Source organism: Aureimonas ureilytica DSM 18598 = NBRC 106430 (genome assembly GCF_000382705.1).
In the GTDB taxonomy this organism is placed as follows: domain Bacteria; phylum Pseudomonadota; class Alphaproteobacteria; order Rhizobiales; family Rhizobiaceae; genus Aureimonas; species Aureimonas ureilytica.
The window spans coordinates 226449-454988 of sequence record NZ_ARQE01000002.1 but is presented as its reverse complement, the minus strand read 5'-3'; the positions used below and the strand labels follow the sequence as shown (position 1 = coordinate 454988).

Below are 228540 nucleotides of genomic sequence, written 5' to 3'. Positions count from 1 at the left end.
CTCGGCGTTCTCGGCGATGGCAGCTATCGACGCCATCTCGGCGCCCTGCGCACCCGGCTCGCCAAGCGCCGCAAGGAGGCTGAGGCGCGGCTGGAGGGTCTCGGCCTGCGCGTCTGGGCGGAGCCGCGCGGCGGCTTCACGCTCTGGTGCCGGCTGCCGGACGGACGGGATGCGGCCGATCTCGCCAAGGCGGCCCTCTCCGAAAAGCTGGTTCTGGCGCCGGGCAATGTCTTCAGCGTTTCGCAGACGGCAGGCGATCTGATGCGTTTCAACGTGACCCAGATGCCGCCGGCCGCCTTCGACGCTCTGAAGCGCCTGCTCCAGATGCCGGCCGGCTGACGCCCGCGCCGTCAGCCCGCGTGCGGGGCCGTGGTCTCGCGCGCCTCGGTTGAGCGAGCCGGCGGGGCGTTCTTCAGAAGTACGCTGCGGATCTTCTGCATCGCCTCGTCCTTCGGCGTTCCATAGGGGATCAGCCCTTGAAGGCGGCCGTTCGCGCCGATCATCAGAAGCGAGGTCGAATGGCGCATATGGTAGTCCGCGCCCTCGCCGGCCTTGCGCGCATAGACGAGCCAGGCCTTGGCAGCCTTTTCCATCTCGGCCGAGCTGCCCGTCACGCCGACGATCCGGTCCGAGATCGAGGCGACATAGGGCTGGAGCACATCGAGCGTGTCGCGCTCGGGATCGACCGAGAAGAACAGCGCCTGCACGTCCTTCGCCTCGGGCCCGAGATCGTTCAGCCAGTCCGCCATTTCGATCAGCGTCGTCGGGCAGACATCCGGGCAGTTCGTGTAGCCGAAATAGACGAGCGACGGACGGCCGTGGAACACGTTTTGATCGACCGTGCCGCCGCGCGTGTCGCTCAAGGAAAAGGGCTGTTCCGGCGCGCCGCGCGCCGGTTGGTTGAACGCCATCCAGCTGATCACGCCGACAAGCGCAATGACCAGAACCCCCGCGCCGCCGAGCGCCAGAAGTCGATTGGCGTTTCCCGATGCCATGATCCGTCCTTTCGTTTCCAAGCGCCGGCCGAAGCCTGTCCGTCGCTCATGGTCTTAGAGCACCTAACAATACCTCGTGGGGTCGGCTGGTCGGTTCTTTTCGCCAGCCGCTTTGTCGCAAATGCTCGCCGATGCTGACCTCGCATCGACTGCGCTATGTTCCGCGCGGTCCGACGAAAATCCCTCGACCATCCTCCGCCCGGAGGTATCGTTAGGTGCTCTTAGAGTGATATCGCCGCTCAGGCGATCCAAGCTGTCTGCGTCGATCCGCACATCTATCTGCATTCGCCAGACGCCGGGCGTCGGCAGCGTCACCTCCGCGCGCCAGACCCCGTCGCCCCGGTTCTGGGCCGGGCTGACGATCGGCGCGCCGATCCCGTCCGGCTTCGAGAAGGCGAAGCCCACCCATTCCGGGTTTACCGGACCATAGTCGATGGTCATGAGCATGGCGGAGGCTTCGACCTCGCCGGCATGGCCGGGCAAGACGAGGATGTCGCCCATCAGACGCTCGCCCGTGACGTGAATGCGCGCCGGCTCGGCCGCGATGGCCGCGTCGATGCGGGGCGGCGGGGTGAAGCGCCAAAGCGCGACCGTGCCGAGAATGGCGACCGCGAGCGCGATTTCGAAGCCGATCTGCCGCACCATCGCCCGCCGCGCTTCGGGCGCGTCGGCGAGAGCCAGCCGGGTGAGGCGCCAGCGATTGTCGGCCGCCAGCGCAAAGAGAAGCGCGATGAGGGTGAGCTTGGCGAGAAGAACCCGCCCGTAATCGGTTCGCCAGAGGGCGGCAGGTGTTTCGACCTGAATCACCGCCAGCACGCCGCCGGAGAGAAGCAGCAGCACGACAAGCGGTGTGATGCGGGCCGAAAAGCGCCGGAGCGCGTCGAGCCCCGAGGCGTCCGGCTGGCGCAGCGCCAGCGCCAGCGGCAGCAGGGCTCCGACCCAAAGCGCGGCGGCGATCGTATGAAGGGCGACAGCGGGTCGCGCCACAAGTTCGGGCGGTGCGTTGGCGGCATGTCCCGTCGAGGCGAGTGCCGCGCCGGCGCCGAGAACGGCGATCGTTGCGAGCAACTTCGATGCAAGGCCGCCGCGCAGGAAGGTCCCGGCAATCGCGAGCGCGAAGGAGAGAACGGCGATCAGGGCCGTCTGCCCGAAGCCGGTGTCCCGGCCGGCCTGCCAGACCGCGGGGCTGGCAAGGGCGCGCAAGGGCGCGCCGAGCGCATCGAGCCCTTGCGCGGCGATCGCGAGGGGAACCGCCGCGAGGCCGAGCACGAGGGCCGAGCGGACCCAAGGAAGACCCGCAGAGAGCGGCCCGCCGGTCAGAAGGCGGCTCGCCGCGCCGCCGATCCCGAAGCCGAGGCCGAGATAGAGAAGCAGGCGGGACAGCCAGACGAAGCCGCGTGTCGCCCGATCGGCTTCCTCGGGCAGAGCCGGCGCCGGTGTGCTCGCTGCGCCGACCGAGAAGAGAAGCGAGCCCGCCACGGGATGCCCATCCACCGAGACGACGCGCCAGCCGAGGCGATACGTGCCGTCCGCCATTGAGGCAGGCGCGGGGATCGAGAGCCGATTGCCGGCAATGGCTGCGCCCTGCAGATCCTCGGCCGCACCGCTCGGGTCCACCAGTGTCATGCGAAGCGGCGAGACGGGTTCGCTGAAGGTCAGCTCGAAGCGGGCCGGCGCGCGGGGCAGCACCGCATCGCTCTCCGGGTTCGTGGCGACGAGCCCCGCATGGGCGAAGGCGGCACCGGCTCCGAGCGGAACGAGAGCCATGGCGAACCAGAGGAGGGCAAGGACCCGCAGGAGAAGGTCGATGGCCAAGCGCGGTCTTGGTCCGCTGGATCGAGCGGCTCGCTGCCATGGCCGCGAAACGGAAGAGCCGGACACGAAGCGGGCGGCGTGGAACCGACGCCAGCCGGAGGGACCGGCGGTTCGATCACCGCCGGCGACCCGGCGCGACAAGGCGCTCGCCTCGCGCGATGCGAGGAGAGGCCATGCCGAGCCGCTTCGGTTCCGGCCTTCGGTCAATGCGCGTGGCCTTCCTCGCCCGCTTCGCCCGCGCCATGCGCCGGGCCGGTCGCGCCCATCTTGTCCACCTGTAGCTCGACCTCGACCGGCCCGCCCTTCTCGAAGGTGAGCGTGACCGGGATCATCTGCCCTTCCTTGAAGGGCGCCTTCAGACCCATCAGCATGAGGTGGTAGCCACCCGGCGAAAGCGAGGCCGTGCCCCCGGCCGGAATGGTCAGCTCGTCCACGCGGCGCATGTTCATGATGCCGTCCTGGATCGACATCTCGTGGACCTCGACCTTTTCGGCCGCCGGGGAACTCGCGGAAACGAGCTTGTCGTCGGCCGACCCGGTATTGGTCAGCACGAAATAGCCCGCGCCCGTTCTGGCACCCGGCGGCGTCGCGCGGCTCCAGGGATGGCCGATCTCGATCGAGCCGGCCTTGAAGCCATGGGCGAGAACGGGGGACGAAAGGGCACCGAGCGCGAGGCCGGCGGCGAGCGCCAAAGTGGCGGTGCGGAGCGGGAAGGAGAACATGGTTGGAGCATCCTTTCGGAGATCGTGAGGAAGTCGTTGATAGCTCAGGCGGGGCGAAGGGTTCGCAGACGCGAAAAGCTCCAGTCGAGAAGCAACATGACGAGGAGCGAGGCGCCGACTAGGGGGAATAGGACGCCGCCTACGAAGAGAAGCGCGATCAGCCCGCGAAACACAGCCTTGTCCTTGGGCAGGGGCGGCACGCCCATGGAGCGGCTCGGCCGCCGCTTCCACCACATCACGCCGGCCGAAACGGCGAGCATCACGTTTCCGGCGCAGACGAGAAGCAGAAGCAATTTGTTGGCGAGGCCGAATTCCTGCCCGAGATGGACGTTGATCCCCCATTCGAGCGCGCGCCCGAGCGGGCCGTAATCGGCATAGCGCATGTCGAGAAGCGGCTCGCCCGAATATTGGTCGAGATGGACGACGCGCTGCTGCGCGAGATCGGCCGGGTAGACCGAGCCCGTGTAGACGCCGGTCCGGCTCGTGGGAATGTTGACCGCATAGCCGGATGCCAGGCCCATCGCGTCGAAGGTCGCGACGGCCTTGTCGAGGCCGATCGGCTCGGCGGCGGGAGGCGGCGCGGAGGTCGGCACGACCGCCTGTTCCAGCGACCAGCTGACCGGGCCGCCCTCGGTGAGCTTCTGGTCGGACATCGGAATGTTCACGCGAACGCCCGAGGGATAGCCGAAATTCGACCCGTTCGCCCATTGGTTCACCTGGCCGCCCCAGACCTGCGACCAGGGCATTCCGGTGACGGCGAGGAAGAGGATGAAGCCGCCGAGCGCGAGACCCGAGACGGCATGAAGATCGCGCCAGAAGACGCGCTTTTGCGGCGTCCCGCGAACGGTGACGACGCCGCCTCGTTGGCCGCGCGGCCACCAGAGATAGAGCCCGGTCGCGACCAGAAGGATCGACCAGCCCGCCGCGATCTCGATGACGCCGCGCGCGACCGGGCCGAAATATTTGAGGCTGTGCAGGGTGCGCACGGTCCACATGATCGAGCCCCGGTCGGCCATCGCGCCGAGCACGCGCCCATCCTGCGGGTCGACATAGACGGCTTGCTTGGCGCCTTCAGCAGTGCGGACGGTGATCTCGGCCGAAGCCGTCGCGTCGGCCGGCTGCGTAAACTTCACCGCACGGCCCGGATAGGCCGCAAGCGCGGCCTCCACCATCCGGCTCGGCGGAACGCTGGCATCATGGGCCGACGCCTGAACCCTTTTCACATCGGAATGAACCCAGGCGTCGATTTCGTTGTGGAAGAGATAGAGCCCGCCTGTGATGGACAGGCTGACGAGAAAGGGCAGCACGAAGAGGCCGGCATAGAAATGCCATCGCCAGACCGCGCGGTAGAGATCGTTTGCGGAAGCGGAACGGGGCAGATCGCCCGCTCGCTCGGCCATGATGTCGGACATCGGAACGCTCCGAAAAAGGGAGATGGAAAGCGCCGGGGTCGTCGCGCTGGGGCGCGGCCGGACTCGCAGGGCGCTTCGAATGAGACGGTGCGGACGCCGGGCAGGCGCGCGGATGGGCTGGGCGAGGGCGACGTGCGCAACGGCGTCAGCCGGGATCGGACGCGACCGCCCTCGGGAGAGAGGCGGGAACTCCGACAGGGACGAGCCGCGTGTCGCGAGCCGTCGCGCGGGGCATCCTGCGCGGCCTGAAGCACGATGCAAATCGACCGCTCAAGCCGTGCGCGGAGGCACCGAGCCCGATGGATCAGCCGAGAAGGGGTGGTCCGCGCGTGTTGCGGGGCGTTTCCACGGCTCCCGAGCCGACGCCTTCGAAAAGAACGAAGGGCACCTCCAGCACCATGGGCTGGACGATCGGGCGCGACAGGGTCGATGGGGCCGGAAGCGGGCCGCCATGCATGGCGCAGCCCAGGGAGCAGCAGGCGGGCATGCCGGAATGGCCCTTGTCCCGCTCGTGCTTTCCGTGCTCGCTCGCCTGACCGAACGTGGTGCAGAGGACGTTGCCGAACTGATCGCGCGGCAGGAGACTGGCGGAGGCCGGGAGGGAGAAGCCGAGAAGCGCGGCATGGACGAGGAACAGGAACGCGACGACGCGCCCCATCCAATCGCCCGACCTGCCGCGTGTCGCTCTCAAACGAGCCTCCTCGAAACTGCCCGATCACCCCTACCAGAGTTCCGGCCCGACACAAACGCGAACCGCACGGATCGCCAAGGATTCTCGCAAGCGGCCTATGGTCTCAGCCTCGGGGCGGCTTCACGGTTTCCACGGTGGATGGGGCGCTCAGGCGGGGCGCGGTTGTGCGCCGGATGATTTCGGGCGCGGCTTGCGCCCGCGCCGCGAGCGGGACGCATCGCCGGCACCCTTGCCCTTGGCGCGGGTCGAGGACAGTTTGACGAGATTGCGCTCGATCTCGCCGTTCAGCGCGACGATCCCCTCGCGCACCTCCTCGGCGTCGAGATAGACGTCGGGAAAGCGCTGCGCGAGCCAGAGCCAGGCGGTGGCGAGATTGACGCCGTCCTCCAGGCGCTGGAGATCACCGGAGCGAAGCGGGGGCTTGGGCGCCCGGCGGCCCGCCGCATGGGCGCGCGCCTAGGTCAGAACCGCGTCCATGAACCAGGGATGGCGCAGCGACACGGGCACGATCGCATAGGCCAGCCGGTCGAGAAGCGGAATGCCGATCCCGCCGAGCCGGCGTGCCTTGTCGATTTCCTCGTCCATGTCGCCGATCTGGAGATCGGCGTGATCCATGACGATGCGCGAGCGCAGGAAGGTCAGGATCTGCGCGAGATCGTCGGTTTCCAGAAACTCGGCGGCGAGCGCGACGCTTTCGCGGTTGGGCCGCACGAAGGCGCGGCCCGACAGGTCCTTCGGCGGCGTGGCGAGCGCGGCGCGGATTTTCTCGACGCCATGCGCGCCGCCGCCGATGACGCCGACCCAGCCCTTCTCGAACATGCCGAAGCGGCCGGCCCGCCCGCCGATCTGCCGGATTTCCGAATGGAACAGGACGCGCCGCCGGGTGCCGTCGAACTTGTCGAGCGCAGCCAGGAAGACGCGCGACACGGGCAGGTTCAGCCCCATGCCGATCGCGTCGGTCGCCACCACGATATCGGCCTCGCCGCGCCGGAAACGGGCGGCTTCCGCCCGCCGCACCTCGGGGCTGAGCGCGCCATAGACGGTCGCGACGCTGAAGCCGAGCCGCACGATCTCCTCGCGCAATTCGTGCACGGCCGCGCGCGAGAAGGCCACCACCGCGTCGCCGCGCTGGAGATCGGTGAGCCCGATCGGGCGCGGCCAGGCTTCGAGTTCGTTCTTGCGCTGGAGCGTGCGGATTTCGAGCGGTTCGCCGAGGAGCTTGGCCAGACGCTCCACCATCGGGATCGCGTCGGGCGAGCCGGTCATGACCACGAGATCGGCCGGGGCGGCGAAAAGCGCCTGCGTCCACGCCCAGCCGCGCTGCTCGTCCGCCAGCATCTGGATTTCGTCGATCACGCAGACATCGACGCGCCGGCCGACATCGATCGTCTCGATCGTGCGGGCGTAATGGGTGAAGTCCTCGTCCTCGTCGCGCTCCTCGCCGGTGATGAGGCCGGCCCGCACGCCAGCGGAAACCAGCGTTTCGCGGTGCTCGTGGGCCAGCAGCCGCAGCGGCGAAAGGACTTCCGCCGTCGGCGCCTCGATCGCCAGCCGCATCGCCTCATAGGTCTTGCCGGAATTGGTCGGCCCGGCGATGAACAGGAGCTTGCGCTCCACGGAACGGGCGAGCGGAAACAGGTTGGGATAGCGATCGTAGCCGGACGCCTCGGCAAAGCTCGCGCGCCGGCGGCTCTGGCGGCGCAGCGAGTGGATCGAGCCGATCACCTTCTCGAACCACTTGTCGGTGGCTCCGCGCATGTCGTCTTCGGCCGGACCCTGAAGGGCGAAGACGAAGCGTTCGAGATCGGCCTGCGTGGCCGCGCGCAGGAAGGCGGCCGGGTCCTCCAGGTCGCGCGTCGCCTCGGCGAAGCGACGGGCGTAGTCGCTGGCGACCGAGGCGAGGAGCGCCCGCGTCGCGGCGACCGTCTCGGCGGCGCTTTCCGCAACGGCTTCCACCGTGGCCTCGACGTCGCTCTCGCTCAGGATTTCGTCGTCGGCCAGTCGCTGGCGGATGGATTTGGGCGCGCGCAGGCGCACGAAGGCCATCAAAAGCGTTTCGCGCTCGGTCGGGAAGATCGCCGTGAAGAAGGGAACCTCGACCTCGAACCCGCCGAAGGAGCTGTCCTTCATGCGCCGCACGCGCACCACTTCGTCGGCCCGCGCCGAGACGATGCGCGCGATGCGGTCGGCATCGTCGGCATCGGGGTCGGGTGCGATCTCGCCTTCGGGAATCTGCGTGATCGCCCGAACGCGCCCGGCCGGCACGAGCTTGGCCTTGCGCCGCCCGCCATCGTCCTTGGCCTTGTCGCCGAAGGGCACTTCCAGCGAGCGCACGAGACCGGCTTCGACAAGCTCCAGACAGCGCGCGAGGGAGCGGCCGGTGAGGGACGGCAGGAGCGAGATCGGGTAGTAGGAAGGCGGCTGCATGAACGGGTTCGGTCCGGAAAAAGAGGCTGGCGCGAGGCGCGAAGCGCTGAGGTCAGGGAGCCTCTAGCACGAATGGGCGGGAACCATGTCGCCCGATGCCGCTTCCAACCCAAGACAATCCGGCCAGCATGCGGACGACTGGGGCAGGCTGGCCAAGCCAGACGCGGAGACCACCATGGCCGAACTCACGCTGCACGACCTGTCCAAACGCATGAAGGGCATCGATTTCGCGATGTTCTCGACGAAGACGGAAGGCGGCGAGATCGCCAGCCGCCCGATGAGCAACAATGGCGATGTCGAGTATGACGGCGATTCCTGGTTCTTCACCTACGAATCCTATCGCACCGTGTCCGACATCGAGCGCGACCCGAAAGTCTCCTTGTCCATGACCGGCTCGAAGGGCCTGCTCGGCAAGCCGCCGATCTTCATCTCGGTCGAGGGCCATGCCGAACTGATCCGCGACAAGGCGGAGTTCGAAGCGCACTGGACCAAGGATCTCGACTACTGGTTCGAGAACGGCGTGGACACGCCGGGCATGGTGCTGATCAAGGTCCACGCCTCGCGCGTCCATTACTGGGACGGTCGCGACGAAGGCGAGATCGTTGTCCGCTAAAGGGCTCGGTCAGTAAGGCCTTTCGAGTGCAAAGGCTCGAAACGAAGCCGAGGGCGGGTCAGCCCTCGGAAAACTCGGCCGGCAACTGGCCGTGCCGCGCCAGAATGATGGGCTCTTCCAGAACCTCGCCGGTGTCGGTGTCCACCACCTGTTGAACCGCGACGACGCCGGTGACGCGCGTCGCGTCGCGCTCGGCCCGGCCGACCGCTTCTTCGGCCGTCTTGAAGTCCATCTGCCGCCCGGCGACGAGGCGCTTTCCCATCGTTTCGAACTGCTGGACGATGAAGAGGGTCTTGGCCGGCATTCTTGCTCTCCGTTCGCTCTGACGTTCGGTTCGCCCCGAGGCGGACGGGCGATCGGCCTTCTTGTGCACGGCTTCGTGGCTTGCGCCAAGCCGTCGCGATCGTACAACACGCATGGATTGTGCGAAGGGCTCGATCTTAGGGTTCCGAAAGTTCGATCCGTTTTGAGTCTCGATTCCCTAACTGCTACGTTTTACGTATGAGTTCGTCGGTTGCAGATTGGCGCTTGGTGATGACGAAGACCTTGGAGTCCCGTGGGACCCATCCGCCCGGATCGCGTCTCAGCTGGGACGATCTCGCGGCGATTTTCGACTCGGCTCCGAACTCCATGTGGATGCAGGATCTCGGTGCCCTGAAGGCGCGTCTCGACGAGTGGCGCGCGGAGGGACTGGCGGAGCTGCGGCCCTGGCTTGCGGCCGAGCCGACCCGCGTCGAAGAACTCGTCGCGCTCGTGCAGGTCGTTTCCGTCAACCGCGAAACCCTTCGCATGTACGAGGTGACCGACGAGGCCGAACTCTTCTCCAATATCCGCGTCATCTTCGAGGACGATCAGCTCGCCGCCTTCGTGGATGTGATCGATCAGCTGTGGAGCGGAGCGCTGCGCACCAGCGTCACCACGCGCAACTATACCGCCAAGGGGCGCGGGTTCGACGTCAGTTACCACGGCCGGCTTCTGCCGGGCCACGAGGCCAGCTGGGCGCGCTATCTCATCTCGGTAGAGGATGTGACGGCCCGCGAGCTCGCCCTGCGCCAGCTCGAATTCGCGCGCACGCATGACGGGCTGACCGATCTCCACAATCGCAGTTTTCTCAGCGAGGAGATGGACCGGCTCGAAACCTCGGACGAGCCGATCGCTCTGGCCGTGATCGATCTGAACGGGCTGAAGGCGCTGAACGATCGGATGGGGCACAGGGCGGGCGACGAGCTTCTGCGCCGCATGGCGAGGGTTCTGTCCGCGAGCTTTCCGCCGCCCTGCCATGTCGTGCGCATGGGCGGCGACGAGTTCGTGGTGGTCATGCCGGGCCTTATAAAAAGCGCGACGCTGGAGCTTCTCGGCGCGCTGCCGCGCCGCGCGGCGGCGGAAGGCGAGGGGCGCTCCGACGCGCCCTTGAGCTTCTCGCTCGGCACCGCCTGGCGGCGGCCCGGCGAGAGCATGGAAAGCCTCTTCGTGCGTGCCGACCAGCGCATGTATCAGGAGAAGCGCGCCTTCTACGGCGAAGTCGCGGCCTGAGCGAAAGTCCTAGCGCCCCCGTGCCGCGCGCCAGACCAGCGGCACCAGCACGAGCGCGACGGCGGGAAACACCAGCCAGTTGATCGCTTCCCAGCCGGACGCGTGAAGCAGCGAACCGGAGAAGAACGAGGCGGTCGCGACGGTTCCGAAGACGAGGAAGTCGTTGGCGCCCTGAACCTTGGTCCGCTCCTCCGGCGTGTGACAGTCGGCCACCATGGCGGTCGCGCCGATGAAGCCGAAATTCCAGCCGATGCCGAGCAGCACCAGCGAAATCCAGAAATGCCCGAGGTCGAAGCCGCCGAGCGCGACGACGGACGAACTCGCGATCAGAAACAGGCCGACCGCCGCCACGCGCTCCTTGCCGAAGCGCGCCATGAGATGGCCGGTGACGAAGCTCGGGCCGAACATGGCGAGGACATGCCACTGGATGCCGAGCGCGGCATGGCCGACGGAATGTCCGTGGCCGACCATGGCGATCGGCGCCGCCGTCATCACGAAGGTCATGAGACCATAGGAGACGATGCCGGTGGCGACCGCGAGGAGATAGCGCGGCGTCGCGAGAATCTGGCTGAGGCTTCGCCCGCCCGCCACGGCGCTGCCGTGGCGCGGGGGCGGCTTCGTGCCGCGAAGCCGAAGCAGGATCGGAATGGCGATCAGCGCCAGAAGCGACAGGCCGAGAAAGCTTCCGGCGAAGGGCACACCCGGCAGCGCGTCGCGCGTCCAGATCACGATCTGCGGGCCGATGATCGCGGCGGCGAGACCGCCGAGCATGACGCGCGCGATGGCCTTGTCCCGCAAGGCGCCTTCCGCCGCATCCGTCGCGGCGAAGCGATAGGTCTGCACATAGGCCGAGGAAAGGCCGGCCGCGAAGGTGCCTAGGCAAAACAGGGCGAAGCCCGCGAGCGCGATGCCGAGCGCCGCCGTCAATCCGGACGCCATGGCGATGCAGGCGCCCAGAACGTAGCCGCTCCGGCGCCCCAGACGCCGCATCACGAAGGCCGCCGGCAGCGTACCGACGGCAAGGCCGAGATTGAAGGCGCTGACGGGCAGCGTGACGAGAGCGGGATCGGGCGACAATCCCTGGCCGACGAGGCCGCCGAGCGAGATCACGATCGGTCCGGTCGCGCCGCCGAGCGCCTGCGCCGCCATGAGAACGCGCGTGTTCCGCCGGGCAGTCGCGAGATCGGTCGTCATGAGGGCTCCGGAGGTGTGCGGCCGGCGGTCCGGTCTTGATTTGTGCCAGAGGGATATCGCACGAAACGCCCGCCGTCACGTACGCCGCGTCTTGAGCGATGCCGCCTGCGCCTAACGTCACACCGGAACGAAGGTCGACGCCTTCACGCGCTTCAACGTGAAGCTCGTGCTGATGGACCGCACGTTCGGAAGTTCGGTGAGCGCGTTCTTCACCGTCTCTTCGTAGTCCCGCACGCTGCGCGATACGACCTGAAGCAGGTAATCCGAATCGCCGCTCAGCGAATAGCATTGGAGGATTTCGGGAACGTCGGCCACAGCCCTCTCGAATTCCTGCAGCCGGCCGCGCCCATGCTCCACGAGCTTGACGAAGCAGAAGGCCACGATGTCGAAGCCGACCGCCGCCGGGTCCACGAGATAGCGTTTCTCGCTGACGACGCCGATGTCCTGCAGCCGCTGCAGCCGCCGCCAGCAGGGCGTGTGGCTGAGGCCTGTGAGTTCGCCTAGCTCGCGCATGGTGAGGCCCGGCTGTTCCTGGATGATGCGGAGAATGCGCCGATCCGCCTCGTCGATGTCGATGTTCAAGATGCGCGACCTCCCAATCGCTCGGGGCTCCGTCATCCTCGAATGGCGAGAAAGAGGACCCCGTCCTGCCAGAGCATAAGATAGAGGGATGGCTTTGCGAAATCAGTTCGGAACGGCTCTAAAATAGGGACCGTGGCCCGGCGCATTCGTGCAACTCTGGCAAGGCTGGGAGGCACTCATGACCAAACCGCTGACGCTCGACGACAAGTACACGGCGGAGCGCGGCTCCGCGTTCATGACCGGGATTCAGGCGCTGGTTCGCCTGCCCATGACGCAGATGCGCCGGGATCGCGCACGGGGTCTGAACACCGGCGCCTTCATCTCGGGCTATCGCGGCTCGCCGCTCGGCGGCTACGACCAGCATCTTCTGAAAGCCCGCCGGTTTCTCGAAGCGCATGACATCGTCTTTCAACCGGGCCTCAACGAGGATCTCGCCGCCGCCGCCGTCTGGGGCAGTCAGCAGCTTCACCTGTCGCCGGGCGCCCGGAAGGATGGCATCCTCGGCATGTGGTACGGCAAGGGGCCGGGCGTCGATCGCTGCGGCGACGTGTTCAAGCATGCCAACGCAGCGGGCACGTCGGCCCATGGCGGTGTCCTGGCGATCGCGGGCGACGACCACACCTGCAAGTCGTCCTCGATCCCGCACCAGTCGGACCATGCCTTCATCTCGGCCGTGATGCCGGTTCTCTACCCGTCCTCGGTCCACGAGTTCCTGGAACTCGGGCTCCTCGGCGTCGCCATGTCGCGCTATTCGGGATGCTGGGTCGGCTTCAAGGTCATTTCCGAAACGGTGGAGACCACCACCGTCGTGGACCTTTCGCAGGAAGAGCGCGAGTTTCTTCTGCCTCAGGATTTCGAGCTGCCGGAGGGCGGGCTGAACCTGCGCTGGCCCGATCCGCCGCTCGTGCAGGACGAGCGGCTGCAGGAACACAAGGCCTATGCCGCCATCGCCTTCGCCCGTGCCAACCGCGTCGATCAGGTCGTGGTGGACACGCCCCATGCGCGCTTCGGCATCGTCGCCTCGGGCAAGGCCTTCGAGGACGTGCGCCAGGCGCTCGCCGAGCTTGGCCTGCGCCAGCCCGAATGGGAGGCGATCGGCCTGCGCGTCTACAAGGTGCGCATGCCCTGGCCCCTGGAGCCGCAGGGCATCCGCGCCTTCTCCGAAGGGCTGGAGGAGGTGCTGATCGTCGAGGAGCGCCGCGAGATCATCGAGAACCAGATCAAGCAGCAGCTCTTCAACTGGCGCGCCGACGTCCGGCCGAGGATCATCGGCAAGTTCGACCACGAGGACCGCCCCTTCCTGTCCCTGTCGGCGGGTCTCACCGTCTCGAGCGTGGCGCGGGCGATTGCCGACCGCGTCCTGCGCCTCGATCTGCCCGCCGATCTCGCCGCCCGCATCCGCGAGCGGCTCGGGGTCGTGGAGGCGGCGGATGCGCGCGGCAACGGCCATCTCGCGCCGGTGGTCCGCCTGCCGCACTATTGCCCGGGCTGCCCGCACAACACCTCGACCCGCGTGCCCGAGGGCTCCAAGGCGATGGCGGGAATCGGCTGCCATTTCATGGTCCAGTGGATGGACCGCAACACCGAGACCTTCACCAATATGGGCGCCGAGGGCGTGCCCTGGACGGCGATCTCGCACTTTACCGACGAGATGCATCGCTTCGTCAATCTCGGCGACGGCACCTATTTCCACTCCGGGCATCTGGCGATCCGCCAATCCGTCGCGGCCGGCGCGAACATCACCTACAAGATCCTCTACAACGACGCCGTCGCCATGACCGGCGGACAGGCCATCGATGGCGTTCTGACGCCGCAGCAGATCACCCATCAGATGCACTTCGAGGGCGTGTCGCGGATCGTGCTGATGTCGGATCGCCCTGACGTCTACGACCCCGCCGACCTCGCGCCCGGAACCGAAATCCGCCACCGCGACGAGATCGACGCGACGATGCGCGAGCTGCGCGAGGTGCCGGGCGTCACCGTGATCGTCTACGAGCAGACCTGCGCCGCCGAGAAGCGCCGTCGCCGCAAGCGCGGCAAGGCCGAAGACCCGGACAAGCGCCTGTGGATCAACCCCGCCGTCTGCGAAGGCTGCGGCGACTGCTCGCAGACATCGAACTGCATCGCGGTCGAGCCCGAGGAAACCGAGATGGGGCGCAAGCGCCGCATCAACCAGTCGGCCTGCAACAAGGATTATTCCTGCCAGAAGGGCTTCTGCCCGTCCTTCGTCACGGTGCGGGGCGCTTCGCTCAAGCGCCGTGCCGCGCTCGGCCGGCCCGACGTTTCCGCGCTGCCGGAGCCAGACCTGCCGCAGATCGACCGCGCCTGGAATATCGCCGTCACCGGCGTCGGCGGAACCGGCGTCCTCACGATCGGCGCGCTGCTCGGCATGGCCGCCCATGTCGAGGGCAAGATCCCGATGATCCTGGACATGGCGGGTCTGGCGCAGAAGGGCGGGGCGGTGCTCAGCCATGTGCGCATCGCGCGGGCCGACCGGCCGGTCGCCGCCCCGCGCATCGCGGCGGGCGGGGCCGATCTCCTGCTTGCGGCGGATTCGGTCGTCGCGGCCTCGAAGGACAGCATTCTTCTCTGCGACCCCGCGCGCACCCATGCCGTCCTCAACACCAAGACCGCGCCGGTGTCGGACTTTGTCCGGCTTCGCGACTTCGACTTCAAGGAAGCCGCCGTGGAGCGCTCCGTGGAAGCGGCCGTGCGCAACCGCGACCATTTCCGCAACTTCGCCGAACTGGCCGCCGCCGTTTGCGGCGACGAGATCGCGACCAACATCATGATGCTCGGCTATGCCTGGCAGAAGGGCCTGATTCCGCTGCGGCGCGAATCCGTCGCGGCGGCGATCGAATTGAACGACATGGCGGTCGCCGCCAATCTCGCCGCCTTCGACTGGGGACGGCTTCTGGCGCACGACCCGGCCGCGCTGGAGCGCAACATCGTCGACGAACAGCGCCCCCGGCCGCTCGCCGAAATGTCGACGGCCGAGATCGTGGAGCATCGAAAGGTCCATCTCACCTCCTACCAGAACGCAAGCCTCGCCCGGCGCTACGCGGCACGGGTCGAGCGCTTCGGGGAGGTCGTCGCCCCGCTCGACAAGGGCGGCGAGCTTCTTCGCTCGGTAGCGATCGGCTATGCCAAGGTGCTGGCCTACAAGGACGAATACGAGGTCGCCCGGCTCTACAGCGCGCCGGCCTTCCGCAAGAGCCTCGCCAAGGCCTTCGACGGGGAGCTCCGCCTGTCCTTCAACCTCGCTCCGCCCATGCTGCCGGGCGAGGACGCGAACGGACGGCCGAAGAAGCGCGAGTTCGGCGCCTGGATGCTGCCGGTCTTCGGCGTTCTCGCCCGGCTGAAAGCGCTGCGCGGCACGGCGTTCGACCCGTTCGGCCGGACTGCCGACCGCAGGCTCGAACGGCGCCTGATCGAGATCTACGATGCCGATCTCGACTTCGCCGAGCGGCATCTGAGCGAGCGGAACCTCGTGTCGATCAAGGCGCTTCTGGCGCTCGCGCTGGACATTCGCGGCTTCGGCCCGGTCAAGGAACAGGCGTTCGAAAAGGCCATGGCGCAGCGGGAGGCGCTGCGGGCTCGGATCGAAAGCCGGGATCACATGCCGGTCGCCATCGCGGCCGAATGAACCGTCAGGGGGAGTGAAGGACGTGTTCAACAATTCCATGGTGTTCGACCTCGGCGACGAGGTGAACGCGCTGCGCGACATGGTGCATGGCTGGGCGCAGGAGCGGCTGAAGCCGATGGCCGCCGAGATCGACCGCACGAACAGCTTTCCCGCAGCGCTTTGGCGCGAGATGGGCGAACTCGGGCTGCTCGGCATCACCGTCGAGGAAGACTATGGCGGCGCGGCCATGGGCTATCTCGCCCATGTCGTCGCGGTGGAGGAGATCGCCCGCGCGAGCGCCTCGGTCAGCCTGTCCTACGGCGCGCATTCCAATCTTTGCGTCAATCAGATCCGCCTGAACGGCTCGCCCGACCAGAAGCGGACCTATCTGCCCAAACTCGTCTCGGGCGAGCATGTCGGGGCACTCGCCATGTCGGAGGCGGGCGCGGGGTCGGACGTCGTGTCGATGACGCTGCGGGCCGAGAAGCGGGGCGACCGCTTCCTTCTCAACGGCACCAAATACTGGATCACCAACGGGCCGGACGCCGAGACGCTCGTCGTCTACGCCAAGACCGACCCGGCGGCCGGCTCGAAGGGCATCACGGCCTTTCTGGTGGAGCGCGGAATGCCGGGCTTCTCGACTTCGCCGCATTTCGACAAGCTCGGCATGCGCGGCTCCAACACGGCCGAACTCGTGTTCGAGAATGTCGAGGTGCCCGCCGCGAACGTGCTGGGGCAGGAAGGACGCGGCGTGCGCGTTCTCATGTCCGGACTGGACTACGAGCGCGTCGTGCTGTCCGGCATCGGGCTCGGCATCATGGCGGCCTGCATGGACGAGATCATGCCCTACATGGTCCAGCGCAAGCAGTTCGGCACGCGCATCGGCGACTTCCAGCTGATGCAGGCCAAGATCGCCGACATCTACACCAAGCTGAACACCGCGCGCGCCTATGTCTACGAGGTTGCGCGGGCCTGCGACCGGGGCCGCGTGACGCGCCAGGACGCGGCGGCCTGCGTGCTCTACGCCTCGGAGGAGGCGATGGTGGTCGCCCATCAGGCCGTGCAGGCCATGGGCGGGACCGGCTTCATGAACGAGACGCCGGTGTCGCGCCTGTTCCGCGACGCCAAGCTGATGGAGATCGGCGCGGGCACCAGCGAAATCCGCCGCATGCTGATCGGCCGCGAACTCGTGGGAGCGCAGGGCTGATGGCGGTTCTGCGATCCAAAGCCGTGGCGGGGTCCGCCGTCTTCGCGGCCAATCGCGCCGCGCATCTCGCGATGATCGGGGAAGTCGCCGAGGTCGCCGAGCGCACGCAAGGGGGAGGCGGCGAGGCCGCGCGCCGGCGGCATGTCGAGCGCGGCAAGCTCCTGCCGCGCGAGCGCATCGCCCGGCTGCTCGATCCGGGCTCCCCCTTCCTGGAGATCGGCGCCTTCGCCGCTCACGGTCTTTATGACGATGCCGTGCCCTCGGCCGGCGCCATCGCCGGCATCGGGCGCGTCTGCGGGCGTGAGGTCATGGTGCTCGCCAACGACGCGACGGTGAAGGGCGGCACCTACTTTCCGCTTACCGTGAAGAAGCATCTGCGCGCGCAGGAGATCGCGGCCGAGAACCGGCTTCCTTGCGTCTATCTCGTGGATTCGGGCGGGGCCAATCTGCCGAACCAGGACGAGGTCTTTCCCGACCGCGACCATTTCGGCCGCATCTTCTTCAACCAGGCGCGCATGTCGGCCGACAACGTGCCGCAGATCGCCGTGGTCATGGGCTCCTGCACGGCGGGCGGCGCCTATGTGCCGGCCATGTCGGACGTGACGATCATCGTGCGCGAGCAGGGCACGATCTTCCTCGCCGGCCCGCCTCTGGTGAAGGCGGCGACGGGCGAGATCGTCACGGCGGAGGATTTGGGCGGCGGCGACGTTCACACCCGCCTGTCGGGCGTTGCCGACTATCTCGCCGAGGACGACGCCCACGCGCTCGCGCTGGCGCGGCAGGCCGTCGCCGGGCTCAATCGCGAGAAGCACCCATCGGTGGTTCTCCAGCCGGCCGAGGACCCGCTTTACGACCCCGAGGAGATTCTCGGCGTCGTGCCGGGCGACCTGCGCACGCCCTACGATATCCGCGAGGTCATCGCGCGCCTGGTGGACGGTTCGCGCTTCGACGAGTTCAAGGCGCGTTTTGGCGAAACCCTGGTGTGCGGCTTTGCCCATGTGATGGGAATGCCCGTCGGCATCGTCGCCAACAATGGCGTTCTCTTTTCCGAAAGCGCGCTGAAGGGCGCGCATTTCGTGCAGCTCTGCTCGCAGCGCGGCGTGCCGCTCGTCTTCCTGCAGAACATCACCGGCTTCATGGTGGGACGAAAATACGAGGCCGGCGGCATCGCCAAGGACGGTGCCAAGCTCGTCGCCGCCGTCGCCACGACCGCCGTTCCCAAGATCACGCTTCTCGTCGGCGGCTCCTTCGGTGCCGGCAATTACGGCATGTGCGGGCGCGCCTATTCGCCCCGCTTCCTGTGGACCTGGCCGAACAGCCGCATCTCCGTGATGGGCGGCGAGCAGGCGGCGGGCGTCCTCGCCAGCGTCCGGGGCGCGGCGCTGGAAAAGGCCGGTCGAAGCTGGACGGCGGAGGAGGAAGCGGCGTTCAAGCAGCCGATGGTCGAGCGCTTCGAGGCGCAGTCCCGTCCGCTCTACGCCTCGGCCCGGCTCTGGGACGACGGGATCATCGACCCGCGAAAGAGCCGCGCGGTGCTGGCGCTCTCGCTCTCGGCCGCGCTCAACGCGCCCATCGAGCCGACGCGGTTCGGCCTGTTTCGGATGTGACGGTGATGATGTTCGACAAGCTCCTCATCGCCAACAGAGGCGAAATCGCGCTCCGCGTCATGGCGACCGCGCGCCGGTTGGGCATCCGCACCGTGGCCGTTTATTCCGAGGCGGACCGCAACGCCCTTCATGTGCGCGCGGCCGACGAGGCCGTGCTGATCGGCCCGGCCGCCGTGGCCGACAGCTATCTGCGGGCCGATGCGATCCTGAAGGCGGCACGGGAGACGGGGGCTGACGCCATTCATCCCGGCTACGGCTTCCTGTCGGAGAACCCGGATTTCGTGGAGGCCGTGGAACGCGCCGGCCTCGTCTTCGTCGGCCCGCCTGCCCAGGCGATCCGGGCCATGGGTCTGAAGGACGCCGCCAAGCGCCTGATGGAGGCGGCGGGCGTTCCGGTCGTGCCCGGCTATCATGGGACTGACCAGGACCCCGCGCATCTCGAAGCCGAGGCCGCGCGCATCGGCTATCCCGTCCTGATCAAGGCGCGCGCGGGCGGCGGGGGCAAGGGAATGCGCCTCGTGGAACGGCCCGCCGATTTCGCGGCAGCGCTCGAGGGCGCGCGGCGCGAGGGGCAGGCGAGCTTCGGCGATCCGGCCGTTCTGATCGAGCGCTACGTCACCGCGCCGCGCCATGTGGAAATGCAGGTCTTCGCCGATGGGCAGGGCGGGGTCGTCCATCTGTTCGAGCGGGACTGCTCGCTTCAGCGCCGCCATCAGAAGGTGATCGAGGAAGCGCCCGCGCCCGGCATGACCGAAGAGGTGCGCGAGGCCATGGGCCGCGCCGCCGTGGAAGCGGCGCGCGCGATCGGCTATCGCGGCGCGGGCACGGTGGAGTTCATCGCCGATGGAAGCCAAGGGCTGCGGCTGGACGGTTTCTGGTTCATGGAGATGAACACACGGCTGCAGGTCGAACATCCCGTCTCGGAGGCGATTACGGGGCTCGACTTCGTGGAGCTGCAGTTGCGCGTCGCCGCCGGCGAGCCGTTGCCCTTCGCGCAGGGCGATCTGCGGATCACGGGCCATGCGGTGGAAGCCCGGCTCTATGCCGAGGATGTCGCCAAGGGCTTCCTGCCGGCGACCGGCCGGCTGGAGCATCTGCAATTTCCGCCCGCGCAGCGCTTCGCGCCCGGCCCCTTGCGCATCGATAGCGGCGTCGAGGAAGGCGACGAGATCACGCCCTGGTACGATCCGATGATCGCGAAGGTGATCGTCCACGACGCGGACCGCCCCCGGGCGCTGGCGCAGCTCGCCGACGCCCTGGACCAGATCCGCGTCGGCGGCACGGTGACGAATGTCGGCTTTCTCGCGCGCCTCGCGCGCCAAGCCGATTTCGTGGCGGGGCAGGTCGATACGGGGCTGATCGCCCGCAACGCCCAAGCGCTCGCACAGGAGCCCGACATCTCGCCAGACGCGCCCTATGTCGCCGCCATGGCGCTCGCCGGCCTTCTCGATCCGCCCGAAGAGGCCGACCCCTGGAGCCAGCTTCGCGGCTTTCGCACCTGGGGGCCGGCGCGGCTCGACATGACGCTGTTGCAGGGCGCGGAACGGCTAAGCGTTTCGGCCGAACTCGACGGCACCACCTTGCGTCTCGCCGATGGGACCGCGCTTGCGATCCGACGCGACGGCGATGCGGTTCTGGTGGAACGGGGCGGCCATAGCCGTCGGATCGAGGTCGCGCTTCGCGATGGAAAGGCGACCCTCTTCGAGCCGGGCCGCTCCGTCAGCTTCTCGCTGGTGGACCCGCTGGACCGCGCTTCGAGCGTCGCGGGCGGGGGCGATGCGATCGTCGCGCCCATGCCGGGCCTCGTCACGCGGCTCATGGTGCGGGCGGGCGATCCGGTCTCGGCCGGCGATCCGGTGCTGGTGCTGGAAGCCATGAAGATGGAGAACACCCTTCTGGCACCGCGCGATGGCGTGATCGCCGAGCTTCTGGTTGCCGAAGGCGGGCAGGTCGGCGACGGCGACGTTCTGGCGACGCTGGAAGAGGCCGCCGATGCATGAGCGGGTGGAGATCACCGAGGTCGGCCCGCGCGACGGACTGCAGAACGAACGCCAGCCGATCGCGACCGCCGAGAAGATCCATCTCATCGACCTTCTTTCCGCGACCGGGCTTCGCCGGATCGAGGCGACGAGCTTCGTCAGCCCGCGTTGGGTGCCGCAGATGGGCGACGCCGCCGAGGTGATGGCCGGCATCCGCCGCGCGCCGGGCGTCTGCTATACCGTGCTGACGCCCAATTCGCGCGGGCTGGAAGGGGCGCTCGCCAGCCGCGCGGACGAAGTCGCCGTCTTCGCCTCCGCCTCGGAAGGGTTCTCGCGCGCCAATCTCAACTGCACGATCGCCGAAAGCCTGGAGCGGTTTGCGCCCGTCGTGGTGGCGGCCGGCCAAGCGGGCGTTTCCGTGCGGGCCTATGTGTCCTGCATCACGGATTGCCCCTATGACGGGCCGGTGGCGCCGGACGCAGTGCGGGATATTGCCGCGAGCCTTCTGCAACTCGGCTGCTACGAGGTCAGCCTCGGCGACACTCTGGGCCGCGCGACGCCGGAAAAGGTGGACGCCCTTCTGCGCTGTCTCTTGCGCGATCTGCCGGCCGAACAACTCGCCGGTCATTTCCACGACACGGACGGGCAGGCTCTCGCGAACATGGAAACCGCGTTGAGCCACGGCCTGCGCCGGTTCGACGCCTCGGTGGCCGGTCTCGGCGGCTGCCCCTATGCGCCGGGCGCCAAGGGCAATGTCGCGACCGAGGCGGTGTGCGAACGTCTGACGGCGCTGGGTTTCGAGACGGGCGTGGACCCCGGCCGCCTGGCAACGGCCGCGAGCTATGCCAGAACCTTGAGGAGCCCCGCTCGATGAGCTTCGAAACCCTTCGCGTGGTCAAGGACGCGCGCGGCGTCGCTACGGTGACGTTGAACCGGCCGGACAAGCGCAACGCCCTGTCGGCGGCGATGATCGCGGACCTCACGGACCTCGCCGCGCAACTCGACGCGGACGCCACGCTTCGCGCCGTGATCCTCACCGGCGAAGGGTCGGTTTTCTGCGCCGGCGGCGATCTCGACTGGATGAAGGCGCAGGTCGAGGGGGACCGCGCGACGCGCATGAGCGAGGCCCGGAAGCTCGCGCGCATGTTCGGCGTCCTGAACGCGCTTCGCGCGCCCTTGATCGCCGCGATCCGGGGCGCGGCGCTCGGCGGCGGCGCGGGGCTTGCCTCGGTCTGCGACGTGGCGCTCGCCGAGACGGGAACGCGCTTCGGCTTCACGGAAACGCGGCTCGGCCTGATTCCGGCGACGATCGGCCCCTATGTCCTGGCGCGGCTCGGCGAAGGCACGGCGCGGCGGGTCTTCATGTCATCGCGGATTTTCGGTGCGGAGGAAGCCGAGCGCCTCGGCCTTATCGCGCGTGCGGTCGAGCCGGGCGGGCTGGAGGCGGCTGTGGCGGCGGAGGTCGAGCCCTATCTCTCGACGGCGCCGGGGGCTGTGGCCCGCGCCAAGGCGCTGGCGCGACGGCTCGGCCCCCCAATCGACGAGGCCGTGATCGAGGCGACGATCACGGTGCTCGCGGATGCCTGGGAGACCGACGAGGCGCGCGAGGGCATTGCCGCCTTTCTTGAAAAGCGCCCGCCGCCCTGGGCGCCGCCGTCGGATCGCTGAGGTCTCAAAGCGATCGGCGGGAGCGGGGAATGTCCTCTCCGCTCCCGCCTGATATCAGCTCTTGGCCTTGACGAAGCGGTCGTCGAAGGTCTGTGCGAAGGCGATCTCGGCATTGCCGAACTCGGCCGGCTCCAGCGTTTTCAGCATCGAGAGCATGGACTGGAACCCGTCCTCGGTGATCACGCCATCGGGCGAATACATCGGCCGGGCCTTCTCGAAGGCGGTCTTGTAGAACTCGCGATCGCCGAAATGATAGTCCTCGGGCACGCTGTCGGCGACCTCGTCGGGCGTCGCGGTCTGGAGCCAGGCGAGCGACTTCAGGAAGGCGTTGACGATGCGCTGCGTCGTGACCGGATTGGCCTCCACGAAATCATGGCGCAGATAGACGGTGGCGGCCGGGTTGGTGCCGCCGAAGAGCTGGCGCGTGCCTTCTTCCGTGCGCGTGTCGATGAGCGGCACGATGTCGCCGTCGACTTCGAGACGCGAGGTCACGGGGTCGAGATGCGACAGGCCCGCGATCTCGCCGCGCTTCACCGCCGCGACCGCGCTCGTGCCGCCGCCGATGCCGACGAGAGACACGTCGGTCGGCTGCAGGCCGGCCTTCACCAGCGCATATTGCAGCATGAGGGCGGTGGAGGAGCCGGGCGCCGTCACGCCCATCGTGCGGCCCTTGAGGTCTGCGATCGACTTGATCTCGCCGGCCAGTTCCTTGCGCACGGCGATGGTGATGCCGGGGAAGCGGCCGAGATCGGCGACGGCCCGGATGTCCTGGCCGCGATGCTGCATGCGCAGCGTGTGCTCGTAAGCGCCGGTCACGACGTCGACCGAGCCGCCGACGAGGGCCTGCAGCGACTTGGCGCCGCCGCCGAAATCGTTGATCGCGACGGTGAGCCCTTCCTCCGTGAAGTAGCCGCGCCGCTCGGCAATGGTCAGTGGCAGGTAGTAGAGGAGCGGCTTGCCGCCGACGCCGAGCGTCAGCGAGGGCTTCTCGATCTTGGCGCCTGGGTCCTGCGCGAAAGCCGGCAGGCGGGCGGACAGGGCTGCGAAGGCGAGCGCGCCCGCGCCGGTGAGAAGAAAGTCTCTGCGGTTCATCGGTTCAGCCCCTCCCAAGGCCGTTTTCGGTGAGGTTGTCGGTTCAGGCCGTGGCGACCTGCGCCTGCGGACGCCAGACGAGAAGGCGTTCTTCCACGAGAGTCACCAGCCAGTCGATCACGAGCACGAAGCCCATCAGAACGAACATGCCGGCAAAGACGCCCGTGACGTCGAACACGCCCTCGGCCTGCTGGATGAGATAGCCAAGCCCCGCCGAGGAGCCGAGATATTCGCCGACCACGGCGCCGACGACGGCGAAGCCGACCGCCGTGTGCAGCGAAGAGAACATCCAGCTCAGAGCCGAGGGCAGATACACGTGGCGCAGCAACTGGCGCTCGCTCATGCCGAGCATCCGCGCGTTGGAGAGCACCGTCTGGTTCACCTCCTTCACACCCTGATAGACGTTGAAGAACACGATGAAGAAGACGAGCGTGACGCCGAGCGCGACCTTGGACCAGATGCCGAGGCCCAGCCACAGCGCGAAGATCGGCGCGAGCACCACGCGCGGCAGGGCGTTGGCGGCCTTCACATAGGGATCGAAGACCATGGCGAGCAGCGGCTTGCGGGCGAACCAGAAGCCGATGGCGACGCCGCCGAGCGAGCCGATCACGAAGGCGAGGGTGGATTCGGCGAGGGTGATGTAGAGGTGGTACCAGATCGAGCCGGACACGAACCATTCCACGATCCGCGCGCCGACATCGATGGGCGTCGCGAAGAAGAACTTGGCGTTGGCCGGATTGCCGAAAAGGTGGGTCGCGGTGAAGAGGTGCCAGATCACGAGGCCGACGACGGCGACCGAGACCTGAAGAAGGATGAGAACCGGCCTCGTCATGCTGGCAGTCCGTTGGTCTGGCGATAGCCCTTCACGACCTCTTCCTTGAGGGCGTTCCAGATCTCGCGATGGATGTCGTGGAAGAGCGGGTCGAGCCGCACGTCGGCGATCTCGCGCGGGCGGGCGATCGGGATCTCGTAGTCGCCGATGATGCGCGCGCGGGGCCCGGCCGACATGATGACGACGCGGTCGGACAACGCGATGGCCTCTTCCAGATCGTGCGTGACGAACATCACGGCCTTCTTCTCGGTCGACCAGAGGTCGAGGAGCAGGCCGCCCATGATGACGCGGGTCTGCGCGTCGAGCGGGCCGAAGGGCTCGTCCATCAGGAGAATGCGTGGATTGCGGATGAGAACCTGCGCAAGGCCGACGCGCTTGCGCTGGCCGCCCGACAGCATGTGCGGATAGCGATCGGCGAAGGCGGACAGGCCGACGCGGGCCAGCCATTCGCGGGCGCGGTCCTGCGCCTCGCGCTTCGGCGTGCCCGCGATGGTCAGCGGGATCGACACATTGTCGAGCACCGTCTTCCAGGGCATCAGCGAATCCTGCTGGAAGAGGTAGCCGGCCTTGGTGTTGAGGCCGGTCAGCTCTTCGCCGAAGATGCGCACCGTGCCGTCCGAGGGCTTCAGGAGGCCCGCAGCGGCGTTCAGAAGCGTGGACTTTCCGCAGCCCGTCGGGCCGACCACGGCCACGAACTCGCCTTCGCGCACCACGAGATCGGTCGGCGCCACGGCCTCGAAGCGGCCGCCATTGGCGAGGCGAAAGGCGATCTCGACCTGCGACAGGCCGATGGCCTGCGCACCAGCGGGGGCAGCGTCCATCGTCGGCTTTCGTATGGTTTGCACGGCGCTCAGCATGGCGCCACGATCCCGGCGCGTCGCGCCTTCAATTCTATCATCGCCGTCCTCCCCGACGTCGTTGGATTCGCAGATTAGATGAACCGTGCGCCGCTGGAACATGCGTTAGGCCGAAACGAGCGTTTCCCAACGGCGAACGGTTAGGCGGCGCAGAGTTCCGGCCGAGAACGCAGGGCAGCGCGCACCCGTCCGCCCGACTGCGCGCCGGGCAGCGCCGCCGCGTCCTCCGCGATCCGGCGCAGCGCCTCGATATCGACGCCGGTGGCGATGCCCATCCGCTCGAACATCCAGACGACGTCCTCGGTCGCGACATTGCCGGTCGCGCCCGGCGCGAAGGGGCAACCGCCGAGCCCCCCGGCCGCCGCGTCGAACACGCGCACGCCCTCCTCGAAGGCGGCGAAGACATTGGCGAGGCCGAGCCCATAGGTGTCGTGCCCGTGCATGGCCCAGTGCCGAACCTCGGGAAAGCGCGCCATGGCCTCGCCGAACAGGCGGCGCATCTGGTCCGGCACCGCGCGGCCCGTCGTGTCGCAGAGACAGATCTCGGCCTCCGGCCGGATGGGAACGAGGCGGTCGAGCAGCGCCAGGACCTCCGCCGTCTCGACGCGGCCCGAAAAGGGACAGTCGAACGAGGTCGCAAGGCTGAGGCGCAGAGGAATGTCGGCCGGCACGCGCGCGGCGAAGCGCTCGTAATCCGCAGCCGATTCGGCGGGCGTGCGGCGCACATTGTTTCGGTTGTGGGCGTCCGACACCGACAGGACGTAGGCCACCATCGGCGCGCGGGCGGCGAGCGCGTCCGCGCCGCGCTTCTCCGTCGGCACGAGGAGCTGCGACAGGAGACCGGGCACGTCGCGAACGGCGTCGAGCACATCCGGCGTATCGGCCATCTGCGACACGGCCGAGGCGCTGACGAAGGAGCCGATCTCGATCCGGCGCAGCCCCGCCGCGTGGAGCCGGCGGACGAACTCCACCTTGGTCGCGGTCGGGATGAACGGGCCGATCGGCTGGAAACCGTCGCGCGGAGCGACCTCCACGATTTCGACTTCGGTGCGGCGATCGAGCGGGGTCATCGCACGACTCCTTCCTGGCGCAGCGTTTGGATTTCGTCGGCGTCGAAGCCGGCTTCGTTCAGGACTTCGTCGGTATGGGCGCCGACGGCGGGGCCCGTCCAGCGGATGTCGCCGGGCGCTTGCGGCACATGCGGCACGACGCCGGCATGAAGCACGCGGCCGATCAGCGGGTCCTCCAGTTCGCGCACCATGCCGCGCGCCTGATATTGCGCGTCGGCGGCGATGTCGGCGGCGCTGAAGCAGAGGGTCGAGGGAATGTCCGCTTCGGTGAGGATGCGGTCGACCTCAGCCGCGTCATGGCCGCGCGACCAGTCCGCGATGATCGCATCCAGCCGCTCCACATGGCGCAGGCGGCCGGGATTGGCGGAAAAGTCCGGATCGTCGGCGAGTTCCGGCCGCCCGATCACCCGGGCGAGGCGGCGAAAGAGCGGATCGGAATTGGCCGCGATCAGCAGCCATTTTCCGTCGCGCGTCGGATAGGCATTGGTCGGTGCGGCGGTCTTGATGCGCGAGCCCTGCGGCTGGCGGACCGTGCCGAACACGCCGTATTCGGGCAGCGTGCCCTCCATCATGGACAGCATGGCCTCGGTCAGCGCGACGTCGAGCGTGAAGGGCTTGGCGGCACCGCCCGAGCGGTCGCGCTGCCAGAGAGCGGACATGACGCCGAACGCGGCATAAAGCCCGGCGATGGAATCGCCGATGGAAATGCCGACGCGCGAGGGCGGCAGGTCGGTTTCTTCCGGCGGGTGGTTGGTGAGATAGCGCAGGCCCCCCATCGCCTCGCCGATCACGCCAAAGGAGGCGCGATCGCGATAGGGACCGTCCTGGCCGAAGCCGGAAATGCGCGCGATCACGAGGTTCGGCCGCGCCTCGCGCAGTGCCGCCTCGCCAAGGCCCAGCTTGTCGAGCTGGCCCGGGCGAAAATTCTCGATCAGTGCGTCGGCGCGGCCCGCAAGGCGCAGCACGATTTCGCGGGCGCGCGGGTGCTTGAGATCGAGCGACAGGCAGCGCTTGTTGCGCGCATGCATGGACCACCAGGGCGAATGGCCATTGGCCTGTTCGCCCCATTGCCGCACCGGGTCGCCGCCCGGCGGCTCGATCTTCACGACATCGGCGCCGAGATCGGCCAGAAGCCGCGTGGCGAAAGGGGCGGCCACGAAATGCCCGAGTTCGAGAATGCGCAGGCCGGCGAGCGGGCCGCTGCCACCCGTCGCCGTCGTATCCTTCCAGGTGTCCATGCCCGCCTCCCGTCGCGCGTCACGTCTTTGCGGCGATTGTCGGCGCGAGGCCGGGGGCGGGTCCAATCGTCTCCGGTCAAGCCTCGTTCGCGGACGGCGAATTGCCAGATCGTAGGAGATGCTCGCGTAGGAGACGCGTCGCCTGCGGCAGCGAAGCGGGATCGCGAGAAACGAGCTTCAACTCGCGATGCGCCCAAGGATCGGTGAGGGGAACGGCCACGAGGTCCATGCCGCGCGCGACGACCGCGAAGGCCCGGTCGGGAATGAGACCGACGCCGAGCCCGCTTTCCACCATGCGCAGCACCGCGTCGAAGCCCGGCACATGAATGCGCAGCTTCACGTCGCGCGCGGCATGGGCGGCCTCGACCGCCGAGCGGCGATAGATGGCGCTGTCCTGGTGCAGGCCGATATGCTCGTAGTCGAGCGTATCCAGAAACCCGATGCGCTCGCGGCTCGCGAGCGGATGGTCGCGCCGCACGGCGAGCACCAGCCGGTCGCGCCGGTAGGGCGCGGCGGCGAGGTCGCGGCTGTCCACCGTCGAGACGCACAGGCCGATATCGCCGACGCCCTCCTCGATGCCCTTCACCACGGCATAGCTCGTGCGCTCTTCCAGCTCAATGCGAACGCGGCCGTTGGCGCGGTAGAAGTCCGAGAGGTCCTCGGGCAGGAATTCCACGATCGACGAGATGTTGGCGAGAATGCGCACATGGCCGAGCAGCCCCTGCGCATGATCGGCAAGCGCCGCACCCATCGTGTCCACCGCCCGCAGGATCGAGCGCGCATGGCGCAGAAGCGTGTCGCCCGACGCGGTCGGCGTCATCCCGCGCGCATGGCGATGAAACAGCTCGGTGCCGAGCGTCGTCTCCAGTTCGGCGAGGCGCTTCGACAGCGCCGAAGGCGCGATACCGGCCCGCTCGGCCCCCCGCGTCAGATGCTCCTCCTCGCACACGGTGACGAAGAGCTGCAGCGTGACGAGATCGATGCGGCGCACGAGGGAGGATGGAAGCATGAGACAACCGCGTGTCGGGCCGGGCCGGCGGATTGGGGCTGCGAGGGCGTTTACGCCAAAAGGCCCGGCCAGATGTCGTCTGTCCAAGGCCTTTGGTGTTTTGTGTGACGTGTGTCTCACGCCTTGAGGCGAAGCAGCGCCTGCAAACTGGAGGCGCTGCCGATGCTCGATGCCCCCTGTGTATCAGCTGCAGCCCGACGTGCTGCCGCAGTTCTACATCCACTCTGACCATCAAGTCCATGCAGGGATTGGGTAATCGGCTTTATTGTTCCTCAGATTGTTCCTGGCGCGTCGTGGCAGGCCGTGGTTTTTTGGGTTGAGCGGTCAGAGGAGCAACAATTTTCCCTGCGGATCCTCATTCTCGCAAGAAGCGACTTCCTGACTCACGCCGACATCCATAACTGCGAGAAGCTCCGATCTTTGCACGACCACACCTCCCGAAACTAAGGTGTTCGCCAAGCGCCCCCGAACAGCGATCTCGCCCTTGGTGATCCTTTCGACCAGCCGCTAAAATGGCATCTGCATGCGGTGGTTGACGTCGGCGATCGTCGATTCTCACGGCGCCAGCGCTTTCACATCGACAGGATTACCGACGACCGACTTCACCCAGCGGTCGACGTCGGGTTTCACGAACAGGTATTGGTGCCTGTTCGAACAACCCCCACGAACCCAGACCGGAAGGAGATCGGCCTCGCGTATGGCCCTGACCGCTCTAACCCCGATGCCGAGGTGCGTAACTACGGCTTCGAACGGCATGGACTTCGGGGAAGGCGGCGGCTATGCGGTCGACCTCCGTCCGAGGAAACCAGATCGGCGACCCTCTCCGCTTCCGAGGCCGGATGCCGCCTTCCTCGGTCAAGATGTTCCTCAGTGACCTGGGGGCGACGCCGATGATCGCGGCTGCCTCCGTGAGGGTCAGGCTGGACGACAGGCGCGGCTGATCGACATCCGCCATGCTGGGCGTGCCGCATCTGGGCATGCGTGGGACCCTGGATTCGCGTCTCAGATTTGCTTGTCTTCCGACCCGCCTCGAAGCTGGTCGATAGTGGCATTCAACTGCGCCGTCACGGCTCGCTCTCGAGCGAGAAGCTTGGTCGCCGTATCCAGCTCGAGCTCCAGCAGGACCAGACAATCGCGGATGCGGCGCAACTCGGCGCTCTCTACACGGTTGCCGGAATGCGGGGCTTCCGGTTTTCGAACGGTTCTGTAGGAACGTGAACGAAATGCGTCCTGGTTCTCGTTCAGGAAATCCTTCACGACCTGCTTCAGCTCTTTCCTTCGCGCCTTCTCTAGGTACTGTGGGGAGAGATCAGCCCGCCGAAGAACCTCCTGGATGACAACGGTCTCGGCGTAGGGATATTTGCCCTTCGCATGGCATTCCGAGAGGATTGTCTCCATCGCCCACATCAGTCTTTCGCCAGCGGTGAGGTGAGCCGGGGCAATGGGGACGTAGATCTTAGAGGGACTTTTCGGTACTTGAGGGGATTTTAATTGACGTCGGGGAGCGGTCTTGAATATCCTGTCGTTCACTGCGCCCGCTCCCAGATTCTTCTTGCCGCAGCATCAGTTTCGACGAGTTGGCGCCGAAGGTCGTCCCACCTCCTCAGTTGCGCCAGGATCTGCCCCTCGAAGTTCGCGACGAGCATCGTCGCCCCCTCCGCTTCGGCAGCCGCCAACTCCTCCAGGAGTTGCTCCAGGGCTCCTGCCGCATGCGAGCGCGCCCGAGCTGTCTCGAGACGGTGATCGCATCCTGTGCGACAACTTCCCGGATCCGCGTTGCCGTAGCCCTTCGTGCAGGGGCCGTACTCACCGAGTGCCTTCGTGCACAGGACGCCGGGCCTGACGAGGTTCCAGGTCTTGCCGCCGAAGGTGAGGACTTCCGCCAGTTCCCTCATTGAGTCCGATCCGAACGTCTCGGCCCCGCGCCTCATCCTCAGGTTTGCCAAACCTTGCTTCATGGGCGCCGCGGCGTTTCCACCCGCCAAGCCTTCAAGGACTTCGCCGATCGCCTCTTCCGCAAGGACGATCCTGGCTTCGCGCGCGACCCTTGTAGCTTCGGCGGCGATGTCCGGATCGGACAGCATGTAGACCATGACCTGCTCGAAGTCGGCGTGGCCGAGCAGGTCGAGGAGGATCTGCGGTGCCTCCGCGCACGCCAGGGCCACGAGCCGCGCTATCGTATGGCGCCACCTGTGCATGTGGGGGCGACGGTCACCCGCCAGTTCTTTCAGGCCGAGATGCTCAGTGACCTGCACCATCGGCTCAGTGAAATTCAGAAGCGGTGAGCCCGCGTCGCCGTCGCCCGTGTCTTTCAGGTGGACCCATAGGTGCTTGGCCCCCTCGGGACGAAAGGTTTCCGCGAGCCTCTGCTGAACACGTAGCGCCTGCGCGGCCAGCGGATGGATCGGCCAATCCCGGCTCCGTCCGGCGATCGCGTCGACGTACTTCGAAGTCTTAGCCTCGAAGAGACATGCCTCGAGACTCTCGCCGCGTTGATCCTCGGCCGACGCAATCTCGCTGTTACGCATGCCCGTGCAGAAGGCCACAAGCGCGTAGTTGCATACTTGGATGACCCGCACGACGAGCCGAAACGACCGTGCGTCTTCAGGTGGCCATCTGTTCGACAGGCAAAACTTCCCCTCAATCTTCTGCCAAACGGGGAAGGGAAGGGCGGCGATCACATTGCCGTCGGCGTCACGCCACGCGAACCTCGCGATGAGGGCCTTGCGCTCGGCGATGCATAGCGAGTTGGACGTGCCGCCGGATCGATCCTTCCAACGTGTGCCAGCGTCCCGGACCAGCACCCAGCAATCGAGCACGGCAGGGGCGAGTTGGTTCGAAAAGTATAGCGCCCGGGAGATGATCGCGTCCACGTAGGCATCGGGGAAATGCCTTCCGTCCCGTTCCAGCCTGGCCGCGACCTTGCCAGACGCGGCCGCACGCGGCGGCCTTTCCTTGTATGTCGCCTCGAGAGGCGGATTTCGTGAAGCAGGCTCGGGAAGCGGCGAGACCAGGAAGTCGTTTAAGATCCCGCGCTTGTGCGCCTCCCGAAATCGCTCAAGAAGTATGAAGAAGTCGCTTCGCGCCTCGCTTGACGCGAAGTTGGACACGAGCAGACGCAAGTCGCGAGCGTCGAGGTGCGCCCATAACGACCCGTCCGAGGACGGGGCGTTCTCGATAATCCACTTGACCGCCGTTAGACACGTGCGGCTGTACGACAAGAAGGAGGAGGCGGTCAGAACCCGGCCGCGCTTCTGTACCGCCGACGGAAGCGCCAGTGCGAGGAGAAGCCGGCCCACCCCCTCGGCGAGCCGTGCCGCCCGGGCGGACGTGTCAGCGTGAACGATCTTGCCCCCGCAAGTGGCGTCGAGCGTTCGAGCGGAACTGCGTCTCAACGGGCCTGACGGCAGGTATCTCTCGGGAACCACGACCGTCGCACTTCCAAGGGCGACGCCCGGAAATAATTCGACCCTCGCCAACTCCCGCCAGGGCATCCGCGCCAGGGAACTGAATTCGCCCACCCGCATGACGAGATCCGCCTGCCACGTCGGCTCAACATTCGTCGGCGACACGGGCCTACCGCTATGCGGGGTACGCGTCATGAGGCAGCCTCTTGCCGTTCCTGAGTTCGTCCAACCAAGCGTCGTGGATCGCCCTGACCGTATCGGTGTTGAAGAGGGCGAGTGTTTCGCTGATGGAGACCTCCTCCGTCTCGAAGGACGAGCCTAGCCACGACTCGAGAGGGATAGATCTCTTGATCCAGTGGAGCTCCGCCAAGGCCCTCGCGAGCGGAGTTAGGCTCTCCTCGAACACAACGCCGTGTTCGCATCCCGTGCATCGCTGTTGGGTGCACAAGCTGCCCTTTTCATGGTCGGGCGCGATGTGCGGCGGCGGGTTTCGCGGCGAGAGGCAGGCCATGCCGAGCCGCGTCCGCATCCTTACGTCGATGAGCCTTGCCTCCTGTTCGACGGTGATGTGGCCGTGCGTCACAAGGATGCGTAGACGCGTGGGATCGAGCGGACGTCCGTCGTAAATGTCTGAGAGCGCGTGGTCCTGGACCCGCATCACAGTGGTAAAGCTTCGCCTGCGAAGCACCTTGTTGCGAAGGTAGTGGCGAAGGCTACGCCGGTTGCTGTGCTGCGCGGCCATCTGCGCGATCAGGCTCTGGTAACCGCTCGACACGTAGGCGTGCCCGATCCAGGCATCGCGGCCGATGCTGGTCGTCAGCTCGAGAAGGGACGGATGGGAATCTTCCAACCCGTGGCGCGCGATGGTGCTCTGGGCGATCTGGTTGAGGTGGAAGGCTTCGCTCACGTCGAAAGCGCTCACGCGACCAACTTTGTCGATGGAGTGGTACAGCCATGGGCTCCGCGAGACGCGTTCCAACTCCGCGATTTCTCGCTCGAGCTCCATTGACGGGTTCCGCTCGAAATTCCGTCTGGCGGCCTCAAGGTTTCGCAGCACCGTCGCGCGCATGACCGCCGTTCGCGCGCACATGTACTTGACTATCCGGTATGGGTGGAACTCTGGCTTCTCCAAAGACACCGCGAATACGTGCGCGTTGGAGCGTTTCTTCCACGCGTGAATGACCATGTAGAGCGGATTTGTGGGGTGCGGCTCCGCCCAGCCCTCCTCAGACGAGACGTCGACGCCGAGGGCAGTCGAGAGGTTCCACCCTGTCGCAAGGAGGAACAGCCAAAGAAAGAGCGCGGTGTCGTGAGCGCTCGGATGCGCCCACCGCAACTTCCCGACCACCCCGCGGCTGCCGCGCTGGGTCATTCCCGGCGCTAGGTACAATGGCCCGTCGGGCGATCTGGATCTTCGATCGGCGGGCTGGATGAGGTTGACCGCATCCTCCTTCAGGATTGCGTCCTTGTCAGGAAGGAATGTCTTCGACAGCTTCAGAATCAAATGTGCGTGGCAATCCCGTCTAATCCAGAGTTCACGCCGCTCCGTGGCGTCGTCTGGCACTCTTGGGTCGCAACCACGCGCGGCCAGCTCCTCTCCCTCCCGAAACATTCCCTTCACCTGCCTGATCTCATGCCTCAGAGCATGGGTCAGCCGGATGATGCCCTGCTCGTCGAAGTCCGCGCCGCCGAGCTCGCTCTCTCCACGATCCCGGGGTGGCCAGGCGAGCGCGGGAAGGGAGGCGTTCTGCCTCACCCGATTGATCATCTGCGCGACGCGCTGGTAAACTGTGCCTCCCCCCCCGGCGTAACCCCTATCCGAAAGCCACTGCCGGAACTGCATCCCGTGGACCTCATTGATGTCGGCGACGCCGCCCACCTTCCGGTCCGGATCGATGTTGTCGAGGTATCGACTGAAGATTCGGGTCGCAGATGCGATCGAAGCAAACGCGTCCTCTGAGGGCGCCTCGCTCAATACGTGTTCCATGAATTCGCCTGCCAACTGCTCCCTCACCGAGAAGTCGCCGCCCCAATGCCTCAGCGCTAGGCCTGAGAGGCGCGCCGATTGGTATGGAAGGAAGAACGTCGAGAAGTCGGCTTCGTATGGTGCGGAACCGTCGCTCGGTCGGACCCACGTTGCGAGTCTCCGCTGGTCCGGCCGGTCGTCCGCACCTTCGGGGTCAAACCGCGTCAAGGTCGCCTCCCGCGTCGAGCTTGCGCATCCAGAAGGAAGTGACAACAGCAAGGCCTAGTGCTGTCAGGAGCCACCTAAGATAGATCTTGGTCGTGGAGGCCTCCTGGTGGCCGAGTTGTTGGCGCAGCAGCTCAAGGTGGTATCCCGCCCTCGCGGCCACCCAATCGACGCCCAGCAAAGCGACATCTTGCCCGAGGATTTCGGCGTCCGTGCGCACCGCGTTTAGGATGTGCTGGCACGCGTAGAAGTGGCGGGCCATGTGGGGGTGCCAATCCTTGGGGCCGCCCGCGACCTTCTTCTTGAAGCAACGGTACACTGATTGCCTGCGGATCGGCGTGCCTTCAAATCCTCGCGCGTCCGACAGGAAGAGAAGATCGGACGCGTCCTTCTTCTCGCGCTTCATAAAGCGCAACTGCGCGACGAGGCGGGATGTGTCGATGTAGTTCCGGACCTCCACGGCGAGGTCGAGTGGCACGTCGATGTAGCGTGGTGTCCCACCCTTCGTGACGGACAGCAGCAGCGGGATCGAGTCGTATCCCAAAGCTGCCCGCTCATCCAACGCCACCAACGACGGCCATTGCCCGACCCTCACCGACGTGCCCTCTTCAAGACGAACCGCGGTCCTGACGATGAACCTGCAATTGAGGGCCTTGGCCCGCCCCTTGTCTCTTCGGACGGCATCCTCCCAGAGCTGCACCTGCTGAACGGTCGGTACCTGCTTCAGCTTGAAGTTGCTGGGATTTGGCTTCAGCCTGCGCGAGCGGATCCAAGTCGGCCGCTCGACACCGCCCCTCCGCCGCAACTTCACAAGTCTCGCAGGAACGTCGAAGGGCCCGCGGTGGCCCGTCTCGGCCGCCCATAGCAGGAAGAACGTTGCCTCGTCGGTCCGGTGGTTCGACACGTTGTTCGTCAGCGGAACGGGAACCGCACCGTCGTCAGGGCCGCCGTCGAACGGTCTCGACTTCACCCAAAGCCCTTTGACCATGTCGGCCTGGTATTGGAGCAACGCAGCGTACGCGATGGTGCGCCAGTCATAGCCTGCGGCATCCATCCAGTTGAAGAAGTTGCCCAATCTGTCGGCGGCGCCCTTCGAAGTTGACACCGACCACCCGCTCACTTCCAGCGGCGCGTCGCGGCCGGGAAAGCGTGGTGCCCAATCTCCCGTGAAGCGCTCCCGCAAGTACGTGTTCTGGATGCGCGCCGGGTTGCCGTCCGGCTGGAAGAGCGCCCAGCACCCCGCAATGCTTGCGTATCCGGCCGTCTCCAACCCTTCGACATCGGGTTGGAAGGATCTCCAGCGGCTTTTGCCGACGCCTACTCTCAATGCAGTCCCGTCAGGAAGACGGGCGTCGTCCACATTCTCGTCCATGTCGTGCCCTGTCTCAGAGAACTTTTGGTGCCAACGGGCCGAGCATGACAAACATTCAAAATCTACCTCACACAGAATCTAAGGATTGACGCAAATTTCTTCAAATAAAAGAACAACATAACACCGGAGCATTGGAGCGTCGGAGCGGTGTTTTCGTGATCCGGTGCTGACCTGTTCCGATCGAACAGGGAAACGGGATATAGCCGTTCTGGCGAACCGATGGGGCGCCGGAACATGGGTCTGCCGGCGACGGAGACATAACCTCGTGGCTTCACCCGGTCTCTGCGCAACTTGGGACGTCAGCCGTGCGGCGAGACTTCGGTTAGGTAGGCGCCACGCCAGCCCACTTGCTCGAACGAGAAGGCGGAGAGGGGCCAGCAGACGGCGCTGGCGAACTCGCCCCAGACGGTCAGCGTCGTGACGGCCGAGCGGGAGGTCACTGACCTGAATGACCTTAGGGAGCATCGAATGCCGACCGTCTTCGTCTACGGCGTGGAGCAGGCGCGGTTCAGTTCCCAGCCGCTCCCAAGGTGATCGTGGCCGAGATCGGGCGGACGGCGATCGCGACCTGAATGTCCAACCCGTGTCGCCCATCGTGCGTTTTCGGAAGATCGGAGATACAGGTCGTACGTCTTGGATGGGTGAAATGCTGTCGATCCGCTTTTTCATAGACGTCGCGCGAAGCAGACAGCGCCGCCAAAGGATGCAAGATGATCCGTCAGCCCTCAGCCTTCGATTCACAGCCGACGCTCGCCGGCGACGGCCTGCTGTTTCGCCCTGTGAAGCTCGATGATCTTCAAGGCCTTTACGGAGCCGCGAGCGATCCCGAAACGTGGGCAGGTCATCCAGCGAAAAATCGGCATAAGCGCGAAGTGTTTGAGCCCTATTTCCCGTTTCCTCCTGGACAGTGGCACGACCCTGCCGATCATGGACCGAAAGGACAGCCGAATTATTGGCTGCTCGCGCTACTACGCAGCGCCGGATCAGCCGGAAGACATCTCAATCGGGTTTACTCTTCTCAATGAAATCTACTGGGGTGGCTCGACCATTGCCGAGCTGAAGCGATTGATGCTCGGCCATGCCTTCGCAAGCTTCGATTTCGTGTGGTTCTCCAACTTGCGAGCATCCATGAACGGTCCATGGGATGCTGAAACGGGATACGTCGGCTTTCGGACGCGGCTGTCAAACCTGCGACAGGCAGCAGTAGCGAATGAAGCGACATCTACCCTTCAGAGGCCGTCGCAGACATCGCATCGGGTCCGCCAGTGTCCGCCCTCGCTTCGCAGGCGCCCCGACCCGCCGCATCGGTCGCAGATGCGCTTGGACGCCGCCTCCGCCCAGTCCACGACCTCGTCGATGTGGTCGCCGCCGTTGTGGGTCATGCGCAGGACCCCCCACTTCTCCTTGATGTCGGACCAGGCGAAACTGTCCCGCTCGTCGTCCTCGAGCACCGCGTCGACGCGCCGGAACACTTCCGCCAAGAGGTGATCCCAGCCGTCGCCGACGGTGAAGCCGAAGGGCCGCCCGCCGAATTGCTCGGCCCAACGGCGGCCGAGATGGCGGCGCCAGTCGGATTCGTCCATCTCCATCGTCGCGTCCCCTTCAGTTCCGCTTGGCCATCGACGCCCGCGCGTCGAGCAGTGCTTCTACGTACCGCCTGAGGTCCCGCAGGCTCCCCTCCCGGCCGAAGGCGGCGACGAGCGCCTCGATCTCCTCGGCGTCGAGCGGCGGCTCCATGCCGGGGTCGAGGCTTCGCTCGCGCAGGAGGTCGCGCCGGATCCGGTCCGCGAGCGCCGGGACGTGCGCCGCGGCGGGCAGGGGCACCCTCAGGACCCGCAAACGGTTGAGGAGCGGGCCTGGGATCCCGGCGGTCGAGTTCGCCGTGCAAAGCCAGACGAGGTGCGAGGCGTCGAGCTCGGCGTCGAGGAAGTGGTCCCGCCAGCTCCGGGCCGATAGCGGCTCGAGGAGCGAGAGCATCGGGTCGTGGATAGCCCCCGCCGAGGAGCGACCTGCTTTTTCGAGCTCGTCGACCAGGATGCCCGGGTTGGCCACCTTGTGCTGGGCGAACAGCCGGAGCGGGACGGACGGGTGCGCCCCGTGCCACCGCCTAGCCGAGCCCGTCAGGCCGTGGTCCATCGTGGTGCCGGCGTCGATCGGGGCGAACGGAATGCCCAGCGCGTCGAGGACGTCTCGGCAGAGGCGGGACTTGCCCGCACCCGGGGGGCCGACGAGGATGACAGGGCGGATGCGGACGGAATGTCCCTCGGCGAGGTCGCCGAGCATCCGATCGATGACGGCCGCGGCGTGCGGATGCTCTTCGAGCAGCTTCATGCGCGCCTCGACAAGGCCTCGAGCGGGCAACAGGGGAAGCGCGACGCCGATGATGTCCCCGACACCCGACTCCTTGCGCAACTCGCGCGAGAGCTGGGCATGGGGACGACCACGACGTTCGACGCCGCTTGCGGGCGCTCGGACACGCCTGTCCGGCTCGAGACCTTCCGAGCCTCGGCGCCGTGGTGTCGCGTGAGCCCGTAGCCCGCGGCGTAGCCCTCCTGGTAGCCGATCTCGCGGGCATGGGAGTCAATGGCCGACCAAAGGGCGGCGACGACCTCGAGGCCGAGCTCCCTGGGGTGCTCCGTCAGGCCAACTGTCCCCAAGCGGTTCTCGCTGGCGACGCCGTTGGCGAGAGCGCCCCAGCCGACCGCGTGGCCGACCATCCACTCGGCGTCGTTGACCGCGCGGCTGACAAGCCGGATGTCGTCTGGCTTTTCGAGGGTGCGACCCCTGACTGTGTCGTGGAGGGCCACCATCAGGTAGGCTTCGGCCGCGCACCGGGCTGACAGCTCGAGCTGCGCCGGGCGGTGCCTCCAGGCGGCAAGAAAGGCGAGCACCGTCCACTTCAGGGTCTCGTCGGCGCTCTCCAGCAACTCGGCGAGCGGCATGTCGACGAGGTGCATGTGTTCAGCCGACGCCGCGTTGACGACGCTGTCGATGAGGAGGCGGATACGGCCGTCGACCTGTTCGTCCCGCAAGCCGCGCACGCGCTCCTTGAGGGCAGCGGGTCTGCATGACATCAGAACGTGGAGGGGATGGCGCTCGCGCAGGCGCGCGGCCTCCTCGTCGGTGAGTGCGGTCATGGTGCTCTCGGGAGTTCAGGCCGCGGCGCGGAGGTGCCGGGCGTCGGATCATCGGGCGTTGCGCGGACGTTAGGAATGTCGCACCCCAGCCGTGGCGTTAACGGGCTACGGGCTGGTATGGCGGCATCGGACCGCTACGGGCGGGAACACGGTCGGCGGGCAAGGGAAGGGGAGTTCGTCTCTCCGGGAGGCGGGGACGACGCCGTCCTCAATGCCAGCCGCCTCGTATGGCGTGGGGGCCGAGCGTGTACCAGCGCGAAAGCGTTCGAGCGACGCCGTGGTCAGACGCCCAAACCCACAGGTCGGACGCTTCGCCGAGTCGACCGTCACGGACGGACCTGTGACCTTTCATGGTGCCGCGCAGACACGGAACGAGCCGCGCCGACGGGGACCAGTCGTGGAGGTGGACGGCACCTTTCTCGGCGAGGCGTGCCGAGTCGCCGCCGACCTGCAAGGACTCGATGTCCGCGACGAGTGCCTTCAGGCGTTCGAGGTGCTCACTATGGTAGAGAGCTTGGCCGGAGGGTTGGATGATGATGGTCATGACATGCTTGGCGTTGGCTGCCGCGGAGCGGCGCGCAGGCAGCAGGAATCGGGCAGCGGATCTGCGGAGGGTTGGCTCCGACCGCGGTCAGGCCGCAAGCGTCCAGGGCGTCTAGGTGGCTCAGGCGGCCGCAGCGCCGGCATGCGGCATGCTCGCCGACACGCGGCTGCGGTACTCCTCCGAGATGGAGGCTATCCGATCCGAGACGCTCTCGATGTCGGCGAAGGGCGCGGCGTCGTGGAACAGCTCGGGGATGTCACCGGCATAGAGCGTGAGCCAGCCGAGCGCCCGCCAGACGAGCGCGCCGGGATCCTCGGCTGCCGACCAGTCCTGCTGGTAGGCCATGGCTGTGGCGGTGACAGCGACCGGGATGATCGAATGCTTATCGCCGAGGTGGACCGAGTAGAGCCAGCACCTCAGCTTGCCGCTGCGCGCGTCGAGCGACCAGCCGCCCAGGTCGAGTTCCGGATCCCGCAGGGCCTCCGCCGTCGCCTGCGCTGCCTCCAAGGATTCGCTCTCCAGCATCGCTCTGCACGCGGACCTGAGCTCGGCATGCGTCCCGGATGGATCCTTGGCGTCGATCTCGCGGAGCAAGGTCCCGGCGAACGTCCTCATGTCGCGTCCCACGTCTCCGCCCATGAAGGGCAGGCCGTAGAGCAATTGCTCCGCTGTGGGCAGCAGGTAGCCGTGGAGGATGCGCTCCCGAAGTGCCGCCGACGTCGGCGAGAGTGCCGTGTCCGGCAGCCTAGATGCCAAGGCACGCGTCTCGGTGCCGATGCTCTCTTGCGACATGAGGTCGAGACCCCTGGCTAGCGTGGATGAGGCAGGCTTGGTGCGTGGGCGGAGTTGCCCCGTGGAATCTGGGCACGCATGGTAGCGGCGGGCTCGACACATGGACGCACTCGTTACGAACGAAGGATCGCGCGCGAGGAGCCTCCAGGCGTGGAGGGTGCGAGCGGTCCTTCAGGCATGCGCGGGGCCGGCGGCCTTTTCAGGCACCGACAGTGATTCGTGCGGAAGGCGCCTCGAGCAGCAACCATCGTTACGATGAAATTGGTCTATCATACGAACATTAATCCCGGAAGTACGAAAATATCGTAATTGTTGACACGCTCGCGCGTGATCGGATCTTGGGTTATGCCCGCCGATCCCGACCTCATACGAGCCGCACGCGCCCTGCTGGGCATGTCCCAAGCCAAACTGGCCGAGAAGGCCGGCATCGCACCCAAGACACTGTGGAAGATCGAGGCGGGCGACCTGAGCATCTCGGTCGAGAACTACCGGGCTGTAACCCGTGCGCTCGAAAACTTCGGCATCATGTTCCTAGCCGAGGGTCAAGGAGATGGCGCTGGGATCCGCAGGACCCCGCAGTTGCAGGCCGAGAGTTCACGTGCCTGGGAAGAGGTTCGAGTGGCCGAGGCGGAGCGGAAGCGCGTTGCGAAGGAACAGCGCAAGACGGAGTGAGGCTCCCGTCGCGGTAGGCCTCCGCGAGGGCATCCCCGACAGCACTTCCGCTGATCGGATCAGTCGTCCCTCCAGCGAACGCGCGCATACGGGGCACGTGTCGCCTTCGTGGTCGTGCACGCGCATCCACGAGGACACGCGGGAGTAAAGCCGGAGCCAGCGCGCGCGGTCCGGTATGCTCGGCATCTCGCTGAGGATCGAAGCCTGCCTATCAATTTCCACGAGCGAGGTTAGGGTCTCGCGCCGGTCGTCTCCATCGACGGAAAGCTTCGCCAGCCGTCGAATTAAGGGCAGATTCTTGATCCGCAAGACATGCTCGGTGGCCGGCGCGATATCGCGCTCCAGGCTGTTGCGGTCGGCCTCGCTGGAGGGATCGACCTCCACTCCGAGGATCTCGCGCGCCGACCCGAGCGCCGACGCTATCAAGCCGGTGTAGTGCTCCGCATTTCGCGCCAGCCCGTCCGCGGCGTCTGGCTGGGCGAGAGGCGGCAAGCCTTCCATCGAGCCATCGCAGGAGACTTCGCGACGATCGCTTCGAGATCTTTCCCGACTTCACCGTATCATTCTGCAAAGGCGCCGCGTGCCTCAGCCAGCTCCCTGACGCTACGCTTCCGGAGCCGTTCAGCGACTTTCTCCGCATGTGCTGACAGGTCGACAAGATCCGCCAGCCCGTTAGGCGCGCGAGTGCCTCGCCACGGACCAGGGCCAACCACGGCAGCCGCTGACCATGGGCTCGCTCAGCCCCGGCGTCGAGGACGGGGAAGGCTCTGGTTAAGCTTTCCGGGCAATGCAAGCCGGATCCCGAGCCTGCGGATTCCGCTACCATCCTTCGTTCCGCTGGGCATCGGCACCTGCCACGAAAGGCGAGGAGGGCATGCCCGCGGTGCGCGCCGCCGAGGACAGGGTGTTCGCCATCAGCATCGCGATCGTCATCGGTCCGACGCCGCCGGGCACGGGGGTCACCGCGCCCGCCACGCCAAGGGTCGCCGGGTAATCCACGTCGCCGACCAACCTCGACCGTCCCTCGCCGAGTTCCGGCGCCGGGACGCGGTTGATGCCGATGTCGATGACGGTCGCACCGGGCTTGATCCAGTCGCCTCCTATCAGCCCGGGACGCCCGACCGCCGCGACGAGGATGTCCGCGCGGCGGCACACGTCGCGCAGGTCCCGCGTGCGGCTGTGGGCGACCGCGACGGTGGCGTTCGCCGCAAGGAGCAGGGCGGCCATGGGCTTGCCGACGATGTTCGAGCGTCCGACAACCACCGCCTCGAGCCCGGAGAGGTCGCGTCCGTGGACCTGCTCGACAAGCAGCATCGCTCCTGCGGGCGTGCATGGCACGAAGGCGTCGCTCAGGCCCCCGCTCCAGAGCCGCCCGGCGTTCAAGGCATGGAACCCGTCGACGTCCTTGGCGGGCGAGACCGCGCCGATGACCGCCGCGGCGTCGAGGTGCCCCGGCAACGGGAGCTGGACCAGGATGCCATGGATCGCCGGGTCGCCGTTCAGCCGCATGACGAGCGCCAGGAGGTCTGCCTGCGCCGTTTGGTCCGGCAAGCGGTGCGTCACCGAATGAAAGCCGCATGCCTCGGCCGCGCGCGCCTTCGACGCGACGTAGACCTTGCTCGCTGGGTCGTCGCCCACAATCACCACCGCAATGCCCGGACGCGTCCCAGCTCGTTCGAGTTCGGAGGCCCTCGCGGTCACCCATTCCAGGACGCGGGAAGCCGTCGCCTTGCCGTCGATCACCCGTGCCGTGCTGCGGGCGGCGGGCTCATGCAGCGCGCTCACGCGAACACGACCGTCTTGTGCCCGTTCAGCATGACCCGGCCCTCGAGGTGGCTCTTCACCGCGCGGGCAAGGACGCGGCTCTCGACGTCGCGGCCCGTCGCGACGAGGTCGTCGCCCGTCATCGAGTGGTTCACCCGCTCCGTCTCCTGCTCGATGATCGGCCCCTCGTCGAGGTCGCTCGTCACGTAGTGGGCTGTCGCGCCGATGAGCTTGACGCCGCGCTCGTGTGCCTGGTGGTAGGGCTTGGCGCCCTTGAAGCTCGGCAGGAAGGAATGGTGGATGTTGATGGCTTTGCCGAACAGGCGCTTGGAGAGGTTGTCCGAGAGCACCTGCATGTAGCGGGCCAGTACGACGAGGTCGGCGCCGGTCTCGCGCACGAGCTCCAGCAGGCGCTCCTCCTGCTCCGCCTTGTTGGACTTGTCGACCTTCCAGCAGTGGAAGGGAATGCCCTCCAGTTCGGCGGTCCTCCGGCTGTCCTCGTGGTTCGACACGATTGCTGCCACCTCGGCGTCGAGCCAGCCGACGCGGATCTGGTACAGGAGGTGCAGCATGGCATGGTCGAACCTCGAGACCATGATGACGATCCGCGGCCTCCTGGCGGACTCGGTCAGCGTCGCCTTGAGGCCGAAGCGGTCGACGGCGGGCTTCAGCGCACGCTCGACGGCGTCCTTCGTCAGGCCGTCCGGCGCCGCGAAGGCGATACGCATGAGGAAGCGGTTCGTCAGGGTGTCCCAGAACTGACCCGACTCCACGATGTTCGCGCCGACCGCGGCAAGTTCGGTGGTCACGCCGGCGACGATGCCGGGACGGTCTTCGCACGCAAGGTTGAGGATGAACCTTTGGGGCACGGTGGCGTCTCCTGAAATAGGCGCAGGGCAAGGGAGGTCGTTCCCCGGCCGTCGTCGACGGTGGGGCGGTCGTGGTCTCAAGTAGGGAAAAGCCGCGCCCGCGCGGGGCGCCGCCGATCAGTAGTGGGGCGGGGTGATCACCCAGACGACCTTGGTCGGGACGTCGCCCGAGTTCGCACAGCGATGGATCTCGGTGCTCTTGAAGGAGAAGCTGTCTCCCTCCTCAAGCTGGAAGAACCGCCCCGCGATCCAGAGGTCGAGCCGCCCCGAGACGACGAGGCCGGCCTCCGCCCCGTCGTGGCTGTAGTCGCCGCTGTCCGCGCCCGGCTCGATCGTGCTCATCAGAAGCTCGAGCGGGCCGCTGAGGTTGGGCGTCAGGAGTTCCTCGAGGATGCCGATGCCCGTGAAGGAGAACTTGCGGCGGTTGTGGGCGCGCACGATCCAGTCGCGTTCGTCCGCCGGGACGTCGGGAGCGGCATGGAAGAACCAGCTCATCTGGATCCCAAGCGCGTTGCTGATCCGCTTGAGGACCCCGATCGGCAGCTTGCTCTGGTTGCGCTCGATCTGGCTGAGATAGCCCACTGAGACGTCCGCGACCTCGGCGACCTGTTGCAACGTCATCCCCTTCACCTTCCGGAGCTCGCGGATCTGCCCGCCGATGGCGGCCTCGTCCAGTTCGGACAGGTCGGCCTCGGTCGTGTTCGATGCGCGGCGGATGCTGAGGGAGGGCATTGCGTATCCTTCGAGGGTGCTCCGGCGGGAAGGTCCGACGTTAGCTCATCCGAGCCTCCGTTGCTTGCATGAAGATCGTCGCGCCGCCAAACGCGATGCTGCGATGCGTGAAAATTAGGCATCATTTTTTCATGCTTGTAAAATGATTTTTTGTATGGAATGCATTGGTCCGCAAGTGCAGCGAGCCTGTGAAATCCACCCAGCCGATGCGGGAGACGTTCGTCGGCCGGGGGAGGGAAGTTTCTAGCAATCGAAGCTCCGCCCCGTGCGGACGGCAAGGGATCCACCGGGGTCGCCGCGGCGACCGCGCCGGAGCCGTGCGCCCGTCCCCGAGCCGGCGGACAGCGACAGGAGGTCGTCCGTCATGGCGGATCCGCATGCGAAGCCGCGTCTGGAGCAGGGGGATGCCCTCGTGCGGTTCGAGGGCGTCGAGAAGACCTACGACGGCGTCAGCATCGTCGTGAAGCGGCTCGACCTCGACATCCGGCGCGGCGAGTTCCTGACGATGCTCGGGCCGTCCGGCTCCGGCAAGACGACATGCCTGATGATGCTGGCGGGGTTCGAGACGCCGACGGCGGGCACGATCCTCCTCGACGGCCGCCCGATCGAGCGGCTGCCGCCGCACAAGCGGGGCATCGGCGTCGTCTTCCAGAACTACGCCCTCTTCCCGCACATGAGCGTCGCCGAGAACGTCGGCTTCCCCCTGCGGATGCGGGGACTTGGCGCCCCGGACAAGGCGGCGCGCGTCGCCAAGGCGCTCGACATGGTCCAGATGGGCAAGTTCGCCGACCGGCGGCCCGCCCAGCTCTCAGGCGGCCAGCAGCAGCGCATCGCGCTCGCCCGGGCCCTCGTCTTCGAGCCGTCGCTGGTCCTCATGGACGAGCCGCTCGGGGCACTCGACAAGCAGTTGCGCGAGCACATGCAGATCGAGCTCAAACACCTGCACGAGCGCCTCGGCGTGACGATCGTCTATGTCACGCACGACCAGGGCGAGGCGCTGACGATGTCCGACCGCATCGCCGTCTTCAACGACGGGCGCGTGCAGCAGCTCGGCACGGCGACCGAGATCTACGAGCGTCCATCGAACCCCTTCGTCGCCCGCTTCATCGGCGACAACAACGCCATCCGCGGGCAGGTGGTCGACCTCGACGCCGGATCCTGCACGGTGCGGGTCGGCAACAGTGCGGAAGTCGTCCGCGCGTCCGCGGTGCCGGGACTCGCCAAGGGCGCCGCGACCACCCTCTCGATCCGCCCGGAGCGCCTGACGATCTCCGCGACCCCGGCGACGGACGCGTCGGCCGACGCAACCGTCCGCGAGGTCATCTACCTCGGCGATCACATCCGCGTCCGCGTGGCGGCCCTCGGAAGCGAGAGCGTCGAGGTCAAGCTTCCCAGCAGCGTCGGATCGCCGTCGAACTTTTCGCCCGGCCAGCGGGTCTCGATCGGCTGGAACACCCGCGACTGCCGCGCCCTCCTGGACAACTGACCCTTCCTCCCGGCGCGCATCCAGCAACCGAACGGAAAACAGGAGAATGGAAATGAGCCCGACGCATCAGCATGCCTCCCTCCGTCGCATCGTCCGGTCCCTTGGGCTGTGCGGCGCGTCGCTCGTCCTCCTCGCGGGCGGCGCCAGCGCGCAGGAGAGCCTGAACATCGCCTCCTGGGGCGGGGCGTACCAGGCGAGCCAGGACAAGGCGTTCTTCCAGCCGTTCATGAAGGAGACCGGCGCCAAGATCCTCACCGACGAGTGGAGCGGGGAGACCGCCAAGCTCAAGGGCATGGTGGAGACGGACAACGTCACGTGGGACGTGGTCGACGTCGAGCCGGGCCATGCCCTGCAAGGCTGCGACGAGGGCTGGCTCCAGGAGATCGACTACGACTCCCTCGGGGGCCGCGACAAGTTCCTGCCGGGCGCCGCTCTCGACTGCGCCGTCGGCAACGTCGCCTTCGCCTACGTGATCGCCTACGACGAGACGAAGTTCCCGAACGGCGGGCCGCAGACGGCCGCCGACTTCTTCGACGTCCAGAAGTTCGCAGGCGCGCGCTCGATGCGCAAGTCGCCGAAGTCCACGCTTGAACTCGCGCTCATCGCCGACGGCGTGAAGCCCGCCGAGGTCTACGACGTGCTCGAGACGAAGGAGGGTGTCGACCGCGCCTTCGCCAAGCTCGACACCATCAAGCCGGACGTGAAGGTCTGGTGGGGCGCGGGCGCCCAGCCGCCCCAGCTCCTCGCCGACGGCGAGGTGGCGATCACCACCTCCTACAACGGCCGGATCTACGACGCGGTGAAGCAGAACGGGAAGCCGTTCCGGATCGTGTGGGACGGCGCCGGGCTCGACTGGGACATGTGGGCGATCCCGAAGGGCGCCAAGCACGAGGACCTCGCCAAGCAGTTCGTGGCCTTCGCCAGCAAGCCCGAGCAGCTCGCCGAGCAGACGAAGTACATCCCGTACGGCCCCTCGAACGTCGACGCCGCGAAGATGGTGCCCGCCGACATCCTGCCGAACCTGCCGACGGCTCCCGAGAACGCGAAGAACTCCTTCTCGCTCTCCGCCGAGTTCTGGGCCGACCACGACGAGGAGCTGACCGAGCGCTTCAACACCTGGCTCGCCAAGTAGCGGGGTCCGACCACCAGCAACCCGATCCGCCGGAACGGCGATCGCCCGGCGGATCGACAGGAGCCCGAAGATGAGGAGCGCACTCCCGATGGAAGCAACAGTCACCCGGGCCGCGTCCGGCGGCCGCGATGCCGCCGTCCGCGACGGAGCGCCGGATTCGGACCTGCGACGCCGGCTCGCGCGCTCGTCGCGGCGCAGCCGCCTCGCCGCGTTCGGGCTCGTCGCGCCGCTCCTCCTGTTCCTGTTCGTCACATTCATCCTGCCGATCGGCCTCCTCCTGTTCCAGTCTGCCGACAACCGGCAGGTCGCCTCCGTCCTGCCGGAGACCGTGGAGGCGCTGGCCGGGTCGAAGGCCGGGGAGCTGCCGCAGGACACGGTCTTCGCCGCCCTCGCGACCGACCTGCGCGACAGGCCGAAGGAGGACGTCGCGGAGGTTGCCAAGCGACTGAACTACGTCGCGCCGGGGTTCCGAACGCTGCTGAACCGCACGATGCGCGACATCGACGAGGTCCAGCCGGAGACGGCCCGGGCGCAGCTCGTGTCGATCGACGAACGGTGGGGCGAGTCCGCCACGTGGGACCTCATCCGGCGCTCGTCGTCGTCGCTGACGGACTACTACCTCCTGAAGGCGCTCGACCTGACGCGCGGCGAGGACGGGTCGATCGGCGCGGCGAAAGACGACGCGGTCTACGTCGCCGTCATCCTCCGGACCCTGGCGACCAGCGCGTCCGTGACCGTCCTGTGCCTGCTGATCGGCTATCCGCTGGCGTACATGCTGGCGTCCTCGTCCGAGCGCGACGCGCGGTGGCTGATGATGCTCGTGCTCCTGCCATTTTGGACATCGCTCCTCGTCCGCACGACCGCCTGGCTCGTGCTCCTCCAGAGCAACGGCGTCGTGAACTCCGCCCTTCGCTGGCTGGGCGTCGTCTCCGAACCCCTCGAACTCGTCCACAACCGTCTCGGCGTGCTGATCGCGATGACCCACATCCTCCTGCCGTTCGTCGTCCTGCCCATCCATGCCGTCATGAAGGGCATCTCCCCGGCCTACTGGCGCGCGGCGTCGTCGCTCGGGGCGGCCCCGCTGCGGAACTTCGTCCACGTCTACCTGCCGCTCACCCTGCCGGGCGTGGCGGCCGGCGGGCTCCTCGTCTTCATTTTGGCGCTCGGCTACTACATCACCCCGGCTCTCGTCGGCGGCCCGACCGACCAGATGCTCAGCTCGTTCATCGCCTACTTCGTGAACCAGTCGAACTGGGGCATGGCGGCCGCGCTCTCCGTCGTCCTGCTCTCCATCGTCGCCGTGTTCTACGTGGCGCTCGTCGTCGCCTTCGCCGCCCGGCAGAAGGAGGCGGCCCGATGAGCGCGAAACTCACCCGGACGCCCACCCCCGTCGCTCGCAAGGTGCTGCGGGCTTACTCGGCGGCCGTCCTCGCCTTCCTGATGGCGCCGATCCTCGCCATCGTCCCGCTGTCCTTCAACTCCGAGCCGTTCTTCACCTACCCGATGCCGGGGCTGTCCCTACAATGGTACCGGGAGGTATTCTCCTCGCCCGTGTGGCAGCTCGCTGCGGGCAACAGCTTCGTCGTGGCGATCTGCTCGACCGTCCTCGCGACCGCTCTCGGCACGATGGCCGCCCTCGGCCTGACGCGCCCCGAGTGCCCCGGGCGCAAGCTCATCGCCGCGGTGATCGTGTCGCCGATCGTCATTCCGGTCGTCGTGGCGGCGGTCGGCATCTTCTACCTCTACGCCGGGATCGGCCTCCTCAACACGCTGACCGGCCTCGTCCTCGCGCACACGGCGCTCGGTGCGCCGTTCGTCACCATCACGGTGGCCGCGACGCTCGCCGGGTACGACCACCGCCTCACGCGGGCCGCCGCAAGCCTTGGCGCGTCCCCGGTCACCGCTTTCCGCCTCGTGACCCTGCCGGTCATCATGCCCGGCATCGTGTCCGGCGCGATCTTCGCGTTCGTCACGTCGTTCGACGACGTCGTGGTGGCCCTGTTCGTGTCCGGGCCGGACCAGCGCACGCTGCCCCGCCAGATGTGGACGGGCCTGCGCGAGCAGATCAGCCCGAGCATCACGGCGGTCGCCACCCTGCTCATCGTCTTCGCCGCGGCCCTGATGCTGACGGCCAACGCCCTCCAGGCGCGTCAGCAGCGGCTCGCCAAAGCCCCGACCGACGCCTGACAAGGAACATGCAGCCATGAAAGTGCTCGTAACCGCCAAGCGCGTCATCGACTACAACGTCAAGGTCCGCGTGAAGCCGGACGGCTCCGGCGTCGACCTCGCCAACGTGAAGATGTCGATGAACCCCTTCGACGAGATCTCCGTCGAGGAGGCCATCCGGCTCAAGGAGAAGGGGATCGCCTCCGAGGTGGTCGTCGTCTCCGTCGGACCCGCGAAGTCCGAGGAGACGCTGCGGACCGCGCTCGCCATGGGCGCGGACCGTGCAATTCTCGTTCAGACCGACGACCCGGTCGAGCCGCTCGCCGTCGCCAAGATCGTGAAGGGCGTCGTCGAGGCAGAGGCGGCCGGCCTCGTCATCGTGGGCAAGCAGGCCATCGACGACGACAGCAACCAGACGGGCCAGATGCTCGCCGCCCTGCTCGGATGGGCGCAGGGCACCTTCGCCTCCAAGGTGGAAGTCGCCGACGGCAAGGCAATGGTGACGCGGGAGGTGGACGGAGGGTCGCAGACGGTCGAGCTGACGCTGCCTGCGGTGGTGACGACCGACCTCCGGCTCAACGAGCCGCGCTACGCGTCCCTGCCGAACATCATGAAGGCCAAGAAGAAGCCGCTCGAGACACGCTCCCCCGCCGACTACGGCGTGTCGACCGCACCGATGCTCGAGGTCCTGCGGACGGAGGAGCCCGGTGCCCGCTCGGCCGGCGTCCGCGTCGCGTCGGTCGACGAGCTCGTCGAACGGCTCAAGGCCGACGGCGTCCTTTGAACGGCCGGAAAGGAACGGAACGATGACGACCCTGCTTCTCGCCGACCACGACAACGCAACCCTGTCCGAGCAGACCGCCAAGGCGCTGTCGGCCGCCCTTGCGATCGGGGAGGACGTCCACGTCCTCGTCGCGGGCAACGGCGCGCGCGCCGTCGCCGACGCGGCCGCACGCCTGTCGGGCGTCGCCAAGGTGCTGCTCGCTGACGACGCGGCAAACGCCGGACAGCTCGCCGAGCCCACCGCCGCGCTTGTCGTCCGCCTCGCGCCGGCCTACGTGACGGTCATGGCGGCCGCCACGTCGACGGGCAAGAGCGTCCTGCCGCGCGTCGCCGCGCTGCTCGACGTCGCCCAGGTCTCCGAGGTCGTCGACGTGGTCTCCCCCGACACCTTCAAGCGTCCCATCTACGCGGGCAACGCCATCCAGACGGTTCGGGCAACCGGCCCCCGGCGCGTCGTCACGGTTCGGACCGCTTCCTTCGCCGCGACGGGCGAGGGCGGTTCGGCCCCCGTCGAGGTCCTGGCCGGAGAGGGTGGCCCGGGCCTGTCGCGCTTCGTCTCGGAAGCCCTGTCGTCGTCCGACCGTCCCGACCTCGCGTCGGCGCGCGTCGTCGTGTCCGGCGGCCGCGCGCTGGGCTCGGCCGAGCGGTTCGACGAGCTGGTGGTGCCGCTTGCGGAAAAACTCGGCGCCGCCGTCGGGGCCAGCCGGGCCGCGGTCGACGCCGGATACGCCGCCAACGACCTCCAAGTCGGCCAGACGGGCAAGGTGGTTGCACCCGACCTCTACGTCGCGTGCGGCATCTCGGGAGCGATCCAGCACCTCGCGGGCATGAAGGACTCCAAGGTCATCGTCGCCATCAACAAGGACGCCGACGCGCCGATCTTCCAGGTCGCCGACTACGGACTCGTCGCGGACATCTTCGAGGCGCTGCCCGAACTCGCCCGGAAGCTCTGACCGCACGGGGCGACGGCGTCGACGGACCGAGGAACGAACCGGGAGGCATGAACTTGGCCGAACTACCGACAAGGGCGCGCGTCGTGATCATCGGCGGCGGCATCGTGGGGGTCTCGTCCCTCTACCATCTCGCGAAGGCAAGCTGGACCGACTGCGTCCTCCTCGAAAAGAACGAGCTGACGTCCGGCTCGACCTGGCACGCGGCCGGGAACTGTCCGACCTTCTCTGGGTCGTGGTCGCTGATGAACATGCAGCGTTACTCGACCGAACTCTACAAGCGGCTTGGCGCCGAAGTCGACTACCCCATCAACTACCACGTCACTGGGTCGCTCCGCCTCGGCCACACGGACGAGCGGATGCTCGAGTTCCGCCGCGCCAAGGGCATGGGCCGCCACCAGGGCATGGCCATGGAGGTGCTCGGCACCGACGAGCTGAAGCGGCTCTACCCGTTCCTCGAAACCCATGACCTCAAAGGTGTCCTCTACGATCCCAACGACGGGGACATCGACCCCGCGCAGGTGACACAGGCGCTCGCCAAGGGCGCGCGGGACATGGGCGCGAGGATCGTCCGCTTCTGTCCGGTGACCGGCGCCCGCCGGGAGCGCGGCGAATGGGTCGTCGAGACGGGGTCGGGCGAGATCCGATGCGAGTTCGTCGTGAACGCGTCTCGCTACCGCGCGCGCGAGGTCGGGCGCATGTTCGGCCGTGACGTGCCCATGACGGTCATGAGCCACCAGTACATTCTGTTCGACGAGATCCCGGAGATCGCCGCCTGGACTCGCGAGCAGGGGCACAAGCTGCCGCTGCTGCGCGACGTCGACAGCTCCTACTACCTCCGGCAGGAGAAGAACGGCATGAACCTCGGCCCGTACGAGGGGAACTGCCGGGCCCACTGGACGACACCCGACGACCCGATGCCGGCGGACTTCTCGTTCCAGCTCTACCCCGACGACCTCGAGCGCCTGGAATGGCATCTCAACGACGCCATGGAGCGCGTGCCGATCCTTGGCACGGCCGGCCTCCAGAAGGTCATCAACGGACCCATTCCGTACGCGCCCGACGGCAATCCGCTGATCGGGCCGATGCCGGGCGTCCCGAACGCCTTCGAGGCCTGCGTCTTTACCTTCGGCATAGCGCAAGGGGGCGGCGCCGGGAAGGTGCTCGCCGAGTGGGTTACGGAGGGGCGCACCGAGTGGGACATGTGGTCCTGCGACCCGCGCCGCTTCACCGCCTACACCGATGACGACCACTGCGTCGCCAAGGGCATGGAGGTCTACGGGCACGAGTACGCCATCCACTTCCCGCGTCACGTCTGGCCCGCCGGACGCGGCCGCCGTCACTCCCCGCTGCACGACCGGATGAAGGCCCTCGGCGGCCAGTTCGGTCCGTACAACGGCTGGGAGCGCGCGAACTGGTACGCCGCCCCGGGCGACGACACCTCCGAGGAGTCGACGCTGACCTACCGCCGCGACGGCCCGTGGGAGCGGCGGGTGCGCGAGGAGTGCCTCGCCGTCCGCGACGCCGCGGGCATCCTCGACCTGCCGGGCTTCTCGCGCTTCACGCTGGAGGGGGCGGGTGCGCGCGACTGGCTGGCGCGCATGACGACCGGCGCCGTCCCCAAGCCAGGCAGGCTCGGCCTCGCCTACTTCGCCGACGAGGGCGGGCGCATCGTCACGGAGATGTCGGTCCTCGCCCTTGCCGACGACGCCTTCTTGCTGGTGACCGCGGCCGTCGCGCAGTGGCATGACCGCGACTGGTTGGTCCGCCACCTGTCGGCCGACGGCTCGCTTCGCCTCGAGGACGTGTCCGAGAGGTTCACCTGCCAGATCCTGACCGGACCCAGCTCGAGGGAGATCCTCGCGTCGGTGGTCGAGGGCGCCGACCTGTCCCGCGGGTGGCTGTCGCACCAGGAGGCCCGGATCTCGGGACGCCCCTGCCGCCTCGTCCGCGTGTCCTTCGCCGGGGAACTCGGCTGGGAGATCCACAGCGAGGTCGGGGACACGGCCGCGATCTTCGACGCCGTCTGGAATGCCGGGCAGCCGCACGGGCTCAAGCCCTTCGGCATGTTCGCCCTCGACTCCCTCCGCCTCGAGAAGGGCTACCGAGCGTGGAAGGCCGACCTCTCGACGGACTACAGCGTCCTCCAGGGCGGTCTCGAGCGCTTCGTCAAATGGGACAAGCCGGACTTCCTCGGGCGGGAGGCGCTGCTCGGCGAGCGGGAGCGCGGGGTGGCCCGGCGCTTCGCCACGCTGGTGCTCGAGCCGGGGGAATACGACGCCCCGTACATGTCGACGGTCCGCCACGGCGGGGAGATCGTCGGAGAGACGACGTCCGGGGCCTACGGCTACCGCACGGACCGTTCCATCGCCCTCGCCATGCTCCGGGCCGACCTGACCGAACCCGGCACCGTCGTCGAGGTGGAGATTTTCGGGACGCCCTTCCGGGCGACCGTCGCCGCAGACCAGGCCCTCTGGGACCCGAACAACGAAAGAATGCGCGCATGACCAACCTTCCTGCTAAGGCCCGCGTCGTCATCGTCGGCGGCGGCGTGTCCGGCTGCTCCGTGGCCTACCACCTCGCCAAGCTCGGCTGGACCGACATCGTCCTCCTCGAGCGCAAGAAGCTGACCTCCGGCACGACGTGGCACGCGGCCGGCCTCATCGGCCAGCTCCGCGCCTCGCAGAACATGACGCGCCTCGCCAAGTACTCCGCGGACCTCTACGTCCGTCTCGAGGAGGAGACCGGCGTCGCGACGGGCATGCGCCAGTGCGGCTCGATCACGGTCGCCCTGACGCCGGAGCGCCGGGAGGAGATCTACCGCCAGGCGACGCTCGCCCGCGCCTTCGGCGTCGACGTCGCGGAGATCTCGCCGGAGGAAGCCAAGGCGATGTACCCGCACCTCAACATCGGCGACGTCGTCGGCGCGGTGCACCTTCCCCTCGACGGCCAGTGCGACCCCGCCAACATCGCCATGGCGCTTGCCAAGGGCGCCCGACAGCGCGGGGCCCAGATCGTCGAGGACGTGAAGGTGACGGAAGTCCTCCAGCGCGACGGGCGGGTGTCGGGCGTCTCGTGGACCGACGGCAACGAGTCAGGCACGATCGAGACTGACATGGTCGTCAACTGCGGCGGCATGTGGGGACGCGACTTCGCCGCCCGGTCGGGCGTGACGCTGCCTCTCCACGCCTGCGAGCACTTCTACATCGTCACCGAGGCGATCCCCGACCTCCAGCGCTTGCCCGTCCTGCGCGTCCCCGACGAGTGCGCCTACTACAAGGAGGACGCGGGCAAGATGCTTCTCGGCGCGTTCGAGCCGAAGGCGAAGCCCTGGGGCATGAACGGCATCCGGGAGGACTTCTGCTTCGACCAGTTGCCGGACGACTTCGACCACTTCGAGCCGATCCTCGAGAAGGCGATCAACCGGATGCCCATGCTGGAGACGGCAGGCATCCACACGTTCTTCAACGGCCCGGAGAGCTTCACGCCCGACGACCGCTACTACCTCGGCGAGGCGCCGGAGCTGAAGGGCTACTGGGTGGCCGCGGGGTACAACTCGATCGGCATCGTCTCGTCGGGCGGCGCCGGCATGGCGCTCGCCCAGTGGATGAACGACGGCGAGCCGCCCTTCGACCTCTGGGAGGTCGACATCCGCCGCGCCCATTCCTTCCAGAAGAACCGCAGCTACCTGCGCGAGCGCGTGTCCGAGACGCTCGGCCTCCTCTATGCCGACCACTTCCCCTACCGTCAGATGGCGACGTCCCGCGGGGTGCGCCGTTCCCCGCTGCACGCCGTCCTGAGGGACGAGGGCGCCGTCTTCGGCGAGGTCGCGGGCTTCGAGCGGCCGAACTGGTTCGCGACGCAAGGCCAGGAGCACGAGTACCGCTACTCCTGGAAGCGGCAGAACTGGTTCGGCAACCAGGCGGCCGAGCACAAGGCCGTCCGCGAGAACGTCGGCTTCTTCGACATGTCCTCCTTCGGCAAGATCCGCGTCGAGGGGCGTGACGCCTGCCGCTTCCTCCAGCGCGTCTGCGCCAACGACGTCGACGTGAAGGCCGGCCGCATCGTCTACACCCAGATGCTGAACGAGCGGGGCGGCATCGAGAGCGACCTCACGGTGACGCGCCTGTCCGAGACGGCCTACCTGCTGGTCGTCCCGGTCGCGACCTTCACCCGCGACCTCTCGTGGCTCCGCAAGCAGCTTCGCGACGAATTCGCCGTTCTCACGGATGTCAGCGCGGGCGAGGCCGTGCTCGTGGTGCAGGGTCCGCGCTCGCGCGAGCTGCTGTCGCGCGTCACGCCGGACGACCTGTCGCACGAGGCGTTCCCTTTCGGCACCGCCCGCGAGATCGAGCTGGGCATGGGCCTCGCCCGGGCCCACCGCATCAGCTACGTGGGCGAGCTGGGCTGGGAACTTTACGTGCCGAGCGACCAGGCGGCCCACGCCTTCGAGGCGATCCGGGAGGCCGGCCGCGAGTTCGACCTGAAGCTCTGCGGCATCCACACGCTCGACAGTTGCCGCATCGAGAAGGCCTACCGCCACTTCGGGCACGACATCACGGATGAGGACCATGTCCTCGAGGCGGGCCTCGGCTTCGCGGTCAAGACGAAGAAGGGCGACTTCATCGGGCGGGACGCGGTGCTGCGCAAGCGCGAGGCGGGGCTGAAGCGGCGCCTCGTCCAGTTCCGCCTGAAGGACCCCGAGCCGCTGCTCTTCCACAACGAGGCCGTGGTACGCGACGGGCGGATCGTCTCGATCGTCACGTCCGGCAACTACGGCCACCACCTCGGCGGCGCGATCGGCATGGGCTACGTCCCCTGCGAGAACCAGGACGAGGAGGAACTCCTCGCGTCGACCTACGAGATCGAGATCGCGGGCGTCCGCGTCCCGGCGGAGGCGTCGCTGAAGCCGATGTACGACCCGACCTCGTCCCGCATCCTCGCCTGACCGGCTCCAACTCCAGGACACATCCCATGCGCCCCAACCAGCCGTCCCTCGAGAGCTACTGGATGCCCTTCACCGCCAACCGCCAGTTCAAGAAGGCACCCCGCCTTTTCGTCGGCGCGCACGGCATGCACTACACCACCGACGACGGCCGGACGGTCCTCGACGGGACCGCGGGCCTCTGGTGCGTGAACGCCGGGCATGGCCGCCGCCAGATCGCGGAAGCCGTCGAGCGCCAGCTCATGACGCTGGACTACGCCCCGTCCTTCCAGATGGGCCACACCATCGCCTTCGAGTTCGCCGAGCGCCTCGCCAAGATCGCCCCGGGCCCTGAGGGTGGCAAGCTCGACCGCATCTTCTTCACGGGATCGGGGTCGGAGTCCGTCGACACCGCCCTGAAGATCGCGATCGCCTACCAGCGCGCCATCGGGCAGGGGACCCGGACGCGCCTGATCGGGCGCGAGCGCGGCTACCACGGCGTCGGTTTCGGCGGCATCTCGGTCGGCGGCCTCGTGAACAACCGACGCGTCTTCCCGCAGCTCCCCGGCACCGACCACCTGCGCCACACCTTCGACCCCGTCCGGAACGGCTACGTGAAGGGTCAGCCGGAACACGGGGCCGAGCTTGCCGACGACCTGGAGCGCCTCGTCGCCCTGCACGGCGCAGAGACGATCGCGGCCTGCATCGTCGAGCCCGTCGCCGGCTCGACGGGCGTCCTGCCGCCGCCGAAGGGGTACCTCGAACGCCTGCGCTCGATCTGCGACAAGCACGGCATCCTCCTCATCTTCGACGAGGTCATCACCGGGTTCGGGCGCCTGGGCTCGCCGTTCGCCACGGACCACTTCGGCGTCGTCCCCGACCTCTTCACCACCGCCAAGGGCCTCACCAACGGCGTGCTGCCGATGGGTGCGGTCTTCGCCAACCGCAAGGTGCACGATGCCCTGATGCAGGGCCCGGAGGGCGCGATCGAGCTGTTCCACGGCTATACCTATTCCGGCCACCCGGCGGCCTGCGCGGCCGGCATCGCGACGCTCGACATCTACGAGAGCGAGGGACTGTTCGCGCGCCCGAAGGAGATCCAGGCGGAATGGGACGCGGCGATGCACTCGCTGAAGGGCCTGCCCCACGTCACCGACATCCGCACGATCGGTCTCATCGCAGGCATCGAGCTGGAGTCACGCGACGGCGCGGTTGGCGCGCGCGCCTACGACGTGTTCGTCGACTGCTTCGAGAAGGGTCTTCTCATCCGCACGACGGGCGACATCATTGCCCTGTCCCCGCCGCTCGTCATCGAGCGGGGGCAGATCGGCCAGATCGTCGAGGTCCTGGGAAGGTCCATCGCCGCGGCGGCCTAAGGGCCGCTGCCGCCGAACCGACCGGGCCCGCACCCGCGGGTCCGGAGCCGCGACCACCGGGAGGAAGCGCATGCGCGTCGGGGTGCCGAAAGAGATCAAGAACAACGAGTTCCGCGTCGGCATGACGCCCGGAGCGGTGGCCGAGCTCGTACACCGCGCTCACGAGGTGGTCGTCGAGAGCGGGGCGGGGGCCGGAATCGGTCTCGGGGACGACGACTACCGCGCGGCAGTGGCGACCGTCGCCACCAGCCTCGACGAGGTGTTCGCCGCCGACATGGTCGTGAAGGTCAAGGAGCCGCTGGCGGAGGAGCGCAAGCGCCTTCGGCCCGGGCAGATCCTGTTCACCTACCTGCACCTCGCGCCCGACCTCGAGCAGACGAATGACCTGATCGCCTCGGGCGCGGTCTGCATCGCCTACGAGACCGTGACCTCGGCGGCCGGCTCGTTGCCGCTGCTGGTCCCGATGTCCGAGGTCGCCGGGCGGCTCGCGCCGCAGGTCGGCGCGCATTCGCTGGAGAAGGCACAGGGAGGCCGCGGCGTCCTTCTCGGCGGCGTTCCCGGCGTTCCCGCCGCCAACGTCGTCGTGCTCGGCGGCGGCGTGTCCGGCACGCATGCCGCCACCATCGCCGTCGGCATGGGCGCCCACGTCACCGTGGTCGACCGCTCGCCGGAAACGCTGAAACGGCTGTCGACGCAGTTCGGCGCGTCCATCCGCACGCAGTTCTCGACCCGCTCGGCGATCGAGGAACTCGTCCGCGAGGCCGACCTCGTGATCGGTACGGTGCTGATCCCCGGCGCGGCGGCGCCGAAGCTCGTCACCAGGGAAATGGTGAGGGGCATGAAGCCCGGCAGCGTCATCGTCGACGTCGCCATCGACCAGGGCGGCTGTGTCGAGACCTCGCGCGCCACGACCCATGCCGATCCGACCTACGTCGTCGACGGCGTCGTCCACTACTGTGTGGCCAACATGCCGGGCGCGGTGGCCCGCACCTCCACCTTCGCCCTCGGCAACGTGACGCTGCCGTTCATCGTCGCGCTCGCCGACAAGGGATGGAATCAGGCCCTGCGCGACGACCCGCACCTGCGCAACGGTCTCAACGTATGCGAAGGGAAGGTCACCTGCGCCCCGGTCGCGGAGGCGCACGGCATGGAGAGCGTCGAGGCCGACAGCTTGCTGTAGGCGCCGAGGCACCATCCTTCGCGTCCTCGGAAAACGGCGGCAGAGGACTGCTGACGCAGGCAACGGGGACCGTTCCGACAGCGCCGGTTTCCGTATATCGATGCGGCTTCTGGCAAGGTGGGGCGCCGACCCGAGACGTCGAGGCGAGGGTTCGCATCGCCTCCTCCCGAGACTCTGCGTCTCGACGCATCGCAGGAACGGTACCCATGAGCGCCGCGTCGAAAAGGATTCGCATGGGCTTTCGTCCGTCGGACCATGTTCCGGCCGCCGACACCAGCAATGCCCGGGACGACACGGAAACGCCGCGGGTGGTGTGCCATGGCTGATGCCTGCGCCACCGAAGCCCGTCCGGGCGACGATCCGTCGGGCGAGGGCGACCCGGACCGGGCGCGGCTGCTTCGATGGTACGGTTCCGCCGCCACCCTGAACCTGCCACAGGCTGCGGCGCCGATCGCGTTCTCCCTGCTCGCCCTGGCGATGACCGGGGATGTCGGCGGCGGTGCCGCCATGATCCTCGCCATGACGCTGGCGCAGGTGGCGGGGGCCGTACCGATCACCCGTCTCGGTCGGAACCTGCCGCCGTCCCGCTTCCTTCGGATCCTCCTCGGCTGCCGAACCCTGGCCCTCGTCGCGGTGGCGCTGCTCGCAACTTTCGAAGCTGCCTTCCCCTGGCTCGTCGCCGTCGCAGCCTTGGCGGGAGCGGTCAACGGCGCCGCGCACGGTTACCTCCGCGCCGTTCTCAACCGCCTCGTGGACGACGGCGGAATGCCCCGGGCCCTCGGCATCTCTGCGACGCTCAACGAGCTGTGCTTTGTCCTCGCCCCGGTCGCCGCCTCGGGGATCGGCAGCCTGTCGCCGGTCGTGGCCGTCCTCGCGATGGCGCTGATCGGTGCGGCACCTGCGTTGCTGGTGCCGGACGTCGACGCCGCGCCAGCCGAAGGCGTGCCGCATGCCGCCGGATCCTTGGTCAGCCCGGCGATCCTCCTCTGGCTGGCCTGCGCTGCGGCCGGCGGGGCTGCCGTGGCCGCGGTCGAGATCGGCGCCGTGGCCCTTGCCCTGCGGTTCGGTCACGAGCCCGCGCTTGCCATCCTCTTCACCGTTCCCCTCTGCGTTGCCTCGGTCGAGGGCGGGACCTGGACAAGCGTGCGCAACCGAAGGGCGTCGCCCACAGCCGTCGTGGCACAGTTGTCGACGATGACGTTGGGGGCGGTGCTAGCGGCGCTCGGCACGTCGGTCGCGAGCACGGTGGCCGGGGCCGTTCTGGTCGGCTCGGTCCTTGCACCGCTCGCGACACACTACTCCCTGGCGCTGGACGGACTGGCTGCGCCGGGTCGCCGGGCGGAGGCGTTCGCGCTGCTGCGCACCGCAAACGCCGTGGGCGTCATCGTCGCCAGCATGACCCTGGCCTTGCTCTCCGTCGCGGCGGCGATGGTCACGGTGGCCTGCATGATGGTCGCGGTCACCTCGATGGTCTCGATGGCTTCGGCGGGACGGAGACGGGAAAGTTTCGGCTTTGTGCGGGCGGTGCGCTCGGATTGCGGCCCGGACCCGTCCGGGCCGGGGCAAGGCGTCCGCGAACTTGCGGAGCGCCACGCCCCGGGAAGCCGTTTCAGGTCGTCGCCAGCCTTTCGACGGCCGCCGCCAGGTCGGCACGGAACCTCGTGGTCTCCGGACCGGGGAACAGGTCGAACCCGTGGAAGACGCCGTCGTAGACATGGAGCTCGAACGGCACACCGGCCCGTCCGAGCCGGGCGGCGTAGTCGATCGTCTCGTCCACCAGGATGTCGAGGCTGCCGACGGCCAGGAACGTGGGCGGCAGGCCGGCGAGGTCTTCCGCCCGTGCCGGGGCCAGGTAGGCATGCTTCTCCAGCGAGACGCCCTCCATCCTCGCGTCCCAGATCTCGCGCAGGTACGAGCGCGTTACGCCGAACTCGCCGGCGACCGGGTTCTGGACGGCGGCGGCATCGGTCCCCGTCCGGTCGTCCAGCACCGGGTAGATCAGCAACTGGGCCTTGATCGGGATCCCGGCGTCCCTCGCGCGCAGGGCCGTGCCCGCCGCAAGGTTGCCGCCCGCGCTGTCCCCCAAAAGGACCACGCTGTCCGGCTCGAAACCGAGAGACCCGGCCCTCTCGCGCAGCCAGCCGAGCGCGGCGAAGCAGTCGTCGAGCGCGGCGTTCCCGCTCGCCTCCGGAACGAGGCGGTAGTCCACCGAGAGGACGACGAGGCCATGGGTGTCGGCAAGGGCTGAGCAGAAACCCGCGAAGGCGTCGGCGTTCCCGGCGACCCAGCCGCCGCCGTGCACGTGCAGGACGGCCCCGCGGACTGCGCCGCTCGCGGGACGGTAGAGGAGCGCCCGGAGCGGCAGGCCGTCGTCGGCGGGGTCGACGTGGACTTCCTCCAGCACGGCTCCGCGGACAGCGCCGCCTACGGGGGGGTAGGGGAGCGACGCGAGCGGCAGGCCACCGTCGGCACGGCCGATGTGGACCTCCTCCTTCGGCACGGCGTCGGGGGAGCCGTAGACCCCGCCGAAAGCCTGGAGAAGGCCAAGCCGGAGGTCGGCGACCGATGCGGGGTCGTAGTGGAAGGCGGGCATGGCCGCGGCGAGGTCGCGGTATGCGGGAGCGACGAGATGGAGCGTGTTCATGGATCTGATCCTTTGACGGGGAAGGGCGCCCGCTTCGGCGGGCGCCCGGAGACGGAACTGCGTCGGTTCGGGGGGCTTGGCGGCGGCCGCCTTACGCGGTCACGCGCTGTCCCTCCGTGCCCCGGGCGGCGAGCACGATGCCGAGGCCGACCAGCGCGGTTGCCGCTCCCGCCAGGATGACGCCCGTGTAGCCCCAGCCGGCCGCGACGACCGCTCCGCCGACGCCGGCCCCGATCGCGTTGCCGAGGTTGAATGCGCCGATGTTGGCGGCGGACGCGAGGTTCGGCGCGTCGCCGGCGGCGACCATCACGCGGACCTGCAAAGCGGGCACCAGGGCGAAGCTGGCGACGCCCCACAGGAACACCAGACAGGCGAGGAGCGCGGTGTTGGAGAGAACGAACGCGAAGGCTGTCAGGATCACGGTGAGGGCGGCCAGGGTGACGATCATCGTGTTCTCGATGGAGCGGTCCGCGAACTTGCCGCCGATCCAGTTCCCGATGGCCAGGCCCACGCCGAAGACGACCAGCATCGCGGTGACGAACGCGTTCGAGGCGCCCGCGCCCTCGATCAGGATCGGGGCGATGTAGGTGAACACCGTGAACAGCGCGCTGGACACGACGACGGTGAGGAGGAGGGCGACCTGGACGCTGCCGCGGCGAAGCACCCGCAGCTCGGCGCCGACGTTGCCCGACTTCGGGGCCGGAAGGTAGGGGAGCGTCAGGCGCAGCGCGATCATCGTCACGACGCCGATCGCCGTGATCCCCCAGAAGGACGCGCGCCAGCCGAGATGCTCGCCCGCCCACGAGGCGAGCGGGACGCCGACGACGTTGGCGATCGCGAGGCCGGAGAACATCGTGGCGACCGCGGCGGCCTTCCTGTGCTCGGGCACGAGGCTGGCGGCGACGACCGATCCGACCCCGAAGAACGCGCCGTGGTTGAAGGACGTGACGATGCGCGACCACAGGAGCATGTCGTAGCCGCCGGCCAGCGCGGAAAGGAGGTTGCCGACGGTGAAGATGCCCGCGAGACCGATCAGGAGCATCCGCTTGGGGATCCGCCCGGTGGCGAGGATCATGATCGGGACGCCGACCACGACGCCGAGCGCGTAGGCGCTGACCAGCAGTCCCGCTTGCGGGATGGATACCTGTAGGTCGGTGGCGATGAGCTGCAACAGCCCCATCGGCGCGAACTCGGTTACGCCGATCGCGAAGGCCCCGATCGCCAGGGCAAGCAGCCCCAGGTTTGACTTCATCTGACTGGTCCTTGATCTGTCCGGACGGGCGCGCGACGACTTCGCCAACGGCGGCGCGGCCTCACCCATCGATGCGTTGAGGGAACAGTCCGTAGATGACATTGTCGGCCGGGCGGGATAAGCCGAGCCCCGGCACGAGGAGCTTTGCGTTGGAGACAAAGGCGGACATGGGCGCTGACCGGGCCCGGGAGCTCGCGGTCTTCGCGACGGTCGCGGAACACGGCAGCTTCTCCGCCGCCGCGCGGAGCCTGCAACTCAGCCCGTCGGCGGTCAGCCGCGCGATTGACAGGATCGAGTTGCGGCTGGGCGTCCGCCTGCTCCTCAGGTCGACGCGCGCGCTTGCGTTGACGGCGGAGGGGCAGGCGTACCTCCAGACCGCGCGGCGCATCCTCGCGGACCTCGACGACGCCGAGCAGCGCATCTCCGACCAGGGGGCCCCGAGGGGACGCCTGCGCGTGAGCGCGTCGCTTTCCCACGGCCGCCTGCGGATCGTGCCGTTGCTGAAGCCCTTCTCGGAGCTCTATCCGCACATCCTGGTCGAACTGGACCTGACGGACACCGTCGTGAACGTCGCGGCCGGGCAGGCGGACGTGGCCATCCGGTTCGGGCCGCTGCCCGACAGCTCCCTGACCGTCCGCAAACTCGAGGACAGCCACAGCGTGGTGGTCGCCTCGCCCGACTACCTGTCGCGCTTCGGCACGCCGCAGGTGCCGGAGGACCTACTGCGCCACAACTGCCTGAACCACAACTTCCACCGCTCCGAGACGGCGTGGCGGTTCCGCGTGGACGGGGAGAGCGTCTCCGTTCCGGTCAAGGGCAACGTGGAGGCGAACAACGGGGACACCCTTGGCCAGCTTGCGGTCCTGGGCATGGGCATCGCGCGGGTGGCGACCTTCAGCTTCGCCGACGAACTCGCTGACGGCCGCCTCGTCCCGATCCTCGAGGAGTTCAACCCGGTGGATGTCCAGATGGTCAACGCGGTGTTCGTGGGAGGGGCGAACACACCCGCGCGGGTACGCGCCTTCGTCGATTTCGTCGCCGGGGCGCTCTGACCCGGCGGTCCAGGCGCCGATCCCGGACCTCGACGCCGGGGTTCTAAGGTCCGTTGGCGGAGCATCGCCCGCAGACGGCGTGCGGACCGTCAGTCCAGTGCCTGGTTGACGAGCGCCCTGATCTTGCCGTGGTCGTCGATCCCGTCGGCGGGCAGGAGCTGGGTCATGTAGACCACCGTAAGCCGTTCGACCGGATCGACCCAGTAGACGCTGTGGTAGGCCCCACTCCAGCCGTACTCGCCCTTCGACCCGGGCTCTCCCGCCTTGCCGACGTCGGTACGGATCTCGAACCCGAGACCGAACCCCATTCCCGGCAGGTAGGCTGCGTCGGCCAGATGGTCGCTCACCATCAGCTCGACGGACTTCCGGCTCAGGTAGCGCCGACCGTCGAGTTCGCCACCGCGTCGGAGCATCTCGAGGAAGCGACCGTAGTCCGCGGCCGTCGACAGCAGCCCCGCGCCCCCCGAAAGGGCAGCCGGGGGACTGTCCCCGTAGCGTCCCTGGCCGACATAGCTGCCGTCACGCCACTCTCCCGGTTCGGGAGCGCGGCGGATGCCTTCGGCGTCCGCGGAGTAGACGGTGGCGAGGCGGGCGGCCTTGGCGGGCGGAAGGTGGAACGCCGTGTCCGCCATGCCCAGGGGGTGGATCAGGCGCTCGTCGAGGAACGCGCTGAGGCTCTTGCCGCTCAGCTTCTCGACGATCACCCCGAGGACGTCCGTGCCGTAACCGTACACGAACTGCTCGCCCGGTTGCGCGGCCATGGGCAGTGCCGCCATGCGCGCGACCGCCGAGGACACGGGCTCGTCGCGGTCTGCCCAGTACCAGCCGCGCAGGCCAGCATCCCGCCAAGCCCTCTCCGCAGGGCCGAGGCCGTACGGGATGCCGGACGTGTGGGTCATCAGGTCGCGGACGGTGATCGCCCGCCCTGCGGGCACCGCGTCGTATCCGCCGTCTGGCCTGGGGACGGCGACGGAGGTTGCCGTCCATTCCGGAAGGTGCTTGCCGACGGGATCGGTGAGCAGCAGCTTGCCTTCTTCCACAAGCATCATCGCGGCGACGCTGGTGAGCGCCTTTGTCTGCGAGGCGATGCGGAAGATGGTGTCCTTCCGGATCGGGTCCCGCGCTTCCCTGTCCCGCCAACCGACCGCCGCGGAATACACCTCTTGCCCGTCTCGCAGGACCTGCAACACCGCTCCGGCAATCCTGCCCTCGTCGACGTAGGCTTGCAGGACCCGGTCGATGCGGGCGAAGCGCTCCGCCGCGTCGGCGTCGGCGGCACTTTTCCCCACGGCCCCGGCGTCGGACATAGCCCCGGCGCTCGCCGCGCCTGCGAATGTCGACGTGGCCAGCCGGGCCGACGCGAAGCGGCGCACCATGGATTTCATCCGCCTTCTCCCGTCGCCGCTCCGATGCGACCGCCCATGTCATCGTTCGGTACGGCGATCCGCCCCATGTGCGATCGCGCGGTCAGGGACGGCGCCCTAGTTCCCGGGGACAACGGTCGCCTCGTAGGCTAGGCGGTACTCCGCGATCCCATCCGCGAAGGCCGCGCGCTTCTCCTTCCACCCGGCGGCGGCACGGATCTTTTCCGAGCCGACCCACTGCCAGAAGTTGGCAAGGCCGTGCACGGAGTCGAAATCGCTGCCCGCGCCGTCCTCAGGCGCGACGAACTCAAGCGACAACCCGTAGCTGCGGGCCAGCCCCTCGCCGATCTCGCGCGCCGTCTCGTACCGCGTGTTCGAGATGTTGAAGGCCTGGTTCGCGACCGCTGCGCGCTCCGGATGCTCCGCGAGCCTCACGTAGGCCTCGGCGCAGTCCTCGACGTGGCAGGAGTGCATCACGGCGTCCGGATCGGCGACGAGCCTGAGGACGCCGTCGCTTTTGGCGGCGAGGTCGAACAACGAGCCGTAGTGGCTGGAAGACAGGCCGTAGACGATGGTCGGGCGCAGGACGATCGCGTCGTAGGGCGTCCGCGACTTGTCGAGCAACCTCGCCCCGAACTCGCATCTCGGCACCAGCACGGCGGGAGGGTTCAGCGGGCTGGCTTCCGTGTGCGGTGCAAGTCCGGCGTCGCCGTGCTTCTCGCCCATCATGCCGTAGTCCTTGCAACCGCTGGAGAACATCGCCAGCGGCCTGCCGATCCCCGCGTCCGTGCTACGGCGCATGATCGTGTCGAGCATGGCGCCAACCTTCGCCAAGTGGCCCCTCGGGTCCTTGCGGTCCTCGGTGTTCGACACGACGACGTCGAACGCCACGCCGTCCGTCCGGTCCAGGAACGACAGCTCGTCGGGGGATCCGAGGACGGGATGGATCTCGTGCCGGGCCAGGTCGTTGGCAGCCTCGGGGCGCCGGACAAGCCCGTAGACCCTCCAGCCGGCGCGGCTGAACGCCTTCGCCACCGCGTTCCCGATGTAACCGTTCGCTCCGGTCACGAGCACCGTCTTGTGGGCCATCACGTGAATTCCTTCCTCGTCCGGGATGTTTCAATGCGGTATATAATCCAGCCATTGGCGAACGCGGTTCACCAACAAGGCGCGGCGGGTTCATCGGTGGAGGGACATGGACGATCTCAACGTCATCCGGGTGTTCCTCACGGCTGCGGACGCCGGGAGCTTCGCGCGGGCCGCTGCGAGACTGGGCTTGACCCGCTCGGCAGTCGCCAAGGCGATCGGCCGACTCGAGGCGGAGACGGGGACGCGGCTGTTCCAGCGGACGACGAGGGTCGTCTCGCTCACGGACGAGGGGCATGCCTTCCGGGTTCGGTGCCGCCAAGCGATCGCGGACCTCGAGGGCGCCGTCGACGATCTGGCCAGCCGCCGGGACGAACCGCAGGGCATCCTCCGCATGACCCTGCCGGACAGCTTCGGCCGGGCGAAGATCCTGCCGATCCTCAACGACTTCCTGCGAAGGTGGCCGAAGGTGGCGGCGGAAGTGAGCTTCAGCGACCGGGCGGCGGACGTCCTCGCCGAGGGCTACGACCTCGCGCTGCGGATCGGGGCAAGGGACGTCGAGGACGAACTCATCTCGCGCGTCGTCGCCCGATACCGCCTCAGTGTCTGCGGGTCGCCGGACTACCTTTCCCGACATGGCGAGCCGGGCGACGTCGACAGCCTGCAACGCCATTCATGCTTGCAGTACGTCCATCGCGGTCGGTCCCTGCCATGGCATTTCCGCGGGGGCCGCGAGGTGTCGCTCCCGGGGGGCGGCCGGGTGCGATTCGACAGCGGCGAAGCGCTGGCGCAAGCGGCCTGCGACGGTCTCGGACTGTGCCAGTTGCCCGACTTCCTGGTGGGCGGTGCGGTTGCCGCAGGAAGGCTGCGGCGGGTCCTGGTGGACGAGGAACCCGAGCCCGCTCCCGTGGTGGCGCTGTACCCCTCGCGCAAATACCTGACGCCCAAGGTGCGCATGTTCATCGAGCAGGTCGCCCGATCCTTGCCGTAGCCGCCGGAGGGTCGTTTCGGTTCCGGGCGGCCCGCCGAGGTCGGGCCGCCCGTTGCCGGGCACGGGGCGAAGGGGCGAGCGAGCCGTTGAGCGAGGCGCCCCTTCGCGCTGGGGCGGGTCAGGACCGCCTGAGGGCCAGTTCGTTCGCGTCCCGCCTTCCGGATCGCTTGAACGCCACGCAGGCGTAGGCGAGGCTGAACACGAGGAGCGCGACGACGCTCTGGGCAAGGCTGCCCTGGGTCTTCGGGTCGAACGCCATGCTCGCGAGCACGGCCATGATGGACGCGGTCACCAGCAGCGGCAGCCAGGGGTGGCCCCACATGCGGAACCGGAGCGTTCCCTCCCGTTCCCAACGCGGGCGGAGCTTGAGCTGGGACGCGCAGATCATCAGGTACACGAACAGGAACACCGCTCCCGACGAGTTGAGGAGGAACATGAACACGGTGTCCGGCCAAAGGGCCGCGATGACCACGCAGGCGTAGCCGACGACGGTCGACGCGAGGACGCCGCGGACGGGGACCCCGCGGTCGTTGACCGCCGAGATCCACCGCGGAGCCTCGTCGTTGTTGCTGAGGACGAACAGGAGGCGGGACGAGGTGTAGAGGCCCGCGTTCAGCACCGACAGGACGGCCACGAGGATGACCGCCGTGAGGATCGTCCCGGCGCCCGGGATCCCGATCCGGTCCAGCGTCGCGACGAAGGGCGACTTGCCGGGGACGAGTTCGGTCCAGGGCTGGGCGACGACGATCAGGAAGGTCGACAGGACGAAGAAGACGAGGATGCGCACCATGACCGTGTTCACGGCGCGCCGGACGTTGCGTCCCGGCTCCTCGGACTCGGCCGCCGCGATCGTCGCGACCTCGACCCCGGTCATGGAGAAGATCACGACGACGACGCCCGTGAACAGGGTGGCGATGCCGTTCGGGAGGAACCCTCCGTGCGCCGTCAGGTTCGAGAACGACGCGGTCGAGCCGGGCCAGAGGTGGAAGACGTACGCCGCCGCGATGGCGAGGAAGGCCACGATCGCCGCCACCTTGATGCCCGCGAACCAGTACTCCGCCTCGCCGAACGACGACACGGACAGGACGTTCAGTCCCGTCATGGCCACCATCAGGCCCAGCGCGATCGCCCACACCGGAAGGGCGGGAAGCCAGCCGTTGATGATCTGCCCGCCGACGACCGCCTCGAAGCCGACCACGATCACCCAGAAGTACCAGTAGAGCCATCCGGTCACGAACCCCGCGGGCTTGCCGTAGGCCATCCGCGCGTAGTCCACGAAGGAACCGGGCGTCGGGTGGGCGGCCGCCATCTCCCCGAGCATCCGCATGATGAGCGCGACCATGACGCCCGTGATGGCGTAGACGATGAAGGCGCCCGGGCCCGCCATGTTGATCACGGCGCTGGAACCGACGAACAGGCCGGCCCCGATGACCCCTCCCAGGGCCAGCATGCTGATGTGCCGGGTTTTCAGGGTGCGTTTGAGCCGCGGGTCGTGTTCGGTCTGCGTTGGCATGCTGTTCTCCTCCCGAGGATGCCGATGTCGGCGTGGACGGTAGGAGCGGGGTTCGGACAGGACCATCCGCAAGGTTGCGCAACCGCGCGACCCGCATCATACAATCGTCTGAACCCTCAGGTGTCCTGAAGGCCGAGCGTCCGGCTGGCCTCGATCGCGGACCAGAAGCGCGCGATGCCGAGCGTGGAGTTCGGGCGCAGGCCGGTGAGCTGTTCGACCTGCTTCAAGCGGTAGACCAGCGTTTGGCGGTGGATGCCCAGGATCCCGGCGGTCGCCTTCCAGTTCGCGTCGTTGTCGAGGAAGGCGGTGAGCGTGGCGACGAGCTGGGCGCCGTGCTTCCGGTCGTGGTCGGCGAGGGGCGACAGGTACCTCGCGAACAGCGTGCGGGCATCCGCCAATGACCTCAGCCCGGTCGCGGGATTGAACTCGACGTCGGCGTAGCGGACGACGGCCGAGCCGTTCTCGCGCGCCGACGACAGGGCAAGCCTTGCCTGCCTCAGCGCCTCGCCGATGCCCGCGACGGGCGAGACCGGGTCGCTGACCCCGACATGCGTCCCCGCGCCGAGGAACCCGCACAGGCGTTCGGCGTGGTCGCCTCCGTCGGGGACGAGAACCGTCAGGGTGTCCGATTGCAGGAACAGGGCAGCGGGACGCTCCAGCCCCGGCGCGAGATGCACGTCCGCCGTTGTCCAGTCGCCGTCGCGGCCGGCCGATACGACGAGGCACGACAGCGGGCCACGGAGGCCTCGCCGTTCTAGGGTCGTCCGGGCTGCGGGGATGTCCGTCTCGCCCGCGCACAGGCTTCGCAGCAGCGCCTCGCCGTCACGTCGCTCCTCGTCGCGGGTGATCATCGCGCGCTCGAGCTCGATGCCCAGAAGCCCGACAAGGGCATGCGTGAGCATGGGGTCGCGCAGCGTGCCGGTGTCGGGGCGGGTGACCACGAGCGACGCCTTGGCGCGTCCCGAGAACCAGATGCGCTCCTTCGCGAGAGCCTGATCTGCCGGGCGCCCGGAGCCCGCCACCGTCATCCCCGTCGCGTTGTCCTGGATCTCGAGGCCCACGCCGAGTTTCGCGGCTAGGAAGTCTAGGCGGCCCGGGAGGTCGGGCCTCTCGCGCAAGGCCGTGATGTAGGTCTGGAAGAGGCGCTCGCCCGCCTCGAAGCGGTTTTTCTGTCCCTGGAGCACGTTCTCGATCACGCGGCGGGAGAGCCGGACGAACTCCAGCTCGAAGTCCGCCTCGAGGACGGGGAACATCCGGCGGTCGGCCATGGCGAGCAGCGCGTCCGTGACGGCGGGGGATCCCTCGCTGCGGGCGACGACGAGGGCGCTGGCGTTGGTATTCGCGAGCCTCTCCAGCCACGCCGCCTGTTCGTCGGGATCCGAAGGCATCCCGGCGCCCGTCGTCATGACGAGGTTCCCCGCCGACACCCACCGCCAGGGATCCGGCAGGTCGACTGCATGCGCCCAGGTGACAAGACGGTGGCCGCCCGACGCCCCGGCGCGAAACCGGAGGCCTAGCGACGACGCCGCCGCAAGTTCGCTCACGCTGATCATGGCCGCTCCCGTTGCTGGATTAGACAAACGTATAGTCCGGGCGGGGTGGTCCGACAACTTCAGGATGGAACGCCCACGCCGCCGTCCGCTACCTGGAGGCAACGACGAGGGAGGAAATGATGCAGGCCATGGAGGAGCTTTCGAGGTTGCCCAACCGCCCGCTGTGGCAAGCGCCGGCGAAACAGCGCGCGGCACTCGAGGGGGCGGTCGAGGCCGATGTCGCCATCGTCGGAGCCGGTTACACCGGGCTCTGGACCGCCTACTACCTGCTGAAGGACGACCCCGCCCTGCGCGTCGTGCTCCTCGACCGCGAGCACGTCGGTTTCGGCGCCTCGGGACGGAACGGGGGGTGGGCGTCCGCCATCTTCCCGATCTCGCTCGAGAAGGTCGCGTCGTTCGCCTCCCGCGGCGCAGCCCTCGACCTCCAGGCCGCCATGAACGAGACGGTTGACGAGATCGGGCGCGTCACGGCCGCGGAGGGCATCGACGCCGACTACGCGAAGGAGGGCTTCCTCTCGCTGGCACGGAGCGCGGCGCAGGCCGAGCGCGCGCAATCGGCAGTCCGCTCCAGCGTCGCCTTCGGGTTGCCGGACCAGGTCCGTTACATCGGCGCCGACGAGGCCGTCACACGCGTCGGCGCGACCGACGTGCGCGGCGGGGTGTACACGCCCCACTGTGCGACGATCCATCCCGGCAAGCTGGTGCGAGGCCTTGCGGAAACCGTGGAAAGCCTCGGCGCACGGATCTACCATGGAACTCCGGTGACGGACATTGCGCCGGGTGCCGTCACCACGCCGAACGGCAGCGTTCGGGCGCGGACCGTGATCCGCGCGACGGAGGCTTACTCGTCGCAGCAGCCCGGCGCGCGCCGCGCCGTCATCCCGCTCTATTCGTTGGTCCTCGCGACGGAGCCTCTCGATGCGGGCCTCCGGGCGTCGTTGAACCTCGACCACCGCATGGCCTTCAACGACATGCGGCATCTCCGTGTCTACGCCCAGGTGACGGAGGAGGGGCGGTTGGTGTTCGGCGGGCGGGGTGCGCCCTACCACTTCAACTCGCGGATCGCCCCGGGCTTCGACACGAAGGACTCCGTCCACCACAAGGTTTTCCAAACCCTGACGGAATTCTTCCCGCAGCTTGCCGACGTACGGGTCACACATCGCTGGGGCGGCGCGCTCGGCGTGGCCCGGGACTGGTGCCCCTCCATCGGTTACGACCCCGAGACGGGAATGGGATGGGCCGGGAACTACGTCGGGGACGGCGTGGCGACGAGCAACCTTGCCGGGCGGATCCTGCGCAACCTCATATTCCGGCGCGACGATGCCCTTGAGCGCCTGCCCATCGTAAACCACCGCTCGCCGTCTTGGGAGCGCGAGCCGTTCCGCTGGTTCGGCGTGAACCTCGGCCTCGCCGCCGCGGCTGCGGGCGACGCGGAGGAGCGGTTCACCGACAGGCCGTCGAAGGTCGCCGGCCTGCTCGAGAAGATGACCGGCGCCCACTGAGCGCGAACACCACGAGGAGACGGACATGACCACGATGACAGTCGTCAAGAAGGCGTCGCTCGCAAGCGCCGACCTCAAGGCGGCGGGCCAGCGCGCGGGGGCCGACAGCGGCGACCCCCAGATCGCCGTGGAGACGTTGGCACCGGATGCCACGGGCAACCTGGGCGTCTGGGAATGCCAGCCGGGCGGCTGGCCCGTAGTGAACCGCCCGGACACCGAGTTCACCTACATCCTGTCCGGCCGCGCCCGCCTGACGGACGACACCACCGGGGCGGTCGTCGAGATCGGCGGCGGAGATCTCGTGATCCTCCCGCCCGGATGGAGCGGCCGCTGGGACGTGCTCGAGACGGTTCGGAAGGTGTATGCCATCTATTGAGCACGTCCCGCAGCGGACAAGCGCCCTGCCGATGGTCCGCGACGCCGTGGTGGTTTCCCGCGCGGGCAAGATGGAGCGCGGCGCCACGGCAGGGGCGCCTAGGCGGCCGGAAGCTGGGGCGCCGGCCGCGAGCTGATCGGCAACTGGATGCCGGTGACGATGATGTGCTGGGTGGGCGAGCGCATCGAGAAGGTGCTGGTGGGCTGACGAGTGCGCCCCCTCGGAGCGGAACGGGTCCGGCCTGCCGTCCGTCGGGGACCCTCCTTCGGGATGAGTTGCCACGTGAGGAAACTTCGTCGAGCATCCTCGTCCGTCGCCATGTTGTCGGTTGCGCACCCCCGCCGGAGCATGCGGTGAACGGGGGCGAACATGGCCGGATCGAGTGAACGTGGACGACGGACCGGGCGCGACCAGCCAACGACACTCGAGCAGCGGTCGGCCGTCGGGCGGGAGGCACGGCGCGTCGTACCGGAGACGCTTCTAGCCACGATGCCGGAAACGCTCGACTTCGATGCGGCGGCGGGCGTGCCGCTGGCGGGGCTTACGGCGCTTCAGGCGCTGCGCGACGAACTGGGGCTGAAGTCCGGCAGTCGGGTGTTCATCCCAGGCGGCGCGGGCGGAGTCGGCACCTTCGCCATCCAGATCGCCAAGGCACTCGGCGCCCATGTCACGACGACGGCCTCGCCGCGCGGACGCGCGCTGGTCGAGCGTCTCGGAGCTGACGTCGTCGTCGACTACACCACGCAACACTTCGAGGACCACGTCCGCCAGATGGACGGCGTCTTCGACCTCCTCGGCGGCGAAACGCTGGAGCGCTCGTTCGGCGTGGTGAAGCCGGGTGGAACGGTCGTCTCCGTCGCCGGACTGCCGGAGCCGACGACAGCCCGGAAGGACCTCGACCGCGGTGCGCTTCTGGCAACGTTGTTCTGGTTCGCGAGCTTCGGCATACGCCGAGAAGCGAAGCGGCACGGGGCGCGCTACCGCTACCTCTTCATGCATCCGAGCGGTGCGGAGCTTTCCGAGCTTGCCCGAATGATCGACGGCGGTCGGCTCGAACCCGTTGTCGACCGCGTCTTGCCGTTCGATGCGATCGAGGATGCCTTTGCCCATCTGGAAGGCGGTCACGCGAAGGGGAAGGTCGTCGTGCGCATGGTGGATCGACAGTGACGGCTCCAAACGGTCGATCCAGTGGCGTGGAGGTCTGGAAGCGTCGTTCGCGTCGGTGCTCCGAGCCTCGGCCGGAGGCACCGGGGTTGTTGTCCCGGTCTGCCGCGTCACCATGTCGCCAACGGGTTCGGGCTTCGGCAGTCTCACCCGGTCCCGCCTTGTGGACTAGGTCACCAAGCGAATGAAGCCTGGAAAAGGGCAAGCGGAATGGCGAGCCGGGTGACGAGTTGTTCCGGAACGCATCCGGAGCGACGGGCTTGACCTCGATCGGTCGTATCCACGACTCATCAAAAGGATTCACCATGTCGGACCAAGCCATCAAGACGCTCGTCTCCCAGGGTCTCGCCGCGATGAAGGCAGGGGGAAAGGTCGCCGAGAAGGCCACCGCGGACATCCAGCGCGATGCCCGTGACCCGGACCTCAAGGCCGCGCTCGAAGAGGGCAATCGGACGTCCACGGAGTGGAAGCGGCGCATGGAGCGGGCGATCGACGAAATCGGCGGCATCGAGGGGATCGAGAACCAGATCCTCCAGGCGCACTACGACGTCAGCAAGGAGATCCGGGCCAAAGCCGAGGACGACCAATCCCGCGACCTCGGCATCATCGCTGCGGGCCAGATGGCGCTTCATTACTGGATCGCCGCGTTCGGGACGATGGCGAGCTACGCCTCGCGTGTCGGCATGACCCAACTGGCGCAGGACATGAAGACGTCGGTCGACGAGGCCAAGCAGGCGGACGAAGCCCACAACAAGCTGGCGGCCAAGATCATGCAGAAGGCCGCCTGAGCATTCAGGACCGGGGATGAGCGCCGTCCCCGGTCGCTTCCCGATGGACCCGTCTTCTGTCTGACGAGGCCATCCGATTGGCGGGACCGTTTTGTTCCGTCGTGACGTCGTACGCTTCTGATCGCATGCTTACCCGGTGCCACGACGCAGCCGGGAATTCGTCCTGGCAGTATGTTACCAAGGCTGCGTCGGCAACTCTGGCCCTACCCGGCAACCGTTCCGCCGCAACTCATGCGAACTGGACGAAGAAATGGAAAACGAGCTTCGGTCGGAGCTTTGCAAGCGGATCCTAGCGACCCTTCGGCATCGGAGGGCCGAACCCGGTCGGCACGTACCGGAGAGTGCTTTTGCATCGCTCGGTACGAGCCGCGGTCCGATCAGGTCCGCGCTCGAGGAACTGGCCAGGGGCGGGGTCCTTGAGCATCGTCCCAACCGCGGCTACTTCGTGCTGGATATCTTGGCCGCCGCGACCGACGCGCTTGAGCCGGGGCGGGAGGAGCAAATCTACCGATCCATCGGCGACGACCGTCTCGACGGTGGCCTGGGTGAGACGGCGACGGTCAGTTAGATCGTCCGCCGCTACGGCGTCACCAAGCCTCTCGCGCTGCGTGTCCTCGGGCGCATGGAACGTGAGGGCTGGGCCGAACGCCGCGCCGGGCGCGGCTGGAGCCTCGCAGCGATCGGGGACAAGACGGAGGCTTGTCGCGAGATCCTCGAGGCGCACAGAACGATCGAACCCGCGGGCATCCTCTCTGCGGGGTTCAAGGTGGACAAACCGACCCTCCGCGCATGTCGGGCGCGGCACAGCCTCGTCCTGGACCGGGGCCTTATCACCATGGACCGCGCGGAAGTCTCGTCGAACCTGACAGACTTCCACGTCAAGGTCATGGCGATGTCGGGCAATCGGTTCTACGTGCAGACCCTTCAGCGACTCATCAGCCTGCGTAGCCTGGCCGACTGTGGCCACCGCGAGGACCGGGGCCGGGACGAGATCCGATGCCTGCAACACGTGGGCATCCTCGACGCCCTGCTGGACGACGATCGGAGGAGGGCGGGTGAACTCATGCGGTCCCACTTGGAGCCTGTCCCGGCAGGCCGTCCTTCGGCGGATTGACGGCCCCCGGTGGATCTAGGTCGCCGCGTGATGGCGCGGATCACGCTGCGACGCGGCGGAACCCGGGGAGCTCGGTCGACCGCGCATCGACGTGGACGTGATGCAACCTCGTCGGAGCAGACCGAGCGTCAGGCCGTTCGAGTGGTATGCCGCCTAGCCTAGGACCGCATCGGAAGATTCCGACGTTGGGTCGCAAACGCCGCCAAGCTGCATGGCTCCCGAGCGCAGCGGTTGGCTATAGTGGGTCGAAAGCCGATGGAGAGCTTGCAGGCGCATCCGCTTTCACAGGGCTGACTAACTCGAAGAGGTGGAAAGGCGACCGCCCCCTTCCGCTGGCAAAAGGCTATAGCTGCCGTCGCATTCGTCAGAAGGGGTTTCGGTGCTGTCTCGGTTCGTCTGGCGACCACGGGACGTTTTGCGCAACCTGGTCGAAGCGCTAGACGTCGTTCCCTACGTCATGGTCCTCGCCTACCCGTTCGCCTTCTTCGCGTGGATGACGGGTCTCATCGGTGAGCCTCCTCCCGGGGCGAAGGCCGAGGATACGTGGTGGTTCGTTGGCTTCCTCGTGGCGCTTCTGTACCTACCGAGCTTGCTGGTTTGTGCCCTCACCGAGCGTTGGGCGCGGAAGCACGGTCGCTCGCGTCTGCTGCTGATCACCCGCACCGCCCGATGGGTGCACTTCCTGGTGACTTTCGGACCGATCGTCTTTTTGATCCTCGTGATCATGCTGCCACCGCGATGGCAGCCCATCTGAGGACATGAGCGAAGGACCGAGAAGGGTGGAGAGGCGACGGTCCGCTTCGCGCCATCGGGAGATCGAAGCTGCCGTCAGAGCAGCGGCTTCGTCGTCGCTCATGCGGGCCGACAGGTGCCGAAGCCGTTCGTACCGCTCGCGGTCGTAAGGGTCGCGGGTGAAGGTCAGTCCGGTCTGGGCCAGTGCCTGCAACTCGCGTGCCCATTCCAGCCATTCGGGGTCGGTCGGTCTCAACGGGATGCCTCGCTCTGTCTTCGGCCATTGTGAACGGCGAAGGCGACGTGTTCAGGCCAGGGGTTGCGTCCGTCCCGCAGCCATTCCAGAGACCGCAGCCAGAAGCTGTCGGCGTAGCGATCGTGGAACAGGGCGAAGTGCCCGACGGCGTCGCGACCGAAGTCGGACGGGTCCAGCAGCACCATCGTCCGGTCCGCCCCCTCGTAGTACGAGAGCGTTCGATGGACGGCCGCGACCGTTCCGAGTTCGTCGTCCGATATGACGACGGCGAGGATCGGTGCCCTAACGGCCTCCATGCCAGCCAGAACGCGCTCCCGCTCCGCGACGGGATGGTTCCGTTCAAAGGAAGCGCGCCGGCAGGCCCATTCGAGCGCGACGCCCTTCGGCAGATCCTCCAGCCAGCCCAGACGACGCCCCGGGAAGTAGCCGCAGGCGACCGCGAGGGCGGGCATGACGACATGCCACTTCCAGATCAAGCGCCGCCGCCGAGCGGGGGCGTAGTCGCCGTGCCATGCGTACTGCGCGCCGACCGTGAGCATCCGGTCGATGCGCGAGGCACCCTTCGCGAGGCCGGGAAGAAAGCCGCCGACGCTATGCCCGACGACGGCCAGCGGCAGCGCACTATGCGCCTGAATCATCGTCGCGAGCGCGGCTTCGAAGTCCTTCTGTCCCCAGTCTCGCCATCTGTAGCCGCACCTGCGAAGGCGTTCGGGACGCGACAGGCCGATGCCGCGGTAGTCGTAGGTCAGCACGACGAAGCCATGGCTGGCGAGGAAACGGGCGTATCGATGGTAGTAGCGCGACAGGACGCCTGTCGCGCAGTTGACGATGACCTGTCCGATCAGCGGCCCTGTCGTCGGTGTCCAGAGGTCTCCGCCCAGACACACGCCGTCCTCGCAGCGCATCTCGATCCGGCGCGGGCCGTCGACCGCGCGTGGCGCGTCGGTCGGGGAAGCGTCGCTCACCATCAGAACAGAGGCCGTGATGCCATCTCCAGCCCAAGGAGGAGCAAGAAGACCAGAAACACGCGGCGGAAGACGAGCGGGCTGATCCGGGTTCGAATGACCTGACCGACCTGCATCCCGATGAGGGCCGGAATGACCGCGAGGACGGAGGCAAGCCAGCCGTCGCTCGCGATCCCGCCGTTCCAGCCGAGGCCGACGGCAAGGGCGATCGTCGAGACCGTGAAGGACAGGCCGAGCGCCTGAACCAGATCGTCCTTATCGAGCCCAAGGGACTGAAGGTAGGGAACGGCGGGAATGACGAAGACCCCCGTTCCCCCCGTCACGATCCCCGTGACGAAGCCGACGACGGGCGAGGCGAGTCGCTCCAGCCGCTCGGGGACACGAAGCGGCCGGGCAAGTAGCGTGTAGGCCGCGTAGACGACGAGCGCGACGCCGAGCGCCGTCGTCGTGGTCCGCGTGTCGCCTCCGGTCAGCAGCGCCGAACCGAGGACCGTCGCGACGACGATCGTCAGCATCATCGGCCAGAGGCGGCGGACCAGCGCCCCGAAGCGGGGGCCGGCCAGAAGCTGCCAGACGTTGGTCACGAAGGAGGGCGCAAGCAGCAGCGAAGCCGCAGCGAGCGGGGACAGGAAGGCGCCGAGCACGCCCATGGCGACGGTCGGCAGTCCCATGCCGGTGACGCCCTTGACGATCCCGGCGGCGAAGAAGGTCGCCGTGATGGCGGCAAGAAGGGGAAGGTTCTGTTCCATCCCGCCATTCCACCGATCGGGCGCGCGTTTGCAATTCGGAAGTGGCGGCAGCACCCTTCGGCTGTTCCGAAACCTCAGCCCGTGCCACGTTGCGTCATGCGCTTCGATCTGCCCGACCTTCGCCTGTTCCTTGCCGTCGTGGATGCCGGCAGCATCACGCACGGAGCCGGCGCGGCGAACCTGTCGCTTGCGGCGGCCAGCGAACGGCTGCGGGACATGGAGGTCGCGTCCGGCGTGCCTCTGCTCCTGCGCAACCGGCGAGGCGTCGTACCGACTCGGGCGGGCGACACGCTCGCCCACCATGCCCGTCTCGTCCTGCGGCAGGTCGGCGCGATGCAGGCCGAGCTGTCCGACCATGCGAGGGGGTTCAGGGGGTCGGTCCGCGTGCTGGCGAACTCGGCTGCGATCGTCGGGCTGCTGCCGGAGCGTCTCGGTCCCTTTCTGGCTCGGCACCCCGGGACGGATATCGACCTGGCGGAACGCCCGAGCCCCGACATCGTGAAGGCAGTGGCGGGTGGGCTGGCCGAGATCGGAATCGTGTCGGATGCAGTCGACACAAGCGGCCTGGAGACCTCACCGTTCGCGATTGATCGGCTGGTTCTCGTGGTGGCACGCGATCACTCGCTCGCCGGGGCCGGCCGCGTTGCGTTCGCTGAGGTCGCCGCGGAGCCGATGATCGGGTTCGATGGCGCCCTCCAGGTGCAGCTTCGGGACCAGGCCGAGCGCATCGGCGTGCGTCTGCGTCCCCGCGTGCTCCTTCGCACCTTCGACGGCGTCGCCCGCATGGTCGCCGACGGGGCCGGGATCGCCGTCATGCCCGAGTTTGCCGCCCGTCGAGCCCGGCGCTCCATGCCAGTGGCCAGCCTGCGGCTGACGGACCCGTGGGCGACGCGTCGCCTCCTTCTCTGCACTCGAACGACAGACGGCTTAGATCCCCTAGCCGTGAGCCTCGTCCATCACTTGGCATCAGCCGCGGGTTCCGCTTGAGCATTCGAGACGAATGCGACGGATGACCGTCCACTTTCGGGCAGGATTGAGGATGACGCAAACGGCTTGTTGGGGTCGAAACCGGATGGACCGCTTCTTGACGCCAGCTTCCCCGGCTCCGATCGCCTCGGCCAGGTGGAAAGCGCTCTGTCTCCTATGGGGGTACGCTCTATCAAAGGAGCCGTTCGTCGCACCTTAGGACAACGTCGCCGAAGCGGCCTTACGCACTGCCTCGGTCAGGAGCGCAAGCGACGCGGCCGGCAGGCGGGCCACCGTCCAGTGCAGGATGACGTCGAGCCTTGAACCGGGGACCAGTTCGACAAGCCGTCCGGCCGCGAGGTGAGGTTCGGCCAACGCTGTCGGTTGCATGCCCCAGGCGAGGCCGGCGATCGCCAAGTCGAGGAATCCGTGCGTCGACGCAACGGTGTAGGTCGGAGCGTCAAACTCGACGCCGAACGTGTCCCTGACCCAGCGCACCTGAAGCCCGTCCCGACGGTCGAACCGCAGGCACGGTGCCGCACCCAGCGCCTCTGGTGTCATGCCCCCTTCGAAGAAGCGCGTCGCGAAGTCCGGGCTGGCGCAGGCCGCGTAGCCCAAGGCACCGAGCCGGAACGTCCGGCACCCCTGCACGGCGCGCGGGTCGGCAGTGACGGCCGCGAGGACCTCGCCCGAACGCAGGCGATCTGCGGTGTGCGCCTCGTCGTCGAGCGTCAGATCGAGCGGGACGCCCGTTTCGATCCCGAACGCCGCCACCGCCGCCGGAAACCAGGTCGCCAGACTGTCCGAGTTCACCGCTACCTTCAGCGGGATGCGCGACGGTCCCGACTCCATCCCCTGGGGAAGGTCGGGCGCGAGTTCCGCCTCCATGAGCCTCACCCGGTCGAGATGGGCACAAAGGGTCCGGCCGAGCTCGGTCGGCTGGCATGGCTGGCCGCGCACGACGAGGATGGTGCCCAGCCGCTCCTCCAGACCCCGGACGCGTTGCGAGATGGCCGACGGCGTGATGCCGAGCGCCGCCGCTGCGCGCTCGAACGATCCCTCGCGGATCACGGCGGCCACGGCATGGAGAGCGGGGTAGTCCAGCATGGATGAAGGTATGCTTCAGGCGGTTTAGAAGAACAAGTTTTACTTCTCCGCAGACAAGCGGCATCACGGTGCCCATGACCACTTTCCTCCCCGCCTTCCTGTCGGGCTTCGCCCTGTCGGCCGCCCTCATCATGGCCATCGGCGCCCAGAACCTCTTCGTCCTGCGACAGGGGCTGCGGGGCGAGCATGTCGGCCCGATCGTGCTCTTCTTCGGCCTCTCCGACGCCATGTTGATCCTGGCCGGCGTCGGCGGCATGGGCGCGTTCCTGGCGGCGGCCCCGCAGTTGACGACTGTCCTGGCGCTGGGCGGGGCGGCGTTCCTCGCCTGGTACGGAATCGCCGCGTTCCGCCGCATGGCCTCGCCCTCGGCGATGACGGCGGCGGCGGGCGGCGGCCTGTCTCTCGGCCGCGCCATGGCGACGGGCGCCGCGTTCACCTTCCTGAACCCGCACGTCTACCTCGACACGGTCCTGCTCATGGGAACGGCAGGTTCGGCGCAGCCGGAGGACCTGCGACCCTTCTTCGTCCTCGGTGCAGCATCGGCGAGCTTCACCTGGTTCGCCGCCCTCGGCTACGGCGCCCGCCTCCTCCAGCCCGTCTTCACGCGGCCGGCCGCATGGCGCATCCTGGACGCCGTCGTCGGCGTCGTGATGCTGTCGCTGGCCGCCTCGCTCCTCCTGGGCGCCCTGAACCAAGCCGGGTGATCCGTCCATGAACCTCCACGACCTCCTGCTCGTCTACACCGCCTACGTCGTCGCCGTCGCGAGCCCGGGTCCGAGCAACATGGCGATCATGAACACGGCCATGCGCCACGGCCGCCCGGCCGCCCTCGCCATGGCGGCGGGCGTCGTCACCATGTCGACGGTGTGGGGAACGGTTGCCGCCACCGGCGTCTCGACCCTCCTCGCTAACTATGCCAGCGCCCTGACCGTCCTGAGGGTGGGCGGCGGGCTCTACCTCCTGTGGCTCGCGTGGAAAGCCGCGCGGTCGGCTGCCACGCCCGACGGGCGCATCGTGGCGACCGGGGACACCACGCCGGATGCATGGAGCTGCTACCGCCGCGGCGTGCTGATGCATGTCGGCAATCCGAAGGCCGTTCTCGCCTGGCTCTCGATCATGTCGCTGGGGGTGAGCCCCGACGCGACCCCGGCCACCGTGGCGGTCGCCGTGGCGGGCTGCGTCGCTCTCGGCGTGGTGATCTTCGCGGGCTACGCCCTCCTGTTCTCGACGGCCCCGATGGTGCGGGCCTACACCCGTGCCCGGCGCTGGTTCGAGGGCATGCTCGCCCTCTTCTTCGCCGGGGCCGGCATCCGCCTGCTCCTTTCCCGATAATTCGTCCGCACGGAGACCACGATGCCGGACCCATCACCGTTCCACGGCCTCTCGGCCTTCCCGATCACGCCTGCGGACCAAGCCGGCCGCGTCGATCGCGAGACGCTGGCCCGCCTGGTCGAGCGACTCTGCGAAGCCGGCGTCGACTCGATCGGGCTCCTCGGCTCGACGGGCACCTACGCCTACCTCACGCGGGAAGAACGCCGCCGCGCGGTGGGGGCGGCCGTGGAATGCGCGCGTGGCCGCGTGCCCGTGGTCGTCGGGATCGGCGCCCTCCGGACCGACGAGGCGCAGGCCCTCGCCCGGGACGCCGAGGTCGCGGGGGCGGACGCGCTCCTGATGGCGCCGATGTCCTACACGCCCCTGACGCAGGACGAGGCGTTCGAGCACTACCGGGCGGTGACCGGCGTCTCCGGCCTGCCGCTCTGCGTCTACAACAACCCCGGCACCACCCACTTCACCTTCGGCATCGACCTCCTCGAACGGCTGTCCCGGCTTCCGACGGTTCGGGCGGTCAAGATGCCGCTTCCCGCCGACGGGGACGTCGCCGCCGAGCTGTCGGTCCTGCACGGCCGGATCGACCTCGCGATCGGCTACAGCGGCGACTGGGGGACCGCGGACGCGCTCCTCGCGGGCGCCGACGCCTTCTACAGCGTCCTTGGCGGCACGTTGCCGCGTCCGGTGGTGGAGCTCGTCCGTGCCGCCCGGACGGGCGACGCCGTGGAGGCCCGCCGGATCGACGCTTCGCTGGCCCCGCTATGGGACACGTTCAAGGCCCACGGGAGCGTCCGCGTCATGTACGTCCTCCTGGAGACGCTCGGCATCGCGACGGTCGCGCCGCCCTTGCCGATACAGCCGCTCGGGCCGGCGGCCAGGGAGAGGATCGCCGACGCCCTCGCGGGACTCGAAGGCCGATCCTGACGGGTCCGACGTTTCATCCGGCCGCGTGGCCACAAAGCTTGGTGGGATAGGAGAAGTGCCTTGCGCCTCATCGGGATGCTCGACTCCCCGTACGTTCGCCGTGTCGCGATCTCCATCCACGCGATGGGGATGCCCTTCGAGCACGACAACTGGTCGGTGTTCGGCGACTTCGAAAGGTTCGCTGCCGTCAATCCTGCCGTGAAGGCGCCGACGCTCGTCACCGACGACGGGACCGTCCTTCAGGACTCGACGCTGATCCTCGACTACCTCGAGCGGATCGCGCCCGCCGAAAGGCGCCTGATGCCGGAGGAACCGGAGGCGTTCCTCGCATCCCAGCGCCTGCTGGGGCTGGCGCTCGCCGCATGCGAGAAGAGCGTCCAGCTCGTCTACGAACGGCGCCTGCGTCCACCCGAGAAGCAGCACCAGCCTTGGATCGACCGCGTCCGAGGCCAGCTATGCTCGGCGCTCGAGGTGCTCGAGTCGGAGTTTGCCAACCGTTCGGGCTGGCGCTTCGGAAACCGCCCCATGCAGGCCGACATCACCGCAGCCGTCGCCTGGGCCTTCGCCCGGACATTCCTGGACAGCGACTTTCCGGCCGGCAGGTACCCGGCCCTCCATTCGCTGTCGGGACGAGCCGAAGCAACGCCGGAGTTCATCGCAGCGCCGTTGGCCTGAGCGGCGTCGATTCCGCGCGTACCAACCATGGCGAACCTTCCGGATGCCTGAGGACAAGTCGTCGGTCTCCGGCGTTCCCCGTCCCGATGCGCCTCCGCATCGCGTCAAAGGGTCGAGAGCTTCAGCCCGACGATGCCGGCGAGGATGAGCGCGGCGCTTCCCACGCGCAGGGCAGTGGCCGGCTCGCCCAGAACGAGGATGCCGACGCCAAACGCACCGAGCGCGCCGATGCCCGTCCAGATCGCGTACGCTGTTCCGAGCGGCAGCGTCCGCATGGCGACCGACAAAAGGCCGAAGCTGACGATCATGAAGGCGATGGTCACGAGGGTGGGGGTGAGCTTCGAGAAGCCGTCCGACTGCTTCATCGAGAACGCCCAGACGATCTCGAAAATGCCCGCGAGAACGAGGTAGAGCCAAGCCATAGATCACTCCTGTGCCGGGTCGTCCCAGCTCGATGGGGATGGTGGCGAGGTCGTCCTCTTCACCTGACATGGGACCGAGACCGCCCGGCTTCAATGGCTCTGGTGCAGGGCGTCGTCGATGTGCATCTCTCCCTGACGGGACATGGACCCCGTTCCCGTTTTGCGTGAAGCTCGCTGGCACGAATCACCACCAGACCCGGGCACGCCCTTCGCCGTGGGGTGTCCGAAGGGATCAGAACATGAAGCTTCCGTTCGCCGCCGACGAGTACCAGCGGCGCCTCCGGGCGATCCGGCAGGAAATGGCGCGCCGGGACATCGAGCTCCTCGTCCTCAACGACATCGCGAACCAGCACTACGTCACCGGCTATGACGGCTGGTCCTTCTACACGCCGCAGGTCGTCCTCGTGCCGGCCGAGGACGCCGAGCCCGTCTGGATCGGGCGTGCCATGGACGCGGCCGGCGGGCGCCTCACCGCTTGGATGCGTCCAGAGAACGTCGTCGGCTATCCCGAACCCCTGGTGCAGCGGCCGGACCGCCACCCGATGGACTGGATCGGCGAGTGGATCGTCGCGAAGGGCTGGGGCCGCCGGCGCATCGGCATCGAGCTCGAGGCCTACTTCTACTCGCCCAAGGCCCATGCCCGCCTCCTTGCTGCCCTGCCGGAGGCGACGATCCTAGACGCCGACCTCCTGGTGAACTGGATCCGCGCGGTGAAGACCGCGCCGGAGATCGCCTACCTGCGCAACGGCGCGCGCCTCGCCGAGGCGGCCGTCACGGCGGCCTACGAGGTGATCGAGCCGGGCGTGCGCGAATGCGACGCGATCGCCCGCATCCAGGCGGCGCAGGTCGCCGGCAGCCCGGACTTCGCGGGCGACATCACCGCCCTGCCGCCGACGATCCTGGGCGGCGAGAACGCCTCCGCCCCGCACATCATGTGGAGCGACCGCCGCTTCGGGCGCGACGAGACGGTGGCCCTCGAACTCGCCGGCGTGTGTCGACGCTACGCGGCGGGCTTGGCACGCACGCTCCAGCTTGGCCGGCCCTCGCCGAAGGTGGTCGACACGGGCAAGGCCGTCATCGAGGGCATGGACGCGGTCCTGGGGGCGATACGGCCGGGTGTCCTCGCCCAGGACGTCGAGGCTGCCTGGCGGCAGGTCATCGGCCGCTACGGGCTGACGAAGGAGTCGCGCATCGGCTACTCGATCGGCGTCGCCTATCCGCCCGACTGGGGCGAGCACACGATCAGCCTGCGCCCAGGCGACGAGACAGTGCTCCAGCCCGGCAACGTCCTCCACTCGATCCTCGGCATGTGGATGGACGGCTGGGGCATCGAGGTCAGCGAGACGATCCTCGTGACGGAGAACGGCTGCGAGACGCTGACGAACTTCCCGCGGGACATCCATGTCAAGAATTGACGCGGCGGCGCTTGTCGGACGCATGGTGGAGATCCGCCGCCACCTGCATCGCCATCCCGAGCTTTCCAACGAGGAGCGGGAGACGCAGGCCTATCTGCGTGGCGTGCTGGAGGCGGAGGGCTTCGAAGTGGTCCGGGATGCCGCCGGCCACGGCCTGGTCGTCGACATCGTCGGCGAAGGCGAGCCGAGCGGGCGCAAGGTCGCGATCCGGGCCGACATCGACGCCCTGCCGATCGAGGAGGCATCTGGCGTCGCGTTCGCGTCCGTCCGTCCCGGCGTCATGCATGCCTGCGGACACGACGCCCACGCAGCGATGGCGGTCGGTGCGGCGCTGCTCCTGCGCAACCGCCGGTCCGAGTTCGGCGGGACGGCGCGCATTATTTTCCAACCCGCCGAGGAGGCCGAGCCCTTGGGAGGTCGCCGCGTCGTCGCGGAAGGGCTGCTGGACGACGTCGACGCGGCCATCGGTATCCACGTCGACCCCTACGCGCCGACCAGAACCGTGTGCGTCGGGAGCGGCCCCTACACGCTCGCCTGCGACACCTTCGACATCGCCGTGCTGGGACGCTCGGCGCACGCGGCGAGGCCCGCCGACGGCGTCGACGCGATCGCGGTTGCGTGCTCCATGGTGTCCGAGCTCCAGAAGATCGTGTCGCGGGAGATCGACCCCTTCGACCCGCTGGTCGTGTCCGTCACGGCGATCAAGGCGGGCGGTGCCTACAACGTCGTCGCCGATCGCGCGGCGCTGCGCGGCACGATCCGGTACGGCCACCAGGCGACCCGCGAGCACGCGTGGGCGCGGCTGCGGGCGATCCTCGCCGGGCTGGCGGCGGCGCACAGGGCGGATGTCGAGATCGACATCCACGAGGGCGAGCCGCCCGTCGTCAACGACGCCGGGATGGCGGGGCTGGTCATCGAGAGCGTGACGCGGCAGTTCGGGCCGGACGCGCTCGTCCACGCGCCGGGGTGGACGGCGGCCGACGACTTCGGCTTCTACAGCGAGCGCGTCCCGTCCGTGTACTTCCGCCTCGGCATCCGGAACGAGGCCGAGGGCTCGGTCCACCCGCTCCACCATCCGGCATTCCGCGTCGACGAGGCGGCCATGCCGATGGGGGCCGCGACGCTCTGCGACGTGGCCCAGCGCTTCCTCGCGCGGTCCTGACCGGGAGCGACGGAAGGCGATGGCGCGGGCATACGACCGACTGGACGCGCGGATCATGGAGATGATCCAAGCCAACAACCGCCTGACCTCCGAGGAGATCGGGCGCGAGGTCGGGCTGTCGTCAACGGCCGTCCAGCGCAGGATGAAGAAGCTGCGGGAGAGCGGGATCGTCGAGGCCGACGTCTCGATAATTTCCCCCAAGGCCGTGGGGCGGCCCGTGTCGATGCTGGTCCTCGTCTCGCTGGAGCGAGAGCGCGCGGACATCATCGACCGCTTCAAGCGGACGCTCCGTTCGACCCGCGAGGTGATGAGCGATTTTTACGTGACGGGAGAGGCCGATTTCGTGATCATGGTCACCGCGAGGGACATGGAGGACTACGAGCGGTTCACGCGACGCTTCTTCTACGAGAACCCCGACATCAAGGGCTTCAAGACCCTTGTGGTCATGGACCGGGTCAAGGTCGGCTTCGCCATCCCGATCGAGGAGCCGGATCCGAACGTATGAGTTCGCCACCGTAGGCTTAACCCATCGCGTACGCGCTTCGGAGGCATTCGCGGGAAGCCGTGGCGTACGCAGGAATCCTGCGTCATGTGACGCGCCTTTGCAGTGAAGCTGCGCCAAGCTCTAGATGATCGAAGCGGTCCTGCGCGCCGCCACCCATATCCTGCGCCCGAACGATGGCTTTGGGAGTATCTCCGATGCGAGGGATGGCGATCGCGGCGCTCGAGCGGCTCGAGCGGCCCGACCTGGTCGAGGGCCGCGCCTTCATCGACGGGACGTGGCGGTCGGCGGGCCGGGTGACCGGCGTCGTCGATCCGGCGACGGGTGAGCAGTTCGCCCAGGTCGCCGCCTGCGGCGAAGCCGACGTCGACGCGGCCGTGCGGTCGGGCAAGAAGGCCTTCGAGGGTTGGCGGGATGTCCTGCCTGGCGAGCGCGGGGCGATCCTGCGGGCCTGGGCCGCCCTCATGCGCCGTCATGCCGGCGACCTGGCGATCCTCATGACCGCCGAGCAGGGCAAGCCCTTGGCGGAAGCCCGGGGCGAGATCGGCTATGGCGCGGCGTTTCTCGACTGGTTCGCCGCCGAGGGGGAAAGGGCCTATGGCGAGACGATCCCGAGCCACCTGCGGGGCAGCCGCCTCTCGGTCCAGATGCAGCCCGTCGGCGTGACGGTCGCGATCACCCCCTGGAACTTCCCGTCCGCGATGATCACCCGCAAGGCGGGCGCCGCGCTCGCGGCCGGCTGCCCCATGATCGTCAAGCCCGCTCCCGAGACACCGCTCTCGGCCCTTGCCCTGGCTAAGCTGGCCGCCGAGGCGGGCGTGCCGGACGGCGTCTTCCAGGTCGTCACGGGCGATGCGCCGCCACTGTCCCGGCGCCTGCTCGAGCATGCCGACGTGCGTGCCTTCTCGTTCACCGGATCGACCGAGGTCGGCCGCCTTCTCCTGAGGCAGTCGGCCGACACCGTGAAGAAGGCCTCGCTTGAACTCGGCGGGCACGCGCCGTTCATCGCCTTCGACGACGCGCCCCTCGACGCCGTCGTGGCCGGGTGCATGGGCGCCAAGTTCGCGACCTCCGGGCAGGACTGCCTCGCCGCCAACCGCATCTACGTCAAGCGCGGGATCCACGATCGCTTCGTTGAGGCGTTCGCGGCCGCGACGCGGTCCCTGAGGGTGGGGCACGGCCTCGCGGATGGCACGCAGATCGGGCCGATGACCCGTGCGTCCGTCGCCGCCAAGTGCCGGGAGCACGTCTCCCAGGCGCTGTCCGCAGGGGCGCGCCTCGTGGCGGGCGGGCAGGACAGTCCCCTCGGCGGCAACTTCGTCGAGCCGACCGTGCTCGTGGGCGTCACCGACGACATGCTGATCGCCCACGAGGAGACCTTCGGTCCCGTCGCCGCCATCCTCGCCTTCGACGACGAGCGGGAGGTGACGGAGCGGGCCAACGCCACCGAGATGGGGCTTGCCGCTTACGTCTACACGCAGGACCTGTCGCGGGCGATGCGGCTCACCGACCGGCTCGAGTACGGGATGGTGGCGGTCAACACCCCGAAGTTCACGGGCGCCCCGATCCCCTTCGGCGGGTGGAAGCAGTCCGGTCTCGGCCGGGAAGGGTCCCGGCACGGCCTCTCCGAATACCTGGAGCCCAAGTACGTGTGCTTCGGCAACCTGGCAGCCTGAAGGATGGAAACGATGACGATGAATGTCGCGCGCATCGGCGAACTCGACCGCGGCGCCGTACTGCACCCGTTCACGCAGCTCGACGACTACGCCCACGGCAGGATGGGCGAGCCCACGATCGTCGAGACGGGCATGGGCGTCCGGATCGTCGACGCGAAGGGGGCGGAGCTAATCGACGGCTTCGCCGGCCTCTACTGCGTCAACATCGGCTATGGCCGCACGGAAGTCGCCGAGGCCATCTCGCGCCAGGCGCACCGGCTTGCCTACTACCACACCTACGCCGCGCACACGACGGACGAGCTCGCGATCCTGTCCGACCGCCTCGTCCGCATGGCACCGGGCCGGATGAGCAAGGTGTTCTACGGCATGTCCGGCTCGGACGCCAACGAGACGCAGGCCAAGCTCGTCTGGTACTACAACAACCTGCGGGGCAAGCCCGGGAAGAAGAAGATCATCTCGCGCCAGCGCGGCTACCACGGCTGCACGGTCGTCTCCGGCTCGATGACGGGGATGAGCTTCTACCACGACCACATGGACCTGCCCGTACCCCAGGTGCTCCACACGGGGGTGCCGCACCATTACTGGGGCGCCGAGCCCGGCGAGACAGAGCTCGAGTTCTCGAAGCGCCGGGCCGCCGAACTCGATGAGATGATCCGCCGCGAGGGTCCCGAGACGGTCGGCGCCTTCATCGGCGAGCCCGTCCTGGGCACGGGCGGGATCACGCCGCCGCCGGAAGGCTACTGGGAGGCCATCCAAGCCGTGCTGCGCGAGCACGACGTCCTCCTCATCGCCGACGAGGTCATCACGGGGTTCGGGCGCACCGGCTCGCTGTTCGGCTGCCAGCACTACGGGATCGAGCCCGACCTCGTCACCGTCGCCAAGGGGCTGACATCGGGATACTTTCCGCTGTCCGCCGCGATCGTGGGCGAGAGGGTCTATAAGGTGATCGAGGAGGGCGCCGCGCGCGTCGGCGCGTTCTCGCACGGCTACACCTATTCCGGCCACCCGATCGGGGCCGCGGCGGCGAACGCGGTCCTCGACATCGTCGAGAAAGAGGACCTGGCCGGCAGGTCACGGGAGGTCGGCGGGTACTTCCAGGAGCGGATGCGCGCGACCTTCGCACAGCTCCCGATCGTCGGTGAGGTCCGAGGGGTCGGCCTCATGGGGGCGATCGAGTTCGTGAGGGATCGCGAAGGAAAGGTCCGCTTCGACGCGGGGCTCAAGGTCGGCGCGCGTGTGTCCAAGGCCGCCCGTGAGCGCGGGCTCATCGCGCGCGCCATGCCGCACGGCGACATCCTGGGCTTCGCGCCGCCGCTGGTCGTCTCGCGCGGGGAGGTCGACGACATCGTCGCGATCGCCGAGGCAGCCGTTCGCTCCGTCATGGACGAGCTGGTGCGCGAGGGCCAAGCGGTCTGACAGCCATGCGCCACGGGCCTTCGGCAGGTGGGTAGCCCCCACTGGACACGTCGGCCCTTCGGAAGTCTAACCGGGGAAAGCGCCCTTTCGGCGCGCGTCGATCCTGGAACCTGACCGGAGCCATCATGGGCCCTCACGAACGACCGTCCAGCCTTTCGCCTGAGTTGGTCAGACGGATATGCGCGGCCGTCGACGAGCGGTTCGACGAGCAGGTGGCCTTCCTGTCCGATCTCGTCCGCCACGTGTCCCTCCGCGGGCGCGAGGAGGCCGTGCAGGACATGGTGGAGGGTTCGCTGCGCGCGCGCGGGTATGACATCGACCGCTTCCCGGTCGACGGCGCCCTGGTCGGCATCCATCCAGCCTTTTCCTGGGCCGCCGAGGAGCACCTGCGGGGAACCAACATCGTGGCGACGATGAAGGGCCGCGGCGGGGGCGGGCGGTCGCTTGCCCTGAACGCGCACGTCGACGTCGTCCCGGCGGGCGTCGAGGATCGCTGGTCGAGTCCGCCCTTCGAACCGGTCGTCAGGGACGGCTGGATGCACGGGCGCGGAAGCGCCGACATGAAGGCGGGCCTCAGCGCCAACGTCTTCGCCCTCGATGCGCTTCAGGCGGCCGGGGTTTCGTTGCGCGGCGACGTCCAGGTGCATTCCGTCGTGGAGGAGGAGACGACGGGGAACGGCGCCGCCAGCGTTCTGGCGCGTGGCTACAGGGCGGATGCCTTCCTGTGCCCCGAGCCGACCGACGAGCGGCTGGTGCGGGCAAACAGCGGCATCGCCAAGTTCGCGCTCGAGGTTTCGGGCATCCCGACCCATCCCCAGGAGCCAGGCAAGGGACGCAGCGCCATCGACCTCGCCGTCCGCCTGATGGCGCGGCTGCGCGAGCTGGAGGCCCGCTGGATCGCAGAGCGGCTCGACAAGCCGCACTTCGCGGCCATCCCCAACCCGGTCTCGCTGACCTTCGGGACGATCTCGGGCGGCGAATGGCAGGCCTCAGTGGCGAGCGCGTGCCGCATTAAGGGTCGGATCGGCTTCTACCCGGGAGACGACCCGAGACGGCGGACGCGGGAGTTCGAGGACTGCGTGGCGAGCACCACAGGGGACGACCCCGCGTTCGCGGGCGCGCCGTCACCCACCGTTCACTGGAACGGCTCGGTTCATGCCGGCTACGAGCTCGAGCCGGGAACGGCCGCAGAGGCGGTTCTCTCGTCGGCCCACGCCGCGGCTCGCGAAGGGGCGGACGGTCTCCGGTCCTCGCCGATGCCCTGCTACCTGGACGCGGCCGTGTTCGCGGTGCATGGCGGGATGACCACGCTCGTCTACGGACCCGTCGGCGAGAGGATCCACGGCATCGACGAGCGCGTCGACCTCGCGTCCCTGCGGCGGGTCACGAAGACGATCGCGCTCTTCGCCGCGGGATGGTGTGGGATCGACGTGTAAACCTCGGAAGGAACGGGATCGTGAGGGTGTCCGCTTACAAGCACCTCGATCGATCCCGCTGAACGTCCTAATGAGGTCAGAAGCGGATGGACCGCTCTTGGGCGTTTGCTTCCCCAGGCAACAATGACCGGAGAGGGTGAATTGCCGTCGGTCTGCTTCTGGGCCGATCGCTTCGAAAGCGGACATTCCGAACAACCTAATGCATGCTTGGCCCATGCTCGATGGCTGACGGCCCGCATGGAGTGGCGGACCCGCAACCGCATCCTTCATCCTGAGTCCCTCAACGGGGCCATGAGCTTCGTTAGGAACAACCCAGCACGTTGAGGAGCCGAGGTGAGCGGACGTGGCGTCGATCGCGTGTTGGACATGCTCGAGTGGTTCGGGGTGGCTTCCGAGGCAGCAACCCTGTCCGATGTCGCTGCGGCCATGTGCATGCCGAAGTCGAGCGCGCTCCTGATGCTCCGGGTTCTCGTCGACCGTGGCTACGTTGAGAGGCATGGGGACGGCCGTTACGGCCTACTCCACCTGCCGGGGGAGCAATCCCTCTGTACGGGCAGGCATGAAGCCTTCGGTGCGCTGGCAACTCCCATCCTTGACGAGGCCGTGCTCGCCGCGGGGGAGACAGGCATTCTCGCCGTCGCCGACGGACACAACGTCCGCTTCCTCTGCAAGCGCCTGCCCAGGCAACAGATCCTCTACGATCCGGTCATCGGGGCAACGCCGCGGTTCCACGAAGATGCCTGCGGCATTGCGATCCTGGCGGCCGGCACCCCCGCCGCGGTCGCCGAGTACGTTGCGTCCGCCCGGCTGACCGAGACCGAGGCCGATGCCCTCGAAGCGGGCGTGACCGAGGCTCGCGAGGACGGCTACGTCCTCCAGAACTCGCGCGAGATCGACGGCGTGGCATGTGTTGCCGTCGCCGTCCCCGACGCCACGGGAGCGCCGTTCGCGGCGATCAAGCTGGCCGGCCCGACCGGGCGCCTCGTCGCCAACCTCGACCGGGTGAGCGACGCCGCCAGGCATGCGGCGAGAACGATCGGTGAACTGGTCGCACGCCGCAGGATCGGACCCCGGCAGGGGCCTGAGCTCACGCCGCCCGGCGGGCCGACGCTCGGACGCGGAGGTAGGCCAACGGAGGCGCCCCGAACGCCCGCCTGAACATGGTCGTGAAGGCGGCCGGGTTGTCGTAACCCAGTTCGCCCGCCACGGACGTCACCGACGCTCCGGCGACGAGCTTCGTCATCGCGGACATCAGGCATGCCTGCTGCCGCCATGCGGCGAAGCTGAGACCCGTCTGCGCCCGGAACAGGCGGGTGAAGGTACGGCGGCTCATGGCGAGCCCAGCGCACCAGTCGTCGATTGTCTCGCTGATCGACGGCTTTGAGATGAAGGCCTGGCAGCGGGCCGCCAAGGCTTCATGCGACGGGTACGGCAGGGACAGCGGCAGCGCCGGCATGCACGCCACCTCGTGGAGGATCAGACTCATCAACGCCCCGTCGCGACCTCCGAGGTCGTACTCCAGGGGGCAGTCGAGCGCCTCGGCCATCAGGGTCCGCATGAACGTCGACAGGCCGACGACCTGACACGTCGAGGGCATGTCGGGGACGGCATCCGCCTCGATGTAGAGGCTTTGCATCTCCACGGCCCCGATCATGCGGACGTTGTGGACGGTGCCGGGTGGAATCCACATGCCCCGTTCCGGCGGCATCAGCCATGCGCCCTCCGGCGTCGTGAGCAGGATGACGCCCTCGCTGGCCGTCATGAGCTGCCCGCGTCGGTGCTCGTGCGGCTCGATGTAGTGCGCGGACGGGTATCGCTTGGCGATGGCCACGATCGCGCGCTGGGTGTCGTCGACGGTGTTGATGTGGATCTCGCGCATTCTGGCCCACTCGCGAAGCCCGGAGGCCCACGTCGAGTGGCGGGCCAACTTTGGTTCTTCTATCCCGTGGACTTCCGGATGCGCAACTCCGCGCGTCCAAGCACAGGATACGGAGGCTCGGGGCGATGAGTCAGACCGCGACGATCAACCCGGCACCGAGCACGACGGTCGTCTCCGTCCTCGGGGCGGCCAGCCTCTGCCACCTCCTGAACGACCTGATGCAGGCGCTTCTTCCGGCGACCTACCCGATCTTCCAGGACGAGTTCGGCCTGTCGTTCGCCCAGGTCGGCCTGCTGACCTTCGTCTACCAGATCACCGCTTCGCTGTTTCAGCCGTTCATCGGCCTCTACACCGATCGCCACCCCCTGCCGTACTCGCTCCCCGTCGGCATGGCCTCGTCGCTCGCCGGGCTTCTGACGCTGGCCTATGCGCCGAACTTCACCGTGCTCCTCGTCGGCGGCATCCTGCTGGGCCTCGGCTCGGCCATCTTCCATCCAGAGTCGTCGCGCATCGCGCGATTGGCATCCGGCGGACGCCACGGCCTGGCTCAGTCCGTCTTCCAGGTCGGCGGCAATTTCGGCTCCGCCCTCGGGCCGCTCGCCGCCGCCTTCATCGTCCTGCCCCGGGGACAGACGGGCTTGGCCTGGTTCGCCCTGGCGGCTCTCACGGGCATCGCGATCCTGACGGCGCTCGGTCGGTGGTACGAACGGAACGGCCACGCGAAGAAGCCGTCCAGCACAGCACCGGCCCGGCATCCCAACCTGTCCCGCGGACAGGTGTCGAAGGCAATGACGATCCTCATCGCGCTCCTGTTCTCCAAATACATCTACCTCGCGTCGTTCACGAGCTACTACATCTTCTTCATGATGGAGCGGTTCGGCCTGTCGACCCAGACGGCGCAGGTCTACCAGTTCGTCTTCTTCGCGGCCGTCGCGGCGGGAACCGTGGCGGGCGGACCGATCGGCGACAGGCTGGGACGCAAGGTCGTCATCTGGGTGTCCATCCTCGGCGTCCTCCCGTTCACCCTGCTGCTCCCCTACGCCGGGCTGACGCTGACGGCCGTCCTGTCGGTGGTGATCGGCTTCGTCATGTCGTCGGCCTTCCCGGCCATCGTGGTCTACGGTCAGGAACTGATGCCGGGACGGGTCGGCATGGTGTCGGGCCTGTTCTTCGGGTTCATCTTCGGCATCGGGGGCATCGGTGCCGCGCTCCTCGGCATCCTTGCCGACCACACCAGCATCGCCTTCGTGTTCCGGGTCTGCGCGTTCCTGCCGATCATCGGCGTTCTCGCGGCCTTCCTGCCGAGCACGCGGGAGCTGAAGGCGGCCTGAGCGGTGCCCCTGCCACACGCCGACCGCCCCGAACCACCCCACGTCGACGGAAGCGCCCGCCACGGACATGGAACACTCGAACTCGCTCGTCCTGATCGTCGTCGCGACCTTCGTTGCGGCCGGCCTCGTCAAGGGCGTTACTGGCATGGGCCTGCCGACGGTGGCCATGGGCATCCTCGGCGGCCTGCTGTCCCCGGTGGTCGCGGCGAGCCTGCTGATCGCCCCGACGCTCGTGACGAACGTCTGGCAGTTCGCGTCGGGGAGCGGGAAGCGGGCGATCCTCGCACGCCTGTGGCCGATGACGGCGGCGACCTTCCTCGGCACGTTCGCCGGATCGTTCTTCCTCACGTCGGGGAACTCGCAGGCGACGACAGCGGCACTCGGAACGGTCCTCGTCGGCTATGCCGTCTACATGTTACTCGCCCGGCCGATGTCCGTGCCGGCACGCTGGCAGCCCGTCCTGTCGCCGACCATGGGCCTGCTGACAGGGCTCATCGGCGGGGCGACGGGGATCAGCGTCGTCCCGGTCGCTCCCTACCTCCAGGCACTGGGCATGGACCGCGACGACCTCATCCAGGCGCTGGGACTGTCGTTCACGGCGTCGACCGTGGCCCTCGGGCTGGCCCTGGCGTTCCACGGCGCTTTCCCGGCCGCGAACCTCCTGACCTCCGCCTTTGCCATCGCTCCCGCGCTGGCAGGGATGTGGCTCGGGCAGCGGCTGCTGACGCGCATCAGCCCGCGCGTGTTCCGGCGCATGTTCCTGGTCTGGCTGCTGCTCCTCGGGAGCGAGATGCTCCTGCGGCCGCTCTTGTGACCCGCACCAAGATCGGCAGGCTTTGGTTCTGCGCTGCGGACTGGGAAGACCCATGTTGACCCGCGACCGTGCATCTCCCCCGACGGGGAGCGTACAGCCGAACCTCTACCTCGAGGTCGGTCTGCTCGTCGTCCTGTCGCTCCTGTGGGGAAACTCGTTCGCGCTCATCAAGGTGGCGCTCGGCAGCCTCCCGCCCCTGACCATCACCGCCTTGCGGGTGGTGCTGGCATCCGTTCTCCTGATCGCCTTCATGCGGTGCCGTGGCCTCTCCCTGCCACGAGATCCGGCGGTCTGGGGCGCCTTCTTCGTGCAGGGGCTGCTCCAGAGTGCCCTGCCGTTCACGTTCATCGGCTGGGGCGAGCAGCACATCGACAGCGGCCTCGCCGGGGTCCTCAACGCGACGACGCCGATGATCGTGGTCCTCATCGCCCTCGCGACCGGACACGGCCGGGCCCGGATCACCCGGCGGAAGATCGCGGGCGTGGCGCTGGGCCTCGGCGGCGTCGTCGCGACGATCGGGATCGGATCCCTTCGCAGCCTCGAGACTGCTGCTCCGTTGGCGCAGGCCGCCATCCTCGCGGCCAGCTTCTGCTACGCCTTGGCGCCCATGTGGGGGCAACGGTTCGTCGGGCTTCCTCCTGTCGTCGTGGCCGCCGGGGCGATGATCGCCGCGTCCCTGCTGATGGTGCCGCCGGCGCTTCTGGTGGACAGGCCCTGGACGCTTGCCCCGACATGGGAGGCAACGGCCTCGGTCCTGGTGCTCGGGACCCTGTGCACCGCGGTTGCCATGATGATCTACTTCCGCCTGATCCATACGCTCGGGCCACTCGGCACGACCAGCGGCGGCTACCTGCGCGCCGGGATCGCGGTCGCGTCCGGCGTGCTGGTCCTTGGCGAGATCTTCACGGCGTCGGCGGTCGTCGGCATGGTCCTGATTGTGGTCGGGGTCGTTGCCATCACGCTGCCGTCCGGGCGGGATCGCTTGCAGGCGCGTCAGCAGACCTGAATGGAAAGGGCACTCGGATGGTCGAAACGTTCTTCATTGAGCGCCAGCAGACGCCGATCGGGCACTTGGTCCTCCTCACTAATGCCGACGACCGCCTCCGCATAGCGGACTGGATCGACTACGAGGATCGCATGCACCGCCTCCTCGCGCTCCAGTACGGCCCCGTCACGCTTCGCGAACGGACAGGCAGGTCCGCAGCCCACCGCGCATTCGAGGCCTACTTCGCGGGCGAGGTCGGTGCCCTCGTGTCGCTTCCTGTGCGCATGAACGGGACGCCGTTCCAGTGCACGGTCTGGAATGAACTGCTCCGGATCCCGGTAGGGACGACCATCACCTATGGCGAGCTCGCACGGCGCATCGGTCGCCCGACCGCCTTTCGTGCGGTCGGGTCCGCGAACAGCCTGAACCCGATCAACATCGCCGTTCCCTGTCATCGCGTCGTCGGCGCAAACGCGTCCTTGACGGGGTACGGGAGCGGCCTGTCGCGCAAGCAATGGCTCCTCGACCACGAGGCTGGGCGTCCGACGCTGTTCGGCTGAGGCGGCGATCATCCTCTACGGCCGCTTTCGGGCAGAATGCCGAAAACACTCAACGGCGATGATGGGTCGAAAGCCGGCGCTAGTCCTGATTGAACTCCGCAGGTAGTTCACCGTAGCGGGCGAGCACCACGGGATCCTCGACGACTTCGCCCGTGTCCGTGTCGATCGTCTGCTGGAGCGCGACGACGCCGGCCGTGCGGGCGGCGTCGCGCTCGGCCCGACCCTGCGCTTCGGCGGCCGTCTTGAACTCCATCTGCCGCCCGGATACGAGACGTTTGCCGCTCCGTTCGAACTGCTGAACGATGAACAGCGTCTTCTCGGGCACGAGCATCTCCGGCGGCTGGTTTCGAGGTCCGCAACCTAGCCTAGTTCGGGACCTAGTTCGCGCCCTGTCCGTTGTCCGAGCGCTCCGGTCGTTTTCTACGCGGCGGCCACCCTTCACGCTGGGCATCCCGGTGACCGTCGGCATCCTCCGTCTGGTCGTGGAACAGCATGACCTGCGTGGCATAGGGGATGTCGATGCCCTTCGCGTCGAGCGCAGTCTTCACCCCCTCCAGCACCTCGCCCTGCACTTTCACGAGGTTGAACCCCTTGGACGGCGTCCACCAGCGGACCCGGAGGTTCACGCTGGAGGCGGCAAGGTCGAACACGATCACCTCGGGCGCCGGGTCCGAGACGATGGCCTCGACCTTGGCGATCGCCTTTAGGATAGCGGCGCGGGCTTCGGCAATGCCGTCACCGTAGCCGATCCCGATGTCGTACTGCGAGCGCCGCAGGGGGCGCGCTGTGTTGACGGTGACGGAGCTCGAATAGACGCTGGCGTTCGGGATGATGACCCGGCGCCCGTCTAACAGAATGATGATCGTCGCCCGCGTCTCGATTCACTCGACAGTGCCTTCGAACCCATCGACGATGATCTGGTCGCCGACCTCGAACGGGCGCTGTATCAGGATCAGGAGCCCCGCCAGCCAGTTCTGGAGGATGTCCTTGAAGGCAAAGCCGATCGCGACCGACCCGATGCCGAGGCCGGCGAGGAGGTCGCCCGGGTTGAGGGACGGGATGACAATGGTGAGCGCGAGAAGCGTGCCGAACAGGAGCACCAGCAACTTGAGGAACGAGCCGAGCACGGCGCCGAGGTTCGCCCGCGCGTGCTTGTCCGCCCAGGCCCGGAACGAGCGTTCGATACCCCAGCCGATGCCGAAGGCGATCGCGAACACCACCAGCGCCACGACGATGTTGGGCAGGAGTTGCTGGAAGCCGACGACCCAGGTCTCGATCTTCGACAGGACGAAGGCGGGGTCGACGCGCACGGCCTGCTCGACGGTGTCGGGAGCGTTCGCGGCGATGGCGTCGGCGGCGGTACCCGGATCGACGGCCGCGGGTGCCGTTTGGGCGAAGGCTGGGGTCATGCGGGGCTCGTCTTGAAGGGAAGCATGGTGCGGGGCGCCATGTGAAGGGGGACAGATCGCTCGTGCATCGGTGAACTCGACACCCGGAGACCGCAGCCGTCTTCTAGCCGCCGAGCTTCGACAGGGCGAAGGCCGCCAGGAAGCCGAGCACCGTGATCAGCCCGGCATACTCGTGCGTGTCCTCAAAGGCTTCGGGGATCATCGTGTCGACGATCATGGCGAGGATCGCGCCGGCCGCGACGGCGTTGGTCAGCGCCAGTGTGTCCGGGTCGGCACCGGCGAGCGCGAGATTGCCGACGAGGGCGGCAAGGCCCGAAGCGACGGCGATGCCGCCCCAGATGGCGAAGATGTAGGTGGCGGAGCGGCCGGCCTTACGCATGCCGGCGGCGCTCGACAGGCCTTCGGGCACGTTGGACAGGAAGACCGCCGCCACCGTGACGAGGCTCACCGAGTTGCCGCCGAGGAGGCTGGCGCCGATGACGACGGACTCCGGGATGCCGTCGAGCAAGGCGCCGACCGCGATCGCGAGGCCCGACCCTTCCGAGCTGTTCTGCTGGCTCTCGCCGGGGTTCGAGCCCGACCGCTTTCGGTGCCGGGCCCCGCGGCGGCTGATGACGACGTTGGCGATCGTGTAGATCACCGCGCCGCCGATGAACCCGGTGGCGGAGGAATCGAACCCACCCTGGCGATAGGCCTCGTCCATCAGCTCGAAGGCGACGGCCGAGATCAGGACGCCCGACCCGATGGCCATGACGGCGGCGATCAGGCGCTGGGGCAGGGACAGGGTGTAGGCAACAAGGGCGCCGAGGATCAGCGCCGAACCGCCGAGCAAGCCCCAGAGGCCGGCCTGGATGAAGAGTGGCATGAAGGGGACCTAGGCTGCGTGGTGTCAGGTAGGCGCGAATGCCCGTTCGGCACCCGCAACCTTCGTGTCCGGGCGTTCAGGCGGGGATGGCGTCGATCGTCGCCGGGTCCTGCTCGGGGATGCCGTTCTCGCCGTGACGGAACTCCGACAGCGCCTTGTAGACTTGGAGACGGGCCCGCATCACCGAGCCGAGCGGCCGGTGGGCGGCGAGGCAGTGGGCCGGCCGGAACGTCATTACCTCGTCAAAATACCGCTGACGAGCGGGACCATAGGCGTCCTGCGCGGGCAGGCGGATCTTGGCGACGGTAACATAGGGGCTCTCGTCCTCCGGCCATTCGACCGAGGCGTCCTCGATCGGCTGGGACTTCGCATCGCGCCAGAGCTGGGCCTTCAGTTCGAACACGACCTCGTTGGCGTGGAAGTGCGCGACGGTGGCATGGCGGAAGCCGTCCTCGTCCGCCTTGGGGTCGAGCTGCCAATCCCTAAGCGCGTCCTGACCTTGCGAGGTCGGGAAGGCGCCTAGCTTAGCGACATAGGCGCCGAAGCGCATCGGGGCCTGGCTGTAGTAGGGCTCGGCCAGCGGGTGGGAGAACGGGTGGCCGAAGAAGTCGGCCTTCGGGCTCTCGGTGCCGAGTGTGTGGAGCGCCCGGTTGAAGTTGCGCGCGAGCGAGGACACCGCGCTCTTGGCGCCTTCCGGCAGTCCGGCCGACTTGCCGATCACCGTGCCGTCCCGCAGGAAGCCCTCTGCCGTTCCGGACGGAAAGGTCGTGCCGCTGGCGAGCACGAAGTCCTGCGTGTCCGTGGCGTGGCCCGGCAGCTTCTCGCCGGGCACGTCGAAGACCTTGATCGACATGCCGCGATGGGTGGACACTCGGTCGCCCAGACGCTCACCGGGCCCCTGCGCGAAGCGCACCGCGACGGGATGGATGCCGGGTCGGGCGAACAGGCCTTGCGCCAGTTCGGGGGGCAGGCCTTCGGGGATCTCCAGCGTTCCGACGGCAAGGGCCGTCGACTTGGCGTGGCTGGCGCGCACGGCGTGGTGCTCGCGCTGCTCCACGGTCTGCGACTGCTGCGTCATGCCCTGGATGATGCCGTCGATCGTCTTCTGTTCGCCCTCGCGCGGCTGCTCGACGTCGGGGCTGTAGGGCAGGGGCGGACGGGTCATCTTGTCGTCTCCGGAGCTTCACCGCCTCGCGTCGAGCGGCATGTCGTAGCGACAAGCAAAGCCGCAATGGAGGAGTTCCAAAGTTAGGCGGGCAATGAGCATTCGCGTCGATACGATAAGCGGCGGAAGCTCTCAGGTGACCACTTCCCCGTCGCCGCTCGCTGTCAGGCCACCCGTGGCACAGCGCTCGGGTTGAAGTTGGCGAGCGGTGGCAATTACGCCCGGGCAGGACCCCCGGTGAAAGGAGATATCCACAGGCAACATCCCACCCGTGGACGAGCGATCGGTCTGCGTTGACTCGGCGACTAGCCTCGGAACAGAACAAGAACATATCCCGTCACCGAGTCGCCCGTAGGAATCCGTTCCGTATCCCGCCCATGCAGCGCGCACCCGACAGATCCATCATCGACGACCTTCGCGAGCGCGTCCAGCGCCTCGAGGGACGGGACGCGCGGGTACGCAAGGCGCTGCCGTTCGGCCTGCCCGAGATCGACGGCCGCCTGCCGGGCGGCGGACTTGTGCTCGGCGCCCTGCATGAGGTCGCGGGTGGTGGGAACGGAGCCGTCGACGGAGCCGCCGCCGCGCTCTTCACCGCCGGAGTTGCCGCCAGGACCAAAGGCAAGGTCCTGTGGTGCGTGACACGCCAGGACCTGTTCGCTCCCGCCATCGCTCAGGCGGGCTTGGCTCCCGGGCGGGTCATCTTCGTCGAGGCGGGTGACGAGAAGACCCTTCTGGCCTGCTTCGAGGACGGCCTCCGGCACGGCGGACTCGGCGCTGTCGTCGCCGAAGTCGCCAAGCTGTCCATGACGGCGTCCCGGCGGCTCCAGCTCGCCGCCGAGGGATCTGGCGCGCTCGCTCTCGCTGTCCGCCGATGGCGGCGTCAGGCAGAGGCCGCAGACTTTGGCCAGCCCACCGCGTGCGTGACCCGCTGGCGCGTCTCCGTCTTGCCGTCGCGGCCGTTGCCTGTCCCGGGCGTCGGCCGCGCGCGTTGGCTTCTCGAACTCCTCCGGTCCCGCGCCGGGGAATGTGCCGACTTCGAAGTGGAGGCCTGTGATGGCAAGGGTCGTCTCGCTTTTCCTGCCTCGGTGGCCGACCGATCGGCTGCGCCGCAAGTCGCCCGGAAGCGCGCCACCGGCTGACGTGCCGCTCGTGCTCATCGGGCGGGACGGGAGCCGCCGCGTCGTCGTGGCGGCGGATGAACTGGCCGAAAGCGCCGGCCTCCATGTCGGCATGCCCGCAACGAAGGCCCAGGCCCTGGTTCCCGGCCTCGCCATTTTGGACGCCGACCCGGTCGGGGACGCGGACGCGCTCGATCGTCTGGCCGTCTGGGCCCTCCGGTTCTCGCCCGTGGTCGCCGCCGACCCGCCGGACGGGCTTGTCGTCGACACGACCGGCGCCGATCACCTGCACGGCGGGGAGGAGGCGATGCTCCGCACGATCGTCGACCGCTTCGCCTCGTCGGGGTTGGAAGCGCGTGTCGCCATTGCCGACACCTGGGGTGCCGCCCATGCTGCCGCCCGGCATGCGGGAGCCGCCATGGTCCTCGTGGAACCGGGGCGGACGGACCACGCCCTGTCGCGCCTGCCGCTGGCCGCCTTGCGGCTGCCTGAGCGCATGCGCCATGACCTCCATGTCCTCGGCTTCGCGACGGTCGGCGACCTTGCCGCGCAGCCCAGGGCCCCGCTCGTCCAGCGCTTCGGTCCGCAGTTCATCCGGCGGCTGGACCAAGCGTTCGGTAATGTGCCCGAGCCGATCGAGCCCGTCCGGTCGCCGGACCTCGTCGAGGTGCGACGCGTGTTCGGCGAGCCGATTGGCGCACCGGAGACCATCAAGCGGTACGTCGGCAAGCTGATCGTCCAGCTCGTCGCCGAACTTGAGCTACGTGGCCTTGGCGCCCGCCGCCTCGACCTTCTGTTCGGGCGGGTCGACAACCGCTGGGAAGCCATTCGCATCGGCACGGCCAAGGCGGAGCGCGACGCGCGTCGCCTGACGCGTCTCCTTTGCGACCGGATCGAGAAGGTGGACCCTGGCTTCGGGATCGAGGTCATGACGCTTGCGGCGACCCATGCCGAACCTCTGGGCGCCAGTCAGGTCGTCTCGTCACTGGTTGAGGAGCCTGAGCCGGACGTCTCGGGCTTGGTCGACCTCCTGGCGAACCGCATCGGCGAGCGGCGCCTGTACCGCTTCGCTCCTGTGGCCAGCGACGTCCCGGAGCGCTCCGTCACGCGTGTCGAGCCGATGAGCGTCGACGACGGTGCGTCCTGGGACGACCACTGGCCGCGCCCATCGAGGTTGTTGGTCAGACCCGAGCCCGTCGAGACGATGGCGCTCCTTCCCGACAACCCACCCGTCTGGTTCTCGTGGCGCGGCCAGCGGCGCCGCGTCCGCCGCGCCGACGGACCGGAGCGCGTGTTCGGTGAGTGGTGGAAGCGGGAAGCGGAGGCGGCCGAGGTTAGGGACTACTTCCGAGTGGAGGACGACGCGGGCGAGCGGTACTGGATCTTCCGCGCCGGTGACGGCGAACATCCCGCGACGGGATCCCACCGCTGGTTCCTGCATGGTGTTTTCGGATGACGGCGGGGGCGGAGAGGGCATGCCATCCGAAGCGACAGGGACGGTCGATGCCTGAGCGTCCCCATGGCTAAGGGACATCGCTACGTCGAGCTCCAGGTCACCTCGCACTTCTCCTTCCTGCGTGGGGCGTCGTCCTCCGAGGAGCTCTTCGCCACCGCAGCGCTTATGGGCATGGAGGCGCTGGCCGTCGTCGACCGGAATTCGGTCGCCGGGATCGTACGAGCGCACGAGGCGGCCAAGACGACGGGCGTCCGCGCCATCGTCGGCTGTCGCCTCGACCTCGTCGACGCACTCCCCGTTCTCGTCTACCCGATGGACCGTCCGGCCTACGCCCGGCTCTGCCGCCTCCTGTCGCTCGGCAAGTCGCGGGGCGGGAAGGGGCGGTGCGTGCTGCATTGGGACGACCTCGTCGCGCACGGGGAGGGCATGGTTGCGATCCTCGTTCCCGATGAGGCCGACGAGGACCTCTGCCGCCAGCTCCGTCGCCTGCGGGAGGCGTTCGGCAATCGAGCCTACGTCGCGCTCACTTTGCGCCGCCGCCCGAACGACCAGCTTCGGCTGCATGACATCGCGACGGCGGCCTTGGCGGCGCTCGTGCCGACGGTGGTGACGAACGACGTCCTGTTCCATGAGCCCGACCGACGGATCTTGCAGGACGTCGTCACGTGCATCCGGCACAACGTCACCATCGACAACGCGGGCTTCCGCCGCGAGCGGCATGCCGACCGCTATCTCAAGCCGCCGGAAGAGATGCACCGCCTGTTCGCCCGGTATCCGGAGGCGCTCGCCCGCACGGTCGAGATCGCCGGCCGTTGCCGCTTCTCCCTGTCCGAGCTCGCCTACCAATACCCGGAAGAGCGCCAGTTCCCCAACCTGACGCCGCAGGAGGCGCTGGCGAAGCTGACATGGGAGGGGGCGGCCGAGCGCTACCCCGAAGGCCTGCCGAACAGCGTCCGGCGCAACCTCGAGCACGAGCTCCGGCTGATCGAGCGTCTCGACTACGCCCCGTACTTCCTGACGGTGAACTCCATCGTCCGCTTCGCCCGGTCGAAGGGCATCCTCTGCCAAGGCCGCGGCTCGGCCGCGAACTCCGCCGTCTGTTACGTCCTTGGCGTCACCTCGATCGACCCTTCGCGCAACGACCTCCTGTTCGAGCGCTTCGTCTCGGAGGAGCGCCGCGAGCCGCCGGACATCGACGTCGACTTCGAGCATGAACGGCGCGAGGAGGTCATCCAGTGGGTCTACGAGACCTACGGGCGTGACAGGGCCGCCTTGTGTTCGACCGTCATCCGCTACCGGGCGAAAGGCGCGCTACGCGACGTCGGAAAGGCGCTCGGCCTACCCGAGGATCTGACGAAGACGCTGTCGTCCCAGGTGTGGGGCTGGTCGGAGGACATCGACGAGAAGCACGCGGCGTCGATCAACCTGAACCTCGACGACCGGCGCCTTCGGCTCGCGCTCGAGCTCGCGGGACAACTCGTCGGCTTTCCACGGCATCTGTCGCAGCACCCTGGCGGCTTCGTCCTCACCCGCGACCGGCTCGACGAACTCGTTCCCATCGAGCCGGCCGCCATGGTCGACCGCCAGGTGATCGAGTGGGACAAGGACGACATCGACGCGCTGAAGTTCATGAAGGTCGACGTCCTCGCGCTCGGCATGCTGTCGGCCATGCGTCGGGGACTGGACCTTCTTCGCGAGCACAAGGGCATCGACCTCGACCTCGCATCCATCCCGGCCGAGGATCCAAGGACCTATGCGATGATCCGGCGGGCCGACACGCTGGGGACGTTCCAGATCGAGTCCCGCGCCCAGATGGCGATGCTGCCGCGGATGAAGCCGAGGACGTTCTACGACCTCGTCATCGAGGTGGCGATCGTCCGCCCTGGGCCGATCCAGGGTGACATGGTCCACCCCTACCTGCGGCGCCGCGAGGGCAAGGAGAAGGTCGTCTTCCCGAAGCCAGAGCTCGAGCGCGTCCTTGGCAAGACGCTCGGCGTGCCACTGTTCCAGGAGCAGGCGATGCGCGTCGCGATCGAATGCGCAGGATTCACGCCCGGCGAAGCGGACCAGCTCCGCCGCGCCATGGCGACGTTCAAGTTCACGGGCGGCGTCTCCCACTTCCGCGACAAGCTCGTCGAGGGGATGGTCGCGAACGGCTACAGCCAAGAGTTCGCCGAGCGCACGTTCCGCCAGCTCGAAGGCTTCGGGTCCTATGGCTTCCCGGAGAGCCATGCCGCGAGCTTCGCCTTGATCGCCTACGCCTCGTCCTGGCTGAAGTGCTGGCACCCTGACGTGTTCTGCGCGGCGCTGCTGAACGCCCAGCCGATGGGCTTCTACGCCCCGGCGCAGATCGTGCGGGACGCGCAGGAGCACGGCGTCGCGTTGCGGCCCGTGTGCGTTAACGCCAGCCGCTGGGACTGCACGCTGGAACCGAGCGGAGCGGAAGAGTTTTCCGATGCCGACGACGGGCGGTTCGCCGTTCGGCTCGGGTTGCGGATGGTGCGGGGCTTAAGCAACGCGGACGCGGCGCGGCTTGTCGCGGCGCGCGGGGACGTGCCGTTCGCGTCCGTCGACGACCTGTGGCGGCGGGCGAGGGTCCCGCACTCAGCATTGACCGAGCTTGCCGAGGCCGACGCCTTCCGTCCGTCGATCGGCCTGTCCCGCAGGGACGCGCTGTGGGCGATCAAGTCGTTGCGCGACGAGCCGCTCCCGTTGTTCGCCGCGGCGGCCGAACGGGAGGCGGCGACCGTGTCCGAGCAGGTCGAGCCCGTCGTTCGGCTGCGGGCGATGCCGGAAGGCGGAGAGGTCGTCGAGGACTACGGCCACGTCGGCCTGACGCTCCGCCAGCACCCCGTCGCGTTCCTCCGGGCCGAACTCGCCCGGCGGCGCGTCATCACCTGCGCCGAGGCCATGTCGTCGCGGGACCGTCGCTGGGTGGAGGTCGCCGGACTCGTCCTCGTGCGCCAACGGCCGGGGTCCGCCAAGGGCGTCATGTTCATCACGATCGAGGACGAGACGGACGTCGCCAACCTCGTGGTGTGGACGAAGGTGTTCGAGGCGAACCGCCGGACTGTGCTCGGCGCCGGGATGATGGGTGTGCGCGGACGGATCCAGCGGGAAGGGGAGGTCGTGCATCTGGTGGCTCACGCGCTGACGGACCTCAGCCCGGAGTTCGCAAGCGTTGGGCGCCGTGGTCGGGTAGATGACGGCGTTGCAGATGCGGCGAGCCAATCGGCAACGACGCCACCACGGATGCCGCCCGCCAAGGTAATGGCGGATCCTTACGGCCACGTTGTCGATGAGATCCGGATCAAGACGCGAGACTTCCGTTAGGGCGGCAGCACCTTCGGCGGAGGCCGATCCAACTGAATGAAAGGGATCAATGGCGGCGATGAAGCAAGCTACACCAAGCGGCAAACCGACGAGAGGCTTGTTTGGGCGGCTCCCGCCGAAAAAGCTGATGCATCCATCATACAAGTTCCTCGCGGATTCGCCGCGCAACCGATCGACCCGGGCGATGATGAACGAGGCTTTCGCCCGCTTCCCCGATCGCGACGGCAACTTCGTGGAACAGTTCCAGACCACGGGCTTCGACAACAGGACATTCGAGCTCTACGTCAGCGAGCTTCTCCATTCCGAAGGTTTCGCGCTGGTCGGCGACGCTCCCCATCCGGATTTCAGTGTCGAGAAGGACGGTATTCGGATCCACATTGAATGCACGACCGCGAACCGCACCGACACGGGCGGCAGCAGGCTCGTTCCCTACGAGCCGACGAACGACAAGGACCTGAGTATCCAAGACATCAAGGATCGATCCGAGAACGACATCCCGGTGCGAATAGGCGGTGCGTTGCGGAACAAGCTCCTGCACCGGATCAACAGGAAGAGGGATCCGAAAGCCTACTGGGAATTGCCCCATGTCACCGGGCAGCCGTTCGTGATCGCGGTGGAATCGTTTCACGAGCACGGTTCGCTTGGCTTCGGCGGCGCCGCAACCGCCTTCTACCTGTACGGGATCAGGCAGTCGCCGAGTTGGGACGGTAGCGGCAAGCTCGTCATCGACCAGCAGCAGGTCGCCCGCCACGTCAGCGGCGACAAGGAGATTCCGTCTGGCTTCTTCAACCTGCCGGGAACGGAACACGTGTCGGCCGTGCTGTGGACGAATGCCGGGACGGTACCGAAATTCACGCGTGTCGCCTTGGCCGGACCTTACCCCGACGAGCACATGACGGTGCTCCGCTTCGGAACCATGAACGATCCCGATCCCAACGCCCATCAGCCCTTGCCCTTTGCATACATTGTGGGAGACCCGGGGGCGCCGGAAGAAACGTGGGGGCAGGAGGCCATGCTGATACACAATCCCAACGCCCTCCATCCCGTACCCGCAGGTCTGTTCGAGTCGGTGACGGAGACGGCGCTCGAGAACGGCAGGCCCGTCGACACCATGAAGTCGGGGTTTCTTCCCTACATGTCGATGTCGAACGTGTTTGCGGGCCCGGGTCATCGCCGAGTTGCAACGGAGTTCGGAGATCGGGCCTACGAGGCGCTGGTGGAACTCTTCGCGGCGAACGATCCCAGAAACGGTTAAGCCGAACGCCTGTCCCGCCATCGGGTCATGCCTCCCGTCAAAGACGCACGACGACACGAGCTCTCGTGCGCTTCGCACCGCGGGGCATCCGGCGGCGGTCCCAAGCTCGGGCCTGCGGTCGGATCCGGTCCGGGCATTGAGGAGTGCCCGATTGGAAGGAGGTTTGTTCTCGTTCAACCGTACGGGCGAGCTTGCTCGCTGAGTTCACGTCGGGTGGCATGGGACTGATGTCGCGTCGGGGCTGTCGACCGGGGTCGAGGCGGTGAATCCTTTCATGCGGTTGTGGCCGTTCGCTCTCGGGTTGCCTTCTCTCCGGCCATCGGCTCTAGTCGGCCAACCCCATGCGAGCCGAATCCATGCAGCCGACCGAATCGACGTTCCAACCTCGGCACCGTCAGCCCGAGAACATGAGGTCCGCACCCCGTGCCGGACACTGACACGACGGTTGACGGTACGGATCGCGGCGAGGCGGAGCCGGAGGCGTTCGCCCGGGCGCTCGCGACGTTGCTGAACCCTTCGAGGATCGACGGGGTGGTGAAAAGCTGCGTCCGTGCAGTTCACGACGACGCATGGGAGGGGCCGCGCACGGGGCTGCTGCATGTCCGCTTCAGCGAGGACAGGCCGAGGGTCGAAGATCTCGCCGACCTCCTTTGGGCGGAATGCATGTTCTATGCGCTGCCGAGGCGCAAGCAGGAGAAATTCCGTCGCGAGATCGCAGGCGGTGACATGACGGCGGTGGCGCGCTGCTACCGGGCGGTCAGGGACCTCTTCATCGAGTTCAACGTCCGGCACCCGGCGCGGGCGAGCGAGTTGGGGGAGGTTCTCGCTTATTGCCTGGTGCAGGAGCACCTTGCCGCCGCCCAGGTGGCGAGCAAGATGTCGTTGAAGACTGCGGGCAACATGCCCGTTCACGGGCTGGATGGAATCCACGCGGTCTTCGAGCACGGGGCGCTGACGGTCTACTTCCTGGAGTCCAAGCTCTCGGGCAACGGGCGGCGGGGCATGGCATCCTACGCGCAGTCGGCGGCCGAGTTCCTAGGTGACCGACGCCAGTACCTCCGGGAGTACGAGATCGTCGCCGACCTCGGGAACCTCGACGCGCTCGAGGGCGAGGACAGGCAGCGCGCCCTCGATCATTTCGACGTCATGGGCGGCAATGCGCCCCAGCGCAGGGAGCGCTTCGTCGGGGTCGTCTGCCATTCGGAGGCACGCCATTTCGGGACGCGGTTGCCCGTCCGCGACGACCAGCCCCCCGACGCTCACGAGCGCGACTTCTCCGAACGGTACGCCGCGGATCACGCTGCACTCAGGCTTGCCGCGAGGAGACAGTTGCTGGAGCATGGGGCGGACCCCGCCAAGGCGATCGTCCTGTTCGTCGCGGTGCCGGACGTGAGGGCGCTCCGAAGGGCGTTCTACGCCGCGATGGGCGTGGTCGAGCGCGACCTGCCGTTGGACGGCGACGACATCGACATGGGCGACGACGACGCTGGAGGCGATCCGACATGAGCTTTGCCCTGGACCTTTCGGCGCGCATGACGGGCCACGAGGCGTTTTCGGACATCTTCCGACGCCTCGAGAGCTCGGGCGCCGCCCGCTCCATCGAGGCGGAGATCGAAACCGCGTCGGCGCCGCCGTCGGACGAGGAACTCCAGAAGCTTCTCTACTGTGCGGGCGTCTTTGTGCAGACCGAGGACCTCGACTACAGGCGCATGGCCCAATCGATCGCCCTGAACTCGCTCATCGTCGCGCGGGGCAACGAGGTGGCGTACGAGCGTGGCCGCCGCATCCTGGCCGAACTGGGCAACTTTCCCGCGCTGGACCGCGTCGCCGCGGACGGTCCGGCGATCGGGTCCTCGTTCCTCGACGCCCTGCGCCGGACGTTGTTCCGCGAACTGAACAACGTCCGCGTGGGCGACCAGTGGCTGCCCCTGACCGACTTCCAGAAGGATACATGGGACGAACTGCCGGAGGCGCATGCGATCGCCATCTCGGCGCCGACATCGGCGGGAAAGTCATTCCTCGTCATCGAGCATCTTTGCAGGCAGGTCGAGCGGGCGGCGACCTACTGCGCAGTCTATGTCGCGCCGACGCGCGCGCTCTTGTCGGAGGTGGGCGCCAAGATCCAGCGGCGACTCGGCGAGGCCGGGGGCGTCAGGGTCACGACCGTTCCCACGTTGGACGGGTCCGCCCCTGACCGCCAGGTGTTCGTGCTGACGCAGGAGCGTCTCCAGGTCCTGCTTGCCGCCACTTCCATCGCCTTCGACCTCGTCGTCGTCGACGAGGCGCAGAACCTGTCGGACGGCTCCAGGGGGATGATCCTCCAGGACAGCATCGAGCAGGCCGTGGCTCGAAGCGGTTCGACGCGGCTGGTTCTCCTGGCGCCGGGCGCGCGCGGCTTCGAGACGGTCGGCGCGACCATCGGCGCGCCCGGACTGACGGTGGCCAGATCCGAGCTGCCCTCCGTCCTCCAGAACAGGATCCAGTTGAGGAAGGCGGAGGTCGGCAATGCGCTCGAGCTGGACCTCCTGACGGCGGAGGGGCCGCGCCGCCTCGGCATCTTCCGCAGCGCGCGGGGATTCGACGTGCCGGGCAGCCGCTTGGCCGCGGCGGCTCTGGAACTCGGCTCGTCAGGCGGATCCCTCGTCTACGCGACGGGTCCGACGGACGCTGAGGAGACAGCCCGCCAACTGGCCCACGGCCGGGACCCGGACGGTGACGCGGCGCTTGCCGCCATCTCCGACTTCGTGAAGGCACACATCCATCCCGACTACTCCTTGGCGGGGATGATCCGGAAGGGCGTCGCGTTCCATTACGGCAAGATGCCGACCCTCCTGCGCGAGACCCTCGAGGGAGCCTTCCGCGACGGCCACGTCAAGTTCCTGACCTGCACCACCACCCTGTTCGAGGGCATCAACCTTCCGGCGCGCAACGTCTTCATCGATACGCCCACGAGGGGTATCAGGAAGCCGCTCGCCCCTGCGGCGCTCTGGAACTTCGCAGGACGCGCCGGGCGCATGTCCGCGGACATCGTCGGCAACGTGTTCCTCGTCGACTACGACGAGTGGCCGGAGAAGCCGCTCGACGCGTTCGTCGGTTACGAGGTCCAGTCGGCATTTCTGAGGACTGCGTCCGACATGCCGGACCGCCTCCTCGACGCGCTCAGCGGCGCCATGCCGACGGAATCACCCCAGGACGACGACGCACCGAGGGTCAGGGCGGCGGCTGGGCTTCTGATCTCGAAGGCATCGAGCAAGGAGGTCGAGAGCTACGTCGAACGCACTCTCGGCACCCTCGACGAGGGGCTGCGGAACCGCTTGGCCGAGGCGAGCCTCGCCGCCAGCGAGCGCATCGACCTCCCGGCGTCCCTGCTGGCGACCAACTGGACGGTCGACCCGTTCGGACTGCGTCGGCTCTACGACAACATGCTGGAGAAGGTGGCGGAGGGGAAAACGCGCAAGCTGATGCCAGTCAACCCCTTGGGCAAGGGGGCCTCGACCGCGTACAGCTCCATCTTCGGCAGGATCCACCGCGAGGTGAACCGCGGCAGTGTGGGCTTCGCGGGCTTGGTTTCCGGTGTAGCGCTCGATTGGATGCGCGGGCTGCCCTATCCCGTCCTCCTCGCGAAGGCGGTCGAGCGCCAGAGACGTTCCGACGCGCGGAGGATCGAGACCAACAGGATCACGCGGGAAGAGAACCCTGCCAGCAGGGTCAGGGATCCGGGCGAGATCGTCGTGGACGACGTCATCCGCAGGGAGTTCGACCTCATCGAGGATCAGGTCCGCTTCCGCTTCGTCCAGCTCGGCAAGGCCTACGTCGAGATACTCGCCCTCGTCCTGCGGGATACCGGGCAGGAAGGCGCGATCCGCGACATCTACGACTTCCCGCTGGCGCTGGAACTCGGCATCGCGACGAAGTCCGGCTGGTCGTTCATGGAACTCGGTCTGTCGCGGATCTCGGCAGCGGCGCTCCAACCCATCTACCCCGACAGCAACCTGACGCCCGAAGCTGCGCGCCGATGGCTGGCGGAGATCGAGGACATCAACACGTTGCGTCTCGGCACGGTGATCGTCGACGAGCTTCGGCGCCTGAAGCTCGTCCGGTAGTGGGCTGACACGGCAACGGGGCCCAGCGTTAGGGCATCGGACCTGGATTGTGGTCCGCATCCCGTCGCGGGTTCATCGCAACCGCACGTGCTGGGTTTCGGCGAGCTTCGTCGCTAGCCCCTCGAGCTCCGGCCGCCGCCGCTCGATGATCGTCCTCGCGTCCGTAAGGCAACCCGCGAGCACGCTCTCGACGCGGCGACGAAGCCGTGCATCTTCGATCTCCGGCATGCGGCTCGCCAAGGTGTCGAGCGGCACCGACGCCAGCCTCGAGCCAAGCCCCAAAGAGCACTCGGCGGCCTGGATCATGCGGGTCGCCTTGACCAGATCCGCCGCCGCGGTGCCTCCCGAACCGCTGCCACGCGAGCCGAGCACCACCTCCTCGGCCGCGAGGCCGCCAAGCAGCACGGTGACCTGGGCCGTCATGCGCTCCCAGGTCAGGTCGAGACCCTCGACGGTGCGGAAATCGGTCCGATGCTCGTGCCCGTCCCGCACACGGCGCCGCACCGAGACACCGCTGGGCACCAAGCCCGAAACGGCCGCAAGCTCGATGCCGACGACGACGTGCCCCGCCTCGTGGATGCAGAGCCGTCTGAAGGCATCGTCCGACAGGAGGACACCCTTGGGCAACGCGTTCCACAGGTCGTCCTCCACCAAGGCGCGCCGTTCCCGGCGGGCGAGGGCACGCGCCTCGCGAACGGCTTGGCCGAGCGAGGCACCCGTCACCTCGCCGATCTCGTCCGCGATCTTCGAGAGGTCGACGTCCGGCAGGTCCGTGCGCAGGTGATGGCGCAGGATCCCGGTGCGCCCGTCTAGGTCGGGTAGGCGGACCTCGATCAGCCGTCCGAGACGCCCCGGCCGCAGGATCGCGTCGTCGATCGCGTCGACCGCGTTGGTCGCGCCGATCACCACGACGCCCTCCCGCCCGACCGTCCCGTCGAGGCATTCGAGGAACCCGTTGATGACTTGCCGCTGGTAGGACGCGTGCTCGCCGAGGAACGCGTCCCGGCTGCCGACGGAGTCGAGTTCGTCGACGAACAGGAGGCACGGCGCCTTCCTGCGGGCCTCGTCGAACGCTGCGCGCATCGCCTTCAAGAGATCGCCGAGGTGGCCGCGCGCCTGCCAGGCCGCGAAGGAGTGCGGCAGGAGCGGCAGGCCGCAGGACCCGGCGACGGCAGTGGCGAACAGCGTCTTGCCCGTTCCCGGCGGGCCGTGAACGACGGCCCCGCTCTCGACGTCGTCCCAGGGCAGGCTCCCGGCACGATAGTCGGCGAGGTCCGCCGCGAGCGAAAGGCCCCAGCGTCCGGCCTCGCCCATGCCCGGGAGATCCTCCAGACGCTCGGGACGGACGCTCTTCGGAGCCGACGTGGCAGCCGTCGCCTGCGAACGGCTCGCATCGCCGCGTCGGGAGCGCGCCCTTTCCCCAGGAGCCTCGTCATCGTCCACGTGACGGCGCAGGCGTCCGGCCGTCGTCCACATGCGCTCGCGCGTCGTGCCCGGCCGGATGAGGAGGTTGCAGTACGGCAATGGCAGGCCGCGGATCCGCCGGACCAGCGCGTCGTCGGGAACGAAGCCCGCAATCTCTACGATGAGGTCCTTCACGAGGGCATGGCGTCCCGCCAGCGGCAGCACGGCGTCGGCGACCGTCGAGAGGACGGCCGGGATGCGCGACCGCAGGCGGGTGAGGACGATGATGCCCCGCCGCCTCGTGCACGCTTCGAGCAGGACGCCCTCGAGATGGTTCGGGCGCAGCCGATCCGGATCCGTCCAGCCCCGGACGACGAGGTCGAGCGCGAACGGCTTGTCGGGCGTCCCTCCAATGAGTTCCTCGGCGGCTACCTGGAAGGTCGAAGCGTCGGCGGGCGTCACGCCGTGGACGACAACGAGGCCGGAATGCCCTTCCAAGATTCGGGACGCGCCGTCCGCCGCGAGGGTCGCGCGCAGCAGTTCGTCGGCAATGCGGACGGCGGGGGTCGTGCGCGCGGCCGTGGGCGCGACCAATCGAGCGAGGTCGAGGCGGTCATCCATCGAGTCGCACTCCCGCGGGAACGCCGAGGCGCCAGAAGCGGCTTTCGCTACGCGCGTAACCCCGGTCCTCGTCGAGCAGCCAGAGCGGGGAGGTCACGGCGTCCCGTTCGCCGGACAGGTGGGGATGTCCCGAGGGACGCCCCACAAGGCAGTCTACGAGGCGGGTGGCGGCCCGCCAGTCCGAGAGAACGGGCGCAGCGTCCAGCTCCGGAGCAGTGGGTGCGACGCCGTCGCGGATGCGGGTGAGGTCGCGGACGAGTTCGGTCAGGCGGGCGATCTCGGCGTCGAGTTCGCCGACGCAGGGCGCGCCCCCGGCGAGGATGATGGGCATTTGCTTGACTTCCGCAACGGCCGCAGCGGCGGCGTGGAACTGACGGGTGGGGACGGTCAGTCCGGGCGCCTTATGACGCGAGTGCGGGAGCCGAGCGGCTCGTCGAGATCGAGGTCGACGACGCGCGCGAGCGCCAGCGAGGCGACGGCCGCAACGGGGCGGGCCGTGTGGCGCAGGAGTCCGAGGCAGTCGGCGAGCGTTACCGATCCCTCGTCGTCGAGAGCGGCGAGCAGCCGGACCCGGTCGTCCAACGTCACGCGCCACCGTGCGTAGGGAAGGATCAGGCGGGCGTTCTCGAGGCGGACCGGGTCGAGATCGGCCCTAGAGATCGCCCGGCTGGGGACGCCGGGAACCGCTGCGGCCGGGACGCTGCCAGGTGGCGGGTCCTCGACGGGGCGAAGCCGCTCCCGCTCGGCGCCGCGATGCACCTCGATGACGACCGCCGAGGGACCGCCGTCCGACGGGGCGGCGCCATGGCAGAGCCAGCGGTCGACCTCGGGATCGACGTCGAGGAGCCGCGCGACGTCGCATGCGAGCCGGGTCGGCAGTAGGGGTTCGCCGACACAGCGTAGCGGGCGATAGCCGCACGATGCGGCGGAACCGTCGGGCTGGAAGGCAAGCGGGAATGCGGTGATCGACGCCATGCGTACGCCTCCGACGGGACGGCGCCTGGCGCGCGTCCGCAAATCAAACCGAGGGGTTCGCGGTCAGCGTATGGGGAGGTTGGGGGACGAAGCGCGCACGCAGGCCAGCCCGGAAGGGCTGGACATCGCACAGTCGAGGGCGCGCGCTTCGATCATGGCGGCGAGGCTAGGCGACGCGCGCGGTGGGAGTCAACGTGCGCGTCGATGGGGCCGCGGAGGCGGTGGATAACTCAGGAAACACCACGAAGGATGGCGGGCGAAGTCGGCTCCTGTCCGACAACGACCTGTGGTCCCGTCACGCTGCGGATGCGGCGATCGTCGTGGCCGCGTCCGCCATCGACTCGGCGTTCTCGATCGCCTCCGCGCCCTCGAGCTCCTCGAGCGGTTCGCTGCCTTCGTCGTCGAAATCGATCCAGCGATCCTCCGACACCCACGTCGGCATTCGATTCCCGAGGCGGGCGAGCGCGAGGCCGACCTCCGAACGGGAAGCGTCCGACGGCCGAGCGCCCGCCGCATGCTCGAGCGCTCGCTGGCCGGACGCTTGCCCGTGCCGATGGATCCAGCGCATGCCCTCGTGGGCGATCTGTACGGCGGGATCGACAAGCTCTCGGGTCAACGCCGACGCAACCGCGCAACCGAGGTGGAACGCGACTGGGGGCGGCAGGGCGTTGCCGATCTGGCGGTAGACCTGCTTCTTGGATCCTCGGAACGGCCAGTCCGAGGGAAAACCCTGGAGGGTGGCAAGCATTCCGTTCGTCGCCTCGACCTTGCCGTCGTGGTCCGGTCCGGGCGCGCCATTCCCGATGCGTTTTGTCACGAAGCCCATCTCGGCCCACACCTTGGCGGTGTTGCTCTGGCCGAGGTCCATTCCGTTCTTTCGGTCGCTGCCGCCCGTCACCGTCGGCGCGGCGCGGTCCATGCCTTGGCGGATCGCTTCCGTCGGAACCCAGCCGCCCGAGCGCAGGTGGCCATCCAGCCCGGCAATGACGGGATGCGGCTCGGTGCCGTAATGGTGGAGCGCAGTGGGCCACCGGAAGCGATCCATCGCGGCGCGCTCGCGGAAGGCGACCAGGAACGCTCGCTTCCGGTTCTGCGGCACCCCGAAATGCGAGGAGTCGATCGTGCGCCATTCGGCGGCGTACCCCATGCGCTTCAGCCGACCGAGCACGCGGAAGCGATGGAGGTCGTAGTCCGGCTCGAAGATGGTCTCGACGTTCTCGATCATCACCGCGCGCGGCCGGAGCTGCTCGGCCAGCCGGAGGGCCTCGGCGAAGAGGTCCCGCTCGTCGCCCGCCCCCTTGCGATGGCCAGCGCGCGAGTAGCCCTGACAGGGAACGCCACCCGCGAGAAGGTCGACGTCGCCGATCTCGCCGGGATCGTAGCCGATGAGGTCGGCCTCCACGACGTGATCTGGCCCGAAGGCGGCGCGCAGGGTCTCGCAGGCGGAGGGATCGCGCTCTAGGAGGGCGAGGTGGCGGAACCCCGCCTTCGACAGCCCAGCCGCCTGGCCGCCCGCACCCGCGCAGATCTCGACGACGGTGAGGCCGTGCGTGAGCGCCGAGGTCGTCGAGCGGATCCCGGCGTTCGGGGCGTCCGCTTGCGGCGGCACGTCGGCGGTGGGGCAGGCGCCTGCCTCATCCGACGCGTTGCCCGACGCTGCCACGACAAGGTGGGCGGCGGCCGCGGCGATTTCGGCTGCCGTCGTGGCGCTCGCGAGCGCCGTCAAGGCATCGGTGAGCGGATGTGGGACCGGATCGGCCGCACCCGCCGTACGGGTCGAGAGCGCGGACAGGATCGGCATGAGGACACGCGCGCGCACCGCCGACTCCATCAGGCGGAACTCGTCGGCGTCCGGGTCGGCGGCCAGCTCGACGATGCGGGCGATCTCCGCGAGAAGGTTCGTCGAGAACGCGGCCACGGACCGTGCGAGGGACCCCAGTCCCTGGGTCGGCGGCCGCGCCTTCGCATCGCCGCCGCGGACGAGGGCCTTGGCCTCCTTGACGGTGAGGGTGCGGTCCGCCTCGAGGGCGGCGAGCGCGCGGTCGCGGCCCTCGGGTTTCGCGCAGGCGATCGTCAGGGCGACGCTCGGTGCGACGCGCTTCCCGACGAGCCACTTCCTCCGGTCGTTCAAGACCCGAAAAGTCTTCCGGTATCCGAGGGCCGTGCGGGCGTCGATCCCGCATTCGGCAAGCACCCATGTCGAGTAGTTGCCGCGCAGCAGCTTCGCCGCCTCCTCGAGTGCCTCGCCCGCGTCGAGCATGCCGATCAGGCTCCGCTTGCCGAGGTCGCGGACGCTCTTGCGCAGCTCGCGCAGGCGGTCGGCCGTGATGCGGTCCGCGGACGGCGGCAGCTTGGCGTTGGGCTTGGTCATCCGTGCGAATCCCTTGAGGCTCGCCGGGATCTTGAGGGGCGGTGGACTAAGGGCCCGGGAACAGGATCGTTAGGATTCGAGGTAACGCGCCGCCACGTCGGTAAAGATTCGCCGATGATGTTCCCGAACGCTCATGAACCGATCCTTCACCGCCGGACGCTACCCGAAGAACGTTGAATCCTCGAGGGCCAGTACGCCGAAACGAAATCCTAGCGTCGTTTGTGGCAGGTGGACAGCCAGCGCGGCGGCAGTCGGATTGTGACGGTGCCGACAGCACGCTGGAGCGGGGAGCGAGTCGAAATTGCGTTGACGTGCTGACATCGAGGCCCGCTTGGAACGGCGATGGTTACGCTGGGGGGTCGATTGCAATGGCGCAAATGGTCAACACGTGTGGCGCGACACGAGACTGAACGAGTTATGAGGTTCGAGATGATGTCGATGGACGACGAAATCGGGTTTGCCCTTGCGGCGCTCAATCAAGCGGACAAGGACATGGTGGCGTTCGAGAAGGACGAGTTCGACGGCGAGGACGACTATCTCGACGAGGACCAGCCTTACACGCGGATCAAGGTCCGGATCGACGAGGCCATGGACGCGATTGGTCGCGAGGGCCTCACGCCGAAAGCTGCGGCAATGGGCGTTCTTGCCCTTATGGAAGCCGTGCTACTCACAACCTCCGAGAGCCATTTGAACATGATCCAGGCTGCGGTCCGGATGACCGAAGCCGCAGAGCGCGGCTCGATGGAGGCGGGATAGCGTCGTAACCGCCGGAGGCTTCACCGACTGATTGGTAAGTCGCACGATTTTTCAGGCGGCGGCCGATGTCTCGATCGGTCACGCTCGCGACTTCGCCATTTGGGCTTGACGGTGCAGCTCACGGACCCGGTTCGCAAGTGCCGGATCGGGTCCGTCGACGGGCACCTTCGGGGCAATCTCGTTGATGGAGAGCGAGCGCACCGGGAACGGCGCCGCTCCGAGTTCCGCCTGCCACTCCCCGAGCTGCGCCGCCGACGAAGCGTAGGCGATCCGACCGAGCCCGACCCACGCATGGGCGGCCGAGCACATCGGGCAGTGCTCGCCCGAGGTGTAGACGGTGGCCGCAGCGCGCTCGTCGGGCCGAAGACGCTCGGCGGCCCATCTCGCGATCGCGAACTCCGGGTGGCGCGTCGCGTCGCCGCCGCCGACTTCGTTGAACGCCTCGAACAGGACGGCGCCGTCACCGGACACGAGGACCGACCCGAAGGGTTCGTTCCCGGCCTTCACGGCGTCGGAGGCCAGTTCGACGCACCGTTCAAGATGCCTCCTGTCGCGTTCGTCGATCATCGTTCCTCTCCCTGGTCAACGCCGCTCGACGAGCTCTACGGTGTGCCCCTCGCTGTCGCGCACGACCGCGCGACGGCCCCAGTCGCTGTCACGTGGCGTTACAAGGGCCGATCCCTCGTTGGCGACAGCGGCAGCGAACGCCCGATCGACGTCGTCGACCGAAAAGCCGAGTCTCAGCCCGCTGGTCCGCGCCTGAGACGTGCAGGGATAGATCTCCAGCACGAAGCCAGCCGAGGCGCTGGCAAAGTGAGTTGGCCCGGAACCATGACGCTCCTTAACGAACGACAGCCCGATGGAGGTGTAGAACGTCACCAAGCTGTCCGGGTTTGACGCCCTCAATACCATCAGGTTGGGCTTCGCGTTCATCGTGAAGCCGCCCTACCCGACAGTCGTCGCGCGCCGCTTCGGAGCTTCGGCAAGTGTGATGGGCGCCTCGAACCCTTCGAACTTGACCATCAGCACCACCGATCCGCCCAACGCGTTCACGTACTTCTGGATCGAGCTGACATACGTATCGACGTGCCGTTCCAACCTGGAAACGGCTGCCTGCTGGTTGCCCATCCTGCTCGCAACCTCGTTCTGCGACAGGTTCATGAGGTTTCGGAGGTCGCCGAGATGCATCGCCTTCGATGCGGCGTCGCCGGATTGCGAAAGCATCATGATCCGGCTCGCCGCCAATTCAGCCGAACTGAAGATTTCGTCCGGGCGCGATCCGTATGTGTCGTCGTCCGACGTGAACAAGCCGTACCCCTGACCGCGGCGCCATGCGACTTCGATGGATCGTCCGCCTACCGTCAGGTCAAAGAACCATTCTCCCGCGTCCGATGACGGAGCATCGACGGTGATCGTTGTCAGGAGGCTGCCGAGGCGATCCTCTAGGGCCTTCGCGGCAAGATGCCCATCGGAGATGGCGTCATCAATTCGTCGATCGTCCGTCCGTCTAGTCCAGGCTTGCTCAAGCATGTCTCGGTGCCCTTCCTGATCTGGATTGAGCCGTTCTCGTCGATCAGGGTCTGATGGCCGCGGCTTCGGTATCGGATGACCCGGGGGTCATCGTTTGCGATCCTGCTGTTGTCTTCCTGGGGAGGATAGAGCCTGCCATCCTCCATCCACGCCGCCGGATTGTATGGGATGTTGCTAAGCTCATCCTCGACCGCGTTCATCGTGTCCGACAACAGCCGATAGGCGTCGTCATGCGACCCGGCCGGATCCGCCTTTGCCAGCAAGGCGAAGACCAACTCGGCTCTCTCCGACTTGCTCGGCATCCCATCCTCCAGGCACATTCCATATGTGTTATATTCACTGCGGTAGTCAAGGAGCGGGTGAGGGGGGGCGGTGAAAGTCGCACACGTCCGGGACCTGCCGAGCCCGAGCGTCATCGGATCTGTCCGGATGGACGCCTTGTCGCTTTCCCATGTCCGGCCGAGCCTTTCGTAAGCACGAAGGGGGATGTGATGGCGGGGAAGAGCGAACGGGGACGGCGTGGCGCGAGCAAGCCGCCCGCAGAGAGCGAATGGGGTCGCGCCTTTCCGGGTGAGGCGGCACGGGTCGTGATGACCGATCGCGAGGTCGCCATCCTGCGCAGGCCCGAAGGCGATCCCGAGGCGGGGGCGGACTGGCGGTCGTCGCTCAACCTGACGTCGTCGGGATGGCTGCTGATCGCCATGCGGAACGGCCTTTGGTACAGCGTGGAGTACACCGGGACACTCGAGCAGGCCGACAACCTCGCGCGCGAACTCGCCGCGCCGAACAGGTCCTCCCACGAGATGCGGACATCGTTCGTGCTGCGGCCCGTGAACCTCACCGCCGAACTCGTCGAGGCGACGGGCATCGCGGTGCTCGACGTTCCGCTCCTGAAGGTGGAATGGGTGCCGGACGACTCGATCTTCGTCGTCGGGAACCACCATCGCCTGACCCTCAACGCGGCCGTCGCCGTCCAGACCGACGCCGCCGAGTGGCGCCGGAACGAGCGAAGGGGGCGGGAGTCGGCATACCACGCCGCCGTCCTGGAGGACCGAGACACCCGGATGCGGAAGGCCTGCCGTGACACGTCGGAGCCGTTGGCGCCGCGTTACTGAACGGAAGGGATAGCCTGTCCGCTGGCAGTTTGCTCGCTCGTGTCGCTCTGACTGCGATTCCGAGCGAAAGCCATCAGCGTCAGGCGTGCGGTCTCGTGCCCGTGCCTGACGATGCGGTCGAAGTCGATCTCCGAGATCCGCATCAGGTTGGTCGGGTAGTTCAACGATGCCAGGCTGTCTTCGTCACTGAGGAACTCCGGGAGGACGTCGGAGGGCAGCCGGAATGATCGGGCGGAGGTTCCCATCCGGAGCAGGTATCCCTCGAACTCCTTCTGCTGAATCGACTTCATGAGCATGCGGGATCGCAGCGACCGGATCTGGTCCGCGGCGATGTCGAAGAGGCGGGGAGAGGCGAGGCGCCCTCGGATCAGGTTCGCGGCGATCGAACTGGGCGGCCCGAGTGGGCCGGATGCGTCGCTGCACATTAGGATGTCGCAGTCCTGCAAGCCCTCGACAGGCTTGTAGAGGGGTTCGAGCGCCATGTTCTCGTAGGCGCCCCCATCCCACAGATGAACCGTCCTCGCGGCGGGCGTGATTTGCGTTTTCGGTGCCTTGGTCGCCGGGTCGGTCTGCCACCAACCGTGTTCCGGCAGAGACAGCTTGAGAGCTCCAATGGCATAGGGAACCGCCGCGGACGCAGCGATTGCTTCCGCAACCGAGACCCTGGGCGAGAAGTGGCGACCGAACTTCCAGTCTCCCATGGCCTCACGACTGAATCGCCAGTTCTTGCCCGTCTCGATGCATGTCGTGTTGATGTGCCATACGGGTGACGGCGGCAGGTCCGCAAGCTCGAGTTCAATCCCCCAACGCCGCCGCAGCATGTCGGCCAGGATGTTCGCGCGACGGAAAAGGATCTGGACGTTGGCGCGGATCGCGCCGCCCAAGCCGAGAGCGCGGAAGCTGAGGAGGTCGCCGGAGATCAGCATTCGACGGATCGATGGGTAGACGCTCTCGATGAACTCCGAAGACGACGGCCAGCGCCCCTCCGCTCGCGCGAAGATCGCGCCCGTCACCAGGCTGCCGCCGGACACCGTCGAAAGCTGCGTGACGTGCTCCAGCCGCCCTTCCTCGGCCAGATGCTTCAGCACGCCGAGATGGAAGACGGCGGCGCGTATCCCGCCGCCGGACAGGGCGAGACCGATCCTGCGAGGCGTGGTGAACTCATCAGCGGACATCAGGCTGCGGTCCTAAACATCAGGCCCATCTCGCCTTCGCCTACGATTAGGGAGATCGCGGGGAGGCCGTCGATCGACAACGCGAGCGATAGCTGCTGGATCTGACGGACGTCGACGGAACTGGGGCTGGCGCAGTGACCGGAGGGGTGGGAATGCCATTCCCCTAGGTATCGGACCTGGCCGCCGGATCTCGCGCGTGCGTCCTCGATGCTGCGACGCAGGCCCCGCGTTCCCCGTTCGAACCCTGCGGGTGTGCCGATGCTGTCGGGGGGACTCGGCAGGGCATGGACGATCGCGATGTGCCGAGCCACGTGATCGGCCAAGCCGACCAACGGTCCTCCCGTTTCGTTCGGGAGCGCCTCCGCTCTTTTGCTCGCGAGCTCACGGACGAGGCTTTCGGGAACGGTGATCCTCCATCCCTGCGTCTCGAGGCAGACGCAACTCGCTTCCATGCCGACGCTAGTGATGTCGCCGTTGGGTTGGCGGCTCCAGATCCGCAGGCTCGCAGCAGGAGCCGATGCGGCCCCTGGGAGCGCTCCCGCCAGCAGGCCCGCAAGGACGGCGACGGAGGAGGACGGGATGGTGTTCGTAAGGGCGCGGCAGGCACCCGTGTGCCGCATCTGCTGGCCGGGGCGGTGGTGATGCGCGAGTGCAGGGTTCACGAGGACCTCGCGCAGATAGGTGGCTTCCACGTCTCGCAGCCGCTGGGTTCTGTCGGCCGCTTCGGCCATCAGGACACACGACAGGCCGTCCGGCGTGAAGAAGGCGCAAAGCCGTCGGGCATCGCCCTCCCGATCCGACAGCCAGCGCGACACCGCGATCGAGGCGGACGCATCGAGAACGAGGTCCGCACAGTCGATGGCTTCGGCGGCCGGGTCCTCCGCACCGAGGTGCAGGACATTGGCAACGATGGCGTCGGCCCCGACGTCGGGCCGCAACGAGCGCAGCCGCCCCACAAGCTGGGGCGCCTTGGCCCGGCCGCACGATGCCAGGGTCAACATGTGGCGAGCCATGTTGTGCGGGAGCAGGGTGTCGTCGTCGATGACGGTCCAGCGGTACTGGCCTTCCCGCGTCAGGTGCTCGGCGACCGCGGAACCCAGCGATCCGGCGCCGACCATCACGAGGTGGCGGCGGTCGAAATCGCGACGGCCCGCGAGCTGCGTGGCACGTTCGGCGTCCAGTTCGCGGTGGACCGGAACCATGAACACCGGAATGGCGTCGGACCCGTCAATGGAAACGATCGGAACGAGGAGCGGGAGATGGCTGGCATCCTTCCCATCATCCGTGTCGTTCGTGGTGAGCACGCCCAGTGCCACCCCGATGTCGCCGAGACTGGCCGGAACCAGGAAGACCATCGGCAACGATGCGCCGATCTCACCCGTCAGCGGGTGGACTTGGGGCATGCTGACGAACACGCAGACCTGCCACGTCCTGCCCCGATCCTCGCCCAACGAGCCCGCCCATGCCCGCGCGTCCCGCCTGAGGCGTTCGATCAGGTCGAAGCCCCGCTTGGCCAGCATGTCGGCAAGCTGCCTCAGGGTCGCGGGGGCTCTTCGCATGCGGGTCATCCGCTGGGGTTCGATAACGACGTCGACGAAGCTGAGAACGAATGCGCCATGCGCCTCCTGGGCTTCCCCACGTGAAGCGACGACGAGGCATTGCGAATCGACGCCGGCGAGACCGATCGTGAGGTCCTTGCCCTCGGCGAGCGCGGCTTCGGCGTCGGCCCGCAGGATGACGCTGTAGCCGTTGTCATAGGCGAAGAAGGGATCGAAGGGCTGGTCGGCCCCGTGAAGTCGCCCCTCGCATGCCTTCTCGAACCAGTTCACGATCCGGATCATCAACTCGGATCCGCTGTAGTCCCCGCGCACGTCCTCCCACGGTCGGTCGTCGATGCAGAGAGCGGACGGCAGCCCCTCCCGGGTCAGCAACTGGTGGGGGGTATCCGGGAAATCCTGGCGACCGACCGCGACGAAGGGTGCCATGCGGTTGTCCGCAAGGAAGCAGACGGAAACCGTCTCTGTCGGATGGACCGCATAGACGGGCCGTTGCGGAAGTTCGATCCGCAGGTCGAAGGTCACTGTCTCGACGCCGGGCGGCGTCGTCCGGTGACACGCACGCAGGCGCGCAAAATCGCTGCATTCGGCCTCGATGAAGGCGACGAACGCCTTGGCCAGCGGAATGAGGACCTCCTTGCTCTCTACGGGGACGCTGCCTGCCGGGGTCCACATCGGATCACCCCGCGCGGGTGGAACTGGAGGAAACGGCACCCGCGACGCTCGGGACAACCGTCGAGACCACGCCGACGCCCGCAAGGCTCATCTTCAGCTTGATCGGCTTGGGCTTGGCCTCGCTCGGCGTCTCCATGGTCACCTTGAACTGGCCGCTCGAGTCCTTGATGATCTCCTTGTAGTAGTTGGCGGCCTGACGGTGCGGCGGCTGTGGATCGAGGTCGTCGGCCGAGCCCTTGACCGGGATCGGCCAGCTCGGGGAGACGATGATCTCCTTCTCCCGCGCCAGATCTTCGAAGAGCCAGCGAACGTCCTCGACGGGCTCGGTCTTGTCGATGCCCTTGTCCGGGGACAGGGACTTGTACGAGCAATGGTGAAAGAGCTTCAGGACGTCCCAGTGTAGGCGGTGCTCGTTCCCATGCTGCCTCGTCGTCTTGACGATCTGGGAAAGGGTCTCGTGATCGATGTCGGCTCCGAGCAATGCGTAGCTGTCGATGCCGAGGTCGCGCGCCGTCATCTGGACCACGATCGAGTTCTCGTTGCGGTCCTCCAGGCCGCCGTTCGTTCGCCACGCGAACGGGCTGTGAACGAAGAACTCAGCACTCTCGGGATTGTTGACGGAGAACCCCGGTACGAGCTCTCCGGCATTCACGATGCAATGGCGTCGGCTCTCCACACTCAATCCGTTCGCGGCGAGGAAGGCGGCGAGGTTGCCCGGGCGGGAGAATATCTTGACGCCGTACCCTTGCTTGAGACGGTACCGCGCCTCCTGTCTGATGCACCATGCGTCGCCATCGACCCCTACCTCCGTGATCGCCGCGGCAGGCACCCACAGGTCATCGATTTTCACCCGGTTGGCCGACTGACGGGCGGTGGAGTGATCGAACCAGAAGAAGTCGGACGCCCCTTTGATGTGGTCGTCGTCGAGGTGTGTGAAGGCGACGGCGCGGAAGGATGCACGTCCGGCGTCAGCCAGTTCCTCGCGCAAGGTGGAGGGCAGGTCGATGCGCTTGTCGGCCGCGTCCGCCGCGTTCCGCATGTTTGCGTAGTCGAGGAGAACGAGATCGTCGTTCGCGAGCCGGATCAGCGTGGTGTCGGCGTTGCCGAGGGGGAAGAAGGTCAAGTAGGCGGGCATTGATGTCTCCTTGCGGATCCGCCTCTAGGGCGGTGGCGGCTCGGCTGCCTCGTTCGAGAAGGCCCTGGCCCAAGAGCGACGAGCGAGCTCGTCTGATTCACGTTTCGTTCCTTTAAGCATTTCTGCGCGGCAGATGCCGCGCAGGTAAGTTGCCGTTTTTGTTGGCAAAATCCCTTTTATCTGACTAGGAATCCCATCCTACTCGGACATCGGGAATTGCAACTTTGACCTCGATTCCACAACTTTGGTCGGTTTCTCAGGAACAAGCGGAACAATCAACTGCACCCGGAGGTACTCCCGCAGGTGTCGCATTTCAGGCAGGTGCCGTTGCGGACCATGGTGAAGTTCGAGCATTCCGAGCAGCTGTCGCCGGTGTAGCCCTTCATAAGGGCTTGGGCGCGGCGTTCGGCGCTGGTGGCTTTCGGGGCGGTTTCGACGCGGGAGACGTCCCGGTCCGAAGCGGCGTAGGAGAGCGGCGAGTCGAAAAGGCCTTGCGCGGGCGAGGTGTCGGCGACGGGCGCCGGCTCGGCCAGCGGGGCCGTTTCGTAGTCGCGCTTGAAGGCCGCGACCTGCGCGCCGCCGCGAGCGACGGGGGCCGCCGCGCGGGGCAGGACCGCCGTCACCACGGAGCCAGAGCCGCCCTTGGCGACGGGGGCCGCCGCGCCGCCGGCCGAGCCCTGCGGCTCGCTCGAGGACACCAGGCGGAACTTCGAGGTCTGGCCACGCACCATACCCGCCGAGATCGGCAGCGGGGCCGGCTTGTCGCCCTCGACGCCGCGACCGATGGTCGAGGCGCTGAGCTCTTCCGGCTGGACATGGGCGAGGTCGTGGCGGCCGAGATAGGAGACCGCCAGCTCGCGGAACACGTAGTCGAGGATCGACGTCGCGTTCTTGATCGCCTCGTTGCCCTGGACCATGCCGGCCGGCTCGAAGCGCGTGAAGGTGAAGGCCTCCACATATTCGTCGAGCGGCACGCCGAACTGCAGGCCGAGCGAGATGGCGATGGCGAAGTTGTTCATCATCGCGCGGAAGGCGGCGCCTTCCTTGTGCATGTCGATGAAGATCTCGCCGAGGCGCCCGTCGTCGAACTCGCCGGTGCGCAGGTAGACCTTATGGCCGCCGACGATGGCCTTCTGCGTGTAGCCCTTGCGGCGGTTCGGCAGCTTCTCGCGCTCGCGGATGACCTTCTCGACCACACGCTCGACGATGCGCTCGGCGATCTCGGTCGCCTTGGCCGCGGCGGGCGCGGCGGCGATCGCGGCGGCCGTCTCCTCGATCAGATCGTCCTCGTCCTCCTCGTCCGCGATCAACGAGGCGTTGAGCGGCTGGGAAAGCTTGGAGCCGTCACGGTAGAGGGCGTTCGCCTTCAGCGCGAGCTTCCAGGACAGCATATAGGCGCTGTTGCAGTCCTCGACGGTCGCGTCGTTCGGCATATTGATGGTCTTGGAGATCGCGCCCGAAATGAAGGGCTGCGAGGCCGCCATCATGCGGATATGCGATTCCACCGAGAGCGAGCGCTTGCCGATCCGGCCGCAAGGGCTGGCGCAGTCGAAGACGGGCAGGTGCTCGGCCTTCAGGAAGGGGGCGCCTTCCAGGGTCATCGCGCCGCAGACATGGATGTTGGCGGCTTCGATGTCCTTGCGGGAGAAGCCGAGCGCGGGCAGGAACTCGAAGGAGAAGTCGTTGAGCTGCTCGTCGGTGAGACCCAGCACGTCCTTGCAGAAGGCTTCGCCAAGCGTCCACTTGTTGAAGGCGAACTTGATGTCGAACGCGCTCTTCAGCGCGCCGTTCAGCGCCTCGATCTGCTCGTCGCCGAACCCCTTGGCGCGAAGCGAGCCGGGGTTGATGGCGGGCGCCTGGTTCAGGTTGCCGTGGCCGACGGCATAGGCCTCGATCTCGGCGATCTGCGATTCCGAATAGCCGAGCGTGCGCAGCGCTTCGGGAACGGCGCGGTTGATGATCTTGAAATAGCCGCCGCCGGCGAGCTTCTTGAACTTCACCAGCGCGAAGTCCGGCTCGATGCCCGTCGTGTCGCAGTCCATCACGAGGCCGATCGTGCCGGTCGGCGCGATGACGGAAACCTGCGCGTTGCGATAGCCGTGCTTCTCGCCGAGCTCCTGCGCGAGCACCCAGGCCTGCTTGGCGCGGGCCGACAGGCGCTTGTCCTTCAGCGAGGAATGGTCGAGCGGAACCGGCTCGACGGCGAGGCCCTCATAGCCATTGGCGAGGCCATGGGCGGCGCGCGAATGGTTGCGGATGACGCGCAGCATGCCGGCCGCGTTGCGCTCGTAGTCCGGGAAGGGGCCGAGCTCACGCGCCATTTCCGCCGACGTGGCGTAGGAAATGCCGGTCATGATGGCCGAGAGCGCGCCGCAGATCGCCCGGCCCTCGGCCGAGGAATAGGGGATGCCGGCGGTCATCAGGAGGCCGCCGATATTGGCGAAGCCGAGACCGAGCGTGCGGTAGTCGAAGGAGCGCTGCGCGATTTCCTTGGACGGGAACTGCGCCATCAGCACGGAGATTTCGAGCACCACCGTCCACAGACGGGTGGCGTGCTCGTAGGCGTCCACGTCGAACCGACCGTTCGCCTCGCGGAACTGGAGGAGGTTCATGGAGGCCAGATTGCAGGCCGTGTCGTCCAGGAACATGTATTCCGAGCAGGGGTTCGACGCGTTGATCGCGCCGGCCGCCGCGCAGGTGTGCCAGTCGTTGATCGTCGTGTGGAACTGGATGCCGGGATCGGCCGAGGCCCAGGCGGCATAGCCGATCCGGTCCCAAAGCTCGCGCGCCTTGACCGTCTTCGTCACCTTGCCGCTCACGCGGCCGATGAGGTGGTGGTCGCCGTCCTGCTCCACCGCCTGCAGGAACTCGTCGGTGACGCGCACCGAATTGTTGGAGTTCTGGCCGGCGACGGTGAGATAGGCCTCGGAATCCCAGTCCGTGTTGTAGACCGGGAAGTCGATATCCGTGTAGCCCTGGCGCGCGAACTGGATGACGCGCTTGACGTAGTTCTCGGGAACCTGCGCGCGCTTGGCGTCCTTCACGGCGCGCTTGAGGGCCGGGTTCACGTTCGGGTCGAAGCACTCGTCGCCCGAGCCGCCTTCGCAGTTCACGCAGGCCGAGAGAATGAGCTTCAGGTGCTTGGAAACGGTCTTCGAGCCGGTGACGAGCGCGGCGACCTTCTCCTCCTCGCGCACCTTCCAGTCGATATAGGCCTCGATATCGGGGTGATCGATGTCGACCACGACCATCTTGGCCGCGCGGCGCGTCGTGCCGCCCGACTTGATGGCGCCCGCCGCGCGATCACCGATCTTGAGGAAGCTCATGAGGCCCGACGACTTGCCGCCGCCGGCGAGCTTCTCACCTTCGCCGCGCAGCGCCGAGAAATTGGAGCCGGTGCCCGAGCCGTATTTGAACAGGCGCGCCTCGCGCACCCACAGGTCCATGATGCCGCCCTCGTTGACGAGGTCGTCGGCGACGGACTGGATGAAGCAGGCGTGCGGCTGCGGATGCTCGTAGGACGTGGCCGAGCGCGTCAGCTCGCCCGTCCGGTAATCGACATAGAAGTGGCCCTGGCTCGGGCCGTCGATGCCATAGGCCCAATGCAGGCCGGTGTTGAACCATTGCGGCGAGTTCGGCGCGACCTTCTGCGTCGCCAGCATGAAGGCCAGCTCGTCGCGGAAGGCGCTCGCGTCTTCTTCGGTCTGGAAATAGCCGCCCTTCCAGCCCCAATAGGTCCAGGTGCCGGCGAGACGGTCGAAGACCTGCCGCGCGTCCATTTCGGAGCCGGTGCGCTCGTCCTCGGGAAGGGCGGCCAGCGCCTCCTCGTCGGCGACCGAGCGCCAGAGGAAGGAGGGAACGTCGTTCTCCTCGACGCGCTTCAGCGCACGGGGCACGCCCGCTTTGCGGAAATATTTCTGGGCGAGAATGTCGCTTGCCACCTGGCTGAACTGCGCGGGCACGTCGATATCGGCCAGACGGAAGACGACCGAGCCATCCGGGTTGCGGATCTCGCTCGTGGCCTTGCGAAACTCGACCGAGGCATAGGCGCCCTGGCCCGGCTTCGTGTAGCGCCGTTCGATCTTCAGGCCCATGGTCTTACTCCGATCCGGGATGGCAGCACAGCAGGCGCGAGGGGGCGAACGCCGACTCGAAGGCCGGCGCCGAACCCGGTGCGCGGGCGGCGGCGTGATTCTTAGGTTTCGTTGGTCTCACTATATATGGTGTCGGTCACTCGCGCGACCTACTGCCTGTAGTGGGCCTCGATATCCACAATCATTCGAAAGGGTGTGGAAAGCGTAAAATTCGACGGAACCTTCCGCCTCCTATCACGCGACTCAAAGCCTCACCGGAAGTTCGGTTCCCTTGGTTTTGGCTTATCCACAGCTTGCGGTCGGCGGCGTGGGAACGGCACGTGTCAGGCAAAAATAAACGCTGGCTCCCCGAGGGGCCAGCGTTCGGAAAATCCCGGTCTGGATTGGTGTGAAGACTGGGGAAAACCTCAGCCCGCCGAGCCCTTGGCGATCGGCGCCTGGAAGGTGAGGCCGAGATCCCAGGGGAAGAAGATCCAGGTGTCCTGGCTGACTTCGGTGATGAACGTGTCGACCAGCGGCCGGCCCTTGGGCTTGGCGTAGACGGTGGCGAAATGGGCCTTCGGCAGCATGGCGCGCACGAGGGCGGCGGTCTTGCCGGTGTCGGTCAGGTCGTCCACGATCAGGATGCCGTCGCCATCGTCTTCGCGCAGCGCGGGCGCGATGTCCTTAAGGACCATCAGTTCGCCCTGGGAGTCGTAGTCGTGGTAGGACGCGATGCAGACCGTCTCGATCAGGCGGGTGCCGAGTTCGCGCGCGATGATCGCCGCCGGAACGAGACCGCCGCGCGTGATGCAGACGATGGCCTTCCATTCCGCCCGCACGCCCGCCAGACGCCAGGCAAGCGCCCGTGCATCGCGGTGGAACTGGTCCCAGGACACGGGAAAGGACTTGTCGGGCGTGGACATGCTTCGATCTCCGGAACGCTTACGCGCGTAAGCCGGGTCGGATAGCGCTTCCGCCGCGATCCGGCAAGTTCGGGGCGCGAAGGGTTCCGCCGTCAGGCCGCCTGGGACTTCATCCCCTCGATCATCGCCTCGACGGCCGACCGCGCCGCTTCGAGGGCGGAGGCGTCGCGCGAGCGGATCACGAGTTCGGTGGAATAGCGCTGCCCGTCGAAGCGGGGATAGGAGCCGATCGCGACGAGCGGGTGCTCCTTCTGGATGGCGGCGAGCGGCGCGCCGATATCGCCTTCGCCGAACGGGCAGGCGAGGGCGGCGCTCTGCATCACCGGCCCGCCGGGCAGGGTCGGCAGTACGTTGTCGAGCATGGCCGCGAAGATCGTCGGCACGCCGGCCATGACGAAGACGTTCTCCATCCGGAAGCCGGGCGCGACGGACACCGGATTGTCGATCAGGGTCGCGCCTTCGGGCGTGCGCGCCATGCGCATCCGCGCTTGCGTGAAGGGCAGGTCGCGCGAGGCATAATAGGCCGTCAGGCGCTCCATCGCTTCGGGATGATGAACCGCCGGACGACCGAAGGCGGCGGCCACCGCATCGGCGGTGATGTCGTCATGCGTCGGGCCGATGCCGCCCGAGGTGAAGACATGGTCGTACTTGGCGCGCAGCGCGTTCAGCGCCTCGACGATGGCGTCTTCCTCGTCCGCGACGATGCGCACTTCCTTGAGGTCGATCCCGGCGAGGGTCAGAAGGCCCGCCAGATGCGCGATGTTCTTGTCCTTGGTGCGGCCGGACAAAAGCTCGTCGCCGATCGCCAGCATGGCCGCGCGCGGCGCCGTTCCACTCTCTTGTCGCATCCGTCCGCCCCTTCGATTCGCGCGCTCAACTAGTGTGACCGGGAGCGGCGTGAAGATAAAGCGACAGACGTCGGTGCGCGTTCGAAGACAGAGCGTCAATCGATCGCGTCTCGCTTTACCCGGCGGAAGCCGCTCTATGTCTGGCTCCGAAGCCGGCCCAGACGGGGCGCGGCCGCACTTGCAGGGAGCGACGATGGCGAAGGTTCTGGTTCTCTATTATTCGAGCTACGGCCATATCGAGACCATGGCGAAGGCCGTGGCGGAAGGCGCGCGCGGCGCGGGCGCCGAGGTGGACATCAAGCGCGTTCCGGAAACGGCGCCGCCCGAGGTCGTCCAGGCCGCGCATTTCAAGACGGACCACGAGTTTCCCGAAGCCCAGCCGGACGATCTGCCGAATTACGACGCGATCATCATCGGCGTTCCCACGCGCTACGGCAACATGGCCTCGCAGATGGCCGCGTTCTGGGATCGCACGGGCGGTCTCTGGGCGCAGGGCAAGCTGATCGGCAAGGTCGGCGGCGTGTTCTCGTCCTCGGCCAGCCAGCATGGCGGCAACGAGGCGACGATCCTCTCCGTCCACAAGACGCTGCTGCACCACGGCCTCGTGATCGTCGGCCTGCCCTACTCGTTCCAGGGCCAGCTCGCGGTCGATGAGGTCGTCGGCGGCTCGCCCTATGGTGCGACCACGATCGCCGCGGGCGACGGCTCGCGCCAGCCGAGCGCGATCGAACTCGACGGCGCCCGCTTCCAGGGCCGCCACATCGCCGAGATCGCAGCCAAGCTCTCGGCCTGACACGACCCAAGCGGCGGAGATCCCTCCGCCGCGACCCCTCCGGCCCGTCAGCTTCGGGATGGAGCCTACTTGCCGTATTCGCGGGCCGTCGTCACGGAACGCTCGCCGGACACGTCATGCTCGAGTGCCAGACGCAGACTGTCCAAGGCCTGGTTGTCGCGCCGCACATGGTCGAGCATCTCGGCCGCGCCGACCTCGCCCAGATCCGACCAGATCGGATCGGCTACGTCTCTCGATGAAGGGAAATTGCGGTCTGCCTGCGCCATAGGTGCCCCTCCTGGAACCACCACGAACCGGTGAACCTCTGGGACCATCCAATCACAGGCCGCAAATCTTAACAATGAGACCTTTCGTCTCTTAAGAAAACTTACAATTGTCTGACTAGACCGGGACATTCCCCGCAAGAATGCCGCGAAAAAGCTTATTGTCCGACAAGCAAGGCGCGCTCGCATCGAGAGGGTTCAGGGAACCTGGACGAAAGGCGCTCGCTGAACCGTTTCCGCCTATCGAGAGAGCTGGTACGGGCTGCGGGACTCGAACCCGCACGGACGAAGTCCGAGGGATTTTAAGTCCCTTGCGTCTACCATTTCGCCAAGCCCGCATTCCCAGGCGGAATGCCCTCGCTCGATCCCTTGTCGCCCTGCCGACGGTGCCGGACGCTGCCCGGATCGAAGCGTCCGACAGATAGCCCGCTTCGCGGTCGGAGAAAAGGCGAAAGCCCGTCTCGCCGCAGCGCCATGGTGGATTTTCGCCGTGCCGCTGTCTACGAAGGGCGCAAAGCCGCAATCTCGAGGATCTGGTCCGTGAAAGCTTTCGAGGACGTCGCGTCGACGCTGGTGGACGTTGCCATGGGGCGCCGGCCCGCCGATCTGGTGGTTCGCGGCGGGCGCTGGGTGAACGTTCATTCCGGCGAGATCATTCCGGACACGGATTTCGCGATCGCCGAAGGGCGTTTCGCCTATTGCGGTCCGGATGCCTCGCATTGCATCGGGCCTCAGACGGAGGTCGTCGAGGCCAGGGGGCGCTATGTCGTGCCGGGCCTTTGCGACGCGCATATGCATGTCGAAAGCGGCATGGTGACGGTGACGGAATTCTGCCGCGCCGTGATCCCGCACGGCACGACGTCGATGTTCATCGATCCGCACGAGATCGCCAATGTGCTCGGTCTGCCGGGCGTGCGGCTGATGCATGACGAGGCGCTGGAGCAGCCCGTCAATGTCTGGGTGCAGATGCCGTCCTGCGTGCCGTCCGCGCCGGGGCTGGAGGAAGCGGGCGCGAGCGTCACGCCCGACGACGTCGCGGAGGCCATGCGCTGGCCCGGCATCATCGGGCTCGGCGAGGTCATGAACTTTCCGGGCGTCGTCGCCAACGATCCGACCATGGTCGGCGCCATCGCCGCGACGCGCCGCGCCGGCCGCACGGTGGGCGGTCATTACGCCTCGCCCGATCTCGGCCGGGCCTTCCATGCCTATGTCGCGGGCGGTCCGCAGGACGACCACGAGGGCACGCGCATGGAAGACGCGATCGCCCGCGTGCGCCAGGGCATGAAGGCGATGCTGCGGCTCGGCTCGGCCTGGTACGATGTCGCCGAGCAGATCCGGGCGGTGACGGAAAAGGGGCTGGATTCCCGCCACTTCATTCTCTGCACGGACGACTGCCATTCGGGCACGCTCGTTCATGGCGGCCACATGAACCGCGTCGTGCGCCACGCGATCGCGCAAGGTCTGAAGCCGATCACGGCGATCCAGATGGCGACGATCAACACGGCCGAACATTTCGGCCTGGAGCGTGAGATCGGCTCCGTCGCGCCCGGCCGGCGCGCCGACTTCCTGCTGGTCACGCAACTGGTGGATCTCGCCATCGACGCCGTCTATGCGCGCGGGCAGAAGCTTGCCGAAAGCGGGCGGCTCGTCGCCGACATTCCTGCCTATCCCTATCCGGCCAGCGCCAAGGGCACGGTGAAGCTCGGCCGTCGCCTGTCGGCGGAGGACTTCCTGATCCGCGCGCCGGAAGGGCGGAACGAAGCGACCGTGCGCGTCATCGGCGTCGTCGAGAACCAGGCGCCGACCCGCGCGCTCCAGGCGACGCTGCCGGTGATCGACGGCGCGGTGCCGGGCGACGCCTCGCAGGACGTCTGCCGCATCGCCCTCGTGGAGCGGCACCGCGCGACGGGCGAGGTGGTCAACGCCTTCGTGTCCGGCTTCGGTTATCGCGGGCGCTGCGCCATGGCCTCCACCGTCGCCCATGACAGCCACCACATGATCGTCGTCGGCACCGATGGCGAGGCGATGGCGCAGGCTGCGAACCGTCTCGGCGAGGTCGGTGGCGGCGTCGTGTTCTTTGCGGATGGCGAGGAAAAGGCGCTGATCGAAATGCCGGTCGCCGGCCTCATGTCGGTGGAGCGCGCCGAAGTGGTGGCGCAAAAGGCCGATCGGCTGATCGCCGCCATGCGCGAAGCCGGTTGCGAGCTGAACAACGCCTATATGCAGCACTCGCTTCTGGCGCTCGTCGTCATTCCGTCCTTGCGCATCTCCGACAAGGGTCTCGTGGATGTCGACCGTTTCGAGATCGTGGACGTCTTCGTCTGATCCAATCGGCGCGGCGCCGACTTTACAAACGCCGCGCCATGGAGGATGACCGGACTCGGTCGAAACCTTGGAAGCGAAGGGGGACGTGCGATGACGCAGAAGACATCGATCGGCGGGATCGCCTCCCTGATTATCGGCGCCGGCGCCCTCTAGGCTCCGTCGCTGCTCGCAGCGGTCAGCGCCCAGCGCGTCCGGCTCGCGTCGCCCGCTCGCAAGCGGTCCGATGCGTCCTCGAACTTCAAGGGCCTCGCGCCCGCCTTTGCCGGACCCGAGCATGGTCTCGTCCGGCCTCTCGACCGAAGACCCGTTTCATGACCCAACCCGATTTTCACGCCCGCGTCGCGCAGGCGGAAGAAGCCCTGCGCGCGCTGTTTCCCGAAACGCCGCTGCAGCTCAACGAGCATCTCTCCAACCGCTACGGCGCGCGCATTTTCCTGAAGCGCGAGGACCTGACGCCGGTGCGCTCCTACAAGCTGCGCGGCGCGTTCAACTTCATGCGCAAGCGCCTCGCGCGCGGCGGCGCGGAGGCGCGCTTCACCTGCGCCTCGGCCGGCAACCATGCGCAGGGCTTCGCCTTCGCTTGCCGCCATTTCGGCGTTCAGGGCCGCGTCTTCATGCCGGTGACGACGCCGCAGCAGAAAATCGACAAGACCCGCCATTTCGGAGGCGACGCGATCGAGATCGAACTCGTCGGCGATTTCTTCGATGATTGCTACGCCGCCGCGCGCGCCTATGCCGCCTCCAGCGGCGCGGAGATGGTGCCGCCCTTCGACCATGCCGACATCGTCGAGGGCCAGGCGACGGTCGCGCTGGAAGCGCTGCGCCAGCTCGGCGACGAGGCGATCGACATGCTCGTCCTGCCGGTCGGCGGTGGTGGTCTGGCCTCGGGCATGGCGCTCTATTTCGACGGCCAGAGGAAGCCGGCCTTCCGCCTGACCGAGCCGCTCGGCGCGCCGAGCCTCAAGACCAGCCTTCAGGAAGGCCGCCGCGTGCGCCTGCCGCAGATGGACGGGTTCGTGGACGGCGCGGCTGTGGCCGAGATCGGCGCTCTGCCTTTCGAAATCCTCAGCCGCTTCGCGCCCGAACAGGTCGTGCTGTCGCCCGAAGGGCGGCTCTGCAACACGATGCTGGAGATGCTGAATGTCGAGGGCATCGTCGTCGAGCCCGCCGGGGCGCTCGCCATCGACGCGCTGCGCACGCTCGGGCCCGAGCTGAAGGGCAAGACCGTCGTGCTCGTCGTCTCCGGCGGCAATTTCGACTTCGAGCGCCTGCCGGACGTGAAGGAGCGCGCCCTGCGCTTCGAGGGCCGAAAGAAATATTTCATCCTGCGCTTGGCTCAGCGCCCCGGCGCGCTGCGCGACTTCCTGGACCTTCTCGGGCCGGACGACGATGTCGCCCGCTTCGAATATCTGAAGAAGAGCACGCGCGAATACGGCTCGATCCTGCTCGGCATCGAAACCCGCGAACCCGGCAATTTCGACATTCTCCTGCGGCGCTTCGCCGACGAGGGCATCCGCTACCAGGACATCACCGAGAATCAGATCATGTCGGATCTCCTGATCTGATCCGGTGAGGCAAAGAGCGTAAAAACAGGAAAGGGCGGCGATCACCATCGCCGCCCTTTCTCATGGCTCGCCAGCGCGAAAAGCCCGTCAGCCCGAAAGGCCGGGAAGCGCCTTGATCCAATCGGCGATCTCGCTCGCCAGCCGCTCCGTCGTCGCGGGCGAGACGATGTCGCCCGCCAGGATATGGTGCTGCGGGTCGCCGCTGTCGGTCACGCTGATCTCTCGGTGCGGCCCGCCCCAGCGCGCGGCGATCGCGGCGGTCTCCGAGGGATCGACCAGCGCGTCGTCGGGGTCGGTCACGAAAAGCGCGGGGATATGGATGGCGGAGACGTCGAGCCCGCGAACGATCTCCACGAGGCGCGCCATCGGCAGGAGCGCGAGCGAGGGATAGCTCACCGTCCAGTTCGCCGCGAAAGCCTCGTTGAGGGGCGTGTAGGAATAGGTCTCGTCCTGGAGATAGGGCAGGAGCTGGCGCGCGAAGGGCAGGGTCAGCGCGAAGCTGCGCCAGTCGGCGATGCGATAGTTGGGCGACAGGGCGACCAGCGCGGCCATGTCATCAGACAGGTCGGGGCGGCTCGCCGCGAGCGTCGCGAGGGTCGCGCCCGTGGAGGAGCCGATCACCACCACATGCTCGCCGAGGCGCCGGCCGATCGCCATGGCCTCGGCCATGTCGTCCACCCAGTCGCCCACCGTCGCCTCGCCCATCGCCGCGCCGTTCCGGCCATGGCCCGACAGGCGGGTGTAGAAGAGATTGGCGCCGAGTTTCCTCGCGATCTCGTCGGCGAGCGGCCGCGTCTCGCCTTTGGCGGCCGAAAAGCCGTGGACATAGACGAGAGCGATCGGGGTCTTGGCGCGGGACAGCGGATAGGCCCAGACGATTTCCTTCTGCGCGTTGGGGCGCAGGTTCGGAATGTCCGCCTCGGTTCGGGCGAGATAGGCCGCCGGATCGTCGCCGATGCGGCTCGCGTCGAACTGGCTGTCGAGGCGCGCGGGCTCCCTCGGTCCGAAGACCCAGAGCCCGGCAAGCACCAGAAGGAGGGGGATCAGGACGATCAAGGCGCGGCGCAATATGAGCAAGGCAGGCATCCTGTGGCGCGCACCGCCCGGCGAGGCGGCACGACGAGGCGATCGGAACCGCTCGGGCGCAATCAGTGCCCGAGCGGTCCCGACAGCGTCTAGAAGACCAGAGCGATCTTTTGAAGCCATCACGGCACTCGCAAGTCGCTTCCGGTCTCTTTCGGGTCAGAGCGGCAGGCGGTAGCGCGCGTAACCCTCGTCCGTGCGGCCGGCTTCCTCGAGCTTCAGCGAGGCGACGTCCTTCAGATGCGACGCCGAGGCCGGCCCCGTGCTGAACAGGACGCTCGTGCCCGGCGCCGGCGCAAGGCTCCAATTGCCGTCGGCCGACGGGTTGATCGTCTTCTGATCCACGATGTAGCGGATCAAGACGTCGCGGTTGGCGTCGGGCGCGATGAAGACGATCTTGTCCGGGCCGATCCCGGGGAACTTGCCGCCACCACCCGCGCGGTAGTTGTTCGTGACGACGACGAACTCGGCCTTCGGATCGATCGGCTTGCCGTCATAGGCGAGGTCCAGGATGCGCGAGGAGTCCGCGTTGATCAGCTTGCCGTCCTTGTCGAAGCGCGGCGGCTTGGTCACGTCGATCCGATAGGTCACGCCGTCGATCACGTCGAAATTGTAGGAAGGGAACCCGTCGGCGATGAGCTCCTGATCGGCCTTGCCGGGCTCTACCTGACGGAAGATGCCGGCCGACATGTCCAGCCAGTCCTTCACGCCCGCGCCGGTGATGCGCACGGCCTGCACCGTGTTGGGGTAGAGATAAAGGTCGGCGACGTTGCGGATCGCGATCGGGCCAGCCGGGATGTCCGTGTAGTAGTCCGGCCCCGAGCGGCCGCCGGACTTGAAGGGCGCGGCGGCGGACAGGAGCGGAAGGTCCTTCAGCTCGGTCTCCGCGAGGATTTCCTTCATGTACCAGAGCTGTGCCTGGTTCACGATCTGCACGGACGGATCATCCGCGACCAGCGCAAAATAGGAATAAAGCGGCGCCGTGGTCTCGCCGACGGGGCGGCGCACATAGTTGAGCGTCGCTTCGTGCTCGGCCTTGGCGGCGGCGAGGACTTCGGGCTTCGATTCCACCAGCGCCTTGGGCTTGCGATCGACGCGCTCATAGATCGGGCGCAGGCTCGAACTCGAGGAGGCGACCCGCCATCCCTCGCCCGAGCGCTCCAGCAGAAGATCGATCACGCCGAGATCGGAGCCCCAGAAGCCGGCCATGACGGCGGGCTTGCCGGCGAGCGTGCCCTTTTCCCAGTCCGCGCCGTCGATCCCCTTGAACTCCTCGCCGGGGAAGCGAAGGTGCTGGTGGCCGCAGAACAGGGCGTCGATGCCCTCGACGGAGGCGAGCTGGAGCGCGGCGTTTTCGAGGCTCGCGTCATCCGCTTGGCCGCTCGCGATGCCCGAATGGCAGAGAGCGAGGACGATATCGACCTTCTCGGCGCGCAGCTTGGGAACGAGATCGCGCGCCGCTTCCACGATGCCGCGCGTCATCGCCTTGTTCTTGAGGTTCTGCGCGTCCCAGACCGTGATCTGCGGCGGGACGAAGCCGATCACGCCGATGCGGATCGGATGGCGCGAACCGTCGCCGAGCTCGATCTGTCGATCGAGAACGATATAGGGCGGCAGAAGGGTCGAACCGTCGCTCTTCAGGACGTTGGCGCTGACAAGCGGAAAGTTCGCCTTCGCGAGCGTGTTATCGAGGAAGTCGAGCCCATAGTTGAACTCGTGATTGCCGAGCGTGCCGGCGTCGTATCGCAGCGTGTTCATCGCCGCGACGATGGGATGCGTGTCGCCCGGCTTCATGCCCCGTTCGAAGGCGATGTAATCGCCCATCGGGTTGCCCTGGATGAAGTCGCCATTGTCGAACAGGAGCGAGTTGCGCGCTTCGGCGCGGATGCGGTCGATATGGGCGGCGGTGCGCGCCAGCCCGACCGTCGGCGTCTCCTTGTCGGCATAATAGTCGTAGGGGAAGATGTTGACGTGAAGATCCGTGGTTTCCATCAGGCGAAGATGCGCCTGATGGGGCTCGGCCCGCGCGCTCCAGGGATGCAGCACGATCCCGGCGGCGAGCGCCGTGCCGCCCGCCAGGAAATGCCGCCGGTTCACGCTCGCGCGATTCCGGATCGTGGCTTCGGTCGTCATCAGAACTCCTTTCACGGGCAGGAGCCGCTTTCAGCCGATGCTCTGCCCGTCAGTCTTCATAAGCCGGCGTCGACACTTCGCGGGTCGAGACCGGACGGAACCCCATCTTGCGGTAGAGCGGCAAGGCCGCCGGGTGATCGAGCGTGTTGGTCTCCACCGTCAGCGCGCTCGGCTGCTCTTCGAAGCCCGCCATGATGGCCTGAGAAAGGAGATGGCGCGCAAGGCCCTGGCCCCGGAACTCCGGCATTATGCCGAAATGCACGAGCCGCGTGTCGCGCGGCGCCCGGCCGACATCGAGCTCGAACCAGCCGGCCGGCACACCGTCGCAATAGAGGATGCGCAGCCTGACGTTCGCGGCGTGGATTTCGCGCGACAGGCTGGGGTCCGGCAGGCGCCGGGAGGTCCAGTGATAGGGCTTGCCCACGGCCTCGTAGAGATAGCGATAGTAGGCGAGCGGGATCTGCCGAACCTTCAGGAGAACGTATTCCCGCCCGTTCTGCGGGGCGGGCACGGGCCGTTCGGGCAGCTGGTGCATGACGAGCTGCGTGACGGTGGTGGTGATCAGGCGCATGATTCGGCGTCAGTCTTTCATCGGGCAGGGCCGGTTTCGACCGGCGTGTCGTCGCGGGAGCCCCATTCGGTCCAGGACCCGTCGTAGAGGCGTACATTCCTATTGTGGAGCGAGGCGAGCGCGAAATTGATGGCCGCCGCCGTGACGCCGGAACCGCAGGAGGTCACGACCGGCTGTTCCGGGTCGATGCCGGCCTCCGCGAACAGAGTGCGCAGCGCCTCGGCGTCCTTCAGGCGGCCGCCATCCGTCAGCGAGCCGATCGGCACCGAGCGCGCGCCCGGCATATGGCCGCCGCGAACGCCCTCGCGCGGCTCCGGCGCTTCGGCCCGGAACCGTTCGCCCGAGCGCGCGTCGGCGATCTGATGCGCGCCGCCAGCCACGATGTCCTTCATCTCGTCGATGAAGACCACGGCCTCGCGATCGAGCCGCGCGTTGAAGGGGGCGGGCGAGGCGCGGGACGGCCCCGTCTCGAGCGGCAGGCCGGCCTCGATCCAGGAGGGAAGGCCGCCGTCGAGAAGCCGGACGTCCTTCGCGCCGAAGACGCGCAGCATCCACCAGACGCGCGGCGCCGAAAAGAAGCCCATCCCGTCGTAGACGACGATCGTATCGGTCTCCCGCACGCCGAGCGCACCGACCCGCTCGGCGAAGAAGGCCTCGCTCGGCAGCGTATGGGGCAGGGGCGACGACTTGTCGGCGATCTCGTCCTGATCGAAGAACACGGCGCCCGGAATGTGCCCGGCCTCGAATTCCGGCCGCGCGAAGCGCTTCTGCGCCGGAAGATACCAGGACGCATCGACGATCGAGAGCCCGTCCCGGCCGATATGGGGCTTCAGGTCCCGTGCGGTGATCAGAAAGGGATGGTCGCTCACCGATGCCTCGCTTCGAACTGTTCGCAAGCACCATAAAGAGCGGCGCGCCGCGGCGAAAGGGTGAAGCGCTCCCGCTCTACGCGTCACGAAGACGGTCCAGCCCTCGGGCTCCGCTCGCCCAGCCGTCGATCGGGCCGGCTTTGTTTCGCTCGGAGCGGCGGATCAGGCGGGGGGCAGGCCGAAGCGCAGGCGGAAGCGGCGGTTCGTCTTGCCCTTTTTCTCGATCTTGGCGACGTGAATGTCGCCGATCTCCTGCGTTTCGCTCACATGCGTGCCGCCGCAGGGCTGCGAGTCGATCTCGCCCTCCGCTCCGATGGCGACGATCCGCACCCGGCCGGAGCCGCGCGGCGGACGAACATTGGCGGATTTCACGAGGCCCGGATTGGCGTCGAGTTCCGCATCGGTGATCCAGCGGATCGAGACGGGATGATTCGCCCGCACCAGCGCCATCAGTGCCTCAGTCACCTCGTCCTTGCCGGTTTCGGCTTCGGGAAGGTCGAAATCGATCCGGCCCTCGTCTTCGCCGACGGCGGCGCACGTCACCGGATAGGGGCAGGCGACCGTCAGAAGGTGGAGCGCGGTGTGCATCCGCATGAGGCGGTAGCGGCGGGGCCAGTCCACATGCAGGACGACGGTCTCGCCGGGATCGGGCAGGCCGGCGCCTTCGCCGGCCATGAGGAGGATCGTCGTGCGGTTCTCGCCATGGCGCGTGTCGACGATCGGGATTTGCGAGCCGTCCGCGCGCTCGACGAAGCCCTGGTCTCCCGGCTGGCCGCCGCCGGCCGGGAAGAAGTTCGAGCGGTCGAAGACAAGGCCCGTCTCGCCTTCGACGCGCAGGAGGCGCGCCTCCATCGTGGAAAGGTAGCTGTCCTCGCTATAGACGGCTTCCGTCTCGCCGCTCACGCGTCGGCCTCGACATAGGGGACGTCGAAGCTCGGCTCGCGCTCGAGCCAGTTCGGCACCGGCAGGTTCTTGGAGCGCAGGAAGGCCGGGTTGAAGAGCTTGGTCTGGTAGCGATTGCCGTAGTCGCAGAGGATCGTCACGATCGTATGGCCCGGACCCATCTCGCGGGCCATGCGGATCGCGCCCGCGATGTTGATGCCCGAGGAGCCGCCGAGGCACAGACCTTCCTCGCCGACGAGATCGAACAGGATCGGCAGCGCCTCCTCGTCCGGGATCTGATAGGCGAAGTCCGGCTCGAACCCGTCCAGATTGGCGGTGATGCGGCCCTGGCCGATGCCCTCCGTGATCGAATTGCCTTCCGAGCGGAATTCGCCCGACGTATAGAAACTGTAGAGCGCGGCCCCGAGCGGATCGGCAATGCCGATCTTGATATGGCTGGAATGGCGCTTCAAGCCCATGGCGGTTCCCGCCAGCGTGCCGCCCGTGCCGACCGCGCAGACGAACCCGTCCACCTGACCGCCGGTCTGGTGCCAGATTTCCTCGGCGGTCGTGACCACATGCCCGTCGCGATTGGCGAGATTGTCGAACTGGTTGGCCCAGATCGCGCCCTGCGGATGCGTACGCGCCAGCTGCTCGGCGAGGCGGCCGGAGAGTTTCACGTAGTTGTTCGGGTTCTTGTAGGGGACGGCCGGCACTTCGATGAGCTCGGCGCCCATTAGGCGAAGCGCGTCCTTCTTTTCCTGGGCCTGCGTGTCCGGAATGACGATGACGGTCTTGTAGCCGAGCGCATCGGCCACGAGCGAGAGGCCGATGCCGGTGTTGCCGGCCGTGCCCTCGACGATCAACCCGCCGGGCTGGAGAAGCCCCCGCGCTTCGGCGTCCCGAATGATGAAGAGCCCCGCGCGATCCTTCACGGACTGGCCGGGGTTCATGAACTCGGCCTTGCCGTAGATTTCGCAGCCCGTCATCTCGCTCGCCCTGGCGAGGCGGATCAGCGGCGTGTTGCCGATGGCATCGATAACGGAGTTGAATCTGGACATGGCGGCTCCGAATCGAACTGTTTCTCCGGCAGGAGCCTAGGGTGACGCCCATGAGGCGGCAAGGACGGAGGCTTTCGGAAATGCCGTTCCAGCGAACCACCCTGTCGTGAACGAGCCGGTTTGGAGAACGATGTTTCGCTCGGCTGGGGATCGACGCTGCGCCGGTCGCGGCCTCGCCGCAAGCCCCCAATCAGTCGATGGGAAGTTTCAGACGCCAACGAAGATCGGTCCAGCGCTTGCACGCCTATGCTCGACAGTGATTGTGTTGGCTTGGCTCCCCGGGCCGGATTCGAACCAGCGACCGATCGATTAACAGTCGATTGCTCTACCACTGAGCTACCGGGGAAAGGCTCGCGTCGTCCCGCGAACGAAGAGCCCTATAACGCGAGTCGTTCCGATTTGAAAAGGGGGCGAGGGCGCGTGCCGGACGTTTTTCCACCGCGTCACCATTCCGGCTTGGTTGCACGGCAAGCTCCGGGTCAGGAGGCCACCAACGCCGCTGCTTCGCCTTACCGCACAGGGCGGGCGGATCGGCTCTAGGGAAAAGGGCGGCCTCGTCCTATCTTCGCAGTGACGTCGGCGGGGCTTTGGGTCCGGCCGCAAAGGTTTGAGAAGGCGAATGAGCGATTATCAGCCGCAAAAGCGCGGCTTCTTCCGACTGCGCGGTCATTCCGTCGAGCTGTTCGGCCGCACGATGCGGCTGCCCGCCAACCGGCTCGCGCGGATGGGGCTCGGCGTCGCCCTCATGATCGGCGGCGTGTTCAGCTTCCTGCCGGTGCTCGGCCTCTGGATGCTGCCGCTCGGCCTCGTCATCCTGTCGATCGACCTCGCCTTCGTTCGCCGCTGGCGCCGTCGCACGGAAGTGAAATGGGGTCGTCGCCGTCGGCCGCGCGCGGTCGAAGGGCAGGCCGGGCAAGGGCGGTCCTGGTATCGCTGGGTGCGGCTGCCGTCCTTCGGCCGGCGCTGAACCGAGCTTTCCCTGGAATATGACGATTGTGCGCGGCGAGGGCTTGCGCTCGCCAAGGCGCCCGGCTAGGTACCGCACCTGTTGAGGCCTCGTGGCGGAGTGGTGACGCAGAGGACTGCAAATCCTTGCACCCGGGTTCGATTCCCGGCGAGGCCTCCAAAAAGATCAAGACCTTCAGATAGCAGGCAAATTCGCTCGTTGAGAGCGTCCGCTCGTAGGTGTGCTCGTAGTGCTTGGCGCCAGACCGCCGCGCTGCTCCACATGGACTGAAAACCCCAACTCCTCGCCGTCATTCGTCGCTTCGCTCTCCTCGCGCGACGATTTGCAAGGCGTCGTCTGGCAGCGGGCGCTGGAGCTTGGCGGCGTCTTTCCAATCGGCAGAGAGCCAAAGATCGAACTCGTCCGCCGTCGTCAGAATGACCGGCATGGCCTTGGGGTGAATCGCGCCGACCACACCGTTCGCGTCGGTCGTCAGAAACCCGTAGGCATCGACCGAAACTTCGCCTTCGGCCTTCCGGCGCGTGCTGGTCCAATGCGTCCAGAGCCCCGCGAAGGCCATGAGCGGACGCTCATCGCTGGCGGCAAACCAGACCGGCACTTTCTTGCCTGCTTCGTCCGTGTCGTATTCGGAAAAGGACGTGAACGGCACGAGGCAGCGATGTGCACGGCCGAGCCAGCGGCGCCAGTGCGGCGAGGCGGTGTTGCGGATGTTCGTGACGCCCGGATCGGTCGCGCGGCCTTTCAACGCGAAGGCCGGCGAGGGCATGCCCCAGCGCGCCAAGGTCAATTCGCGCTCACCCTCTATCACCCGCACGATCGGCGCGGACTGGTCGGGAAAGATCGCGGGCATCGACGGCAGGTTGCCGGTCCGGTCCGCCATCGTCCGCGCAAAGGCGCGGATCGCCGCTTGGCCCTTCGTCAGGGAGTAGAGATTGCACATGGCGACGCCCGGCGTCCGTGGTCGATCCCCTTCATATGGAGCAAGGCGCGGGAAAGCGTCGTCAGGACGCCCTCTGCCAATGATGCGGAGCGACGGAATCGTAGCCTTCGTGCCAGGCGACGCCATCGGCGCTGCTGGAGCGATAGGGATTGTCGTGCCGGCTGAGGCGCCTCGATGCGGCGTCGCGCCCCTCCAGACGGACCGTGTCGGTGCGCGTCGTCGGGTGGAGTGCCAGCGATGAGGGCGCTTGGGTCTGGATCATGCTTTCCTCCTGTTTTCGCAGGAGAAAGTCTCACCCGAATATCTTGATCAGGGCTGAACGCGACTTTGTGCGGTGCCGCAGATGCGCAGAGCGGTTAAGTGAGCGTTCCGTGGTGCGGCACATATTTCCGCAATGAGGCGGACCTGGAAAGCGCTCGTTCCACTCCTCACCGGATCAGCTCGATAAGGCGCCGTCACCCCTGGCGGGACGGGCGCCCGGCGCCTGTTCCCACGGGTTTTGCTTGCCAGTGTTCGGGCGGACGCCTATGGGTGGCCGCAAACCACCAATCCGGGAATTGCCATGGATTTCGCGGCTGCTCGCACCAAGATGGTCGACAACCAGATTCGCACGACGGACGTTACGTCGCACGAGATTCTCCGCGCGTTTCTGACGGTGCCGCGCGAGATGTTCGTGCCCGACGAGCGCAAGGCACTGGCCTATATCGACGAGGACATCCCGCTCGGCAACGGGCGCTATCTGATGGAACCCTCGCCGCTCGCCAAGCTGATCCAGCTGGCCGCCATTCTGCCCCAGGACGTCGTTCTCGATGTCGGCTGCGGCACGGGCTATTCCTCGGTGATCCTGGCGCACCTCGCCGGCTCCGTCGTCGGTCTGGAAGCGGACGAGACGCTGGCGGCTCGCGCCACCGATCTCGTCAACCAGCTCGGCGTGCCCTCCTGCGCCATCGCCAAGGGCGAACTGACCAAGGGCTATGCCAAGGACGCCCCCTACGACGTCATCCTGTTCCAGGGCGCGGTCGAGGAAGTCCCGTCGGTCTTCTTCGATCAGCTTCGCGAGGGCGGTCGTCTCGTGGTCGTCGAGGGGCGGGGCCTGTCGGCGCTCGCCAAGCTCTACACCAAGGAAGACGGCATCGTCGCCGATCGCTTCGCCTTCAATTGCGGCGTGAAGCCCCTGCCGGGCTTCCAGCGCGAAAAGACCTTCGTCTTCTGACGATAGACCCTCGCTTCGCGGATGCGGAGCCTGTGGAAAACCGGCGGCGGGTTCGAGCCCTGCCGCCGCGCCGCGCCGGGCACCAGCGCGGAGGGCGTTAAGCGCCTCATTTAAAACAAATAATTTTAGGCATTCGGCATAAGCGGCCGAGGGGTCTGTCGGGCCTGCGGGCTCGCTCTTACGTGCGAAAAGTGTTTTCGCTTCGCCACACTGACTTTCAAAACGGGCCTCGAGCGGGCGGGCGCACTGGCGTTCACCGGTTTGTAGGTTCATTCGGATACGAGAATGGGCCAAGGTTCGGGCAGGCCTTTCGACGTAAGATCTATCCTGATGCCGGTCAGGTTCTGAGCCCGTGTTTCGGAGTGAGCCATTGCGGAAGAAGTCTTGGGTTCTGATGTCCCTGTCGGCGGTGCTCCTGCTCGGCAGCGCGAACCTCGCCGGCGCCGAGTCGCTTCGCGGAGCCATGGCGAAAGCCTATGCCAACAACCACGACCTGAACGTCGCCCGCGCGCAGCTTCGCGCGACCGATGAGAACGTGCCGATCGCCAAGGGTGGTCTGCGGCCGACGATTTCCGCTCTCGGCCAGACGCAGGCCGCGCGCGCTCGCACCACGTTCGGCGACAACACCGAATTTCGGCGCCTGCCGACCCAGAATTCGCGCACCGGCGCGCTGCAGGGCGCCATCGAGATCAACCAGACGATCTTCGACGGGTTCCAGACGCCCAACAATGTGAGCGCGGCCGAAGCGCAGGTGCGCGCCTCGCAGAAGAACCTGGACAACACCGTCCAGAACACGCTTCTCAACACGATCACCGTCTACATGAACGTGCGGCGCGACCGCGAGATCGCGGCCTTCCGGCGTCAGAGCCTCGCCTTCCTGAATGAGCAGGTCCGCGCGGCGCGCGCCCGGTTCGACGTCGGCGAGGGCACGCGCACGGACGTCGCGCAGGCTCAGTCGCAGCAGGCGCTGGCGACGGCGCTTCTGAACACGGCTCTGGCGCAGGTCGCCAGCAGCGAGGCGCAGTATCTCGACGTCGTGGGCGATCCGCCGGGCGAACTCGACGCGGGCACCTTGCCGCCGCGCTCGCTCCTGCCGGGCAACATCTCGCAGGCGATCACCGTTTCGCAGAACGAGCATCCGGCGATCCTCGCCACGCAGTTCGCGGTGGACGCGGCCTCGTTCCAGGTGAAGTCGACCGAAGGTCAGCGCCTGCCGAACCTGTCGGTCAACGGCACGGTGGAAAACACCTATTCGCTGAGCGACACCGACCCGAACAGCTCCAGCCTGCCGGGCGTCGACGTCCTGACGCAGAATCAGGTTTCGGCCTCGGTCTCGGCGCGCCTGACGGTTCCGATCTATCAGGGCGGCATCGTCTCGGCCCGCGTGCGTCAGGCCAAGGAAGTGCTCGGCCAGCGCCGGATCGAGGTGGACGGCACGCGCGATCAGGTCCGCTCGGCGGTCGCGACCGCCTGGGCGCAGCGTCAGGCGGCGGAAGCCAACGTGACCGGCTACCGCGCTCAGGTGTCGGCGGCGCAGCTGGCGCTGAACGGCGTCATCGAGGAGCGCAATGTCGGCCAGCGCACGACGCTGGACGTGCTCAACGCGCAGTCCGACGTCATCACCGCGCAGATCCTTCTGGCCGGTGCCCAGCGCGATGCCGTGGTGGCGAGCTACACCCTCGCTTCGGCGATCGGCCATCTGTCGCCGCAACGCCTCGGCCTGACCGTCGCGGCCTACGAGCCGGAAGAGCATTATCAGGCGGTCAAGGACAAGTGGTACGGCCTCCGGACGCCGGACGGTCGCTGAGCGATCTCTTCACCATTCCTTAAAAAAGCGTTGCAAAGCGCCGTTGAATGCCAAGAAAGGCTTCAACGGCGCTTTCTTTGTCTCTACCTATGGTTCGTCGAGGTCGCGTTGGGCCGCGAGTCGAGATCGGGTGCGGAGCATGAGCAAGGCGAACGTCGCGCAAGAACCGTCGATGGACGAGATTCTGGCGTCCATTCGACGGATTATCGAGACGGGGGAAGATCGCGGCGCGGCGACCAGCTTCCGGGGTGGCGCGGCCAGCGGGCGGGACCCGGGGCTCGACGCGATCCGCAAGGAAGCGGAAGACGTGGAGCCGGAGGACACCAACCTGTCCTATCTGCAGCGCCCGGCGGTCGCCCTGGCACCGTCTCGTTCCTCCGACGCCCGGACCCATGACGGAGTGGACGAAGATCACCTCACCGTGCAGCTCGAAACCGAGCTGGCGGCCTCCTGGGGCGAGTTCGAGACCCATCATCAATTCGAAACCGTCATGAGCGCGGCCGTCGCGGATCAATCCGCCGAGCCGGCCGTTCAAGCGGAGACGGCGAGCGCCATTCCGCAAGGCGAAACGGCCGCCGCCGAGCCTTCGCAGACGGATAGCAGGGAAGACGTGACCATGAGCGAAACCGCCCGACATCAGCCGAACGTCGATCGCGGCACGTTCGAGCCCGCCAACACGGACCGCCGTACGCTGGAAGAGCACGGCGCCTACGGTGCCTATGCCCCGACCGCCGGGGTCGATCCGCTTCTGTCGAGCTCGTCCGGTCAGATGGTCGCCGCCTCGTTCGACGAGCTGGCGCAGGCGATCCGCAACGGTGAGCTGAAGTCGCTGGACGCCATGGCACAGGAAATGCTGAAGCCGATGCTGGCCGAATGGCTGGACGATAACCTGCCGCGCATGGTCGAGCGACTGGTGCGCGAGGAGATCGAGCGCCTGTCGCGCGGCGGCCGCCGCTGAGCGAGCCCTCTCGTTCGATGCTTTCGGAAGGAGCGGCCGTGCCGCTCCTTTTTTCGTTTCGGCGGCCTTGCCGAGCGCGCGCGATGCAGCCCCCGCGTTGACACCCGCGAAACTCTGGCTGTAACCGAAACTCACCTTTGGAATGGTTGGATACTCCATGATCGAGAAGACCTACGACGCGGCCGTCGTCGAGCCCCGCATTGCGGAGCGTTGGGAAAGCGCCGATGCCTTCGCCGCCGGCGCGAACGCCAAACCCGATGCCGAGCCGTTCTCGATCGTCATCCCGCCGCCGAACGTGACGGGCTCGCTCCATATCGGCCACGCGCTCAACAACACGCTGCAGGACATTCTCGTCCGCACGGAGCGGATGCGCGGCAAGAGCGTCCTGTGGCAGCCGGGCCTCGACCATGCGGGCATCGCCACGCAGATGGTGGTGGAGCGCCAGCTCGCCGAGCGCAAGGAGCCGAACCGCCGCGCCATGGGCCGCGAGGCCTTCGTGGATCGCGTCTGGCAGTGGAAGGGCGAGTCCGGCGGCACGATCCTTCGCCAGCTGCGGCGCCTCGGGGCGAGCTGCGACTGGTCGCGCGAGCGCTTCACGATGGACGAGGGCCTGTCGCGCGCGGTGCGCAAGGTCTTCGTGCAGCTTTATCGCGAGGGCCTGATCTATCGCGACAAGCGCTTGGTGAACTGGGACCCCAAGCTCCTCACTGCCATCTCCGACCTCGAAGTCGAGCAGCAGGAGGTCAAGGGCTCGCTCTGGCACTTCCGCTATCCGGTCGAGGGCCGCAACTACGATCCGGAGAACCCGGAAACCTTCATCACCGTCGCGACGACGCGCCCCGAGACCATGCTCGGCGACACGGGCGTGGCGGTGAATCCGAGCGACGAGCGCTACACGGCGCTGGTCGGCAAGCGGGTTCGCCTGCCGCTGATCGGCCGTCTCATTCCGGTGGTCGCCGACGACTATGCCGACCCCGAAGCCGGTTCGGGCGCGGTGAAGATCACGCCCGCGCACGACTTCAACGATTTCGAGGTCGGCAAGCGTCAGAACCTGCGCCGCATCAGCGTTCTCGCCGTCGATGGCACGATCGCGCTGCGCGACAATGCCGACTTCCTGGAGGAGCTGTTCCCCGACGATGGCGAGCGCGCCATCGGAATGTTCGAGGGGCTGGATCGCTTCGCGGCCCGCAAGCTCCTCGTGGAATGGATGGAATCGGAAGGCTATCTCGCCAAGGTCGACGATCACACGCACATGGTCCCGCATGGCGACCGCAGCGGCGTTCCGATCGAGCCCTATCTGACCGACCAGTGGTATGTGGACGCCGAGACGCTGGCCAAGCCCGCGATCGCCAGCGTGCGCGAGGGCCGCACCAATTTCGTGCCGCGCAACTGGGAAAAGACCTATTTCGACTGGATGGAGAACATCCAGCCCTGGTGCATCTCGCGCCAGCTCTGGTGGGGTCATCGCATCCCGGCCTGGTATGGGCCGGACGGCACGATCTTCGTCGATGAGCAGGAGGAAGCGGCCGTCGCCGCCGCGCTCGCGCATTACGTCACCAACGGCACGATCACCGATGCCGAGGCGCGGGAGCTCGCGGCTGATCAGGAGCGTCTCGACGCCTTCCTGACGCGCGACGAGGACGTGCTCGACACCTGGTTCTCGTCGGCGCTCTGGCCGTTCTCGACGCTCGGCTGGCCGGACGAGACGCCCGAACTCAAGGCCTATTATCCGACGAGCGTCCTCGTCACGGGCTTCGACATCATCTTCTTCTGGGTCGCCCGGATGATGATGATGGGCCTGCATTTCATGGATCACGAGCCGTTCCACACGGTCTATGTCCATGCGCTGGTTCGCGACAAGAACGGCGCCAAGATGTCGAAGTCGAAGGGCAACGTCATCGACCCGATCGACATCGTGAACGAGTATGGCGCGGACGCGCTGCGCTTCACGCTGGCGATCATGGCGGCGCAGGGCCGGGACGTGAAGCTCGATCCGCAGCGGATCGCCGGCTATCGCAATTTCGGCACCAAGCTCTGGAACGCCACGCGCTTCGCCGAGATGAACGGCGCGCGCCACGGCGAGAGCGTGGACGGCGAGACGCTGACGCTGGCGGTCAACCGCTGGGTGATGACCGAGCTGTCCAAGGCGATCGCCGACGTGGACGCCGCGCTCGCCGCCCACCGCTTCAACGACGCGGCGGCGACGCTCTACCGCTTCGCCTGGAACATCGTCTGCGACTGGTATCTCGAACTCGCCAAGCCGATCTTCCTGGCGGACGACGAGGCGGCCAAGGCCGAAACGCGGCGCGTCACCGGCTATGTGCTCGACCAGCTCTACGCGCTCCTTCATCCGTTCATGCCCTTCCTGACGGAAGAGCTTTGGGCGGTGACGGCGCCGGAGGGGCAGAGCCGCGCGACGCTCCTGTGCCATGCGCCCTGGCCGACGGGCACGTTCCGCGACGACGCGGCGGCGAGCGATCTCAACTGGCTGGTGGATCTCGTCAGCGAGATCCGCTCCGTGCGTGCCGAGATGAACGTGCCGCCTTCGGCCGAAGCGGCCCTCGTGGCCGTCGCGCCGGACCAGATCGTCGAGGAGCGACTGACGCGCCACGAGGCCGCGCTCAAGCGTCTGGCCCGTCTCTCGGGCATCACGGTCGCGGAGACGGCGCCCGCGCAGGCCGCGCAGCTCGTTCTGTCGAACGTCACCTATGCGCTGCCGCTGGCCGGCATGATCGATTTCGCGGCGGAGCGCACGCGTCTGGAAAAGGCGGAAGGCAAGCTGCGCGGCGAGATCGACCGAATCGACAAGAAGCTCTCCAACGAGAAATTCGTCGCCAACGCGCCGGAGGAACTGGTCGAGCAGGAGCGCGAGAAGCGGGCGACCTTCCTGGCCGAGGCGGAGAAGTTGCAGGCGGCTTTGGAGATGCTGCGCTAGCGGAGCTTTGCTGCGCTGCATGATGTGACTTCGCAGCAACGATCGCCAACTCTTCCCTTTACGGAAGAGTTGGGGGAATACGGGCGGCACGGCAGACCTTCTGCCGTGCCGTTTTTCGTACCGGGATAAAACTCAAGCGTCGGAAGGGTTTGGCGCCGATACCTCGCGCGGTATCTCTGTTCCTGACCGGTGTGGCAACAAGGCCGCCGAGCGGTGGGAACCAAATGCCGCCCCGTTTCAACTCTCGATTATTTGTGACAGGCTTCCAGCAAGCCGCAGCGACTAAGACTTCGGCTCCGAGGGTTGGACTGGGGGAAGACAATGACCATCGCGCGCCAATTGATGATCGCCTCTACGGCTTTGCTGTCGACTTTGAGCTTGGCCCATGCAGGCGGCTTCCAGCGCGGGACGGCCGATACCGATGTGCTTTACGAGCCCGGTACCTTCACCAATCGTCTGAGCTTCACCTATGTCTCGCCGCAGCGCGCGTTCGAGACGGTCAACGGCGTGAGCGGCAATTACGACACTTACACCGGCAGCTATCAGATCCCGAGCGCGGCCATCAAGTTCGGCAACGACACGGCCGCTTGCGCGGGCAACTATGTCGAAGCCTTCGCGGCCGAGGGCGACTACCGCTCGCTTCCGGGCGGCGCACAGCCGGCGCAGTTCCCCGGCGGTTCGCGGGTTCGCGACCTTGAGTTCCAGTCCAACGAGTGGAGCGCCACCTGCCGTGTGAGCTACACGCAGAACGGAATGCGCTTCAGCCTGCTCGGCGGGCTCTTCGCGGAAGATTTCAACTTCGAGGGCACGAGCCTTGCCACGCGCGATCTCGGCGCGACGCTGCCGGCTTCGCTGCGCGCCACGCTCGGCGGCCTCGGCGCCAGCCTGCTTCTGCCCGTCGGCCTGACGGCCGAGACGGAAGGCAGCTATAAGACGGGCTACCGCATCGGCGCCGCCTTCGAAATTCCCGAGATCGCGCTGCGCGCACAGGTTCTCTACCGCTCGGAAGTCAAGCACGACGACATCACCGGCACGGGCGCGCTGGCCGCGACGGGCGATGCCTTCGTTCGCCTTGCCGACGGACGCCAGCTTTCGATCCCGACCGCCGCCGCCTTCCTGGCGCAGCGCGGCGTGAACATTCCCGCGTCCCTGGTCGGCGCGCTGCCGGCCAATGGCGCGGTGCTCGCTGGCGGCCTTCCGGCCTTCCAGAACACCGCCACGAGCCCGCAGAGCCTCTATGTGAACTTCCAGACCGGCATTGCAGAAGGCACGCTGCTGCTCGGTTCGTTCCGCTGGACGGACTGGAGCACCAACAAGGCCGTCATCACCACGGTCGCCGGCAATTCCTCGATCAGCCCCTACAATTGGGACGATGGTTACACGGTGACGCTCGGCGTCGGCCGCGCCTTCAACGAGAATGTATCGGGCAGCGTCTCCATCGGCTACGACAGCGGCGTCTCGCGCGGCTCGGAAACGACCTATACCGATCTCTACACGCTCTCGGGCGGCATCGCCCTCAAGAACACCGACTGGGCCGAACTGCGCTTCGGCGGCCTCATCGGCTACTGGACGAGCGGCAGCCAGAGCGTGTCGCGCGGCGCAATCTTCAACGGCACGGTCGGCGACGACTGGGTCTATGCGGCCAACGCCTCGCTCAAGCTGAACTTCTGACCGGAGATAGTTCCGGCGATCGAGGCGCTCGGCTTTGCCGGGCGCCTTTTTCGTGTCCGGTCGCGGGAATGCGATTGTCCGGTGAATGCCGATGTTGTGGAGAGCCTGCAACAGTATTGCGTCATTGCATCGGATAGGGTGCGGATCGAAGGAGATGCCCCGGTCCCGCCATAAAACAAGGGCATCGCTCTTCAAGCAAAGTCGCTGGAAAGACTCGGCGGAACCTCGATGTTCCGATGGGTCGTTGAGGTGTCATGACGTCCGACGCAACGCTCGTCAGAAAAGCCGATCGCAGGCTTCGAGGACTTCAAGAACGTTTCGTCGCCGTCGAAGCGAGGCGCATGGCCCGTTCCCTTTCGATCCCGTCCTTGCCTGTCGCGCGTCGTCCTGACGGTGTCACCGCACCGGGTCTCTTTCTTAAGGTTCGCCTGAGCATGTTGATCGACCTTGGCGAGCCGGCTCGCCAGTTCCATCGGGTCTGAGATTGCAGCCAATGCGCGGATCGCGTCTCACAGTTCTCGTTCTGCCGCTGGCGCTCGGCCTCTGCCTGAGCGGTCCGGCTCGTGCGCTCGATCCGGCGACGATCGGCGGCTCGACGATCGGCAAGTCGCCGCGCGAATTCTTCACCATGGGGTTCGCGGCCTACAAGCGTGGCGCCAAGGCGGAAGCTCTGCACGCCCTGCAGCAGGCGGCCGATCTCGGTCATGCCGGCGCGCGCTGGAAGCTCGGGCAGATGTATGCCGAGGGCGACGGCGTCAAGGAAGACGATTTCGAAGCCTTCAAGATGTTCGAGGAGATCGTCCGCGATCAGGAGGACGACACCGCGAGCTCGCCCAATGCCGCCTATGTGGCGAGCGCGGTGGTGGCGCTGGCCGAATATATGCGCACCGGCATTCCCGGCACGCCGATCACGCCCGATCCCGGTCAGGCGCGCCAGCTCTACGCGCATGCCGCGACCTATTTCGGCGACGCGCAGGCCCAGTTCGAACTGGGGCGGATGCTGCTCGCCGGCGAGGGCGGTCGCGCCAATCCGCGCCAGGCGGCGCGCTGGCTGCAACTCGCCGCCAAGAAGGGCTACGCCAAGGCGGAGGCGCTTCTGGGCTACCTCCTGTTCGACGGCGAGACGATCTCGCTCCAGGCCGAGCCCGCACGCGGTCTTGCGATGCTGACCCGCGCCCTGAAGTCCGCGCCGGACAAGGACAAGGAATGGATTCGCCCGCTTCAGGAGGAAGCCTTCTCCTTGTCGAGCGAATCCGAACGGCGTACGGCGCTGGCCTCCGCCGAACAGCTGAGCGCCGACGGCCAGTGAGGCGAGGGCGCTTTGAGCGCCCTCCCGATCAATCCTTCAGATCGACCAGAACCGGCACGTGGTCGGACGGCTTTTCCCAGGCCCGAACGTGCTTGTCGATCCGCACGCCCGCCAGCCGCGCGGACAGATCCGGCGACAGGAGGATATGGTCGATGCGGATGCCGTTGTTCTTCGGCCAGGCGCCGGCCTGATAATCCCAGAACGTGTAGGTCTGCGGCTGGTCGGTCGTCGCGCGAACCGCGTCGAGAAGGCCGAGATGCAGAAGGCGGCGATAGGCGGCGCGGCTTTCGGGCTGGTAGAGCGCATCATTCACCCAATCCGCCACGTTCCTGGCGTCTTCGGGCTGCGGGATGACGTTGTAGTCGCCGGCAAGGATGAAGGACACCTCCTCGGCCAGCCACTGACGCGCGAGCGTCTCCAGACGCGCCATCCAGCGCAGCTTGTAGCTGAACTTCTCGGTGCCGATCGGATTGCCGTTGGGCAGATACAGCGAGGCGACGCGCAAGGGGCCGCGATCGGTCTCCCATTCGCCGATGATGAAGCGGGATTGCTCGTCCGCGTCGTCGCCGGGCAGCCCGCGTTCGATCCGCGCGGCGGGCTTGCGCGAGAGAAGGGCGACGCCGTTGAAGCCCTTCTGGCCGTGGGTTTCGACATGCCAGCCAGCCGCTTCGATCTCGGCACGCGGGAAGCCTTCGTCGACGCTCTTGATCTCCTGAAGGCCGACGATGTCCGCCCCGCACTCGTCCAGCCAGGCTTTCAGAGCGTCGATGCGCGCCTTGACGCCGTTGATGTTCCAGGTCGCGACGAGCATGAGAAATCCTCCGGGCAGGGCAGGCTCACGCCATGCCCGCGAGGACGGGACGTGTCAAATCGAGAAGGACGTTCCGCAGCCACAGGACGCGACGGCGTTCGGATTGCTGATCTGGAAGGACTGACCCATCAGATCATCCACGAAATCCACTACCGAGCCGTCGAGATAGGCGAGCGAGGTCTGGTCGATCAGGACGCGCGCGCCGTCCTTCTCGATCACGAGATCGTCGGCTTCGCCTTCATGCGTCAGGTCGAACTTGTAGGAGAAGCCGGAACACCCGCCGCCCTCGACCGAGATTCGCAGGGCCGTCTCGCTCGGCGTTTTCTGGAGAATCGAAACGATGCGCCGCGCGGCGGCATCGGAAACGGTGACGGGAAGCGTCGTGTCGAGCGCTGCGCTCATGGTGATTTCGGACGGCGGAACACGCCGGGCCGACCTCTGCTTGTTGCCAATGTCTTCCTAACGTATGGATGCGCCCCGAACGGGTCAACGTTTCCGCCCCAAAAGGCCGGAGCGGCAAGGCGATGGAGGCAGTTGGATGTCGGACCCGATCTTCGCCGCGATCGGCTTGGGGCGGTCGGCGCTCGCGCCCTTCGCCTGCGACCCCGCCGCTTCGCGCGGCCGCTTGTTTCCCGAGCCCGACAGTCCGACGCGCACGCCCTTTCAGCGCGACCGCGACCGGATCGTCCATTCCACCGCCTTTCGCCGGTTGAAGCACAAGACGCAGGTCTTCGTCGCCTATGAGGGCGATCACTTCCGCACGCGCCTGACCCACACGATCGAGGTTTCGCAGATCGCCCGCGCCTTCGCCCGCGCCTTGCGGCTCGACGAAGACCTGACGGAGGCGATCGCGCTCGTCCACGATTTCGGGCACACGCCCTTCGGCCATGCCGGAGAGCGGGCGCTCCATCGCCGCATGGAACGCTTCGGCGGCTTCGATCACAACGCGCAGTCGCTGCGTATCGTCACCGCGCTGGAGCGGCGCTATGCCGAGTTCGACGGGCTCAATCTCAGCTTCGAGACGCTGGAAGGCCTCGTGAAGCACAATGGCCCGATGCTGGGGCCGCGCTCCACCTGGCCCGGCGAGGTGCCGCGCCCCATTCTGGAGTTCGACGCGCGCTACCCGCTCGACCTCGACCGCTTCGCCACGCTGGAAGCGCAGGCGGCGGCGATTTCGGACGACATCGCCTACAACACGCACGATCTCGACGACGGGCTGCGGGCCGGGTTGATCGAGCTGGACGATCTCCGCGAACTCGAACTGGCCGGCTCGATCCTGCGCGAGGTCCGCGCGCGCTACCCGACGCTGGACGACGCGCGCACCGTCCACGAGATCATGCGGCGGCACATCACGCGCATGGTGGAGGACGTCATCGCATCGACCCTGCGCCGCCTAGAGGAGGACGGGATCGAGACGGTGGGGGACGTGCGGGCCGCCGGGCGCACGCTGCTCTGCTTCTCGCCCGAGATGGAGGAGCTCGCCCGGGACACCAAGCGCTTCCTCTTCGCGCGCGTCTATCGCAGCCCCAGCGTGTCGCGCGTCATGACGCGGGCCGAAGGTCTCGTGGAAGACCTGTTCCAGCGCTACGTGGCCGAACCCTCCGAGATGCAGGGCGGCTGGAGCCGCGAGGCGGAGGCCATGGACGAGGCGCGGCTGGCGCGGCGCGTGTCGGACTATCTGTCGGGCATGACGGACAGCTACGCGGTGTCGGAACATCGCCGATTGTTTGACGCTACGCCCGAATTGCGATAGGCGCGCCGCTTCACTCTCCCGTTTCATCGAGCGGGGGACGGCCTCTCGTTGCGCCGGTTTCACCAGTCTGGACACGATCATGAATATCTTCACCGACTTCGAGCAACGCGTTCGCAAAGCCGTGGAAGCCGTTCTGCGCGCGCGAGAAATCGAAGGCACCGACCTGTCGCGCATCACCGTCGAGCCGCCGCGCGACGCCAGCCATGGCGATCTGGCGACGAACGCCGCCATGGTCCTGGCCAAGCCGCTCGGCCTGAAGCCGCGCGAGCTGGCGGATGAAATCGCGGCCGAACTGGGTGGGGATGCCGATATCGCCTCGGTCGAGATCGCCGGCCCGGGCTTCATCAATCTGCGGCTGCAGCCGGAGTTCTGGACGAGCCATCTGCATGGCCTCCTCGGGCTCGGCACCGGCTACGGCCGGGGCGCGCCGACCGGCCACCGGGTCAATGTCGAATATGTCTCGGCCAACCCGACCGGGCCGCTGCATGTCGGCCATTGCCGGGGCGCCGTGGTGGGCGATGCGATCGCCAACCTCATGGGCTTTGCCGGCCATGACGTGACCAAGGAATATTACATCAACGACGCCGGCGAGCAGGTGAACGTGCTCGCCCGGTCCGTCTTCCTTCGCTATCGCGAGGCGCTCGGCGAGGAGATCGGCGAGATCCCGGCCGGCCTTTATCCCGGCGACTATCTGAAGACCGTCGGCGCCGCTCTCGCGATCCGCTACAAGCGCGAGCTTCTCGACCAGGACGAGGCCGAATGGTTGCCGCTCGTGAAGAGCTATGCCATCAGCGCCATGATGATGAGCATCCGGGACGATCTGAAGGCGCTCAACATCGCGCAGGACGTCTTCTTCTCCGAGAAGACGCTGCATGAAGGCAATGGCGGGCGCATCGCCAAGATCATCGACGCGCTGCGCGACAAGGGCTTCGTCTATCAGGGCACGCTGCCGCCGCCGAAGGGCCAGCTTCCCGAGGATTGGGAAGACCGCGAGCAGACGCTTCTCCGCTCCACCGATGTCGGCGACGATGTCGACCGGCCGCTGGTGAAGTCGAACGGCAGCTACACGTATTTCGCCGCCGACGTAGCCTATTTCGCCGACAAGTTCGCGCGCGGCTTCGACGAGATGGTCTATGTGCTGGGCGCCGACCATGGCGGCTACGTCAAGCGGCTGGAAGCGGTGGCGAAGGCGGTGTCGGACGGCAAGGCGCAGGTGGACGTCGTCCTGTGCCAGCTCGTGAAGCTGTTCCGCAACGGCGAGCCGGTGAAGATGTCGAAGCGGGCCGGGGAGTTCGTGACGCTGGCTGACGTGGTGAATGAGGTCGGCCGCGATGCCGTCCGCTTCATGATGCTCTTCCGCAAGAGCGACGCGCCGCTCGACTTCGACTTTCAGAAAGTCACTGAACAGTCGAAGGACAATCCGGTTTTCTACGTCCAGTACGCCCATGCCCGCTCGCGCTCGATCGTGCGGCAGGCCGAGGCGGAAGGCATCGACGTGTCGGCGCTCGATAAGGTCGATCGCGAAGCCTTGTCGCTGCTGACGGACGAAGGCGAAATCGCGCTTGTCCGCAAGCTCGCCGAATATCCTCGCCTCATCCAGAGCGCGGCCCAGGCCAAGGAGCCGCATCGGCTGGCCTTCTATCTCTACGATCTGGCGTCCGCTTTCCACGGGCAGTACAATCGCGGGAAGGATCAGCCGGAGTTACGGTTCGTTAAGCCTAACGATGTGAGAATGACGGCAGCCCGATTGGGACTGGTTCAAGCGGTCGCCTTCGTCATCGCCTCGGGTCTGGATCTGGTCGGCGTGTCGGCCCCGGACGAAATGCGCTGACATTCCACGCTTTGAACACGTTCGACCCATAGGGCGGAGCGAAGTTCAGGAAAATACGGATCGACGCCGATGGTTCGGCGGCGATCCTTGCGTGAGGTCGGCGCGATGAAGGACTACAGGGACCCCCATTTCTCGTCGGCCGATCGCGATCCCTTTGCCGATCTGGTGCGGGCCGTGGAAGGGTCGTCCGTTCGTCCCGGCGCGCCGAGCGCGCGGCAGGATTGGGATCGGTCGGGCGGATACGAGCCCGTGCTCGGCCCGGCCGAGCGCGTCGCCGCGCCCTCGCAGGGGCGCTCCGGTCGGCCGGTCAATCCCGAGACGCAGGAAGCCCTGCGCAACCTCAGCCAGCCCGCCCGCCCGCGCGACCGCTACCCGGCGGAAACGCAATCCTTCGCGCCCGCGCGCCAGCCCGAGCCCGAACCCTACGCGCCGGTTCGCCAAACCATGCCCGACGCGCGCCAGACGCTGACGCTCGACGATTTCGACGATCTCATCGCCAGCGAGTGGGCCGCCATGCAGCCCGCGCCGCAGGGGTATGAGGACGAGGATTACGGCCAGGGCTACGCCGAGGGCGAGGATCGCTATTACGAGGACGAGACGTACCGGCCCGAGGCGCGTCGTCGCCCGAAGCGGCTTCGCGGTCTCCTGGTGATGGGTGGACTCGCGGCGAGTGTCGTCGTTGCCGTCGCCGGCACGATGCATTTCGTCGGGTCCGGCGCGCTGACGCCGGGCAATGATGGTCCGATCCTCATCAAGGCCGACGCCGAGCCCTACAAGGTCGCCCCGGCCGATCCGGGTGGCCGCTCCATTCCGAACCAGAAGCAGGCGGTCTACGACCACGTCGTCTCCGGCAGCGCCAAGATCGACGCGCCGACGCAGCGCAAGCTGGTGACGGCGATGGAAGAGCCGATGGACATTTCCGAGAACGAGGAAGCCTCGTCCTCGGCGCTGCCCGGCGTCATGGTCGGCGAAGACGTCGCGCTGCCGAGCGAGTCGGATGCCGAGGCCGAAGCGCCGCCGGCGCCGGGTTCGCAGGTCGCCTCCGCCGAAGGGACGTTGCAGCCGCGCAAGGTCCGCACGCTCACGGTGCGCCCGGACGGCTCGCTCGCGCCCGCCGAGGAGCCGACGATCGCGGGTCAGCCGGCCATGCTGCCGACCTCGACGCAGGTCGCCGCGCACGCCGCGCCGACCCAGGCGACGATGCCGTTCAATCCGCAGATCGGCCAGACGCCGGCCGCGCCCACCGAGGCCGATCCGGTTCAGGTCGCTTCGGTTCAGCCGGCAGCCGTGCCCGAAGATGCCTTCTTCGTGCAGATCGCGTCGCAGCCGAGCCAGGCCCTGGCCGAAGAATCCATGGCCAATCTTTCGCGTCGCTATGCCAGCGTGATCGGCAAGCACAGCCTCAACATCAAGTCGGCCGAGATCGCGGGGAAGGGAACCTACTACCGCGTTCGCGTGGTGGCAGGCTCTCGAAACGAGGCGGCGAGCCTGTGCGACAGCTTGAAATCAGCCGGCGGCAGCTGCTTCGTGACGCGCTGAGCGTCCTGGCCGGCCTGACGCTCGGCGTCGGCGGCCCTTTTCTTCGGCGGTGGCCGCGTTCCGAGCCGCCATCGCCCCTTCGCACGGAACGGGTCATGACGGGTACCAAAGCCTGGATCGCGGGCTGCAGCGGGCTGCGCCTCACCGACGACGAGCGGGCCTTCTTTCGCGACGAACGCCCCTGGGGCTTCATCCTGTTCGGCCGCAACATCGCCGAAGCCGCGCAGGTGCGCGATCTCGTGGCGGAGCTGAAGGCGCTTCGCAGCGACGCGACGGTGCCCGTCCTGATCGATCAGGAGGGCGGCCGTGTCCAGCGCCTGCGTCCGCCGCTTTCGCCCCGCTTCCCGCCCTCCGCCTCGATCGGACAGGTCTATGGCGGCGACCGGGACAAGGGACGCCGTGCGGCCTGGCTGCAAGGGCGGCTCCTCGCCCATGACCTTCGCGTCGGGTTCGGCATCGACGTCGATTGCCTTCCCTGTCTCGACGTGCCCCAGCCCGGCGCCCACTCGGTGATCGGGGATCGCGCCTATGCCGAAGACCCGGCGATCGTCGCCGAACTCGGCGGGTTGGCGGCCGAAGGCCTGATGGCGGGCGCCGTGCTTCCCGTCATGAAGCATATTCCGGGCCATGGGCGCGGCGAGGCCGACAGCCATCTGGAACTGCCGCGAGTCGCCGCTTCGCGCGCCGATCTCGAAGGCTTCGACTTCCGGCCCTTCCAGGCGCTGGCCGGCCTGCCTGCGGGAATGACGGCGCATCTCCTGTTCGAGGCGCTCGACCCCGCGCATCCGGCGACCCTGTCCTCCAAGGTGATCGGCGAGATCATTCGAGGCGCGATCGGCTTCGACGGTCTCCTGATGAGCGACGACATGTCCATGAAGGCGCTTCAGGGCGACATGGGTGAGCTGGCGGCCCGTGCCATCGCGGCCGGGTGCGATCTCGCGCTTCACTGCAATGGCGACATGCCCGAAATGCAGCTCATCGCCGCCAATGTGCCGGAGCTGTCCGGCCGGTCGCTGGAGCGCGCCGAGCGGGCGCTCGACGTGATCCGGCGGCAGCCCGAGGCGATCGACGAGCCGGCGCTTCGCGAAGAGTTCACCGCGCTCGTTTCCACGATGGCTTGAGCCGCCACCCGCGCGGCTCTATCACGGCGCACTTGCCCTCGTTCGTGGCAGCGAGGGCCGTCCGTCGGAGCCTGTGATCGCATGTCCGTCCCCGCTCATCCGAAGGGCCCACGTGCCCCGGCCCTTTCGTTTCGCTCGGTTGGATTCGAGGCGGGCCGCCGGGTGATTCTGAAGGACATTTCGCTGGATGCCGAGCCCGGAGAGGTTCTTTGCCTTCTCGGCCCGTCCGGGTCCGGCAAGACGAGCCTTCTGCGAATCGCGGCCGGGATCGAACGGCAGACCGCTGGGCAGGTCGCGATCGACGGGCAGGAGGTCGCCGGTCCCGATCTTTTCGTACCGCCCGAGGGCCGGTCCGTCGGCCTGATGTTCCAGGACTTCGCACTGTTCCCGCATATGACGCTCGCGCAGAATGTGCGCTACGGCCTGCACGAGTTCTCCGCCGCCGATGCGAAGCGGGAAGCGGCGGTTGCGCTGGAGCGTGTCGGGCTTTCGGCGATGAGCGAAGCCTATCCGCACCAGCTGTCGGGCGGCGAGCAGCAGCGAGTCGCTCTGGCGCGGGCGCTCGCCCCGCGACCGCGCGTTCTCCTGATGGACGAGCCTTTCTCCGGCCTCGACAGCCGGCTGAAGGACCATGTGCGGACGGAAACGCTGCGCATTCTCCGGGAGATCGGCGCCTCCGCGATCGTGGTGACGCACGATCCCGAGGAAGCGATGCGCATGTGCGATCGGATCGCGTTGATGCGCGACGGCTCGCTCGTGCAGGTCGGCGACGCGCGCGCGATCCATGGGCGGCCCGCCGATCTCTTCACCGCCGCGTTTCTGTCCGAAATCAACGTCTTGCCGGGGATCGTTCAAGCGGGCCGAGTCGAGACGCCGCTCGGGGTCGTCGCAGCTTCGCCACGATCGGATGGCACACGGGTGGATGTCGCCGTTCGCTCGAGCGGCGTGCGCGCCGGAATCGACCCGGCCGGAGTGCGCGCGAAAGTGCTGGAGCGACGCTTTCTGGGTTCCGTGGAACAGGTCCTGTTCGGGCTGGAAGGTTTGAACGAGCCGTTCCGGGCGCGGCTTCGCCCCGGCGAACTCGCGAACGATGTGCACGATGTCTTCGTAGCCGTTGATCCGGCTGAGACTTTCGTGTTTGAAAGAACCGAGGGTTCGGTTTGAATTCGGCGCGCGGGCAGCCCGCGCCCAATGGAGGCGTACTATGGGTAGCTTTAGCATCTGGCATTGGCTGATCGTTCTGGCCGTCGTGCTGCTTCTGTTCGGTCGCGGCAAGATTCCCGAGCTGATGGGCGACGTCGCCAAGGGCATCAAGAACTTCAAGAAGGGCATGGCCGACGAGGACACGACGGTGGCGCAGGAGCGCCGCTCGCTCGACGTCCGCGAGGGTGATGCCATGCCCCGCGACACCACCGCCGAGAAGTCCCACATCTAAGGGTCATCCCGCGTCTATGGGATGGGCGACGCCTCGGGCGTCGCCGTTTGCCTTCTGGGGATCGTCATGTTCGACATCGGTGGACTCGAGCTTCTCGTTATTGCGGTCGTTTTGATCGTCGTGGTCGGTCCGAAGGACCTGCCGAAGATGCTGCGCACCTTCGGCCGGGTCAGTTCGCAGGCACGCCGCATGGCGGGCGACTTTCGCCGCCAGTTCGACGAGGCCTTGAAGGAGGCCGAACTGGAAGAGCTGCGTGACACCGCGCAGAAGGTTCGCGATCTCGATCCGCGCAACGATCTGCGCAAGGCGATGAACCCCATTCGCGCGGTGGGGGACGAAATCCGCTCCTCCATCAAGGCGGCCGCGGTGGCGCCGGAGCCGAAGATCCCCTCGGCGACCGAGGGTGCCGTGCCGATGGAGCCGCTGCCCGCCACGGCGACGCCGGTCGCGCCGCAGCCGAGCGCGGCCGAGGCCAATGGCCAGTCCATTCATGTGAATGTCGAGGGAATGCCGGGCGCGGACACCGCCCCGGTTCGTGCGCCGGCCGGGAGCCTTCAGTGAATCAGCGTTCCGAGTCGGATATCGAGGCTTCCTCTGCGCCTTTGATCGAGCATCTGGTCGAACTCCGAAAGCGGCTGATCTGGTCGATCGCCGGCTTCTTCGGCATGTTCCTGATCTGCTTCTTCTTCGCCAAGGGCATCTTCAACGTCCTCGTCGTGCCCTATCAGATCGCCAGCGGCTGGGCGGGGCTCGATCCCGCCAGCGTCGAGCTGATCTATACGGCGCCGCAGGAATATTTCTTCACGCAGGTGAAGGTCGCGGCCTTCGGCGGTTTCTTCCTGGCCTTCCCGGTGATCGCCATCCAGGTCTACAAGTTCGTCGCGCCGGGCCTTTATCGGGACGAGCGGGCGGCCTTCGTGCCGTTCCTGATCGCGACGCCGCTTCTCTTCCTTCTCGGCGCGCTGCTCGTCTATTTCTTCTTCACCCCCATGGTGATGTGGTTCTTCCTGTCGATGCAGCAGACAGGCGAGGGTTCGGACGCCGCGATCCTGCTTCTGCCGCGCGTTTCGGAATATCTGTCGCTGATCATGACCCTGATCATCGCCTTCGGTCTGGTGTTTCAGTTGCCGGTGGTCTGCTCACTTCTGGTGCGAGCCGGAATGGTCACGGCCGAGGGGCTCAAGTCCAAGCGCAAATACGCGATCGTGCTGGCCTTCATCGTCGCGGCGGTGCTGACTCCGCCCGATCCCATGTCTCAGATCGGCCTTGCGATCCCGGCGATCATTCTCTACGAGGTCTCGATCATCACGGCACGGATGATCGAGAAGAAACGGGGCGTGCGTCTGGCGGCCAGCGAAGCCGGCACGGAGTGATCCGAACGGTTCCGGGCCGCCTGTAGCGGACTGGAAAACATGCTGGATATCAAATGGATCCGCGACAACGCGGAAGTTCTGGACGAAGCTCTGAAGCGTCGCGGCTCGGCCGTCTCGTCGTCGGAGATCGTCCTTCTGGACGAGAAGCGCCGCCAGCATCTGAAGTCGCTGCAGGATTGGCAGAGCCAGCGCAACGACGCCTCCAAGCTGATCGGCAAGGCGAAGGCGTCGGGCGACGCCGCGCTTGCCGATGAGACGATGCGCACTGTCGCCGACCTCAAGACCAAGATTCAGGATGGCGAGAAACTCGAGCGCGAGATCGACGCCGAGATCAACGCTCTTCTGGCCACGATCCCGAACATTCCCCTGGCGGAGGTGCCGACCGGCGCCGACGAGAACGGCAATGTCGAGGTTCGGCTCGTGGGCGAGAAGCGCAGCTTCGACTTCCAGCCCAAAGAGCATTTCGAGCTCGGCGAAGCGCTTGGCCTCATGGATTTCGAACGCGCCGCGCGCATGTCCGGCTCGCGCTTCACGGTGCTGCGCGGCGATCTCGCGCGGCTGGAACGCGCGCTCGGCCAGTTCATGGTCGAAACGCATACGCGCGAGTTCGGCTACGAGGAAGTGTCGCCGCCGCTTCTGGTCCGGGACGAGGCCCTGTACGGAACGAGCCAGCTTCCGAAATTTTCCGAAGACCTGTTCCAGACCACCGATGGCCGCTGGCTGATCCCGACCGCCGAAGTGTCGCTGACCAATCTCGTGCGGGAGGAAATCCTCGACGAGGCGAGCCTGCCGCTGCGCTTCACGGCGCTGACGCCGAGCTTCCGCTCGGAAGCCGGCTCGGCCGGTCGCGACACGCGCGGCATGTTGCGCCAGCATCAGTTCTACAAGGCCGAACTCGTGTCCATCACGACGCCGGAAACCTCGCTCGCCGAGCATGAGCGCATGACGGCGGCGGCCGAAGCGGTGCTGACGAAGCTCGGCCTGCATTTCCGCACGGTCGTGCTCTGCACCGGCGACATGGGCTTCTCGTCGCAGAAGACCTATGACATCGAGGTCTGGCTGCCCGGCCAGAACGCCTATCGCGAGATTTCCTCCTGCTCGGTCTGCGGCGACTTCCAGGCGCGGCGCATGAACGCGCGCTACCGGCCCGCCGGCGAAAAGGCGGCGCCGCGCTTCGTTCACACGCTGAACGGCTCGGGAACGGCGGTCGGACGCGCGCTGATCGCGGTCATGGAGAACTATCAGCAGCAGGATGGCAGCATTCTCGTGCCGGAGGTTCTGCGGCCCTTCATGGGCGGGCTCGAGCGGATCGGGGCGAACTGACCGATGCGCATTCTCCTGACGAACGACGACGGCATTCACGCCGAAGGGCTGGGCGTGCTGGAGCACATCGCCCGGCAATTGTCGGATGACGTCTGGATCGTCGCGCCGGAGACGGATCAGAGTGGCTTGTCGCATTCTCTGACGCTGTCTTCGCCGCTGCGGCTTCGTCAGGAGGGGGAACGCCGCTTCGCGCTGCGTGGCACGCCGACCGACTGCGTCATCATGGCGGTGAAGCATCTCATGCCCGAGGCTCCCGATCTCGTTCTGTCCGGCGTCAATGCCGGGCAGAACGCGGCGGACGACGTGTCCTATTCCGGCACGGTGGCGGGCGCGATCGAAGGCATGATGCTCGGCATCCGCTCGATCGCGCTCAGCCAGGCGTTCCGACCGGAGGCCAAGCGCGAACCGATCTGGGGCGCAGCGCGCCATCACGGGGCCGACGTCATCCGGCGTCTTCTTGAGGTCGAAGCGCCGGCCGGAACGCTGTTCAACGTCAACTTCCCGCCTGTGGAGGCCGATGCCGTGGACGGCGTCGAGGTCACCCGTCAGGGCAAGCTCGATTACGCACTCGGAATCGAAGAGCGGTTGGACGGGCGCGGCTTTCCCTATTTCTGGCTGAAGTTCGGTCGCCATGCCGGGCCGGAACTCGACGGCTCGGACCTCGGCGCGCTGAGGGCCAACCGGATTTCGGTGACGCCGCTCCATCTCGATCTCACCCATCACGCGCTGCGCGAGCAGATGCGCCAAACCTTTCGCTGACATCCGATGAACGCGACGGTGGACCGCGAGCAACTCGCGACCTTTCTGATGACGGTGCGCACGGTGGACGGGATGACCCCTCGCGTCCTGGCGGCCATCGAGGCGATCCCGCGCCGGCTCTTCGTGCCGGCCGACGCGGTGGAGGCCTATTCCGACAAGGTGTTCCCGATCGACTGCGGCCAGTCGATGCCGGGCGCGCGCCACGCGGTTCGGCTCGCGGCGGCGCTGAAGATCGCCCCCGAACATCGCGTGTTGGAGATCGGCACGGGAAGCGGTTACGTCACGGCGCTTCTCGCCAAGCTCTGCATCCAGGTGCTGACGCTCGATCGCTACCAGACGCTCCTGACCAAGGCGCAGGAGCGGCTGAAGACCTGCGGCATCAGCAATGTGACCTTCCTGAAAGAGGACGGGCGCACCGGCTATCCCGATCAGGCGCCGTTCGATCGCATCGTCGTTCACGGCTCGTTCGAAACGCTGCCGCGAGCCTTCGTCGAACAGATGGCCTCGCAGGGTATCCTGATCTGCGCGCTCGGCGCGCCGGGGGAGATGCAGCGCGTGGTGCGGCACCAGAAGCTCGGCAGCCGCTTCGAGGAGGAGACCCTCTTCCACGCCCGTCTTCAGCCCCTCGAAACGGGCGTTGCGACCATCCTGTAAAGAATTCGATCGCGTCCCTGATCGTGCTTAACCCTCGGGTAACATTAACGCGGTCTAATGTTCCCAGGTTGGGCGAATGCTTTGGGGACTGCAATGCGGACGGACGTGTTGAATCAGAGTCGGCTTCGGCTGGTGCGCTCGGCGGGGCTGATCGCGCTTGCGGCTTTGGCTGCCGGCTGCAGTGCCGATGCGACGCGCCTGCAGGACAGCTTCTACACCGGGGCGATCCCGCCGGCACCCGTCGGGTCGCAGGCGGTTGCGGCCAGCGCGCCGACCTATGGGGCCGGGCAGCCGAACGCGTCCTACGGCGCCGGCACGACGGGCGCGTCCCGCACCTACGCCGCCGCGACCCCGCCGGTTTCGCGCTCGACGCTGCCGCCTCCGCCAGCGGCGTCCTATAGCGGCGGCAACGACACCTATGCGCCGGTGCAGAGCCAGCCCGTCGCGCCGATGGCGCAGGCCAGCGCCTCGCCGGTCAACCGCGCCGAGGTCGCCCGCACCGAAGCTTCGCGCAACATGGGCTCGACCTCCGTCGGCTCGGCCGGAAGCTATGTCGTGACATCCGGTGATTCCGTCCTCGGTATCGCGCGCCGTCACAATGTTCGCGCCGCCGATCTGCGCAGCGCCAACGGGCTGTCCGACGACAATATCAAGATCGGCCAGAAGCTGGTGATTCCGGCTGGCGGCTCTGTCGCCGCCGCAGCGCCAGCGGAAACCCAGAAGCGTTACGCCGAACTCGGCACACCTCCGACGAGCCTCCAGGCGCAGGCGGCCGCGATCGCGGTTCCGCGCTCGGCACCGGCCAATGCCCGCCCGGCCGCTCAGGCGGCGCGCGAGCTGCCGCCCGCCAAGCCGGCTCAGGTCGCGGCGACCGCCATCGAGAAGCCCGCTGCGGCCGTGAAGCCCGCCGCGCAGGAAACGCCGGCCGTCGCCGCCAATCCGGCGCCGAGCGCGCCGAGCGCCGCGAGCACGTCCGTTGCAGCGGCAGCGCCTGCGCGCAGTGCCGCTCCGGCCCCGGCCGAAGAGGAAACGGAAGAAGCGTCGATCGCGCCGAGCTCCAGCGGCATCAGCCAGATGCGCTGGCCGGTTCAGGGCCGCGTCATCAAGTCGTTCGGCGACAAGGTCGGCTCGCGCCGCAATGACGGCCTCAACATCTCCGTGCCGCGCGGCACGCCGATCAAGGCCGCCGAGAACGGCGTCGTCATCTATGCCGGCGAAGGTCTGAAGGAGTTCGGCAAGACCGTTCTCGTCAAGCACGACAACGGCCTCGTCACGGTCTACGGCTATGCCGACGACATCAAGGTTCAGCGCGGCGCCACCGTGAAGCGCGGCCAGGAAATCGCGACCGCCGGCATGACGGGCGAAGCCGACGCGCCGATGCTGCATTTCGAGGTCCGCAAGGACTCCTCGCCGGTCAACCCGATGACCTATCTGCGCTGAACCATCCGGCGCAACGACCACAAGGAAAGCGCCCGGTTCGCAAGAGCCGGGCGCTTTTGCATGGTTGATCTGCCGATCAGCGCGGAAGCGTGTGACCGAGCCGTCCGGCGAGATCGGTGACGAACTGATAGGCGACGCGGCCAGAGCGGCTGCCGCGCGTCGTGCTCCATTCCAGCGCCTCGCGCCTGAGGTCGTCGGGCGCCATTTCGATGCCGGCCGCCGCCAGATAGCCGTCGACCATCGCGAGATAATCGTCCTGCGAGCATTTGTGGAAGCCGAGCCAGAGGCCGAATCGGTCCGACAGCGAGACCTTTTCCTCGACCGCCTCGCTCGGATTGATCGCCGTCGACTGCTCGTTCTCCATCATGTTGCGCGGGAGAAGGTGACGCCGATTCGACGTGGCGTAGAACAGGACATTGTCCGGCCGACCTTCGACGCCGCCATCCAGCGCCGCCTTCAGCGACTTGTAGGACGTGTCGTCATGATCGAAGGACAGGTCGTCGCAGAAAAGGAGAATCGGGAACGGCGCGGCGCGCAGCAAGGTCATGAGGCGCGGCAGATGATCGATGTCCTCGCGATGCACCTCGATCAGTTTCAGCGGCGGGCGGCCGCTTCCCAGGGAATTGACCTTGGCGTGAACCGCCTTCACCAGCGACGACTTGCCCATTCCTCGCGCGCCCCAGAGAAGCGCGTTGTTGGCCGGCAGCCCTTGCGCGAAACGCTGCGTGTTCTCGAACAGGATGTCGCGCGAATGGTCGATGCCGCGCAGGAGCTCGAATTCGACCCGATTGACGCGGGGAACGGGCGCGAGGCCGCCGGGCGGCGCGAAGACGAAACAGTCGGCCGCATCGAAGTCGGGCGAGGGGACGGGCTCGGGCGCGAGCCGCTCCAGCGCTTCGGCGATCCGCCGCACGAGAGGAAGAAGGTCGGTTTCGATCGTCACCGGCGCGGCTTTCGAATGAGCGAGGGTTCCCGCCGCCTTCGAAGGCGGCGCGTGTTGCAATCGGGTTGACCGATCGTATATTGCGCCCAACTTGTGAAGGGCGGATCGCCCTGTTTTCCGTTCGTTGGGAGATCTTGATGTTCGTATCGCCGGCTTTCGCGCAGACCGCCACCGCAGCGGGGGGGCCGGAGAGCATCCTCATCAGCATCCTGCCCTTCGTGGCGGTCTTCGCGATCATGTATTTCCTGATCATCCGTCCGCAGCGCACGGCCGCCAAGAAGCGGGACGAGATGCTTCGCAACATCCGTCGCGGCGACACGATCGTCACCGGCGGCGGCATCATCGCGAAGGTCACGAAGGTTCAGGACAATGGCGAGCTGGAAGTCCAGATCTCCGAGACCACCAAGATCCGCGTCCTGCAGTCCATGGTCGCCGACGTCCGCGTGAAGGGCGAGCCCACGGCGGCGAACGCCAAGTAAACCGGGGTCGGGCCGAAGCCGCTTCGGCCATGCTTCTCTTCGGCGGATCGATCCGCCGGCCTGTCTTTTCGGAGCGTCGCGGACCCTGAGGGCCCGATGCTCCGATTGTCGTTCGGGAACGCCATGCTCTATTTCTCCCGGTGGAAAACCACCTTCATCTGGCTCGCCGTCTTGTTCGGCGTCCTCTTCGCGCTCCCGAACTTCCTGACCGAACAGCAGAGGGCGAGCCTGCCGGGCTTCATGCCCAAGCAGCCGATGACCCTCGGCCTCGATCTGCAGGGCGGCTCCTACGTGCTTCTGGAGGTCGACCGGCCGTCGCTGATCAACGACCGGCTTCAGAGCCTGCGCGAGGACGTTCAGGTCAGCCTGCGCGCCGCCAATGTCGGCTTCACGAATCTGCGCGAGGCGAACGGGGCGATCCAGTTCACGCTGCGCGACCCCTCGCAGGCCGCGGCCGCTCGCACGGCGCTGCAGAGCCTCACCTCGCCGATCTCCAGCGGTCTTCTGGCCGGCGGCTCGGTGACGGAAACCGAACTCGGCGAGACCGAGCCCGGCACCTTCCGGCTCACGCTGACGAACCCGGGCATCGACTATCGTCTCTCGACCGCCGTTTCGCAGTCGATCGAAGTGGTTCGCCGCCGCGTCGATGAGCTCGGCACGACCGAACCGGTGATCCAGCGCCAGGGGCTCGACCGCATCATGGTGCAGGTCCCGGGCCTTCAGGACCCGCAGCGCCTGAAGAGCCTCCTGAACCAGACCGCGCGCCTGACCTTCCGCCTCGTGGACGTGAACAATTCCGCGCAGGCCGCGGCGAGCGGCTCGCAGCCCGTGCCCGCCGGCGATGAGCTGCTCCAGACCAACGACCCGACGCCGCAGCCCATCCTGGTGCAGCGTCAGGTCATGATCTCCGGCGAGAACCTGACGGACGCGCAGGCCGGGTTCGACCAGCAGACCAACCAGCCGGTCGTCAACATCCGCTTCGACGCGCGCGGCGCCCAGCGTTTCGGTCAGGTCACGCAGGAGAATGTCGGCCGTCCCTTCGCGATCGTGCTCGACAACAAGGTTCTCTCCGCGCCCAATATCCGCGAGCCGATCCTCGGTGGTCAGGCGCAGATCTCCGGCAATTTCACGGTTCAGTCGGCCAACGATCTGGCCGTGCTCCTGCGCGCGGGCGCGCTTCCCGCAACGCTCGACATCATCGAGGAACGCACGGTCGGCCCAGGCCTCGGCGCGGACTCGGTGGCCGCCGGGCAAGCGGCAGGGATTATCGGCGGCGTGCTCGTCGTCGTCTTCATGTTCGTCGCCTACGGCTTCCTCGGGCTGATCGCGAATATCGCGCTCCTGGTCAACGTCATCCTTCTCGTCGCCCTCCTGTCGGCTCTCGGCTCCACCCTGACGCTGCCCGGTATCGCCGGCATCGTTCTCACCATGGGCATGGCCGTCGACTCCAACGTTCTGATCTACGAACGCATGCTGGAGGAGCGGCGAAACGGCCGTTCCGTCGTCCAGTCGATCGATGCCGGCTTCCACAAGGCGCTCGGCACGATCATGGACGCCAACATCACGTCGCTGATCGCCGCCGTGGTCTTGTTCTTCCTGGGGTCCGGCCCGGTGCGCGGTTTTGCCGTCACCCTGGCGCTCGGTATCTTCACGACCGTCTTCACGGCGCTGACGCTGACGCGCTGGATGGTGGCCTACTGGCTTCGCACGCGTCGCCCGAAGGAGGTGCCCAAGGGCTGGGTGTCGTTCGTTCCGCATGGCACGCGCATCCGCTTCATGAGCATTCGCCGCTGGGCCTTCGCGATCACCATCGGCTTGTCGCTGGCTTCGATCGGCAGCCTCTTCGTGGGCGGCCTCAACTACGGCATCGACTTCACCGGCGGCACGGTTCTGGAACTGAGGGCGAAGGACGGCACGGCGGATGTCGGCCAGATTCGCGAGGACCTTTCGGGCCTCGTGGAAGGTGACGTGCAGGTCCAGCAGTTCGGCGGCCCGAGCGACGTTCTCGTGCGCTTCGGCGTCCAGCCGCAGGACGCGCAGACGCCGCAGGCGAGCGTCAACGCGGTTCGCGGCGCGCTGGCTGCGGATTACGACTTCCAGCGTGTCGAGGTGGTCGGCCCGACCGTGTCGGGCGAGCTTGCCTGGGCGGCGGTGCTCGGCGTCGGCGCGGCGCTTCTGGCGATCGCCTTCTATGTCTGGGTGCGTTTCGAATGGCAGTTCGCGATCGGCGCGCTTCTGGCCACCGCGCACGACGTCGCGATGACGGTCGGCTTCCTCGTGGTCTCGCAGCTCGAATTCAACCTGTCGTCCATCGCCGCGATCCTGACGATCGTCGGTTACTCCTTGAACGACACGGTGGTCGTGTTCGACCGCATTCGAGAAAATCTGCGAAAATACAAGAAGATGTCGATCTCCGACATCATCGACCTGTCGCTCAACGAGACGCTGTCGCGCACCATGCTCACGGCCGTGACGCTCGTTCTCGCCCTCATCGCGCTCTACGCCTTCGGCGGCGACGTGATCCGCGTCTTCGTGGCGCCGATGCTCGCGGGCGTGCTGGTCGGCGTGTACTCGTCGATCTTCATCGCCGCGCCCGTGCTCATCTACTTCAAGCTCCGGCCGGACGCGATTCGCGGGGGCGACAAGAGCGAGGTGGAAGATGCGAAGGCGGCAAGCCGCTCGCCCGCCACCCCGATCGGCAAGGGGTGACGTCTTGAGCGGTTCGGAGCCCTCCGGCGTTCGCGACGCGCATTTCCCGCGTCGTGCACCGATCGATGCCTATGGCAATGGCGGTTTCCGCTTCGCGGACATGTCGCATCGCGGGTCGATCCTCTGTCTGCCATCCGGCATCTACGGATGGTCGGCGACGGAAGCGGACCCGTTCGGCGGCGAGCGATTGCTGAAGGTGTTGGAGGAAGCAGCTGATATCCGCTTTCTCCTCTATGGCACGGGCCGCGACATCCGCCGCGTCCCGCCGGCGCTGCTCGATCGCCTGCGCAAGGCCGGCATTTCATGCGACCCGATGTCGACGGGCGCGGCGGTGCGGACCTACAACATCATGCTGGGCGAGGGGCGTCCCGTCGCCGCCGCCCTGATCGCCGTGGACTGACGCGATGAGCGCGCAAGCCTTGGCGACGGCCTATGCCGAATGCGAGCGGATCGTCCAGGAAGCCGATGCGGACCGGGCGGTCTCCGTCGGCTTCGCCCCGCAGCCGCTCCAGAAGCATCTTCTGGCGCTCTACGCCTTCCATATCGAGACGCTGCGCGTGCGCGATCTCGTCTCGCAGCCCTTGCCTGGCGAAATCCGTCTTCAATGGTGGCGCGATCGACTGACGAGCGATGCGGAGCTCGACGAGGCGTCTCAGGGCTCGCCGGTCGCGATGGCCTTGATCGACACGGTCCGCCGCTTCGAACTGCCGGTGGATGCCTTCGACCGCTATCTCGAAGCGCGGCTTTTCGACCTCTACAACGACCCGATGCCGACACGCGTCGAGTTCGAAGCCTATGCCGGAGAGACCTGTTCGGCACTGGTGATGTTCGCGGCCATGGTGCTGGATCGCGCCGCCGCCCCTGATGTCGCCGACGCCAGCGGGCACGCCGGCGTCGCCCAAGCCGTGGTGTCCACCCTGCGCGGTGCGCCCCAGCATCGTGCCCGGCATCAGGTCTATGTGCCCGGGGACCTTCTGGCCGCGACCGGCCTCGATGCCGCGACCTGGCTGAACGGAGGCGACGGGGCCGAGAGGGCGCGCGCGGCGATGGCAGCCTACGGGCTCGACCATCTGGAGCGGGTCGAACGCAAGTGGGCGCGCATTCCCCGCCGGCTGCGCCCGGCCTTTCTGCCCTCGCGGCTCAGCCGAAAGCGCCTGGAACGGCTCGACGCCGATCCGAACCCGCTGGCGCGTCTCTGGACCTATTGGCGCTGGATGCGGGCCTGACGTCCGAAGCGGAGCATGAGACGGGAATGTTGAGTCGCGTTTCGGCATTCGCCAGAGGTCTCGCCCGCGACGCGCTGGCCGGCTTCTCGCGGTTTCCCGTCCCGACCGTTCTGATTCTCGTTTTCGCGCTCCTGTCCAATCTTACCGTCGCCGAAGTCTGGGACGGGGACGATCTCGCGCGGGTCTTCGCCGCTCTTTCACTTGGCTCTCTTGCGGCGCTCGCGATTTCGCTCTGGGCGGAATCTCATGGGAGCAGGGCTTCGAGACGGGTCGCCCTGTCGCTCGGCGCCGCGATTCTCGCGGGGCTCGTGGTTTGGTTCGCGCATCCCTTCGCCTACCGCGTCTCGGGCCTCTCCTTTGCGGTGATTCTCGCCATTCCTCTGGCGCCGTTCCTGAGGCGCGGCCAAGCTACGGCCTTCTGGTCGTTCGGGCTCTGGACGCTCGTCGGCCTCGTCGTCGCCTTCGCTTCGACGCTCGTTTTCCTGATCGGGCTCTATGCGGTCGTGGAGATGGCGCGGACGCTTCTCGACATCTCGCTGTTTCGCCAAGCCGACGCCTATGTGCTCGTGACCGGGCTCACGCTCGTCTCGCCGCTCGTCGCGCTCGGGCGGATACCGCCTGTGGCCGATGTGACGCGTGAGGCGGTGGCGGAAGACAGGTTGGCGCGAACCATTCGTCCCCTGTTCGACTGGGTTCTGGCGCCGCTCGTCTGGCTGTCGGCGCTCGTCCTCCATCTCTATCTCGCGCGCCTTCTTCTGGAGGGCGGTCCCACTCTCGGCGCTCTTGCGGGGGCGGACGCGCTCTGGAGCCTCGGCATTTTCTGCACGCTGGCCTTGATCCTTCGGGTCGGTGCCGACCCGTTTTTGCAGGACGGGCCGCGCCCATCACGCTTGTTCCGCCACGTCTGGGCCGGTCTCCTGGCGCTGCCGGTGATCGCCCTTGCTCTCGCGCACTGGCGGGCGATCGGAGCGCTCGGGCTGACGCCGTGGGACTATTACGCGCTGATTTCGACGCTCGCGCTAGGGCTGATCGTCCTGCTGCAGGTCGTCCCCGGGGCGCGCGGCGATATCCGCTGGATGGTGGGTGTTCCGGCCGTGCTCTTCGCTCTGTCGAGCGTCGGCCCCTGGGGTGTCGTGGGGAGCGTCACCCGAAGCCAGCTGAGCTTTTTCGAGAGCCTCGAACCGGGAGACTGGCGACCGGCCGAGCCGGAGCAACGCGCGCGCCTGCGCGAGCGGCTTTGGCAACTCGAGGATGTCGGTTCGCTGGACGAGATCCGTTCGCTTCTGCCGCCCGATATGGCCGGCCTATCGACGGAGTCTGAGGGGAGCCTGTCGGTGTCCCAAATTGCGACGCGCCTTGGTCTCGACGAGGTTTCGCCGGCTGTGCCGGACACGCGGACCTTCACGGCCTCGCCCTCGCAGGTCGTGTCCTCACAGGGCTACGATCTCGCGGCGCTGGAGGTTCAGGTCAATCAAGCCGGGCCTACGAATGGCCGCCTCGCGCTGACGCTCCAACCCGGCACGAATTGGCTCGCGATCCAGTTCGACGCGCAAGCCGACCGCATGGATCTCGGCGGCCTGACCGCGCATCTCACGGAGATCGGCGAAACCGCCAGCGAGCCGGTGCTGTGGGACGCCCTCACGGAGCGGGGGCGGCATGTCCTGCTCTGGGTCCGGCAGGCGACGTTCCGGACGGACACCGGCTCGCTCCTCGCCCTGTCGGGCGCGGCGTTCCTGCGGTCCGCCGAATGGCAGGCAGGCGCAAGGGCGAATTGACGTCGGAAAGAGGCGGCGCGCCGAAAAGGACGCGCCGCCCGACCCGTTACTCGGCCGCGGCGCGCACCGGGGCCACCGGCTCGCCGAGCCATCCGGCGAAATCGGCCAGAGCCCGCGCCGAGAGCGCCATCTTCTTCGCGATGGTCTTTTCCTTGCCGCGCAGCCGCTTGCCTTCCTCGCGCGGAACGGTGATCGGCGGGAAAAGGCCGAAATTGACGTTCATCGGCTGGAACGAGCGCTTGCCCGGTTCCTCGTCGGTCACAAGATGGCCGCCCGTGATGTGCCCGAGAAGCGCGCCCATCGCGGTCGTCGCAGGGGGCGGAGCGAGCGTCTCGCCCCGCGCTTCGGCAGCGGCGAAGCGCCCGGCCAGAAGGCCGATCGAGGCGGACTCGACATAGCCTTCGCAGCCGGTGATCTGCCCGGCGAAGCGCAGGCGCGGCAGGCTCTTGAGGCGGAGCGTGCCGTCCAGCAGCGTCGGCGAGTTCAGATAGGTGTTGCGATGCAAGCCGCCGAGCCGCGCGAACTCGGCCGTTTCCAGGCCGGGGATCGTGCGGAAGATGCGGACCTGATCGGCATATTTCAGCTTCGTCTGGAAACCGACCATGTTGTAGAGCGTGCCGAGCGCATTGTCCTGCCGCAGCTGGACGACGGCATAGGCCTTGATGTCCGGCTGGTGCGCGTTGGTGAGACCCATCGGCTTCATCGGCCCGTGCCGCAGCGTTTCCACGCCGCGCTCGGCCATGACCTCGATCGGCAGGCAGCCATCGAAATAGGGCGTGCCTTCCCATTCCTTGAACTCGGTCTTGGCGCCGGCCATCAGTTCGGCGACGAAGCGCTCGTACTGCTCGCGGTCGAGCGGGCAGTTCACATAGTCCTTGCCCGTGCCGCCAGGCCCGACCTTGTCGTAGCGCGACTGGAACCACGCCTTCGTCATGTCGATCGTGTCGAAATGGACGATCGGCGCGATCGCGTCGAAAAAGGCGAGGGCGTCCGCCCCGGTCTCCTGGCGGATCGCCTCGGCGAGCGCCGGGGCGGTCAGCGGTCCGGTCGCAACGATCGTCGGACCCCATTCCTCGGGAGGCAGGCCGTCGATTTCCTCGCGGCGGATTTCCACGAGCGGGTGGGCGGCAAGCGCCTTCGTCACCGCTTCGGCGAAGCCGTCGCGGTCCACCGCCAGCGCGCCGCCTGCGGGCACCTGATGCTGATCGGCACAGCGCATGACGAGCGAGCCCGCCAGCCGCATCTCGGCATGGAGCACGCCGACCGCATTGGTGGTCGCGTCGTCAGAGCGGAAGGAGTTCGAGCAGACCAGTTCGGCAAGGGAGTCGGTCTTGTGCGCGTCGGTTTCCCGAACGCCACGCATCTCGTGCAAGACGACGGGATGGCCGGCTTCGGCGATCTGCCAGGCCGCCTCGGAGCCGGCGAGGCCGCCGCCGACGATGTGAAGGGGGTGTTTTTGGGTCATGAGGCCGATTTACCGCATTCGGCGAAAAATCGGAACGGCTTTCGGACCTTGTCCGAACGCGCAGGGCACTGGCGCCTGAGCCTCGAAACGAAAAACACCCGCCGGGGGAGGACCGGCGGGTGTCGCTTGGAAGCCTGCGTTTGGGAGGAGGTTGCAGGCTTGCAATTCGCGGGACCGTGGGAGGAGGAAGTCCTGCGAAGGAGGGGCTTAGCGAACGGCCTTGCGGGCGATCGCCGGGATTTCGTTGCGCGCGATTCCGAGATCGCTCAGCTCGCGATGCGAGAGGCGGTTCAGCTCGCTGCAGGTCTCGCGGTAGCGGCGCCAGGAGGAGTAGGAGCGGAGGATGTTCATCGCGCTAGGCCTTCGATCTCTGATCTAATCGATTGAAGCGATGTCCGTGTTTTCCGTTCGCTTCGTTGAGACGGATATACGAGAGCAGGAACGAACCGGGTAGGACGCCAGCCGCAGACCTGCCATGCGGCTTGTGCATCGCAACATGAACCGATTTAAACGTCTGTGGCGATTTCTGGGCGTTCGCCCGGTCCTTCGCTGCGGTTTCTCCGGTCTGGGTGACGGCCTGTCGCAAAGATGTTTTAAACTTTGACGCGGCGAACGCCGATGATATAGAGGCGCGCGTCGTGCAACCGGCAGGTTGGCGGCGACGGGCGGGTGTGGCGAAATTGGTAGACGCACCAGATTTAGGTTCTGGCGCCAAAAGCGTGGGGGTTCGAGTCCCTCCACCCGCACCACACGTCTGATCCGGACAAACGAGATTGACGCGCGACGACGGACCCGGGCCGCCGTCGCAGACCATAAAGGGTTAATGATGCAGGTTAAGGAAACCAAGGCCGAAGGCCTGTCGCGCGAGATCGAGATCGTCGTGCCGGCGTCGGACCTTGAGGCACGGCTGCAGACCCGCCTCTTCGAAATCAAGGATCAGGTGAAGATCAAGGGCTTCCGGCCCGGCAAGATCCCGATGACCCATATGCGCAAGACGTATGGTCGCTCGGTGATGGCCGAAATCGTGAACCAGATCATCAACGAGACGCCGCGCACCGTGATCGCGGAGCGCAACGAGCGTTCGGCCATGCGTCCCGAAATTCAGATGACCGAGGACGAGGCCGAGGCGGAGAAGGTTCTGCGCGGCGAAGGCGACTTCCGCTTCACGGTCTCCTACGAGACGCTGCCGTCCTTCGATCTGAAGGGCACCGATGCGATCAAGATCGAGCGCCCGGTCGTCGAGATCGCCGACGAGGAAGTCGAAGAGCAGGTGAAGCGCATCGCCGAGAGCGCGCGCACCTTCCAGCCGAAGGACGGCGCCGCCGAGACCGGCGACCGCGTCACGATGGACTTCGTCGGCAAGGTCGACGGCGAGGCCTTCCAGGGCGGCACGGCGACCGATTCGAACCTCGTGCTCGGCTCGGGCCAGTTCATCCCCGGCTTCGAGGACCAGCTGGTCGGCCTGTCGGCCGGCGACACGAAGAATGTCGAGCTGTCCTTCCCCGAGGATTACGGTGCCTCGCACCTCGCCGGCAAGGCGGCCGTGTTCGAAGTGACGGTGAAGGCCGTCGCCAAGCCGGACGAGATGGAACTCAACGACGAGCTCGCCAAGAAGCTCGGTCTCGAGTCGATCGATCGCCTGCGCGAGATCGTGCGCGGCCAGATCGAGAGCCAGTACGGCCAGGCGACCCGCCAGAAGGTGAAGCGTCAGCTTCTCGACGCGCTCGACGCGGACTACGCGTTCGAGCTGCCCTCCAAGCTGGTCGAGGCCGAGTTCAACAACATCTGGCAGCAGGTGACGCGCGAACTCGAGCAGAGCGGCAAGAGCTTCGAGGACGAAGACACGACGGAAGAGAAGGCGCGCGAGGAGTACAAGAAGCTCGCCGAGCGCCGCGTCCGTCTGGGCCTCGTCCTCTCCGAGATCGGCGAGAAGGCCGGCGTGACGGTCTCCGACGAGGAGCTGCAGCGCGCCGTGATCGATCAGGTCCGCCAGTATCCGGGCCAGGAGCAGCAGGTCTACGACTACTTCCGCAACACGCCGGAAGCGGTTCAGAGCCTGCGCGCCCCGATCTTCGAGGAGAAGGTCGTCGATCACCTCCTCGCCACGGTCGACGTCACCGACAAGACCGTGTCCAAGGAAGAGCTGATGAAGGAAGACGAGGACGAGGCGGCCGCCGCCTGATCCTCCCATCTTCCGCATTCGGGAAGGGCCGGCCGTTGTGCCGGCTCTTCCTGTTTTTAGCCGCTGGTAACGCCTTCCATGGGCATGGTTGCACAGGCGGCCGGTCAAGCCCTATCTAGGGACCAGACGGACGCGTGCCCGATTCGACGCATCGCGGCGGTTCCAACGATCCCTCCATCAACGGACGTTCCCTCACATGAAGCATCCTCTCGAAACCGCGATGAACCTCGTGCCCATGGTGGTGGAGCAGACCAACCGCGGCGAGCGTGCCTACGACATCTTCTCGCGTCTTCTGAAGGAGCGCGTGATCTTCATCACCGGGCCGATCGAGGATTCGATGGCCACGCTGGTCTGCGCCCAGCTTCTCTTCCTCGAGGCCGAGAACCCGAAGAAGGAAATCTCGCTCTACATCAACTCGCCGGGCGGCGTGGTGACGAGCGGCATGGCGATCTACGACACGATGCAGTTCATCAAGCCGGCCGTTTCGACGCTCTGCATCGGGCAGGCCGCCTCCATGGGCTCGCTTCTTCTGTGCGCCGGCCACAAGGACATGCGCTTCGCCACGCCCAACGCGCGCATCATGGTTCACCAGCCCTCGGGCGGCTTCTCGGGTCAGGCCTCGGATATCGAGCGCCACGCGATGGACATCATCAAGCTGAAGCGTCGCCTGAACGAGGTCTATGTCGAGCACACCGGCCAAGACTACGAAACGATCGAGCGCACGCTCGACCGTGACCATTTCATGACGGCCGATGAAGCGCGCGAGTTCGGTCTGATCGACAAGGTCTATTCCTCGCGCGAAGCGCTGGAAACCAACACCGCGAACTGATCGTCGCAACGATCTTGATGTTGCCACCGCCGGTTTCTACCTTGGGAAGGTGGAAGCCGGCGTTGCTGTTAAGCGTCGATCAAGGATGATCCGGCTACCCTGTGATGACGGATCTGCGACGAAACCTTCTGTCGGTCGGCTTGAACGATTGCTTTAAGAGCGTTGCGGCATAGGATGACGAACAAAGGGTCTGACGACCCATCTCCGGATCTCCCAGTCCGAGGTGCGGAACGGAAGGAAGAACGATGAGCAAAGTGAGCGGCGGCGATAGCAAGAACACGCTCTATTGCTCTTTCTGCGGAAAGAGCCAGCACGAAGTCCGCAAGCTGATCGCCGGGCCCACGGTCTTCATCTGCGACGAGTGCGTCGAGCTGTGCATGGACATCATCCGCGAGGAGAACAAGTCCTCGATGGTGAAGTCGCGGGAGGGCGTGCCCACCCCGCAGGAGATCATTGCGGTTCTCGACGACTACGTGATCGGCCAGTCCTTCGCCAAGAAGGTGCTCTCCGTCGCGGTGCACAACCACTACAAGCGGTTGGCGCACGCGCAGAAGAACAACGATGTCGAGCTGGCGAAGTCCAACATCCTCCTGATGGGCCCGACGGGCTGCGGCAAGACGCTGCTCGCTCAGACGCTGGCGCGCATTCTCGACGTACCCTTCACGATGGCCGACGCCACGACGCTGACCGAAGCCGGTTACGTCGGCGAGGACGTCGAGAACATCATCCTGAAGCTGCTTCAGTCGGCCGACTACAATGTCGAGCGCGCCCAGCGCGGCATCGTCTATATCGACGAAATCGACAAGATCAGCCGCAAGTCGGACAATCCGTCCATCACGCGCGACGTGTCGGGCGAGGGCGTCCAGCAGGCGCTTCTGAAGATCATGGAAGGGACGGTCGCGTCCGTTCCGCCGCAGGGTGGCCGCAAGCATCCGCAGCAGGAGTTCCTGCAGGTGGACACGGCGAACATCCTCTTCATCTGCGGCGGCGCCTTCGCCGGCCTCGACAAGATCATCTCTGATCGCGGCCGCAAGACCTCGATCGGTTTCGCGGCGAATGTCGAATCGCCCGAGGATCGCCGCACGGGTGAGCTGTTCCGCCGTGTCGAGCCCGAGGATCTCCTGAAGTTCGGTCTGATCCCCGAGTTCGTCGGCCGTCTGCCAGTTCTGGCGACGCTCGAGGACCTGGACGAGCCCGCGCTCGTGCAGATTCTGGTCGAGCCGAAGAACGCGCTCGTGAAGCAGTATCAGCGCCTGTTCGAGATGGAGAATGTCGAGCTGACGTTCCACGAGGACGCGCTGAAGGCGATCGCCCGCAAGGCGATCGAGCGCAAGACCGGCGCTCGCGGCCTGCGCTCCATCATGGAAGCCATGCTGCTCGACACGATGTTCGATCTGCCGACGCTGGAAGGCGTGCGCGAGGTCGTGATCTCCGAAGAGGTGATCGACGGCAACGCGCGTCCTCTCTACATCTACTCGGACCGCAAGGACGAGAAGGAACCGGCGAGTGCCTGATCGCCTTCGCGCTTCGCACGCTTGGTGAGACCAGGGCCCGCGCCGGTACATGCCGGGGCGGGCCCTTTGCTTTTGTATGGTTTCGTCCTCGTTTCGCAGCCGCTTCGTTCACTAGGCCGCGACGGGCCGACCGCTTGAATGGCGCCGGGCAAGTCGCCACATTGCAGTTCGATGACGGCCTTCGCTTCGGTGCCTATCGGGCCGAGGTGCAAGGGCCTCCAGCGGCCCTGCCGCAGAAAGGAATTTCATGTCCAGTTCGACATCCGCCAGCGGCTTCGGGTCTCTCCCGACGCAGACCTATCCGGTTCTGCCCCTCCGCGACATCGTGGTGTTCCCGCATATGATCGTGCCGCTCTTCGTGGGCCGCGAGAAGTCGATCAAGGCGTTGGAAGAGGTCATGGGTTCCGACAAGCAGATCCTGCTTGCAACCCAGAAGAATGCCGGCGACGAGGACCCGGCGCCCGACGCGATCTACGACCTCGGAACGCTCGCCAACGTCCTCCAGCTTCTGAAGCTGCCGGACGGCACGGTGAAGGTTCTGGTCGAGGGCATTTCGCGCGCGGCGATCACCGGATTCACCGAGCGCACCGAATGGCATGAGGCCAACGCCCATGTCGTCGAAGAGGAAGAGGACGATCAGGTCGAGATCGAGGCGCTCGCGCGCTCGGTGATCTCGGAGTTCGAGAACTACGTCAAGCTCAACAAGAAGATCTCGCCGGAAGTCGTTGGGACCGCAGGGCAGATCGACGACTACTCCAAGCTCGCCGATACGGTCGCTTCGCATCTGGCGATCAAGATTCCCGAGAAGCAGGAGATGCTCGGGATCGTCAGCGTTCGCGAGCGTCTGGAGCGCGCGCTCGGCTTCATGGAGGCGGAGATTTCCGTTCTTCAGGTCGAGAAGCGCATCCGCTCGCGCGTCAAGCGCCAGATGGAGAAGACGCAGCGCGAGTACTATCTGAACGAGCAGATGAAGGCGATCCAGAAGGAGCTTGGCGACGGCGAGGAAGGCCGTGACGAGCTCGCCGAGATCGAGGAGCGCATCAAGAAGACCAAGCTCTCCAAGGAAGGCAAGGAAAAGGCCTCGGCCGAGCTGAAGAAGCTCCGGCAGATGAGCCCCATGTCGGCCGAGGCGACGGTGGTGCGCAACTATCTCGACTGGCTGCTGGGTCTGCCCTGGGGCAAGTCCTCCAAGGTCCGCATCGACCTCAAGCAGGCCGAGCAGATCCTCGACGAGGAGCATTACGGCCTCGACAAGGTGAAGGAGCGGATCGTCGAATATCTGGCGGTTCAGGCGCGTCAGCCCAAGATCAAGGGGCCGATCCTCTGCCTCGTCGGCCCTCCGGGCGTTGGCAAGACCTCGCTCGCCAAGTCGATCGCGCGGGCGACGGGTCGCGAATATGTCCGCATGGCGCTTGGCGGCGTGCGCGACGAGGCGGAAATCCGCGGCCATCGGCGCACTTATATCGGCTCCATGCCGGGCAAGGTGATCCAGTCGCTCAAGAAGGCGAAGCGCAACAACCCGCTCTTCCTTCTCGACGAGATCGACAAGATGGGTCAGGACTTCCGGGGCGATCCGTCCTCGGCGATGCTGGAGGTGCTCGATCCCGAGCAGAACGCCAGCTTCATGGACCATTATCTGGAGGTCGAGTACGATCTCTCGTCCACCATGTTCGTGACGACGGCCAATACGCTGAACATCCCCGGTCCTCTGATGGATCGTATGGAGATCATCCGTATCGCTGGCTACACGGAGGACGAGAAGGTCGAGATCGCCAAGCGGCATCTTCTGCCCAAGGCCATCAAGGACCATGCGCTCCAGGCCAGCGAGTTCTCCGTTGGCGAGGACGCGCTGCGCGAGATTGCCCGTCGCTACACGCGGGAAGCCGGCGTGCGCTCCTATGAGCGCGAGCTGATGAAGCTCGCCCGCAAGGCGGTGACGCAGATCGTGCGCGGCGACGTGAAGTCGGTGGACGTGACGGCGGCCAATCTGGCCGACTATCTCGGCGTGCCGCGCTATCGCTACGGCGAGGCCGAACTGACGGATCAGGTCGGTGTCGTGACGGGTCTTGCCTGGACGGAGGTCGGCGGCGAACTTCTGACGATCGAAGGCGTCATGATGCCCGGCAAGGGCAAGATGACGGTGACGGGCAATCTGAAGGACGTCATGAAGGAATCGATCTCGGCGGCGGCGTCCTATGTCCGCAGCCGTGCGATCGAGTTCGGCATCGAGCCGCCGCTCTTCGACAAGCGCGACATCCACGTCCACGTTCCCGAAGGGGCGACCCCGAAGGATGGTCCTTCGGCCGGCACGGCGATGGCGACGGCGATCGTCTCGGTCATGACGGGCATTCCGGTTCGCCGGGACATCGCCATGACGGGTGAGGTGACCCTGCGCGGCCGTGTTCTGCCGATCGGCGGCCTCAAGGAGAAGCTGCTGGCCGCGCTGCGCGGTGGCATCAAGACGGTTCTGATCCCGGAGGAGAACGCGAAGGATCTCGCGGAAATCCCCGATAACGTGAAGAACAATCTCGAGATCATTCCGGTCTCGAACATGAACGAGGTCCTGGGCCATGCGCTGACGGCGAAGCCGGAAGCGATCGAATGGGCCGAGACCGACGACCGGACGCCGGTGCGCGATTCGGGGGAGGAGAGCTCCCCGGCCGTCGCTCACTGAGACAGAATGCACGATGAAAAAATGCGAATGCCGCCCTCCGGGGCGGCATTTTGCTTGCAAAGCCTTGTTTCCTGGGCTTTTGGTCCATCTCTCCTTGAACCTGGCCGGTCTTTTCAGCATCGTGGCCGCCTGAGTCGGGAAGACCCAACGTTTGGAGATTTGGCATGAACAAGAATGAGCTCGTATCCGTAGTCGCGGAGAAGGCTAGCCTGTCGAAGCAGGACGCGACGTCGGCCGTCGACGCCGTCTTCGATGCGCTCCAGAGCGCCATGGCCAATGGCGACGACGTTCGTCTCGTCGGCTTCGGCACGTTCTCGGTGTCCGCGCGCGCCGCCTCCAAGGGGCGCAATCCTTCGACCGGCGCGGAAGTCGATATTCCCGCGCGCAACGTGCCCCGCTTCACGCCCGGCAAGGGCCTGAAGGACGCGGTCAACTCCAAGTAACCGGTCCGCTCCGGCGGTTCGATTGGGGGTCGGCACATTGCGTGCCGGCCCATTTTTGTTGAGGCGGTGCTCTCGCCGCGTGCGGCTCAGGGGAATGAACTCTCGTTCTCCCCCAAAGCCGGGCCGGAACATCGGGCAGGGGCGATCACGAGTGGAGGGGGGCGTGGCCGCGTTCGTCGGCATTGCGGCGCGCGGCGCTGCGTCGGCCCTCTGGCCTCGTTTTCTCGCCTACCACGCACGCAGCGGAGTCGCCGTCGAAATGGGATCGGCAGGTCACTGATCTCAAGCGAACGGAGGGGCAGGCTCGCAAGCCCGTGGAGCTTGCGCTCGGGGATGTGGCCGAGCAATGGGCGCGTCAGAGACGCGCGTCGCGACGCCCGTTCCGTTGCGCCCCATCACATGCGCCGTGCCTCGGCGACCGCCCGCTTCATGTCGGCGATGTCCATCACGCCGGGAAAGAGGGTCGTGCCGACGATGTAGGCGGGGGTGCCCATGAGGTTGAAGTTCTCGGCCTGCGCGCCGTTGCGCGCGATCAGGGCGTCGATGCGAGCCTTCTCCTTCCCGTAGGCGGCGTTCATCGCCCGCGGGTCGAGCCCCGCCTTCCGGAGCGTTGCGTCGATCTGTTCCGCGGTCAGCCGCCCGGGGGTCGCCATCAGCGCATCCCTTGCCCGAGGCGCTTCCTTGCCTGCCGCCAGCACCAGACGGGAGGCGTAGAGCGAGGGCGGCCCGAAGATCGGCCAGTCCTTCATCAAGTGCCGGATCCGCCCATCCTCCTTCACGAGGCGTGCGACGTCGGGATGGGCCTTCTTGCAGTAGGGACACTGGAAGTCGAAGAACTCGACCAGCGTGACGTCGCCCTTCGGATTTCCGAGGACGGGGGCGTCGGGATCGAAGAGGACCGCCTCCTTAGACATCGGGTCGGGCGCGGCGAGGGCCCGACGGGGGAGCGCGAGGGCGAGACCGAAGCCGAGGCCGAGGCGTGCGAGATCGCGGCGGTTCGAGTTCATGACGTGGCTCCCGTGGCGGGCGCGCCGAGCACGACCACGCGGGTCTTGGGCGGCACGCGGCGGTTGAGGTCGATGATGTCCTGGTTCAGCATGCGGATGCAGCCCGACGACACGGCCTTGCCGATCGACCAGGCTTGGTTGGTGCCGTGGATCCGGAACAGCGTGTCCTGGCCGTCCTTGAAGAGATAGAGGGCGCGGGCGCCGAGCGGGTTCTGGATTCCGCCCTCCATGCCGTTGCGCAACGCGCCGCCGTATTTGTCGGGCTCGCGTCGGATCATGTCGGGCGTCGGGGTCCAGCGCGGCCAGGCCGCCTTGCGCTCGATAATGCCTTCGCCGGTGAACTCGAGGCCCGCCTTGCCGACACCGACGCCGTAGCGCATCGCCTTGCCGCCGGGCATGACGAGGTAGAGGAAGCGGGCCCGGGGATCGACCACCACCGTGCCCACCGGCTCGTCCGTGCGGAAGTCCACGACCTGCCGAACGTTGCGCGGGTCCATCGTCTTCAGATCGGCGGCCGGGATGGTCCAGCCGCCGTCCTCGAGCGCGCCATACAGGCGCGCCGCGTCCGCGTCGATCGGCGGCTCGGGGGCGTAGGCGACCGGGCGGGGCTGGCTTGTTGTCGTGCAGGCGGCCGCCGACAGGCCGGCGGCGGCGAGAGCAAGGACCCTCAGGGTTGAAGCGACGGGCATGACAAACTCCGTACAGGATGCGGATTGGGACGGGCCGAAAGGAAGAGAGGGAGACGTCAGGACCCGGCGTCGCGGATCTTGGCATCGAGCGTCGGGCGGTCGATCTCGCCGAAATGCATGGTTCGCACCGTGCCCCCGGCGTCGAGGAAAAGCGTCGCGGGATAGCCTTGCACCGAGTAGTGCCGGGAGATCTCGAAACCTTGGTCGAGAAGGAGCGCGGGCAGGTCGAGGCCGGACTGCGCGAGGTAGCGGACGATCGCGTCCGGCCCCTCTCCCTGGTTGGCGAAGACGAAGTTCACGTCGGATCGCTCGCCGGCAGCCTTTGCTAGCATCGGCATCTCGCGCCGGCAGGGCGGGCACCAGGTGGCCCACAGGTTGATTACCGTCGGTTTGCCCCGGAAGGCGTCGAGCCGCACGGTCTCGCCATCCATGGTCGGGAAGGCGGCTTGCGGGGCCGCGATCGCCTCGTTCGCCGTTGCGAGCTGCCAGCTCACCGTCCAGACGAGGACGACGGCAGACAGGGTGCCGAACGACCAGAGCCGCATCCTCAGGCCCCGCATGGCGTAAGCCGTGTATGCGGCGACAGCCGCGAGCCCGAAGGGCAGCATCAGTCCACCGTCGGTGATGCGCAGAACCGAGACCGGGTCGTTGACGAAGCCGTCCGGATGGGCCGCGACATAGCCGAGTCGCGCGGCGACGAGGCCGATCGGGACGATGCTCATCGCCCATGTGCCGAGGCGCTCGTCGACGCGGAGCGACAACGCCATGCCTGCGAGGAGCAGGAAGACGAGGGCAAGGAACAGGGCGAGGCGGTCGCCGGCGAAGGCGAACGGTCCGAGGGCCAGCGTCGCCATCTCAGCCTCCGGTCCCGAGGCGGGCCGACCGCAGAAACGTTTCGGCGCTGACCTCTCCCACGAGGCGTGAGCCCCCGACTTCCCGCGCGTCGCGGTCGACGAACAGGATGGTCGGCGGTCCGACGACGCCGAGGTCACGCATCAGCGCGCGGCCGCCGGGTTCGTCCCGCGTCAGGTCCGCCTTCAGGAGGCGGTATCCGTTGAGGTGCATCCGCACGGCGGGGTCGGAAAACACCTCTCGCTCGATCACGTCGCAGGATACGCACCAGTCGGCCGTGAAGTAGAGGAGGGTCGGGCGCTCCGAGGACGCGATCGTCGACGACAGCTCTTCCGGGTCCGAGATGGTCTGGAAGCTGGCGGCAAGGCCCCTCAAAGCATCCTGGCCGGCGTTGCCGAGGGCCAGCGGGCGAAGGGGCGACACCCCGCCGGACGAGGCGCCCACCGCGAGGATCGCGCCGTAGAGGATCGCGAGGAGCCCGGTGGCCTTGGCGACCCGTTGCGCGGCTCCCGAGGCGCCCGTGAGGTGGTCGAACGCGCCCAGGAACACGCCGCCCCCGATCAGGAGCGCGGACCAGAGGAGGAGCGTGACCGGCGGCGGCACCACGCGCGACAGCATCCAGACCGCCAGGGCGAGGAACGCGAAGCCGAAGGCGCGTGTCACGCCGACCATCCATGGGCCTGCCCGGGGGAGGACGCGCGCGCCCAGGGTTCCGAATGCGAGGAGCGGTACGCCCTGGCCGAGGCCGAGAGCGAACAGGGCCGCTGCGCCCAGCGCGACGTCGCCCGACTGCGCGATGTAGATCAGAGCGCCGGCAAGCGGCGCGGTCACGCAGGGGCCGACGATCAGCGCGGAGGTGAAGCCCAGCGCCGCGCTCGACGGGAGGCTTCCGCCCGCCCGGCCGACGCTGCCCGCAACGGCATTGACCCAGGCGCCCGGCAAGCGGAGCTCGAACAGGCCGAACATGGACAGGGCGAGGCCGACGAAGACGGCGGACATGAGGACGACGGCCGTGGGCGACTGGAGGGCGAGCTGGAGGTTCTGCCCGGACCAGGCCGCCACGAGGCCGAGCAGTCCGAAGGCAGCCGCCATCGACAGGACATAGGCAAGTGAAAGCGAGAAACCGCGCGCGGGCGACACCCGTCCCTCGCCGCGCGACAATTGTCCGGCAAGAATTGGGTACATGGGGAAGACGCAGGGTGTGAAGGCGAGCCCGAGTCCGAGGACGAAGAACGAGGCGACCACCCAGGGCGCACCGCCCTCGCCGAGGAGCGAGACGACGAGCCCACCAGCCGACGCGTCGGTTCGGATTCCGGAGGAGGAGGAGGAGGCCGCATCGGTGGGCAGGTTGCTGACGGTCGTCTCTGTCGGCTCGCTACCTGCCGTCCAGCCGGCTGCGGAGCGCGGAGCCGACACGGCTCCCGCGTTCGGCTGGAGTCCCGCGGCGGGATCGAACGTCCTCGACACCGGGCGGTAGCAGATGCCGCCCTCCTGGCAGCCCTGGTAGGTCACCGTGAGTTCGGGCGGAAGGTCCGAGGGCAAGGCCAGCCCGGCGGACACGGCCCGATGGTAGACCTCGGTGGAGCCGAAGGTCGGGTCGTCCTTGCGCTCGCCCGCCGGCAGGTCGATCGCAAGCGGCGCGCCGGTCGGGGTTTCGACGGCAATCCTGTCCTTGTAGAGATAGTATCCGTCCGCGATCTCGAACGAGGCCGTCGTTCGCGACCCTGCCGTTCCCGGCTGGATCGTCAGCCGGAACGCCTGGTCGACCGGCAGCGGTTCCGCGACCTGTGCCGCGGCGGGCGCCACGACGAAAAGTGCCAGGACGAAGGGCAGAAGGCGGTGGAGCGGCATGGCGTCCCTCGGATGCGTTCGTTGCATCCCGGGTCGACCCGGCAGCTTAAGGCAGGCTTAAGGTGCCGCGCCCAGGCGGGAACGGAAGGAACCGAACGAAAGGCGCATCCATGCGCATCCTCATCGTGGAGGACGACGACATCCTCGGCAGCGGTCTCAAGGTGGGCCTGGAGATGAACGGCTTCACCGCCGATCTCGCGACGCGTTGCGACGAGGCGGAGGTGGCACTGCGAGGCGGCGGGATCGACGCTGTCGTCCTCGACGTCATGCTGCCGGACGGCTCCGGGCGGACGCTTCTCCAGCGCCTGCGCGCGCGCGGCGACGCGACGCCCGCCCTGTTCCTGACCGCGCTCGATTCTGTCGCCGACCGAATCGCGGGGCTCGACGCGGGAGCGGACGACCATCTCGGTAAACCCTTCGATCTCGACGAGGTCTCGGCGCGGCTGCGCGCCCTTCTGCGGCGTGCCGTCCAGCGGCCGACAGCCTGCCTGACCTGGAACGGCGTGACGCTCGACCCGGCGCAGATGACGGCGCGCAACGCGGCTGGGGAGGTCCATCTGTCGCGCCGGGAGTTCCGCGTGCTCCACGCCTTGATGGAACGCCCCCGCTCGATCATCTCCAAGGCGCAGATCGAGGAGAAGCTCTACGGCTTTCAGGAGGGCGTCGAGAGCAACGCGGTCGAGGTCCACATCCACAACCTGCGGGCCAAGCTCGGCAGCCGCTCCATCGAGACCGTGCGCGGCGTCGGCTACCGGATGGCGGAGCCTGTGCGATGACCGGATCGTTAAAAGGGCGGCTCTTCGTCATCCTCGTGCTCAGCACGGGACTCGTCTGGGCCTTTGCGACGGGTTGGATCTATTTCAGCACGAGAGCGGAGGTGGAGCGCGTTCTCGACGCGCGCCTGACCGAGGCGGCGCGCATGGTGTCATCCCTGGTCGACAACCAGGAAATCGACGTGACCGTGGCCTCGCTCGATGCCGTCGCCATTCCGCCGCGCCAGCACAATGCCTACGAGCGGCAGATTTCCTGCCAGATCTGGTCCCTTTCGGGCTCGCTCCTCGGACGGTCCGACGGCGCGCCCGAGACGCGCATGTCCGACGCGTCGGAAGGCTTCTCGGAGCGAGACATCAATGGGCGAACATGGCGCGTCTACGCGGTCCGAAACGAGGCGGCCGGGGTGCAGGTGCTGGTCGGCGACAATCTCGACATCCGTGCGCGCCTCGTGCGGGACGTGGTCAAGGGCCTGATCCTTCCCATGCTGCTGGTCATTTCTGCGCTCGGCGTCCTGCTCTGGATCGGCGTCGGACGCGGCATGCGTCCTCTGGACCGGTTGGCGAACGGACTGGCGCATCGGGAGGCGGGTGATCTGCAACCCATCCCCTCGGACGGCGCCGCCTCCGAGATCCGGCCCGTCGTCACCGCCCTCAACGGCCTGTTCAGCCGTGTGCACGAGACGCGGGAGCGGGAGCGCCACTTCCTGGCCTACGCCGCCCACGAACTCCGTACTCCGCTCGCCGGCTTGAAGACGCAGGCGGAGATCTCCCTGCGCACCGACCGGGAGGACGTCCGCCGAACGGCGCTGACGCAGATCGTGGCGGCGGTGGAGCGGACTTCGCGCCTCGTGCGCCAGCTTCTCGACACGGCTGGTGCCGAAGCGGCCGGCGGTGAGCGGTCCGGGACGCGGGCCGAACTGGGCCGGATCGTGCGGGAGGTTGCGGACGAGCAGGCGGGCCGGGCGGCCGCCCGGGGTATCGGCATCGCCCTGATGCCTCCCGCGGACGATGCCGATCCCGCCGTGGACGAGATCCTGGCGGGACTGGCCGTCCGAAACCTCGTCGAAAACGCCATCAACCATTCGCCCGACGGCGGCCTGGTCACGGTGCGCTGGGACGCCTCGCGCCTCGAGGTCGTGGATGCCGGGGACGGCATGAAGGAGGAAGAGATCGGGCGCGCAGCCGAGCGCTTCTTCCGTGGCGCGAACCGGACGTCGGTGGGCAGCGGGCTCGGCCTGACCATCGTCGAACTCTGCGCCAGACGCATGGACGCCGAGCTCGTCCTGGCCAACCTCGCTCCCCGGGGCTTTTCCGCGATGCTGCGGTTCGGCGGGCGAAACCTTGAGCCCGAACGAAAACCCTGAGTCTCCCTTAAGCTGGCGACCCCACCGTTCTCCTTCAGGCCCCTCACGGGCGCCCGGGAGTTCGCGATGGCATCGCGTCGGCGCCTGACCCTCACCCGGGGTTGGCGCGGCGGAACTGGAACACCCGAGACGGCGGAACCCCGCGCGTGCCGGGTGTCCGGGGAAGGGTGCCCGGCCTCGCGCTGACCATCGGCCTGCCGGGTGCGGCGGCGGTACCGGAATTCGCCCTTTGGCCTCCACGGACAGACAGTCGATAAGGTCGTGATGGGAGCAGCGTCGCCGCCCTCCGGCACGGTCGCTTCCTCCTCTTTGCCCTGACCCGTGACGTCAGGGCGCAAGCACCCAGCGGATGGCCAGCGCCACCATGCCGAGCGCGGCGACGCTGCCGACCCACAGCGCGACGAACCAGGCAAGCTGACGCACCCGGCGCGGGAGGCGTTCGAGGGCGGCGTGGGGCATGGGCATGACGTGCCTTCAGTGGTTGTGGGTGTGGTAACCCTCGCCCTCGACGACCTTTCCCCGGAAGACCCAATAGGAATAGGCCGTGTAGGCGAGGATCGTCGGAATCAGGACGGCGGCGCCGACGAGGAGGAAGACGAGGCTGGAGTCCGGTGCCGCGGCCTGCCAGATCGTGAGCTCGGGCGGCAGGATGTTCGGGTAGAACGAGATTCCGATGCCGACGAAGGACAGAACGAAGATCGCCAGAGCCGACAGGAACGGGCGGTAGTTCGAGACGTGGTCGCGAAGCGCCTTGAACAGGCTGAAGGCCGCAAGGGCGACGAGGAGCGGGATCGGCGCGACGAAGAGAACCTGCGGAACGGCGAACCAGCGCGAGAAGAAGGTCGGCTGGAGGAAGGGCATCCAGGCCGACACGAGCGCGACGGCGGCCAGCGTGCCGACGGCGAGGCCCATGGCGTAGCGGGCAGCCAGGCGGTTGAGCGGGCCGTCCGTCTTCATGATGATCCACGTCGCGCCGAGCAACGCATATCCGATGACGACCGCTATGCCGGTCGCGGCCGAAAAGGGCGTCAGCCAGTCGAAATTGCCACCCGCGTAGGCCCGGTCCGCGACCTCGATGCCCTGCACGATCGTGCCGAGCGAGACACCTTGCGCGAACGCCGCCACCACGGAGCCGACGAAGAAGGACAGGTCCCAGACGCCGCGCCAGCGCACCGTCTTCCAGCGGAACTCGAAGGCGACGCCCCGGAAGATCAGCGCGAGCAGCATGGCGATGATCGGCGCGTAGAGGGCGGGCATGACAATCGCGTAAGCGAGCGGGAACGCCGCGAAGAGGCCTCCGCCGCCCAGCACCAGCCAAGTCTCGTTGCCGTCCCAGAAGGGGGCGATCGTGTTCATGGCCGTGTCGCGGTCCTCGTGTCGCTTCAGGAACGGAAACAGGATCCCGATACCGAGGTCGAAGCCGTCGAGCACCACATAGGCGAGAACGGCGAAGGCGAGGATGAAGGCCCAGGTCAGGGGAAGGTCCATCGGTCGCCTCCTGTCAGATGCGGGCCCCGGAGACGGGGCCCTCCTGCGTGTCCATGGCGGGGCCCGGCGTGATGCCGGCGGTGCGGATCGGCTCGCGCGGGTCCGGACCCGTCTCGAAGACGCTCGGTCCGCGTCCCATCAGGCGCATGATGTAGTAGGTGCCGGCTCCGAAGACGGCGAAGTAGACGAGGACGAAGGCGACGAGCGACGCACCGACCGCCGCAGCCTCGATCGGCGAATGGCTTTCGGCCGTGCGCAGGAGGCCGTAGACCGTGTAGGGCTGGCGCCCGACCTCGGTCGTAAACCAGCCGCAGATCACCGCGACGAGCCCGGACGGACCCATGGCGACCATGGCGCGCTGGAGCCACGGCGCGTCGTAGATCGTTCCCTTCCAGCGGCGCCAGAGACCCCACAGGCCGATGCCGAGCATCGCGAAGCCGATGCCGACCATGATCCGGAAGGTGAAGAAGACGATCCAGACGTTGGGCCAGTCCTCCTTCGGGAACTGGTCGAGGCCGGCGACTTCGCCCTCGAGCGAGTGGGTCAGGATCAGCGAGCCGACGTTCGGGATGCCGATCTCGGCGCGCATGCGGCCTTTTTCCATGTCCGGCAGGCCGAACAGGGTGAGGGGCATTCCGCCGTCGCGGGTCGTCTCGAAATGACCCTCCATGGCCGCGACCTTCATCGGCTGGTGCTCCAGCGTATTCAGCCCGTGCGCGTCCCCGGCGAAGATCTGGATCGGCGCGACGATCGTCGCCATCCAGAGGGCCATGGAGAACATCTTGCGGGCCGGGCCGTTGTGGCGGTTGCGCAGGAGATGGAAGGCGCCGACGGCACCGACGATGAAGGCCGTCGTCAGGTAGGCCGCGAGGACGGTGTGCGCCAGTCGGTACGGAAAGGACGGGTTGAAGACGATGGCCCACCAGTCCTCGGGCACGAACTGGCCGTTGGCGGCGACCGAGTTACCGACCGGGGTCTGCATCCACGAGTTCACCGACAGGATCCAGAAGGCGGACCCGAGGGTCCCGATCGCGACCATCAACGTCGCGAAGAAGTGCAGGCCCTTGCCGACGCGATTCAGGCCGAACAGCATGACGCCGAGGAAGCCCGCTTCGAGGAAGAACGCCGACAACACCTCGTAGGCCATCATCGGGCCGAGGATTGGGCCCGTCCGGTCGGAGAAGACGCTCCAGTTGGTGCCGAACTGGTAGCTCATGACGATGCCCGACACGACGCCCATGGCGAAGGACAGAGCGAAGATCTTCAGCCAGAACTGGAAGAGGGTCAGGTAGACCTGCCGACCCGTCGCCAGCCACATTCCGTTGCAGACCGCCAGAAAGGACGCGAGCCCGATCGAGAAGGCGGGGAAGATGAAGTGGAACGCGACCGTGAACGCGAACTGGATTCGCGCCAGGAGAACGGGGTCGAGTGTATCGAACATGATGAGTGTCCCTTCGTCATGCGAAGACGCTTCGAGAGGCTTCAGCGGGATGTCGCCGCGTCGGTTCCGCCTGGGTCACGGATCGGAGCGTTTGCTTCGATCCGCACGTTCCGCCGGCATGAAACGGGGTTCCATGTCGATGGACCACTGGACGAGACGTCCACGTCAGCCGCCGAAGCTGCCCGCGCTTCGGACCAGCATGTAGACGGCGACACAGCAGACGAGGCCCGCGAAGGCCACGTTGAGAACGCCCTTGCGGGCGGACATACGCTTGGCGCTCAGGACGCCGACCAGCCCGCCCGCGACGCCGCCGGCGACGAAGACGAACGCGAGCCGCCAGTCCACGAGGCCCGAAAGCGCATAGTTGACGGACGTCGTGAGGCCGAAGGCCGTGACGGCGACCAGCGACGAGCCGATGGCGTTGAGGATCGGCATTCCCGTCGAGGCAACGAGGCCGGGGACGATCAGAAAACCGCCCCCGATCCCGAAGAACCCGGAGAAGATGCCCGTAGCGGCGCCGAACCCGAGGACCTTGGGTGCCTTTTCGCGGTTGCACTCCGCACCCGGTATTCCGACCTTGCCCCGTCCACGGAACATCAGCACGGCCATGACCAGCATCAGGAGCGCGAAGAGGAACAGGAGCTTCTCGCCGTCGATCGCCTTGCCGATGGTCGAACCGAGCGCGGCCCCCGCGACGCCGGCGATGCTGTAGAGCGCCGCGCAGCGCCATTTCACGGTGCCCTGCCTCGCGTGGCTGGCAAGACCCGTCGCGGCGTTGACCGCCACCGCGAACGCGCTGGTGCCGATGGCCATGTGGGCGCTCGGCACGCCGACGAGATAGGCCATCAGGGGAACGGCAAGGATCGACCCGCCGCCGCCGAACAGGCCGAGGGTGAAGCCGACCAGCGAGCCCGAGACGGCGCCGAGGCCGTATTGCAGCGGTTCGAGGACCATCGGGACCTCCAGTGGTTGAGGAGACAGGGAGCGCGGCCGGCCCCGACATTGGCGACCGCCTCAGGCCACCGTCTTCAACGGGGCGTGGGCAGGTTTGGCCATCGGCTCGCGGCCCTTCAGCATGCCGCGCCAGTAGACCTGCGGAAGCAGGCGCTCCTTCAGCAGCCAGGCCGCCTTCGAGGGCTTCAGGTCGTCGATGAACCATTTGGGGAAGCTCGGGACCCGCTTGCCGCCGTAGGCGAACTCGGCGAGCACGACCTTTCCGCGTTCGACCGTCAACGGGCAGGACCCGTAGCCGTCGTAGATCGCCACCGCCTCGAGGTTCAGGCGTCCGAGATCGCGCAGGAGGTTCTCGGCAACGACCGGGGCCTGCTTGCGGGCCGCGGCCATCGTCTTGGCGTTGGTCGTGCAGGTCGCATCGCCGAGCGCGTAGATGTTGGGGAAGCGAACATGGCGCAGCGTCGAGGGATCGACCTCGATCCAGCCCGCCTCGTTGGCGAGCGCCGAGTTGCGGACGAACTCCGGAGCGCGTTGGGGTGGCACGACATGGAGCATGTCGAACTCGCGCCCCACGATCTGCGTCTGGCCGTCCCTGTCCTTCCGCTCGAACCAGGCTCTCTTCGAGGAGCCATCGACCTTCACGAGGTTGTGGCTGAACGAGAGTTCGATGCCGTAGGTCTTTATGTACTCCATCAAGGGCGGCACGTAGTCCGCGACGCCGAACAGGACGGGTCCCGCGTTCAGGAACTCCACTTTCGTGGAGTCTAGCCACCCTTTCGAGCGCCAGTGGTCGCAGGAAAGGTACATCGCCTTCTGCGGTGCGCCCGCGCACTTGATCGGCATCGGCGGCTGCGAGAACAGGGCCTTTCCGCCCTTGAGGCCCTGGACGAGCTTCCACGTGTAGGGAGCGAGATCGTAGCGGTAGTTCGAAGTGACGCCGTTCCGGCCGAGCGTCTCCTCCAGACCCTCGATCGCGGACCAGTTCAGCTCGATGCCGGGTGCGGCGACCAGCTTCCGGTAGACGACCCTGCGCCCGTCCGACAGGACGACCGTGTCCGTCTGAGGCTCGAAGGCCGAAACGGATGCCCGGATCCAAGTGGCGTCCTTGGGGATCAGGGACGCCATGTCGCGCCGGGTTTCTTGCGGGGTGAAGATGCCTGCGCCGACAAGCGTCCAGCCCGGCTGGTAGTCATGCACGTCGGCCGGGTCGATGACCGCGATGTCGAGACCGGAGACCCGCGCCAACATGCTGGCTGCCGCGGCAAGTCCGCCCGTTCCGGCGCCGACGATCACGATGTCATGGCGCATCTCGCCGTTCGCCCCTGCCGCCGAAGAGGGTACGGGACGCGCGGCCAGGGCCTTCGTCACGTCGTATCCCGCTTGCCCGGCGCGGGCGACGATCTCCTCCCGCGGCATCCGCCCGTCCCGAGCGAGCGCCCAGAGGGTCGCCGAGCGCGTGCCCGAACGGCAGTAGCCGAGGATAGGCTTCGGCAGAGCCTCAGAGGCCCTACGGAAGGCATCGACGTCGGCCTGCGTCTGCTCGCCCGGCCTGATCGGAACATGGCGCGCTTCCATGCCGAGGGAGCGGGCGGCCGTCTCGATCTCGCCGAAGCTCGGCTGTTTTGGCTCCTCGCCGTCCGGGCGGTTGACGATCACCGAGCGGAAGCCCTGTTCCCTCAGCTTCGGCAGATCGGAAACGGAGATCTGCGGGGAGACCGAAAGGGCCTCATCGAGCGTCTTGATGGTCATCTCGTGATCCTCCCGAGGGTTCGGTTCGTTCGCTTCGGCTCGGCACGGTTGCCCGTGCGGGCGGCATGCCATCGACGCGTCCGCCACCCGATCAGGCGTCGGCGGCGCCGTCCGTGCGTGGCGGCAGACGGGTGCCGACCTTCGCGAAAACCGCGGCCCCGATGCGGGGCCTCACAGCCGTGCCTGGGTTCGCGTCAGGAGCCAGGCCCGACGCCGGTCGCGCGGGCGCGGGGCCGAAGAGCAGGTCGCAAAGGTCGATCACCTTCTTCGCCCGATCGTCGGTCAGGCGATACCGGACGGACTTTGCTTCCCGCCGGGCCTCGACGATCCCGCCCGCCCGCAGGTCGGCAAGCTGCTGGGAAAGGGACGGCTGGCGCAGCCCGAGCTCCGTTTCCATCTCCGCCACCGTCATTTCGCCTTCGCGCAGCCGCGCGACGATGGCCATGCGGCCCGGGTTGCCGAGCCGCTTCAGGAACTCGGCGGCCCTTGCGGCGTCGTCCGGGCGGCGACCGAGCGGCGGCGACATGTCAGGCAGCCTCGTTCCATGGGGCGCCGCCGAGCGTATCCAGCGGGATCTTCAGGTAGCGGCGGCCGTTGTCCTCCGGCTCGGGCAGTCGCCCGCCGCTCATGTTGACCTGGAGCGAATGCAGGATGAGCTTGGGCATCGGCAACGTCCGGTCGCGGGCCTCGCGGATCGCGATGAACTCCGCTTCGGTCGCCGCCTTCGTCAGATGGATGTTGGAGCGCTTATGTTCCGCCACCGTCGCTTCCCACATCGGCTCGCGGCCGCCCGGCTGGTAATCGTGTCCGACGAAGACGCGGGTCTCGTCGGGAAGCGCGAGGATGCCCTGGATCGAGTTCCAGAGGCGCGAGGCGCTGCCGCCCGGAAAGTCCGCCCGCGCGGTTCCGCTGTCGGGCATGAACAGCGTGTCATGCACGAAGGCGGCGTCGCCGATCACGTAGGTGATGGAGGCAAGCGTATGGCCGGGCGAAAAGAGGACATGCGCGTCGATCTCGCCGATTCGGAAGCGCTCGCCCTCAGTGAACAGCTTGTCCCATTGCGAGCCGTCGGTCGGGAAGGACGGCCAGTTGTAGATGTCCTTCCAGAGCGTCTGGACCTCGATCACTCTTTCGCCGATCGCCGTCGGCGCGCCAGTCCGCTCCTTCAGGTATCGGGCTGCCGAGAAGTGGTCGGCGTGCGGATGCGTGTCGAGGATCCATTCCACCGTCAGCCCCTCGGCCTCGACATAGGCCAGGATGGCGTCGGCACTGACCGTCCCCGTGGCGCCGGACTTCTCGTCGAAGTCGAGTACGGGATCGATGATGGCGCATCGCTTCGTGTCGGGACAGGCGGCGACATACTGGATCGAGAAGGTGCGGGGGTCGAACAAGCCCTTGACGATGGGAACGCTCATTCCGCAGCCTCCAGCTTGCGCGTTTGGTAGAACCACTCGGCCACGTCGCGCCCGTCGCCGGTCTCGAACGCCGCCATCTCGATCACTTCGTCACCCGGCTGCCAGTTCTCCGGCGTCGAAACACCCTCGGCGTCGTGGACTTGGAGCGCGACCACCGTGCGCAGGATCTCCCCGACATTCCGACCCGTCGACATCGGGTACCAGCAGGACATGCGGATCACGCCCTGCGGGTCGATGACGAAGCAGCCGCGCACCGTCGCGCTGTCGCCGGCGCCCGGATGGATCATGCCGTAGGCCGAAGCGATGGCCATCGACGGGTCCTCGACGACCGGGAAGGGGACGGCGAGGCCGAAGCGCCGTTCGATCGTGCGCACCCAGGCGATGTGCGAGAACAGGCTGTCGACGGACAGGCCGAGGAGCTCGCAGCCGACCCGCGCGAACTCGGGCGCCATCCGTGCGAAGGCGACGAACTCGGACGTGCAGACGGGCGTGAAGTCCGCAGGATGCGAGAAGAGGACGAGCCACCGGCCGCGATGGTCGGACAGGCGACGGACGCCGTGCGTGGTGCGGCATTCGAAATCCGGCGCGATATCGCCGATCATCGGCATGCGGGCGATGGTCTTGATCGAGGATGGGTCCTGGTCGCTCATCATTCGTCCATTGGCTGTCGGCGACGAATGAAATCCCCTTCCGGCGAAGGATCAATGCGGCACTTTCGGGGAATGCGAATTAAGAGGAGAAAAGGCTCAGACGCTCTATGTTTTTGTAGATTGATCACGCAGGATTCCGATCAGACAGCGCGGCGTTGGCCGAACCAACGGCGGGTCCGCTGGCGACTTGTCAGGACGTGATCGGAAAACGTAGCGAAGAGATGCGCCTTCACCGGCCGGATGAAGATCCGCCAGGTGGCGAGGGCGCAGGCGATGCCGCAGACATCGTGGCCGCTCGTCCCCCGCTCAAGAACTCCATCGAGGATGCCGCTGATGCCGGCGATGCGCCCACTCGCCAGGAGCGGGATCGCGGACGAACCTCATCCTGCGGGCCCCAATTTCTGGCGAGTCAGAGGGTGATTGTCGCGGCTTGAAGGGTGGACCTCAAGGATTTGTCGGATCGCTCTGATCCTTCCGTGCAACCAGCCATGCCGCTCGGGATGCGCAATCCCGCAGGCTCCAAAGACGCCTCGTCTTCCATGTCACCACGACGAAAAACTGTCATCGCCGAGATGTGGACGCTCTGATCGCACGAGGTTCAGAATCATTCACGAAGGTCGGCTTCAGGAGTCTCGCTGTCCCCGGCCAAACGGCTTGCAAGGGTCAAAAGCGGTCGCTTGACCTAATGCGCAGGACCTGTCGCCTCCCGGTCAGAGCGTCTTGATCTCACCAGAGGCCACCTCGGTGCTGATGTCGATCCAACATGTCGCTCCGCCCGTCACCGGAGCGCCGCCCCAGCGCACGACATCCGCTGCGGGAAGTTCGATCTTGTAGCGCTTCTTGGATCGCTCGACGCCTGACCGTGTCGCCGTTTCCTTCCAGGCGACCGTCCCCTGATATCGATCGGGGGGAAGGACGATGTCGCCGTCGATTCGCGTATCGACCGACACGAGGAAATTCATCGGCCCGCCCATCATCTGCGGACCCTTGCGAAGTCGGGCCGTTTTTTCGGTTTTCATGCATCCGCCGCCATGACAGCTACTCGATCTCCCACGCGTTCATCACACCCTTGGTCAACTCACCCTCTCGACCCTAGCGACACAACCAAGGACGGGGCGGCGACGTTCCAGCCTTGGCCTTTGAGGGAGCTTGCAAGACTCGTTCGTTGCCATCGAACCTCAGGCTCTTGCGCCAGAACATGAGTCCTCGGGAATGCCGGTGCCGCGCCGACGGAGCGCCATTGGATAAGACCCACCGTCGGTGGCTTCACGTGGGGATCGTAGGCCGCGTTCCTGTCGGACCTTCGAAGAACTGCGCGAGGTCCGCGGCCAGTTCTTCCGGCGCCTCCTCGGCCATGTGATGTCCGCAATCGAGGCTGTGTCCGCGCACGTCTGCGGCCCAACCGCGCCAGATCTCCACTATGTCGCCATGGAGCTGTTCGAGATCGTCGCGGGCCGACCACAGGACGAGGAGAGGGCAGGCGAGCTTGCGCCCCGCGGCCCGGTCCGCCTCGTCGTGAGCTCGGTCGATCCCGAGCCCGGCGCGGTAGTCCTCGACCATGCCGTGGACGGTCGCGGGGTCGTGGATGGCGCGCCGGAAGTCGGCATAGGCATCCTCGCTCATTACGTCGGGTTCTCCGCCATACCAGGCGTCGGGGTCGGCAAGGATCGCCCGTTCGGGTTTCTGGCTTTGAGCGAAGAAGAACCAGTGCCACCAGGCGCTGGCGAACCGGGCGTCGCAGCGGGCCAACGCGTCCGCGATCGGTATGCCGTCGAGGATGACGAGTCGACTGACCGAGCCCGGATGATCCATCGCCGTGCGGAACGCGGTGTAAGACCCCCGGTCATGGCCGACGAGCCCGAAGCGATCGAATCCGAAATGGCGCATCAGCTCGACGCAATCGCGCGCTTTCGCCCGTTTCGACGAGCCGGAATGGTCGGGCGTGTCGGCGGGCTTGGAGGATTCGCCAAAGCCGCGCAGGTCCGGACACACGACGGTAAAGCGCTCGGCGAGGACCGGCGCGACGCGATGCCAGGTGGCGTGGGTGCGCGGGTGGCCGTGGAGGAGGAGGAGCGGTGGGCCGCTGCCGCCGACGCGAACGCGGAGCGTCGCCTCGGTCAAGACGACCCGCTCCAGCCTGAACCCTTCGAACATGGTGCCGCCTTTCGCCGTCCGTTCCCCCGGATGTCCCCACTTCCTGCGGTCGATGTACGGCGGCCGGTCCGGATAGAAAGAAGCGATGTCAGCCGCGAGGCAACATGTTCGGGGTTTCCGACCTCAGCCGTCCAAAGGCATGCATCGAGGCCGGAGAAGCTTCTGCTTTGCGTGGGCACCCTCCGGCTGACGTTTCGTTGCGCTGGAACCCAAGATTCTGCAGGCCCTATGCCGACACTGAGGAAGAGAGCCGTGTCGAACGAGCACGCGACCCGAGGACGCCGTGAAGGAGGCCGCCAGACGCTGCTCTACGGCGACGAGATTCGGATAACGGACGAGCTTTTCGAGGACATTGCGAGAGCTAGGGCGACGACGATCGTCTGCGGGGCGTCGAGGACCCGATCGACCCCAAGACCCAACCGTCCAAGGCAGGCGGCTTCGAGAACGATCATCTCGCGGTGAGCATGTGTAAGGGACCGGCGTCAGCTGCGCGGGAAGGGGCTGAGATCGCCTCGCAAGTCCCTGAAGCTGTTGTGCGGGTTCATGGTGGGCGATGACAGGCTCGAACTGCCGACATCCTCGGTGTAAGCGAGGCGCTCTACCAACTGAGCTAATCGCCCGACGCGCCATTCGATAGTGGCTCGAACGCGAAATTGCAAGCGCAGAGCTTTTCTCGCCGTCGCACGGCTCTTCACAGCACCTGTCTCCGACCGAACCACGCGATTCACCCGCCGATTCGTCATCCAAACTCCGTGATTCTGTCACCGGCCGGCGATGAATCAGCGAGGGGAGGGCGTAAGTCACTGAAATCGCTGATATTGCAAAAGGGCGTTGACACCGAAAGCGCTAGGACCTAAACGACCACTCATGCCGCTGACGGAGACGACAGCGGCACGAAGCGCGGGTGTAGCTCAGTCGGTTAGAGTGCCGGCCTGTCACGCCGGAGGTCGCGGGTTCGAGCCCCGTCACTCGCGCCATTTATACATATAGATCGCTTTGGCGGTCGTTTGCGCGGGTGTAGCTCAGTCGGTTAGAGTGCCGGCCTGTCACGCCGGAGGTCGCGGGTTCGAGCCCCGTCACTCGCGCCATCTTTGATGCCCCTCCATTCTACCTTTTCGTATTCGTTCAGCCATGTGATTCCATCGGTCGCATGGTTGCGGTGCGTGAGCTTGCGCGAAGTCCTTCGCAGTGACGAAAGGCGCCTTGCTTCTACTTTGGGAAGGGTCTAATTCTCGCCCCGATTTGGTTCGGCGGAGACGGCCTTGGGGCTTCCGGTCGGTTGACTCCAGCGACGTTAATGCAGCCGAAAGTTTGAGATGCTTCAACCCGTTGCCGGATCGCGACGCGTTCGCGATATGGAGAGTTAGGCTTGTGAACGAGCTCCTTGGTTCTTATCTCCCGATCGTTATCTTCGTCGGCGTTGCGCTGCTGATCGGCTTGGCCCTTCTGGTCTCGCCGTTCCTTCTGGCGTTCAAGGCTCCCGACGACGAGAAGCTCTCGGCCTACGAATGCGGTTTCGACGCCTTCGACGATTCCCGAATGAAGTTCGACGTTCGGTTCTATCTGGTGTCGATCCTGTTCATCATCTTCGATCTGGAAGTCGCCTTCCTGTTCCCCTGGGCCGCCTCGTTCCATGAGCTGGGCTGGGCCGGGCTCTGGTCGATGATGGTGTTCCTCGGCGTGTTGACCGTCGGCTTCGTCTACGAATGGAAGAAAGGTGCGTTGGAATGGGATTGAACCCCGCTTCCTCTTCGCTGGCGTCACGCTCGGACCTTCAGGTCGCTCCCGCAGCAGACCCGTTCGTGACCGACGTCAACAACGAACTCGCCGACAAGGGCTTCATCGTCACCTCCACCGAGGATCTCATCCAGTGGGCACGCACCGGCTCGCTCATGTGGATGACCTTCGGTCTCGCCTGCTGCGCGGTCGAGATGATGCAGATGTCCATGCCGCGTTATGACGGCGAGCGCTTCGGGTTCGCCCCGCGCGCTTCGCCCCGCCAGTCCGATCTCATGATCGTCGCCGGCACGCTGACCAACAAGATGGCGCCCGCGCTCCGCAAGGTCTACGACCAGATGCCGGAGCCGCGCTACGTCATCTCGATGGGCTCCTGCGCCAATGGCGGCGGCTACTACCACTATTCCTATTCGGTGGTGCGCGGCTGCGACCGGGTCGTTCCGGTCGATATCTACGTGCCGGGCTGCCCGCCGACGGCAGAAGCGCTGCTTTACGGCATGCTGCTCCTGCAGAAGAAGATCCGCCGCCTTGGGACCATCGAGCGCTGACATGAGCATGAGCGAGCTTTCGGACTTCCTGGGCGAGGCACTCGGCGACAAGCTCGTCGAGGCGAAGATCGCTTATGGCGAACTGACCATCGAAGTTCGGCCGGCGGATATCGTCGAGACCGTCACTTTCCTGCGCGACAATTCGCAGTGCCAGTTCAAGTGCTTCATCGACGTGGCGGGCGTGGACTATCCGAACCGCGTCGATCGGTTCGAGGTCGTCTATCACTTCCTCTCGCTGCATCTGAACCAGCGCATCCGCGTGAAGGTCGTAACGAACGAGGACCGTCCGGTTCCCTCGATCTTCGGCGTTTTCCCGGGCGCCGACTGGTTCGAGCGCGAAGCGTACGATCTCTACGGCATTCTCTTCACGGGCCATCCCGATCTTCGCCGCATCCTCACGGACTACGGTTTCGAGGGGCATCCGCTGCGCAAAGACTTCCCGCTGACCGGCTTTGTCGAGGTTCACTACGACGAAGAGCTGAAGCAGGTCGTCTACGAACCCGTGCAGCTCCGCCAGGAGTTCCGCAATTTCGACTTTCTGTCGCCTTGGGAAGGAACGGACTACGTTCTGCCGGGCGACGAGAAGGCAAAGGCGAACTGACGAGGAGGGCGCTGCGAGCGGCCTTGAGGGGCTTTCTCGCAGTTCCCTGCGTCCGAGGCGAGGTCCTCGGTGCAAACACGTATGCTGACCGGCGCCCGATGTCTGGCGCACTTCGCTAACGAACAAGGGGCCTGACCGTGGCTGAGATCGACGTCCGAAACTTCAACATCAATTTCGGGCCGCAGCATCCGGCGGCCCACGGCGTGCTTCGTCTCGTTCTCGAACTCGATGGCGAGAATGTCGAGCGCGTGGACCCGCATATCGGCCTCCTGCATCGCGGCACCGAGAAGCTGATCGAGCAGAAGACCTATCTCCAGGCGATCCCCTATTTCGACCGCCTCGACTATGTCGCGCCGATGAACCAGGAGCATGCCTTCTGCCTCGCCGTCGAGCGGCTGGCCGAGGTGGACGTTCCGATCAAGGCGCAGCTGATCCGCGTTCTCTACTGCGAGATCGGCCGCATTCTGTCGCATCTCCTGAACGTGACGACGCAGGCGATGGACGTCGGCGCGCTGACGCCGCCGCTCTGGGGCTTCGAAGAGCGCGAAAAGCTCATGGTGTTCTATGAGCGCGCCAGCGGTGCGCGGCTTCACGCCGCCTATTTCCGTCCGGGCGGTGTGCATCAGGATCTCGACGCCCAGTTGGTCGACGATATCGGCGCCTGGTGCGACCCGTTCCTGAAGGCGCTCGCCGATATCGACGAGCTTCTGACCGAAAACCGCATCTTCAAGCAGCGCAACGTCGATATCGGCGTCGTCTCGCTGGAGGACGGTTTGGCGCTCGGCTTCTCGGGCGTGATGGTGCGCGGTTCGGGAGCGGCTTGGGACCTGCGCAAGTCGCAGCCCTACGAATGCTACGACCAGATGCAGTTCGACATTCCGATCGGCAAGAATGGCGACTGCTACGACCGCTATCTCATCCGCATGGAAGAGATGCGTCAGTCCACCGCGATCATGAAGCAGTGCATCGAGCGGTTGGCCGGCAAGGATCGCGTCGGTCCGATCTCGTCCACCGAAGGCAAGGTGGTGCCGCCCAAGCGCGCCGCCATGAAGCGTTCGATGGAAGCGCTGATCCACCACTTCAAGCTCTACACCGAGGGCTTCCACGTTCCCGAAGGCGAAGTCTACGCCGCCGTGGAAGCGCCGAAGGGCGAGTTCGGCGTCTATCTCGTGGCGGACGGGACGAACAAGCCCTATCGCTGCAAGATCCGGGCTCCCGGGTTTGCCCATCTGCAGGCGCTGGATTTCCTGTGCCGCAACCACATGCTGGCCGACGTGTCCGCGATCCTTGGGTCGTGCGATATCGTGTTCGGCGAGGTCGATCGCTAAGCGTTCCGCCGAGGTCTACGAGGGCCTCGGTTCGAACTCGTGACCGAAATCATATCGGCGCTCGCGGAGACGTGAAGCCGCTGGTCTTTTGTGCATTCTATGTTAGAACGCGCCGCAACATACGCATGTTGGAACCGTTCTGAAGTCGAGGTCCAATGTCTGTCCGACGCCTTGCGGAAGATACCGTTCAGCCCCAGAGCTTTGCGTTCTCGGATGAAAACGAGCGGTGGGCTGTCGCGACGATCGCGAAATATCCCGAAGCGCGCCAGCAATCGGCGGTGATCCCGCTGTTGATGCGCGCCCAGGAACAGGACGGCTGGGTCACCAAGGCGGCGATCGAGTATGTCGCCGATCGTCTGCGCATGCCCATGATCCGCGTGCTCGAAGTCGCCACCTTCTATACGCAGTTCCAGCTGAAGCCGGTCGGCACCCGCGCCCATGTTCAGGTTTGCGGCACGACGCCCTGCATGCTGCGCGGCGCCGAGGATCTGAAGGCCGTCTGCCGGAAGCATATCCACCCCGAGCCGTTCCACCTGAACGAAGCCGGCACCCTGTCGTGGGAAGAGGTGGAGTGTCTGGGCGCCTGCGTCAATGCGCCCATGGTGATGATTTTCAAGGACACCTACGAGGACCTCACCCCCGAGCGTCTGGGTGAGATCATCGAGGCTTTCGATGCCGGCGAGGGCGCCAGCGTTCGCAAGGGGCCGCAGGTCGACCGCCATCTCTCGGTCCCGATGGGTGGTCTGACGACGCTGACCGCGTTCAATGACGAGGACGGTCCGGACGAAGCGCGTGCGCGCGGCCAGTCCGCATCGGGTTCGAGCGCGACGGGCGAGGCTTCGACGCCGCCCTCGCAGGCTGGCCGCGTGGAAACGAGCGCGCCGGAAACCGATCCGACGATCCAGGCGCCGGGCAAGGCTTCGGCCGCCGACTCGCATTCCGCCAAGGAAGGCGAAACGAGCGTCGATCCCGCAGCGGGTGCGGATCAGCCGGGCGCCGGGCGCACCGGCGGAACCTCGCAAGGGCCGACCGACCAGAAGCAGCGCGACGAAGCCGAGTTCGGCGCGGGACGCGGGTCGGTGGACGGCAAGCCGCGCACCGACGGTCCGCTGAAGACCAAGGGCGAGGCAGCCGAGGACCGCGTCGTTCGCGACGAGCAGCGCGTTCCGGGCGATGCGGCTGGTGCCGCGCCGGCGGGCGAGGACCTTTCGAACCGCGAAGCCGGCGCGAGCGGTCGTCTGGAAGGCGAGCGTCGGAACACGTCCGATACGACCGGCACCCCGGCGAGCGAAGCCGGTGCCTCGGGAAGCGAAAACCGCAGCGTTCCGAACGCTGACGAGCCGAAGCGCTAAGGGCGGGGAAGCGGATATGCTGCAGGATCAGGATCGCATCTTCACCAATATCTACGGCCTTCGGGACAAGAGCCTGAAGGGCGCGATGCGTCGCGGCCATTTCGACGGCACGGCCGACATCATCGGCAAGGGCCGGGACTGGATCATCAACGAGATGAAGGCGTCGGGTCTGCGCGGACGCGGCGGCGCGGGCTTCCCGACCGGTCTCAAGTGGTCCTTCATGCCGAAGGAAGTGGGCGATCGCCCGCATTACCTCGTCGTGAATGCCGACGAGTCCGAGCCCGGCACGTGCAAGGATCGCGAGATCCTGCGCAACGACCCGTTCACGCTGATCGAGGGCTGCATCATCGCGAGCTTCGCGATGGGGGCTCACGCGGCCTATATCTACGTCCGCGGGGAATATGTTCGCGAGCGCGAAGCGCTGCAGCTCGCCATCGACGAATGCTACGACGCCGGTCTCCTCGGTCGTGACAACAAGTGCGGCTGGGACATGGACGTCTTCGTCCATCACGGCGCGGGCGCTTACATCTGCGGCGAAGAAACGGCGCTGCTCGAAAGCCTCGAAGGCAAGAAGGGCCAGCCGCGCCTGAAGCCGCCGTTCCCGGCGAATATGGGCCTCTACGGCTGCCCCACGACGGTCAACAATGTCGAGTCCATCGCGGTCGCGCCGACGATCCTCCGCCGCGGCGGCGCCTGGTTCGCGGGCTTCGGTCGACCGAACAACACGGGCACCAAGCTCTTCTCGATCTCGGGCCATGTGAACACCCCTTGCACCGTCGAGGAATCGATGGGCGTGACGTTCCGCGAGCTGATCGACCGCCATTGCGGCGGCGTTCGCGGCGGCTACGACAATCTACTGGCGGTCATCCCGGGCGGCTCGTCCTGCCCGCTGGTCCCCGGCGAGCAGATGGTCGACGCGATCATGGATTTCGACGGCATGCGCGAGGTGAAGTCCTCGTTCGGCACGGCCGCCGTGATCGTCATGGACAAGTCCACCGACATCGTGCGCGCGATCGCGCGGCTCGCCTATTTCTACAAGCACGAGAGCTGCGGCCAGTGCACGCCCTGCCGCGAAGGCACCGGCTGGATGTGGCGTGTCATGGAGCGCATGGTGGTCGGCAACGCGCAGAAGCGCGAGATCGACATGCTGCTGGACGTGACGAAGCAGGTCGAAGGTCACACGATCTGCGCGCTCGGCGACGCGGCCGCATGGCCGATCCAGGGCCTCGTGCGCCATTTCCGCGCCGAGATCGAACGGCGCATCGACGAATTTTCACGCAATGCCGACAAGGACCGGCCCGCCATTCTCCAGGCGGCGGAGTAAGCGGTCGACGCGAAAGCGGGGCGGGGCTTCGAGCCTCGCCGGTTGGGCGGCAGCGGAACTGAGAAAAAGCAGATGGCAAAGATCAAAGTCGACGGCAACGAGATCGAGGTTCCCGACCACTACACGCTGCTTCAGGCAGCGGAGGAGGCTGGTGCCGAAATTCCGCGCTTCTGCTTCCACGAGCGGCTCTCGGTTGCCGGCAATTGCCGCATGTGTCTGGTCGAGGTGAAGGGCGGGCCGCCCAAGCCCGCAGCGTCCTGCGCCATGGGCGTGCGCGATCTGCGCCCGGGCCCGAACGGCGAAGCGCCGGAGATCTTCACCAACACGCCGATGGTGAAGAAGGCGCGCGAAGGGGTGATGGAGTTCCTCCTCATCAACCATCCGCTGGATTGCCCGATCTGCGACCAGGGCGGCGAGTGCGACCTGCAGGATCAGGCGATGGCCTTCGGCGTCGACTCGTCGCGCTACAAGGAAAACAAGCGCGCCGTCGAAGACAAGTATATCGGTCCGCTCGTGAAGACGATCATGACGCGTTGCATCCATTGCACGCGCTGCGTCCGCTTCACGACGGAAGTCGCCGGCATCTCGGAGCTCGGGCTGATCGGTCGCGGCGAGGACGCCGAGATCACGACCTATCTCGAGCAGGCGATGACCTCAGAGCTGCAGGGCAACGTCATCGACCTCTGCCCGGTCGGTGCGCTGACCTCGCGACCCTATGCGTTCCAGGCTCGTCCGTGGGAATTGACCAAAACCGAGACCGTCGACGTCATGGACGCGGTCGGCTCGTCGATCCGCGTCGACACGCGCGGACGCGAGGTCATGCGCATTCTCCCGCGCACGAACGAAGACGTGAACGAGGAGTGGATTTCCGACAAGACGCGCTTCGTCTGGGATGGTCTGCGCACGCAGCGCCTCGATCGCCCTTACGTGCGCCGTGACGGGCGTTTGCAGCCCGCCAGCTGGTCGGAAGCCTTCGACGCGATCAAGGCACGCGTGTCCGCGACCGACGCGTCGCGCATCGGCGCGATCGCCGGCGATCTCGCCAATCTCGAAGAGATGTGGGCGCTGAAGCGTCTCATGGGCCAGCTCGGCTCGGGCCATTTCGACTGCCGTCAGGATGGGTCCAAGCTGAACCCGGCCGACGGCCGCGCGTCCTACATCTTCAACACGACGATTGCCGGGATCGAGAATGCCGACGCGCTTCTGATCATCGGTGCCAACCCGCGCTTCGAAGCGCCTGTTCTGAACGCCCGCATCCGCAAGCGCTGGCGTCGGGGCGGCTTCCCGATCGGCATGATCGGCGAGGCGATCGACCTTCGCTATGCCGTGACGCATCTCGGCGCCGGCCCGCAGACGCTCGGCGAAATCGAGAAGGCCAACGGCGACTTCTACGAGGCGCTGCGCAAGGCCGAGCGTCCGATGATCATCCTGGGGCAGGGGCCTATGGCCGGCGAGAACGGTCTCGACGTCCTGAACTCCGTCGCCGCCCTGGCGCGTGAGATCGGTGCCGTGACCGACACCTGGAACGGATTCAACGTTCTCCACACGGCGGCCTCGCGCGTCGGCGGCCTCGACATCGGCTTCGTGCCGCAGGCGGGCTCGCTCTCGGCCGAGGCGATGGCCAAGGGTGGTGTCGACGTTCTCTTCAATCTTGGCGCGGACGAGATCGAGATCGGTGCTGGCCCGTTCGTCGTCTATATCGGCACGCATGGCGATCGCGGCGCGCATCGCGCCGACGTCATCCTGCCGGGAGCGGCCTATACCGAGAAGGCCGGCACCTACGTCAACACCGAAGGCCGCGTGCAGTCGGGCGGTCGTGCCGCGTTCCCGCCGGGCGATGCACGTGAAGATTGGGCCATCCTGCGCGCCCTTTCGGCCGTGCTCGGCAAGACGCTGCCCTTCGATTCGCTCGCGCAGCTTCGCGCCGATCTCGTCGCCGCCGTGCCGCATCTGGCCGAGGGCGATCTGATCGAAGCCGACCGCAACGCCGTGACGGTTCTGGCCGACCGGGCCGGAGCGCTGAGCGGCGACGTGTTCCGGTCGCGCCTCGGCGATTTCTACCTGACCAACCCCATCGCCCGTGCATCGAAGGTGATGGCCGAGTGCTCGCGTCTCGCGCGCGGCGAGCAGCTCCAGGCTGCCGAGTAAGGAAGACCCAATCTCATGGACATCTTCTCGTCCTATATCTGGCCGGCCCTGGTCATCCTCGGACAGAGCCTTCTGTTCCTGGTCGTGCTGCTCGTTCTGATCGCCTACATCCTCCTGGCCGATCGCAAGATCTGGGCGGCGGTGCAGATGCGTCGTGGTCCGAACGTCGTCGGTCCCTTCGGTCTCTTCCAGTCCTTCGCCGATCTTCTGAAGTTCGTTCTGAAGGAGCCGGTGATCCCGGCTTCGTCCGACAAGGTCGTCTTCCTCGTCGCGCCGCTCGTCGCCGTGACGCTGGCGCTCGCGACGTTCGCCGTGGTGCCGGTGGCCGATGGTTGGGTGATCGCCGACATCAATCTCGGCATTCTCTACATCTTCGCGATCTCGTCCCTCGAAGTGTACGGCGTCATCATGGGCGGCTGGGCTTCGAATTCAAAATACGCCTTCCTCGGCGCGCTTCGCTCCGCCGCGCAGATGGTGTCCTACGAAGTCTCGATTGGCTTCGTGATCGTGACGGTTCTCCTCTGCGTCGGCTCGCTGAACCTGACGGATATCGTCGTCGCGCAGCATGACGGTCTCGGCACGATGCTGGGCATGCCCGCGAGCTTCCTCGACTGGCATTGGTTGTCGCTCTTCCCGATGTTCGTCATCTTCTTCATCTCGGCGCTGGCCGAGACGAACCGCCCCCCGTTCGACCTTCCGGAAGCGGAATCCGAACTCGTGGCCGGCTTCATGGTCGAGTACGGCTCGACCCCGTACATGATGTTCATGCTCGGCGAATATGCGGCGATCACCCTCATGTGCTCGCTGATGACGATCCTGTTCCTCGGCGGCTGGTTGCCCCCGATCGACATCGTGCCGTTCACCTGGATTCCGGGCTTCATCTGGTTCCTGATCAAGGTGGCGTTCTGCTTCTTCCTTTTCGCCATGGTGAAGGCCTTCGTGCCCCGCTATCGCTACGACCAGCTGATGCGCCTGGGCTGGAAGGTGTTCCTCCCGATCTCGCTCGCCATGGTCGTGATCGTCGCCTTCGTCCTGCAGCTGACCGGCTGGGGCAACGCCTGATCGGAAAGGCGGCGGTCGAGCCGCCTTTCTTCTTCTTTGCACTCCCTCGAATGCCGGGGGTGAAGACCTGACATTCGCTCCGATCCTCGGAGGCAAGGTATAAGATGAGCGCTCTGACGCAGACCATTCGATCGCTGTTCCTTCTGGAGTTCCTGGGCGCGTTCCGGCTCTCCATGCGCTATTTCTTCGCGCCGAAGTCGACGGTGAACTACCCCTACGAGAAGGGACCGGTGAGCCCGCGTTTCCGCGGCGAGCATGCGCTGCGCCGGTATCCGAACGGGCAGGAGCGCTGCATCGCCTGCAAGCTCTGCGAGGCGATCTGCCCCGCGCAGGCGATCACGATCGAGGCCGGTCCGCGCCGCAATGACGGCACGCGCCGCACGGTGCGCTACGACATCGACATGGTGAAGTGCATCTATTGCGGCTTCTGCCAGGAGGCCTGCCCGGTCGACGCGATCGTCGAGGGACCGAACTTCGAGTTCTCCACGGAAACGCGCGAAGAGCTCTACTACGACAAGGAAAAGCTTCTGGCGAACGGCGATCGCTGGGAGCGCGAAATCGCTCGGAACATTGCGCTGGACGCACCGTACCGGTAAGCCTCGGGCGGTCGCCGTAAAGGAGGCCGCGGATTCGATTTGGGCAGGGTTTGGCGCCGAAGCGGCGCAGACCTTGCGAGTGAACCGTACCTTTGGGGGAGCCCGCCACGATGGGGCTACAGACGTTGTTTTTCTACCTTTTCGCGATCGTCAGCGTTGGTTCGGCGCTGATGGTGGTCGTGGCGCGTAACCCGGTCCACTCGGTCCTGTTCCTGATCCTGACCTTCGTGGCGGCCGCCGGTCTCTTCCTTCTGACCGGCGCCGAGTTCCTCGCGCTGATTCTGATCGTCGTCTATGTCGGCGCCGTCGCGATCCTCTTCCTCTTCGTCGTCATGATGCTGGACCTCGATTTCGGCCGCATCAAGCAGGGCGCCCTGAAATACGCGCCGATCGGCGCGATCATCGGTTTCGTTCTCCTCGCCCAGCTCGTGATCGCGCTGTCGGGCGGCTACTACCAGCCGGCGCCGTCTGCCGGGACTGTCCTGCCGATCCCGCCGCTCGAGACCATGTCGAACATCGAGGCGATCGGCCACGTCCTCTACACGCGCTACGTCTTCTTCTTCCAGATGGCGGGTCTCGTGCTCTTCGTCGCCATGGTCGGCGCCATCGTCCTGACGCTCCGCCACAAGCCGGGCATCAAGCGCCAGTCGATCCCCGAACAGGTCGCTCGCAATCCTTCCACGGCCATCGAGGTCGTGAAGGTCGAGAGCGGTCGCGGCATCTGAGCGGAACCCAAGGAACAGCAATCATGGCCGTTGGTCTCGGACACTACCTTACGGTTGCCGCCATTCTCTTCGTGATCGGCGTCTTCGGTATCTTCATGAACCGCAAGAACATCATCACCATCCTGATGTCGGTCGAACTCATCCTCCTGTCGGTGAACCTGAACCTCGTCGCGTTCTCCGCCTTCCTGAACGATCTCGCGGGGCAGATCTTCGCCCTGTTCATTCTGACCGTCGCCGCCGCAGAGGCCGCGATCGGGCTTGCAATTCTGGTCGTCTTCTTCCGCAACCGCGGCTCGATCGCGGTCGACGACGTCAACACGATGAAAGGCTGAAGGCGAGGATGTATACCCTCATCGTTCTACTCCCGCTGATCGGCTTCATCACGGCCGGTCTCGCGGGGCCGACCATCGGCCACAAGGCGTCGGAATACGTCACGAGCGCACTCGTGATCCTGGGCGCGGTTCTCTCGTGGATCGCCTTCGTCTCGTTCGGTTTCGGCAATGGCGAGACCCTGCACGTTCCCGTGCTTCACTGGATTCAGGCCGGCGCGCTCGACGTGTCCTGGTCGCTGCGGATCGACCGGCTGACGCTCGTCATGCTCGTCGTCGTGAACACGGTCTCGGCGCTCGTGCACGTGTATTCGATTGGATACATGCATCACGACGAGTCCCGTTCGCGCTTCTTCGCCTACCTTTCGCTCTTCACCTTCGCGATGTTGACGCTGGTGACGGCCGACAACCTCGTCCAGATGTTCTTCGGCTGGGAAGGCGTCGGCCTCGCGTCCTACCTGCTGATCGGCTTCTGGTATCAGAAGCCCTCCGCCAACGCGGCCGCGATGAAGGCTTTCGTCGTCAACCGCGTGGGCGACTTCGGGTTCCTTCTCGGCATCTTCGGTCTCTTCGTCGTCTTCGGTTCGGTCAATTTCGACACGATCTTCGCGGGCGCCGGTCAGATGGTCGGCACGATCCACGGGGAAGGCGGCGAGGTTGCACAGCCGATCCTGAGCTTCGCCGGCTATTCGCTCGGCGCCGCCGGCGCGATGACCGCGATCTGCCTCCTCCTGTTCATGGGCGCCATGGGCAAGTCGGCGCAGATCGGCCTCCACACCTGGCTGCCTGATGCGATGGAAGGCCCGACCCCGGTCTCGGCACTGATCCACGCGGCGACGATGGTGACGGCGGGCGTGTTCATGCTGGCGCGCATGTCGCCGGTCTTCGAACTCAGCCCCTCGGCTCTGACCTTCGTCACCTTCATCGGCGCGACCACGGCCTTCTTCGCGGCGACGATCGGCCTCGTGCAGAACGACATCAAGCGCGTCATCGCCTATTCGACCTGCTCGCAGCTCGGCTACATGTTCGTCGCGCTCGGCGTCGGCGCCTATGGCGCGGCCGTCTTCCACCTCTTCACGCACGCCTTCTTCAAGGCACTCCTGTTCCTCGGCGCCGGCTCGGTGATCCATGCGGTCGACGGCGAGCAGGACATGCGCAACATGGGCGGTCTGCGCAAGCATATCCCGATCACCTACTGGACCATGATGATCGGCACGCTGGCGCTGACCGGCTTCCCGTTCACGGCGGGCTACTACTCCAAGGACGCGATCATCGAGAGCGCGTTCGCGGGCGAGAACGCCTTCGCCATGTATGGCTTCATCATGACCGTGATCGCCGCCGCTCTGACGAGCTTCTACTCCTGGCGTCTGGTCTTCATGACCTTTCACGGCAAGCCGCGCGCCAGCCACGAGGTCATGCACCACGTCCACGAGTCGCCGCCGGTCATGACCGTGCCGCTCTACGTCCTCTCGGTCGGTGCGCTTCTGGCAGGTATCGTCTTCTATCCGTTCTTCCTCGGCGAGGGTTACGAGGGCTTCTGGCACACGGCGCTGTTCACCGGGCCGGACAATCACGTCCTTCACGAAGCGCATCACAGCCCGGCCTGGGTCGTGTATTCGCCGACGGTGGCGATGATCCTCGGCTTCCTGGTTGCCTATGTCTATTACGTGCGCTCGCCCGAGAAGCCGGCCAAGCTCGCGGCCCGCAATCCGGGGCTCTACAAGTTCCTCCTCAACAAGTGGTACTTCGACGAGCTCTACGATTTCCTCTTCGTGCGTTCGGCCAAGTGGCTCGGCCGCTTCCTGTGGAAGACGGGTGACGGCAAGATCATCGACCGGCTCGGCCCCGACGGCATCTCGGCGCGCGTCCTCGACGTGACCAACCGGGTCGTGCAGATGCAGACCGGCTATCTCTATCACTACGCATTCGTCATGCTGATCGGCGTCGCGGCGCTCGTCACCTTCATGATGTTCCGGGGGTCCATCTGATGACCGGCTGGCCGATTCTATCGACCGTCACGTTTCTTCCGCTCGTCGGCGTTCTGATCATCCTGTTCACGCGGGACGACAACGAACTGGCGCGTCGGAACATCCGCAACGTCGCGCTGCTCGTCACGGTCTTCAACTTCCTGCTCTCGCTTCTGATCTGGGTCGGCTTCGACAAGAGCGTCCCGGGCTTCCAGATGGTGGAACGCGCCGAATGGCTGGAAGGGGGCATTAGCTACCATATGGGCGTCGACGGCATTTCCATGCTGTTCGTCATTCTGACCACCTTCCTGATGCCCATCTGCATCCTGGCCAGCCGTGACTCCATCACGGTCCGCGTCAAGGAATACATGATGGCCTTCCTCGTGCTGGAGACGCTGGTTGTCGGCGTCTTCTGTTCGCTGGATATCGTGCTCTTCTACCTGTTCTTCGAAGGCTCCCTCATTCCGATGTTCCTGATCATCGGTGTCTGGGGCGGGAAGCGTCGCGTCTACGCATCCTACAAGTTCTTCCTTTTCACGTTCCTCGGCTCCGTCTTCATGCTCGTCGCCATCATGGCGATGTACTGGACCGCCGGCACGACCTCGATCCCGGACCTCCTGGCCTACCAGTTCCCGGCGAAGATGCAGACATGGCTCTGGTTGGCCTTCTTCGCCTCCTTCGCCGTGAAGATGCCGATGTGGCCGGTTCACACCTGGCTTCCGGACGCGCACGTCGAGGCGCCCACGGCGGGTTCGGTGATCCTGGCCGGCATCCTCCTGAAGCTCGGCGGCTACGGCTTCCTGCGCTTCTCGCTCCCGATGTTCCCGCTGGCTTCGGCCGAGTTCGCGCCGCTCGTCTACACGCTCTCCGTCGTCGCGATCATCTACACCTCGCTGGTCGCGCTGATGCAGGAAGACATCAAGAAGCTGATCGCCTACTCGTCGGTGGCTCACATGGGCTTCGTGACCATGGGCATCTTCGCCGCCAACGAGCAGGGCGTGCAGGGCGCGATCTTCCAGATGCTCAGCCACGGTCTGATCTCGGGCGCGCTCTTCCTTTGCGTGGGCGTGGTCTATGACCGCATGCACACCCGCGACATCGCCGCCTATGGCGGTCTGGTGCACCGGATGCCGGCCTATGCCGCGATGATGCTGCTCTTCACCATGGGCAATGTCGGTCTGCCGGGCACGAGCGGCTTCGTCGGCGAGTTCCTGACGCTGATGGGCGTGTTCCGCTCCAACTCCTGGGTCGCGATCTTCGCCGCGACGGGCGTCATTCTCTCGGCGGCCTATGCCCTCTGGCTCTATCGCCGCGTGGTTCTCGGCGTTCTCGACAAGGAGAACCTGAAGGCCATTCTCGACCTGACGCCGCGCGAGAAGGTTCTTCTTTACCCGCTGGCCGTCCTGACCGTCTTCTTCGGTGTGTATCCGATGCCGGTCTTCAACGTCACCGCCGCCTCCGTCGAGCATCTCCTCGGCAACTACACGGCCGCCCTTCAAGCAGCCGCCAGCGTCGCCTCGCTGCATTAACCGACCGGGCTGACAAATGATCTTCTCGCAATATGTGGCGCAAAGCCTCCCCATCGTCGGGCCCGAACTGATCCTCGCGGTCGGCGCGATGCTCCTCCTGATGATCGGCACGTTCCAGGGTGAACGCAGCGGCGGCTTCGTCTCGGCGCTGGCGGTTGGCCTTCTCGTCTTCGCCGCTGGCTGGCTGTGCTTCGTCGCGCCGGACGGTGTCGCCTTCGGCGGTTCGGTGATCCTCGACCCGTTCGCCCGCTTCATGAAGGTGCTGGTGCTCATCGGCTCGGCCGCCGCGCTTCTCATGTCGTCGTCCTTCGCCAAGCGCGAGCGCTTCGACAAGTTCGAGTTCCCGGTCCTTATCGTGCTCTGCACGGTCGGCATGCTCGTCATGGTGTCGGCGGGCGATCTGATCGCGCTCTATATGGGCCTCGAGCTTCAGTCGCTGGCGATCTATGTCATCGCCGCCATCGCGCGCGATCACGTGAAGTCGACCGAGGCGGGCCTCAAGTACTTCGTTCTCGGCGCGCTCTCCTCGGGCATGCTGCTCTATGGCGCGTCGCTCGTTTATGGCTTTACCGGCCAGATCGGGTTCCGCGAAATCGCGATTGCCGTGTCCGCTCCCGAGACCCGTTCGATCGGCCTCCTGATTGGCCTCGTCTTCGTGCTCGCGGGTCTGGCCTTCAAGGTGTCGGCGGTTCCGTTCCACATGTGGACGCCGGACGTCTATGAGGGCGCTCCGACGCCGGTGACCGCGCTTCTTGCCGGCGCTCCGAAGGTCGCTGCGATTGCGCTTCTGACGCGCTTCACCGTCCAAGGCTTTGGCCCGCTGACGGCGGACTGGCAGCAGGTGATCATCTTCATCTCGATCGCCTCGATGCTGTTCGGCTCCTTTGCCGCGATCGGCCAGCGCAACATCAAGCGCCTGATGGCCTATTCCTCGATCGGCCACATGGGCTACGTGCTGGTGGGTCTCGCCGCCGGCGACGAAGCGGGCGTGCGTGGCGTGCTCATCTACATGGCGACCTATGTCGCGATGACGCTCGGCACCTTCGCGGTCATCCTTGCCATGCGTCGCCGCGACGAGATGGTTGAAGACGTCTATGAACTCGCCGGCCTTTCGCGCACCAATCCGCTGCTCGCCGTCGCGCTGACGACGCTGATCCTGTCGCTCGCCGGTCTTCCGCCGCTGCTAGGCTTCTGGGGGAAGTACTACGTCTTCGTCGCGGCCGTTGGTGCGGGCCTCGTGCCGCTCGCGGTGATCGGCGTGATCGCGTCGACCGTCGGTCTCTTCTACTACCTGCGCGTGGTGAAGGTCATGTGGTTCGACGAGCCCTTGGGTGGTTTCGAGCCTATCGGCACCGAACTGAAGGTGGTCCTGGGCGCTGCGACGCTGTTCGTCTTCCCGGCCTACATCTTCCTCGCCGGGCCGATCTTCGGCGCGGCCGCGGCTGCGGCGCGCAGCTTCTTCCTGTAAGGGATGAGGGGCGGCCGCTCACCGCCGCGCCGCTGGCTCGCGCTGGGGGAGGTCGGTTCCACCAATAGCGTCGCGATGGAAGCAGCGCGGGCCGGCGATCCCGGTCCGCTCTGGATCACGGCGGAGCGCCAGTCGGCGGGGCGAGGGCGGCGTGGCCGCCCTTGGTCGTCTGAAGTGGGCAATCTCTACGCGAGCCTCCTGCTCCTCGATCCGGCGCCTCTGCCGTCGCTGGGGCAACTGCCGCTCGTGATCGCCGTCGGCATGCGTCGGGGTTTCTCGAACCTTTCCGGGCTTGACGCTGATCGCGTTCGGATCAAGTGGCCGAACGACATCCTAATCGACGGCGCGAAATGCGCCGGAATCCTCGTCGAAAGCGAACGCACCCCGGACGGCCGTCAGGCGGTCGTGATCGGCTGCGGCATCAATGTCGAGCTGTGTCCCGACGACGCGCCCTATCCCGTGACGACGGTTCGGCGCGCCGGCAGCGCCGCCAGCGTTCGCGATGTGTTTCTCGCTTTGGCCGACGGCGTGGAGTCGGCTCTGGACTTATGGCGGTCGGGACGCCATTTCTCCGACATACGGACGGAATGGTTGGCGGGCGCCGCTGGGCTCGGCGAGCCCTGCCGCGTGAATCTCCCGGATCGAAGCTTGGAAGGGCGTTTCGCCGATCTGGATGCGTCGGGGCGACTGGTGTTGGAAACCCAGGATGCGCGGCGCCTCGAGATCTCGGCTGGAGACGTCTTCCTTCTGCCGCGCCAGCGCGAGCAGAGCGCTCAGTGAGTTTGCAGGTGACCCCTGCCTTATCGAAATGACGATGCCGGTTTTCGGCAATATGAAAGTGACGTGAATTGAACGAGTTGGTTTTCGTGCCGCTGGGCGGCATCGGCGAGATCGGTATGAATCTCGCCCTCTACGGATATGGTCCGGCCGATAACCGGGAATGGATCGCGATCGATTGCGGCGTGTCCTTCGCGGGTCCCGAACTGCCGGGCGTCGATCTCGTGCTTCCCGACACGACCTTTCTGGAATCGCAGCTTCATGCGCTGAAGGGGATCATCATCACCCACGCGCACGAGGACCATTACGGCGCGGTGCTCGACCTCTGGCCGCGCCTGAAGGCGCCGGTCTATGCGACGCCCTTCACTTCGGCGCTTCTCGCGGCCAAGCGCGAGGGCGAGCCGGGGGCGCCGAAGGTTCCGGTGACGATCTTCCGCGCTGGCGATCGGTTCGATGTCGGCCCGTTCTCGATCGAAGCGGTGAACGTCACCCACTCGATCCCCGAGCCGGTGGCGCTGGCCATTCGCACTCCGCTCGGCACCGTTCTCCACACGGGCGACTGGAAGATCGACGCGACGCCCGGCCTCGGTCAGCCGACGGACGAGAAGCGCCTGCGGGAGATCGGGGACGAGGGCGTTCTGGCCCTCGTCTGCGATTCCACCAACGCCATGCGCGAAGGCGAGTCGCCGAGCGAGAAGGAGGTCGCGGCCTCGCTCGCCGAGATCATCCGCTCCGCCAAGGGCCGCGTCGCGGTGACCACCTTCTCCTCCAATGTGGGGCGCATCCGGTCCATCGCGCAGGCGGCCGATGTGGCCGGTCGCCAGGTTCTCCTGATGGGCCGCTCGATGAAGCGCGTGGCCGATGTCGCCTCGGAGCTCGGCTATCTGGAATCGCTGCCGCCTTTCGTCAGCGAGCAGGATTTCGGCTATATCCCGCGCGAGAAGGCCGTGATCGTCTTGACAGGCAGCCAGGGCGAGCCACGGGCCGCGCTCGCCAAGCTGGCGCGCGACGAGCATCCGGCGGTCGCGCTCTCGTGCGATGATACGGTCATCTTCTCCTCGCGCAGCATTCCCGGAAACGAGAAGGCGATCAACGACATCAAGAACGGGCTCATCGAGCGCGGCATCATCGTGATCGAGGATCACGACAAGCTCGTTCACGTGTCGGGCCATCCGCGCCGCTCCGAGCTTCGTCGCATGTACGAGTGGACGCGCCCGCAGATCGCGGTGCCCGCCCACGGCGAACCCGCCCATCTCTTCGCCCATGCCGAACTCGCCAAGGAGATCGGCGTCAAGGACGTCGTGTCGCTGCGCAACGGCAAGATGGTGCGTCTGGCGCCGGGTCCCGCTTCGATCGTCGACGAAGTGCCGGTCGGCCGGTTCTACAAGGACGGGTTCCTGATCGGCGGCACCAAGGAAATGGGCATCGACGAGCGTCGTCGACTAGCCTTCGCGGGTCACGTGTCCGTGCTGGTGGAGCTCAACGCCAAGCTGGAGCTGGAACTCGATCCGGAAATCGTCGCCATGGGGCTTCCCGAGCGCGACGAGAACGGCGACGATATGACGGAAGTCCTGTTGGACGCGGCGGCGGGCGCGGTAGAGAGCATTCCGCGCGGGCGCCGGAAGGATCTGGAACTCGTGCGCGAAGCGGTTCGTCGCGCGGTTCGCAGCGAAGCCAACGACGCCTGGGGCAAGAAGCCGGCCGTCACGGTTTTCGTGGTCAAGAACTAAGGGCCGTCCGTTTCCTTCGAGGAAACGGGACGGCCGGGAGGAGGATCGATGGGCATCGTCACATCCGTTGCGATCTATTTCGTCATCTGGTGGACGGTGCTCTTCGTCATCCTGCCGATCGGCATGCGCTCGCAGGTCGACGAGGGTGAGGTGATCCTCGGCACGGCGCACAGCGCTCCGGCGCGATTCTCGCTTTCGAAGATCGTGTTGCGCACGACGATCGCGGCGAGCCTTCTGTTCGCGCTCTTCTATGTGGGAACGGAAGTGCTCGGGTTCGGCATCGACAGCTTCCCCCACATCGTCCCGGGAACCTGACCGACCACCACCCGCCAGGTTCGTCAGTCTTCAGCTCTAGCCGCGCTCCGTCACCTCTGGTGGCGGGCGATTTCGGCATGCGTGTCGGAAAGCTTCGCGCAAGCCTCGGGTGGTTGGATGAGGGAGCAGAAGGCCAAAAAAAATGCGAGGCAGAGCCTCGCATTTGAAAATCACAAGCCTGGATCTTGCTTCAGCCCTTGGGCCAAGGCTGCGCTTTCGCGCGCCGAAGATCACGTCCTCCCAAACGCGACTTGCGGAATTCGTGCGCCATTCGACGCTTGTTGGTAGAATGAGACTAAACCGCGAATCTGGCCGCTGTCGAGACCCATGGCAGAAATGTGACGATTTTTTTCGCAGGGCGCTGCCGATCCGGGCATCGGTCGGAGGATCGGCAAGCGCGCCCGGACCTTGAGCCGTTCGCGAGCCGCGCTTTGCATTCGGTTCCCGAGCCGTTAAGAAGCCGGCGAGGGAGTTCGCCTCCCGTCCCCTTGTCTGGCCCGAGCTTCGAGTTCCCATGCGCCTTTCCCGCTACTTTCTGCCGATTCTGAAGGAAACTCCGAAGGAAGCGGAAATCGTCTCGCATCGTCTCATGCTGCGCGCGGGCATGATCCGCCAGCAGGCGGCGGGCCTTTATTCGTGGCTGCCGCTCGGCAAGCGCGTTCTCGACAAGGTCTGCGCGATCATCCGCGAGGAACAGGACCGCTCCGGCGCGATCGAGATGCTGATGCCGACCATCCAGTCGGCCGATCTCTGGCGCGAGAGCGGCCGCTACGACGATTACGGCAAGGAGATGTTGCGCATCCAGGATCGCCACGAGCGCGATCTCCTGTTCGGCCCGACCAACGAGGAGATGATCACCGACATCTTCCGGTCCTATGTGCGGTCCTACAAGGACCTGCCGCTGAACCTCTATCACATCCAGTGGAAGTTCCGGGACGAGGTGCGGCCGCGCTTCGGCGTCATGCGCTCGCGCGAGTTCCTGATGAAGGACGCCTATTCCTTCGACATCGACTACGAGTCGTCGAAGACCGCCTATGATCGTATGTTCGTGGCGTACTTGCGCACCTTCGAGCGGATGGGCCTCAAGGCGATCCCGATGCGCGCCGACACGGGCCCGATCGGCGGCAAGCTCAGCCACGAGTTCATCATTCTCGCCTCGACCGGCGAAAGCGAAGTCTTCTGCCATCGCGATTATCTCGACATGGCCGCTCCGAGCGAAGGCGTCGATTTCTCCGATGCGGGCGCGCTCGCCGAGATCGTGACGCAGTGGACGACGCCCTATGCGGCGACCGAGGAGATGCACGACGAGGCCGCCTGGAACGGCGTGTCGGAAGGCGACCGCGTGGCGGCACGCGGCATCGAAGTCGGCCACATCTTCCATTTCGGCACCAAATATTCCGAGCCGATGAAGGCGTCCGTGACCGGCCCCGACGGGAAGGAAACCCCGGTCTTCATGGGCTCCTACGGCATCGGCCCGAGCCGCCTGATCGCGGCGATCATCGAAGCCTCGCATGACGAGAACGGCATCATCTGGCCGAAGGGCGTCGCGCCCTTCGACGTCGGCCTCGTCAACATGAAGCCGGGCGACGCCGATTGCGATGCCGTCTGCGAGCGTCTCTATGCCGAGCTGCAGGCCGCCGGACAGGACGTGCTCTACGACGACCAGGACACGCGCGCCGGCGCCAAGTTCGCGACCATGGATCTGATCGGTCTGCCAGTTCAGGTCATCGTCGGACCGCGCGGCGCGAAGGCCGGGGAAGTCGAGATCAAGCTGCGCGCCGGCGGCGATCGCGAGACGCTGCCGGTGGGCGACGTCATCCGCCGTTTGACGGCATGAGCGTGACCCTGCGATGAGTTCCGTGTCCGCCGCGCCGCAGGCTGTTCCTCCCGCCTTCAAGACGAAACCCTTTTCGCGTTTCGAATGGATGATCGCGGGGCGGTATCTGCGATCGCGGCGGCGCGACGCCGGCGTCTCCGTCATCGCCGGCTTCTCCTTCGTCGGGATCATGCTGGGCGTCGCGGCGCTCATCATCGTCATGTCCGTGATGAACGGCTTTCGCGGCGAGTTGCTGACTCGCATTCTCGGCGTCAACGGCCATGTCATCCTGCAGCCGATGGACTCGCCGCTGACCGATTACGACGCGGTGGCGCAGCGCATCGCCGGCGTGCCGGGCGTCGCCTACACGATGCCGCTCGTGCAGGGGCAGGTTCTGGCGACGGGCTCCAACAACGCCAGCACCGGCGCCCTGGTGAAGGGCGTGCGGGGGGGCGACCTCCTGAAGCTGAAGCCGGTGGCTTCCAACATCAAACAGGGCACGATCGAGAATTTCGACACGAGCCAAGGCGTCGCCATCGGCAGCCGGCTCGCGGATTCGCTGGGCCTGCGGCTGGGAGACAGCATCACGCTGGTTTCGCCCGAAGGCGACGTGACCCCGCTCGGCGTCACGCCGCGCGTGAAGGCCTATCCGATCGTCGCGATCTTCGAGATCGGCCTGTCGGAATACGATGCGGCCTATGTCTATATGCCGCTCAGTGAGGCGCAGCTCTTCTTCAACCAGGAGAACCAGGCGCAGTCGATCGAGATCTTCGTCGATGATCCCGACAAGGTGACCTCGCTCCAGGCGCCGATCGAACAGGCCGCCGGCCGACCGAACTACACGATCACCTGGCAACGCCAGAACGAGAGCTTCTTCTCCGCGTTGGAAGTGGAGCGGAACGTGATGTTCATCATCCTGACGCTGATCGTTCTCGTCGCTGCGCTCAACATCATTTCCGGCCTGTTCATGCTGGTGAAGGACAAGGGGCGCGACATCGCGATCATGCGCACGATGGGGGCGACGCGCGGCTCGATCATGCGCGTCTTCCTGATCACCGGCGCCTCGATCGGCGTCGCGGGAACGCTCGCCGGCTTTGCGCTCGGAACGCTGTTCTGCCTCAATATCGAGAACCTGCGGCAGTTCTTCTCCTGGCTGTCCGGCGTCCCGATCTTTCCGCCGGAAATCTACTTCCTCAGCCGTCTGCCGGCGGAGATCGACCCGCGCGAAGTCGTGACGGTCGTGCTCATGGCGGTCGGCCTGTCTTTCCTTGCGACGATCTTCCCTTCCTGGCAGGCGTCGAAGCTCGATCCGGTCGAGGCGCTTCGGTACGAATGATGCAAACCGCTTCCCTTCGGCTCGAACGCGTCGAACGCCATTTCCTTCAGGGCGAGTCGCGCCTGACGATCCTCGACCAGGCCGATCTCGCCATCAGCCCCGGCGAGATGGTGGCGCTCGTCGCGCCGTCCGGCTCCGGCAAGTCCACGCTCTTGCACATCGCGGGGCTTCTTGAGCGGCCGGACGGCGGCGACGTCGTGGTTAACGGCCAATCCTGCGGCGCGCTCGACGATGCGGGGCGCACGGCCATGCGGCGCGCGGCGATCGGCTTCGTCTACCAGTTCCACCATCTCCTGCCCGAATTCACGGCGCTCGAAAACGTCATGCTGCCGCAGATGATCGGCGGCCTGAAGCGTGATGTCGCGGCCGAGCGGGCGCATGCGCTGCTCGACTACATGCGCCTGGGCCATCGCACCAAGCATCGCCCGTCCGAGCTTTCGGGTGGCGAGCAGCAGCGCGTCGCCATTGCGCGGGCGGTGGCCAACAATCCGTTCGTGCTTCTGGCGGACGAGCCCACCGGCAATCTCGATCCGACCACGTCGAACTACGTGTTCGACGCCATGACGGCTCTCGTTCGGCAGTCCGGGGTCGCGGCGCTGATCGCCACGCACAATCACGATCTCGCCCGGCGAATGGACCGGGCCGTGACGCTGCAGGACGGCAAGATCCTCCCGCACACGCTTTGAGTTGATGGGAGCGAAAGGGCGCTCCCGTCGATAGCTGCGACCGGATGCGGCAACTTGCCGACGTCCTTGATGCAGCGATTCCGCATCCCGACAGTTAGACGGCCATCTTCGAACCGTTCCAACTGATGGGAACTGCCCTTGTCCAGCGTTCTTCGAACCGAAGCGGCCGCCGCGCATCCGCCTCTTTGCACAGACCTCGTTCCCGCCGATCGGGTCAGCGGCAGGCTGCGCGAGGCGCTCGCCGAGCGCGCTGAAATCGACGACATTTCCGGCGCACCCCGCTCCATGTCGTCCGTACAGATCGAAGCGCTGCGCGCCATGCTCGCGCGTGTTCTCCCGGCGGCCGGTGATTACGGCATGGATCTGGCACTGCGGCTCGATCGGATGATGGACGAGCAGGACGGCAATGGCTGGCGCTACGAGGCCCTGCCGACCGACCCGGAGGCCTACAAGGCCGGGCTCGATACGCTCGACGCGATCGCACAAGCGTCGAACGGCCGCCGCTTCGCCGATCTGTCCGGCGAGGAGCAGGACAGCCTGCTCGACGCCATCCAGACCACGCAGGTGGTCGCCCCCACAGTTGCCGCGCCGTTCGATGCCGAGCAGATGGCGCTGTGGTTCGAAGAGGTGCGCTCCGACGCCGTTCGCCATTACGTCGCCCATCCCGCCATCATGGCGCGGATCGGCTATTCGGGCTTCGCCAATGGCGGTCGTGCGGGGGAGGGCTTTGCCGGGTTCCGCGAGATCGGTATCGACCGGCGCGAATCCTGGGAGCCACAGCCTGTCGGGACCACCCCGGCGCGGGAGGCCGTTCGATGAGGCTCGATCAGATGGCGCGGTACCAGCCGGGCGAGACCGTCGACGCGGTGGTGATCGGAACCGGAGCGGGCGGCTCGCCGCTTCTGGCTCGGCTCGCGAAGGCGGGGCTTCGGGTCGTCGCGCTGGAGGCGGGGTCCAACCGCTCGCAGGATGAATACGCGGCTGACGAGGCGCTGTCCTCCGACCTCTACTGGATGGACGAGCGGATCAGCGGCGGCGCGACGCCGGAGGCCTTCGGGGCCAACAATAGCGGCGTCGGGGTCGGCGGCTCGATGCTGCATTGGGGCGCCTTCGTGCCGCGCGCCGACGCGCGCGACCTGCGCTTGCGCACCGAAACGGGGCAGGGGCGTGACTGGCCGCTGCGGCTCGAAGAACTCGTGCCCTATTACGAGGAGATCGAGCGCTTCGTCGGCGTGTCCGGTCCGCCCTCCTATCCGTGGGACCCGGCTCGAGGCTACGCTTTGCCGCCGGTCCTACGGAACGCACCCGCAGAGGCCATGGCCGCCGGATGCGCGGCGATCGGTGCCCGAGCGAGTGACGGGCCCGTCGCGGTCGTCTCACGGCGCTTCGAGCAGGAGGGCGCGCCGGCTCGCGGGGCTTGCGTGAACTGCGGCTACTGCCACCAGGGCTGCCGGAACGGGGCCAAGACCTCGATGGACGTGACCTATCTTCCGCTCGCCGTTGCACGGGGCGCGGAGATTCGCCCCAATTCCTTCGCGACGCATTTCGAATTCGACTCGCAGGGGCGCGTCTGCGCCGTCGTTTATCAGCAGGACGGCGAGGAGAAGCGGCAGCGCTGCGCCAATGTCTTCCTGTGCGCCGGCGCGATCGAGACGCCGCGCCTTCTCCTGCGGCAGGGCGTCGGCAATTCGAGCGGGCAGGTGGGGCGCAACTACACGGCCCATGTCGCGACGCAGGTCTGGGGCACGTTCCCGCAGGAAATGCGGATGAACAAGGGCTATCCGTCCGCCCTGATCACCGAGGACATGCTGCGCCCCGGCGACGCGGATTTCGCGGGCGGCTATCTCGTGCAGAGCCTCGGCGTGGTGCTGCAAACATGGGCCGATCAGGTGGCGCGCGGGCGCGGCCTTTGGGGCCAGCGGCTGACGGATTATCTCGACCGCTACAACCATGTCGCCGGGATCGGCATAAACGGCGAAGGCCTGCCGAGCGACGACAATTACATGGTCCTGTCGGACGAGACGGACGGGCGCGGAATGCCGAAGCCCATCATCCGGTTCGGCTATGGCGAGAACGAGAAACGACTGCGCGCTCACGCGGTGCGCTTCATGACCTCGATCTGGGAAGCCGCCGGGGCGAGCGACATTTGGGTGCTCGACCGCACGGCGCACACGATCGGCACCTGCCGGATGGGGAGGGACGCGAGCGAGAACGTGGTCGATCCGTTCGGCCAAAGCTTCGACATTCCCAACCTCTGGATCGCCGACAATTCGGTGTTTCCGAGTTCGCTCGCGGCCAACCCGGCGCTGACGATCATGGCGCTCAGTCTTCGCACCGCCGATCATTTCCTCGGTCGCTCGCGAGCCGGCTGACCCGTTTCCTCGGCATCGACAGGTTCGAAGCCCGACGCCTCGGCGTCGGGCTTTTTTACGTTTTGATAAGGCTTCCGATCTCGTTCCGCATTTGTTCTTGCAGTTTCCGTAAAACTGGAACAAAGTAGGAACGCAAGCTGAAGGAGATCGAAATGCTGGTTCTCAGAGAAATCGCCTCGCTCACCGCCGTGTCCGTCTTCGTCGCGGGCTTCGCCATGATGCTTCAACTGATGTGATCGCTCCGCCGTCGAAAGACGGGGACATCCTCCGAGGTGGGCTGGACTCTGGCCTATGAATTGGGACACTGACGAATTCCTTGCCGAAGACATGGACAGCGAGTCGCGCGAGCGGCTCGACGTCGATGCACGGCTCGGCGGGTGCCTTGATGGTGCCCGCGCCGACCCCGAGGATTGCGTCATGGCCGAAGAGAAGACGGGCGCCGCTGCGCCGCTGCGGTTCATTCATCTTCGGGTGCACAGCGCCTATTCGCTACTCGAAGGCGCCTTGCGAACCGAGCAGATCATCAAGTTCGCCAAAAGCGACGGCGCGCCGGCGATCGGCATTGCCGACACGGGCAATCTCTTCGGTGCGCTGGAATTTTCCGAAAAGGCGGCGAAATCCGGCATTCAGCCGATCATCGGCTGCCAGATCGAAGTCGATTTCCACGATGTGGAAGGCAATCCGCGCGATCGGTCCGGTTTCGGATCGACCGGGTCGATCGTTCTGATGGCGTCGACCGAGAGGGGCTACGAGAACCTCGTGGAACTCGTCTCGCGCTCCTATCTCGCCCATGACGGCAATATGCGCCCGCACGTTCTCGTGGAATGGCTGGGCGAGCAGGCCGAGGGTGTCATCGCTCTGACCGGCGGTCCGCTCGGGCCGATCGGCACCGCCATCACGGCCGGGCAAAGCGCGGTCGCGCGCGCGCGGCTGGAAACGTTGGCGGGCTTCTTCGGCGACAGACTCTATGTCGAATTGCAGCGGCACGAGGGACGGGCCCGCCGCACCGAACCCGAGACCGTGGCGCTCGCCTACGAACTCGGCCTGCCGCTGGTCGCGACCAACGAGCCCTTCTTCTTCTGCAACGAGGATTTCGACGCGCATGACGCGCTGATCGCCGTCGCCTCGAACCGGCTCGTCAGCCACGAGGATCGCCGCCGGCTGACGCGCGATCATTGCCTGAAATCGCAGGAGGACATGGCGGTCCTCTTCGCCGATCTGCCCGAGGCGATCGAGAACACGATCGAGATCGCACGGCGCTGCTCCTACCGCGTGCGCACGCGCAAGCCGATCCTGCCGCGTTTCGCGGGCGCCGACGCGGATGCGACCGAGGCCGAACTCGCGGAAGCCGCCGAGCTTCGCCGTCAGGCGGAGGAAGGGCTGGAGGCGCGTCTGGCCGCCCATGGTCCGGCGCCCGGCCAGACGGTCGAGACCTATCGCGAGCGGCTGGAATTCGAGCTCTCGGTCATCGAGCGCATGAAGTTCCCCGGCTACTTCCTGATCGTGTCGGACTTCATCAAATGGGCGAAGCTGGAAGGCATTCCGGTCGGCCCCGGTCGCGGATCGGGCGCGGGCTCGCTCGTCGCCTATTCGCTGACGATCACCGATCTCGACCCGCTCCGCTTCGCCCTCCTGTTCGAGCGCTTCCTCAACCCCGACCGCGTGTCGATGCCCGATTTCGACATCGACTTCTGCCAGGATCGCCGCGAAGAGGTGATCCGCTACGTCCAGCGCAAATATGGACGCGAGCAGGTCGCGCAGATCATCACCTTCGGTTCCATGCAGGCGCGCGCTGTCTTGCGCGACGTCGGTCGCGTGCTCGAAATGAGCTACGGGCATGTGGACAAGCTCTGCAAGCTCGTGCCGCAGAACCCCGCCAATCCGGTGACCCTGGCGCAGGCTCTGGAGGACGAGCCGCGCCTTCAGGAGGAGCGTCGCAAGGAAGAGGTGGTGGATCGCCTCCTCAGCATCGCGCTGAAGCTCGAGGGCCTCTACCGCCACGCCTCGACCCACGCGGCCGGCATCGTGATCGGCGACCGGCCGCTGTCGAAGCTCGTGCCGATGTATCGCGACCCGCGATCCGACATGCCCGTCACCCAGTTCAACATGAAATGGGTGGAGCAGGCCGGGCTCGTGAAGTTCGACTTCCTCGGCCTGAAGACGCTGACGACGCTGAAGACGGCCGTGGACCTGATTGCCCGGCGCGGGGACCGGATCGATCTCGGCGCCGTGCCGCTGGACGACAAGCCGACCTACGAGCTTCTGACGCGCGGCGAAACGGTCGGCGTGTTCCAGGTGGAATCGGTCGGCATGCGCAAGGCGCTGATCGGCATGCGGCCCGATCGGTTCGAGGACATCGTCGCGCTGGTGGCGCTCTATCGCCCCGGCCCGATGGAGAACATCCCGGTCTACAACGCCCGCAAGCACGGCGAGGAAGAGGTCGAGATCATCCACCCGAAGATCGAGCCGATCCTTCGGGAAACGCAGGGCGTGATCGTCTACCAGGAACAGGTCATGCAGATCGCGCAGGTCCTGTCCGGCTATACGCTGGGCGAGGCCGATCTCCTGCGTCGCGCCATGGGCAAGAAGATCCGCGCGGAGATGGACGTGCAGCGCGTGCGCTTCGTCGATGGTTGCGTCAAGAACGGGATTCCGAAGGCGCAGGCCAACACGATCTTCGACCTTCTGGCGAAGTTCGCCGACTACGGCTTCAACAAGAGCCATGCGGCCGCCTATGCGCTCGTCTCCTACCACACGGCCTATCTGAAGGCGAACTATCCGGTCGAGTTCCTGGCCGGGTCCATGACGCTCGACATGGGCAACACGGACAAGCTCAACGATTTCCGCCTCGACGCCAAGCGCCTGGGCATCGAGGTCGTGCCGCCCTCCGTTCAGCTTTCGCACCGCCCCTTCGAAGTGCGGGACGGCCGGATCATCTATGCGCTCGCCGCCATCAAGGGCGTCGGCGAGCAGGCGGTGGACCATATCGTGCAGAAGCGCGAGGACGGCGGCACGTTCAAGAGCCTCGAGGATTTCTGCGCGCGGATCGACCCGAAGATCGTCAACAAGCGCACGCTGGAGCATCTGATCGCCGCCGGCGCGCTGGACTGTTTCGGTCACGACCGGGCCAAGCTCTGCGGCAATCTCGAAAAGCTCTCCGCCTATGCCGCGCTGGCGCAGGAGGGACGGACCTCCGGCCAGCATGACATGTTCGGCGGAAGCGGCGAGCCGGAGCCGCTGCGCCTTGCCGAGGTGCCGGGCTGGACCACCGCCGACAAGCTGCTGCGCGAATTCCAGTCGATCGGCTTCTACCTCTCGGCCCATCCGCTGGACGAGTACAAGGACGCCATGAAGCGCATGCGCGTCCAGACCTATGCCGAGGTCGTGGCGGGCGTGCGCAAGGGGCAGACGGCGGGCCGGCTGGCGGGAACCGTCACGTCGCGCCAGGAGCGCAAGACGCGCACCGGCGGGAAGATCGGCATCGTGCAATTGTCCGATCCGACGGGGCAGTACGAAGTCGTCCTCTTCACGGAGACCCTGATCACCTTCCGCGACATGCTGGAGCCGGGTGCATC

At 66.9% G+C, this 228540-nt stretch carries 198 protein-coding genes, 7 tRNA genes and 2 pseudogenes (2 of these 207 running past the window's edge); 116 read left to right on the top strand and 91 right to left on the bottom strand.

From position 1 onward, the window contains the following. Window positions 1-339, top strand: partial view of an aminotransferase-like domain-containing protein gene (locus B146_RS0105910; protein WP_019995499.1) — the 3' end only. Its footprint begins 1041 nt before the window's first position; the window shows 339 of its 1380 coding nt (coding positions 1042-1380); its start codon lies off the left edge, out of view; it ends in the stop codon at window positions 337-339. Between the two features lie 11 nt (window positions 340-350). On the opposite strand, the gene B146_RS0105905 is transcribed toward B146_RS0105910, so the two are convergent. From B146_RS0105905 to B146_RS27595, 7 genes are all read right to left on the bottom strand, one after another. Continuing rightward, window positions 351-995: an SCO family protein gene (locus B146_RS0105905; RefSeq protein ID WP_019995498.1), complete on the bottom strand. Its 645-nt coding sequence runs from the start codon at window positions 993-995 to the stop codon at window positions 351-353. Window positions 996-1058: 63 nt separating this feature from the next. Next, a complete protein-coding gene (locus B146_RS25180) occupies window positions 1059-2810 on the bottom strand; it encodes a copper resistance CopC/CopD family protein (protein ID WP_019995497.1) in 1752 nt (583 codons plus the stop codon). A 203-nt stretch (window positions 2811-3013) separates the two neighbouring features. Further along, the gene (locus tag B146_RS0105895; RefSeq protein ID WP_019995496.1) at window positions 3014-3532 is read right to left on the bottom strand and encodes a copper chaperone PCu(A)C; all 519 of its coding nucleotides are present in this window, start codon (window positions 3530-3532) and stop codon (window positions 3014-3016) included. Between the two features lie 44 nt (window positions 3533-3576). Continuing rightward, a complete protein-coding gene (locus B146_RS0105890; RefSeq protein ID WP_019995495.1) occupies window positions 3577-4944 on the bottom strand; it encodes a PepSY-associated TM helix domain-containing protein in 1368 nt (455 codons plus the stop codon). Between the two features lie 304 nt (window positions 4945-5248). Next, window positions 5249-5635, bottom strand: coding sequence for a DUF2946 family protein (locus B146_RS0105885; RefSeq protein WP_155897385.1), 387 nt, complete (start codon window positions 5633-5635; stop codon window positions 5249-5251). Between the two features lie 147 nt (window positions 5636-5782). Further along, on the bottom strand, window positions 5783-6025 hold the full coding sequence (locus tag B146_RS28260) for an SUV3 domain-containing protein (RefSeq protein WP_081630921.1): 243 nt from the start codon (window positions 6023-6025) through the stop codon (window positions 5783-5785). A gap of 66 nt (window positions 6026-6091) precedes the next feature. Then, complete coding sequence (locus B146_RS27595) at window positions 6092-8062, bottom strand: helicase-related protein (RefSeq protein ID WP_019995492.1); 1971 nt, start codon at window positions 8060-8062, stop codon at window positions 6092-6094. Between the two features lie 175 nt (window positions 8063-8237). Here B146_RS27595 and B146_RS0105875 point away from each other — a divergent pair, with 175 nt between their 5' ends. Further along, window positions 8238-8675, top strand: a complete 438-nt coding sequence (locus tag B146_RS0105875; protein ID WP_019995491.1) for a pyridoxamine 5'-phosphate oxidase family protein — start codon at window positions 8238-8240, stop codon at window positions 8673-8675. 58 nt (window positions 8676-8733) lie between these two features. Here the strand turns inward: B146_RS0105875 and B146_RS0105870 are convergent, their stop codons facing one another. After that, window positions 8734-8979 carry a hypothetical protein gene (locus B146_RS0105870; protein ID WP_019995490.1) on the bottom strand — a complete coding sequence of 82 codons (246 nt, stop codon included), beginning with the start codon at window positions 8977-8979 and terminating at the stop codon, window positions 8734-8736. A gap of 230 nt (window positions 8980-9209) precedes the next feature. Here B146_RS0105870 and B146_RS0105865 point away from each other — a divergent pair, with 230 nt between their 5' ends. Continuing rightward, window positions 9210-10208, top strand: coding sequence for a GGDEF domain-containing protein (locus tag B146_RS0105865; RefSeq protein WP_162141929.1), 999 nt, complete (start codon window positions 9210-9212; stop codon window positions 10206-10208). Window positions 10209-10217: 9 nt separating this feature from the next. Here the strand turns inward: B146_RS0105865 and B146_RS0105860 are convergent, their stop codons facing one another. Together B146_RS0105860 and B146_RS0105855 are read right to left on the bottom strand one after the other, a co-directional pair. Next, window positions 10218-11402 carry an MFS transporter gene (locus tag B146_RS0105860; RefSeq protein WP_019995488.1) on the bottom strand — a complete coding sequence of 395 codons (1185 nt, stop codon included), beginning with the start codon at window positions 11400-11402 and terminating at the stop codon, window positions 10218-10220. Window positions 11403-11519: 117 nt separating this feature from the next. Continuing rightward, a complete protein-coding gene (locus tag B146_RS0105855; RefSeq protein ID WP_019995487.1) occupies window positions 11520-11984 on the bottom strand; it encodes an Lrp/AsnC family transcriptional regulator in 465 nt (154 codons plus the stop codon). A 178-nt stretch (window positions 11985-12162) separates the two neighbouring features. On the opposite strand from B146_RS0105855, the gene B146_RS0105850 reads away from it, so the two are divergent. The 6 genes from B146_RS0105850 to B146_RS0105825 are packed head-to-tail and all read left to right on the top strand — an operon-like array spanning window position 12163 to window position 22070. Continuing rightward, window positions 12163-15630, top strand: coding sequence for an indolepyruvate ferredoxin oxidoreductase family protein (locus tag B146_RS0105850; RefSeq protein WP_019995486.1), 3468 nt, complete (start codon window positions 12163-12165; stop codon window positions 15628-15630). Window positions 15631-15667: 37 nt separating this feature from the next. Further along, window positions 15668-16816, top strand: coding sequence for an isovaleryl-CoA dehydrogenase (locus tag B146_RS0105845; RefSeq protein ID WP_407638540.1), 1149 nt, complete (start codon window positions 15668-15670; stop codon window positions 16814-16816). After that, entirely contained in the window at window positions 16816-18423 is a 1608-nt protein-coding gene (locus B146_RS0105840; protein ID WP_019995484.1) for a carboxyl transferase domain-containing protein, read from the top strand. The genes B146_RS0105845 and B146_RS0105840 overlap by 1 nt, the downstream gene beginning before the upstream one ends. An 8-nt stretch (window positions 18424-18431) precedes the next feature. Further along, a complete protein-coding gene (locus B146_RS0105835; RefSeq protein WP_026358364.1) occupies window positions 18432-20423 on the top strand; it encodes an acetyl/propionyl/methylcrotonyl-CoA carboxylase subunit alpha in 1992 nt (663 codons plus the stop codon). Next, window positions 20416-21276: a hydroxymethylglutaryl-CoA lyase gene (locus tag B146_RS0105830; protein ID WP_019995482.1), complete on the top strand. Its 861-nt coding sequence runs from the start codon at window positions 20416-20418 to the stop codon at window positions 21274-21276. The genes B146_RS0105835 and B146_RS0105830 overlap by 8 nt, the downstream gene beginning before the upstream one ends. Then, the gene (locus tag B146_RS0105825) at window positions 21273-22070 is read left to right on the top strand and encodes a crotonase/enoyl-CoA hydratase family protein (RefSeq protein ID WP_019995481.1); all 798 of its coding nucleotides are present in this window, start codon (window positions 21273-21275) and stop codon (window positions 22068-22070) included. The genes B146_RS0105830 and B146_RS0105825 overlap by 4 nt, the downstream gene beginning before the upstream one ends. Window positions 22071-22124: 54 nt before the next feature. Here B146_RS0105825 and B146_RS0105820 read toward each other — a convergent pair whose 3' ends face one another. The 10 genes from B146_RS0105820 to B146_RS25160 form a co-directional block, all read right to left on the bottom strand. Continuing rightward, a complete protein-coding gene (locus tag B146_RS0105820; protein ID WP_019995480.1) occupies window positions 22125-23162 on the bottom strand; it encodes an ABC transporter substrate-binding protein in 1038 nt (345 codons plus the stop codon). 43 nt (window positions 23163-23205) lie between these two features. After that, the gene (locus B146_RS0105815; protein ID WP_019995479.1) at window positions 23206-23994 is read right to left on the bottom strand and encodes an ABC transporter permease; all 789 of its coding nucleotides are present in this window, start codon (window positions 23992-23994) and stop codon (window positions 23206-23208) included. Further along, the gene (locus B146_RS0105810) at window positions 23991-24815 is read right to left on the bottom strand and encodes an ABC transporter ATP-binding protein (protein ID WP_026358363.1); all 825 of its coding nucleotides are present in this window, start codon (window positions 24813-24815) and stop codon (window positions 23991-23993) included. The genes B146_RS0105815 and B146_RS0105810 overlap by 4 nt, the downstream gene beginning before the upstream one ends. A 176-nt stretch (window positions 24816-24991) precedes the next feature. Next, window positions 24992-25921 carry a hydroxymethylglutaryl-CoA lyase gene (locus B146_RS0105805; RefSeq protein ID WP_019995477.1) on the bottom strand — a complete coding sequence of 310 codons (930 nt, stop codon included), beginning with the start codon at window positions 25919-25921 and terminating at the stop codon, window positions 24992-24994. After that, window positions 25918-27159: a CaiB/BaiF CoA transferase family protein gene (locus B146_RS0105800; RefSeq protein ID WP_019995476.1), complete on the bottom strand. Its 1242-nt coding sequence runs from the start codon at window positions 27157-27159 to the stop codon at window positions 25918-25920. The genes B146_RS0105805 and B146_RS0105800 overlap by 4 nt, the downstream gene beginning before the upstream one ends. A gap of 76 nt (window positions 27160-27235) precedes the next feature. After that, window positions 27236-28168 (bottom strand): LysR family transcriptional regulator, encoded by a 933-nt coding sequence (locus B146_RS0105795; RefSeq protein ID WP_019995475.1) that lies wholly within the window; start codon window positions 28166-28168, stop codon window positions 27236-27238. Between the two features lie 1002 nt (window positions 28169-29170). Beyond that, window positions 29171-29566, bottom strand: coding sequence for a hypothetical protein (locus B146_RS0105780; protein WP_155897384.1), 396 nt, complete (start codon window positions 29564-29566; stop codon window positions 29171-29173). A 128-nt stretch (window positions 29567-29694) separates the two neighbouring features. Beyond that, entirely contained in the window at window positions 29695-31770 is a 2076-nt protein-coding gene (locus B146_RS25170) for a site-specific integrase (protein ID WP_019995472.1), read from the bottom strand. Further along, window positions 31751-33769 carry a hypothetical protein gene (locus B146_RS25165; protein WP_019995471.1) on the bottom strand — a complete coding sequence of 673 codons (2019 nt, stop codon included), beginning with the start codon at window positions 33767-33769 and terminating at the stop codon, window positions 31751-31753. The genes B146_RS25170 and B146_RS25165 overlap by 20 nt, the downstream gene beginning before the upstream one ends. Further along, window positions 33756-35138 (bottom strand): site-specific integrase, encoded by a 1383-nt coding sequence (locus B146_RS25160; protein WP_019995470.1) that lies wholly within the window; start codon window positions 35136-35138, stop codon window positions 33756-33758. The genes B146_RS25165 and B146_RS25160 overlap by 14 nt, the downstream gene beginning before the upstream one ends. Before the next feature lie 710 nt (window positions 35139-35848). On the opposite strand from B146_RS25160, the gene B146_RS28920 reads away from it, so the two are divergent. Further along, window positions 35849-36163: a GNAT family N-acetyltransferase gene (locus B146_RS28920; protein ID WP_155897383.1), complete on the top strand. Its 315-nt coding sequence runs from the start codon at window positions 35849-35851 to the stop codon at window positions 36161-36163. Window positions 36164-36367: 204 nt separating this feature from the next. Here B146_RS28920 and B146_RS25155 read toward each other — a convergent pair whose 3' ends face one another. The 5 genes from B146_RS25155 to B146_RS0105730 all read right to left on the bottom strand — a co-directional run bounded on the left by B146_RS25155 (window position 36368) and on the right by B146_RS0105730 (window position 39611). Further along, window positions 36368-36727, bottom strand: a complete 360-nt coding sequence (locus tag B146_RS25155; RefSeq protein WP_019995467.1) for a hypothetical protein — start codon at window positions 36725-36727, stop codon at window positions 36368-36370. 13 nt (window positions 36728-36740) lie between these two features. Further along, on the bottom strand, window positions 36741-37469 hold the full coding sequence (locus tag B146_RS25150; RefSeq protein ID WP_019995466.1) for an AAA family ATPase: 729 nt from the start codon (window positions 37467-37469) through the stop codon (window positions 36741-36743). Further along, entirely contained in the window at window positions 37466-38275 is an 810-nt protein-coding gene (locus B146_RS0105740; RefSeq protein ID WP_019995465.1) for a hypothetical protein, read from the bottom strand. The genes B146_RS25150 and B146_RS0105740 overlap by 4 nt, the downstream gene beginning before the upstream one ends. A gap of 208 nt (window positions 38276-38483) precedes the next feature. Then, window positions 38484-38819: a hypothetical protein gene (locus B146_RS25145; protein ID WP_019995464.1), complete on the bottom strand. Its 336-nt coding sequence runs from the start codon at window positions 38817-38819 to the stop codon at window positions 38484-38486. 120 nt (window positions 38820-38939) lie between these two features. Beyond that, entirely contained in the window at window positions 38940-39611 is a 672-nt protein-coding gene (locus B146_RS0105730) for a hypothetical protein (protein WP_019995463.1), read from the bottom strand. Window positions 39612-39956: 345 nt separating this feature from the next. On the opposite strand from B146_RS0105730, the gene B146_RS28255 reads away from it, so the two are divergent. Further along, window positions 39957-40283 carry a helix-turn-helix domain-containing protein gene (locus tag B146_RS28255; RefSeq protein WP_155897382.1) on the top strand — a complete coding sequence of 109 codons (327 nt, stop codon included), beginning with the start codon at window positions 39957-39959 and terminating at the stop codon, window positions 40281-40283. A gap of 819 nt (window positions 40284-41102) precedes the next feature. Here the strand turns inward: B146_RS28255 and folD are convergent. The 3 genes from folD to B146_RS0105705 all read right to left on the bottom strand — a co-directional run bounded on the left by folD (window position 41103) and on the right by B146_RS0105705 (window position 43648). Next, window positions 41103-42068, bottom strand: coding sequence for a bifunctional methylenetetrahydrofolate dehydrogenase/methenyltetrahydrofolate cyclohydrolase FolD (folD, locus tag B146_RS25135; protein WP_019995461.1), 966 nt, complete (start codon window positions 42066-42068; stop codon window positions 41103-41105). Continuing rightward, on the bottom strand, window positions 42065-42916 hold the full coding sequence (gene purU / locus B146_RS0105710; RefSeq protein WP_019995460.1) for a formyltetrahydrofolate deformylase: 852 nt from the start codon (window positions 42914-42916) through the stop codon (window positions 42065-42067). The genes folD and purU overlap by 4 nt, the downstream gene beginning before the upstream one ends. A 117-nt stretch (window positions 42917-43033) precedes the next feature. Then, complete coding sequence (locus B146_RS0105705) at window positions 43034-43648, bottom strand: helix-turn-helix domain-containing protein (RefSeq protein ID WP_019995459.1); 615 nt, start codon at window positions 43646-43648, stop codon at window positions 43034-43036. A gap of 364 nt (window positions 43649-44012) precedes the next feature. Between B146_RS0105705 and B146_RS0105700 the strand changes: the two genes are divergently transcribed. The 11 genes and pseudogenes from B146_RS0105700 to B146_RS30250 all read left to right on the top strand — a co-directional run. Beyond that, window positions 44013-45134 (top strand): ABC transporter ATP-binding protein, encoded by a 1122-nt coding sequence (locus B146_RS0105700; protein ID WP_019995458.1) that lies wholly within the window; start codon window positions 44013-44015, stop codon window positions 45132-45134. Window positions 45135-45180: 46 nt separating this feature from the next. After that, a complete protein-coding gene (locus B146_RS0105695) occupies window positions 45181-46266 on the top strand; it encodes an ABC transporter substrate-binding protein (protein WP_019995457.1) in 1086 nt (361 codons plus the stop codon). A 70-nt stretch (window positions 46267-46336) separates the two neighbouring features. Beyond that, window positions 46337-47626 (top strand): ABC transporter permease, encoded by a 1290-nt coding sequence (locus B146_RS0105690; protein WP_081630918.1) that lies wholly within the window; start codon window positions 46337-46339, stop codon window positions 47624-47626. Further along, window positions 47623-48453 carry an ABC transporter permease gene (locus B146_RS0105685; RefSeq protein WP_019995455.1) on the top strand — a complete coding sequence of 277 codons (831 nt, stop codon included), beginning with the start codon at window positions 47623-47625 and terminating at the stop codon, window positions 48451-48453. Before B146_RS0105690 ends, B146_RS0105685 begins: the two co-directional genes overlap by 4 nt. Window positions 48454-48469: 16 nt before the next feature. Beyond that, window positions 48470-49216, top strand: coding sequence for an electron transfer flavoprotein subunit beta/FixA family protein (locus B146_RS0105680; protein ID WP_019995454.1), 747 nt, complete (start codon window positions 48470-48472; stop codon window positions 49214-49216). 22 nt (window positions 49217-49238) lie between these two features. Further along, the gene (locus B146_RS0105675) at window positions 49239-50168 is read left to right on the top strand and encodes an electron transfer flavoprotein subunit alpha/FixB family protein (RefSeq protein ID WP_019995453.1); all 930 of its coding nucleotides are present in this window, start codon (window positions 49239-49241) and stop codon (window positions 50166-50168) included. Window positions 50169-50215: 47 nt separating this feature from the next. Further along, window positions 50216-52672: a GcvT family protein gene (locus B146_RS0105670; RefSeq protein WP_019995452.1), complete on the top strand. Its 2457-nt coding sequence runs from the start codon at window positions 50216-50218 to the stop codon at window positions 52670-52672. After that, on the top strand, window positions 52669-55113 hold the full coding sequence (locus tag B146_RS0105665; RefSeq protein WP_019995451.1) for a GcvT family protein: 2445 nt from the start codon (window positions 52669-52671) through the stop codon (window positions 55111-55113). The genes B146_RS0105670 and B146_RS0105665 overlap by 4 nt, the downstream gene beginning before the upstream one ends. Before the next feature lie 26 nt (window positions 55114-55139). Beyond that, window positions 55140-56465, top strand: coding sequence for an omega-aminotransferase AptA (locus tag B146_RS0105660; RefSeq protein ID WP_026358359.1), 1326 nt, complete (start codon window positions 55140-55142; stop codon window positions 56463-56465). A gap of 70 nt (window positions 56466-56535) precedes the next feature. Beyond that, window positions 56536-57645 (top strand): alanine dehydrogenase, encoded by a 1110-nt coding sequence (ald, locus tag B146_RS0105655; protein ID WP_019995449.1) that lies wholly within the window; start codon window positions 56536-56538, stop codon window positions 57643-57645. Between the two features lie 279 nt (window positions 57646-57924). After that, a pseudogene (locus B146_RS30250) lies at window positions 57925-58977 on the top strand (MFS transporter); the annotation flags it as partial. Here the strand turns inward: B146_RS30250 and B146_RS28915 are convergent. The 3 genes from B146_RS28915 to B146_RS0105630 all read right to left on the bottom strand — a co-directional run bounded on the left by B146_RS28915 (window position 58941) and on the right by B146_RS0105630 (window position 61541). Next, a complete protein-coding gene (locus tag B146_RS28915; protein ID WP_019995446.1) occupies window positions 58941-59108 on the bottom strand; it encodes a hypothetical protein in 168 nt (55 codons plus the stop codon). The pseudogene B146_RS30250 and the gene B146_RS28915 overlap by 37 nt on opposite strands. 146 nt (window positions 59109-59254) lie before the next feature. After that, a complete protein-coding gene (locus B146_RS0105635) occupies window positions 59255-60289 on the bottom strand; it encodes an alpha/beta hydrolase (RefSeq protein WP_019995445.1) in 1035 nt (344 codons plus the stop codon). A 91-nt stretch (window positions 60290-60380) separates the two neighbouring features. Then, window positions 60381-61541, bottom strand: coding sequence for an MFS transporter (locus B146_RS0105630; RefSeq protein ID WP_019995444.1), 1161 nt, complete (start codon window positions 61539-61541; stop codon window positions 60381-60383). Between the two features lie 167 nt (window positions 61542-61708). Here B146_RS0105630 and B146_RS0105625 point away from each other — a divergent pair, with 167 nt between their 5' ends. Beyond that, entirely contained in the window at window positions 61709-62593 is an 885-nt protein-coding gene (locus tag B146_RS0105625; protein ID WP_040408312.1) for a LysR substrate-binding domain-containing protein, read from the top strand. An 89-nt stretch (window positions 62594-62682) separates the two neighbouring features. On the opposite strand, the gene B146_RS0105620 is transcribed toward B146_RS0105625, so the two are convergent. Together B146_RS0105620 and B146_RS0105615 are read right to left on the bottom strand one after the other, a co-directional pair. After that, complete coding sequence (locus B146_RS0105620; RefSeq protein WP_019995442.1) at window positions 62683-63978, bottom strand: serine hydrolase domain-containing protein; 1296 nt, start codon at window positions 63976-63978, stop codon at window positions 62683-62685. Between the two features lie 96 nt (window positions 63979-64074). After that, on the bottom strand, window positions 64075-65046 hold the full coding sequence (locus B146_RS0105615) for an NAD-dependent epimerase/dehydratase family protein (RefSeq protein ID WP_019995441.1): 972 nt from the start codon (window positions 65044-65046) through the stop codon (window positions 64075-64077). A 106-nt stretch (window positions 65047-65152) separates the two neighbouring features. Here B146_RS0105615 and B146_RS0105610 point away from each other — a divergent pair, with 106 nt between their 5' ends. Beyond that, the gene (locus B146_RS0105610; RefSeq protein WP_019995440.1) at window positions 65153-66034 is read left to right on the top strand and encodes a LysR family transcriptional regulator; all 882 of its coding nucleotides are present in this window, start codon (window positions 65153-65155) and stop codon (window positions 66032-66034) included. A gap of 118 nt (window positions 66035-66152) precedes the next feature. On the opposite strand, the gene B146_RS25130 is transcribed toward B146_RS0105610, so the two are convergent. Further along, the gene (locus B146_RS25130) at window positions 66153-67547 is read right to left on the bottom strand and encodes an amino acid permease (protein WP_019995439.1); all 1395 of its coding nucleotides are present in this window, start codon (window positions 67545-67547) and stop codon (window positions 66153-66155) included. A gap of 116 nt (window positions 67548-67663) precedes the next feature. Further along, window positions 67664-69100: a PucR family transcriptional regulator gene (locus B146_RS0105600; RefSeq protein ID WP_019995438.1), complete on the bottom strand. Its 1437-nt coding sequence runs from the start codon at window positions 69098-69100 to the stop codon at window positions 67664-67666. 116 nt (window positions 69101-69216) lie between these two features. On the opposite strand from B146_RS0105600, the gene B146_RS0105595 reads away from it, so the two are divergent. From B146_RS0105595 to B146_RS29730, 7 genes are all read left to right on the top strand, one after another. Continuing rightward, window positions 69217-70602: an NAD(P)/FAD-dependent oxidoreductase gene (locus B146_RS0105595; protein WP_019995437.1), complete on the top strand. Its 1386-nt coding sequence runs from the start codon at window positions 69217-69219 to the stop codon at window positions 70600-70602. A gap of 25 nt (window positions 70603-70627) precedes the next feature. Next, complete coding sequence (locus B146_RS25125) at window positions 70628-70978, top strand: cupin domain-containing protein (protein WP_019995436.1); 351 nt, start codon at window positions 70628-70630, stop codon at window positions 70976-70978. 489 nt (window positions 70979-71467) lie between these two features. Next, window positions 71468-72145, top strand: a complete 678-nt coding sequence (locus B146_RS0105585) for an NADP-dependent oxidoreductase (protein ID WP_019995435.1) — start codon at window positions 71468-71470, stop codon at window positions 72143-72145. Between the two features lie 302 nt (window positions 72146-72447). Continuing rightward, window positions 72448-72930: a DUF892 family protein gene (locus tag B146_RS0105580; protein WP_019995434.1), complete on the top strand. Its 483-nt coding sequence runs from the start codon at window positions 72448-72450 to the stop codon at window positions 72928-72930. A gap of 250 nt (window positions 72931-73180) precedes the next feature. After that, window positions 73181-73498, top strand: coding sequence for a GntR family transcriptional regulator (locus tag B146_RS30245; protein ID WP_019995433.1), 318 nt, complete (start codon window positions 73181-73183; stop codon window positions 73496-73498). Between the two features lie 54 nt (window positions 73499-73552). Further along, window positions 73553-74044 carry an FCD domain-containing protein gene (locus B146_RS0105570; protein WP_019995432.1) on the top strand — a complete coding sequence of 164 codons (492 nt, stop codon included), beginning with the start codon at window positions 73553-73555 and terminating at the stop codon, window positions 74042-74044. A 415-nt stretch (window positions 74045-74459) separates the two neighbouring features. Further along, a complete protein-coding gene (locus B146_RS29730) occupies window positions 74460-74798 on the top strand; it encodes a hypothetical protein (protein ID WP_019995431.1) in 339 nt (112 codons plus the stop codon). Between the two features lie 102 nt (window positions 74799-74900). Here B146_RS29730 and B146_RS30240 read toward each other — a convergent pair. The 3 genes and pseudogenes from B146_RS30240 to B146_RS0105555 all read right to left on the bottom strand — a co-directional run. Beyond that, window positions 74901-75032: pseudogene (locus B146_RS30240) on the bottom strand (NUDIX hydrolase N-terminal domain-containing protein); the annotation flags it as partial. Beyond that, complete coding sequence (locus B146_RS0105560) at window positions 75029-76000, bottom strand: alpha/beta hydrolase family protein (protein WP_019995430.1); 972 nt, start codon at window positions 75998-76000, stop codon at window positions 75029-75031. The gene B146_RS0105560 and the pseudogene B146_RS30240, both read right to left, overlap by 4 nt. Then, a complete protein-coding gene (locus B146_RS0105555) occupies window positions 76000-76746 on the bottom strand; it encodes a sulfite exporter TauE/SafE family protein (protein ID WP_019995429.1) in 747 nt (248 codons plus the stop codon). The genes B146_RS0105560 and B146_RS0105555 overlap by 1 nt, the downstream gene beginning before the upstream one ends. 96 nt (window positions 76747-76842) lie before the next feature. Between B146_RS0105555 and B146_RS0105550 the strand changes: the two genes are divergently transcribed. Continuing rightward, window positions 76843-77733 carry a LysR substrate-binding domain-containing protein gene (locus B146_RS0105550; protein ID WP_019995428.1) on the top strand — a complete coding sequence of 297 codons (891 nt, stop codon included), beginning with the start codon at window positions 76843-76845 and terminating at the stop codon, window positions 77731-77733. Between the two features lie 195 nt (window positions 77734-77928). Here the strand turns inward: B146_RS0105550 and B146_RS0105545 are convergent, their stop codons facing one another. Continuing rightward, a complete protein-coding gene (locus tag B146_RS0105545; protein WP_019995427.1) occupies window positions 77929-78819 on the bottom strand; it encodes a LysR family transcriptional regulator ArgP in 891 nt (296 codons plus the stop codon). Window positions 78820-78893: 74 nt separating this feature from the next. Here B146_RS0105545 and B146_RS0105540 point away from each other — a divergent pair, with 74 nt between their 5' ends. The 4 genes from B146_RS0105540 to B146_RS0105525 are packed head-to-tail and all read left to right on the top strand — an operon-like array spanning window position 78894 to window position 81747. Continuing rightward, a complete protein-coding gene (locus B146_RS0105540) occupies window positions 78894-79523 on the top strand; it encodes a LysE/ArgO family amino acid transporter (protein ID WP_019995426.1) in 630 nt (209 codons plus the stop codon). Window positions 79524-79530: 7 nt separating this feature from the next. Continuing rightward, window positions 79531-80151, top strand: coding sequence for a LysE family translocator (locus B146_RS0105535; protein ID WP_019995425.1), 621 nt, complete (start codon window positions 79531-79533; stop codon window positions 80149-80151). A gap of 21 nt (window positions 80152-80172) precedes the next feature. Next, window positions 80173-81072 carry a dihydrodipicolinate synthase family protein gene (locus B146_RS0105530; RefSeq protein ID WP_019995424.1) on the top strand — a complete coding sequence of 300 codons (900 nt, stop codon included), beginning with the start codon at window positions 80173-80175 and terminating at the stop codon, window positions 81070-81072. A gap of 60 nt (window positions 81073-81132) precedes the next feature. Next, entirely contained in the window at window positions 81133-81747 is a 615-nt protein-coding gene (locus B146_RS0105525; RefSeq protein WP_019995423.1) for a glutathione S-transferase family protein, read from the top strand. A 104-nt stretch (window positions 81748-81851) separates the two neighbouring features. On the opposite strand, the gene sugE is transcribed toward B146_RS0105525, so the two are convergent. Continuing rightward, a complete protein-coding gene (gene sugE, locus B146_RS0105520) occupies window positions 81852-82169 on the bottom strand; it encodes a quaternary ammonium compound efflux SMR transporter SugE (RefSeq protein WP_019995422.1) in 318 nt (105 codons plus the stop codon). Between the two features lie 239 nt (window positions 82170-82408). Between sugE and B146_RS0105515 the strand changes: the two genes are divergently transcribed. From B146_RS0105515 to B146_RS0105485, 7 genes are all read left to right on the top strand, one after another. Beyond that, on the top strand, window positions 82409-83584 hold the full coding sequence (locus B146_RS0105515; RefSeq protein WP_019995421.1) for a M24 family metallopeptidase: 1176 nt from the start codon (window positions 82409-82411) through the stop codon (window positions 83582-83584). A gap of 22 nt (window positions 83585-83606) precedes the next feature. Beyond that, window positions 83607-84746, top strand: a complete 1140-nt coding sequence (locus B146_RS0105510) for a M20 metallopeptidase family protein (protein ID WP_019995420.1) — start codon at window positions 83607-83609, stop codon at window positions 84744-84746. Window positions 84747-84765: 19 nt separating this feature from the next. Beyond that, entirely contained in the window at window positions 84766-85251 is a 486-nt protein-coding gene (locus tag B146_RS0105505) for an Lrp/AsnC family transcriptional regulator (protein ID WP_019995419.1), read from the top strand. A 194-nt stretch (window positions 85252-85445) separates the two neighbouring features. Then, window positions 85446-86924, top strand: a complete 1479-nt coding sequence (locus tag B146_RS0105500; RefSeq protein WP_026358355.1) for an NAD-dependent succinate-semialdehyde dehydrogenase — start codon at window positions 85446-85448, stop codon at window positions 86922-86924. 12 nt (window positions 86925-86936) lie between these two features. After that, window positions 86937-88340, top strand: a complete 1404-nt coding sequence (locus B146_RS0105495; RefSeq protein WP_026358354.1) for an aminotransferase — start codon at window positions 86937-86939, stop codon at window positions 88338-88340. Between the two features lie 125 nt (window positions 88341-88465). Beyond that, window positions 88466-89776 carry an ArgE/DapE family deacylase gene (locus B146_RS0105490; protein WP_040408262.1) on the top strand — a complete coding sequence of 437 codons (1311 nt, stop codon included), beginning with the start codon at window positions 88466-88468 and terminating at the stop codon, window positions 89774-89776. Window positions 89777-90109: 333 nt separating this feature from the next. Then, complete coding sequence (locus B146_RS0105485; protein ID WP_155897379.1) at window positions 90110-90934, top strand: IclR family transcriptional regulator; 825 nt, start codon at window positions 90110-90112, stop codon at window positions 90932-90934. On the opposite strand, the gene B146_RS0105480 is transcribed toward B146_RS0105485, so the two are convergent. Continuing rightward, window positions 90864-91655 carry an AraC family transcriptional regulator gene (locus B146_RS0105480; RefSeq protein ID WP_040408309.1) on the bottom strand — a complete coding sequence of 264 codons (792 nt, stop codon included), beginning with the start codon at window positions 91653-91655 and terminating at the stop codon, window positions 90864-90866. The two genes, B146_RS0105485 and B146_RS0105480, sit on opposite strands and share 71 nt — an antisense overlap. Window positions 91656-91780: 125 nt before the next feature. On the opposite strand from B146_RS0105480, the gene B146_RS0105475 reads away from it, so the two are divergent. From B146_RS0105475 to B146_RS0105460, 4 genes are all read left to right on the top strand, one after another. Next, window positions 91781-92986, top strand: a complete 1206-nt coding sequence (locus tag B146_RS0105475) for an MFS transporter (RefSeq protein ID WP_019995413.1) — start codon at window positions 91781-91783, stop codon at window positions 92984-92986. Between the two features lie 67 nt (window positions 92987-93053). Next, complete coding sequence (locus B146_RS0105470; RefSeq protein WP_019995412.1) at window positions 93054-93800, top strand: sulfite exporter TauE/SafE family protein; 747 nt, start codon at window positions 93054-93056, stop codon at window positions 93798-93800. A gap of 52 nt (window positions 93801-93852) precedes the next feature. Next, window positions 93853-94806 (top strand): DMT family transporter, encoded by a 954-nt coding sequence (locus B146_RS0105465; RefSeq protein WP_019995411.1) that lies wholly within the window; start codon window positions 93853-93855, stop codon window positions 94804-94806. 17 nt (window positions 94807-94823) lie between these two features. Then, window positions 94824-95345: a methylated-DNA--[protein]-cysteine S-methyltransferase gene (locus tag B146_RS0105460; RefSeq protein WP_019995410.1), complete on the top strand. Its 522-nt coding sequence runs from the start codon at window positions 94824-94826 to the stop codon at window positions 95343-95345. Between the two features lie 79 nt (window positions 95346-95424). On the opposite strand, the gene B146_RS0105455 is transcribed toward B146_RS0105460, so the two are convergent. The 5 genes from B146_RS0105455 to B146_RS0105440 form a co-directional block, all read right to left on the bottom strand. Continuing rightward, a complete protein-coding gene (locus tag B146_RS0105455; protein ID WP_019995409.1) occupies window positions 95425-95676 on the bottom strand; it encodes a hypothetical protein in 252 nt (83 codons plus the stop codon). 46 nt (window positions 95677-95722) lie between these two features. Next, complete coding sequence (locus tag B146_RS30235) at window positions 95723-96094, bottom strand: hypothetical protein (protein WP_409359844.1); 372 nt, start codon at window positions 96092-96094, stop codon at window positions 95723-95725. A 132-nt stretch (window positions 96095-96226) separates the two neighbouring features. Next, on the bottom strand, window positions 96227-96754 hold the full coding sequence (locus B146_RS30230; protein ID WP_019995407.1) for a mechanosensitive ion channel family protein: 528 nt from the start codon (window positions 96752-96754) through the stop codon (window positions 96227-96229). 103 nt (window positions 96755-96857) lie between these two features. Continuing rightward, window positions 96858-97619, bottom strand: a complete 762-nt coding sequence (locus B146_RS0105445) for a ZIP family metal transporter (protein WP_019995406.1) — start codon at window positions 97617-97619, stop codon at window positions 96858-96860. A gap of 76 nt (window positions 97620-97695) precedes the next feature. Next, window positions 97696-98784 (bottom strand): catalase family protein, encoded by a 1089-nt coding sequence (locus B146_RS0105440; RefSeq protein ID WP_019995405.1) that lies wholly within the window; start codon window positions 98782-98784, stop codon window positions 97696-97698. Window positions 98785-99161: 377 nt separating this feature from the next. Here B146_RS0105440 and B146_RS0105435 point away from each other — a divergent pair, with 377 nt between their 5' ends. The 6 genes from B146_RS0105435 (at window position 99162) to B146_RS25110 (ending at window position 110049) form a co-directional block, all read left to right on the top strand. Further along, window positions 99162-99923 (top strand): ImuA family protein, encoded by a 762-nt coding sequence (locus tag B146_RS0105435; RefSeq protein WP_019995404.1) that lies wholly within the window; start codon window positions 99162-99164, stop codon window positions 99921-99923. Then, window positions 99838-101358 carry a Y-family DNA polymerase gene (locus tag B146_RS0105430; protein WP_026358352.1) on the top strand — a complete coding sequence of 507 codons (1521 nt, stop codon included), beginning with the start codon at window positions 99838-99840 and terminating at the stop codon, window positions 101356-101358. Before B146_RS0105435 ends, B146_RS0105430 begins: the two co-directional genes overlap by 86 nt. 63 nt (window positions 101359-101421) lie before the next feature. Further along, window positions 101422-104691 carry an error-prone DNA polymerase gene (locus B146_RS0105425; RefSeq protein ID WP_019995402.1) on the top strand — a complete coding sequence of 1090 codons (3270 nt, stop codon included), beginning with the start codon at window positions 101422-101424 and terminating at the stop codon, window positions 104689-104691. Window positions 104692-104740: 49 nt separating this feature from the next. Continuing rightward, on the top strand, window positions 104741-105946 hold the full coding sequence (locus B146_RS0105420; protein ID WP_202814980.1) for a hypothetical protein: 1206 nt from the start codon (window positions 104741-104743) through the stop codon (window positions 105944-105946). Between the two features lie 423 nt (window positions 105947-106369). After that, window positions 106370-107452 carry a HamA C-terminal domain-containing protein gene (locus B146_RS25115; RefSeq protein WP_019995400.1) on the top strand — a complete coding sequence of 361 codons (1083 nt, stop codon included), beginning with the start codon at window positions 106370-106372 and terminating at the stop codon, window positions 107450-107452. Next, window positions 107449-110049 carry a DEAD/DEAH box helicase gene (locus B146_RS25110; protein ID WP_019995399.1) on the top strand — a complete coding sequence of 867 codons (2601 nt, stop codon included), beginning with the start codon at window positions 107449-107451 and terminating at the stop codon, window positions 110047-110049. The genes B146_RS25115 and B146_RS25110 overlap by 4 nt, the downstream gene beginning before the upstream one ends. A gap of 72 nt (window positions 110050-110121) precedes the next feature. On the opposite strand, the gene B146_RS25105 is transcribed toward B146_RS25110, so the two are convergent. The 4 genes from B146_RS25105 to B146_RS27585 form a co-directional block, all read right to left on the bottom strand. Next, entirely contained in the window at window positions 110122-112074 is a 1953-nt protein-coding gene (locus B146_RS25105) for an AAA family ATPase (protein ID WP_019995398.1), read from the bottom strand. After that, the gene (locus tag B146_RS0105400) at window positions 112067-112405 is read right to left on the bottom strand and encodes a DUF6634 family protein (protein ID WP_019995397.1); all 339 of its coding nucleotides are present in this window, start codon (window positions 112403-112405) and stop codon (window positions 112067-112069) included. Before B146_RS0105400 ends, B146_RS25105 begins: the two co-directional genes overlap by 8 nt. A 56-nt stretch (window positions 112406-112461) precedes the next feature. Continuing rightward, window positions 112462-113049: a hypothetical protein gene (locus tag B146_RS0105395; protein WP_019995396.1), complete on the bottom strand. Its 588-nt coding sequence runs from the start codon at window positions 113047-113049 to the stop codon at window positions 112462-112464. Window positions 113050-113344: 295 nt separating this feature from the next. Beyond that, a complete protein-coding gene (locus B146_RS27585) occupies window positions 113345-115420 on the bottom strand; it encodes a DNA cytosine methyltransferase (protein WP_019995395.1) in 2076 nt (691 codons plus the stop codon). 438 nt (window positions 115421-115858) lie between these two features. Here B146_RS27585 and B146_RS0105385 point away from each other — a divergent pair, with 438 nt between their 5' ends. Continuing rightward, window positions 115859-116176 carry a hypothetical protein gene (locus B146_RS0105385; protein ID WP_155897377.1) on the top strand — a complete coding sequence of 106 codons (318 nt, stop codon included), beginning with the start codon at window positions 115859-115861 and terminating at the stop codon, window positions 116174-116176. 78 nt (window positions 116177-116254) lie between these two features. Here B146_RS0105385 and B146_RS0105380 read toward each other — a convergent pair whose 3' ends face one another. Genes B146_RS0105380 through B146_RS28910 form a run of 3 tightly spaced genes read right to left on the bottom strand, consistent with a single transcriptional unit; the run spans window position 116255 to window position 117706 of the window. Further along, complete coding sequence (locus B146_RS0105380; protein WP_019995393.1) at window positions 116255-116743, bottom strand: nucleoside deaminase; 489 nt, start codon at window positions 116741-116743, stop codon at window positions 116255-116257. Between the two features lie 15 nt (window positions 116744-116758). Beyond that, complete coding sequence (locus B146_RS0105375) at window positions 116759-117109, bottom strand: VOC family protein (protein WP_026358349.1); 351 nt, start codon at window positions 117107-117109, stop codon at window positions 116759-116761. Between the two features lie 12 nt (window positions 117110-117121). Beyond that, on the bottom strand, window positions 117122-117706 hold the full coding sequence (locus B146_RS28910) for a helix-turn-helix domain-containing protein (RefSeq protein ID WP_155897376.1): 585 nt from the start codon (window positions 117704-117706) through the stop codon (window positions 117122-117124). 590 nt (window positions 117707-118296) lie between these two features. Here B146_RS28910 and B146_RS0105360 point away from each other — a divergent pair. Beyond that, the gene (locus B146_RS0105360) at window positions 118297-118821 is read left to right on the top strand and encodes a hypothetical protein (RefSeq protein ID WP_155897375.1); all 525 of its coding nucleotides are present in this window, start codon (window positions 118297-118299) and stop codon (window positions 118819-118821) included. Here B146_RS0105360 and B146_RS0105355 read toward each other — a convergent pair. From B146_RS0105355 to B146_RS0105330, 6 genes are all read right to left on the bottom strand, one after another. Beyond that, window positions 118815-119996 carry a patatin-like phospholipase family protein gene (locus B146_RS0105355; protein WP_019995388.1) on the bottom strand — a complete coding sequence of 394 codons (1182 nt, stop codon included), beginning with the start codon at window positions 119994-119996 and terminating at the stop codon, window positions 118815-118817. The genes B146_RS0105360 and B146_RS0105355 overlap by 7 nt on opposite strands. After that, window positions 119996-122227: a ThiF family adenylyltransferase gene (locus B146_RS0105350; RefSeq protein WP_019995387.1), complete on the bottom strand. Its 2232-nt coding sequence runs from the start codon at window positions 122225-122227 to the stop codon at window positions 119996-119998. The genes B146_RS0105355 and B146_RS0105350 overlap by 1 nt, the downstream gene beginning before the upstream one ends. A 4-nt stretch (window positions 122228-122231) precedes the next feature. Then, window positions 122232-123362 carry a ComEC/Rec2 family competence protein gene (locus B146_RS0105345; RefSeq protein ID WP_019995386.1) on the bottom strand — a complete coding sequence of 377 codons (1131 nt, stop codon included), beginning with the start codon at window positions 123360-123362 and terminating at the stop codon, window positions 122232-122234. Window positions 123363-123637: 275 nt separating this feature from the next. Next, window positions 123638-127450, bottom strand: coding sequence for a vitamin B12-dependent ribonucleotide reductase (locus B146_RS0105340; protein ID WP_026358348.1), 3813 nt, complete (start codon window positions 127448-127450; stop codon window positions 123638-123640). A 413-nt stretch (window positions 127451-127863) separates the two neighbouring features. Continuing rightward, window positions 127864-128361, bottom strand: a complete 498-nt coding sequence (gene gpt, locus B146_RS0105335; RefSeq protein WP_019995384.1) for a xanthine phosphoribosyltransferase — start codon at window positions 128359-128361, stop codon at window positions 127864-127866. Window positions 128362-128453: 92 nt separating this feature from the next. Beyond that, window positions 128454-129209, bottom strand: a complete 756-nt coding sequence (locus B146_RS0105330) for a competence/damage-inducible protein A (protein WP_026358347.1) — start codon at window positions 129207-129209, stop codon at window positions 128454-128456. A 193-nt stretch (window positions 129210-129402) separates the two neighbouring features. Between B146_RS0105330 and wrbA the strand changes: the two genes are divergently transcribed. Further along, entirely contained in the window at window positions 129403-130002 is a 600-nt protein-coding gene (gene wrbA / locus B146_RS0105325; protein WP_019995382.1) for an NAD(P)H:quinone oxidoreductase, read from the top strand. Window positions 130003-130067: 65 nt separating this feature from the next. Here wrbA and B146_RS0105320 read toward each other — a convergent pair whose 3' ends face one another. Together B146_RS0105320 and B146_RS0105315 are read right to left on the bottom strand one after the other, a co-directional pair. Then, window positions 130068-130268, bottom strand: coding sequence for a hypothetical protein (locus B146_RS0105320; protein WP_019995381.1), 201 nt, complete (start codon window positions 130266-130268; stop codon window positions 130068-130070). A 250-nt stretch (window positions 130269-130518) separates the two neighbouring features. Beyond that, a tRNA-Leu gene (locus B146_RS0105315) sits at window positions 130519-130603 on the bottom strand. Between the two features lie 247 nt (window positions 130604-130850). On the opposite strand from B146_RS0105315, the gene ade reads away from it, so the two are divergent. Continuing rightward, window positions 130851-132590, top strand: coding sequence for an adenine deaminase (gene ade, locus B146_RS0105310; protein WP_244498159.1), 1740 nt, complete (start codon window positions 130851-130853; stop codon window positions 132588-132590). Window positions 132591-132901: 311 nt separating this feature from the next. Beyond that, window positions 132902-134155 (top strand): threonine ammonia-lyase IlvA, encoded by a 1254-nt coding sequence (ilvA, locus tag B146_RS0105305; RefSeq protein ID WP_019995379.1) that lies wholly within the window; start codon window positions 132902-132904, stop codon window positions 134153-134155. 87 nt (window positions 134156-134242) lie between these two features. Here the strand turns inward: ilvA and B146_RS0105300 are convergent, their stop codons facing one another. The 7 genes from B146_RS0105300 to B146_RS0105270 form a co-directional block, all read right to left on the bottom strand. Then, on the bottom strand, window positions 134243-135232 hold the full coding sequence (locus B146_RS0105300) for an alpha/beta hydrolase (RefSeq protein ID WP_244498155.1): 990 nt from the start codon (window positions 135230-135232) through the stop codon (window positions 134243-134245). Between the two features lie 165 nt (window positions 135233-135397). Next, window positions 135398-137371, bottom strand: a complete 1974-nt coding sequence (locus B146_RS0105295; RefSeq protein WP_019995377.1) for a bifunctional 2',3'-cyclic-nucleotide 2'-phosphodiesterase/3'-nucleotidase — start codon at window positions 137369-137371, stop codon at window positions 135398-135400. A gap of 49 nt (window positions 137372-137420) precedes the next feature. Continuing rightward, entirely contained in the window at window positions 137421-137942 is a 522-nt protein-coding gene (locus B146_RS0105290) for a GNAT family N-acetyltransferase (protein ID WP_019995376.1), read from the bottom strand. A gap of 17 nt (window positions 137943-137959) precedes the next feature. Further along, a complete protein-coding gene (sseA, locus tag B146_RS0105285) occupies window positions 137960-138811 on the bottom strand; it encodes a 3-mercaptopyruvate sulfurtransferase (RefSeq protein ID WP_019995375.1) in 852 nt (283 codons plus the stop codon). Window positions 138812-138973: 162 nt separating this feature from the next. After that, window positions 138974-139714 carry an alanyl-tRNA editing protein gene (locus B146_RS0105280; RefSeq protein ID WP_019995374.1) on the bottom strand — a complete coding sequence of 247 codons (741 nt, stop codon included), beginning with the start codon at window positions 139712-139714 and terminating at the stop codon, window positions 138974-138976. Then, entirely contained in the window at window positions 139711-140754 is a 1044-nt protein-coding gene (locus tag B146_RS0105275) for a cysteine synthase A (protein WP_019995373.1), read from the bottom strand. Before B146_RS0105275 ends, B146_RS0105280 begins: the two co-directional genes overlap by 4 nt. A 271-nt stretch (window positions 140755-141025) precedes the next feature. Further along, a tRNA-Asn gene (locus B146_RS0105270) sits at window positions 141026-141100 on the bottom strand. Between the two features lie 273 nt (window positions 141101-141373). On the opposite strand from B146_RS0105270, the gene B146_RS25085 reads away from it, so the two are divergent. Beyond that, on the top strand, window positions 141374-141721 hold the full coding sequence (locus B146_RS25085) for a hypothetical protein (RefSeq protein ID WP_019995372.1): 348 nt from the start codon (window positions 141374-141376) through the stop codon (window positions 141719-141721). Between the two features lie 85 nt (window positions 141722-141806). Then, a tRNA-Cys gene (locus B146_RS0105260) sits at window positions 141807-141880 on the top strand. Between the two features lie 130 nt (window positions 141881-142010). On the opposite strand, the gene B146_RS0105255 is transcribed toward B146_RS0105260, so the two are convergent. After that, the gene (locus tag B146_RS0105255; protein ID WP_019995371.1) at window positions 142011-142661 is read right to left on the bottom strand and encodes an SOS response-associated peptidase; all 651 of its coding nucleotides are present in this window, start codon (window positions 142659-142661) and stop codon (window positions 142011-142013) included. Between the two features lie 61 nt (window positions 142662-142722). Next, window positions 142723-142923 (bottom strand): hypothetical protein, encoded by a 201-nt coding sequence (locus tag B146_RS0105250; protein WP_019995370.1) that lies wholly within the window; start codon window positions 142921-142923, stop codon window positions 142723-142725. 294 nt (window positions 142924-143217) lie between these two features. Here B146_RS0105250 and B146_RS0105245 point away from each other — a divergent pair, with 294 nt between their 5' ends. The 5 genes from B146_RS0105245 (at window position 143218) to B146_RS0105225 (ending at window position 151245) form a co-directional block, all read left to right on the top strand. After that, entirely contained in the window at window positions 143218-143874 is a 657-nt protein-coding gene (locus B146_RS0105245; protein WP_407638542.1) for a protein-L-isoaspartate O-methyltransferase family protein, read from the top strand. A gap of 394 nt (window positions 143875-144268) precedes the next feature. After that, window positions 144269-145681 carry a TolC family outer membrane protein gene (locus tag B146_RS0105240; RefSeq protein WP_019995368.1) on the top strand — a complete coding sequence of 471 codons (1413 nt, stop codon included), beginning with the start codon at window positions 144269-144271 and terminating at the stop codon, window positions 145679-145681. 172 nt (window positions 145682-145853) lie between these two features. After that, window positions 145854-146639 carry a PopZ family protein gene (locus B146_RS0105235; RefSeq protein WP_244498156.1) on the top strand — a complete coding sequence of 262 codons (786 nt, stop codon included), beginning with the start codon at window positions 145854-145856 and terminating at the stop codon, window positions 146637-146639. A 157-nt stretch (window positions 146640-146796) separates the two neighbouring features. Continuing rightward, the gene (locus tag B146_RS0105230) at window positions 146797-149574 is read left to right on the top strand and encodes a valine--tRNA ligase (protein WP_019995366.1); all 2778 of its coding nucleotides are present in this window, start codon (window positions 146797-146799) and stop codon (window positions 149572-149574) included. A 321-nt stretch (window positions 149575-149895) separates the two neighbouring features. Further along, window positions 149896-151245 (top strand): hypothetical protein, encoded by a 1350-nt coding sequence (locus tag B146_RS0105225; RefSeq protein WP_019995365.1) that lies wholly within the window; start codon window positions 149896-149898, stop codon window positions 151243-151245. Between the two features lie 191 nt (window positions 151246-151436). On the opposite strand, the gene B146_RS28905 is transcribed toward B146_RS0105225, so the two are convergent. Further along, on the bottom strand, window positions 151437-151718 hold the full coding sequence (locus B146_RS28905; RefSeq protein ID WP_155897373.1) for a hypothetical protein: 282 nt from the start codon (window positions 151716-151718) through the stop codon (window positions 151437-151439). Between the two features lie 20 nt (window positions 151719-151738). Between B146_RS28905 and B146_RS0105220 the strand changes: the two genes are divergently transcribed. Next, window positions 151739-152554, top strand: a complete 816-nt coding sequence (locus tag B146_RS0105220) for a tetratricopeptide repeat protein (protein ID WP_019995364.1) — start codon at window positions 151739-151741, stop codon at window positions 152552-152554. Window positions 152555-152582: 28 nt separating this feature from the next. Here B146_RS0105220 and xth read toward each other — a convergent pair whose 3' ends face one another. Next, window positions 152583-153365: an exodeoxyribonuclease III gene (gene xth, locus B146_RS0105215; protein ID WP_019995363.1), complete on the bottom strand. Its 783-nt coding sequence runs from the start codon at window positions 153363-153365 to the stop codon at window positions 152583-152585. Window positions 153366-153419: 54 nt separating this feature from the next. Beyond that, a complete protein-coding gene (locus tag B146_RS0105210; protein ID WP_019995362.1) occupies window positions 153420-153767 on the bottom strand; it encodes a HesB/IscA family protein in 348 nt (115 codons plus the stop codon). Window positions 153768-153903: 136 nt separating this feature from the next. On the opposite strand from B146_RS0105210, the gene B146_RS0105205 reads away from it, so the two are divergent. From B146_RS0105205 to B146_RS27565, 12 genes are all read left to right on the top strand, one after another. After that, window positions 153904-155118: a deoxyguanosinetriphosphate triphosphohydrolase gene (locus B146_RS0105205; protein WP_019995361.1), complete on the top strand. Its 1215-nt coding sequence runs from the start codon at window positions 153904-153906 to the stop codon at window positions 155116-155118. Window positions 155119-155197: 79 nt separating this feature from the next. Further along, on the top strand, window positions 155198-156949 hold the full coding sequence (argS, locus tag B146_RS0105200) for an arginine--tRNA ligase (protein ID WP_019995360.1): 1752 nt from the start codon (window positions 155198-155200) through the stop codon (window positions 156947-156949). 105 nt (window positions 156950-157054) lie between these two features. Next, complete coding sequence (locus B146_RS0105195; RefSeq protein ID WP_155897372.1) at window positions 157055-158488, top strand: SPOR domain-containing protein; 1434 nt, start codon at window positions 157055-157057, stop codon at window positions 158486-158488. Window positions 158489-158583: 95 nt separating this feature from the next. Then, window positions 158584-159609, top strand: coding sequence for a beta-N-acetylhexosaminidase (gene nagZ / locus B146_RS0105190; RefSeq protein ID WP_040408298.1), 1026 nt, complete (start codon window positions 158584-158586; stop codon window positions 159607-159609). An 81-nt stretch (window positions 159610-159690) separates the two neighbouring features. Further along, window positions 159691-160773: an ABC transporter ATP-binding protein gene (locus B146_RS0105185; RefSeq protein ID WP_081630916.1), complete on the top strand. Its 1083-nt coding sequence runs from the start codon at window positions 159691-159693 to the stop codon at window positions 160771-160773. A 40-nt stretch (window positions 160774-160813) separates the two neighbouring features. Beyond that, window positions 160814-161044, top strand: a complete 231-nt coding sequence (locus tag B146_RS0105180) for a twin-arginine translocase TatA/TatE family subunit (RefSeq protein WP_019995356.1) — start codon at window positions 160814-160816, stop codon at window positions 161042-161044. A 66-nt stretch (window positions 161045-161110) separates the two neighbouring features. Then, window positions 161111-161605, top strand: coding sequence for a Sec-independent protein translocase protein TatB (gene tatB, locus B146_RS30225; RefSeq protein WP_081630934.1), 495 nt, complete (start codon window positions 161111-161113; stop codon window positions 161603-161605). Further along, entirely contained in the window at window positions 161602-162417 is an 816-nt protein-coding gene (gene tatC / locus B146_RS0105170) for a twin-arginine translocase subunit TatC (protein ID WP_019995354.1), read from the top strand. Before tatB ends, tatC begins: the two co-directional genes overlap by 4 nt. Before the next feature lie 39 nt (window positions 162418-162456). After that, complete coding sequence (serS, locus tag B146_RS0105165) at window positions 162457-163740, top strand: serine--tRNA ligase (RefSeq protein ID WP_019995353.1); 1284 nt, start codon at window positions 162457-162459, stop codon at window positions 163738-163740. A 3-nt stretch (window positions 163741-163743) separates the two neighbouring features. Next, window positions 163744-164499, top strand: a complete 756-nt coding sequence (gene surE, locus B146_RS0105160) for a 5'/3'-nucleotidase SurE (protein ID WP_019995352.1) — start codon at window positions 163744-163746, stop codon at window positions 164497-164499. Between the two features lie 6 nt (window positions 164500-164505). Next, window positions 164506-165153, top strand: a complete 648-nt coding sequence (locus tag B146_RS0105155; protein WP_019995351.1) for a protein-L-isoaspartate(D-aspartate) O-methyltransferase — start codon at window positions 164506-164508, stop codon at window positions 165151-165153. A gap of 105 nt (window positions 165154-165258) precedes the next feature. Beyond that, entirely contained in the window at window positions 165259-166593 is a 1335-nt protein-coding gene (locus B146_RS27565) for a M23 family metallopeptidase (RefSeq protein WP_244498157.1), read from the top strand. A gap of 76 nt (window positions 166594-166669) precedes the next feature. Here B146_RS27565 and B146_RS0105145 read toward each other — a convergent pair whose 3' ends face one another. After that, entirely contained in the window at window positions 166670-167536 is an 867-nt protein-coding gene (locus B146_RS0105145; RefSeq protein ID WP_019995349.1) for an ATP-binding protein, read from the bottom strand. 137 nt (window positions 167537-167673) lie between these two features. On the opposite strand from B146_RS0105145, the gene yajC reads away from it, so the two are divergent. The 5 genes from yajC to B146_RS0105120 all read left to right on the top strand — a co-directional run bounded on the left by yajC (window position 167674) and on the right by B146_RS0105120 (window position 173725). Further along, window positions 167674-168015 carry a preprotein translocase subunit YajC gene (gene yajC / locus B146_RS0105140; RefSeq protein WP_019995348.1) on the top strand — a complete coding sequence of 114 codons (342 nt, stop codon included), beginning with the start codon at window positions 167674-167676 and terminating at the stop codon, window positions 168013-168015. Between the two features lie 123 nt (window positions 168016-168138). Next, window positions 168139-170724 carry a protein translocase subunit SecD gene (gene secD, locus B146_RS0105135; RefSeq protein WP_019995347.1) on the top strand — a complete coding sequence of 862 codons (2586 nt, stop codon included), beginning with the start codon at window positions 168139-168141 and terminating at the stop codon, window positions 170722-170724. A gap of 4 nt (window positions 170725-170728) precedes the next feature. Continuing rightward, window positions 170729-171124, top strand: a complete 396-nt coding sequence (locus B146_RS0105130) for an Mth938-like domain-containing protein (protein ID WP_019995346.1) — start codon at window positions 170729-170731, stop codon at window positions 171122-171124. Window positions 171125-171128: 4 nt separating this feature from the next. After that, window positions 171129-171950: a phytoene/squalene synthase family protein gene (locus tag B146_RS0105125; RefSeq protein WP_081630913.1), complete on the top strand. Its 822-nt coding sequence runs from the start codon at window positions 171129-171131 to the stop codon at window positions 171948-171950. 26 nt (window positions 171951-171976) lie between these two features. Further along, window positions 171977-173725, top strand: coding sequence for a DUF4153 domain-containing protein (locus B146_RS0105120; protein ID WP_155897371.1), 1749 nt, complete (start codon window positions 171977-171979; stop codon window positions 173723-173725). Between the two features lie 46 nt (window positions 173726-173771). On the opposite strand, the gene trmFO is transcribed toward B146_RS0105120, so the two are convergent. Beyond that, window positions 173772-175190 carry a methylenetetrahydrofolate--tRNA-(uracil(54)-C(5))-methyltransferase (FADH(2)-oxidizing) TrmFO gene (gene trmFO / locus B146_RS0105115; RefSeq protein ID WP_019995343.1) on the bottom strand — a complete coding sequence of 473 codons (1419 nt, stop codon included), beginning with the start codon at window positions 175188-175190 and terminating at the stop codon, window positions 173772-173774. Between the two features lie 207 nt (window positions 175191-175397). After that, window positions 175398-175541: a DUF1127 domain-containing protein gene (locus tag B146_RS28240; RefSeq protein ID WP_019995342.1), complete on the bottom strand. Its 144-nt coding sequence runs from the start codon at window positions 175539-175541 to the stop codon at window positions 175398-175400. Between the two features lie 314 nt (window positions 175542-175855). Here B146_RS28240 and B146_RS0105105 point away from each other — a divergent pair. From B146_RS0105105 to B146_RS0105080, 6 genes are all read left to right on the top strand, one after another. Beyond that, a tRNA-Leu gene (locus B146_RS0105105) sits at window positions 175856-175939 on the top strand. Between the two features lie 77 nt (window positions 175940-176016). Continuing rightward, entirely contained in the window at window positions 176017-177372 is a 1356-nt protein-coding gene (gene tig / locus B146_RS0105100) for a trigger factor (protein WP_026358341.1), read from the top strand. A 196-nt stretch (window positions 177373-177568) separates the two neighbouring features. After that, on the top strand, window positions 177569-178201 hold the full coding sequence (locus tag B146_RS0105095) for an ATP-dependent Clp protease proteolytic subunit (protein ID WP_019995340.1): 633 nt from the start codon (window positions 177569-177571) through the stop codon (window positions 178199-178201). A 245-nt stretch (window positions 178202-178446) separates the two neighbouring features. Beyond that, the gene (gene clpX, locus B146_RS0105090) at window positions 178447-179715 is read left to right on the top strand and encodes an ATP-dependent Clp protease ATP-binding subunit ClpX (protein ID WP_019995339.1); all 1269 of its coding nucleotides are present in this window, start codon (window positions 178447-178449) and stop codon (window positions 179713-179715) included. Between the two features lie 247 nt (window positions 179716-179962). Next, the gene (gene lon / locus B146_RS0105085; RefSeq protein ID WP_019995338.1) at window positions 179963-182389 is read left to right on the top strand and encodes an endopeptidase La; all 2427 of its coding nucleotides are present in this window, start codon (window positions 179963-179965) and stop codon (window positions 182387-182389) included. A gap of 164 nt (window positions 182390-182553) precedes the next feature. Next, the gene (locus B146_RS0105080; RefSeq protein ID WP_019995337.1) at window positions 182554-182832 is read left to right on the top strand and encodes an HU family DNA-binding protein; all 279 of its coding nucleotides are present in this window, start codon (window positions 182554-182556) and stop codon (window positions 182830-182832) included. 395 nt (window positions 182833-183227) lie between these two features. Here the strand turns inward: B146_RS0105080 and B146_RS0105075 are convergent, their stop codons facing one another. The 4 genes from B146_RS0105075 to dsbD are packed head-to-tail and all read right to left on the bottom strand — an operon-like array spanning window position 183228 to window position 187231. Next, window positions 183228-183839: a DsbA family protein gene (locus B146_RS0105075; RefSeq protein ID WP_019995336.1), complete on the bottom strand. Its 612-nt coding sequence runs from the start codon at window positions 183837-183839 to the stop codon at window positions 183228-183230. Next, the gene (locus tag B146_RS0105070; protein WP_019995335.1) at window positions 183836-184528 is read right to left on the bottom strand and encodes a L,D-transpeptidase; all 693 of its coding nucleotides are present in this window, start codon (window positions 184526-184528) and stop codon (window positions 183836-183838) included. The genes B146_RS0105075 and B146_RS0105070 overlap by 4 nt, the downstream gene beginning before the upstream one ends. Before the next feature lie 56 nt (window positions 184529-184584). Continuing rightward, on the bottom strand, window positions 184585-185382 hold the full coding sequence (locus tag B146_RS0105065) for a TlpA family protein disulfide reductase (RefSeq protein WP_019995334.1): 798 nt from the start codon (window positions 185380-185382) through the stop codon (window positions 184585-184587). Window position 185383: 1 nt separating this feature from the next. Further along, window positions 185384-187231, bottom strand: a complete 1848-nt coding sequence (dsbD, locus tag B146_RS0105060) for a protein-disulfide reductase DsbD (RefSeq protein ID WP_019995333.1) — start codon at window positions 187229-187231, stop codon at window positions 185384-185386. Window positions 187232-187341: 110 nt separating this feature from the next. Here dsbD and B146_RS0105055 point away from each other — a divergent pair, with 110 nt between their 5' ends. Then, on the top strand, window positions 187342-188007 hold the full coding sequence (locus tag B146_RS0105055; protein ID WP_019995332.1) for a response regulator transcription factor: 666 nt from the start codon (window positions 187342-187344) through the stop codon (window positions 188005-188007). Next, the gene (locus B146_RS0105050) at window positions 188004-189368 is read left to right on the top strand and encodes an ATP-binding protein (protein WP_019995331.1); all 1365 of its coding nucleotides are present in this window, start codon (window positions 188004-188006) and stop codon (window positions 189366-189368) included. The genes B146_RS0105055 and B146_RS0105050 overlap by 4 nt, the downstream gene beginning before the upstream one ends. A 327-nt stretch (window positions 189369-189695) precedes the next feature. On the opposite strand, the gene B146_RS28235 is transcribed toward B146_RS0105050, so the two are convergent. The 11 genes from B146_RS28235 to B146_RS0104995 all read right to left on the bottom strand — a co-directional run bounded on the left by B146_RS28235 (window position 189696) and on the right by B146_RS0104995 (window position 199839). Next, window positions 189696-189833, bottom strand: coding sequence for a DUF2474 family protein (locus B146_RS28235; protein ID WP_019995330.1), 138 nt, complete (start codon window positions 189831-189833; stop codon window positions 189696-189698). A gap of 9 nt (window positions 189834-189842) precedes the next feature. After that, entirely contained in the window at window positions 189843-190856 is a 1014-nt protein-coding gene (cydB, locus tag B146_RS0105040) for a cytochrome d ubiquinol oxidase subunit II (protein WP_019995329.1), read from the bottom strand. A 13-nt stretch (window positions 190857-190869) separates the two neighbouring features. Continuing rightward, window positions 190870-192297, bottom strand: coding sequence for a cytochrome ubiquinol oxidase subunit I (locus B146_RS0105035; protein ID WP_019995328.1), 1428 nt, complete (start codon window positions 192295-192297; stop codon window positions 190870-190872). Window positions 192298-192462: 165 nt separating this feature from the next. After that, window positions 192463-193251 (bottom strand): sulfite exporter TauE/SafE family protein, encoded by a 789-nt coding sequence (locus tag B146_RS0105030; RefSeq protein ID WP_019995327.1) that lies wholly within the window; start codon window positions 193249-193251, stop codon window positions 192463-192465. 60 nt (window positions 193252-193311) lie between these two features. After that, entirely contained in the window at window positions 193312-195000 is a 1689-nt protein-coding gene (locus tag B146_RS0105025; RefSeq protein ID WP_019995326.1) for a bifunctional protein tyrosine phosphatase family protein/NAD(P)/FAD-dependent oxidoreductase, read from the bottom strand. Between the two features lie 91 nt (window positions 195001-195091). Then, a complete protein-coding gene (locus B146_RS28230) occupies window positions 195092-195526 on the bottom strand; it encodes an ArsR/SmtB family transcription factor (protein ID WP_019995325.1) in 435 nt (144 codons plus the stop codon). Window position 195527: 1 nt separating this feature from the next. Next, window positions 195528-196415 (bottom strand): MBL fold metallo-hydrolase, encoded by an 888-nt coding sequence (locus tag B146_RS0105015; RefSeq protein ID WP_019995324.1) that lies wholly within the window; start codon window positions 196413-196415, stop codon window positions 195528-195530. Then, window positions 196412-197068: a peroxiredoxin gene (locus B146_RS0105010; RefSeq protein WP_019995323.1), complete on the bottom strand. Its 657-nt coding sequence runs from the start codon at window positions 197066-197068 to the stop codon at window positions 196412-196414. The genes B146_RS0105015 and B146_RS0105010 overlap by 4 nt, the downstream gene beginning before the upstream one ends. Window positions 197069-197775: 707 nt before the next feature. Then, on the bottom strand, window positions 197776-198084 hold the full coding sequence (locus tag B146_RS0105005) for a hypothetical protein (protein ID WP_026358340.1): 309 nt from the start codon (window positions 198082-198084) through the stop codon (window positions 197776-197778). A gap of 247 nt (window positions 198085-198331) precedes the next feature. Continuing rightward, window positions 198332-199219, bottom strand: a complete 888-nt coding sequence (locus B146_RS0105000; protein WP_019995321.1) for an alpha/beta fold hydrolase — start codon at window positions 199217-199219, stop codon at window positions 198332-198334. Between the two features lie 544 nt (window positions 199220-199763). Beyond that, a tRNA-Val gene (locus tag B146_RS0104995) sits at window positions 199764-199839 on the bottom strand. 280 nt (window positions 199840-200119) lie between these two features. Here B146_RS0104995 and B146_RS0104990 point away from each other — a divergent pair. The 25 genes from B146_RS0104990 to dnaE all read left to right on the top strand — a co-directional run. Beyond that, window positions 200120-200196: transfer RNA gene (locus B146_RS0104990), tRNA-Asp, on the top strand. A 34-nt stretch (window positions 200197-200230) separates the two neighbouring features. Then, window positions 200231-200307 (top strand) — tRNA-Asp (locus tag B146_RS0104985). A 283-nt stretch (window positions 200308-200590) separates the two neighbouring features. Next, complete coding sequence (locus B146_RS0104980; protein WP_019995320.1) at window positions 200591-200956, top strand: NADH-quinone oxidoreductase subunit A; 366 nt, start codon at window positions 200591-200593, stop codon at window positions 200954-200956. Further along, entirely contained in the window at window positions 200947-201504 is a 558-nt protein-coding gene (locus B146_RS0104975) for a NuoB/complex I 20 kDa subunit family protein (protein ID WP_026358339.1), read from the top strand. The genes B146_RS0104980 and B146_RS0104975 overlap by 10 nt, the downstream gene beginning before the upstream one ends. Before the next feature lies 1 nt (window position 201505). Continuing rightward, complete coding sequence (locus B146_RS0104970; RefSeq protein ID WP_019995318.1) at window positions 201506-202105, top strand: NADH-quinone oxidoreductase subunit C; 600 nt, start codon at window positions 201506-201508, stop codon at window positions 202103-202105. 137 nt (window positions 202106-202242) lie between these two features. Beyond that, window positions 202243-203433 carry an NADH-quinone oxidoreductase subunit D gene (locus B146_RS0104965; protein WP_019995317.1) on the top strand — a complete coding sequence of 397 codons (1191 nt, stop codon included), beginning with the start codon at window positions 202243-202245 and terminating at the stop codon, window positions 203431-203433. A 155-nt stretch (window positions 203434-203588) separates the two neighbouring features. Then, window positions 203589-204785, top strand: coding sequence for an NADH-quinone oxidoreductase subunit NuoE (gene nuoE, locus B146_RS25065; RefSeq protein WP_019995316.1), 1197 nt, complete (start codon window positions 203589-203591; stop codon window positions 204783-204785). 16 nt (window positions 204786-204801) lie between these two features. Beyond that, window positions 204802-206109, top strand: coding sequence for an NADH-quinone oxidoreductase subunit NuoF (nuoF, locus tag B146_RS0104955; protein WP_019995315.1), 1308 nt, complete (start codon window positions 204802-204804; stop codon window positions 206107-206109). 72 nt (window positions 206110-206181) lie between these two features. Then, the gene (nuoG, locus tag B146_RS0104950; RefSeq protein ID WP_019995314.1) at window positions 206182-208257 is read left to right on the top strand and encodes an NADH-quinone oxidoreductase subunit NuoG; all 2076 of its coding nucleotides are present in this window, start codon (window positions 206182-206184) and stop codon (window positions 208255-208257) included. Window positions 208258-208272: 15 nt separating this feature from the next. Further along, window positions 208273-209319, top strand: a complete 1047-nt coding sequence (nuoH, locus tag B146_RS0104945) for an NADH-quinone oxidoreductase subunit NuoH (RefSeq protein WP_019995313.1) — start codon at window positions 208273-208275, stop codon at window positions 209317-209319. Between the two features lie 104 nt (window positions 209320-209423). Continuing rightward, a complete protein-coding gene (gene nuoI / locus B146_RS0104940) occupies window positions 209424-209915 on the top strand; it encodes an NADH-quinone oxidoreductase subunit NuoI (protein ID WP_019995312.1) in 492 nt (163 codons plus the stop codon). Window positions 209916-210025: 110 nt separating this feature from the next. Further along, complete coding sequence (locus B146_RS0104935; RefSeq protein ID WP_026358338.1) at window positions 210026-210640, top strand: NADH-quinone oxidoreductase subunit J; 615 nt, start codon at window positions 210026-210028, stop codon at window positions 210638-210640. A 23-nt stretch (window positions 210641-210663) separates the two neighbouring features. Next, window positions 210664-210972, top strand: a complete 309-nt coding sequence (gene nuoK, locus B146_RS0104930; RefSeq protein WP_019995310.1) for an NADH-quinone oxidoreductase subunit NuoK — start codon at window positions 210664-210666, stop codon at window positions 210970-210972. Between the two features lie 8 nt (window positions 210973-210980). Then, a complete protein-coding gene (gene nuoL / locus B146_RS0104925; protein WP_019995309.1) occupies window positions 210981-212957 on the top strand; it encodes an NADH-quinone oxidoreductase subunit L in 1977 nt (658 codons plus the stop codon). Then, window positions 212957-214465 (top strand): NADH-quinone oxidoreductase subunit M, encoded by a 1509-nt coding sequence (locus B146_RS0104920; protein WP_019995308.1) that lies wholly within the window; start codon window positions 212957-212959, stop codon window positions 214463-214465. Before nuoL ends, B146_RS0104920 begins: the two co-directional genes overlap by 1 nt. 16 nt (window positions 214466-214481) lie before the next feature. After that, entirely contained in the window at window positions 214482-215933 is a 1452-nt protein-coding gene (gene nuoN, locus B146_RS0104915; protein WP_019995307.1) for an NADH-quinone oxidoreductase subunit NuoN, read from the top strand. Window positions 215934-215936: 3 nt separating this feature from the next. Further along, window positions 215937-216713, top strand: coding sequence for a biotin--[acetyl-CoA-carboxylase] ligase (locus B146_RS0104910; RefSeq protein ID WP_026358336.1), 777 nt, complete (start codon window positions 215937-215939; stop codon window positions 216711-216713). A gap of 116 nt (window positions 216714-216829) precedes the next feature. Continuing rightward, on the top strand, window positions 216830-218440 hold the full coding sequence (locus B146_RS0104905; protein WP_081630933.1) for a ribonuclease J: 1611 nt from the start codon (window positions 216830-216832) through the stop codon (window positions 218438-218440). Window positions 218441-218488: 48 nt separating this feature from the next. Next, window positions 218489-218755, top strand: coding sequence for a DUF1467 family protein (locus B146_RS0104900; protein WP_019995304.1), 267 nt, complete (start codon window positions 218489-218491; stop codon window positions 218753-218755). Window positions 218756-219269: 514 nt separating this feature from the next. Then, a complete protein-coding gene (gene proS / locus B146_RS0104895; RefSeq protein ID WP_019995303.1) occupies window positions 219270-220592 on the top strand; it encodes a proline--tRNA ligase in 1323 nt (440 codons plus the stop codon). Between the two features lie 13 nt (window positions 220593-220605). Further along, window positions 220606-221907 (top strand): lipoprotein-releasing ABC transporter permease subunit, encoded by a 1302-nt coding sequence (locus tag B146_RS0104890; RefSeq protein ID WP_026358335.1) that lies wholly within the window; start codon window positions 220606-220608, stop codon window positions 221905-221907. Continuing rightward, window positions 221907-222593: an ABC transporter ATP-binding protein gene (locus B146_RS0104885; RefSeq protein ID WP_155897368.1), complete on the top strand. Its 687-nt coding sequence runs from the start codon at window positions 221907-221909 to the stop codon at window positions 222591-222593. The genes B146_RS0104890 and B146_RS0104885 overlap by 1 nt, the downstream gene beginning before the upstream one ends. 138 nt (window positions 222594-222731) lie before the next feature. Continuing rightward, window positions 222732-223412, top strand: coding sequence for a gluconate 2-dehydrogenase subunit 3 family protein (locus B146_RS25060; protein ID WP_019995300.1), 681 nt, complete (start codon window positions 222732-222734; stop codon window positions 223410-223412). Beyond that, on the top strand, window positions 223409-224965 hold the full coding sequence (locus B146_RS0104875; protein ID WP_019995299.1) for a GMC family oxidoreductase: 1557 nt from the start codon (window positions 223409-223411) through the stop codon (window positions 224963-224965). Before B146_RS25060 ends, B146_RS0104875 begins: the two co-directional genes overlap by 4 nt. A gap of 417 nt (window positions 224966-225382) precedes the next feature. Continuing rightward, a protein-coding gene (gene dnaE / locus B146_RS0104865; protein ID WP_026358334.1) for a DNA polymerase III subunit alpha crosses the window boundary here: on the top strand, window positions 225383-228540 show its 5' portion. Its footprint extends 313 nt past the window's final position; the window shows 3158 of its 3471 coding nt (coding positions 1-3158); it begins with the start codon at window positions 225383-225385; its stop codon lies off the right edge, out of view.

Excerpts from the sequence above, each read along its gene's own strand:
- wrbA (WP_019995382.1), top strand. The coding sequence starts at position 129,403 with ATGGCGAAGGTTCTGGTTCTCTATTATTCGAGCTACGGCCATATCGAG.
- B146_RS0105225 (WP_019995365.1), top strand. The coding sequence starts at position 149,896 with ATGACCATCGCGCGCCAATTGATGATCGCCTCTACGGCTTTGCTGTCG.
- secD (WP_019995347.1), top strand. The coding sequence starts at position 168,139 with ATGCTCTATTTCTCCCGGTGGAAAACCACCTTCATCTGGCTCGCCGTC.
- B146_RS0104920 (WP_019995308.1), top strand. The coding sequence starts at position 212,957 with ATGACCGGCTGGCCGATTCTATCGACCGTCACGTTTCTTCCGCTCGTC.
- nuoI (WP_019995312.1), top strand. The coding sequence starts at position 209,424 with ATGAGCGCTCTGACGCAGACCATTCGATCGCTGTTCCTTCTGGAGTTC.
- B146_RS28905 (WP_155897373.1), bottom strand. The coding sequence starts at position 151,718 with ATGGAACTGGCGAGCCGGCTCGCCAAGGTCGATCAACATGCTCAGGCG.
- B146_RS0105350 (WP_019995387.1), bottom strand. The coding sequence starts at position 122,227 with ATGTGGACCCCGGCAGGCAGCGTCCCCGTAGAGAGCAAGGAGGTCCTC.
- B146_RS0105815 (WP_019995479.1), bottom strand. The coding sequence starts at position 23,994 with ATGACGAGGCCGGTTCTCATCCTTCTTCAGGTCTCGGTCGCCGTCGTC.
- surE (WP_019995352.1), top strand. The coding sequence starts at position 163,744 with ATGCGCATTCTCCTGACGAACGACGACGGCATTCACGCCGAAGGGCTG.
- B146_RS0105870 (WP_019995490.1), bottom strand. The coding sequence starts at position 8,979 with ATGCCGGCCAAGACCCTCTTCATCGTCCAGCAGTTCGAAACGATGGGA.
- B146_RS0105840 (WP_019995484.1), top strand. The coding sequence starts at position 16,816 with ATGGCGGTTCTGCGATCCAAAGCCGTGGCGGGGTCCGCCGTCTTCGCG.
- B146_RS0105000 (WP_019995321.1), bottom strand. The coding sequence starts at position 199,219 with ATGTTCGAAGGGTTCAGGCTGGAGCGGGTCGTCTTGACCGAGGCGACG.
- B146_RS0105705 (WP_019995459.1), bottom strand. The coding sequence starts at position 43,648 with ATGCCCTCCCTCAGCATCCGCCGCGCATCGAACACGACCGAGGCCGAC.
- B146_RS0105375 (WP_026358349.1), bottom strand. The coding sequence starts at position 117,109 with ATGAACGCGAAGCCCAACCTGATGGTATTGAGGGCGTCAAACCCGGAC.
- B146_RS0105385 (WP_155897377.1), top strand. The coding sequence starts at position 115,859 with ATGGACGACGAAATCGGGTTTGCCCTTGCGGCGCTCAATCAAGCGGAC.
- proS (WP_019995303.1), top strand. The coding sequence starts at position 219,270 with ATGCGCCTTTCCCGCTACTTTCTGCCGATTCTGAAGGAAACTCCGAAG.
- nuoK (WP_019995310.1), top strand. The coding sequence starts at position 210,664 with ATGGCCGTTGGTCTCGGACACTACCTTACGGTTGCCGCCATTCTCTTC.
- gpt (WP_019995384.1), bottom strand. The coding sequence starts at position 128,361 with ATGTCCACGCCCGACAAGTCCTTTCCCGTGTCCTGGGACCAGTTCCAC.
- B146_RS0104885 (WP_155897368.1), top strand. The coding sequence starts at position 221,907 with ATGCAAACCGCTTCCCTTCGGCTCGAACGCGTCGAACGCCATTTCCTT.
- B146_RS0105255 (WP_019995371.1), bottom strand. The coding sequence starts at position 142,661 with ATGTGCAATCTCTACTCCCTGACGAAGGGCCAAGCGGCGATCCGCGCC.
- B146_RS0105845 (WP_407638540.1), top strand. The coding sequence starts at position 15,668 with ATGGTGTTCGACCTCGGCGACGAGGTGAACGCGCTGCGCGACATGGTG.
- B146_RS0105660 (WP_026358359.1), top strand. The coding sequence starts at position 55,140 with ATGCGCCCCAACCAGCCGTCCCTCGAGAGCTACTGGATGCCCTTCACC.
- B146_RS0105615 (WP_019995441.1), bottom strand. The coding sequence starts at position 65,046 with ATGGCCCACAAGACGGTGCTCGTGACCGGAGCGAACGGTTACATCGGG.
- yajC (WP_019995348.1), top strand. The coding sequence starts at position 167,674 with ATGTTCGTATCGCCGGCTTTCGCGCAGACCGCCACCGCAGCGGGGGGG.
- B146_RS0104975 (WP_026358339.1), top strand. The coding sequence starts at position 200,947 with ATGGGATTGAACCCCGCTTCCTCTTCGCTGGCGTCACGCTCGGACCTT.
- B146_RS0105730 (WP_019995463.1), bottom strand. The coding sequence starts at position 39,611 with ATGTCGCAAGAGAGCATCGGCACCGAGACGCGTGCCTTGGCATCTAGG.
- B146_RS0105780 (WP_155897384.1), bottom strand. The coding sequence starts at position 29,566 with ATGGAGACAATCCTCTCGGAATGCCATGCGAAGGGCAAATATCCCTAC.
- B146_RS0104970 (WP_019995318.1), top strand. The coding sequence starts at position 201,506 with ATGAGCATGAGCGAGCTTTCGGACTTCCTGGGCGAGGCACTCGGCGAC.
- B146_RS0105330 (WP_026358347.1), bottom strand. The coding sequence starts at position 129,209 with ATGCGACAAGAGAGTGGAACGGCGCCGCGCGCGGCCATGCTGGCGATC.
- B146_RS0105740 (WP_019995465.1), bottom strand. The coding sequence starts at position 38,275 with ATGACCGCACTCACCGACGAGGAGGCCGCGCGCCTGCGCGAGCGCCAT.
- B146_RS0105695 (WP_019995457.1), top strand. The coding sequence starts at position 45,181 with ATGGAAATGAGCCCGACGCATCAGCATGCCTCCCTCCGTCGCATCGTC.
- B146_RS0105425 (WP_019995402.1), top strand. The coding sequence starts at position 101,422 with ATGGCTAAGGGACATCGCTACGTCGAGCTCCAGGTCACCTCGCACTTC.
- B146_RS0105610 (WP_019995440.1), top strand. The coding sequence starts at position 65,153 with ATGGACGATCTCAACGTCATCCGGGTGTTCCTCACGGCTGCGGACGCC.
- cydB (WP_019995329.1), bottom strand. The coding sequence starts at position 190,856 with ATGGACCTTCCCCTGACCTGGGCCTTCATCCTCGCCTTCGCCGTTCTC.
- B146_RS0105005 (WP_026358340.1), bottom strand. The coding sequence starts at position 198,084 with ATGAAAACCGAAAAAACGGCCCGACTTCGCAAGGGTCCGCAGATGATG.
- B146_RS0105195 (WP_155897372.1), top strand. The coding sequence starts at position 157,055 with ATGAAGGACTACAGGGACCCCCATTTCTCGTCGGCCGATCGCGATCCC.
- B146_RS0105530 (WP_019995424.1), top strand. The coding sequence starts at position 80,173 with ATGCCGGACCCATCACCGTTCCACGGCCTCTCGGCCTTCCCGATCACG.
- B146_RS0105555 (WP_019995429.1), bottom strand. The coding sequence starts at position 76,746 with ATGGAACAGAACCTTCCCCTTCTTGCCGCCATCACGGCGACCTTCTTC.
- B146_RS0105185 (WP_081630916.1), top strand. The coding sequence starts at position 159,691 with ATGTCCGTCCCCGCTCATCCGAAGGGCCCACGTGCCCCGGCCCTTTCG.
- nuoE (WP_019995316.1), top strand. The coding sequence starts at position 203,589 with ATGTCTGTCCGACGCCTTGCGGAAGATACCGTTCAGCCCCAGAGCTTT.
- B146_RS28255 (WP_155897382.1), top strand. The coding sequence starts at position 39,957 with ATGCCCGCCGATCCCGACCTCATACGAGCCGCACGCGCCCTGCTGGGC.
- B146_RS0105800 (WP_019995476.1), bottom strand. The coding sequence starts at position 27,159 with ATGGACACCTGGAAGGATACGACGGCGACGGGTGGCAGCGGCCCGCTC.
- nuoL (WP_019995309.1), top strand. The coding sequence starts at position 210,981 with ATGTATACCCTCATCGTTCTACTCCCGCTGATCGGCTTCATCACGGCC.
- tig (WP_026358341.1), top strand. The coding sequence starts at position 176,017 with ATGCAGGTTAAGGAAACCAAGGCCGAAGGCCTGTCGCGCGAGATCGAG.
- B146_RS0105865 (WP_162141929.1), top strand. The coding sequence starts at position 9,210 with ATGACGAAGACCTTGGAGTCCCGTGGGACCCATCCGCCCGGATCGCGT.
- B146_RS0105895 (WP_019995496.1), bottom strand. The coding sequence starts at position 3,532 with ATGTTCTCCTTCCCGCTCCGCACCGCCACTTTGGCGCTCGCCGCCGGC.
- B146_RS0105030 (WP_019995327.1), bottom strand. The coding sequence starts at position 193,251 with ATGGTCCTCGAACCGCTGCAATACGGCCTCGGCGCCGTCTCGGGCTCG.
- B146_RS0105220 (WP_019995364.1), top strand. The coding sequence starts at position 151,739 with ATGCGCGGATCGCGTCTCACAGTTCTCGTTCTGCCGCTGGCGCTCGGC.
- B146_RS28235 (WP_019995330.1), bottom strand. The coding sequence starts at position 189,833 with ATGCCCATGCCCCACGCCGCCCTCGAACGCCTCCCGCGCCGGGTGCGT.
- B146_RS0105595 (WP_019995437.1), top strand. The coding sequence starts at position 69,217 with ATGATGCAGGCCATGGAGGAGCTTTCGAGGTTGCCCAACCGCCCGCTG.
- B146_RS0105380 (WP_019995393.1), bottom strand. The coding sequence starts at position 116,743 with ATGATCGACGAACGCGACAGGAGGCATCTTGAACGGTGCGTCGAACTG.
- B146_RS0105860 (WP_019995488.1), bottom strand. The coding sequence starts at position 11,402 with ATGACGACCGATCTCGCGACTGCCCGGCGGAACACGCGCGTTCTCATG.
- sugE (WP_019995422.1), bottom strand. The coding sequence starts at position 82,169 with ATGGCTTGGCTCTACCTCGTTCTCGCGGGCATTTTCGAGATCGTCTGG.
- tatB (WP_081630934.1), top strand. The coding sequence starts at position 161,111 with ATGTTCGACATCGGTGGACTCGAGCTTCTCGTTATTGCGGTCGTTTTG.
- clpX (WP_019995339.1), top strand. The coding sequence starts at position 178,447 with ATGAGCAAAGTGAGCGGCGGCGATAGCAAGAACACGCTCTATTGCTCT.
- B146_RS0105685 (WP_019995455.1), top strand. The coding sequence starts at position 47,623 with ATGAGCGCGAAACTCACCCGGACGCCCACCCCCGTCGCTCGCAAGGTG.
- B146_RS0105400 (WP_019995397.1), bottom strand. The coding sequence starts at position 112,405 with ATGCCCATCATCCTCGCCGGGGGCGCGCCCTGCGTCGGCGAACTCGAC.
- B146_RS0105500 (WP_026358355.1), top strand. The coding sequence starts at position 85,446 with ATGCGAGGGATGGCGATCGCGGCGCTCGAGCGGCTCGAGCGGCCCGAC.
- B146_RS0105295 (WP_019995377.1), bottom strand. The coding sequence starts at position 137,371 with ATGACGACCGAAGCCACGATCCGGAATCGCGCGAGCGTGAACCGGCGG.
- B146_RS0105095 (WP_019995340.1), top strand. The coding sequence starts at position 177,569 with ATGAAGCATCCTCTCGAAACCGCGATGAACCTCGTGCCCATGGTGGTG.
- lon (WP_019995338.1), top strand. The coding sequence starts at position 179,963 with ATGTCCAGTTCGACATCCGCCAGCGGCTTCGGGTCTCTCCCGACGCAG.
- B146_RS25085 (WP_019995372.1), top strand. The coding sequence starts at position 141,374 with ATGAGCGATTATCAGCCGCAAAAGCGCGGCTTCTTCCGACTGCGCGGT.
- argS (WP_019995360.1), top strand. The coding sequence starts at position 155,198 with ATGAATATCTTCACCGACTTCGAGCAACGCGTTCGCAAAGCCGTGGAA.
- B146_RS0105075 (WP_019995336.1), bottom strand. The coding sequence starts at position 183,839 with ATGAACTCGAACCGCCGCGATCTCGCACGCCTCGGCCTCGGCTTCGGT.
- B146_RS0105890 (WP_019995495.1), bottom strand. The coding sequence starts at position 4,944 with ATGTCCGACATCATGGCCGAGCGAGCGGGCGATCTGCCCCGTTCCGCT.
- B146_RS28910 (WP_155897376.1), bottom strand. The coding sequence starts at position 117,706 with ATGCTTGAGCAAGCCTGGACTAGACGGACGGACGATCGACGAATTGAT.
- serS (WP_019995353.1), top strand. The coding sequence starts at position 162,457 with ATGCTGGATATCAAATGGATCCGCGACAACGCGGAAGTTCTGGACGAA.
- B146_RS25130 (WP_019995439.1), bottom strand. The coding sequence starts at position 67,547 with ATGCCAACGCAGACCGAACACGACCCGCGGCTCAAACGCACCCTGAAA.
- B146_RS25105 (WP_019995398.1), bottom strand. The coding sequence starts at position 112,074 with ATGGATGACCGCCTCGACCTCGCTCGATTGGTCGCGCCCACGGCCGCG.
- B146_RS0105345 (WP_019995386.1), bottom strand. The coding sequence starts at position 123,362 with ATGCCCGCCTACTTGACCTTCTTCCCCCTCGGCAACGCCGACACCACG.
- B146_RS0105015 (WP_019995324.1), bottom strand. The coding sequence starts at position 196,415 with ATGAGCGTTCCCATCGTCAAGGGCTTGTTCGACCCCCGCACCTTCTCG.
- B146_RS0105420 (WP_202814980.1), top strand. The coding sequence starts at position 104,741 with ATGGCGGCGATGAAGCAAGCTACACCAAGCGGCAAACCGACGAGAGGC.
- B146_RS0105630 (WP_019995444.1), bottom strand. The coding sequence starts at position 61,541 with ATGAAGTCAAACCTGGGGCTGCTTGCCCTGGCGATCGGGGCCTTCGCG.
- B146_RS0105535 (WP_019995425.1), top strand. The coding sequence starts at position 79,531 with ATGAACCTCCACGACCTCCTGCTCGTCTACACCGCCTACGTCGTCGCC.
- B146_RS0105560 (WP_019995430.1), bottom strand. The coding sequence starts at position 76,000 with ATGGTGAGCGACGCTTCCCCGACCGACGCGCCACGCGCGGTCGACGGC.
- B146_RS28920 (WP_155897383.1), top strand. The coding sequence starts at position 35,849 with ATGATCCGTCAGCCCTCAGCCTTCGATTCACAGCCGACGCTCGCCGGC.
- B146_RS0105690 (WP_081630918.1), top strand. The coding sequence starts at position 46,337 with ATGAGGAGCGCACTCCCGATGGAAGCAACAGTCACCCGGGCCGCGTCC.
- B146_RS0105210 (WP_019995362.1), bottom strand. The coding sequence starts at position 153,767 with ATGAGCGCAGCGCTCGACACGACGCTTCCCGTCACCGTTTCCGATGCC.
- B146_RS30245 (WP_019995433.1), top strand. The coding sequence starts at position 73,181 with ATGGAAAACGAGCTTCGGTCGGAGCTTTGCAAGCGGATCCTAGCGACC.
- B146_RS0105435 (WP_019995404.1), top strand. The coding sequence starts at position 99,162 with ATGCAGCGCGCACCCGACAGATCCATCATCGACGACCTTCGCGAGCGC.
- B146_RS0105620 (WP_019995442.1), bottom strand. The coding sequence starts at position 63,978 with ATGAAATCCATGGTGCGCCGCTTCGCGTCGGCCCGGCTGGCCACGTCG.
- B146_RS0105600 (WP_019995438.1), bottom strand. The coding sequence starts at position 69,100 with ATGATCAGCGTGAGCGAACTTGCGGCGGCGTCGTCGCTAGGCCTCCGG.
- nuoF (WP_019995315.1), top strand. The coding sequence starts at position 204,802 with ATGCTGCAGGATCAGGATCGCATCTTCACCAATATCTACGGCCTTCGG.
- B146_RS0105625 (WP_040408312.1), top strand. The coding sequence starts at position 61,709 with ATGGGCGCTGACCGGGCCCGGGAGCTCGCGGTCTTCGCGACGGTCGCG.
- B146_RS0105585 (WP_019995435.1), top strand. The coding sequence starts at position 71,468 with ATGCCGGAAACGCTCGACTTCGATGCGGCGGCGGGCGTGCCGCTGGCG.
- B146_RS30230 (WP_019995407.1), bottom strand. The coding sequence starts at position 96,754 with ATGACCCCAGCCTTCGCCCAAACGGCACCCGCGGCCGTCGATCCGGGT.
- B146_RS27585 (WP_019995395.1), bottom strand. The coding sequence starts at position 115,420 with ATGACCAAGCCCAACGCCAAGCTGCCGCCGTCCGCGGACCGCATCACG.
- B146_RS0105455 (WP_019995409.1), bottom strand. The coding sequence starts at position 95,676 with ATGCTCGTGCCCGAGAAGACGCTGTTCATCGTTCAGCAGTTCGAACGG.
- B146_RS0105805 (WP_019995477.1), bottom strand. The coding sequence starts at position 25,921 with ATGACCCCGCTCGATCGCCGCACCGAAGTCGAAATCGTGGAGGTCGCT.
- dsbD (WP_019995333.1), bottom strand. The coding sequence starts at position 187,231 with ATGCCGCTCCACCGCCTTCTGCCCTTCGTCCTGGCACTTTTCGTCGTG.
- B146_RS0104905 (WP_081630933.1), top strand. The coding sequence starts at position 216,830 with ATGAATCTCGCCCTCTACGGATATGGTCCGGCCGATAACCGGGAATGG.
- B146_RS0105240 (WP_019995368.1), top strand. The coding sequence starts at position 144,269 with ATGTCCCTGTCGGCGGTGCTCCTGCTCGGCAGCGCGAACCTCGCCGGC.
- B146_RS0105475 (WP_019995413.1), top strand. The coding sequence starts at position 91,781 with ATGAGTCAGACCGCGACGATCAACCCGGCACCGAGCACGACGGTCGTC.
- B146_RS0105440 (WP_019995405.1), bottom strand. The coding sequence starts at position 98,784 with ATGACCCGTCCGCCCCTGCCCTACAGCCCCGACGTCGAGCAGCCGCGC.
- B146_RS0105465 (WP_019995411.1), top strand. The coding sequence starts at position 93,853 with ATGTTGACCCGCGACCGTGCATCTCCCCCGACGGGGAGCGTACAGCCG.
- nagZ (WP_040408298.1), top strand. The coding sequence starts at position 158,584 with ATGACGGGTACCAAAGCCTGGATCGCGGGCTGCAGCGGGCTGCGCCTC.
- B146_RS0105070 (WP_019995335.1), bottom strand. The coding sequence starts at position 184,528 with ATGCCCGTCGCTTCAACCCTGAGGGTCCTTGCTCTCGCCGCCGCCGGC.
- B146_RS0105460 (WP_019995410.1), top strand. The coding sequence starts at position 94,824 with ATGGTCGAAACGTTCTTCATTGAGCGCCAGCAGACGCCGATCGGGCAC.
- B146_RS0105025 (WP_019995326.1), bottom strand. The coding sequence starts at position 195,000 with ATGACCATCAAGACGCTCGATGAGGCCCTTTCGGTCTCCCCGCAGATC.
- B146_RS0105180 (WP_019995356.1), top strand. The coding sequence starts at position 160,814 with ATGGGTAGCTTTAGCATCTGGCATTGGCTGATCGTTCTGGCCGTCGTG.
- B146_RS0105360 (WP_155897375.1), top strand. The coding sequence starts at position 118,297 with ATGACCGATCGCGAGGTCGCCATCCTGCGCAGGCCCGAAGGCGATCCC.
- B146_RS0105670 (WP_019995452.1), top strand. The coding sequence starts at position 50,216 with ATGAACTTGGCCGAACTACCGACAAGGGCGCGCGTCGTGATCATCGGC.
- B146_RS0105395 (WP_019995396.1), bottom strand. The coding sequence starts at position 113,049 with ATGGCGTCGATCACCGCATTCCCGCTTGCCTTCCAGCCCGACGGTTCC.
- B146_RS27595 (WP_019995492.1), bottom strand. The coding sequence starts at position 8,062 with ATGCAGCCGCCTTCCTACTACCCGATCTCGCTCCTGCCGTCCCTCACC.
- B146_RS0105010 (WP_019995323.1), bottom strand. The coding sequence starts at position 197,068 with ATGATGAGCGACCAGGACCCATCCTCGATCAAGACCATCGCCCGCATG.
- B146_RS0105250 (WP_019995370.1), bottom strand. The coding sequence starts at position 142,923 with ATGATCCAGACCCAAGCGCCCTCATCGCTGGCACTCCACCCGACGACG.
- B146_RS0105515 (WP_019995421.1), top strand. The coding sequence starts at position 82,409 with ATGAAGCTTCCGTTCGCCGCCGACGAGTACCAGCGGCGCCTCCGGGCG.
- B146_RS25145 (WP_019995464.1), bottom strand. The coding sequence starts at position 38,819 with ATGACCATCATCATCCAACCCTCCGGCCAAGCTCTCTACCATAGTGAG.
- B146_RS0105580 (WP_019995434.1), top strand. The coding sequence starts at position 72,448 with ATGTCGGACCAAGCCATCAAGACGCTCGTCTCCCAGGGTCTCGCCGCG.
- B146_RS0105035 (WP_019995328.1), bottom strand. The coding sequence starts at position 192,297 with ATGTTCGATACACTCGACCCCGTTCTCCTGGCGCGAATCCAGTTCGCG.
- B146_RS0105825 (WP_019995481.1), top strand. The coding sequence starts at position 21,273 with ATGAGCTTCGAAACCCTTCGCGTGGTCAAGGACGCGCGCGGCGTCGCT.
- B146_RS0105080 (WP_019995337.1), top strand. The coding sequence starts at position 182,554 with ATGAACAAGAATGAGCTCGTATCCGTAGTCGCGGAGAAGGCTAGCCTG.
- B146_RS0104875 (WP_019995299.1), top strand. The coding sequence starts at position 223,409 with ATGAGGCTCGATCAGATGGCGCGGTACCAGCCGGGCGAGACCGTCGAC.
- nuoG (WP_019995314.1), top strand. The coding sequence starts at position 206,182 with ATGGCAAAGATCAAAGTCGACGGCAACGAGATCGAGGTTCCCGACCAC.
- B146_RS0105490 (WP_040408262.1), top strand. The coding sequence starts at position 88,466 with ATGGGCCCTCACGAACGACCGTCCAGCCTTTCGCCTGAGTTGGTCAGA.
- B146_RS0105495 (WP_026358354.1), top strand. The coding sequence starts at position 86,937 with ATGACGATGAATGTCGCGCGCATCGGCGAACTCGACCGCGGCGCCGTA.
- B146_RS0105320 (WP_019995381.1), bottom strand. The coding sequence starts at position 130,268 with ATGGCGCAGGCAGACCGCAATTTCCCTTCATCGAGAGACGTAGCCGAT.
- B146_RS0105275 (WP_019995373.1), bottom strand. The coding sequence starts at position 140,754 with ATGTCCAGATTCAACTCCGTTATCGATGCCATCGGCAACACGCCGCTG.
- xth (WP_019995363.1), bottom strand. The coding sequence starts at position 153,365 with ATGCTCGTCGCGACCTGGAACATCAACGGCGTCAAGGCGCGCATCGAC.
- B146_RS0104935 (WP_026358338.1), top strand. The coding sequence starts at position 210,026 with ATGGGGCTACAGACGTTGTTTTTCTACCTTTTCGCGATCGTCAGCGTT.
- B146_RS0105550 (WP_019995428.1), top strand. The coding sequence starts at position 76,843 with ATGCGCTTCGATCTGCCCGACCTTCGCCTGTTCCTTGCCGTCGTGGAT.
- B146_RS0105355 (WP_019995388.1), bottom strand. The coding sequence starts at position 119,996 with ATGTCCGCTGATGAGTTCACCACGCCTCGCAGGATCGGTCTCGCCCTG.
- B146_RS0105570 (WP_019995432.1), top strand. The coding sequence starts at position 73,553 with ATGGAACGTGAGGGCTGGGCCGAACGCCGCGCCGGGCGCGGCTGGAGC.
- B146_RS0105155 (WP_019995351.1), top strand. The coding sequence starts at position 164,506 with ATGAACGCGACGGTGGACCGCGAGCAACTCGCGACCTTTCTGATGACG.
- B146_RS0105875 (WP_019995491.1), top strand. The coding sequence starts at position 8,238 with ATGGCCGAACTCACGCTGCACGACCTGTCCAAACGCATGAAGGGCATC.
- B146_RS28240 (WP_019995342.1), bottom strand. The coding sequence starts at position 175,541 with ATGAACATCCTCCGCTCCTACTCCTCCTGGCGCCGCTACCGCGAGACC.
- B146_RS0105430 (WP_026358352.1), top strand. The coding sequence starts at position 99,838 with ATGGCAAGGGTCGTCTCGCTTTTCCTGCCTCGGTGGCCGACCGATCGG.
- B146_RS0105480 (WP_040408309.1), bottom strand. The coding sequence starts at position 91,655 with ATGCGCGAGATCCACATCAACACCGTCGACGACACCCAGCGCGCGATC.
- B146_RS25170 (WP_019995472.1), bottom strand. The coding sequence starts at position 31,770 with ATGACGCGTACCCCGCATAGCGGTAGGCCCGTGTCGCCGACGAATGTT.
- B146_RS0105125 (WP_081630913.1), top strand. The coding sequence starts at position 171,129 with ATGAGCGCGCAAGCCTTGGCGACGGCCTATGCCGAATGCGAGCGGATC.
- B146_RS25125 (WP_019995436.1), top strand. The coding sequence starts at position 70,628 with ATGACCACGATGACAGTCGTCAAGAAGGCGTCGCTCGCAAGCGCCGAC.
- B146_RS0105230 (WP_019995366.1), top strand. The coding sequence starts at position 146,797 with ATGATCGAGAAGACCTACGACGCGGCCGTCGTCGAGCCCCGCATTGCG.
- B146_RS0105065 (WP_019995334.1), bottom strand. The coding sequence starts at position 185,382 with ATGGCGACGCTGGCCCTCGGACCGTTCGCCTTCGCCGGCGACCGCCTC.
- B146_RS0105700 (WP_019995458.1), top strand. The coding sequence starts at position 44,013 with ATGGCGGATCCGCATGCGAAGCCGCGTCTGGAGCAGGGGGATGCCCTC.
- ilvA (WP_019995379.1), top strand. The coding sequence starts at position 132,902 with ATGACCCAACCCGATTTTCACGCCCGCGTCGCGCAGGCGGAAGAAGCC.
- B146_RS0105675 (WP_019995453.1), top strand. The coding sequence starts at position 49,239 with ATGACGACCCTGCTTCTCGCCGACCACGACAACGCAACCCTGTCCGAG.
- nuoH (WP_019995313.1), top strand. The coding sequence starts at position 208,273 with ATGGACATCTTCTCGTCCTATATCTGGCCGGCCCTGGTCATCCTCGGA.
- B146_RS0105810 (WP_026358363.1), bottom strand. The coding sequence starts at position 24,815 with ATGGACGCTGCCCCCGCTGGTGCGCAGGCCATCGGCCTGTCGCAGGTC.
- B146_RS0105830 (WP_019995482.1), top strand. The coding sequence starts at position 20,416 with ATGCATGAGCGGGTGGAGATCACCGAGGTCGGCCCGCGCGACGGACTG.
- B146_RS0104890 (WP_026358335.1), top strand. The coding sequence starts at position 220,606 with ATGAGTTCCGTGTCCGCCGCGCCGCAGGCTGTTCCTCCCGCCTTCAAG.
- B146_RS0105055 (WP_019995332.1), top strand. The coding sequence starts at position 187,342 with ATGCGCATCCTCATCGTGGAGGACGACGACATCCTCGGCAGCGGTCTC.
- B146_RS0105505 (WP_019995419.1), top strand. The coding sequence starts at position 84,766 with ATGGCGCGGGCATACGACCGACTGGACGCGCGGATCATGGAGATGATC.
- B146_RS0105795 (WP_019995475.1), bottom strand. The coding sequence starts at position 28,168 with ATGCTTCCATCCTCCCTCGTGCGCCGCATCGATCTCGTCACGCTGCAG.
- B146_RS0105235 (WP_244498156.1), top strand. The coding sequence starts at position 145,854 with ATGGACGAGATTCTGGCGTCCATTCGACGGATTATCGAGACGGGGGAA.
- B146_RS0105820 (WP_019995480.1), bottom strand. The coding sequence starts at position 23,162 with ATGAACCGCAGAGACTTTCTTCTCACCGGCGCGGGCGCGCTCGCCTTC.
- B146_RS0104900 (WP_019995304.1), top strand. The coding sequence starts at position 218,489 with ATGGGCATCGTCACATCCGTTGCGATCTATTTCGTCATCTGGTGGACG.
- B146_RS0105545 (WP_019995427.1), bottom strand. The coding sequence starts at position 78,819 with ATGCTGGACTACCCCGCTCTCCATGCCGTGGCCGCCGTGATCCGCGAG.
- B146_RS28230 (WP_019995325.1), bottom strand. The coding sequence starts at position 195,526 with ATGTCGCCGCCGCTCGGTCGCCGCCCGGACGACGCCGCAAGGGCCGCC.
- B146_RS0105905 (WP_019995498.1), bottom strand. The coding sequence starts at position 995 with ATGGCATCGGGAAACGCCAATCGACTTCTGGCGCTCGGCGGCGCGGGG.
- B146_RS0105290 (WP_019995376.1), bottom strand. The coding sequence starts at position 137,942 with ATGCGCCTGATCACCACCACCGTCACGCAGCTCGTCATGCACCAGCTG.
- B146_RS0105445 (WP_019995406.1), bottom strand. The coding sequence starts at position 97,619 with ATGCCACTCTTCATCCAGGCCGGCCTCTGGGGCTTGCTCGGCGGTTCG.
- B146_RS0105470 (WP_019995412.1), top strand. The coding sequence starts at position 93,054 with ATGGAACACTCGAACTCGCTCGTCCTGATCGTCGTCGCGACCTTCGTT.
- B146_RS0105680 (WP_019995454.1), top strand. The coding sequence starts at position 48,470 with ATGAAAGTGCTCGTAACCGCCAAGCGCGTCATCGACTACAACGTCAAG.
- trmFO (WP_019995343.1), bottom strand. The coding sequence starts at position 175,190 with ATGACCCAAAAACACCCCCTTCACATCGTCGGCGGCGGCCTCGCCGGC.
- B146_RS25150 (WP_019995466.1), bottom strand. The coding sequence starts at position 37,469 with ATGAAGCTGCTCGAAGAGCATCCGCACGCCGCGGCCGTCATCGATCGG.
- B146_RS25155 (WP_019995467.1), bottom strand. The coding sequence starts at position 36,727 with ATGGAGATGGACGAATCCGACTGGCGCCGCCATCTCGGCCGCCGTTGG.
- B146_RS25160 (WP_019995470.1), bottom strand. The coding sequence starts at position 35,138 with ATGGACGAGAATGTGGACGACGCCCGTCTTCCTGACGGGACTGCATTG.
- B146_RS0105665 (WP_019995451.1), top strand. The coding sequence starts at position 52,669 with ATGACCAACCTTCCTGCTAAGGCCCGCGTCGTCATCGTCGGCGGCGGC.
- B146_RS0105635 (WP_019995445.1), bottom strand. The coding sequence starts at position 60,289 with ATGAACACGCTCCATCTCGTCGCTCCCGCATACCGCGACCTCGCCGCG.
- B146_RS25110 (WP_019995399.1), top strand. The coding sequence starts at position 107,449 with ATGAGCTTTGCCCTGGACCTTTCGGCGCGCATGACGGGCCACGAGGCG.
- nuoN (WP_019995307.1), top strand. The coding sequence starts at position 214,482 with ATGATCTTCTCGCAATATGTGGCGCAAAGCCTCCCCATCGTCGGGCCC.
- B146_RS0105510 (WP_019995420.1), top strand. The coding sequence starts at position 83,607 with ATGGTGGAGATCCGCCGCCACCTGCATCGCCATCCCGAGCTTTCCAAC.
- ald (WP_019995449.1), top strand. The coding sequence starts at position 56,536 with ATGCGCGTCGGGGTGCCGAAAGAGATCAAGAACAACGAGTTCCGCGTC.
- B146_RS0105835 (WP_026358364.1), top strand. The coding sequence starts at position 18,432 with ATGTTCGACAAGCTCCTCATCGCCAACAGAGGCGAAATCGCGCTCCGC.
- ade (WP_244498159.1), top strand. The coding sequence starts at position 130,851 with ATGGGGCGCCGGCCCGCCGATCTGGTGGTTCGCGGCGGGCGCTGGGTG.
- B146_RS0105850 (WP_019995486.1), top strand. The coding sequence starts at position 12,163 with ATGACCAAACCGCTGACGCTCGACGACAAGTACACGGCGGAGCGCGGC.
- B146_RS0105050 (WP_019995331.1), top strand. The coding sequence starts at position 188,004 with ATGACCGGATCGTTAAAAGGGCGGCTCTTCGTCATCCTCGTGCTCAGC.
- B146_RS0105120 (WP_155897371.1), top strand. The coding sequence starts at position 171,977 with ATGTTGAGTCGCGTTTCGGCATTCGCCAGAGGTCTCGCCCGCGACGCG.
- B146_RS0104910 (WP_026358336.1), top strand. The coding sequence starts at position 215,937 with ATGAGGGGCGGCCGCTCACCGCCGCGCCGCTGGCTCGCGCTGGGGGAG.
- B146_RS0105205 (WP_019995361.1), top strand. The coding sequence starts at position 153,904 with ATGTCGGACCCGATCTTCGCCGCGATCGGCTTGGGGCGGTCGGCGCTC.
- B146_RS0105540 (WP_019995426.1), top strand. The coding sequence starts at position 78,894 with ATGACCACTTTCCTCCCCGCCTTCCTGTCGGGCTTCGCCCTGTCGGCC.